Source organism: Allobosea sp. 10N428 (assembly GCF_056394545.1).
This window is the reverse complement of sequence record NZ_JBFTIC010000003.1, coordinates 111194-334417: the sequence shown is the minus strand read 5'-3', so window position 1 is coordinate 334417 and position 223224 is coordinate 111194. Positions and strand designations below refer to the sequence as shown.

Sequence of the window (223224 nt, the reverse complement as noted above, 5' to 3'; positions counted from 1 at the left end):
TCTGGCGGCTCAAGCGAGATCTGCAGCGGTTTCGCAGCCTGACGATGGGTCGCCCCGTGCTGATGGGGCGCAAGACCTTCCTATCCATCGGCAAGCCCCTCCCGGGGCGCGAGATCATCGTGTTGACCCGCGATGAGGGCTTCGCGCCCGATGGCGTCAGAGTCGCGCATTCGCTCGACGAGGCGCTGGCGATGGGGCAGGCGGTGGCCGCGGCGAGCGGTGCCGATTCCGTCACGGTCGCCGGCGGCGCCGAGGTCTATCGGCAGGCACTGCCCTTCGCGGATCGGCTGGAGCTGACGCTCGTCCATGCCAGCCCGACGGGAGACGCGCTTTTCCCGGATTGGGAGCCTGGTGCCTTCGACGCGGGAGCAAACGAACGTCACCACGTCGATGCCGACAACGAGTATCCTTATACCTTCGTCACCTACCGCAGGCGCGGCTGATCGCCGCTTTCCATTCACGATGAATGGCTTGCGCCGTTGACGAATCCGTGGCCCATGACCAACTCAGCCCAGCGTCTTCAGCCGAAGACGCTGACAAGCGGCCGCTATTCGCCTATGGCTCGGCCGACAGAACGGAAGGGATCGGCTCGGGGATGCCTTGGAGCAATCAGAGCGGCGGTGGCAGCGGCGGGGGTGGACCCTGGGGCCAGCGCGGAGGTAGCGGTGGTGGCGGCCCATGGGGGGGCGGCTCAGGCGGAGGCAACGGCAATCCGCCCGATCTCGAGGAAATCCTGCGGCGCAGCCAGGATCGGCTGAAGAACCTGATACCGGGCGGCAATATCGGCGGGCGCGGGCTCGTGCTCGGTCTTCTGTTGCTTGTGCTGATCTGGCTCGGATCCGGCGTTTATTTCGTGCGGCCCAACGAGGTCGGCCTCAACGTCGTGTTCGGGCGCTTCGTCGGCAAGACGGGCGAGGGCGCCAACTGGAACTGGCCCTATCCGATCGGCAGCGTGATCAAGCCGCAGGTGACGAACGTCATCACGACCGAGGTCGGCTTCCGCACGGTCGAATCGGTGCGCACCTCGCGCCAGACCGACGTGATCGAGGAAAGCCTGATGCTCACCGGCGATGAGAACATCGTCGACATCGATTTCATCGTGCAATGGCAGATCGATCCGGCCGCGCCCGAGAACTACGTCTTCAACATCCAGGATCCGCCGGGCACGGTGAAGGCCGTGGCCGAGAGCGCGATGCGCGAGATCATCGGTCGCCGCAACATTCAGCCGGTGCTGACCACCGATCGCGGTGCGATCGAGACCGAGGTGCGCCAGCTGATGCAGGAGACGCTCAACAGCTACAATGCCGGCGTGCAGATCCGTCTCGTCCAGCTCCAGAAGGTCGACCCGCCGCAGCAGGTCATCGACGCCTTCCGCGACGTACAGGCGGCGCGCGCCGACCAGGAGCGCCTGCGCAACGAGGCGCAGACCTACGCCAACCGCGTGGTGCCTGAGGCGCGCGGCCGCGCTGCCCAGCTCGTGCAGTCGGCCGAGGCCTTCAAGGAGCAGACCGTGGCGGAAGCGCGCGGCCAGGCCAGCCGTTTCAACGCGGTCTACGAACAGTACAAGAATGCTCCGGGGGTGACGCGCGAGCGGCTCTTCCTGGAGACGATGGAACGCGTGATGGGCGGGACTGACAAGATCATCCTCGACAACCCCGCGGGCGGCCAGGGCGTGGTGCCCTATCTGCCGCTCGACCAGCTCAATGCGGGCCGACAGGTCCAGGGATCCCGTCTGCAGGGAGGGGCCAACCGATGAACGGCTCCTTCCTTCGCGCGGCCCTGCTGGTCGTCGTCGCCGCCGTCGCCGTCGTGCTTTATGCCTGCACCTTCGTGGTCTCGCAGACGCAGTCGGCTATCGTGCTCCGTCTCGGCGCCGTCCGCGCCGTCAAGACCGCGCCCGGCCTCTACTTCAAGTGGTTCGCGCCGATCGAGACGGTGACACTGCTCGACAATCGCATCCTCGATCTCGACCTGCCGGCGCAGGAAATCATCGCCTCGGACCAGAAGCGTCTCGTGGTGGATGCCTTCTCGCGCTATCGCATCTCCGATCCGCTGCGCTTCTACCAGGCGGTCAACAACATCCCCCGTGCGAACTCGCAGCTCGCTTCGATCGTGAACGGCAATGTCCGCTCGGTGCTGGCGGAGGCGACCTTCACCGCCGTGGTGCGGACCGAGCGCTCGCGGCTGATGAACCGCATCCGCGACGACGTGAACCGTGAAGCCGCGCGCTTCGGCATGACGGTGGTCGATGTCCGGCTGCGGCGTGTCGACCTGCCGGCGGCAAACTCGGCGGCGGTGTTCCAGCGGATGCAGACGGAACGTCAGCGCGAGGCCGCGGAAGCCCGCGCGCTCGGCGGCCAACAGTCGCAGGAGATCAAGGCGCGGGCCGACAGGGATGCCACCGTCATCGTCGCCGAGGCTCAACAGAACTCGGACGTGATCCGAGGCGAGGGCGAGGCCGAACGCAACAAGGTCTTCGCCGAGGTCTTCGGCAAGGATCCGGAGTTCTTCTCCTTCTACCGCTCGATGCAGGCCTATGAAGCCAGCATCAAGCCTGGAGATACCCGGATGGTGCTGACGCCGGATTCGCCGTTCTTCCGTTACTTCAACGGACCGAACGCGCAGCGTCAGGATGGTCAGGCCGGAGCCTCCGCGACGCCTGCTGCACCTGCCGCGCCCGCGACGGCCCGGCCCTGATCATGGCGAGCGACGCGAATGCTTGATTTCATCGCGGCGCTCGGCCTGGTCTTCGCTATCGAGGGCATCCTTTTCGCCGCGATCCCGCATCTGGCGAAGGATGCCCTCCGGAGCGCGGCGGAAACCCCGCCGGACCGGATGCGGGTCATCGGCCTCGGCTCAGCGGTGCTGGGCGTGTTCCTGGTATGGTTCGCGCGCGGCAGCTGGTAGAATGATGGCACAGGGCACATGATCGTGTTCAATGACATGATCGTGCGTCGCCCTTCCGCCGCATTTTGGAGTTCAATCAACGGGCGCGCCTGCCTGGATCGATCGGCCCGCATCTTTCCGACATGAGGATTCATATGGCATCGAAATCCGTTCCCGCAGTCCGGTCCGCCCGCATCGCTCTTGCTGCCGGCGTCGCTGGCTTGGCGTTGTTGGCGTCGCCGGTTCTGACGCCGGGGCACGCGCAGGCCAACACTCCGCTGCTGCAAGGGCAAACGTCCCTTGCCGATCTCGTCGACAAGGTCATGCCGGCAGTGGTCAACATCTCGGCGGTGACCACCAACGACCAGAAGGGCCGCAACCTGCCGCAGCTGCCGCAGCTCGGTCCGGACACACCCTTCGGCGACCTGTTCGAGGAATTCTTCAACCGCCGCAACCAGCAGGGCGAGCGCCAGGCGCCACAGCAGCGCCGCTCGCAATCGGCCGGTTCCGGTTTCGTGGTCGATCCGTCGGGCATCGTCGTCACCAACAACCACGTCATCGGTGATGCCAACGAGATCACGGTGATCTTCAACGACGGACTCAGGCTCAAGGCCGAGGTCATCGGCAAGGATACCAAGGTCGACCTCGCCGTGCTCCGCGTGAAGCACGACAAGCCGCTGCCGGCCGTCAAGTTCGGCGATTCCGACAAGATGCGGATCGGCGATCCGGTGATGGCGATCGGCAACCCGTTCGGCCTCGGCGGCTCGGTCTCCTCGGGCATCGTGTCCGCCCGCAACCGCGACATCAGCCAGGGGCCGTACGACACCTATATCCAGACCGACGCGGCCATCAACAAGGGCAACTCGGGCGGCCCGCTGTTCAACATGGCGGGCGAGGTGATCGGCATCAACACGGCGATCCTGTCGCCGACCGGCGGTTCGGTCGGTATCGGTTTCGCGGTGCCCTCGACGCTGGCGACCAACGTCGTCGATCAGCTCAAGGAGTTCGGCGAGACGCGGCGCGGCTGGCTTGGCGTGCGCATCCAGACGGTCGATGACGCCACCGCCGAAGCGCTCGGCCTGGGCACGGCGCGCGGCGCGCTCGTCGCCGGCGTCGACGACAAGGGCCCAGCCAAGCCCGCCGGGATCGAGACCGGCGACGTCATCGTCAAGTTCGATGGCAAGGATGTGAAGGATTCGCGCGATCTGCCGCGCATCGTCGCGGCGACGCCGGTCGGAAAGGATGTGCCGATCGCGGTGATCCGCAAGGGTAAGGAAGAGGTCAAGACGGTCAAGCTCGGCCGCCTCGAGGATGGCGAGAAGGTCCAGGTGGCGTCGGCGAACAAGCCGGCCGCCGAGGCGCCGAAGCCCGCGGTGACGAGCGCGCTCGGCCTGGAGCTCTCGGCGCAGACCGACGAGCTGCGGAAGCGCTACTCGATCAAGGACGGCCTCAAGGGTGTGCTCATCACCAAGGTGGACGCCAACTCGAATGCCGCCGACAAGCGCATCCTCGTCGGCGAGTTGATCGTCGAGGTCGGTCAGGAGCCGGTGAACGCTCCGCAGGACGTGACCAAGCGGCTCGACGCGCTGAAGAAGGAGGGCAAGAAGTCGGCCCTTCTCCTGGTCTCGAACGGGCAGGGTGAGGTCCGCTTCGTCGCCGTCTCGATGAACTGAGATTCCGCGTCGGCAATCTTGGCCGGCGCTGCGATCGACCATCTCGAAAGGAGCCCTTCACGGGGCTCCTTTTTTGTTGACACAAGGCTGGTTGACAGATCGACTGGTTGTATTATTCATCCATAGGTTGTTTTACGCAGCCTGGATGCGGCGCATGTCCGATCAGCAGCCCCCAGCAGAAAACCCAGCGCCGTCGCCGGAGCCGCCGTCCGGCGGCAGGGTAGACGCGGCCAAAGCATTTCTGGACAAGGTCGCCATCTGGGACCGCATCAAGAGGCTCGCCTCCACGCCGGTGAACCTCATGGGCATCGGCCTGTTCGCGGGCGTCATCGTCATCTGGCAGTATCTGAGTTTTCGAGCGGAAGAGCCGATTACTGCCGAGTCGATCGCCGCTTCGTGGAACAGCAGTATCGCCAAGCTGGGGATCATCCCGGTCTTTCCGCCGGAGGAAGATCTCCACGTCGGCGATGTCTGGGCCGTGATCGAGGATGTCGATGAAAGCCAGGCGATTTTGGGCAAGGCGGTCAGAATTTCACATATCAGCCTCCGCGAAGACCTGAAGCGGGAGGCAAATCTGAAGCGACCGACATTCAGCGCGACAGCCGAGCTGGAGAGCGGCAAGAAGATCAGAAAGCAAAGCAACTACGAGATCGATGCCGGAGACGTCGGTGATAAAATCAAGCTGTCTCTGGCGCTGTTTCCGGGCATTACGATCAACAAAGCAGTCAAATCTTCCAGCATTGTCGATAATGTCGGCTTGAATTTCGGCCTCTCCAGCGGTCGCAACGACACTGGAGAAATCAAGATCCCGGTGTCGGAGACATATGGCGTTTCTGCAGGGACTGCGGCGGCCCGTCTCGATATCTGGTGCAAGGATCCGGCGACGCAGCTCTATTGCAGAGACGATTTTCTTCGGCGTGTCATGGCGTTCGCCGTCAACGAACGCGTTCTCGCCACGAAGGATGGAGCCTACACGGCCAAGATTCAGCTCAGGCTGGTCAACCGCGTCTTCATGACCCGCGAGATCGAGCATCGCAGGAGCCGTGACTTCGCGCTCAGCGCAGCCGCCCGCGCGGCGACTCCGACTGCCGAGGCCGAGCCGGCGGGAGCCGGAGCTTCACCCTCGAGCGAAGCGCGCATCAAAGGCCTGGAGGATCGCGTCTCGGCGCTGCTGGGCGGCGCGCCAGGGGGAACTTACAGCCGGGCCGACAGCAACGAGGTGGCCCTCAAGCAGCTTCTGGAGCGGCCGGTGGTGTTCGGCTTCAGGGCCGTTTCGACATCAATCGTGCCGTCCATACCAGGGGAGGGACGGAGATGATGATACGCCTTGTGTCCATCGCGTTGACGATATCTGCCGGCTCGATGGCGATGGCGGACAAGCCGGCTACCCCACGGCCCTGCGAGCCCTATCCGGAATGCGTGCTGTCATCGTCGAAACTTGTCCCGACGGCGCCCAACAGCGGCACGCGCACGCAACAGCAACCGGGGATCACAGCCGACAAGGGGCTGACCGTTCAGGGCCTATCTCCGCTCGATCGAAGCACATTCCGTGTCCCCTCGCTCGGCAAGGGTGGCATTCCATAATCGGGAGGCCGAGGTGGATCGCGGCTGCGAGCATGGCCCCGGCCCCGCTTTTCATGCCGTGATTGCAGACCGGCGGCGAGGGCAGCGCGCTGGCGCGGCAGGTCGGAACATGGCTAGAGCTTCACGGCGCGGCCCCGGAAATCCGGGTGCGCCGGGAGAGGCCAGATGAAGATCAGCGAAATCCCCTTCGTCACCACCGACTGGTCGACGATCCCGCCTGAGCATCATGCCGGCGACAGCGGCGAGGCGATCTGGCGCGTCCAGTATTTCGGACCGGAGGAGAACCGCATCCGCGTCCGCATGGTCGAGTACTCGCCCGGCTATGTCGCCGATCACTGGTGCTCCAAGGGCCACATCATCCTATGCCTGGAGGGCGAGATGGAGACCACGCTCGCGGATGGGCGCGTGATGCCGCTCAAAGCCGGCATGAGCTATCAGGTCGCCGACGGCGCCGAAGCCCATCGCTCGGCGACGAGGACCGGGGCGAAGCTCTTCATCGTCGACTGAGCAGGCTTCGGGGAGAGGCAGCCCGGGTCTTTGCTTCGCTTCACCCGGGAAGGGACGCGCCTGCCGCTCTTGGCTCAGACCCGGACGATCTCACTGCCGGTATAGCCCTGGGCGTAGAGCAGGGCGGTGAGGTCGGCGTGGTCGAGCCTCGCGTCGGCGGCCGCGGCGACCGCCGGCTTGGCGCGAAAGGCTGCACCCAACCCGGCTTCACCGAGCATGGCCAGGTCATTGGCGCCGTCGCCGACGGCCAGCGTCGCTTCCGTTGACAGTCCGAACCGTGCACGCAGCTCTATGAGGGCGTCGAGCTTGGCCTGCTTGCCGAGGATGGGATCTGCGACCTCGCCGCGCAGGATGCCGTCATCGGCGAGCAGCGTGTTGGAGCGATGCTCGTCGAAGCCGATCGTCGCGCTGATCGGGCCGGTGAATACCGTGAAGCCGCCCGAGACGAGTGCGGCATAGGCGCCGTTGGCGCGCATGGTACGGACGAGTTCTCGTCCGCCGGGCGTCAGGGTGATGCGGTCGCGGATGATCTCGTCGACGACCGAGAGCGGCACGCCCTTGAGCAGCGCGACGCGCTCGCGCAGCGCCGGCTCGAACTCGATCTCGCCGCGCATCGCCCGTTCGGTGATCGCCGCGACATGCTCCTTGAGGCCGACGACGGCCGCGAGCTCGTCGATGCATTCCTGCCCGATCATGGTCGAATCCATATCGGCGAGGAACAGTGCCTTGCGGCGCGTCGCGGCCGGCTGGACGATGACGTCGATCGCAGCGCCCTCCAGCGCCGTACGGATATCAGCTTCGAGCTTGCGCGCATCGGCAGCTTCCGCGAAGAGATCGGCGGCGACCACGGGGTCGAGCGCAGCGGTGCGGACCACTCCCGGAACGGTGCGGGTGAGACGGGCGAGAAGCGCCTCGCCGACCAGCGCCTGGCCGTGGGCGGATACGAGTGTGGCGACAAGCATGCGAGGACCGGTGGGACAGGCGGAAAGACAGCTCACGGCGGTGCTCATCGCAGGTCCGACCGCCAGCGGCAAGTCCGCGCTGGCGATCGAGATCGCGCGCCGCACCGGGGGAACCGTCGTCAACGCCGATTCCATGCAGGTCTATGGCGATCTGCGCATCCTGACCGCCCGGCCGAGCGAGGCGGAGGAAGCCATGGCGCCGCACCGCCTCTACGGCCATGTCGACGGCGCCGTGAATTATTCGGCGATGCGCTATGCCGAGGATCTGGCGACGCTGCTGGCGGATTTGCAGAGGCAGGGCTCGCTGCCGATCCTGGTCGGCGGCACCGGCCTCTATTTCAAGGCGGTGACCGAGGGGTTCTCGGCCATGCCGGCGGTTCCCGAGAGTGTGCGGACCGCGTTTCGCGCCCATGCCGATGGACTCGATACGGCGGCGCTCCATGCCGAGCTGGCGGCCTGCGATCCCCTGATGGGGGAGCGGTTGCGGCCGACCGACCGCATGCGGATCATGCGGGCGCTCGAAATCTTCCGCGCGACCGGGCGCTCGCTGGCAAGCTTCCAGGGCGGACGCGAGCAGGGACCGCTCGGCGAGGAGGGGCTGCTGCGGCTTTTCCTCCATCCCGAGCGCGAAGCCGTGCGCCAGCAGATCGACCGGCGTTTCGAGACGATGATCGCGGCCGGCGCGCTCGACGAGGTCGAGCGGCTGAAGGCACGCGGGCTCGATCCGCTGCTGCCGATCATGCGCGCCCATGGCGTGCCGGGGTTGATTGCCCATCTCGAAGGCGAGATTACGCTGGACGAGGCGATCAAACGCGGACAGGCCGATACGCGCGCCTATGCCAAAAGGCAGGTGACCTGGTTCCGGCATCAGATGGCAGGGTGGCGGGCGGTTGCACCAGCCGAGGCGCTCGACGTTGCCCTGGAAGCTCTCGCGAGCTGATCAGGCGGCGGCCGCCACGGCATCAGGCGGCGCGGCGAGGCCGAGGCGATTGCGGCCTTCGTTCTTGGCGCGGTAGAGCGCCTGATCCGCCCGCGCGGTCAGCGAGGCGAGCCCTTCGCCGGCGTGAAGCGAGGCGATGCCGAGGCTTGCCGTGACGTGCAGTGCCAGGGTCTCGGAAACCGGCATGGAGCGGGTCAGCAGTGCATCCTGAATCTGGCGCGCACTCGAAGCCGCGGCCGATAGGTTGCAATCCCTCAGCAGGATGCCGAACTCCTCGCCGCCGAAGCGCCCGACGAGATTGTGCTCGTTGCGGAACTGCCCGAGCAGAAGATCGGCGAAGGCGCGGATCACAGCATCGCCGGCCGGGTGGCCATAGCTGTCATTGACCTGCTTGAAATGGTCGAGGTCGACGATGATCAGCGACATCTCGGACCCGTCCATCTCGCTCGCCGCGATGGCCGCGTTGGCCTTCTCGGTGAAGGAGCGGCGGTTGAGCAGCGCGGTCAGCGGATCGGTCTCGGCCAGGCGTCTGAGCTCGCGCTCGCGCTCCTCGCGCTGGCCGATCTCCTCGGACAGCGCCCGCCGCGTGGCCCGTTCGCGGCCGATCTCCAGCGCGAGCGTAGCGGCGCGCAGTTGCAGCGTCTGGTTGGCGACGGTGAGGTCGGTGATGTCGGTGAGGGTCAGCAGCAGGCCGTCCCCCAGCGGGGCGATGGCGATGCGCAGCCAGAGCGTCTTGCCCTGCTGTGTGAAGGACGTCTCCAGCGTATCGGCGCGCTGGAGCTCAACCGCATAGACGCAGCGTTGCCAGATCGACGGGTCGGAGAGGAAGGGTAGGCTCTCGCGCCCGTCGGTGTCGAGGAGATCGGTGTCGGGGCGCCCGCTGAGCTCGGCCGCGCGGCGATTGGCGGTGACAACGACAGCTTGCTCGATGCCGCCAAGGTCGTCCCGGATCGCGCGCAACGCCACGATGCCGCTCGGTGAGGTGTCGAGCACGGCGTTGAGCAAATCCTCGCGGAACTGCAGCGGCCGGCCGAAGGCGAGCACGAATCGGCGCCCATCCCGCGCGATCGTCGGCAGCAGCAGTCGCTCCCAGAGCGCGACGCGCACCGTACTACTCGAGCGATGCACGGTGTAGAGCGGCCGGTCTTCGGCCAGAGCCTGGTCGAGGCTGTCGATAGTAAAGCGCGCGACCTGCGGGCGCATGCCCGAGACGCGCTGCCCCAGGCGGGTGGCGCCGGAATAGCGCACGATCTCGCGCCCGAAATGCAGCCAGCGGTAGTCGCCGTCTCCCGTGGGCTCGAGGATCATCAGATCTTCGCCGAAAAGGGGCAGGATTTCCGCCGCGAACTCCTCATAGGCGACCGGGGCGCCCTCGCGCTCATGCAACGCGAAGCGGCGCAGGATCTTGGCGATCTGCGGCGCATGGCTGCGCGCCGTGATGTTCTCGCTGTGGACTTCGTAGTACATGTCCGTCCCGGTTTGAGCGCGCGGATACTACGAAGGACGGATTGAGAAATCGTTCCGTAGCGTCACCGGATTTTCGCGAGTGTCGCAGACCCGCCGGTAACCATGTTGTTGGCGCTTGACCGAGAGGGCGCTCTCCGCTAGCGTTCGCGCAACTTCCGCCAAGGACCATGAGCGCGATGCGCAAGCTTATTATCGTAGAGGTGCGCTGGTAGGGGCCGGTTTCACAACCGGGCGTCCCCGACGCCAGCGCACGCCCAGGCCCCTCCGAGGGCCTTTTTTATTGCCTGAATTCCCAGACCAGAAGATCAGCCTCAGGAGAGCGTAATGAGCGAGATGATGACCGGCGCCGAGATGGTCGTCCGCGCGCTTCAGGACCAGGGTGTCGAGCACCTGTTCGGTTATCCCGGCGGCGCCGTACTCCCGATTTACGACGCCATCTTCCAGCAGGACAAGGTCAAGCATGTCCTCGTCCGGCACGAGCAGGGCGCGGTCCATGCCGCCGAGGGCTATGCCCGCTCCGGCCCTGGCAAGGTCGGCTGCGTGCTCGTCACCTCCGGCCCCGGCGCGACCAACGCCGTCACCGGCCTGACCGATGCGCTGCTCGACTCGATCCCGCTCGTCGTCATCACCGGCCAGGTTCCGACGCATCTGATCGGCTCCGACGCCTTCCAGGAATGCGATACCGTCGGCATCACCCGCTCCTGCACCAAGCACAATTATCTGGTGAAGAGCATCCACGATCTGCCGCGGGTGCTGCACGAGGCCTTCTATGTCGCGGCGAACGGCCGCCCGGGCCCGGTCGTCATCGACATCCCGAAGGACATCCAGTTCGCGACCGGCACCTATAGCCGCCCGCGCGACAACCAGCACAAGACCTATCGCCCGGTGGTCAAGGGAGATCTGAACAAGATCAAGGCGGCGGTCGAGCTGATCGCCGGCGCGAAGAAGCCGGTCTTCTATACCGGCGGCGGCGTGATCAATTCCGGGCCGCACGCTTCGGCGCTGCTGCGCGAGCTGGCGCGCCTGACCGGTTATCCGGTTACCTCGACGCTGATGGGGCTCGGCGCTTTCCCGGCGGCGGACAAGCAGTGGCTCGGCATGCTCGGCATGCACGGCACCTACGAGGCCAATCTGGCGATGCATGATTGCGACGTCATGATCAATATCGGCGCCCGCTTCGACGACCGCATCACCGGCCGGATCGACGGCTTCTCGCCGCGCTCGAAGAAAATCCATATCGATATCGACCCGTCCTCGATCAACAAGACGGTCAAGGCCGATATCGGCATCGTCGGCGATTGCGCCCATGTCCTCGAAGACATGGTCCGGATCTGGCGCGAGAGCAGCCCGCAGGTCGACAAGACGGCGCTCGCCACCTGGTGGACGCAAATCGAAGGCTGGCGCGGGCGCAAGAGCCTCGCCTACAAGCAGTCCGATACGATCATCAAGCCGCAATACGCGCTGGAGCGCCTCCATGCGCTGACCAAGGACCGCGACACCTACATCACGACCGAGGTCGGTCAGCATCAGATGTGGGCGGCGCAGTACCTGCATTTCCAGGAGCCGAACCGCTGGATGACTTCGGGCGGACTCGGCACGATGGGCTACGGCCTGCCGGCGGCGATCGGCGTGCAGATGAAGCATCCCAAGGCGCTGGTCATCGATGTCGCGGGCGAGGCCTCGATCCTGATGAACATGCAGGAGATGTCGACGGCGGTGCAGTACCGGCTGCCGGTCAAGATCTTCATCCTCAACAACGAGTATATGGGCATGGTGCGCCAGTGGCAGGAGCTGCTGCATGGCGGGCGCTATTCGGAAAGCTATTCGCAGTCGCTGCCGGACTTCGTGAAGCTCGCCGAGGCCTATGGCGGCCACGGCATCCGCTGCGACGATCCCGCAAAGCTCGACGCCGCGATCATGGAGATGATCGAGACGCCCGGCCCGGTGATCTTCGACTGCCACGTCGCCAAGGAAGAGAACTGCTTCCCGATGATCCCGTCGGGCAAGGCGCATAACGAGATGATCCTGCCTGATTTCGAAGGCGATACCGGCCAGATCATCGACGCCAAGGGCAAGCAGCTCGTTTGACGAAGCATCGTCATGCTCGGGCTTGACCCGAGCATCTCAGGCGGAGCGAGGCGCCGGCCGGCGCCCTTCCGTCAGGAGATTCTCGGGTCGAAGCCCTGCTTCGCCCGAGAATGACGGCAGCGGTCCGAGAAGGAAAACACCATGGCCACCATCGGTCTGATCGGCGGGATGAGCTGGGAGTCGACCGCGGTCTACTACCGGCTGCTCAACGAGGGCGTGCGGGCGCGTGCGGGCGGGCTGCACTCGGCCGACGTATTGCTGCATTCGGTCGATTTCGCTGGCATCGCCGAGATGCAGGCGCAGGGCGATTGGGCTGCCGCGGGCGCGGCGCTGGCCGAGAGCGCGCGCCGGCTGGAACGTGCCGGCGCCTCCTGCCTCGTGCTCTGCACCAACACCATGCACAAGGTGGCTGACCGGATCACGGGCGCGACCAAGCTGCCCTTCCTGCATCTGGCGGATGTGACGGCGCGGGCGATCCGCGCCACACCGTCCCGCCAGCCGCTGCTGCTGGCGACGCGCTTCACCATGGAGCAGAACTTCTATCGCGACCGGCTGAAGGCCTTCGGTGTCGAGCCGCTGGTGCCGCAGCCGCAGGAACGCGACGAAGTTCACCGCATCATCTATGAGGAGCTGTGCCGCGGCCGTGTCGAGGCGACCTCGCGCGAGCGCTATCGTGCCATCGTCGAGCGGGCAGTGCGGGAGGAGGGCGCCGACGGCGTGATCCTCGGCTGCACCGAGATCACGCTGCTGGTCTCGCAGGCGGATTTTCCGGTTCCGGTTTTCGACACCACCGCGCTGCATGTCGCGGCGGCGCTTGATTTCGTCGGCGAAGCCGAGAGCGTGGCCGCATGAAGCTGCTGATCGGCAACAAATGCTATTCGTCATGGTCCCTGAGAGCCTGGCTGCTGATGCGCGCCAAGGGGATCGGCTTCACCGAAAAGCTCGTCCCGCTCGACGAGCCCGGCTTCAAGGAAGCGATCTTCGCTGAGGCTCGCGGCAGCGGCGGCACCGTGCCGACGCTGGTGGATGGCGATGTCGCCGTCTGGGAGACGCTGGCCATATGCGAATATCTGCACGACAGGCATCCTGATGCCGGGATCTGGCCACGCGAACCGAAAGCCCGCGCTCATGCGCGCGCCATCTCCAGCGAGATGCATGCCGGCTTCACGGCGCTGCGCGGCGCTTGCCCGATGAATCTCGGCAAGCGCTTCCCGGCCCGCGACCGCGGGCCGGGTGTTGCCCGAGACGTCGAGCGCATCACCGCGCTGTGGCGGCAGGCGCGCGAGCGCTTCGGCGGAGAAGGCCCGTTCCTCTATGGCGCGTTCTCGGCGGCGGATGCGATGTACGCTCCGGTCGTCACCCGCCTCGATACCTATGGCATCGCGGTCGATCCGGCCTCGCAAGACTATATGCGGGCGGTTCTGGCGTTGCCGGCCTATCGTGAATGGCTTGCCGCTGCGCTCGACGAGCCCTGGATCGTCGAGCAGGACGAGGTGGACGAACCCGCCCTCGTCGATCTCCGCCAATCCTGACCTTCCTCTCAGCCATCTTTCGCTCCAACCCGCCTACAGGTCCGTCATGTCGAAGCCCGCCACCCACTATCCGAACGCCCCGAAGTCCCAGCCGGTCGCGCGCCACACTTTGGCGGTGATCGTCGACAACGAACCGGGCGTTCTTGCCCGCATCGCCGGGCTATTCTCTGGGCGCGGCTACAATATCGAGAGCCTCACCGTCTCCGAAACCGAGCATGAGAAGCATCTCTCGCGCATCACGGTCGTGACCTCCGGCACAGCCAGCGTCATCGACCAGATCAAGGCGCATCTCGACCGGCTCGTCCCGGTTCACCGCGTCGTTGACCTGACCGAGCAGGGCGAGGCGCTGGAGCGCGAGCTGGCCCTGGTCAAGGTCGTCGGCAAGGGCGAGTACCGTGTCGAGGCGATGCGGCTGGCTTCGGCCTTCGGCGCGCGCACCCTCGACGCCTCGCTCACATCCTTCGTTTTCGAGCTGACCGGCTCGACCGAGGAGATCGAGCGCTTCATTAAGATGATGACGGTGGTCGGCCTTACGGAAGTCTCCCGCACCGGTATCGCCGCGATGAGCCGCGGCCCAGAGGCGATGTGAGCATGGCGCTGACGCCAGATGTGCTCAGCCTGGTCGCGCTGGGACTCGGCCTCGTCGGTTTTGCCTGCCTTGCCGGGCCGGTGCTGATGCGCCTGTTCGGCCGGGCGCCGTCCGAACCGATGGGCAGCGGCAAGAGCCTGCGCTCGCCGCTGTGGTGGGCGGGGTTTGTCCTGACGATCGCCGCGATCTTCCTGCAGCGGATGGCGAGCCAGCAGGGCGGCTGAGTTTCAGCCGCTGAAGCCGCCCTCGTCGAGGAAAGCTCTCTCCGGTGCCGTGGTCGCGCGCCCGAGCACCGGGTTGCGATGGGGGAAGCGGCCGAAATCGCGGATGATGTCGCGATGGATCTCGGCGTATTTCACGCCCTCTGGATCCTCGGCGGCGGCGCAGAGCGCGATGCAGCGCTCCTGATCCGCCAGCTCTTCGGAGTGCATGAAAGGCATGTAGAAGAAGCGCTTCTCGGGTGCCTCGTAGGCGTCGTCGAAGCCGCGCGCGATGGCGCGCTCCGCAATGGCGAGCGCCTGCGCGTCGGTGGCGAAGGCGCGCGGGCTGTTGCGGAACATGTTGCGCGGGAACTGATCGAGCAAGATCACCAGTGCATAGACACCTTCGGGGGTCGCCTCCCAGGCGCCGAGCTTTCCGGCCGCTGCAGCCTCATGAACGGGCAGGAAGCGCCGGATGATCTCCGCATCGAAGGCATCGTCCTTGGCGAACCAATTTTTGGGACCGGCCTCGCGCCAGAATGCGACGATATCGGCGGCGTTGGGCAGGCTCATGCAAGGCTCCGTTCTTCAGGCGATCGAGCTCCAGAGATAATTCTTCCACGGCCCGCCGTCAGTCCTGAAAAACGCTTGCCCACGGGCAGCGGCTGCGCTAGACGACTGAACCGTAACGTACGGTACTGGATTTTTCCGAGACCATGACGCAGGCTCAGGCAGAGACGCAAGGCGAGGCGCTCACCGCGCGCCAGCAGGCCGTGCTCGACGCCGTGCTCAGCCTGATGGTCGAGAAGGGCAGCGGGCTCACGATGACCGCGGTGGCGCGGCGCGCCAGCTGCTCCAAGGAAACGCTCTACAAGTGGTTCGGCGACCGCGACGGTCTGCTGACCGCGACGGTGCAATGGCAGGCCTCGAAGGTGAGGGCAGGCAATTACGACCGGCAGAATCTCGACGCCGGCACCCTGCGCGAGAGCCTGAAGGGCTTCGCTGCGAACTGGCTCGACGTGATTTCAAGCCCGACCTCGATCGCGCTCAACCGCGTCGCCGTCAGCCAGGCGGCGTCCCGCGACGGCAATCTCGGCTCGATCGTGCTGGCGAACGGCCGCTTCGCCATCGGCGAGCGGCTGAAGCCGGTGCTCGATGCCGGCCGGGAGGCGGGCCTCATCGCCTTCGACGATACCGAGACGGCGTTCCGCACTTTCTTCGGCCTCGCGGGCCGCGACGTCCAGATCCGGCTGCTGCTCGGCGATACGCTGACCCTGAGCAGGGCCGAAATCGCTCGCGATGCGGAGCGCGCGACCGAGCAGTTTCTCACCCTCTACGGCGCGGCACAGAACGATCCGGGCCGGAAGACGAACAACGCGTGACAAAGGAGACACCCATGCGCGTCTATTACGATCGTGATGCCGACATCAACCTGATCAAGGGCAAGAAGGTCTGCATCGTCGGCTATGGCTCGCAGGGCCATGCCCATGCGCTGAACCTGCGCGATTCCGGCGTCAAGGATATCATCATCGCGCTCAAGGCCGGTTCGGCCACGCGCAAGAAGGCCGAGGATGCCGGCTTCAAGGTGATGACGCCGGCCGAGGCCGCCAAGGTGTCGGACATCATGATGATGCTGACCCCGGACGAGCTGCAGGGCGACATCTATCGCGACGAGCTGCACGCCAACATGAAGGAGGGCGCCGCTCTCCTGTTCGCGCACGGCCTCAACGTCCACTTCAACCTGATCGAGCCGCGCAAGGACCTGGACGTGCTGATGGTCGCCCCGAAGGGCCCCGGCCACACCGTGCGCTCGGAGTATCAGCGCGGCGGCGGCGTGCCGACCCTGATCGCGATCCATCAGGATGCGACCGGCAACGCTCATGACCTGGGCCTCTCCTATGCCTCGGCCAATGGCGGCGGCCGCGCCGGCATCATCGAGACTACCTTCAAGGAAGAGTGCGAGACCGACCTCTTCGGCGAGCAGGTCGTGCTCTGCGGCGGCTTGGTCGAGCTGATCAAGGCCGGTTACGAGACGCTGACCGAGGCCGGCTATGCTCCCGAGATGGCCTATTTCGAGTGCCTCCACGAAGTGAAGCTGATCGTCGACCTCATCTATGAGGGCGGTATCGCCAACATGAACTACTCGATCTCGAACACCGCAGAATACGGCGAGTACGTCACTGGCCCGCGGATCATCACGGCCGAGACCAAGGCCGAGATGAAGCGCGTCCTCACCGACATCCAGTCGGGCAAGTTCACCCGCGACTGGATGCTCGAGAACAAGGTCAACCAGACCTCGTTCAAGGCGACCCGCGCCCGCTATGCCGCCCATCCTATCGAGGAAGTCGGCGCCAAGCTGCGCGACATGATGCCGTGGATCAAGGCCAAGGCGCTCGTCGACAAGACCAAGAACTGAGCCTGGCTTGAGAGATTGATTCAAGCGGTTGCGGGATCGATTCTGGTCTCACTCATAACCGATTGATATCGAAGGTCTTTGATCATTTTCGGGCGGCGGTCGAAAGGCCGCCGCCCGTTCCGTTTGGGTGGTTCAGGAACACCATGGGCCGACAGGCGTTTCCCTTGTGGTGCGCGGCCGAAAGGCCGGCGAAACACCAAGGAGACGGACATGCCTGTCGATGCCCGGCCCAGAGTGCCCGTGCAGGATCTGGAGAAGCTGCGTGGAGGCGACCCGTTGCCGCCGCTGCGAGCCGACGATCACAGCGATGCCGACCCGGCGGTGGAGACGCCCGTCGAGGCGCGGCAGGGTTTCCTGGGGCGGCCGGTGCTGGTCGTGCTGATAGCGGGGCTCGCCTTGGCCGTGATCGCGTGGATCGCGGTCGAACTGCTCGTCTACTGAGTTCCTTGCTTAAGACGGATCGTGTTTGCCTGCTGCCTGGGGAGGCTGCGATGGAACTGTTGCGGATTCTCGAAGCGCCCATTGTCATCCGGATCGTGCTGGCGCTGTGTCTGGCGATGATGCTGGCGATCGTTCTTGGCCTGCTTTAGCTCACGCCGCTGCGATCGATGCCGTGATTGGCGAAGGCCTCCGGCGCAGGGCGCCGGAGGCCTTTCGTCGATCAGAAGGTGACCTTGTCCTTGATCTCGGCCTCGACGTTCGAGGGCAGGGTTCCGCGTTTCACCAGATCGGCGAAATCCTTGAATTTCGCTTTGCTCCGCTCGTCGATGATCTTCTTGGAACGGGCCTCGCCGATGCCCTTGAGGGTGTCGAGCTCGGCGGCAGTGGCCGTGTTGATATTGATCTTCTTGGTCTGGGTGGCAGCGGGCTGGGCGGCAGCAGGTGTCGCCGGCTTGGTCGCAGGGGCCGCCTGCGTTGCCGGGGCGGCGGGCGCTGTGACAGGCGCGGCTGGCTTCGCGGCGGGGGCTGGCTGCGTTGCGGTCTGGGCGAAAGCCTGGCCGCCCATGGCGGCAAGCGCGACGAGGGGAAGCAGGAAACGGGACATCGTCATGGCAGGGACCTCGTTGGGTCGGCCCGGATCGTCGCATCCGACGGGGGCCGGGTCCCGCCGCCAGACGACGCTGGCGGCTTGGAGCCGTTCAGCGTGCCGCGCCGCGCTCGCCGAGATGGTGGCGTGCCGCGATGCGACGACGTGAATAGGCGCCTTTCGAATTGAACCGATGCCGAATGCCGCGTTCACCCGGCAGTCAGCTTACTGGCGGCTTCAGCGCGCGAGGAATTCGCTGATGCGGCCGACGCCGTAGAGCAATCCGAAGCCCCAGGCGAAGGAGGCGGCCCAGTTCGCAAGCTGGAAGGCCCAGAACGGCATGGCGACGAGGCCGGCGACGATCGCGATCACCGCCCGCAGCGGTCCGAAGAAGTGGCCGATCAGGATGCTGGCGATGCCCCACTTCTCGAAGAAGGCGTGGCCGCGGTCCAGCAGTTCGGGGTTCTTGGTGAAGGGCCAGTAGTCGTGGACGCGCGGGCCGAGGACGAGCCCCGCCCAGTAGGACACCCAGAAGCCGGCACCGGCGCCGAGCGAGGCCGCCAGCGCGAGCGGTACGAGGTTGAGGCCCGAGGCCCCCGCGACGGCGCCGAAGGTAGTGAAGAACACCGTGGCCGGCACGAGCCAGGAGAGAATCGCGACGCATTCGGCGAAGGCGACCGCGAACACGATCGGTATCGCCCATTGCTGATTGGCCTGCATGAACTCGACGAGCGCCTTCATGGCTTGTTCGATGTCGGCCATGGCGTTCGGCTCGGCTCCTGCGGGGTCGGGTCGGCTCAGCCATATGGCCGCGTCAGCGGATCGATGCAAGCGGCGGGCAGCCGCAGGGCGTGGCGGCGTTGCCTTCCCGGAACGATCGCCTATTAATTTCGGCAACGCAGAAAAGCTGACGGCGCGGCGCAAGGCGGCCGACGAGGAAACGGATTTCATGGAGTTGCAGGATCGCCCGCATGCTCATGCGGGGGCAGCGCCGGTTTCGTCGGGGGATCCGGCGGTGGCGCTCGGCGGCGTCGACATCACCTTCCATCTCGCCGATGGCGGCCGCTATCAGGCGGTCAAGGGCATCGACCTGAAGGTCCATCCCGGCGAGTTCGTCTCGATCGTCGGGCCGACCGGTTGCGGCAAGTCCACGCTGCTTAACGCGGCCGCGGGGCTGCTGTCGCCGTCGGCAGGTTCGGTCGGCATCTTCGGCAAGCCTCTCGCGGGCTTGAACCGGCGCGCCGGCTATCTCTTCCAGCAGGACGCGCTGATGCCGTGGAAGACGGCGCTGGACAACGTCAAGGTCGCGCTGGAGCCGATGGGCGTGCCCGAGCGCGAGGCGGACCAGCGCGCGCGCGAATGGCTGGCGCGTGTGGGCCTGCGGACCTTCGTCGACCGCTACCCGCACATGCTCTCGGGCGGGCAGCGCAAGCGCGTCAGCCTGGCGCAGATGCTGATCCGCAATCCCGAGATCCTGCTGATGGACGAGCCCTTCGGGCCGCTCGACGCGCAGACGCGGCAGATCATGGGCAATCTCCTGCTCGATCTCTGGTCCCGCGACCGCAAGGCGCTGATGTTCGTCACCCACGACCTCGAAGAGGCGATCGCGCTGTCCGACCGCGTCGTGGTGATGTCGGCAGGGCCGGCGGCGGGGATCGTCGCGGACTACAAGGTCGACCTGCCGCGTCCGCGCGATATCGCAGACATCCGGCTGGAGAAGGCCTTCCACGAGATCCATCGCGACATTTGGACCTCGCTCCGCGTCGAGGTGCAGAAGGCTTATGCGATGGGCGAGGGCCGCGAACTCGTCGGAGGAGACGCATCGTGAGGCGGCTGAAGCTCATCTCGCTCCAGATCCTGGTGATGATCGCATTCCTGCTGTTCTGGCACGTTGCGACGACCACGAGCCTGTTCGGCGACGTCAAGACGATCCAGTTCTTCTTCTCGACGCCGGTTGCGGTGCTGACGCGGACCTTCAAGCAGCTCACCAGCGCCGACATTTACTGGCATCTCGGCATCACACTGACCGAGACGGTGCTCGCCTTCGTCATTGGTTCGCTCGCCGGCATCCTGTTCGGCTTCGCCTTCGCGCGGCGCGAGCTGCTTTCGGCAGTTTTCGATCCCTACATCAAGGCGGCGAACGCCCTGCCGCGCGTGGTCCTGGCGCCGATCTTCGCGCTCTGGTTCGGCCTGGGCATCTGGTCGAAGGTGGCGCTGGGCTTCACGCTCGTCTTCTTCATCGTGTTCTTCAATGTCTACCAGGGCGTGCGCGAGGTCTCGCCGACGATCCTGGCCAATGCGCGCATGCTCGGGATGAACGAGCGCCAGCTCTTCAAGCATGTCTACTGGCCGTCGGCGCTGACCTGGATGTTCTCCTCGCTGCACACTTCGGTCGGCTTCGCGCTGGTCGGCGCTGTCGTGGGCGAATATCTCGGATCCTCGGCCGGGCTCGGCTACAAGATCCACGAGGCAGAGAGCGTCTTCGACGTGACCGGCGTGTTCTCGGGCATGCTGATCCTGGCGATCTTCGTCATCGCCATCGACGCGCTGGTGACGATGATCGAGAGGCGGCTCCTGGTCTGGCGGCCGGCGCAGAGCACGACGACGGTGGCCTGATGGCGGCCAAGCCCGTGGCGGAAACCGTAGCTTCCTTTTCGTCAGATCGCTAGGATCGGAGCATCGCGGGCAAGATTGCGGAGGTTCCGGTGGCCGAAACGATCAGCATCGGTGGGCTGCTCCTGGAGTTCCTGCACGACAAGGACGAAACCGAAGGCAGCGTCGATGTCTTTCGGATGACCGTGGCTCCCAAGGGGAAGGTTCCCGTGCCTCACCTTCACGAGAGCTGGGACGAGACGCTCTACGGTCTCGACGGAACCTTGACGTTCACGATCGATGGCCGCGACATCGCCTTGCAACCCGGTCAGTCGGCCTTCATTCGGCGCGGCGTCGTCCACGGATTCCGGAACGACAGCGATCGGGCGGCGAGTTGCCTCTGCATCCTGTCGCCCGGCGTACTGGGGGCCGGATATTTTCGTGAGATCGCCGGTTTGCTGGTCGGTGGCGGGCCGCCCGATCCCGCCGCGGTGAAGGAGGTCATGCTCCGCCACGGCCTCATTCCCGCACTGACGGCGGGCTGAGCGACGGACGGCCAAGGCCATGCGGGTCGACGCGGCGGGCACCCCGCCGTTCCGGCCGGTGGCCTTTTGGCCGTTCTACCGGCGCATTTCCGTCAGCGCCCTCTGCAAGGGAGCGGGCGAGATCTGGATAGGCCCGTCGAAGGGCGCGTCCATGTCCACGATCAGGTAGATCGCTCCGCCGATCAGAGCCGCAGCCGCGATGAAGCCTGTCATGACCACGGCGTTCCGCGGTGCCCGGAAACCGAAGATTGCGAAGATCAGGACCAGCCAGGCGACGACCATCAGCATCAGCGATCGGGGCAGCGAGCCCTCGGCCTGTTCCACCAGGCTCCAGCGCAACTCGAGCGCCTTGCGGTACTGCTCGCGCATGTCGTTCCAGATCGAGAGCTGGGGATCGTGGCTCGGTTCGAGGGCGCGCAGGCGGGTTCCGACGTCCTCGAGCAATTGTTCGGAAGTCTTGTCCGAAAGCCCGCCTTCAGCAGTCCAGCGGCCGTTCGCGGCGCGCTCGGTATAGGCGAGAAGTCTCTGGCGGGTTTCGCTGGCTTCCGGACCATAGAGGAACAACATCCGGTCGAGGAGAATCAGCTCGGTGGCGTAGCGGTGAACGTCCTGGTTGACGCCATCGAACCTGCTCTTCGCCGAGGTGATCATGAGGCCGAGCACCAGGGACGTCATCACGACGAAGATGTTGGCGATGAGGTGCAGGACCTTCTGCGTATCGTCCAGCCTTTGATGCTCCGGGAGACGCTGGTAGCAGAACAACGCGCCCAGCGAGGCTGTGGTCAGGCAGACAAACACGAATATGGCGATGCGCGCCTCGTTCATGGCCGGCCCTCGTCTTGCAATTGCAACGGGTAGACATGCGTGGACAAACCAGACGGCACCGCCTTGTCGGCTGGCTCGGGATTCTTGCTCCCATTGTTCAATCTAGCCTATGTTCGACGCGAATGCGCGCCCGTCAGAAGCGCCAGCAGGTCCAACCCCGGAGGAAAATCCATGCTCTTGTCCCGCCGCAGCGCGCTGGCCGCGCTCGCCCTTTCGACCGCGCTCGGCGCGGCGTCAAATGCGCTCGCCCAGAATGCCGAGAAGCCGAAGCTGACGCTCGGTGTCGGCGGCAAGCAACTGCTCTACTATCTGCCGCTCACCGTCGCGGAGAAGAAGGGCTTCTTCAAGGAGCAGGGCCTCGACGTCGAGATCAATGATTTCGGCGGCGGCGCCAAGTCGCTTCAGGCGCTCGTTGGCGGCTCGGTCGATGTCGTGACCGGCGCTTACGAGCATACCATCCGCATGCAGGCGAAGGGCCAGGACATCCGCGCGGTGATCGAGCTCGGCCGCTTCCCGGCGATCACCATCGCCGTGCGCAAGGACCTTGCCGACAAGGTGAAGTCGGCGGCCGACTTCAAGGGCCTCAAGATCGGCGTCACCGCGCCCGGTTCCTCGACGGCACTGACCGCGCAGTACGCCATGGTCAAGGCCGGGCTGAAGGCGACGGATGCCCCGATCATCGGCGTCGGTGCCGGCGCGAGCGCCGTCGCAGCGATCAAGCAGAAGCAGGTCGACGTGATCTCGCATCTCGACCCCGTGACATCGAAGCTCGAGGCCGACGGCGACATCGTGTCGCTGATCGACACCCGCACCGAGGCCGGCACCAAGGCGCTGTTCGGCGGGTCCAACCCGGCTGCGGTGCTCTATCTCAAGAACGATTTCGCCGAGAAGAACCCGGTCACGACACAGAAGCTGGTCAACGCCTTGATGAAGTCGCTCAAATGGCTGGAAACCGCAAAACCCGAAGATGTTGCGGATCTCGTGCCGGAAGAGTTCCTGCTTGGCGACAAGCCGCTCTACATCCGTGCGGTCAAGAACTCGCAGGAAAGCTATTCGCGCACCGGCATCTCCACGCCTGACGGCATGAAGAGCATGTACGATTCGCTCAAATTGCTCGATCCTGAGTTGACTAATTCCAATGTCGATCTGTCGAAGACCTTCATCGATAGCTTTGCCAAGAAGGCGGCATCCGGCTCTTGACGCGATGCGTCTGATCTAGAACTGTCATTCGACGTCGCTCGCGACCTCTATCCATTGCATGCTGTGGGAGTTCGCGCCTTGGGGGGCATATGAGCGGCGAGGCAGCATTTCTCGATGGCGGTGGCGACATGGCCGCCGCCATCCGCGCATATGACTGGGCGGCGAGCCCGCTCGGGCCGATCGGTTGCTGGCCTTCCGCCCTGAAGACCGCCGTCGCCATGATGGTCAACTCACGCTTCCCGAAATGCATCGCCTGCGGCGCGGATCTGATCACCATCCACAACGATGCGTTCGGTTTTATCCTTGGCAACAAGCCCCCGGCGCTCGGACGCTCCTTCCGCGATGTCTGGCTGGAAGTCTGGGACGAGATCAGCCCGATGGTCGCCAGGGCGTTCGCCGGCGAGGCGACCTTCGTCGAAGACTTCCCTCTGACGATCAACCGCTACGGCCATCCCGAGGAGGCCTGGTTCACGGCCTGTATCAGTCCGATCCGCGACGAGAACGGCCAAGTCCTCGGCATGATCGATACAGTCATGGAAACGACCGCCAAGGTGCAGGCCGAGCGCAATGGCCGGCTGCTCAATGCCGAGCTCGCCCACCGCATGAAGAACACGCTGGCGATGATCGCTGCAATCGCCAACCAGACCTTCCGCTCGGCGGAGACCCTCGAAGAGGCGCAGTCTGTCCTGAGCGAGCGCATCGCCACGCTCGGCGAGGCGCATTCCATTCTGACCCAATCGAGCTGGAGCAGTGCGCCGATCCGCGCGGTCGTCGAAGGGGCGCTGGCGCCGCATCGCCCCGGCCTTGGCACGATCCGCATCAAGGGACCGTTGTTGCGGTTGCCGGCCGATCAGGCGATGACCCTGGCTCTCGCCGTCAACGAACTCGCGACCAACGCGGTGAAATATGGCGCGCTCTCGGTGGAGGCAGGCGAGGTTGCGATCGGCTGGTCGACCGGCCGGCCGCAGAGCGAGGACGCGTTCCGCTTCGAATGGGTGGAGAAGTGCGGGCCGCCCGTCGTCAAGCCCAGACGTCAGGGGTTCGGCTCGCGGCTGGTCGAGCGCGTGATGGCTCAGAAATTCCACGGCGAGGTCGAGCTCGACTACCGGCAGGAGGGCCTCCGTTACGTGCTGGCCACGACGATGGTACACGTAGCGCCACATGAGTGATCGCCTCGGAGGGCGATGCTCCGCTCCGCGCCGTCGTGACGACATGTGCCCCGCGCTTGGCGGCGGATGGTCCTCTTCCTGATGCAAGGCTCGCTACTGCACGCTGGACTTGCGGCCAGCTCGGCGCGAAACTGGGGCGCTGACGTAAGGAGAGGCGACATGACAGAACGCGCCGCCGTCGAAGCCTTGATCCGCGATGCCTATGCTGCCCGCCATCGCGGCGATCTCGATGCCCTGATGGAATACCTCCACCCCGATTGTAGCTATCGGCTCGCCGGTGGACCGCAGGCGGCTGAGGTCTTTGCCGAGCCGGACGGGCATTCCGCCGTGCGCGACCAGATGGCGGGGCTGATGGCCACCTATGTCTTCAGCAATATCGAGGAGTTGTCGCTGACGGTCGATGGCGACAAGGCGACGTTCCACTGGCGCGCCGATGTCGAATGCAAGCCGACTGGCCGCACCGGCTCCTTCGAGATCATGGATGCCTTCACCATTGCCGACGGCAAGGTGAAGAGCGTGACGCAGTTCACCGACACGGCCGGTGTGGCGCGGCTGTCGATGCCCTAGCCTCCGCTGATCGGGGACATCACCGCTTTCGATTTGCGCCTCGCGCCGGAGCCGTTAGGTTCGCGTCCACACGCGAACGGGGTATCGCTTCGGACCATGAACATTCTCTCGATCCAGTCCCATGTCGCCTATGGCCATGTGGGCAACGCCTCCGCGACCTTTCCGATGCAGAGGCTCGGTGTCGATGTCTGGCCGATTCATACGGTGCAGTTCTCGAATCACACCGGCTACGGCAACTGGAAGGGTCGGGTCTTCGATGGCGGCATGATCGACGAGGTGATGGAAGGCATTGCCGAGCGCAATGTGCTCGCCAGCTGCGACGGCGTGATTTCCGGCTATATGGGCTCTGCCGATATCGGCCATGCGATCCTCTCCGCGGTCGAGAGGGTGCGGGCAGCCAATCCCAAGGCGCTCTATTGCTGTGACCCGGTGATCGGCGATGTCGGCCGCGGTGTCTTCGTGCGGCCCGGAATCCCTGAATTCATGCGCGAGCAGGCCGTTCCGGCCGCCGATATCGTGACGCCCAACCAGTTCGAGCTGGAGCTTCTGACCGATATCGAGATCAAGAGCATTGCCGATGCGCATCGCGCCGTGGAGGCGCTGCGCGATGCCGGGCCGAGGGTGGTGATGGTGACCTCGCTCGTCACCGAGGAGACACCGGCCGACTCGATCGACTTGATGGCGGCGGATGCGAAGGGCAGCTGGCGGGTGCGCACGCCGAAGCTCGATGTCAGCGTCAACGGCGCGGGCGATGCGATCGCGGCACTGTTCTTCACCCATTACCTGCGCGAGGACTCGGCTGCTGCGGCGCTGTCGAAGGCGTCGTCCTCGATCTACGGCCTGCTGAAGCGCACCAAGGAGGCGGGCTCACGCGAGATCCTGACCGTGGCGGCGCAGGATGAATTCGTGACGCCCTCGCAGGTCTTCGAGCCGCAGGCGATCTGACGCCGATGGAGCGGATTTCCCTTAGCCCTCATCCTGAGGAGCGCCGCCAGGCGCGTCTCGAAGGATGCTTGAGGAGGCTCTGGAACCATCTGGAGCATCCTTCGAGACGCCGCTTCGCGGCTCCTCAGGATGAGGGCTGGGAGAATGTCCTCCGATGAAGCTGCGTGTCGGGACTTTCAATGTCGAGAACCTGCTGACGCGCCACCGCTTCGAGCCGGGCGGGCGTACCGAAACGGCGGCGGCGATGTCGCTGTTCCACTTCCCGCGCTCCGACGAGCGCGACGCGGTCGAGCGTTCTCTCGCGGTGGCGCTGGAGGACGACAAGCGCCAGATGACGGCGCTCGCCATCGCCGAAGCGCAGGCCGATCTTTGGATGCTGCAGGAGGTCGACTCGCTCGCGAGCCTGCAGGCCTTCTTCGCGAACTATGTCCATCGCATCGCCGACCACCGCTACGGCCATTTCACGCTGATCGACGGCAATGACCGGCGAGGCATCGATATCGGCTTTGCGGCGCGGCGCGACCTGTTCGGGCCGGGGCAGGTGACGGTGCGCTCGCACAAGGACCTGACCTTCGCCGAGGCCGGCGTGCATGATCGCGAACTCGCCATGCTCGGCATCGGGCCACACGGGAAGGTCTTCGCGCGCGACTGCCTGGAGGTCGAACTGGCCGTCGACGGAAGGCGGCTCAGCTTGTTCGGTTGCCACTTCAAGTCGATGAACAATGGCCGCGAGGACGGGCGCGAGATGACGCTGCCGGTGCGCCGTGCCGAGGCGCGGGCGGTCCGATGGCTGATCCAGCAACGCTTCGGCGGCGGCTGGCGCGAGACGAACTGGATCGTGCTGGGCGATCTCAACGGCTACCGCTACGGCCTCGGGCCGCTGGCCGAGCGAGTCGATGAGGGCGCCAGCGGCATCGAGCCCTTGCTGGATGATTTTGCCGTCGATCCGCTGGATGCGCTGCCGGCGCATGAGCGCTGGACGCATTTCCGGCGCTACTGGTCAGAGAGCCAGGAGAAGCTGGTCGACAGCCATATGCCGCTCGACCACATCCTGCTGTCTCCGGCTCTGGCGGCGGCCAATTCGACCCCCGCCATGCAGATGATCCGGCGCGGCCTGCCGTACCGCGTGCCGCTCGACCCGCGCGAGCCGGACCGCTCGATGGCGCGGCTGGCGACCTGCGCCGATCGCTATCCACGCGTTGGCTGGGACCGGCCCAAGGCGTCCGACCATTGTCCGCTCACCATCGACCTCGACATCCCGGCAGGGTGACCCCAAGGAGGCACAGATGAAACGCCGCTTCGTCACGCTCGACGTCTTCACCACGCATCGCCATGCCGGCAATCCGCTGGCGGTGGTGCTTCAGTCCGAGGGATTGGATACGGAGGCGATGCAGGCCATCGCCAAGGAATTCAACCTGTCGGAGACGGTCTTCGTCTCGCCGCCCGAACGGCCGGGGCACCGTGCCTCGGTGCGCATCTTCACGCCAGGCTCGGAACTGCCCTTCGCCGGCCATCCGACGGTCGGCACCGCGGTCTGGCTTGCGCTCACCGACCATGCCGCGGGCGTGCCTGCCGATATGCTGGTACTGGAGCAAACGATCGGACCGGTTTCCTGCGCAGTCGAGGTCACCGGCAGCCATGCCGGCCATGCCATCTTCACCCTGCCGCGTCTGCCGGAGCAGGTGGCGGAGGCGGCGACTGCCGGCGCGATCGCGGCAGCGCTCGGGCTTCAGTCCAGCGATCTCGGCTTCGCAGCGCATCGGCCGGCGGTCTTTTCTGCCGGTGTGCCCTTCCTCTGCGTGCCGGTCTCGACGCGGGAGGCCGTGGGCCGGGCAAGGCCGGAAGCCGCCCATTGGCAAGCGGCGGTCGGCACGGGCGGTGCCTTCCTCTACAGCGCCGAGACAGCCGAGGCCGGGAACGCCTTCCATGCCCGCATGTTCTGGCCCGGGGCCGGAATCGGCGAGGACCCGGCGACGGGCGGCGCGGTCGCGGCGTTCGCTGGTGCCGTTATGGCCTATGGCAAGCCGGATGACGGCGACCATCGCTTCGTCGTCGAACAGGGCTACGAGATGGGCCGGCCCTCGCAGATCGCGCTGGAACTGAGCGTCCGGAACGGCGCACTCGTCTCGGCGCGCATCGGCGGTTCGGCCATCGTGGTCAGCGAGGGCGTATTGCTGTGAGCGACGGCGTCGAGAACGGCACGATCGTCCGGCTGTCGAGGGTCGATGCCAAGATCGAGCCTTATGACTGGGGCTTTGCCCGCGAAAATGCCGGGGATATCGAGGCGCATTGGGCGACGATAAGCGCCGGGAAGCCCGCGATGTTCAACGGCCGCATCATGCTCCAGCACCGCGCCGCGATCCGCGACGGCGTGTTCGAGGCGGGCTACTTCGAGACCGACTATGCCGCCTTCATGACCTGGCGCGATGTCGGCCATCCCGGCCCTGTGATCCGAAACGGCTTTGCCATGGCGGCGCTTCGGGCCAATGATGGCGCCTTCCTCTGCGGGAAAATGGGCGAGCACACCGCCAATGCCGGCAAGGTCTATTTCGCCGCCGGCACGCCCGACCGCGAGGATGCACGCCCCGACGGCAGGCTCGACCTCGCCGGCAGCGTCACCCGCGAGCTCGCGGAGGAAACGGGCTTGAGCGTCGAGGAGCTCAGCGTGGGCGAGGGCTGGACGGCGCTGATCGAACAGGGGCGCATCGCCTTCATGCGCGAGGTCGGAATCGACCTGCCAGCGGATGAAGCGCGCGCGCTCATGCTGGGGCGGATGAAGCTCCTCGAAGAGGAGGAGCTCTCCGACATCGTGATCGTGCGCGATCTCGCCGAGACTGAAAAGCACGACATGCCGCCCTTCATGCGCCGCTATCTCGCACATATCTTCGACGGCAACTGATCCTGCCGCCCTGCGAAAGTAACCCGATGAGCTCTGCCGACACCGCCTATCCGGAATCCCTTCCACTGCCGGTGGAGAACCCCTTCGCCACGCGCTGGGAAACGCCGTTTCGGCTGCCGCCTTTCGCCGCGATCAAGCCGGAGCATATTCGCCCGGCTTTCGACGCGGCGCTCGACAAGCACAAGGCGGAGATCGCGGCGATCGTCGGAGACGAGGCTGCGCCCGACTTCGCCAACACCATTGAAGCGCTGGAACGGGCAGGGCGTGCGCTCAGCCGCGTCGGCGGCGTGTTCTACAACCTGACCGGTGCCGACACGAACGAGGCGCTGCAGGCGATCGAGCGCGAGATGTCGCCGATCTCCTCGCGGCACTGGTCGGCGATCATGATGGATGAGGGGCTCTTCGCCCGCGTCGATGCCGTCAACGCCAAGCGCGATACGCTCGGCCTCGGCGCCGAGCAGGCGCGTCTCTTGGAACGGACCTATAAGGGCTTCATCCGCTCGGGTGCCAAGCTCGCGCCGGAGGACAAGAAGCGGCTCGCCGCCATCAATGAGCGGCTGGCGGCGCTCGGCACGCAGTTCAGCCAGAACGTGCTGAAGGACGAATCCGCCTATGCTCTGTTTATCGAGGACGAGGCCGGGCTCGCGGGCCTGCCGGAGTTCCTGAAGGCGGCGATGGCGCGCGCGGCGGCCGACCGCGGCAGGCCGGACCAGCATGCGGTGACGTTGTCGCGCTCGATCATCGAGCCCTTCCTGACCTTCTCGACCCGCCGCGATCTGCGCGAGGAAGCCTTCATCGCCTGGAGCAAGCGCGGCGAGAATGGCGGCGAGAGCGACAACCGCGCCATTGTCTCCGAGATGGTGAAGCTCCGAGCCGAGAAGGCGAAGCTGCTGGGATATCCGACCTTCGCGCATTTCAAGCTCGACGACGCCATGGCGAAGACGCCTGAGCATGTCCGCGGCCTTCTGGAACTGGTCTGGAAGCCCGCCAAGGCGCGCGCCGCGCGCGAGGCGGCCGATCTCGCGGCTCTCGCCCAGGATGAAGGCGAGAACGGTCCGATCCGCCCCTGGGACTGGCGCCACTATGCCGAGAAGGTCAGGCAGAAGACCTATGCGCTCGATGAAACCGTGCTGAAGCCCTATCTACAGCTCGACCGCATCAGGCAGGCTGCCTTCGACGTTGCCGGCAAGCTCTTTGGGCTTTCCTTCGCCGAGCGGCCGGAACTCGCCGGCTATCACCCGGATGTCCGCATCTTCGAGGTGACGGAAGCCGCGACCGGGCGCCATATCGGCCTGTTCATCGGCGACTACTTCGCCCGTTCCTCGAAGCGCTCCGGCGCCTGGATGAGCGCCTTCCGCGGCCAGCGCAAGCTCGGTGGCGAGACCCGGCCGATCATCGTCAATGTCTGCAATTTCGCCAAGCCGGCGGAGGGCAAGCCCGCGTTGCTCTCGCTCGACGATGCGCGCACGCTCTTCCACGAGTTCGGCCATGCGCTGCACGGGCTGCTCTCGGATGTAACCTATGGCTCACTCGCCGGCACGGCGGTGGCGCGCGATTTCGTCGAGTTGCCGTCGCAGCTCTACGAGCACTGGTTCCTGACGCGCGAGGTGATGCGGGACTATTGCCTGCATGCGGAGACCGGCGAGCCGATCCCGGAGGCTCTGATCGAGAAGATCGAGAAGGCGCAGACTTTCAATCAAGGGTTCTCCACCGTGGAGTACACCTCCTCGGCGCTGGTCGATCTCGCCTTCCATTCGCTGGAGGAGCCGGCGGAGGTCGATCCGCTCGCCTTCGAGGCGGCGGAGCTCGCGCGCATCGGCATGCCCAACGAGATCATCATGCGCCACCGCACGCCGCACTTCACCCATGTCTTCTCGGGCGATGGCTATTCGGCCGGCTACTACAGCTATCTCTGGTCGGAGGTGATGGACGCAGACGCCTTCAACGCCTTCATCGAGACGGGCGATGTGTTCTCGGCCCAGCTCGCCGAAAAGCTGAAGCGCTACATCTATTCGGCGGGCGATACGCGCGATGCGGCCGAGGCTTATACGCTCTTCCGCGGCCGGCTGCCGACCCCGGATGCGCTGCTGGAGAAGCGGGGGCTGGCGGCCTGAGCGGGAGCATCTCGAACCGGCGCGCTCAGGGCGGAAACGAGCCCTGAGCCTCGGTCCGGGCAAGCACGGCACCGCTGTTGTCCAGCGCCTCGATCGTCCAGACGTAGCGATGTTTCTGCCCCGTTGGAGGGCAGGGGCCGACATAGCTGATAGCCCCCTGCGCCACGCGCCCCTTGCCGTCATAGGCGACTGTCGAGCCGCCATGCCGGAAATTGGGCGCGTCGGTGTCGCGCATGGCAAAGCGCAGCCTCGTCGTGCCCTTCGGAGCGTTACGGACCGTGAAGGCCGGCGAGATTCCGCCGCAGGCGCTTATTCCCTTCCAGGAAAATGAGGCGGAGAAGGCGAAGGCGGATGCCGGAACGCCGAGCATGGCTGCTGCGACGGCGGCAGTTGCTAGCAGGCGTTTCATGGCGGTGTCCCTTCAGTCAGGCCTGAGCTGCTGTCTCAGCCAGGATAGCCGAATCTCGCTTTCGTCGCATGGATCTGACTGATTGCGCCGGCCTCGTTGCCCGCCGCGCAGGTCGACCGGGCGCGCGAAATCTCGCCGCTGACCCGGTCATGCACACCCTTGGTCGTGTGCCCGGTGGCGAGATCGTTGTCCATCACCGCCTGGAAGCGCTCGACCTCGCCCGAACAGCCCGTGCCCGTCGGCATGCGGAAGCTGCTGGGCGTCACGCCCGGCGCAGCCTGTTCCGGCGGCGGGGCAGGGGGCGCGCTGACCGTCGAAGTCTGGCAGGCCGATAGCAGGACGGCGGAGAGTGCAAGGACGGGCAGATGACGCATCGGAAAGCTCCGCGGAAACAAGACCGCCCGACGATGTCTGATTCTCGGGAGCAGTGAAATCGCGCCGTCCGGTCGGCCGCCTATTGCGGCATGTTGACGGTAAGATAGGGCGCGGTGGCCTTCTCGTTGGGGCCGACGATCGCCGGGACCTTATGGGAGACGGGCTTCAGACTCTTGAGATAGGCGGCCAAGGCTGAAGCATCCGCTTCGGTCAGCTTGGCGTAGCTCTGATAGGGCATGGCCGGCGCGAGGACGCGGCCGTCGGGCCGGGCTCCCTGACGGACAGCCTTGACGATGTCAGCCTCCGACCAGGAGCCCAGCCCCGTCTCCCGGTCCGGCGTGAGATTGGGCGGAAAGAAGGTGCCGAGGCCCGGAATGTGAAAGCCTACCTCGGATCCCGCGAGCCGCCGTTGCATGTCGGGCTTTCCGAGGAAGATGCCCGGCGTATGGCAGCCGGCGCAGTCCATGATGCTCGCGAGGTATTCGCCGCGCCGCAGCTTCTCCTGCGTCGGTGCCGTTTGCGCAGTGAGCGCCGTGGGCACCGAAAGGCCGATGACGAGGAGCACGCCGAAGATCGTCTGCTGCATGATTGCCTCCCTGACGTTTCGTGCAGGCGTTCCCGTTGCACCGATCTGTTCGAGCAGTCGGTCATCGTTGTAGTGCGTGACGTTAGGGAATGCTTAGCACTGCTCTCATGCCGGAGAAAGGCCCAAAGACCCGGCAAGGCAGGGCTATCCGCGCTCCGGCATGAAGAACGCCAGCACCGTGAATCCGGCAGCCGCTCCGGCCGCCAGCCAGATCGCGTCGAGGCCGATGCGGCTATGCGCGGCGGCTCCGACGACGGCGCCGCTGAGCAGGCCGAGCCAGAGCACGAGATGGCGCAGGAAAGCGAGCTTCGGCCCGCCGAGCAGCGCACCGGCGAGGCGCTGCCCCATCTTCACCAGCGTGCCGGTCATGTAGGTCAGGCCGATCGTGACCTCGCCATCGCGCTGGAAGACCGAGTTCTCCGCGCCCATCGCCAAGGCGAGCATGCCGGCCGCGGCCGTGCTGAGTCCGATGGTGTCGAGGCTGGCTGCGAAGATCAGGACCGCGGTGACGAAGGCGAGCACCGCCGCCTTTCGCTGTTGCCTGCCGAAATGGCCGATGAGCGAGCCGCAGACCACGCCGAGGACGAAGAGGCCGAGGATCGTCGCGGCCAGAACGATGCCGCCAGCATGGCGCCCGGCCAGTTCGATGCCAAGGCGGGTGGTGTTGCCGGTCATGAAGGAGACGAAGAAGCCGCTGAGGCTGAGGAAGCCGAGCGCATCGACGAAACCGGCGAGGCCGGTGAGGCCGAAGGCGAGCCCGATGGCGGGGCGGTCATAGCGCATCATCGGCGCGGGTCTCCGGCAGCAAGAGGCCGGATTCCAGCATGGCGCGACCGCCGGCCGAATCGCGCCGCGCCAGCATAATCCACAGATCGCCTCTGTCATTTGACGCGCGTGCATAAGACACATGCTTGCGCTCGACACCTGCTTTCGGTTACATCCTGTCCCGTCGATTTGAGGAACGCCCGTGGTTTCGACCGCCCGCCATGACCTGACGAAGGACTGCGCCGCTGCGCAGGCCGTCAGCATGTGCGCTCGCGCTCCCCTCGCACGCGCTTCGTTCTCGCTTCCTGGCCTCCTTCTCCTTAGCTGCCCCTGAGGGCCGGCCGGGCATGCTGCCTGGGCGCTCAGGGGAGTGACGAGAACCGCCGACAGCAAACCCAGCGCCCGCCTTTTCCGATCTCGCGGCGCACCGAAACCGGAAGCAGACCATGACCAATCCGATCCAGAACAGCTCCTCCAAAGAGCGCGTGCTGATTTTCGACACCACCTTGCGCGACGGCGAGCAGTGCCCTGGCGCCACCATGACCTTCGAGGAGAAGTTGGAGATCGCCGAGGCGCTCGACGTGATGGGCGTCGACATCATCGAGGCCGGCTTCCCGATCGCCTCGGAAGGCGATTTCGAGGCCGTCTCGGAGATCGCTCGCCGGTTGAAGCGCGCCACGGTCGCCGGCCTCGCCCGCGCCATCAGCACCGACATCGCCCGCGCCGGCGAGGCGGTGCGCCATGCGGTGAAGCCGCGCATCCACACCTTCGTCTCGACTTCGCCGATCCATCTGGAACACCAGATGCGCAAGACGCAGGAGCAGGTTCTGGAGATTATCACTGCGACGGTGACGCAGGCGCGCAATCTGGTCGACGATATCGAGTGGTCGGCGATGGACGCCACACGCACGCCGATCGACTATCTCTGCCGCACGGTCGAGGCTGCGATCCGGGCCGGTGCTACCACGATCAATCTGCCCGACACGGTCGGCTATGCGACGCCGGACGAGTATCGCGCCATGTTCAAGGCGGTGCGCGAGCGCGTGCCGAACGCGGACAAAGCGATCTTCTCGGCGCATTGCCACAATGACCTGGGCCTGGCCGTCGCCAATTCGCTGGCGGCGATCGAGGGCGGCGTCCGGCAGGTCGAGTGCACGGTCAACGGCATCGGCGAGCGCGCCGGCAATGCCGCGCTGGAGGAGGTCGTGATGGCGCTGCGCGTACGAGGCGACGTGCTGCCCTACGACACCGGCATCGACGCGACGCAGTTGATGCGCGTCTCGAAGGCGGTATCGAGCGCCTGCTCCTTCCCGGTGCAGTACAACAAGGCGATCGTCGGCCGGAACGCCTTCGCCCATGAGAGCGGCATCCACCAGGACGGCATGCTGAAGAACAACACTACCTACGAGATCATGACGCCGGCCTCGGTCGGCGTGACCAAGACCTCGCTGGTGATGGGCAAGCATTCCGGCCGCGCCGCCTTCCGTTCCAAGCTGAAGGAGATGGGCTACGATCTCGGCGACAATCAGCTGGAAGACGCCTTCACCCGCTTCAAGGCCTTGGCCGACCGCAAGAAGCACGTCTATGACGAGGATATCGAGGCGCTGGTCGACGAGAACATCGCAACCGCCCATGACCGCATCAAGCTGGAATCGCTCACGGTGATCGCGGGCACGCGCGGCCCGCAGCGTGCGACCATGAAGCTCGATGTCGAAGGCCGGCATGTTACCGAGGAGGTTGAGGGCAACGGCCCGATCGACGCCATCTTCAACGCGATCAAGGCGATCGTGCCGCATGAGGCCGGGCTGGAGCTCTACGACGTCCACGCGGTGACCGAGGGCACGGACGCCCAGGCCGAGGTGACGGTGCGCCTCTCGCGCGACGGCTCTTCCGTCAGCGGGCGCGGCGCTGATCCCGATACGCTGGTGGCTTCGGCCAAGGCCTATCTGGCGGCGCTCAACAAGCTGATCGCCCGCGGCGGGCGCCTGCACGCGCAGGCGGCGGAGTAAGTTCAAGAGCGTCGTTCTCGGGCGGTACGAAGTGCCGGCCCGAGAATCTCCGGAGGCGAAGAATCCTGGAGCCTCGCTCCGCAGGGGATGCCCGGGTCAAGCCCGGGCATGACGTCTGTCGCCTCCGGATTCCGGTGGATGACGCCGGCGCGATCTGGCGCTGGCCTGCCTCTTGCCCTCATCTGCTCTTCCGGTGCGGTCGCCCCCCGGCGACCCTGGGGAGCGATGCCGATGGGCTATTTTCCGAACTGGACCCTGAAGACTTCCGGCGCAGTGATGCCGGACGAGCGGCTGCCGACAGGGCAGACGATCATCGCCGGCTTGCAGCATGTCGTCGCCATGTTCGGCTCGACGGTGCTGGCGCCGGTGCTGATGGGCTTCGACCCGAATGTCGCGATCTTCTTCTCGGGCATCGCGACGCTGCTGTTCTTCGTCATCACGCGCGGGCAGCTGCCGAGCTATCTCGGCTCCTCCTTCGCCTTCATCGGCGTCGTCATCGCGGCGACGGGCTATGCCGGCTCCGGTCCCAATCCGAACATCGGCGTCGCGCTCGGCGGCATCATCGCCTGCGGCGCGGTCTATGCGCTGATCGGCCTGATCGTGCAGGGCGTCGGAACGAACTGGATCGAGAAGCTGCTGCCGCCGGTGGTGACCGGTGCGGTCGTGGCGGCGATCGGCCTCAACCTGACCTCGGTCGCGATCAATATGATCTCCGCGAGCCCCTACACCAAATGGCTCGCGCTGTTCACGGTGGTCGCGGTGGCGCTGGTCGCGGTCTACGGCCGGGGATTGCCGCAGCGCCTGCCCATCCTCATCGGCGGGCTCGCTGCCTATATCCTCTATGCGCTGACGGCGCCGAGCTTCGGCGCACCGCCGATCGACTTCGGCAAGATCGGCGCGGCCGCCTGGTTCGGCCTGCCGCATTTCGTGGCGCCGGTCTTCGACATGAAGGCGATGACGCTGATCGTGCCGGTCGCGATCATCCTGGTCGCGGAGAATCTCGGCCACATCAAGGGCATCTCGGTGATGACCGGGCGCAATTTCGACCACCTGATTGGCCGTGGCTTCTTCGCCGACGGGCTGGGCACGATGATCGCCGGCTCGGGCGGCGGCACGGGCGTGACCACCTATGCCGAGAACATGGGCGTGATGGCGGTGACGCGAGTCTATTCGACGCTGGTGTTCGTCGCCGCCGGCATCATTGCGCTGGCTCTCGGTTTCTCGCCGAAGTTCGGCGCGGTGATCGGCACGATTCCCGTCGCGGTGCTCGGCGGCCTCGCGGTCGTGGTCTTCGGCCTCATCGCCGCCACCGCCGGCCGCATCTGGGTGGAGAACAAGGTCGACTTCTCCGAGCCGAAGAATCTGATCACCGTCGCGACCGCGCTGATTCTCGGCGCTGGCGATCTGAAGCTGCCGATCTTCGGCTACGAGCTCGGCGGAATCGGCACCGCGACCTTCGGCGCGATCGTGCTCTACCACCTGCTGAACCGCCGCGCGGCATGATAATCCACAGCTCGGTGGGACCTTTCCCGCCGAGTTTGAAAAATCTGTCACAGACGGGTGGACAGGGGGCGGGGCCTTTGCTACACGCCCCCTGCCTGACGCGGCTGACGCCGCCGAACGGCAACGCTTCGTGGCGTATGGGTGATTAGCTCAGTTGGTAGAGCAGCTGACTCTTAATCAGCGGGTCGTAGGTTCGAGCCCTACATCACCCACCACGGTTTTCCTGGACATCGTTGGATAGCCACTTCGCGGGCCGAGCAGCCATGCGGTTGCTTCGCCGGATTCGCGGCTGTGCTATCGTCGCGTCACGGCGCCTGCGGAGCGAACGGCATCTTGGACGAACTCGAATTGATGCTTCGGCTGCTGGCCGGCCTCGTCGCGGGCGTGGCGGTCGGCTGGCAGAGGACCCTTCACCGCAAGAGTGCGGGGCTGCGCACCTTCGGCCTGGTGGGAATCGGTACGGCAGCGGCTGCGAGCCTGTTCAGCGAGACGCTCCATCCCGATGCGGCGAGCCGCGTGGTTCAGGGTGTGCTGACCGGCATCGGCTTTCTCGGCGCCGGCCTTATCATCCATCGCGATCGCGAGATGACGCCGCACGGGCTGACCACGGCGGCGGCGATCTGGGTGACGGCGGCGCTGGGGTGCTCAGCCGGGCTGGGGAAGTGGCCGGTGACGCTGACAGCGACGGCTCTGGCACTCGTCCTGCTGGCCCTCGATCATTCGCTGGAACATAGGCTCCAGGGTCGCGCTACGCCGCCCGAGCGTAACGGGGACGGAGGTCCCTCGCCGGACTGAGTGGGCGGCTACGCCTGCCCCATCGCTGCACCGCGGAGCCTTTCGGCGGCTCGGGCGTTTCTGTCTGAAAAGGACAGGTTTCGCATGATGCAGTTCAACAACGGCCTGAAGGCCGCACCCGGCAATACCCCGGCCATCCCCGATCCGCCTCCGGAGGCGCCACCGTTGACGCCCGGCAATGTTCCGCCGGCACCGCCGGTCGAGTCGCCGCCGGACGAGGAACCCCAGGGCATCCCGACCGAACCGCCGCCGGAGTTTCCGCCTAACGCGCCGCCGGAAGCACCTCCGGCGACACCCATCGATCTCCCACCGGGGCGCGATCCGCGTCAGCCGCAGGAGTAGGCCTCAAGGGCGAGTACTAGACCGCCGGTGCGTCGCCCGAGCCGATATCCCAGTAGAGACCGGCCATGGCGGTCAGGCCCTCGCGGGCGATGGCGACCGGCAGATGCTCGTCCGGCGCGTGCTGCGAACAGCCGGGATAGGAATGCGGTACCCAGATGGTGCGCAGCTCCAGGATATCCGCGAAGATGTCGTTCGGCAGCGACCCGCCGAGATTGGGCAGCAGGGCCGGCTTCTTGCCGGTGCTTTCGGCGATCGAGGCGAGGGCGAAATCCACCCAGGGATCTTCCGGGTCGAGGCGCGTCGCGCCGAAGATCTCGGAGCGGCTGAGCGACACTTCGACCATGGGGAAGCCATGGCGCTGGAGATGCCGCTTCAGAGCCGGCACGACATCGTCGTAGTCGATGCCGACGACGAAGCGCAGCTGGCAGCGTGCCCAGGCGTTCGGCGGCACGGCGTTGACCGGCGTCTCGGGCACGCCCGACTTCATCGCCAGCACGTCGAAAGAGCACCAGCCGAAGACCTGCTCCGCCGGGGTCAGGCCCGGCTCGCCCCAGTTCGGATCGATCGTCGGGCCGTCCGGCCCACCATCGATCTCGCAGCCGACAAGCGCCTTGCGCACCGCCGGTGGCAGCTCCTTGGGCACCCATTCATGAATGCGGATCTGTCCGCTCGGCGAGGTGATCGAGGCAATGGCGTGGGCGAGCTGGATCGCAGGGTCGGAGAGGATGCCGCCCCAGTTGCCAGAGTGATGGCCGCCCTCGCGGGCATTGATCGAGAGGTCGAAGGTGACGCCGCCGCGCGCGCCGAGAAAGACGGTCGGGCGCTCGGCATTGAGCCGCGGCCCATCCGAGGCGATCAGGACGTCGGCCTTGAACAGCTCCTTCTGCTCGGTGCAGAGCTCGCGCAGGCCCGGCGAGCCGGACTCCTCGCCCATCTCGATCAGGTATTTGGCATTGAAGCCGAGTTTGCCGCGCGTCTCCAGAACGGCGCTGAGCGCGCTGAGGTTGATCAGGTGCTGGCCCTTGTTGTCGACGACGCCGCGGCCATACCAGCGGCCTTCGCGCTCGACGAGCTTCCAGGGCGAGAGGCCCTCACTCCATTGCGCGTCGAGGCCGCGGATCACATCGCCATGGCCGTAGCCGAGGATGGTCGGCAGGCCTTCGTCCTCGATGCGCTCGGCATAGAGGAAGGGGCCGCGCGCCTTCGGATGGGTCAGGGTGCGGCAGGTGAAGCCGAGCGATTCGAGAAGGGGCTGCATCTCCTGCTCGAGATATTCGCCGAGGACGGGGGCGCGGTCCGGGTTTTGGCTTTCCGTAGGGATCGCGACGAGGCGACCGAGGTCGCTCTTCATTCGGCCTGAATCGAAATAGTCCTGAGCTTTCGCGATCGCCTGTGCGCGGGTCATGGTCGTAAGGTCTCCCGGATTTATGGCCGGCACAGTGCCGGTGGACGCGCGGTTGCGCCAGTGCCAAGAGAGCCGGGCGCGCCATGCCCGCCGGGCAGGGCGGGGCGCCCAGACACCGATGAGGATCTTCCTTTCCGCATGACGTTCACCCCGCATCCGCACCAGCTCGTCGCCCGCGATGCGATCCTGGCCGCGCGAGGGAAGGGGGCCGCCGGCTTCCTGCTCGGCGACCTCACCGGCCTCGGCAAGACACTCTCGGCCTGGCTCGCGCTCTCGGCGATGCCGGAGGAGGACGTGCTGGTGATCTGCCCGAAAGGGGCGATCCCGCAATGGCGGCGGACCATGGCGTTGTCGGGCCTGCCGGCGAAGCGCGTGACGCTGATGAATTTCGAGAAGACGAAGTCGTTGCTCGCCCCAGTCGCTGACAGCCGGAAACGCTCGGCGCGGGCGAAGAACAATGAACTCGCGAAGCATGGCCGGCCGAAGCGAGTCTGGCCGCTTGTCGTGATCGACGAAGCCCACCGCATCCGCAATCCCAATTCGCAGCAGGGGCTGGTCTGCCGGCAGATGGCCGAAGCGGCCGATTTCACCATCTATATGAGCGCGACGGCAGGGCAGTCGCCGCACGAGCTGTCCTATCTCGCGCCGTTGCTGGCGAAAGCGGCCGGCATGCCGACCGCCGATCTCGACGGCTTCCGCACGCTGATGAAGCGGCTGAAGATCGGCAGGGCCAAGGGCCGCTGGAAGAACTGGAGCTGGGAGCCGAACGAGACCGACCGCAAGGTGATGGCTGATCTGCTCTATCGCGGCGCGAACGCCATCGGCCTGCGCCGCCGGCCCGAGGAGATCGCCGGCTGGCCGGAGGTGCAGCGCGAGCTCGCGCCCGTCGCGTTGGATAGCGCTGCGCGCAAGCTCTACGAGGCGACCTGGCGGGAGTTCCGCAAGGAGCTGGGCTTGGCCGGCGGCTCGACGCGCAAGCCGCAGGGCTGGGCCGCCGATCTGCGCTTCCGGCAGAAAGCCAGTTTGCTCCGCATCCCCGGCACGGCCGATTTCTGCGAGGATCTGCTCGGGAATGACGAGCAGGTGGCGATCTCCGTCGCCTTCCTCGAAACCAGCGCGATGCTGGCCGAGACGCTGAGAGGGCGTGGCTGGCGTGTCGGCGAGATCAATGGCGAGCGCTCGGGCGCGCAGAACGAAGAGACGCGCATCGCCTTCCAGACCGGCGCGCTCGATGCGATGATCTTCACCGTCACAGAGTCGATCTCGCTGCATCGCGGCGAAATGCCGGGCGGCGAGCGGGAGCGGGCGCTGGTGGTCCACGACATGCGCCACAGCGCCATCCAGCTGCAGCAGATCGAAGGCCGCTGCCATCGCGACGGCCAGCATGCGACGATCTTCTATACCTACGCCGAGGATACGGTGGAGGAAGCGATCGCCGGCACGGTGATCCAGCGCATGGCGGCGATGGAGGGGCTGGCGGGAGACGACACGCGGATGCTCGAGGCGATCGCGGGCATCGTCGAGGCGCGCGCGGCGGCCTGAAGAAACGGCTCAGTTGCGGGGAGCGTTGGCGTCGTCCCGCGCGCGCTCGCCCAGCCCCTTCGCACCCTCGATGGCCGAGCCGGTCAGCCGAGTGACGGCGTTCCAGGCTTCGCGCGTATAGGCGCCCTGATGCGCCACGGCATCATAGCCGATGATCAGCACGAGTATGATCAGCAACAGGCGGAACACGGACGCGCCTCCCTTTCCCCGCTCATCAACGTGGCGGGAGGAGCGGAGGTTCCGGGAGCGCGTCATTCTCGGGTGCAACGCAGCGTAGACCCGAGAATCTCAGGGCTGGAGGCAGCTGGTTTCCGAGATGCTCGGGTCAAGCTCGAACCTGACGGCGCCGCGGTCGGCCGGGCTCAGCCTGCCGGCAGCAATTCCTTGAGACGCAGCAGCGTGATCTTCTCGACCTGTGCCAGTGCCGTTGCGAATTCCTGCGCGGGCGTGTTCTTCAGCCTCTCTGCGAAAGCCGCCAGAATCTGAGCCTTGGTGGCGCCCTTCACTGCCATGATGAAGGGGATGCCGAAGCGGGCCTTGTAGGCCTCGTTCAGGGCGGTGAAGCGCACGCGCTCGTCGCTGCTCAATCGATCAAGCCCCGCCGAAGACTGTTCCTGCGTCGATTCCTCCGTCATCTCTCCGGCCGCAGCGAGCTTGCCGGCGAGATCGGGATGGGCGTTGAGCAGAATCTTCTGCCGCTCGGGCGAGGCCTTGCGCATCGCCGCGACCATCGCGGCATGCAGGCCCTCCGCGGTATCCTGCGCCGCGCCGAGCCCGGCATCGTAGGTCGCCTCGGCGATCCAGGGCGAGTTCTCCCAGACGCGGCCGAAGACTTCGACGAAGAGCGCCTTGGGTAGCTTCGAGGGTACATAGCCGGCCGCCGGGGGTTGCGTCCTGACCCAGTGGCGGGCGATGTCGAGCCGGGTCGCGACCCAGACCCGGTCATGGCTCTTCACGTAGTCGAGAAAGCGGGCGAGTGCCGCGGCCCGGCCCGGACGGCCCACGAGGCGGCAATGGAGGCCGATCGACATCATCTTCGGGGCCGTCTCGCCCTCGGCATAAAGCGTGTCGAAAGAGTCCTTGAGGTAGGTGAAGAACTGCTCGCCGGTGTTGAAGCCCTGCGGCGTGGCGAAGCGCATGTCGTTGGCGTCGAGCGTATAGGGCACGGCCAGCTGCGGACCGTTTTGACCGGCGAGCCAGTAGGGCAATTCGTCGGCATAGACATCTGCGGTGTAGAGGAAGCCGCCTTCCTCCATCGTCAGGGGGATCGTGTTCTCGGACGTGCGGCCCTGGTAGCAGCCGAGCGGCCGTTCCCCGGTAAGCTTGGTCTGGATGCGGATCGCCTCAAGAATGTCGGCGCGTTCGCGCTCCCTGGGAGTGTCGCGATAGTCGATCCATTTCAGGCCGTGGGTCGCGATCTCCCAGCCGGCCTCCTGCATCGAGTCGACGATCTCGGGATAGCGCGCCAGCGCGCTCGCGACGGCGAAAACGGTCACGGGCAGGTTGCGCTCCGTGAACATCCGCCACAGCCGCCAGTAGCCGGCGCGGGAGCCGTATTCATAGATCGACTCCATGTTCATATGGCGCTGGCCCGGCCAAGGGGCCGCGCCGACGATCTCGGAAAGGAAGGCTTCCGAGGCGGCGTCGCCGTGGAGGATGCAGTTCTCGCCGCCTTCCTCGTAGTTGATCACGAACTGGACGGCGATGCGCGCCTCGCCCGGCCAATGCGGGTGAGGGGCATTGCGGCCATAGCCCTTCATGTCGCGCGGATAGGTCGTCTGGGTCATGAGGTCTAGCTGCCGCGATAGGTGGAGTAGCTCCAGGGCGAGGCCAGGAGCGGGACGTGATAGTGCCCTTCGGGCTCGGCGATGCCGAAGCGGATTGGGACGAGATCGAGAAAGGCGGGCTCGGGCAGGGCGCTGCCCAGACCGCGGAAATAGGCGCCGACCGCGAAGCTCAGTTCATAGCTGCCAGGCTGGAGTACCCCGGAGAGCAGCGGGCCATCGGTGCGGCCGTCGGAATTGGTCACGGCCTGGGCCAGCCGCTCGCGCGAGCCGTCGGGATGCAGCCGTTCCAGCGTGATCGCGACACCGGCGGCAGGGCGGCCATTGACCGTGTCGAGCACATGCGTCGAGAGGCGTCCCATTCCCTGCCGTTCTCCTGAAAGCAGCGCCGTCCGGCGCGCATCGATTCCGGAACCCCGTCGTTCTGCGCAACTGTAGAGCGCCATGCGGGAAAATCGATATCGGCTTTTGCGATAAGATCATGTTCCCGGATGTCAAATCTCGGGCGATTTCGGACCCGGCGAAAGCGGGTTAGCTTGGTGGCGCCGGAGCGGCATCCTCCGGATTCGGGATCACCACCAGCCCTCGCGGAGCACAGCGCCATGCTCGAAGCCTATCTGATGGAATGGGGCGGCATGATGCTGCGCTGGCTCCATGTCATCACGGCGATCGCCTGGATCGGTGCCTCCTTCTTCTTCATCCATCTCGACGCCTCGCTGAAGCCGGCCGCGGACATTCCGGCCGGCACAGGCGGGCGCGCCTGGCAGGTCCATGGCGGCGGCTTCTACGAGATGCGCAAATACATGGTCGCGCCCGCCGTGATGCCGGCCGAGCTGACCTGGCACAAATGGCAGAGCTACTGGACCTGGATCTCCGGCTTCTTCCTGCTGGTCTGGGTCTATTACGCGCAGTCGGAGCTCTATCTGATCGATCCGGCGGTGATGCAGCTCTCGCCGCTCGCGGCGGGCGCGATCGGCATCGCGGCGCTGGTCGCCGGCTGGGTGATCTACGACCTGATGTGCAGGTCGCCGCTCGGCCGGCATGACGTCCTGCTCGGACTCATCGGCTTCGGCTATGTCGTCGCAGCGAGCTGGGCTTTCGCCAACGTCTTCTCCGGGCGCGGCGCGCTCATCCATACCGGCGCGCTGATGGCGACGATCATGACCGCCAACGTCTTCTTCAACATCATGCCGGGGCAGCGGAAGGTCATCGCGGCGCTGGTCGCCGGGCAGACGCCCGATCCGAAATACGGCAAGGCCGCCAAGCAGCGCTCGACGCATAACAACTACATCACCCTGCCGGTGCTGTTCCTGATGCTGTCGAACCACTATCCGGTGACCTATGCCAATTCGGCGGTGATCCCGCTGCTGGTGGCGCTGGTGATCGTCGCCGGCGCGCTGATACGGCATTTCTTCAATGTCCGGCACGGCGACCATGCGAAATCGCCCTGGTGGTGCTGGGCAGTGGCGATCCTGGCGCTCTGGCTCGCTTTCTGGGTGGCGATGTCGTCCTCGCCTGGCGGGCGCGAGCAGCTCGGCCTGAAGCCGCGGGAGGTGCCGAAACCTGTCCTGATGGCCGGCATGACACTGCCGCCGGCCGAGGTCTCCAACATCGTGACCGGGCGTTGCGCCATGTGCCATGCGCCCGAGCCATCCTGGCCCGGCATCCAGATCGCGCCGAAGGGCGTGTTGCTGCACGAGCCCGAGCAGATCGCCGTCCACGCCCGCGCCATCCGCACGCAGGCCGTGATGACCCATGCAATGCCCCCGAACAATCTTTCCGGCATGACGCCCGCGGAGCGTCAGGCACTGGCCGGCTGGCTTGCCGCTGCCGCGCGCTGATCTGCCGCCGCCGTCATGCTCGCCCTCGTGGCGAGCATCCACGTCTTGAACACGGTCTTCAACCAACGAAGACGTGGATGGTCGGGGACGAGCCCGACCATGACGGGGATGGCGCTTTGGGGAGCCGTGACAGCGACATAGTCACCCGGATTTCCGCTTTCTTCAGATTGTCCGGAGCTTCGCTCACGGCTGCGTGATTGCGTTCAGATTCGGTTCAGGTGCGCGACAGCAAGGTCCACCCACTGACAGGGCTGGAGACAGGATCCCAGAACGGGACCGTTCGTGCCGAGGACCGTGGGGGTCCATTTGAGACGCGTGGATGCAAGGGGCGCCGGCTACCTGCTGGCGGCCATCGGTTTCGTCGTGGCATGGGGCATCCTGTGCTGGCCCTGGCTTTCGGGGTCGGTGACGATTCCGTTCGACGCGAAGGCGCATTTCCAGGCGCAGGTGCAGTTTCTTGCGAATGCGCTCCATTCCGGTCAGTCGCCCTTCTGGAACCACAACGTTTTCGCCGGCTCGCCGCAGATCGCCGATCCGCAGTCGCTGATCTTCTCGCCTGCGATCCTGCTCGCCCTGCTGTCGCCGGCTCCGAGCTTCCGCGATGTCGACGCCTATGTGCTGGCGCATCTGCTCGCCGGCGGCCTCGCGCTCATCATGTTCTTCCGCGATCGCGGCTGGCATCCGGCCGGCGGCCTGATGGCGGCGCTGGTCTTCGCCTTCGGGGCCTCGGCTGCGTGGCGGGTGCAGCATGTCGGCCAGATCGCGAGCCTCGCCTTCTTCGCCATCGCCTTCTGGCTGACGGCGCGGATGCTGCAGCGTTCCTCGATTCTCTCCGGTGTTTTCGCTGGCCTGGCGGCCGGGCTGATGGTGCTGGAGCCGGATCAGGTCGCCCTGCTCGGCGGCTATGTGCTGTTCGGCATGGTCGTGGCGCATTGGGTCTCCGGTGGCTGGCCGGCTTTTCGCGCGAGCCTGCTGCCGATCGCGGCCGCCAGCGTGGTCGGGCTGGCCGTCATCGTCCTGCCGCTGCTCTGGACCTGGCTCTTCGCCGAGGCGACGACACGGCCCGAGATCGATTTCGGCGTGGCGGCTCGCGGCTCGCTGCACCCTGTGTCGCTGCTCACCGCGTTCATCGGGGACCTGTTCGGCGCCAAGGATCCCAATGTCGAGTTCTGGGGACCCTATAGCGACCCCCAGGTCCTCTACCTGTCGCAGAATATGGCGCAGGTTTATTTCGGCGCGCTGCCGATGCTGCTGCTGCTGGCGCCGGGCCTGACTCGCGGCTGGCTCTGGGACAAGTCGATCCGGCCGCTGACGCTGATGTTCGCCTTCATGGTGCTGTTCGCACTCGGGCGCTACACGCCGCTGTTTCACTTCGCATACGAATATCTGCCGGGCGTGAAGCAGTTCCGCCGGCCGGCCGACGCAACCTTCCTGATCGGCGGGCTGGCGGCGGTGCTCTCCGGCTATGTGCTGCACCGCATCCTGACCGCGGAAGAGGGGACCTCCTTCCGCCGCGATCTCATAATCGGCGCAGGCGTGGTCATGGCCACGGTCATCCTCGCTCTCATCGTCTCGCGCGGTGCGGGCCATCTCGCGGACGCCTGGAGGCCGGTTGCGCTGGCTCTGGGCTGGTTCGCCGTCGCGGGCGGCGCCTTCTTCGCCCTGCAGCGCTGGCGCGGAGCGCTCGGCACTGCCGCCGCCGCGGTTCTGGTCACGGGCGTGGTGGCAGCGGATCTCGGCTTCAACAACGGCCCGAACGAGTCCACGGCGTTGCCGCCGCAGATGTACGATGTGCTGGAACCGGGCACGAAGAACGAGACGATTGCGGTGCTGAAGCACCTGACGTCCCAGCCCGCCGGTTCGCCGCGCCGCGACCGGGTCGAGCTGCTCGGCATGGGCTTCGAGTGGCCGAATGCCGGCATGGTCCATGGCTTCGACCACACGCTCGGCTACAATCCCCTGCGGCTGGAAGATTTCTCCGAGGCCGTGGGTACGGGCGACGGCATCGCAAAGCCGGCGGACCGCAAGTTCACGCCGCTCTTCCCATCCTATCGCTGCCGGCTCGCCAACCTGCTTGGGCTGCGCTACATCGCCTCGCCGGTGCCGATCGATCAGGTCGATCACTCGCTGCGCAGCGGCGATCTCAATCTGGTTGCGCGAACCAAGGAAGGCTATGTCTACGAGAACCCGCATGCGCTGCCGCGGGTGCAGTTCGTGGGCGGCTGGCAGTTCGCCGATTTCGAGAGCATGAAGCTCTCGGGCCGCTGGCCGGACACCGATCCGCAGCAGGCCGTTCTGCTCGATGTCGAGCCGCCCGTCGCGACCCCGGAAGGGCCGGTCGCGGTGCAGGCCGATATCAAGCTGACGCAGTATCGCAACGCGCATGTTGAGATCGAGGTGAGGACGCCTGCGGCCGGATTCGTCGTGCTCAACGACATCTGGCATCCCTGGTGGAAGGTCGAGGTCGATGGGGTCGAGACCGAGATCCTGAAGGCCAATGTGCTGTTCCGCGCGGTGCAGGTGCCGGCTGGCACGCACAAGATCAGGTTCTCCTTCCAGCCGCTCTGGGGCGCACTCGCCGAGCTCAAGGCGCGGATCGAGCCGGAGGAGCCGGAGGATCACCTGCCGCTGCCGCCGATGGATGAGCGCGACGCGCCGCAGGTCGTCAGCGCCCCGCAGGGCAAAGCGCCTGTGCTTGCCGGCCCCTCCGAGAGCGTGCGCCAATCGCTCGGCCTCGGCCTGGCGCAGAGTGCGGCCCATAGTGGTGCTGCCGCCGCCCAGGTTCAGCGCGAGACGATGGCGCATTGAAAAAGCCGCGGCCCTGGCCGCGGCTTCCAGCATTCGGCTGTTTCGGCTTGCTGCCCGCTCAGGCGACGCCGAGCTTCTTCTGCAGGCTCGTCGACGAGGTCGTGTACTGGAAGGTCAGCCGCTTCTCCGGATAGACGTAGCGATGAACCTTCTGCGCGCACAGCGCAGCTTCGTGGAAGCCCGAGAGGATCAGCTTGAGCTTGCCCGGATAGGCGTTGATGTCGCCGACGGCGAAGATGCCGGGCACGCTGGTCTCGAACTTCTCGGTGTCGACGGGGATCAGGTTTTCGTGCAGGTTCAGACCCCAGTCCGCGATCGGGCCGAGCTTCATCGTCAGCCCGAAGAAGGGCAGCATCGTATCGCAGGCGATCTCGAAGGGTGCATTGTCGGTGCCGCGGCAGAGAACGGCCTCGAGCTTGCCGTTCTCGCCCTTGAGCCCCGTGACCTGGCCGAGCTTCATATCCATCTTGCCGTCGGCGACCAGGGCGCGCATCTGCTCGACCGAGTGCGGCGCGGCGCGGAAATCGTCGCGGCGATGAATCAGCGTGACGCGGTTGGCGATAGGTTGCAGGTTCAGCGTCCAGTCGAGGGCGGAGTCGCCACCGCCGATGATCAGGATGTTGCGGCCCCGGAAGGCCTCCATCTTGCGCACGGCGTAGAAGACGGAGCCGTTCTCATAGGCCTCGATGCCGGGAATCGGCGGCTTCTTCGGCTGGAAGGAACCTCCGCCGGCTGCGATGACGACCGTCTTGGTGTCGAAAACCGTACCGGCGTCGGTGGTGACGCGGAAGCGCGGCGCCTCGGCGGTGCCGCATGGCTCGACCGACTCGATCATCTGGTTGAGGTGGAAGGTGGGCCCGAAGGGCTTGATCTGCTCGAGCAGATTGTCGACCAGCGCCTGGCCGGTGACCATCGGGAAGCCCGGAATGTCGTAGATCGGCTTCTCCGGATAGAGCTCCGCGCACTGCCCGCCGACCTTCGGCAGGATGTCGACGAGATGCGCGCGGATGTCGAGCAGGCCGAGTTCGAAGACCGCGAAGAGGCCGCAAGGGCCGGCACCGATGATGACGACGTCGGTGGTAATGACTTCGTTTTCGTTGGCCGCTGCCGCTTCGCTCATAATCCTACCTTCGATCCGGTCCAAACTGTACGGTTTAAAGAACCCAGATTACCGGAGGACATGAGGCCTCAGCAGTCGAATGGCAAGTGCAAAAAGCGCGGGATCAGGCCCCGGTTTCGGCGGTGAGGCCCGCCGCGGCGATGCCGGCGCAGGCCGCAGCCTCGTCATTGTCGGAGGTGTCGCCGGAGATGCCGATGGCGCCGAGAACCGGGCCTTCGGGCGAGCGGATCAGCACGCCGCCGGGCACCGGCACCAGCGAGCCGCCGACCGCATGGGTCGCCGCCTCGACGAAATAGGGGCGATCCAGTGCCATCTTGTGCAGTGCGCGCGAGCCGACACCGAGCGCGATGACGCCATGCGCCTTGCCGAGCGCGATCTCGCCGCGCTTCAGGCTGGTGCCGTCCTGGGCCGCAAAGGCCTTCTGTGCGCCGCGTGCGTCGAGGACGGCGATGGCGAGCGGCTTGAAGCCATTGGCCTCGGCATGGGCGAGCGCCGTCGCGAGGATGGTCTGGGCCTGAGCGAGTGAGAGCATGGGGAACTCCGGGTTGGGGTAAGGCGTTCTTGCCAGCCGCGCGGAAAGCAGGAAAGGGCCTTCCGGCCCTTCACGCGCGATCAGTGGTCAGGTTCCGAGAAAACACCTTTTCCTCCGCAGCTTGCACATAGGGCTGCGACAGGGCTTGATAGCCACCCGACACAAGGAGGCATTCCATGGGTTTGTTCAGTTTCATCAAGGAAGCGGGCGCCAAGATCTTCGGTTCGGGCTCGGCCAAGGCTGCGACCGCCGATGATCTGCAGAAGGAGCTGGCGGGGCACGGATTGCCGTCCGACGTCAACATCCAGATCGATGGCGACAAGGTGAAGGTCTCCGGCAACGCCATGTCGACAGAGCAGGCGGAGAAGATCATCCTGGCGCTCGGCAACACCACCGGCGTGGCGCAGGTCGAATCGGACCTCGCCGTCACGAAGGAGGCGCCTGCTGCCGTGTTCTACACGGTGAAGAAGGGCGACACGCTCTGGAAGATCGCCGAGGAGCATTACGGCAAGGGCCAGGGCGCGAAGTATACCGAGATCGTCAAGGCCAATACGCCGCCGGTAAAGAACCCCGACCTGATCTTGGCGGGCTGGGTGCTGCGCATCCCGCCGCAGGGCTGAGCCTTCAAGCCATCACGCAGCCGCGGGCCATTCGTCCGCGGCTGCTGCCTTTTCGACCGACACCGCTATCCTCCTGCTGGCATACCCTGCCGCGCCGCCCTATGTGGACGGAGCAACAGGACTGAGCGGGAGATGCTGCCCATGATCGTGAACGACCTCGATATCGACGCCGTCAAGGCGGGTCTGAGCGACGGCTCCATCCTGCTCGTCGACGTGCGCGAGCCGCATGAATTCGCGGCGGGACATATTCCGGGCTCGGTCTCGCGGCCGCTCTCGCAATTCGATCCTGCGGACCTGCCGAACGAGCCGGGCAAGCGCGTCGTACTGTCCTGCGCTGCCGGCGTCCGCTCGCGGCGGGCGCTCGAATTCGCGCAGTCGGCAGGTCTCGACATCGACAGCCACTATGCCGGGGGCTTCAAGGATTGGCTGACGCATGGCGAACCGGTCGCGGAGGACTGAGGCTCCGGCCCTGTCCGCGGTCATCGATCTGATGCCGGGCAGCGAGCATCCGATCGTCGATCTCAAGGCGTTCAACGCCGCGATAGCCGACTATGTCGGAGCGGTCCGCGAGATGGACACCTTCAAAGAGAAGAGCCCGGGCGGCGTGCATTTTATCGAGAGCCAGGCGAATTCCTGCCTCGGCAAGCTGCGCGATTTCAGCGAGAAGCTCGCCAAGAGCAAGGGCGATGTCCGGCGCGGCGCGGCCAACGACGCGAACTGGATCGTCAACAACTACAAGACGATGGTCTCGCTCTCGGAGACGGCGATCCGTACGGCGCGCTGAGGCGCCTTGCGCTCAACGCAGCTCGCGACCATGCGCCGGGGGCTGACGCGGCCGCGTTTCTGTTTCAGTCTTTCATCAGACCTAACTGAGGATATGCCTCATGCGTCCCATGAAATTCGGTTTCGGCCAGCCTGTGCGGCGGGTCGAGGATCAACGCCTGACGACCGGGACAGGCCGGTATACTGACGACATCGCCGCAGAAGGTGCGCTGCACGCCTTCGTGCTGCGCTCGCCCTATGCTCATGCCCGCTTTGCGATCGGCGACACCGAGACCGCCCGGAAGCTGAAGGGCGTGAAGCTGATCCTGACCGGGAAGGATGTCGCCGGGTATGGCGATCTGCCCTGCAAGGGGCATGTCAYGACCGTCTCGGGCGAGATGTCGCAATCTCTCCCGGTTCCGGTGCTGCCGGCCGACACGGTCCGTCATGTCGGGGAGGCCGTCGCCTTCATCGTCGCCGAAACGCTGGCGCAGGCGCGTGACGCGGCCGAGGCGATCGAGATCGACTGGAATCCGTTGCCGGCCGTGACCGGCATTGCGGAGGCGTTGGAGCATGGCGCGCCGCAGGTGTGGCCTGACCGGGCGGGCAATGTCGCCTTCGTCGCCGAGCAGGGCGATCGTGAGAGGACCGAGAAGGCCTTCGCCAAGGCGGCGCGCACGGTCTCGCTCACCATCGTCAACAACCGGCTCGCCTCCAACTACATGGAGACGCGCGCCTGCATCGCCGAATACGACAAGGCCGATAAGCGCTGGACGCTGACGCTGGGGAGCCAGGGCAGCCACGGCATGCGCGACCTGATCGCGAATTATGTGCTCAAGGTCGACCCGAAGCGCATTCGCGTGGTGACGCCGGATGTCGGCGGCGGGTTCGGCACCAAGATCTTCCTCTACCGCGAATATCCGCTGGCGATGATCGCGGCCGAGAAGCTGAAGCGTCCGGTGCGCTGGGTCTCCGATCGCAACGAGCATTTCCTGGCCGACACCCATGGCCGCGCCAATCTTTCGACGGCGACGATGGCGCTGGACGCCAAGGGCCGGTTCATCGGTCTCAAGGTCGATCTCTCGGCCGAGATGGGCGCCTGGCTCTCGCAATATGGGCCGTTCATCCCCTGGGTCGGAACCACCATGACGCCCGGCTGCTACAACATCCCGGCCGTGCATGTCGTCTTCCGCGGCGTGCTGACCAACACGACACCGGTCGATGCTTATCGCGGCGCCGGGCGGCCCGAGGCGGCCTATCTGATCGAGCGGCTGGTCGACGCCATCGCGCGCGAAACCGGCAAGACGCCGGATGGGGTGCGGGCGCAGAACTTCGTCAAGCCGTCGGAGATGCCGCACAAGACGCAGACCGGCCCGGTCTACGATTCCGGCGAATTCGAGGGCCATATGCGCAGGGCCATGGAGGTGGCCGATTGGACGGGCTTCAAGGCCCGCCAGAAGGCTTCGGCCAAGGCCGGCAAGATCCGCGGCATCGGCATGGCCAGCTATATCGAGGCCTGCGGCGGCGGCGGCCCGGAAAGCTCGACCGTGATCCTAGAGAAGGACGGCACCGTCACGGTGCTGATCGGCACCCAGTCGAACGGGCAGGGGCATGAGACGGCCTATTCGCAGCTGGTCTCGCAGCATCTCGACATCCCGATGGATCGCATCCGTGTGGTGCAGGGCGATACAGACCGCGTCGAGACAGGCTCCGGCACCGGCGGTTCCCGCTCGATCCCCGTCGGCGGCGCGGCGCTGAACAAGGCGACGGAGATTCTCACCGACAACCTCAAGCAACTCGCTTCCGAGAAGCTCGAGGCCGCCTTGGGCGATCTCGAGGTCGCCAACGGCGCCGTCCGCATCGTCGGCACCGACAAGTCGCTCGACCTCGCCGCCATCGCGGCTCTGCCGGGCGCGACGCCGGCCATGCTCAAGGTCCATCAGAGCTGGACGCCGCCGGAGGCGACCTATCCGAACGGCACCCATGTCTGCGAGTTGGAAATCGATCCGGGGACCGGGGGGACCGAGATCCTGAACTACGTCGTGGTCGATGATTTCGGCGTGACGCTGAACCCGCTGATGCTGCAGGGGCAGGTGCATGGCGGCTCGGCCCAGGGCATCGGCCAGGCGTTGATGGAGGAAATCCGCTTCGATCCCGAGGGCCAGATGCTGACTGCGACCTTCATGGACTACGCCTTGCCGCGAGCGGTCGACATCCCGAATTTCCATTTCGAGACGCGCAATGTCCGCTGCATCACCAACGCCATCGGCGTGAAAGGCGCGGGCGAGGCCGGCGCGATCGGCGCCTGCCCGGCCGTGATGAACGCCATGGTCGACGCGCTCGACCGTGCCGCCGGCATCAAGGCCATGGACATGCCGGCGACGCCGCTCAAGGTGTTCACTGCGCTGAAAGAAGCTGGCTACCGACTTTGATGCAAGGATTAACTTGCGATTTTGCAAGCTCGCTCACGCAAAAGCTATTTGGATGTGTTGTGATCATCGTTTGATTTGGACGCGTTCTAAGCCGCGCCACTCGGCACTGGCTCGTCTCAAAGGGAAACTGAATGATCCGCACCGCTTTTGTGCTCGCCGGCCTTGGGCTTGGCATCACCGCCGTCCTGGCGCAATCAAATCCCATCGCGGAGCGCCAGCAGGCGATGAAGGCGCTCGGCGCTGCCACGCGCGAAGGCGCAGCTATGGCCAAGGGCGAAGCCCCCTTTGACGCCACCAAGGCGCAGGCCGTCTTCAAGACCTATGCCGACACAGCGAAGAAGGTGCCGACCCTCTTCCCCGACAGTTCCAAGACCGGCGGCGAGACCACTGCCTCGCCGAAGATCTGGGAGGACCAGGCTGGCTTCAAGGCCGCCTTCGTGAAGTTCGAGAGCGATGCCGCAGCCGGCGCGAATGTGGCCAGCCTCGACGGCTTCCGCACCGCCTTCGGCGCGGCGACCAAGAATTGCGGCGCCTGCCACGAGGCCTATCGCATCAAGAAGTGAGGCCTCTGCCCGTGCGGAGAGCCGGAAGCGGGCGCCAAAATTGGCCGCCCGCTTTTTCATGACCTCGTTTCCCGGCTTGCGGCAGCCGTCGCGCTTGCGCCACGTTACAACTGTCGCGGTTCGAAGCTGGCGGCCGCCCGGGCCGACCGAACCGCCCTGCTGATTGCGCCTTGGAGATGCCGATGCTGATGCTGCGCCGCCTATTCGTCACCCTCGTCGTGCTGGCGGCGCTCGCTTTCGCCGGCTTCTACGTCCTCACCGACCCGCGCGTGGTCTCGCCTTCGCCGGAGATCGGCGCGCTGCCGGCCGCGGATATCGAGAACGGCAAACTGCTGTTTTCGGCGGGCGGCTGCGCCTCCTGCCATGCCACGCCCGGCCACGACGACAAGCTGAAGCTCGGCGGCGGATTGGCGCTGACCTCCCCCTTCGGCACTTTCCATGCGCCCAATATCTCGCCGCATACGCGCGACGGCATCGGCAACTGGGGCGTGCAGGACTTCGTCGATGCGATGGCGGCCGGCGTCTCGCCGCGCGGCCAGCATCTCTACCCGGCTTTTCCCTACACGTCTTATCGGCTGATTCCGCCGAGGGCGCTGGCCGATCTCTTCGCCTATATCCGCACGCTGGCTCCGGTGGAGGGCAGGGCGCCGCCGCATGAGCTGCCGTTCCCCTTCAACATCCGCCGCATGGTCGGCGGCTGGAAGCTGCTGTTCTTCGAAGGCGCGCCCTTCCGGCCCGATCAGTCGAAGAGCGAGGCCTGGAATCGCGGCGCCTATCTCGTCAATGGTCCCGGCCACTGCGCCGAATGCCATTCGGCCCGCAATGTGCTCGGCGCGATCGTGCCGGCGACCCGCTTCGCCGGCGGTCCGGACCCGGAAGGCAAGGGCTGGGTGCCGAACATCACCCAGTCCGAGAACGGGCTGGCGAAGTGGTCGAAGGAGGAGATCGCCGAGCTCCTCAAGACCGGCTTCACCCCGAGCTTCGACAGCGTCGGCGGCTCGATGGGCGCGGTGGTGCGCAACATGGCGCAGCTTCCCGACGCCGACCGCATGGCGATGGCGGAATATCTGAAGTCGCTGCCGCCGGTCGAAGGCCCGCCGCGACCGCAGACGAAGTAGCGGCGATCCGGATCGAATGCCGTTATCGCGGACGCCCTGGCCGATGCAGAGCAATGCCCCTAACGTCGCCTGATGCGCTTCAAGGCTCTGATGGTCGACGTCGATGGCGTCGTGATCGTGCATCCCGATCCGCGGGGATGGTCCGCTCATCTCGAACGCGATCTCGGCCTGTCGCCGGAGGTGCTGCAGGCGGCGTTCTTCCGGCCGCACTGGCAGGATGTCGTCCTCGGCCGCGCGGCTCTGCGCGACCGTCTCGGGCCGGTGCTATCCGAGATAGCGCCACATCTCAGCCCGGAGGCGCTGACTCGCTATTGGTTCGCGAACGATGCCCATCTCGATCGGCACCTGCTGGAGCAGTTGAAACCGATCAGGGCTGGCGGGGTGGAGCTTCACCTCGCCACGGTGCAGGAGCATGAGCGGGCGCGGCACATCTGGGAGGAGCTCGCGCTGAGAGACCGTTTCGACGGGATGCATTATGCGGCGGCGCTCGGCGCGGCCAAGCCGGATGCCCGGTTCTTCGCGGCAGTCGAAGCAGGGAGCGGCTTCCGGGCCGACGAGGTGTTCTTCATCGACGACAAGCAGGCAAATGTCGACGGCTCGGCTGTGTGGATGGAGCGCGGCTCTGTGGGACGGGGGCCGGCCGCTCGCCGCCCTGATGGCGGAAGCGGCGGAGCGCTCATAGCGAGGGTGAGACCCTAGGCGGCTTTGGCCGCCTGCCCGGGCTTGGCGCTCTCGATGCGGTTGCGGCCGTGCGTCTTGGCCCGGTAGAGCGCGTGGTCGGCGGCGGCGAGCAGGGCGACCAGATCGGCCTGCTGCGCCTTGGCCTCGGCAAGGCCGATGCTGACCGTCGCAGGAATTCCCAGTCCATCGCTCTGCGCCGCTTTTTCGGCGAACCGCTGTGCGATGCCCTGCGCGATCGTGCGCGCCTCCTCGCCATTCCTGTTCGGCAGCAGGATCGCGAATTCCTCTCCGCCGAGGCGTGCGCTGATCGCCTCGGGCCCGGCGATGTCTTTGGCGGTGCTGGCGAAGAGTCTCAGAACGCGGTCGCCCGCCTCGTGTCCGTAGCGGTCGTTGATGGCTTTGAAGTGGTCGAGATCGATGGCGAGCAGCGAGTGCGCGGCGCCCGTGTCGTGACGACTGAGGCTTCTGGGCGCGAGTTCGAAGAAACCCTGGCGGTTGTTGAGCCCTGTGAGAAAGTCGGTGCGGGTCGTCGCGAGAAGGCGCGCGCGATCCTCCTCGCGCACGAGCGCCAGCAGCGACATCGACATCGCCACGGCAAAGAGCACTGCTTCATACATCGTGATCGCCGCGACGGTGGCCAGGACATGGTCGCCATGGATCGCCGCCAGGACCGGAACGACGAAGGTGCGGCCGCCATAGAACAGGCTGTGGCCGGCGAAGACGGCGATTGCGATCGGGCGAGAGCGCAGTCTTCTGGCGGTCCGGCTACGAAGCAGTGCGAGCGCAGTGACCGCGCAGACGACTGCGATGGGAAATGCGCTGACATGGTTCCAGAGCAAGGCCGCCGCGCCAGTCCCGGCGGCGAACCAGGCGGCGCCGATGGCCGCCAGCAGACCCGCGATGAGGGCGGGATGCAGTTTCCGGCTATCGAAAGCCAGCGTCCCTTGCAGCACCAGCAGGTAGCCGAACATCATCACGATATTGGTCAGGGCAGGGCCGGATACGCCGGGAAGGGCGTTGCGGTTCATCGCCAGGATGCCGCCAGCGGCGAACACGGCATAGGCCGCGGCCCAGAGCCCGAGTTCGCGCGAGCGCTGCGCATGCGCCTTGCGCTCCCAAAGGGTCATCGCGGCGGCGACGAGCAGCGTGCCGGTCGTCAGATACCAGAGGGTTGCAAGATCCATCGGTATCGCCGTCAGCAGCACCTGTGTTCGGTTTCAGTCATGATCGAACGCTCCCAGCTCCCCAGCCCGGGCAATCTGGGGCAGATAAGTTAATTACAGCTTGTGGGAACGCCGAGGAAACCGTTCACCGGTCATGTCATCCACCGGCGTTTCTGCGCAAGGAGGCCGATGGCCAGCCGCGGCCTGCTCGGGCCGCCGCGTGCTACTCCATCACCGCAGCCTTGAGGATGCAGACCATCAGGGCATTGCCCGCCTCGTTGCCGACGCAGCGGACGACGTGGCGCCGGTCGCAGCGATAGCGCAAGGTCTCGCCGGCCTTGGCGCGCTGGACGATGTCGCCGACCTCGACCTCGAATTCGCCTGACGTCACCGAGAGCGACTCGATCGAGCCGCGCTGGTGGCCCTCGGAATCGAGCTCGCCGCCGGGCTCGGCAGTGACCTCGTACCATTGCAGCCATTCGACGGTCTTGATCCAGCCGACAATGGCGAGACGGAGCTTGCCATCCTCGGAAACGAGGATGGGCGTGTCGGCGCGGGTGGTCTTCTCGATGAAGGGCTCTTCCTCCCCGCTGGAGAGGACGCGTTCGATCGAGATGTCGAGCGCCTGCGACAGCCGCCAGATCGTCGCGAGCGTCGGGTTGGTCTCGTTGCGCTCGATCTGGCTAATGATCGACTTGGCGACGCCGGACTGCTCGGCGAGGTCCGACAGCGAGAAGTTATAGGCCTTGCGCAGGCGCTGGATCGTTTTGCCGAGCTGGCCCGAGATCACCTGAGCCCCGGATTCAAGCTCCCGCCCGCCGCGCTCTTTCGTCTCGATTCCCATGAATTCGGCCCCTTTCGACTGTGAGGCCGTTTGTAACGGCGGACGATCGTTTGAACAAGCGAACAATGCCGAAGACTGCCTTCGGGCCGGAATGCGGGGGATGGAGGCAGCGTTCGACGCTCAGGTGATGCGGCTGGGGCCGACCTCGCGCTGCTCGCGCCGGGCGAGGCCGAGCTGGCGTTCGCGCAGGATCACATAGATGCCGGAACTGATGACGATGAAGGCGCCGATCACGATCGCCATCGCCGGCCATTCGCCGAACCAGAACCAGCCGATCGCCACCGCCCAGAGCATGGTCGAGTATTCGAAGGGCGCGATCAGCGAGGCGTCGCCGTAGCGATAGGCCTGCACGATCAGGATCTGGCCGAGCCCGCCGAGGATGCCGATGAGGACCATCATGGCCGCGTCCTTGATATCGGGCAGGTTCCAGCCGAGCAGGATGGTGGAGAGGCCGAGCAGGCTGGTCAGCAGCATGAAGTAGAAGACGATGGCGCCCGTGCGCTCGGTCTGCGTGAGGAGCCGGACCTCGACCGAGGCAAAGGCCGAGCAGAAGGCGCCGGCGAGGCCGAGCGCGGCGCCGATCGCAGCGTTACCGCCGACCGGATGGCTGCCGGCGCCGAGATGCGGCGAGAGCATGATGACGACGCCGACGAAGCCGATCGTCACTGCCGTCCAGCGATAGATGCGCACCTTCTCCTTGAGCACGAGCGCGGCGAGCACGACCACGGCGAGCGGCGCGGCATAGCCGATGGCGACCGCCTCGGAGAGGGGCAGGAACTGCAGGGCCGCGAAGCCGCAGAACATGCCGGTGGAGCCCATGATGCCGCGCTTGAGATGGCCGCGCAGATTGCCGGTCTTCAGCGCCGCCGGCAGCTCGGATCGCCAGGCGAGCCAGATGAGCAGCGGAATCATCGCGAAGAAGGAGCGGATGAAGACGATCTCGCCCGTCGGATAACGCGTCGAGATCGACTTGATGCCGGCAGACATCAGCGTGAACGCCAGCGCCGAGATCAGTTTGAGGGTGATGCCGAGAAAAGGAGACAACGGAGCGCGCGGCGGGAGGGCAGGAACGGTTTCGGTCGAAACCGTTCCTCCTTAGACCATGTCGAAGCCGGGAAGCGAAGCGTGAACTCTGCAGCCCGGCCCGGTGCCCGGCGCACGACGCTTCAGTTCGGAGTCCGAACGGGACAGGCGTCATTCTCGGGCGAAGCGAAGCTTCTACCCGAGAACCTCTCGCCGGCAAAGGTGCAAGAGACTTCGTGTCACGAGATGCCCGGGTCAAGCCCGAGCATGACGGAGCCCGGCGGCGCGGCTCAGAACGTGCCGCGGAAGGCGCCACCGTCGATCAGGAAATTCTGGCCTGTGATGTAGCCGGCGTTGGTACTGGCGAGAAAGGCGCAGAGCTTGCCGAACTCGTCCGGCGTGCCCAGGCGCCCGGCCGGGACCGCAGCGAGGCGTCTCTTGGTGGCTTCCTCGATGCTGATGCCCTGCATCTCGGCGACCTTGTTGGTCGCGGTCTTGATCCGGTCGGTGTCGAAAACGCCCGGCAGGATGTTGTTGATGGTGACATTGGCATGCGCGACCTCGCGCGCGACGCCGGAGAGAAACGCGGTGAGGCCGGCGCGGGCGGCGGAGGAGACGTCGAGGCCGGTCAGAGGCGTGACGACGCTCGCCGAGGTGATGTTGACGATGCGGCCGAAGCGCCGCTCGATCATGCCGTCGATGACGCGCTGAACCAGCTCCAGCGGCGTCGCCATGTTCTGCACGACGCCTTCGAGCAGGCCCTCGCGCGTCACCTGGCGGAAGGGCTTCGGCGGCGGGCCGCCATTGTTGTTGACGAGGATGTCGGGATTGGGAGCAGCTGCCAGCAGGGCATCCTGGCCGGCCTTGGTCGAGACGTCGGCGACAACGGCGATGACCGTCGCACCGGTCCTGGCACGGATCTCGCTGGCGGTCGCTTCCAGGGTTGCAGCGTCGCGGCCGTTGATCACGACCGTGCAGCCGGCGTCGGCGAGAGCTTCGGCGCAGCCGCGGCCGAGCCCCTTGCTGGAGGCGCAGACGATGGCCGTGCGGCCCGAAATTCCAAGATCCATCAGATTCCTCCGTAAGCTCGGCAGGCTGCCGTCACGCGGCCGCTGGTCGGCAAGCCTGACCATGGATTGGACGCGCCGTCATCAAAGCGCAACGCAAATCAGACACACGCCCGGAGCATCGCAACAGCGGGGGCTCTCCGGAATGGCCGACGAGGACGACGCGAAGCAGGTTCGCAGCATCTTCATCTCGGATCTGCATCTGGGGACGCGCGGAGCGCAGGCCGATCTCGTCCTGGAGTTCCTGCGCGCCTACGATGCGCCGACCATCTATCTCGTCGGCGATATCATCGACGGCTGGCGGCTGAAGAGCGGCTGGTACTTCCCGCAGGCGCATAACGATGTGGTCCAGAAGCTGCTGCGCAAGGTGCGCAAGGGCTCGAAGCTGATCTACGTCACCGGCAATCACGACGATTTCCTGCGCGATTTCACCGGGCTGCAGTTCGGTGGCATCACCCTCGTCGACGAGATCGTCCATGAGACTGCGGACGGCAAGCGGCTGCTCGTCATCCATGGCGACCTGTTCGACCTCGTGGTGCGCAACGCCAAATGGCTCGCCCTGCTCGGCGACTGGGCCTACACGGTCGCGCTCGGCCTCAACATGGTGATCAACAAGGTTCGGCGCGTCCTGCGCCTGCCGCATTGGTCGCTCTCGGCCTGGGCCAAGCACAAGGTCAAGAACGCCGTGAACTATATCGGCGAGTTCGAGACCTGCCTCGCCAGCGAAGCGCGCCGCCACAATGCCGACGGCGTGATCTGCGGCCATATCCATCACGCCGCCTATCGCGAAATCGAGGGGCTGACCTACATCAACACCGGCGACTGGGTCGAAAGCTGCACGGCCTTCGTCGAGCATCATGACGGACATTTCGAGCTGATCCGCTGGCCGCAAGGCCGTCTGAAGGGCGAAACGGCAGTGCCGGTCGTCGTGCCGACCCGCCCTGTCGGCGTGCCGGAGCTCGCCGAGGCCGCCCGGAGCAAGCTCCAGCCTTTCGAGCTGGCGCGCATTCTTGGCGTTCAGCCGGAAACGGCCGAGCGGAAAGCGCGCTGATGCGCGTCCTCGTCGCGACCGACGCCTGGCGCCCGCAGATCAACGGGGTCGTGCGCTCGCTGGAGCGGATGATCGCCGCGGCGCCGGATTTCGGCGTGACCGCGCAGGCCCTGACGCCGGAGGGGTTCCACCAGATCGGCCTGCCGAGCTATCCCGACATTCGGCTGGCGCTGGCAACGCGGCGGGCGCTCGCGGCGCGGGTTGCCGAATTCGAGCCGGACCATGTCCATATCGCGACGGAAGGGCCGATCGGCTGGCTGACGCGGGCGGTCTGCCTTGCCCAGAAGCGCCCGTTCACGACCAGCTATCATACGCGCTTCCCGCAATACATCGCCGCCCGCTGGCCGATTCCGGAGAGCTGGAGCTATCGGCTGCTGCGCCGCTTTCATGATCCTGCTGCCGCGGTGATGGTCTCGACGGCGACAGTGGAGGACGAACTGCGCCTGCACGGCTTCCAGAATCTGGTGCGCTGGGGGCGCGGCGTCGATCTCGGCCTGTTTCATCCGCGCCCGCAGAGCGTGCTCGATCTGCCGCGGCCGATCTTTCTCAGCGTCGGGCGCGTGGCGGTGGAGAAGAATCTCGACGCCTTCCTGTCGTTGCGGCTGCCGGGCAGCAAGGTCGTGGTCGGCGATGGGCCGGCGCGGGGCGATCTCCAGCGCGCCTATCCCGACGTGCATTTTCTCGGCGTGAAGGAAGGCGAGGAGCTGGCCGCGATCTACGCCTCCTCCGACGTCTTCGTCTTCCCGAGCCTGACCGACACTTTCGGCATCGTGCTGCTGGAAGCGGCGGCGAGCGGCTTGCCGGTCGCCGCCTTCCCGGTTCAGGGGCCGCGCGATGTCTTCGCCGGCAGCGGCGCTGCCGTGCTCGACGAAGATCTGCGAAGCGCAGCGATGCAGGCGCTCAGGGTGCCGCACGAGACCTGCCTCGAGCTGGCCGCCCGATACAGCTGGGCGAACAGCGCGGCGCAGTTCTACGGCCATATCAGGCGCGTGGCGCAGCAGGCCGGCTATCTGCCGCGCGAGGCGGGCGCTGCCAACTTCACAGCCTTCGCGAGCGGGCGTGGCGCGGAAGGGCGGGGGCTTTCGCGGCGCCTGCCGGCTTGAGCTGGGCACGGAAACCGTCACGCCGCTCGTGGACCGAGGCGATGACGAGGCCCATCGGCACGCCAAGACCGACCAGCGCCGCTTCAGACAATTGCAGGCTCGCCTCGATCGTCTCAGGCACGGCATCGTTCACGCCGATCTCGTAGAGATGGCGGGCGTGGGTCGCATCGCGAGCCCGGGCGACGATGACGATGTCGGGACTCAGCATGCGGGCGGCCTGCACGATGGCGTCGACGGCGCGCGCATTGTCGATCGTCACGATCAGGGCCGTCGCTTCCTCCAGGCCGCAGAGGCGCAGGAATTCCGGCTTGCTCGCATCGCCATAGAAGGCGGGCCGGCCGGCGCGGCGTTGTGCCGTGATCAGCGCGGCATCCGAATCGACGACGATGTGGGACTTGCCGTGCTCATCAAGCATCGAGGCGACGAGCCGGCCGACGCGCCCGCCGCCGACGACGATCGCGCGCGGCGCATGGTCGGAGGGAGGCAGCACCGTCGCCTCGTCGGGCAGGATGACGGGAGGGGCCAGCTTCTGCGCGAGATGGCGGGCCATCCGGGCAAGCAGCGGCAGCGCGATCATGGTCAGCGACACGGCGGCGAGCGCTATGCTGGTTGCCCGATGGTCGATGAGCCCCGTGCCGGTCGCGGCATTGAGCAGGACGAAGGCGAATTCACCGCCGGGCGCGACCATGATCGCGGTCTCGAGCGCCGTCGCCGCCGACAGCCGGAAGCGGCGGGCGAGGAGGAAGATGATTGCGGCCTTGGCCAGCACGAGGCCGGCGGCAATCGCCAGGATGGCGCCGGGATTGGCCGCGATCTCGGCCGGGTTCACGCTCATGCCGACGGTGAGGAAGAAGACGCCGATCAGCAGCGATTTGAACGGGTCGATCGTGACTTCGATGGCGCGGCGGAACTCCGTCTCGGCGAGCAGAAGCCCGGCGATGAAGGCGCCGAGCCCCATCGAGAGGCCGGCCGCCGCAGCGATCAACCCGGTGCCGAGCGCGGTCAACAGCGTCGCTGCCATGAAGCTCTCGGTCGACTCGGTCGAGGCGACGAGGCGGAAGAGCGGGCGCAGCGCCAGCCGGCCGATGACGATGATGGTGGCGATGGCGGCGAAGGCCTGGACGAAGGCCTGCGCCAAGCCCACAAGCAACGAGCCTGAGCCGTTCTGCGCGTCGAGCACGCTGATCAGGAAAAGCAGCGGGATGACCGCGAGGTCCTGGCAGAGCAAGATCGCGAAGCTGGTGCGGCCGGCCGAGGTCGTCATCCGCCTCTTGGCGGCGAGCAACTCGACGACCATCGCTGTCGAGGAGAGGGCGAGGCCGAAGCCGATGATGAGGGCCGCGGCGGCAGGCTGGCCGAACGCATAGGCGACGAGGCCGATGACCGCCGCGCTGAGGCCGACCTGGCCGAGGCCGAGCCCGAACACGAGGCGCCTCATCGTCATCAGGCGCTCGAAGGAAAGCTCCAGCCCGATGACGAAGAGCAGGAAGGCGACGCCGAGCTCGGCCGGGCCGGCCAGCGCCTCCGCGTTCGAGACTGTGACCTTGCTCAGCAGCGGAAGCTTGGCCGCGAGGCCGCCCAGCCCATAGGGGCCGAGCAACGCGCCGCAGGCGACGAAGGCGATGATCGAGTTGACCCGGAGGCTCTTGGCGAGCGGCACGATCACGCCCGCCGTCGCGAGCACGACGACGGCGTCCTTATAGACGGAGGGATCGACGGTTCCGGCCAAAGGGTGACCCTGCGATTCGAACGAGCAGAAATGGTCCGGCAATTCTTGCGTTTCGCGGCGGCGCAACACAACCTTGGAATCGCGGTGGCCGAGAGAAATTTGCCTTACCTGTCGAGCCTTTAGGCAAATGGGCCGATATCGCCAAAAGAATAGCGGTTTCCGCTATCGGCCGGGATGCGCTAGCGTCCGCGGCTCGATCAGAAGGACTGTCCATGCGCTTTGCCGGCACCGAGAATTACGTCGCGACCGAGGATCTCACCGTCGCGGTGAATGCAGCGATCCGGCTGGAGCGCCCGCTGCTGGTGAAGGGCGAGCCGGGAACCGGCAAGACGGTGCTGGCGGAGGAGGTGGCGGCGGCGCTCGGCGCACCGCTCATCACCTGGCACATCAAGTCGACGACCAAGGCGCAGCAGGGCCTCTACGAATACGATGCGGTCAGCCGCCTGCGCGACAGCCAGCTCGGCGACAGCAGGGTCTCGGACATCGCCAACTACATCAAGCGCGGCAAGCTCTGGGAGGCCTTTGCCTCGCCGGTCCGGCCCGTGCTGCTGATCGACGAGATCGACAAGGCCGATATCGAATTCCCGAACGACCTGCTGCTCGAGCTCGATCGCATGGAGTTCCACGTCTACGAGACCGGCGAGACGATCAAGGCGGCGCAGCGGCCGGTGATGATCATCACCTCCAACAACGAGAAGGAGTTGCCGGACGCCTTCCTGCGGCGCTGCTTCTTCCATTACATCCGCTTCCCCGATGCGGAGACGATGCAGGCGATCGTCGAGGTGCATTTCCCCGGCATCAAGAAGCGGTTGATGGAGGAGGCGCTGCGGCTGTTCTTCGAGGTGCGCGAGGTGCCCGGCATCAAGAAGAAGCCCTCGACCTCGGAGCTGCTCGACTGGCTTAAGCTGCTCGTCGCCGAGGATATCGGGCCGGAGGTGCTGCGCGAGCGCGATCCGCGCAAGCTGATCCCGCCGCTGCACGGGGCGCTCCTCAAGAACGAGCAGGACGTCTCGCTGTTCGAGAAGCTCGCCTTCATGGCGCGGCGCGAGAGCCGCTGAGGCCGCTGACCGCGTCGCAGGGCGGGATCGCCGTCGCCAGATCAAGCTTGGGGTCGACGGAACGGACGGCCTCGCCCAGATCGACATCGCGGGTCAGCAGCACATAATCCTGCGTCTCCGACGTCTTGAGATAGCTCGTCATCGGGATCGGCTTGCCCGAGAGGTCGCCGAGCCGGCAGGCCTTTTCGGCCGCCATGGCAAGGCTGCCGCGATTGCCGCTGTTCTGCGGCCCGACGAACATCTCCTCCCGGAACGCGCTGACGCGCGCGGCATCGCCGTCGCTCAGCCTGAACACGGTGAAGCGGCGACCGGGCGCCGCCAGGACAGGCAGCTTGGCGAGCTCGCTTGCGTCGCGCACCTCCTCCAGCACGACCTTGCGCTCGTGGCGGCCGCCATCCTTGGGCAGGGCGACAATCGTCATGGTGACGCCGCCCGGGAGAGGGCGGATGTCGGCGGGCAGGCTGATGCCGGCCCGCAGATCGGCGAGCTGCGTCGTCCGGATATCGATCTTCGACAGCTTGGGCAGCGAGGTCAGCGGGACATGGCCGCAGGCGGCGAGCAGGCCGGCAAGGACGAGGCAGGCGGGTTGGGGGATACGCATGAGGGCTCTTCAGTGAATGCCTTTGACATTAAAAAATGAAGCTATTAGATTAATTTTGTCAACCGAGGGAATAGACATGCCGGCGTCGCCCCTGCCTGTGAGCGCGTTTTCCCGGGAGGCGGCCAGCCGCCTGCGCAGCGTCAGCCGATGGGCACGCGCCTTCAGCTATGCCGCAGGATTGCTCATGCTCTTCGGCCTCATCTGGCTGTGGACTGATGCGGAGGCGCTCGCTCGCCATGCCCGGAGCACAATCGGGATCGGGATCGACAATACCCCTGTCGCCCCTTCGGCGAGGGGCTACTGGGCAGCGTTCGCTCTCGCCTGGATCCCGGCGGGGCTTTTCATTCTGGCGATGCTGCGGCTGGGGGGCCTGTTTCGGGCGTTCGGAGAGGGCAGGGTTCTCGTCGAGGAGAACGCCTCGGGCCTGCTGCGCGTCGGCTGGCTTCTTGCTGGCTTCGGCGCCGCGACGCCGATCGTGCGCGCGGTGCAAAGCATGGCGCTGACCTTCGACAACCCCGCGGGCCATAGGCAGATCGCGATCATGCTCGATCCCGGCATCTTCGCGGCACTGGCTGCCGGCGCCACGCTGATCGCCTTCGGCCACGTGCTGCGGGAAGCGATCCGCCTGTCGGACGAGAATCAAAGTTTCGTGTAAGGCGGCGCCATGCCCATCGTCGTCGAACTCGATGTCATGCTGGCGCGCCGCAAGATGCGCTCGAAGGAACTCGCACAGCGGATCGGCCTGACCGAGCAGCAGGTCTCGCAGCTGAAATCGGGCAAGGTGCGCGGCATGCGCTTCGATACGCTGTCGCGGATCTGCGCCGTGCTGCAGTGCCAGCCCGGCGATCTGCTGCGCTATGAGGCCGGAGAGGAAGCCGAGGGCGATTGAGCCCTCGCAAATCATCGGCGTCATCGCTACGTTCTTCCGATGCGACGCCTCATGCTTCTGCGCCACGCCAAGTCCCACTGGCCCGCCGGTGTGGCCGACCGGGACCGACCGCTGGCCACGCGCGGCCGGGAAGCTGCGCCCGTTATGGGGCGCTACCTCGCCGATGAGCTGCTGCTGCCGGATTTGGTGCTGATTTCGCCGGCCAAGCGCACTGTGGAGACTTGGGAGCTGGTGGCGCCGATGCTGCCTGAAAAGCCCGCAACACAGTACGAGCCGCGGATCTACGAAGCCAAGGTCGGGCGCCTCCTCGACGTGGTGCAGGATATCGAAGGCGACGTCCGCACCTTGCTGATGATCGGACACAATCCCGGCTTCGAGGAGCTGGCGCATCTGCTGACCGGCCATGGCGACCGCTATGCGGCGGCGCGGATGAACCAGAAATACCCGACCTGCGGCCTTGCCGTGCTCGACTTCGCCGTCGACGACTGGCGCGATGTGGCCGAGCGGGGCGGAAGGCTCGACCGCTTCGTCACCCCCGGCTCGCTGGGTGAGGGACCGGACGAGTGATGCCGGCGTCGTCGTGAGCGACACTTCCTATCTCGACAGCGCCCGCAGCGCTGCCCTGGCTTTCGGCGACAGCCTCCTCGGGCTGGCGCGCCCGCGTCTGCGGATCGGCGTCACCGGGCTTTCGCGGTCCGGCAAGACGGTTTTCACGACGGCTCTGATCCAGAATTTGATGGAAGGGGCGAGGTTGCCGGTGCTGAAGGCGGCGTCCGAAGGGCGGATCGCCCGCGTGCGCCTGGTGCCGCAGCCCGACCCGGAGGTGCCGCGCTTCCCTTACGAGGCGCATCGCGCTGCGATGACCGGGGCCGACAGGCGGTGGCCGGATTCGACGAAGCGCATCGCGGAACTCCGGGTCGAGATCGATTACGAGCGCGCAGCCGGCTGGTTCAAGGGGCCGGCGACATTGACGCTCGACATCGTCGACTATCCCGGCGAGTGGCTGCTCGACCTCGCCTTGATCGGGCAGGACTACAAGACATGGTCGGCGCAGGCGGTGGCCGATGCCCGCAAGGCCCATCGGCGCGCCGCCGCCGAGGCCTGGCTCGCGGATTTGCCGGCGCGCGATCCGGACGGGGCGCCGGACGAGCTGGTGGCCGAGGCGGCCAGCGACCTGTTCAAAAGCTATCTGGCGCGTCTGCGGGCCGATCCCGAGGCGGTGGCGGTGACCCCACCGGGGCGCTTCCTGATGCCGGGCGACCTTGAAGGCTCGCCGGCGCTGACCTTCGCGCCGCTCGATCTCGGCCATGATCGCGAGCCCAGGCCGGGCACGCTCGCCGCGCTGATGGCCGAGCGTTTCGAAGCCTATAAGCGCGTCGTCGTCACCCCGTTCTTCCGCGATCATTTCGCACGGCTCGACCGGCAGATCGTGCTGGTCGACGTGCTGGCTGCGCTCGATGCGGGGGCCCCGGCACTGGCCGATCTCGAGACTGCGCTGGGGCAGGCGCTCGCCGCCTTCTCGGTCGGCCGCAATTCCTGGCTTTCGAGCCTGTTCGCGCCGCGCATCGAGCGTGTGCTCTTCGCCGCCACCAAGGCCGACCATATCCACCACAGCAGCCATGACCGGCTGGCGGCGGTGATGTCGCATCTCGTCGGGCGGGCGGCTTCGCGGGCGCAGGGGGCCGGGGCGAAGGTGGAGTCGATGGCGCTCGCGGCGGTGCGCGCGACGCATGAAGTCAGAATCAAGCAGGGGCGCGAGGAATTCCCGGCCATCGCCGGGGTGCCTGAGGCAGGCGAGGAGATCGACGGCCAGATCTTCGATGGCCTCGCGGAAGCGGCGATCTTCCCGGGCGAGCTGCCGGAGCGGCCTGAGGCGATCTTCGACCCGAAGGCGCATTGGCTGGTGAGGGCGCCGCGCTTCCGGCCGCCGCTGGTCGAGCCGGATGCGGGCGGGCGTTCGAAGCCGCCGCCGCAGATCCGCCTCGACCGTGCGCTGGAATTCCTCATCGGCGACAGGCTGGCATGAGGAGGCTGTCATGAGCAGATTCCGGCCATGACCAAGGCACCGCGCGCGGTTCGCCTCGACCAATCGGGGCAGGAGGAGATCGTCGGCGAGAGCACCATTCGGCGCGGCGATGTCGCGATCCTGCCCGAGAGCGAGCCGATCGACGCCATCGTCCCGGCCGCCGCCCCGGCAGCCCGGCGCGGCTTCTCCTGGGGTTCGCTGTTCGTCGCGGGGCTTTCCGGGTTCCTGGCACTGGCGGCCGGCGTCTGGGTCGAGAACACGATCTCCGCGCTGATGAGCCAGAATCCGATGCTCGGCTATGCGGCGCTGGTCTGCGCCGCCGTTGCCGCGCTGGCGCTGCTCGTCATGCTGGCGCGGGTGCTGCGCGACATCCTGCGCGAACGGAAGGTCGAGGCCTTGCGCGAGCGCGCGACGCTGGCGCTCGCAGGCGGAACGCCGGATGAAGGCAGGGCGATCGCGGAGGAACTCGTCAGCCTTTACAAGAGCCGGGCGCAGACGGCGCAAGGCCGTGCGGCGCTGCAGGAGGCGCTGCCGCAGCTCTTCGCGGCGCGCGACATGCTGACGGTGGCGGAGCGCAGCCTGCTCGTACCGCTCGACGCGATGGCACAGGCGCAGATCGCGCAGGCGGCGCGGCGGGTGTCGCTGGTCACTGCGGTCAGCCCGCGCGCGCTGGTCGATGTCGTCTTCGTGCTGGTCGCCTGCGCCCGCCTGCTGCGTTCAATCGCCGGCATCTATGCGGGGCGGCCCGGCACGCTGGGCCTGCTCCGGCTGGCGCGGCAGGTGATGAACCATCTCGTCCTGACCGGCGGCATCGCGGCGGGCGATGCGGTGATTCAGCAGCTGGTGGGACAGGGGCTCGCGGCCCGGCTCTCGGCCAAGCTCGGCGAGGGCGTGATCAACGGCATGCTGACGGCCCGCATCGGTCTTGCGGCGCTGGAGGTCTGCCGGCCGCTGCCTTTCGTCGAGGCGAAGCCGCCCACTCTTGCGGAGGTGGCTGGCGATCTGGCTTCCTGGCGCGCGGACAAGGCCTCCGGGAGCTGAGCCCGGCAGATTCTGCCGGCCGCAGGCGAATCTGCCCGGTCAGGACTGCCGGAAAACCCTTCGTAAACGATGTAACCCTCTGAAATAAAACGAACACCCGTATGGCATGCGCCATGCAGATCAAACCTCGAGTTGTGGGCAGCCCTTGGGGGGCGCCGGTCGAGGTGAGGGTTCCATGGGTGTTTTCAGTGCGCTGACGACAGCGGTTTCGGGTATGACGGCGCAGTCCTATGCGCTCGAGAACATCTCCGGAAACATCGCGAATTCGCGGACGGCCGGCTACAAGCGCGTCGATACCACCTTCGCCGATCTGGTGCCGGATGCGGCGCTCAACCGGCAGATCGCCGGCTCTGTCGCCGCCTACAGCCAATCGACCAATTCGATTCAGGGCGACCTCAATCCGACCCGCATCGACACCAACGTCGCCATCAACGGCGACGGCTTCTTCGTGGTCGATCAGCGTTCGAGCGGCGTCGGCGCCAACACGCAGTTCGCCAACAAGAACCTCTATACCCGCCGCGGCGATTTCGACTTCGACGCGAACGGCTATCTCGTCAACGGCGCCGGCTACTATCTCAAGGGCCTGAAGATCGACCAGGTGACGGGCCAGCTTATCGGCACCCAGCCCGACGTATTGCGCATCACCAAGGAGCAGTTCCCGGCCAAGGCGACGACCTCTATCGAGTATCGCGCCAACATCCCGGCCTATCCGAAGACGAACAATGCCGACAGCGCGGTTGCGGGCTCGGAGCTGCTGAGCTCGACGGGCTTTGCTTCCAATCCGCTCTCGACCACCCAGGGCGGCACCGGCGTGGTCGTCGGCAGCGACATGACGAGCTTCCTGAGCCAGTCGATCCCGGGCGGGTCGGTGACGGTCTACGATACGCTCGGCAAGGCGACCAGCGTGGAGCTGCGCTGGGCCAAGACGACCAACGCATCGGCTGGCCCGCCGCCGACGACCGACACCTGGAACCTGTTCGTCGCCGAGAACACCGGTGCGACCGGCGGCGCCGTCGCCTATCGCAATGTCAACAGCTCGATCACCTTCGATGCCACCGGGCAGATGACGAACCCTGCTGGCGGCAATATCGCGCTGCCGACGATGACGATCGGCGGGACCACGGTCACTGGCATCAACCTCACCACCGGGGGCAACGGCTTGACCCAGAACGGCGACGTCAGCGGCCAAATCGATGCGCGCAGCATCCGCCAGGACGGTTACACGGCCGGCACGCTGGATCGCGTCTCGGTCTCGGCCGAGGGGCAGGTGATCGGCACCTTCAGCAACGGTCAGGTCGTCGCGCTCGCCCAGCTCTCGGTGGCGCGCTTCAACGCCGACAATTCGCTGAAGCGGCTCGACGGCGGCGCCTTCGAGGAGACGATCGAATCCGGCCCGCCGATCATCGGGCTGGGCACCTCGCAGTTGGTCGGCGGCTCGGTCGAGCAGTCGAACACGGATATCGCCGACGAATTCTCGAAGATGATCGTCACCCAGCAGGCCTATTCGGCCAACACCAAGGTCATCACCACCGCGCAGGAGATGCTGACCTCCGTGTTCAACATCATCCGCTGAGCGACGCGTCCGGCTTGAAAGCGGCCCAGAAGGGCCGCGGCTAGCGACAGGAGTTGGCGATGGGTCTGAGTACTTCCCTCAACACGGCGATCGGCGGGCTCAATGCCACGCAACTCGGCATCGGCGTCGTTTCGCAGAACGTCGCCAATGCCGGGACGACGGGCTATGTCCGGCGGCAGGTCTCGACTGCCGACAGCCTTTCCGGGCTGACGATCGGCGTACAGAGTTCGCAGGTCCAGCGGCTGCTCGACAAGATCGTCCAGCATCAGCTCTGGCAGGAGTCCTCCGGCGCCGCCTATACCTCGACGCGGGCGAGCGCGCTTTCGAACCTCGACAAGCTCTATGGTGCGCCGGGCAGCGCGACCGCACTCGACACGATCTTCAGCAAATTCACCGGCGCTCTGCAGTCGCTGCAGAACGACCCGTCCTCGTACAGCCTGCGCTCGCAGGTCATCGACAATGCAACGCAGCTGGCCCGGCAGCTCAACACGCTCTCGAATGGCGTGCAGGCTCTGCGCGCCCAGTCCGAAAACAGCATCGCCAACGCCGTCACCAAGGTCAACGACCTGCTGGGTGCGCTGACCAAGGTCAATTCCCGCATCGTGGCGGCGCCGAACGACAGTTCGACGGCGACCCTGAGGGATCAGCGCGACCTGATCCTGTCCGAGCTCTCGCAGTATGTCGACATCAAGACGACCGAGGATTCGCGGGGCTCGGTCTCGGTCGTCACCGGATCGGGCACGCAGCTCTTCGACGGCCGGCCCTCCGTCACCTTCGGCTTCGACGAGCATAGCGGGCTCGGCCCCGACGATCAGTGGAACGCCGACCCGGCGAAGCGGGGCGTCGGCACCATCACGATGAAGGATTCGTCCGGGAACGTCTCGGACGCCATCGCGAACCGCGTCTTCCGCTCGGGCGAGATCGCCGCCAACATCGAGCTGCGCGACAAGACGCTGGTGCAGGCGCAGGCCCAGCTCGACGAAATCGCTGCGCAGATGTCGAAGGCGCTCTCGGACCGCGAGATCGCGGGCACTCCCGTGACGGCGGGCGCGGCCTCCGGCTTCGAGGTCGACACGGCCGGGCTGCAGTCCGGCAATACGATGACGCTCGACTACAAGGTGACGCCGGGCGGCCAGACCCAGCGCTTCACTTTCGTCCGCGTCGATTCCGCCGCGTCGCTGCCTTTGCCGGCCTCGGCAAGCGGCGATGCCAATAACCGCGTGATCGGCATCGATTTCTCCGGCGGCCCGGCTTCCGTCGCGGCGCAGATCCAGGCGGCCGTCGGCCCGGGCTTCACGGTCGCCAACACGGGCTCGGTGCTGAGCATCGTCGACGACGGCGCTGCCGGGACGCGCGACGTGATCGGCCTGACGTCGCGGCCGACCAACACGGCGTTGTCCGCGGCCGGCGGTACCCCGGAATTGCCCTTCTTCGTCGATGGCTCGGCGGGCGTCCCCTTCACCGGTTCCTATGACGGTGGGTCGCAGAGCGTCGGCTACGCCGCGCGGATCACGGTCAATCCGGCGCTGGTCGCGGATCGCTCGCTGCTCGCGGTGTACAACACCTCGCCCGCCACGGCGCAGGGCGACGTCACCCGTCCGAAGGTGATGCTGGACCGGCTGACGCAGAGCCAGCGCTCCTTCACCAACGCCGTCGGCCTCGACGGCAACAGCGCGACCTCGAACACGACGATCGGCAACTTCGTCCAGCGCGTGGTCTCTTCCCAAGGACAGGCGGTCGAAGCCGCCAAGCGTCTCGACGAAGGCCAGCAGGTCGCGCTCGCCTCGATCCAGAGCCGCTTCCAGGAAACCGCGCAGGTCAACGTCGACCAGGAAATGTCGATGCTGATCGAGCTTCAGAACGCCTATGCCGCCAATGCTCGCATCATCTCCACCGTCAAGGAGATGATGGATGTGCTGCTGAGAGTGTGAGCCCACCATGACCATCACCGCCTATGGAACCGGTGCCTATCGCGCGGCCAAGCCCAACGAATTCGTTTCGACCCGCGCGCAGTTCGACGATCTCCAGCGCCAGCTCGATACCAAGCAGCGCAGCACGAGCTATGGCGATCTCGGCATCGACCGACGCGTCAGCCTCGATCTCAACGCCAAGATCTCAACGCTTGATTCCTGGCTGAGCGGCATCGACCTCAGTAATGTGAACCTGAAGCTGCAGACGACGTCGGTCGAGAACTTCGCGAAGCTCACCAGCGAGACGCGCAACGACACACGCTCCAACAGCTATGTGCCGAGTGCCAGCGGCCGGTCCTCGCCGCAGGTTCTGGCGGAGGAAAAGTTCAAGCAGTCCCTCGACCTGCTGAATATCGCGGTCAACGGCCGCTATCTCTTCTCCGGGAAGACCTCGGATACCCAGCCCGCGGCCGGCTTCGACGAGATCATCAATGGCGACGGCGCCGGCAAGGCGGGGCTGAAGCAACTGATCGACGAGCGCCGGCAGGCCGATCTCGGTTCCGGGCTGGGACGGCTGACGGCCGGCGGCGCCGGCACGACCGCGACCATCGCCGAAGAGGCGACCGTTCACCCCTATGGCTTCAAGATCGCCGGAATTTCCGGCAGCTCGGCAGCGCTGGCGACGACCTTCAACCCCGGGCCGCCGGCGGATGTTTCCGTCAATGTCGCGTCGCAGCCGGCGGCAGGCGACACGGTTCGGCTCAAGCTCAACCTGCCGGACGGGACGCAGGAGGAAATCGTCCTGACCGCCCGGGCCACTGGAACGACCGGCTCGGACACCGATTCCTTCGAGATCGGCGCCGATCCCAACGCCACGGCGGCCAATCTGCGCAACTCGATCAATGCGGCTCTCGGCAAGGAGGCGAAGACGACGCTCTCGGCCGCCTCCTCGCAGGTCGCAGCCCAGGATTTCTTCGCCGGGAGCCTCAACAACCCGCCGAAGCGCGTGCCCGGACCGCCTTTCGACACGGCAACAGCACCGCCGACCAATGCCGGCGCCGCTGCGACGACGGTGATCTGGTATCGCGGCGATGACGGCTCCGATCCGGCGCGCAGCACCTCGACGGTCCAGATCGACCAGGGCCAGATCGTGGGGACGGGCGCGCGGGCGAACGAGGAGGCGTTCCGCGTCGGCCTCGCGCAGTTCGCGATCATGGCGGTCGAGAACTTCCCGGCCGGCGACGCCAATTCGCAGGCGCGCTACGAGGCAATGACGTCGCGCGTCAGCGAGAAGCTCGGTTTCGGCGGCAGCACCCAGAAGCCGGCCGAGATCATCACCGAGCTCGGCTCCGCTCAGACGGCGCTCGCCAGCGCCAAGGAGCGCCATCAGAGCACCAAGGATTATCTGACGACGACGCTGTCGGGTATCGAGAATGTCTCGACCGAGGAAGTCGCGACGCAGATCCTGTCGCTGCAGACGCAGCTGCAGGCAAGCTATCAGGTGACCTCGATGCTCTCGAAGCTGTCGCTGACGAACTTCCTCTGAGCTTTCCGCTCACTCCCGCCTCAAAAGGAAACGCCGCCCATTCGGGCGGCGTTTCCTTTTCGGAAGCTGGAGAACTTGCTCGGAGCGGGCGTATCAGCGCCCGCGCAGCCCGGCCGCGATGTCGCGGTTGATATTGACGAGAATGCCAAGTCCCTGCGGCTGCGGATCGGCTGCGAGCTTGAAGGTATGGTTGAAGATGAAATTGCCGAGGCCGAGGATGTTGGTCTTGATGCCGACCGGCAGCGGATTGTCCTCGGCGATCACGGCCGAGACGAGCAGGGTCCAGAGCCTGCGGTTATAGGTCAGGGCTTCGTCGAGCTCGCGCTCGCGCGCGGCCCAGTCGTCGGCGACGATCTGGAGGCGGGTGGCGGCCTTGATCAGGAGGGAGGCTTCGAGCTCGCGGGGTGAAACGACGGACTGGGCTGTCTTGGCGGCGGCGGCGTAGGCGTTAAACCCGTTTTGCATGCTCGATCAGTTCCGCTTCGTAGGCGATCAGCTTCTTGGCTGCCTTGAGGGCTTTGTACAGATCCCCGCTTAAGATGCGGTTATTGATCTCGTGAACATGCGGCAGAGCGCTGGGAGCGGCCTGGACGAAATCTCGCACGAGCTGGAAAAACACCTCGTGCTGAAGCGTGGGATCCTGGGCCAGATACATCAACTGGATCGCGAAATAGATCTTCTTGGCCGGGCTGTCTGCGGTCGTGGCCGTGAGAATGTCTTTCTCGCGCAGGATCGGGGCGTCGCCTTCGATGAAGAAGCGCGTGCGCTGCTCGTCGTTGCGGATCACCACCTGGCCGATGATGATCCGTTCGCGCGGCTTGAGCTCGACCTTGAGAGCCATGTCTGTCTGAGCCTTCTGGCGGAGGGAAGGGCGGCGGACTGGACCCGGAGGCGTCAGCCGAAGAGGCGCAGGACGCCCTGGTCGGCCTGGTTCGCCAGCGAGAGCGCGGTCTGCGAGAGCTGCTGGCGGGTGTTGAGGGCGAGCAGGCTCGCGCCTTCCTCGTTCGGATCGGCCAGGACGAGGTTGCCAGCGCCGGTCGTCAGGACGTTCGCCAGTTCCTTGGTGAAGTCCTGCCGGGTCTGGGCGACCGAGAGGTTGGAGCCCAGCGTCGAGGAGAGCGACTTCAGCGAGGTGAGCGCGCCGGTCAGCGACTGGGTGGCCTTGTCGAGGTCGGCGTCGTTTTGGAAGTTGATGAAGCCGGTGAGCTGCGTATTGACGGCCTTCGGAATGCCGAGATTGTCCGATGTCAGGTTCGAGCCCTGGATGTCGAGCTTGGTCTGGTTCTTGCCGGTCTTCTCGTTGAACTGGATCGTCAGACGGTCGCCAGCGAGCAGGTTGATGCCGTTGTAGCTGGAGTCCTTGGCGAGATCGTCGATCTTGTTGCGCAGGTCGTTGAACTGATCGATCAAGTTCGAGCGTACCGCCGAGGTGATGCTCGATCCGGTGATCGTCGTGCCGGCGGCCGAGTTGTCGGTGAGTGCGAAGCCGAAATCGGTGTTGTCGCTGGTGGCGCCGGCCGCAGTAGTCAAGGCCGTGGCGCCTGCCGCCGCGATCTCGGCCGGGGTCGGCGCGCCAGGCGCGGCCGGAGTGAAGGTCGTGGTCCCGATACCGAACTGCACCTTCTCGGAGCCGATGCCCTTGACGTTGAGCTGGCCCTTCTCGTCGACGAAGGCGGTGGCGATGCCCGACTTGTTGATCTCGTTGACGACGTCGCGAACCGTCGAGTTCGTGCTGAGGAAGCTGGCGGTATAGGTCGTCGAACCCGAGGTCAGCGTGATCGAGGTCGTCGCCTCGTCGCCCGCGGCGAGAACCGGGCCGCCGACATTGCCGGAATACGTAGCGGTTGCGGCATTGGCGCCGGCGCCGTTGTCGTCGACCACGCGCTTGTCGAGGGCGATATCCTTGAGGCTCTTGCTCGTCACCGCCGCTTCCGTCGCGGTGGAGAGAGCCGTGCCGGCCTTGGTCGGACGATTTTGAGCCGCATCGGCCTGGGCCTGTTTGACCGTCGACTGCAGCGACTGGACGAGCTTGGTGATGCCGTCGATGCCCTTCGAGGCGGTCTGGATGGTCTGGATGCCGTTCGAGATGCCGTCAAGCAGGCCGGTGAGCTGGCTGGAGCGGTCGTTCAGCGAGAGCGCAGTGAAGTAGTTCACCGGGTTGTCGATCGCGGAGTTGACCTTCTTGCCGGTGGCGAGGCGGTTCTGGATGACACTCTGCTGGGCCGTCGTCTGCTGCAGCGTCAGCAGGTTGTTGCGGACACCGCTGGAAAGGATCGTGCTGGCCATCTTCGGTCCCCTGAACGCGCGACTCCGGCGCGATGCAACCTGATTTCAGGGGTGATCATCACTCGTTAGGGATAACAAAAGGTTAATCGAGGCGTTGTTCCGGCTGCGTCGCCCAAACGAAAAGCGGCGGAGCCGAAGCTCCGCCGCTCTTTGACTTCGTCCCGCGTTCTGCGGGCTGATCCGCTTCTGCGGACCGAAGATCAGAACAGACGCAGGACCGCCTGGTCGCTCTGGTTCGAGAGCGACAGCGCCGTCTGCGAGAGCTGCTGACGGGTCTGCAGCGCGAGCAGGTTGGCGGCTTCCGAGTTGGCGTCGACGTTCACCAGGTTGGAGGCGCCGGTGCTCAGCACGTCCGCCATGTCCTTGGTGAAGTCCTGACGGGTCTGGGCGACCGAAAGGCTGGCGCCGAGGCTGGACGACAGCGACTTCAGCGAGGTCAGGGCGCCGGTGAGGGCCTTGGTCGCGGATTCAAGGTCGGTGTCGTTCTGGAAGTTGACCTGACCGGCGAGCTGGGTGTTGCCAGCCTGGGCGATACCCAGGTTGTCGGAGGTGACGTCCGATCCCTGAATGTCGAGCTTGGTCTGGTTCTTGCCGGCCTTCTCGTTGAACTGGATCGAGAGACGGTCGCCCTTCAGCAGGTTGATGCCGTTGAAGCTCGCGTCCTTGGCGAGATCGTCGATCTTGCCGCGCAGGTCGTTGTACTGGTCGATCAGGTTCGAGCGCGTCGCCGAGGTGATGCTCTGACCCTTGATCGCGCCACCGGCGGTGGCATCGGCCGCGAGGAAGCCGATCGCGGTGTTGCTCGTGCCGGTGCCGGCAGCGGTGACCGCGGCGGTGTTGGCCGTATCGATTTCCGTCGAGGTGGGATTACCAGCGGAAGCCGCCGTCACGGCGGCGGTGCCGAAGCCGAACTCGACATCGTCCGAACCGGTGCCCTTGACGTTGAGCTGGCCCTTCTCGTCGACGAAGGCGGTGGCGACGCCCGACTTGTTGATCTCGTTGACGACATCGCGAACCGAAGCGTTCGTGGCGTCGAACGAGGCCGTATAGGTCGTCGAACCAGCTTTAATCGAGATCGCAGCGCGCACACCGTCGGTGTCGGCGGCAATGCCGACGTCACCGGAGCTGGTCGCGGTAGCCGCGTCGGCGGTGGCGGCAGTACCGCCGGTCACGTCGACGAGCTTCTTGTCGAGCGCAACGTCCTTCAGGCTCTTCGAGGTCGCGACCTGCTCCGCCGCAGTGGCGAGAGCCGTGCCGGCCTTGGTCGGGCGGTTCTGGGCCGCGTCCGACTGTGCCTGCTTGATGGTCGACTGCAGGGAGCTCACCAGCTTGGTGATGCCGTCGATGCCCTTGGAGGCGGCCTGGATGGTCTGGATGCCGTTGGACATGCCGTCGAGCAAGCCGGTGAGCTGGCTGGAACGGTCATTGAGCGAGGCGGCGGTGAAGTAATTGACGGGGTTGTCGACTGCCGAGTTGACCTTCTTGCCGGTCGCCAGCTTGAACTGGGAAGCCTGGGCCTGGGCGGTGATCGACTGCAGCGACGAGAGCGCGTTGCGCACACCCGCATTGAGAGAGACGGCCATCTGTTTTTACCTTCTGGTAGGATGCCTTCTGGCGCCCGGGCCGTTCTGGCCAGGACGAGGCGACCCTGGCGCGCCAGCCCGTAACAACCGGTAAATTTCACTCGGCAAATTGAGCGCAAGGCAGCGCTCGTCGGGCCATGGTTAAGCGCCTGCTAACGGCCACGCGGCCTTTGACGTGGGCGACATGGCCGACGCAAAAAGAACGCCCGCGCGGAGCGCGGGCGGCATGCAGATTACTGCTGGAACGGAAGGGCAGAGCCGTCAGGCAGTGCGCTCGACCTGATGACGCTCTTCTTCGGCCTCGCGTGCCCGCTCGGTGAGTTCGCGCGAATAGGCCCGCAGCTTCAGAAGTGTTTCGTCGGGTAGCTGGGAGACCGTCTCGCCGGTCTCGCGATCCTTCTTCTGCAGGACGATCGCCCGGGTCTTCTGGTCGATGACGAGCCTGCGCTCCACGGTTTCGTCGGCCGTGCGATTGGCGGTGCGGCCGTTCCGGTCATTGACGAAGGCACGGCGTTCGCCGTTTGCGCGGCTCTGCGCATCGCGGGCTTCCGCACGGACCTCGACATTCACCGCTGCGCCGGCGGAGGCGGATTGGACGGTCTTCTCGGGCGGCAGGTCGACCGCGACGCTGCCCGGCTGGGCGGTGACGTCGGCGCGGGTGACCGGTGCGGCGGTCGGCGCCACGATCCTGGGTGCGTTGCCGAATTCCATGACCACTCCTTCTGGAGCTGTTCGCGGCGCCGTTGCGCCGGTCTCGCCGATTGCCGGGGGCAGGGCACACCTGGCCGACTCTGCCCAAGATGACAGAAAAGATTGAATCTGCCGTTAGGGATTTAGGTAAATATTGAGGGTTTCCGGCGCAGCCGCGCCGGATTTGCAAGACAGGTTGCCGCCTTGAGCGAACCGCCGCTCACAGGCTCCGCGAAACGACGAGCGGGCCGGAGTTGGGCCGGGCGAAGGCGCCGGCGCCGACGGAGGCCGCGGGCCCGTAGCCATTCGCGCGCATCGGCCTGTTGGCGTCGGCGGCCAGGTCGCGGATGACGGATTCCGAGACGGCGCGAGCTGTCGCCAGCACGATCTGGTTGGTCTCGATCAGGTTCTGAAAGGCGAGATGGGCGTCCTTCAGGCGCTTGACCTGATCGGGCACGAAGCGCGCGAGCGCGACGGCGTTGAGCTTCACCTGTTCGACGCCGCGCATATAGATGCCGGCGAGCTCGGTCTTGCGGGGCTCGCGGCTCATCGCCTCCGGCAGGCGGCCGGCGCGGACGAGCTCGGTCTCCTCGCCGACGAGATGCGACAGCGCGCCGAGAGCTTCCAGCACGGCCTCGATCAGCGCACGCGCCGTCAGCGCATCGGCGACGCGCGGCCGCTCGTCCAGGATCAGATTAGCCGCCGACATTCGTCGCTCCGGACGCGGACTGCTCCTGAAGGCTGATCAGATCGCGCAGGATCTGGTCGGAGAGGCCGACGCCGCCCGCCTTCTGGATCTGCTTGGCGTATTGCTGGCTGAGCTGAGAGCGCCAGATGCCGCCGCCGGTGCCGTTCTCGCCGAGCGGGCCTTCGGTGCCTTCGCTCGCGGTCAGCCGATCGGTCATCTGCTCGAGAAACATCGTCTCGAAGTCATCGGCCTGCTTCTTGAGCTTGGCCTTGGCTGGATCGAGCGCCTCGGCGATGCCACTGGCGACCTTGCCGGCGATGCCGAGCGCCAGATTGGCTGCGGGGAGGGCGAGAGCGGCGGTCATCACATCACCTCGATTTCGGCCTGCAGGGCGCCTGCCGACTTGATGGCCTGGAGAATGGAGATCAGATCGCGCGGGCCGATGCCGAGCGCGTTGAGCCCGTCGACGAGCTCGGCCAGGGTCACGCTTTCCTTGACCAGAGCGAGCTTGTTGCCGCCGCCGGTGTCGACCTTGACGCTGGTCTGCGGTGTCACCACGGTCCGACCGCGGGCGAATTCATTGGGCTGGCTGACCTGCGGCGTCTCGCTGATCGTGACCGTGAGGTTGCCCTGCGCCACCGCGACGGTGGAGACTCGCACATCCTTGCCCATCACGATGATGCCGGAGCGCTCGTCGATGACGATGCGGGCAAGCTGGTCGGGCTCGACGCGCAGCTGCTCGATATCGGTCAGCAGCCGGATCATGTTGCCCTTGAAGCGCGGCGGAATCTGCAGCACGACGGTCGAGGGATCGGTGGGCTCGGCGGAGTCGCCACCGACGAAGTCGTTGATCGCGGCGGCCATGCGACGCGCGGTCGTCAGGTCGGGGTTGCGCAGCGACAGCCGCAGCGTCGAGAGCTTGTTCAGCGCGAAGTCGATCTCGCGCTCGACGACACCGCCATTGGCGATGCGGCCGACGGTCGGCACGCCGCGGGTGATCTTGCTCGCCTCGCCCTCGGCCGAGAATCCGGAGATCGCGACCGGTCCCTGCGAGACGGCATAGACCTCGCCATCGGCGCCGAGGAGCGGAGTGACGAGCAGCGTGCCGCCCTGGAGCGATTTGGAGTCGCCCATTGCGGAAACCGTGACGTCGACGCGGGTGCCCTGCGTGGAGAAGGGCGGCAGGTTGGCGGTCACCATCACCGCGGCGACGTTGGCGGTGCGCATATTGGCGCCGCGCGTGTTGACGCCGAGGCGCTCGAGCATCGCCTGCAGAGACTGCTTGGTGAAGGGCGTGTTGTTCAGCGTGTCGCCGGTGCCGTTGAGGCCGACGACGATGCCGTAGCCGAGCAACTGGTTGGTGCGCACGCCCTCGATCGCGGCGAGATCCTTGATGCGCGAGAGCGCGAACACCGGCTGTGACGACAAGCCGATCGCCACGGCCAGCAGAGCGGCCAGCGGCTTCAGCAGAATCGTCAGGGCGGAGTTGCGGAACATGCTGCGGCACCAGGGGGCTGTTTCAAGTCCACAGGCCCTTGCGAGGGGCGTGCCAGCCGGATTGAAATCGAAAAGCCTTGTTTATCAGCCATTTGGAGCTATGCGCCATCCTCGGTCACGGTCCATGGAGGCTGCGGTTCCTGCCGGGGCGGCAGTTTCTGCCGGGTAGTTTACCGGTTGTTAACCACGCCGGGCGAGTTTCAGGTCACTCTGGTTCGCCGCGCGCCCTGATCGGGCGCATGGTGGCGATCCATCCGTTTGTTGCATCGGATTCGCCCGAAAAGCGGCTTCCACTTTTCGGCCCGATGCTAGCGAGGCCGCCGATGATCAGGATCGACCAGCGCGCGCCCGTTTCGAATGCCGGCCCGGCCAGTTCCGCGAGGCGCTCGAGCGGCGCTTCCTTCGCGCTTCCAACACAGGATTCCGCCTCCACCGCCCGCAGCGGCGGCGTTGGGTCGACCGGCCCGCTCGATACGCTGCTGGCGGTGCAAGCGGAGGAAGATACCCAGGACCGCAAACGCCGGCAGGCGCGGCGCGGACATGACCTGCTCGACGGGCTCGACCGGCTGAAGGCCGCGCTGCTCGCCGGCCGGGTGCTGCCTTCCGAGCTGGAGCGGCTGCGCACGATGCTGGCGCTCCGGCGCGAGACGACCGACGATCCGCGCCTGGACGAGGTGCTCGCTCATATCGAGCTGCGTGCCGCTGTGGAACTTGCCAAGCTCGGCCGGTAGCGGGCTCCGCCGGATCGCCCGAGACGGGCCATCGCGGCGGAACGCAAATCCTTATTTCGGCTGGGTGCAGTCGCTCGGTGGCGGTGCGCCGTTGAAGCGCTGTTCCATCCAGTCGACCGCCGCTGCGGCACTGTCCGCGGCGGCCGGCAGATGGCCTACCCCCTGCAAGGCCTCGAACCGCACCGCACTTCCGGCAGCGCAAAGCTTGTCTGCATAGTTGCGCGTGACCTGCGGTCTGACCAGCGTGTCCTCCGTGCCCTGTGCCAGAAAGACCGGGATGCCGCGCGGCACGAGACCGGGCGAGTTCCGGTCGAGCAGCGAATGCCAGGGCTGGCGGGCGGCAAAGTCTTCGTCGATGAGGAATTTGCGCTCCAGCGCCTTGGTCGGGCGCAACCGGCTCAGGATGTCGGGCAGGCTTTCGATGCAGTCCGCGGCGAGCACGTCGACGACCGGGATTGCCTGCTCGTAGATGATCTTCGTCAGGGGGGCCTTGTAGACGCGCGTCCACGACCAGAGGGTCATCGCGGTCAGATTGCGGCCGCCATCGGTGTCGATGTCGTCGGCCAGGAGCGGGCCGAGCTCGGTCGCAGGCGCGGCGGCAGCGACGCCGACCAGATTGAGTTCGGGGGCCAGGCGTTTCGCCAGAATGCCGGTGAACAGCGCCGCGTGTCCCCCCTGCGAATGACCCCAGACGGCGAAGCGTCGCCCGGCGGAGGAGCCGGCAAGTTGACGGGCTGCCCGCACCGAGTCGATCACGGACCGGCCCTCGCTCTCACCGACCAGATAGGGATGCGTCCCCGGCGCGCCGAGGCCCGGATAGTCCGTCGCCGCGACGATGTATCCGCGCGCAATCATCGCACGCAGGCCCTGGATGGACTGGAAGATATCGCCGGCGCGCGACGGCCCGCATTGCGGCTGGACGCCGGTCGTCGGATGCGCCCAGGCCACGATCGGACGGCCTCCCGGCGGAACGGGGCCTGACGGGACGATCGCGACGCCGGACACGGCGATCGGCTTTCCGTCGAGCCCGAGCGAGCGATAGAGCATCCGATAGGCGGTCGCGCCCTCCGGCGTTCCGTTCAGGATTTCCGTTCGTATCACCGTTCCGGGGCGCCCTCCGGCGATTTCGGCGGTCGTCGGCGTGTAGAAATCCGACTGTGCCCCGGCCGGAGAGGTGGAGAAGGCAGCCGACATCCAGATCAGCAGGGTGATGACGAGCCGCATAAGTGTTTCTCCGGGGAGCAGGCGCAGACTTCAGCGTCCGGTGACTAGCCCAGATATCGTTTAGCAATTGCTTCTGCGGGGAGACCTCGGGCTCAGATCGGCGCCCGGCCCCGTTACCGGATGAACTGGTCCACGTATTCAGCGCCCAGCCCATTGCCCGCATAATGCGCCCTGCATTTGTCGATGCGGGTGAAGACGTCGTCGTAGCCGAGGCATTTGCCGTCCGGATCGACATAGATCATCGCGCCGTTCACCTGGAACATCGTGATCATCTCCTCGACATCGGGATCGACCACCAGTGTATGAGTCTCGCCCGGAGCCTCGTAGACATAGGCGCCTTCGGTCGCGACCCAGTCATGCTCGAGATAGCGCCACTTGCCCTTGAGCACGTAGCCATGGACGGGCAGGGGGTGGCGGTGGCGCGAGAGCACGCCGGCGCGGCGGACCTTGAGCAGGTTCATCCAGTAGCCGCGCGAGGTGCAAAGGAGCAGGGGGCGGAACCAGACATTGTCGTCCACCGGCACCCAGACGCGCTCGTCGGTGGGGATCACATTAGGGACGATCAGCTCCGGCGGCGATTCCTTCGGTTGCGGGTGGCGATAGGGCGTCCAGCGCTCTTCCTGCGTGGCCGCAACGGGGATCGGGCTCGTCGTGTTCATGGCGTCTCTCCCGTGCTGATGTTCTGATTCAAGTGGTGCGCAATCTGATTCAGGTTTCCGGCCCAAGTTGCTGAACCGGAATCGCTTTTCTAGACGGCAAGGTAACCGCCATCGACCGGCAGGATGGCGCCGGTGACGAACTGCGCCGCATCGGACAGCAGGAAGGCGATGGCGCCGCCGACATCGCCGGGCTTGCCCCAGCGCCCCATTGGCGTGCGGGCGAGGATCGGCGCCGAGCGCTCGGCATCCTCGACCAGCGGGCGCGTCAGTTCCGTCTCGATCCAGCCCGGTGCGACGGCGTTGACGCGGATGCCGTCCTGCGCCCAGGCGGCGCCGAGAGATTTGGTGAGCTGGCCGATGCCGCCCTTCGAGGCCGCATAGCCCGGCGCGAAGGGCGAGCCATGGAAGGTCAGCATCGAGGCGATGTTGACGATGGCGCCGCCGGCCTTGTCCGCGCCCTTGGCGGCGAGCTTGTCCTTCGCCGCAAGGCACATCCGCATCGTGCCGTTGAGATTGACCTCGATGGTCAGGCGGAAGGCGTCGATCTCGAATTCCTTGCCGCCGCGCTGGATCATGCCGGCGCAGTTCACCAGCGCGTCGAGGCGCGAGCAGGTCGCGACAATGGCCGCGACCTGGTCGTCGCTGGTGACGTCGAGCCGGGCATGGCGGATGGCGGGATGGCCCGGGGCTGCCGCGACCTCCTCTTCGGTCAGGCCGGTGGCGAGAACCTCATAGCCGGCCTGGGCCAAAGCGAGAGCGGCGCCGGCGCCGATGCCGCGTGTGCCGCCGGTGACAAGAGCGAATTTGGTCGAAGTCGATTGTGTCATGAGCCGAAGGCTAGTGCGGCCTTCGACAAGGGGAAAGGCGGCCCGGCGCAGGCCGCCATGCAACGACGGTCGGGTCGGTTACTGCAGCTGGTATTTGAGGGAGAGCATGGCCCGTCCAAGCGTCTCGTAGTCGGAGGCGACCAGCGGCAGCTTGCGCGCCAGCGTCACGTCAAAGGATGTCTGCCAGGGCAGGTCGGCGAATTTGGCGAGATCCACCGAGAGCTTCATCGTCGGCGTCAGGGCCGTATGAAGGCCATCGCCCGGCGCAAACACGTAATTGCCGGCCATGGCGAGTTGGGAAGTCAGCGTCAGATGCGGCAGCAGTTCCTGGCGATAGCCGATGAGGGCCTCGCCGGTCTGCTCGGGGTTGCCGTAGAGCGAGCCGCCGCCGCCGGTGGAAAGGCCCCAGATGAAGCCCGCACCGGCGGATACGGGCTGGGCGAGCCGCCAGTTGATCCGGGCATCGCGCGTCGCGCCGGCGCTTGCCGGGTCGGAGACAGTCGTCGAGAGCGAGAAGACCTCCTTGCCCAGCTTGAAGCCGACCGCGCGGTCCTGGGCGGCACTCATCATGTCCTGCCGCGCGGCGAAGCCGTCGCGGATGATGTCGACGGGTATCGGCGCCCTGGCGCGCAGATGGGCGCCCGATGCGGCATTGGCACGGCCGATCGCCGCGAGCGTCGGATTGAACACGACTGCGTCGGCATTGTCGCCGGCAGGCAGCAGAGCTTCCATCTCCGCGGCATCGGGGTCCTGCAGAGCCGCGCGCGGGATGGGCAGTTGGATGGCACCCTCCGGCATCACCTCCTGGGCCGCGGCGGGCGCGGGAGAAAGCGATGCGGCAAGAAGGAGCGCCGCCGGTGCCGCGGCAGTACCGTTGAAATTGAAGCGGAACACGTCGTTCGTCCTGTCGCTATGACGAGCGGCAGGTCAGGCTAGGTGGGGAAGGTGCCGATTTTGCGGCGGCGCAACATAATCGCGCCGTTGCCCGGTTGCCCGAAAGCCGCGCTTCCCCCGCCGCTCCGAACCCGCTAGGAAGCGACCCAGCCGCGGACGGTGGCGGAAAGCCGCAGTTTCGGATCGTTCTATCTGGAGAGAGCAGGGGTTATCGCATGAGCAAGATCAAGGTCGCCAACCCGATCGTCGACATGGATGGCGACGAGATGACCCGGATCATCTGGCAGAAGATCAAGGACACGCTGATCTTCCCCTATCTCGACCTCGAGCTCGACTACTACGACCTCTCCGTCGAGAACCGCGACGCCACCAACGACCAGGTCACGATCGACGCGGCCAACGCCACGAAGAAGCATGGCGTCGCCGTGAAGTGCGCGACCATCACGCCGGACGAGGCCCGCGTGAAGGAGTTCAACCTCAAGGAGATGTGGAAGTCGCCGAACGGCACGATCCGCAACATCCTCGGCGGCGTGATCTTCCGCGAGCCGATCATCTGCAAGAACGTGCCGCGCCTCGTGCCGGGCTGGACGCAGCCGATCGTCATCGGCCGCCATGCCTATGGCGACCAGTATCGCGCGACCGATTTCAAGTTCCCGGGCAAGGGCACTCTCTCGATCAAATTCGTCGGCGAGGACGGCAACGTCATCGAGAAGGAGGTCTTCAAGGCTCCCGAAGCCGGCGTCGCGATGGCCATGTACAACCTCGACGAGTCGATCCGCGACTTCGCCCGCGCCTCGCTGAACTATGGCCTGATGCGCAAGTATCCGGTCTATCTTTCGACCAAGAACACCATCCTCAAGACCTATGACGGCCGCTTCAAGGACATCTTCCAGGAGATCTACGAGAAGGAGTTCAAGGCCGAATTCGACAAGCTCGGCATCACCTATGAGCACCGCCTGATCGACGACATGGTCGCGTCGGCGATGAAGTGGTCGGGCGGGTATGTCTGGGCCTGCAAGAACTACGATGGCGACGTGCAGTCCGACACCGTGGCGCAGGGCTTCGGCTCGCTCGGCCTGATGACCTCCGTGCTGATGACGCCGGACGGCAAGACCGTCGAGGCCGAGGCCGCCCACGGAACGGTGACCCGCCACTACCGCGAGCATCAGAAGGGCCGGGAGACCTCGACCAACTCGATCGCTTCGATCTTCGCCTGGACGCGTGGCCTCGCCCACCGTGCCAAGCTCGACAACAACGCCGAGCTCGCGAAGTTCGCCTCGCTGCTCGAGAAGGTCACGGTCGACACCGTCGAGGCCGGCGACATGACCAAGGACCTCGCGCTGCTGGTCGGCGCCGAGCAGAAGTGGCTCTCGACCACCGGCTTCCTCGAGAAGGTCAGCGAGAACATGAAAAAGGCGATGGCCGCCTGAGGCGCGCCCTCCCGCGAATGTCGCGAAGCCCGGCCGAAAGGCCGGGCTTTTTCCATTGGCGGCACGAAACGAGTCCGTCGCCGCGCATGTTTTGGGATGGCTGAATTCGCCGGCCTCGCAGATTCCGATCCGGCAGCGGGCGCGCGCCCACGAAATAAGGTCGTCTCTCAGCGTGAAGCCCGGGATCAATCTGCGATTGCGTCGCCGACGCCGTGCCAGATTTGATCCTTGAGCGCGATGAGCGGGGGCGCGGGAATCCTCACAGGCGGCTCCATTCGCCTGGTGCCATCGATTACCAAAGTGGCGATGTAGATCTCCCCATCGGTGTAATAGGGGTCGCCTTCACCATTCCGGCCGAACAAGGTCGGGCCCACCCCGGAAATCTGGAAGAAGTTCCGGGCCATGCCGGCCTTGCCGAGATCGCGCATCAGCATGTCACGCTCGGCGTCGATGTTGGGTGCAATGTGGTGCGTCACCTGGCCGGTATCGTGGCTGAAGCCGACGCCCCGGTCGAAAGTGACGGAGCCTAGCCAGACCGGCCGCCCATCACTTCCCTTCTCGAGGACCATCCAGAACCGGACGTGGTGTCGGCGGTCGGCGCTCGTACCCTCCGGCTTTTCGAATGCAAGCTGCTCTTTTTTGCCCTCATAGTACAGCGGACTGACAGGCGCGTCGTGATAGGGCCGGTCGAGCGCCACGCTGCCGACAATCTCGATGCTCGTCCGCAAGGTAATCGGGTCGGCCGGATACCAGCCGGCCGCATGCATGGCACGCAGAGCGTCGTCCCTGCTGCCGACGAAACCAACATTGAGCGCGTCGCCGGGGATACCGCTCGCGGTACGTGTTACCATGGCCAAGGAGGCGAGGCCCGGCTCATGCTCATGGTGACGCCACAGAAGGGGCAGTATGAGATAAGCAAGAAGCAGGTAGGCGACGAGCGCACCTGCCAGGACGATCCACCACCGTCGCCTGCTCGCGATCTGACCCATTTCTGACATCGACTCGATTGCGGTCGCCTCTGCGGGGCTTTCGGAGATTCCCCGCCTGTGCAGCCTAATCCGCCGCAAAGGACGCTGGCTATTGTCCCTTGGTGTCCTTTGCCCCCTTCGTTGAAGGCTTTGCGCGACAGATGGAACGGCCCAGTTCATCGGGCGTTGTTGATCGCCGGCGCGATGCGCCCGCGCCGCTGGAGTCCATCCATGCCGAAGATCGATCTCGCCGTTGTCCCGGAGGTCCGGGGCTCGGGCTATCCGGCGCCGTTCAATGCGCCCTGCGCCGGGCGCCTGCGGCAGCGGCTCGGCGAGGCCGGAGGCTTGCAGGATTTCGGCGTCAATCTGATGCGTGTGCCGCCCGGCGGCTGGTCTTCGCAGCGACATTGGCACTCGCATGAGGACGAGTTCGTCTATGTGGTGGCGGGCGAGCTCGTGCTCGTCGAGGATGCGGGCGAGACACTGCTGCGTGCCGGCGAGTGCGCCGCCTTTCCCAAGAACAGCGGTGATGGCCACCATCTGATCAATCGTACGGACGCGATGGCGGTTTATCTCGAGATGGGCTCGCGCTGGCCAGCCGACGTGACCACTTGCTCCGATGTCGATATGATGAGCGCCAATGCGGATGGGCGCTTCGTCCACGAGAATGGCGATCCCTATCCCGCAGGCTAGGGGCGCGGACTGTCGCTGTAAGAAGACTGGCCGATACGGAGAGCTGGGATGCCTGAGAACGCTTCGCAGATGGAGCTTGATGAGCGGATTGCCATTGCTCGGAGGAACATCGCCGAGTTGATGGAACAGGCGACGGGCGTGTCGGGCGCCGCCGCCGAGGAGCGCCTGGCGACGCGGCTCAATGAGCAGCAGGATCTGCTCAACGAACTGCTCAAGAAACGCGAAGCGATGGGCTGAGACGTTCGCCGCGCATTCTTTCTCGCAGGTGCGCGGCGGTCGTCCCGATCACTCCACGACGACGGGATGGCGGGCGAGAATGCGCTGCCCGCTCATAGGCGCGTTCATGACATAGCGAAGCTCGTAGGGGCCGGATTGTTCCGGCGCTTCGAGCACGGCTTCGACATTCTCCGCCGGAAAGAACCGCGGGCCTTCCGCCTCGACGGGAGAGTCGGCCGGAACCAGCACGACACGATCCTGATCACCGTTTGGCCCGATGCCGCGCACCGGCAGCGCCTGGCCGCGGCCGACGCGAGCGGGCGCGGCGAGCGTCGCACTGGGCTCGGTGGTGACAAGCGGTTGGCGCAGCAGGATCGCAGGCGCGCCGTCCTTCGCGACGGTGAGGCGCAGCTCAAAGATTCCGGCGAGGCCGGGAGTCGGCAGGGCGGGAACCGTGTTGCGCGGCTCGACGACGACGATGGCGCTGCTGGCGGCATCATCGGGCCGGGCGATCGCAAGGCGCGCACCCTGCGGCGCCCGGGTGAGGAAGACACTCAGCGGCGCGCCGGCCATGATCGTCCGCGCAGCCGACATGCCGGGCTCGGTTGCAGGAGCCGGCTTCTTCTTCTGCGCCAAAGCGGCCGCCGGCCAGAAGCCGACTGCCAGGAGCAGGGCGCGGCGGGAGAGCGCCTGGCCTGTCCCGCCGACCGTCATTCAGCCCATCGCAGCCGCGACGGCGTCGAGCGCGGCCTGCGCCTTGCTGCCGTCCGGCCCGCCGGCCTGGGCCATGTCACGGCGACCGCCGCCGCCCTTGCCGCCGAGCTGCTCGGAGGCCGCGCGGACCAGCGCGACCGCATCGAAACGCTCGGTCAGATCGGGCGTGACGCCGACGACGACGCCGGCCTTGCCGTCATCGGCGACGCCGACGATGGCGACGACGCCGGAGCCGACGCGCGCCTTGGCTTCGTCGGCGAGGCTCTTCAAATCCTTCATCTCGATGCCGGTAACGGCGCGCGCCAGCAGCTTGGCGCCGGCGATCTCACGCACCGGATCCTCGGCCGCGCCGCCGCCGCCCATGGCGAGCTTCTTGCGGGCTTCGGTGAGTTCGCGGTCGAGCTTGCGGCGCTCTTCGATGAGCGCGGCGAGGCGGTTGCCGGCCTCGGTTGCCGGCACCTTCAGGAGGCTCGCCAGCCCTTCGAGCAGGCGCGATTCCTCGTTGAGGCGCAGGCGGGCTCCGTTGCCGGTCATCGCTTCGAGACGGCGCACGCCGGCCGCGACGGCGCCCTCGCCGACTATGCTGACAAGACCGATATCGCCGGTGCGGGCAGCATGGGTGCCGCCGCAAAGTTCGACCGAATAGGCGCGTCCGGCGGGATTCGTGCCCATCGCGACGACGCGGACTTCGTCACCGTACTTCTCGCCGAAGAGGGCGCGGGCGCCGGAGGCGATGGCCTCGTCCACGCTCATCAAGCGGGTCGTCACCGGCTCGTTCTTCAGCACGATGGCGTTGGCGATCTCCTCGACCTCGCGCAGTTCCTCTTCGCTGATCGGCTTGGGATGCGAGAAGTCGAAGCGCAGACGATCGGGCGAGACCAGTGAGCCCTTCTGCGCGACGTGGTCGCCGAGGACGAGGCGCAGCGCCTCGTGCAGCAGGTGGGTCGCCGAATGGTTGGCGCGGATCGCGGTGCGGCGATCGCGGTCGACGATCAGCTCGACCGGTTGGCCGAGCTGCAATTCGCCTTCCTTGACCGTGACGGCATGGGCGAAGACATCGCCGAGCTTCTTCTGGACGTCCGTGACCTCGGCGACCGTGTCGGCGCCGCGGACGAGGCCGGCATCGCCGACCTGACCGCCGGACTCACCGTAGAACGGCGTCTGGTTGACCAGCATGAAGCCGCTCTCGCCGGCCTTCAGCGACGGGACTTCGGCGTTGTCGCGGATCAGGGCGGTGACCACGCCCTCGGCCGTCTCGGTGTCGTAGCCGAGGAACTCGGTGGCTCCGAGCTTGTCGCGCAATGGGAACCAGAGCGTCTCGGTCGCAGCCTCGCCGGAGCCGGACCAGGCGGCACGCGCCTTGGCCTTCTGCTGCTGCATGGCGGCATCGAAGCCCTCGGTATCGACGGTGATCTCGCGGGCGCGCAGCGCGTCCTGCGTCAGGTCGAGCGGGAAGCCGTAGGTGTCGTAGAGCGTGAAGGCGACGTCGCCCTTGAGGCTCTGGCCGGCGACGAGGTCCTTCGAGGCGTCGTCGAGCAGGTTGAGGCCGCGCGCCAGCGTGGTGCGGAACCTGGTTTCCTCGAGCTTCAGCGTCTCGGTGATCAGCGCCTCGGCGCGCAGCAACTCGGGATAGGCGCGGCCCATCTCGCGGGTCAGAGCCGGGACGAGCTTGTAGAGCAGCGGCTCCTTGGCGCCGAGGAGCTGCGCATGGCGCATGCCACGGCGCATGATCCGGCGCAGGACGTAGCCGCGGCCCTCGTTGGAGGGCAGCACGCCGTCGGCGATCAGGAAGGCGGAGCAGCGCAGATGGTCGGCGATGACGCGGTGGCTCGCCTTCATCGGCCCATCGGCATCGACGGAAGTCAGGTCGGCGATGGCGCTGATCAGGGCGCGGAACAAATCGATATTGTAGTTGTCATGCGTGCCCTGGAGCACGGCGGCGATGCGCTCCAGCCCCATGCCGGTGTCGATCGAGGGGCGGGGCAGATTGGTGCGGATGCCGCCTGCCGCCTCCTCGTATTGCATGAACACGAGGTTCCAGATCTCGATGAAGCGGTCGCCGTCTTCCTCGGGCGAGCCGGGCGGGCCGCCCCAGATATGGTCGCCGTGATCGAAGAAGATCTCGGAGCAGGGGCCGCAGGGGCCGGTGTCGCCCATGCGCCAGAAATTCGCCGAGGTCGGGATGCGGATGATCTTGTCGTCGGTCAGGCCGGCGATCTTCTTCCACAGGCCATGGGCCTCGTCGTCCTCGGAATAGACGGTAACGAGGAGCTTGTCCTTCGGCAGGCCGAATTCGCGCGTGACCAGCGTCCAGGCGTGATGGATCGCCTGCTCCTTGAAATAGTCGCCGAAGGAGAAGTTCCCCAGCATCTCGAAGAAGGTGTGGTGGCGCGCGGTGTAGCCGACATTGTCGAGGTCGTTGTGCTTGCCGCCGGCGCGCACGCATTTCTGGGCGGTTGTGGCGCGCGAATAGGGACGCTTCTCCTGCCCGGTGAAGACGTTCTTGAACTGCACCATGCCCGAATTGGCGAACATCAGCGTCGGGTCGTTGCGCGGTACGAGCGGGCTCGACGGCACGACTTCATGGCCGTTGGACTTGAAGTAGTCGAGGAAGGTCGACCGGATATCGTTGACGCCGCTCATCGCTGTTTGCGCTTCTCAACTCGGGCAGGGGCCGGGCAGGTCCGGCAGGAAGGTCCGGTTCTAGTCAGGCGGCCCGCCCCTGTCCAGAAAGCTTGACGCAGCGCACACCCGGCAAGGCCTTATTCTCAAACGAAAAGGGCGGCCCGAAGGCCGCCCTTGCATCGTTCCGCGCCAGAGCAGTCCGGCTCAGGCCTCGCCCTCGTCGAGATCGTCGTCGGTCGGGTTCGCCTGATCGAGGATGCGGTCGGCGACGAGGCCGGAGTTCTGCCGGATCGTGGCCTCGATCTTCGCGGCGAGATCGGGGTTGTTCTTGAGGAAGGTCTTGGCGTTCTCGCGGCCCTGGCCAAGACGCTGGCTGTCGAAGGAGAACCAGGCGCCCGACTTCTCGACCATGCCCGCCTTGACGCCGAGATCGATCAGCTCGCCGACCTTCGAGATGCCCTCGCCGAACATGATGTCGAACTCGACCTGCTTGAAGGGCGGCGCCACCTTGTTCTTCACGACCTTGACGCGGACCTGATTGCCGGTCGCCTCGTCCCGCTCCTTCAGCGTCGAGACGCGGCGGATGTCGAGGCGCACGGAAGCGTAGAACTTGAGCGCGTTGCCGCCGGTGGTGGTCTCGGGCGAGCCGTACATCACGCCGATCTTCATGCGGATCTGGTTGATGAAGATCACCATGCAGTTCGAGCGCGAGATCGAGGCCGTGAGCTTGCGCAGCGCCTGGCTCATCAGGCGGGCCTGCAGGCCAGGTTGGACATCGCCCATCTCGCCTTCGATTTCGGCGCGGGGCGTGAGCGCTGCGACGGAATCGACCACGAGCACATCGATCGCCCCGGAGCGGACGAGGGTGTCGGTGATCTCGAGCGCCTGTTCGCCGGTGTCGGGCTGGGAGATCAGCAGGTCGTCGAGATTGACGCCGAGCTTGCGGGCATAGACCGGATCGAGCGCATGTTCGGCATCGACGAAGGCGCAGACGCCGCCCTTCTTCTGCGCCTCGGCGATGGTGTGCAGCGCCAGCGTCGTCTTGCCCGAGGATTCAGGCCCGTAGATCTCGATGACGCGGCCCTTGGGCAGGCCGCCGACACCCAGCGCGATGTCGAGGCCAAGCGAGCCCGTCGAGATCGTCTCGATCTCGATCGCCTGCGGGTTCTTGCCGAGCCGCATGATCGAACCCTTGCCGAAGGCGCGTTCGATCTGGGAGAGCGCTGCATCGAGCGCCTTGGCCTTGTCCATCGAGGAGCCTTCCACAAGTCTGAGGTTTGCCTGATTCACAGTTCGGGCTCCTTATGGCAGGGCCAAGGGGACATCTCAATCAGTCTTGACAGCAGAATGATCACTCTTTGTTCCCGCCAGCAAGTTCTTTTTTTGTTCTGTATGGGGGTATAGCGATAGCTGCGGGCCTGAACCGCTTCTGACCGGAACAGACGGGGCCATTATCCCCCCGACGGTCAGTACCAATATTTCGGTTTTGGGGGCGGCTCGCCGAGTGGGTCGTGCAACTCGTCTGCCCCGCTGGCTGGAAAGAGTTTTTGCTCGACCAATTGGCTCTCGATGCCATCTGCGCTGACGCTTGCTTGCAAAGCATCAAGCCTGGCGCGAACCCATTCAATCATTCTCGAATAAGAGCTGTCGGGTATGTCGGCAGATGACGGGCCTGCCTCAGCCACCCACGCGAGCAGGCGACGAATTTCGGCGTGCCGATCTATCAGTTCGTTCGTGAAGCCGGCCCTCTCCTCCTCACGCTTAACCCTGGCGTCGGCAAGCGCCCATCGCCTCTGCCTCTCGGCGCGAATGCGATCTTCTTCCTCCTGCTTTTCACGGCGGACTTTGCGGCTCGCTAGAATAAGCTCCAGCCCGTCCACGATCGACGGTACGACGTTTTCAAGCCTCTGCTTTTTGCCATCCGCCCATTTGCGCCGCAGGCCTCCATCCCAGCCGGCCATTTCGATGAACAGCTGTCCCGTCCGTTTGTGGAAGGTGGCAGGATAGCTGCGGCCATATAAGTGTGATGGCCTTGGAATTCCGGCTCGGTCATAGCGCTGGATTTCACGATCGCGACGAGCCTCGTTGGCCAATTCATATGTGGTCGGCTCATACGGCACCCAGCGCGTGACCTCGCTGAGCTCAAACTCGACAAGATCGTTAGCGACTGCGACACGCATTCTCTTGCCTGTCGGCTCCAAGGCCAACCCTCGCTGCTCAAGCGCCCTCGCCAGCGAGTCCAAAATTGTAATCGCCCGCTCAATGGAGGCGATGCCGATGGTAATGCCGCATTCGCCCTCCACAACCGCCTTGGCAACGTCGGCAGTATGGGAACTCTTCTTTCTTAGCGTCTGAGCGGTTCGCCTGACTGCGGAATGGAGTTCGGAATATTCCTTGGGAGCTTCATCACTTTCGGGCTGAGGAATTTTTAGTGTCTTCCCGACGCTCGATCCGCTCGGCGTTCTGGCGAGTGACCACGGCGCGAACCGGCTCCGGTAGCTCATCCAAGCCAAGTGAAATCTCGATGGCGTTCAATTTCGGATCGGCCGTCTCGGCGAAATACGTCTTCTTGACGCTCTGCCCAGCTGCGATCTTTGCCCAGTACCCTCGTTGCGGGGTCGGAACACGATGCCGATCACAAATCTTCGCAAGGCCGACATCGGATATTCCGAATTCCTCGGCAAGGGTCGTCATCGGCTTGGACCAAACCAAGTCGTACAAGGCTTTTCGTGTCAGTTTCATCGAGTGAAGTCGCAGTTTCGGACCGCCACATCCGATCGAGCTAGTATGACGAGAATCAGGCCAGGGGGCCGGCTATCCCCATGCTCAAGATTCGCCTGCAGGACCATTGAGTTGAATACGGTCGGAAAGGAGTGGATAGGACCAATAAGAGACCTGCCTTATGACGGCCCGTCCAAGCTCAAAAAGAATATTGGACTAGCTTAATTGACCGTCCATGGCACGACAGCATGCTACTTGAGGCGACCTCTGGAATGAGGCGCCCGAAAGAGGAGGAAAGAAATAATGGCGGTTGAGATTGGCCCTTTGTCTATAAACATTAGAGCCAAAGACGGCAGGCGCTACAAGACCATCTCGAACCTGAAATGGAACGATATTCCCTCTTTCTCGATAATAACGGGCAAGAATGGGTCTGGCAAAACTCAACTGTTAGAAGTGCTCGCCCACCATTTTACGCGTATGTGGCCGACAGGTCTTCACGATATGCCGATAATCGTCGAAGTCGAAGGCTCGGACTACACTGCTGGTGAAATCGGATATTGGCCAAGCGGCGGACGGTCTACACAGGGAGAGTCAGCTAATCTGGCAGCTCTATCGCAAAAGCGACAACAGGCCGTTCAACTTGCGCTAGATGGAGGACAAAATGATCTCTACTATGCGTCCCGCTCAAGGCGAATGTCTAAACGATTTGCCGGCCAAAATCCTCGAGAGATAATTACCGATACAGAAAAGCTTGGCAAGATTCTAACACCAGATTTTGAATTCCTGATCGACGACCTCGACGTCATGGCAGGACTTTCATATCATTTTCTAGCCTACCGCCTTATGGCATTAGAAGCACTCGATAAGAAAAAAGCAGAAACCGCCAAAGATCATCAATTGTTTACTGAGACCGAAATAGTCGAAGCTTATTCATTGACACCTGCGCCCTGGGATATCCTCAATGAGGCACTCAAAGTTGCCGGTTTTCGTTACGAGGTTATTTCGCCGGAGGGGCAGCCGCTACTGGATCCATACGAGGTTCGCTTGAGGGACAGAACAAGCCGCGTACCGGTCAATCCGCTTGATTTGTCGTCTGGTGAAAAGGTAATATTTCAGCTGGTGCTGTGGTTGTTCGCCGCAGGTAAAGAAGGAGTGTTTCCAAAATTACTCATTCTTGACGAGCCTGATGCGCATTTACATCCATCACTGACCACCCAATTTCTTGACGTAATTCTTGAGGTTCTTGTTAATCGACATGGCGTTCGAGTAATTATGACCTCCCATTCTCCTTCTACTGTGGCGTTGGCGCCGGAGGGTTCGCTCTTCCAGCTTGAGCGCGAGGGTATGGAGGTAACCCGAGTTAATTCACGCGCTGAAATCATTGGCGTTCTGACAGCAGGCCTCATCACCGTTTCTCGAGCGAGCAAATATTGCCTCGTTGAAGATACGGGAGACGTCGATTTTTACGAAACAATCTGGGGAATTTTAAGCGACCAAGGGCCCCGCAAGGACCCGATGTCACTTCGGGCCTCGCCTTCGATTAACTTCATCGCGGCGTCAGCCGGTTCGGGAAGCACCAAAACTCCGGGAGGAAAAAATGCCGTAATCTCCTGGGTAGAGAAATTCAACGCCGAGCCGATGCAGCAAGATTTTGTAGGAATTATTGATCGCGATCTCGGAAACGTCGCACAGCCCGGCGTTTTTCCAATCGGACGATATAGCATTGAGAACTATCTCTTAGATCCTGTTGTCATCTTCGCACTTCTTTTAGAAGAAGGCCAAGCTCCAACAATTCCAGAACTAAAAATCACTTCTGGAGACGAGCATCTATTGAGAAACGAGCCGAGCACAGTTCTTCAAGCGATTGTTGATGCTATCTGCCAAAAATTTGTGGCAGCAGACTCAGCTTTAGCGATGGAACCACGGGTTGCTGTGGCCTATACGGTAGGATCAGGCGTACGAGTGCCCACGTGGATCATCAATTATCAGGGACACAAACTGTTAGCCTCGGCGCAACTAGCGTTGGGCAGACCAAATGTGATCAATCAAGTTCGCCTGCGAAAGGCATTGCAGAGGTGTCGGCTAGTCCCAATTGAGTTGGCGGCGTTGCTTGCAAGAATTCAAAGCGTGTGATCAGAATATTCATCACTTGCTCCTGAATATCCGCTGTCGAAAGATCCGTTATTTTGGCAGGAGAATGCCCATTTGAAGCCTTAGGCCGCACCAACATACGTGTGCTCATCGGCTCAAAATAGATCAAACCTTCTTCTCTAACCGCTTCCCGCGTGCGTCCGGATGCCTGACTGACCGTCCGCGCCGAAGGGAGGACGGAGGTCTAGGGCAACTCGAGAGCAAGTATTAATGCCTTGCCAGAAACGCGGGGAAGACCCGATTTCGAAGTCGCGCACGAATCGAAACAAGGATTGGCGTGGTGCTTCGAGGTTACCTACAGCTAAAATCTGATGCGATTAGGTCACGCGATCAGGGCGAATAGAGAGATCGCCTCGAACCGGCGGCCCAGCATCCCTCTTGATTTGAGCGTAACCTCCCTCACCGAAAGCGCGATCGGCAATCAGGAGAGCATGAGAATCATCTAAAAGATGGGGCGGCATGTTGTTAAAAAACTCATATTCTTCTGCTAGAACCTTGAAGTTTTTGCCGAATTCTGATGCTGTACAATTGTAAAATAAAACAAGAAGCTCTTGATTTGATATCTGCGCTCTAAGAAGCTTTATGAATCTCTCTGATTCGACATTATCTTTAAGTATATATATAGAATTATATAAAAACCTCATGTAGTGTCCAAGCTCGTACTGATGTTCGCGGTAAACTGTCCCGTAGGCATAAACTAGGGCATGCTCTGCACCGGCGTTTGGAAACCGCTTACGTTTTTCTCTATATATTCTACGAATTTTCGAGTAAATAACCTGAAATGCCGCGCGACCTGTTTTTTTACTATTATCAATCGGATCTTCTACTTCAATATTAATTACGATATCGTTGTGTATTGATAATAATTGGAAAAAACTAGCCTGATAAATTTGAACCCTCATAGCTTCATTCTGCGAAGAAAGAGCATCAGCGGATCTTTCAAATTGAACCCTGGATTCATGAAGTTCTTTTCTCTGCAGTGAAAGTGTATACAAAAAAGCAACAAACGTAAAAAATGTAAGTATCGGATTCAGAAATCCACCAAAGAAATCGCCGCGTTGACCCATAATAGCGCCAACCTCAGCTTGGAATGACCATGCCAATTTGCCAATATATAAAGTTACAGCAAGGCAACATATTATTAGAACGCCGATAAAAATTTTAAACCTAATTTGAGCGGCACCCGTGTTCTCAGCAGGCGAATTAGCAGGCATTTGTCGCTAAACCTTACGTGGTGAGGACGCACACATGAATGATGACTGAGACTCGGTTCGGTCAATCCCGGGGAGCTTCTATAGCTTACAAAACAGGTATCCGGCACCAATTATCGTCCACGCTCTCTCAGACGTCATGAAAAAAATCCGCTTCATAATGGCGATTATGCGAATGGGACGCTCATCGCCTATGAACAGCCGTCAGGCATCAGCGCTTTCTGGTAGACGTTCCATCGCTAATGCGCGTGGCCGGGGGGGCTCTCGTGGATCTGATTAGGGGTTCGATTTACCGGCGACGTGATCTGCACGCGGCCTTCGGCGGCCAGCGTCAGGGTGGCATTTCGACGCCAGAACGCAAAATCCTGCTCTTCACCGGCTTCTCGGGCGGTCAGCATGGCTATGAGGACGGCTGGGACGAAGGAGTGTTTTGCTATTTCGGCGAAGGCCAGAAAGGCGACATGCCTTGGGTGCGCGGCAATAGGGCAATCCGCGACCATCAATCAGACAATCGCGATCTCTGCCTCTTTGAAATGCTCGACCGGCCGCGCAGCCATGTGCGCTTCTTAGGTCTATATGCCGCGGGCAGTTGGGAATATCGCCAAGCGCCCGATCGGGCAGGCAATATGCGACGCGCTATCGTATTTCATTTGACCCCTGCCGATCAATTCGACGGTACTGAGACCGCCGGCGACAAGGGCTCTATCGGAGCGGCCAAACCGCTATCGGAATTGCAGACGGCGGCGGCGAAGGCGGGAACAGATGTCCCAGCGCGGAGCGTCAAGGAAGCTCTTGTCACAGTGACGGAGCGCGCCGTGCTCGTCCGGACCTACGCTAGACTTCGATCGGCCGGAATTTGTGAAGCCTGTGATGAAGCGGCGCCATTTCAGACTTCGTCTGGAGCACCATTTCTCGAAGTCCATCATATTGATCGGCTGTCGGACGGCGGCCCAGACCGCCCAGATATGGTGGCGGCGATCTGCCCGAATTGCCACCGCGAGGCGCATTTTGGGCGCGACCGAGTCCAGTTGAATTCCGTTCTCAAATTGAAGATCGCCGAAAAGGAAAAAAGAATTGCCGCAGCCGGCACGTGAATTGGCCGCGGCAATCGCGTAAAGGTTGATGATGCAGAAGGGCATCCCTTGCCGTGATCTAAGTAGCTGATTTTATTATCAAAAATAGTTTACCAATTTTGATTTCAATTGCGCGCTGATTTTCCGCCGAGCTGCAATTGATTTTGAGAGATTGGACGGATCGCAATTCAGCCGCTTGGCGAATTCGGTCAAACCAATTTCGGCAATTTCGGCCCTGGCCAATTCGCGCAATTTGGCGACGTCAGCAATTTCGGCATTTTGCTTTCCAATTCCAGCGACGACTTTCGTCAGCGTCGTCGATCGGACTTTTCCACCCTTCCCGAGCTTGCGCAGCGTCGTGCGGGAGATCCCTGCATCTTCGGCCAGCTTCCGATCGCTTCCAAATGCCATTGCCAGGATTTCGGCGATTATGGCCTCAGCTTCCGGGCTCACGCCGTATTCGACGCTCAGCTCGTCATCGACGCCCAGGATCGACTTTTCCTCCCAATTGTTGGCTTCCTTGCCGATGTAGCGGATGCCTACCGCCTGGATGTGCCGTCGCCCTGTCACCCCGACATCATGATAGTCAGCGTTCTCGAATTTCGATTCCGGGCTGAGGTGGTAGCTGCGCAGGGCGTCCGCATTGGATTTCAGCAATGCGCGATCGATCGGCGTTCCCGTCTCCCTGTCGAAGCAATGGCCAGCCGCTTCGGCCGTATTGCTGAAATACGGTGCGATCGGTCGTATCGGGGCGCTTCCGGTTCGTTTTGCGGATTTGGGAACCATCAAAGTGTTCTTGGCCTGGAGCGCACACATAAAGCCAAATGGCTTCACCTGCTCGCCATAGGGCCGCGAAGCGTTGTAGCCCTTAAACCATGTCAGCAGCGCGGGCGTCGTCGCGGCATAGCGCGACACTGCGGGATTGCGCAGGCTGCGGTGATAATCCAGCGGCACCACGGCGGGTTTGTCAGTGTAGGTGGCGCAAATGATCTTGAACCAAAGGTCGTACTGCCAGCGCCGGACGCCGATTTCCGAGAGTTTTGCCGATGGCGCGGGGATTGCCGATGGCGCTTCGTCCTCTGCATACGGGTCCAGGAGATGCCCAAGCCCATGCGCCGACGCCTTGCGAATGATGGGTACGCCGTCGTCATCCAAGTTGAAGAGAACGTAGCGCTTCGACGAGATCGCAAGACAGCAAAGCGGCACGATGTCCCGCTTTCCGATTGCGAAATTGGCCTCCTCGATTTTGAGCAGGGGCCCTTTCTGCTCGTAGGGATTTAGCGGCAGGAACCAATCGCAAACCGCTTTGGCGCGGTCGATAAATTCGGCCTCGCCCATGTCGTCCGGCTTTGCGATGGCCATGCTGTCGGTATCGCAAAATGCCCAATTGAGGCCGGCGTCAACGATCGCCCGCTCAGTCAAAGCCAACATCAGCCGCGCCGCGCCGGTAATGAGAGTGCCGAGCAAAGGGTGGAAGTAGCTGCCGGGCTTTTCCGACACCGTGGTTCCGATCGCGAAAGGCTGCGCTCCACCAAAATGGCAATCGCGGCGTTCCTTCTTGTCCAGGTCCTCGACATTCACTTCTATGAAAATGCCGTAGCTCGTCGAATTCGCGAGAATTTTCAACGCATACTGTTCGCTGTCCAAGCGATCCCGTTCGGCGCCTTTCGCCGCGTGCATGCGCTGTTTGATGCGCGAGCGATGATCGATGAGATGACGGTAGGCGTCGTCGGTATAGGGGGCGATGGAAGGACCGTTCTGCCCCGCGATGCGGACGGCCTTCAAATTGGGCTGAGGCTTACCGGCTTCGAAGGTGACAGCGCGAACAACCTCGGGAGATTTGCCGCTCAGGAACTTCGACGCGAGGCAGTCGGCAAGCGTGAACCATAGCAACCCGTCATAGCTCAGGTGATTGAGCCCGATCGTGGTCGAGCTGGCACCATTCCCCTTCGCCGTGGCCGGCGGTTCATATCGCGCTCGAACCGGCAGAATATCGCCGTCGGGCTTGATCTGCACGAGCGTCGTAAGGCGAAGCCAATTCTCCGGCTTTTGCAGGTCGGCCGGTGTCGCGCTGGCAAGCCATGCGGACGTTTCGGCGGTGCTGTCGCGGTGGCTCATCGACTCGGCAATGACAAAGGGCCAAAGACGCATCAGCGTGCAGACAGTCGGGTACATCGACAGGAAGTCGCAATAGAGCACGCGCGTCGGGACGCGCCGGATATGGACCTCTGCCCGCCCGCCGAAATACGTGCTGAGGATGGCGCCGACGATCACATCGGGGAATTCAGGCTGAAGGTCGCGCCAGGGTCGGATTCCCATCTCCTTGAGATAAGCCTTGCCCAAGCCGGCCTCGCTGAGGATCTGGCTCACCTCCGACAGAGTTAGACCGTGCTCTTCGAAGCGCTCTTTCAGCGCGACGTAGGCCTCCCAAGTCACCTGCACGTCCTGCATGGCGTAGCTGAGATATTCCAATGTAAGGGTTTTCCCGTGCTCGTCGGTTTCGGCCTTCTGCGTCTTGAGCTTGAGAAACTTCGCGAGAGCGCCGAGCGAAAAGGATCGGCTCGTCAACGCGGCAGCGATGGTTTTGAGATCGACGAATGCGCCGCGACGCACAGCCGGCTGATCGGTTCTTCGGGTCCGGCGATTGTCGAAACGCTTTTTTTGTCCAGCGAATTGGATGAAGGCCGCACGGCTGGAAAGGTGCTTGACCTGAACGCGCGGCTTCCATGGATCGGCCGACAACTGCATGCTGTAGCCGCCTTTCATGGTGCGCCGAGCCGGCTCGTGTCTCCTGGCCAGGCGCGAGAGATCGAACGGCAAGTTCAGCCCGACGATGCGGGCGCGCAGATCGAAAGCCATGCCGTAGAAGACGTCATCGACGAAGGCGGCGACAGTCATGCATTCCAGGCCGCGCTGTTTGGCGAAGGCCTGAAGCAAGACTTGCTCTGCCGGCGATAGCGTGTCCGGATCGCAGAAGATCCCGGCCGTGTGGATCGCATCGCCTTCGCGAAACTGAAATCCGCCGAACCTGATGCGCTGCGACGGGTCCGTCGTGGTTTCCGTGTCGAAGACAAGCGTGAATACAGACGGTCCGGCCTGGCGCTTGCGATTCTTTGAGGTTCGTGACGCTGCCTTTGTCGGGACATAGGCTCGAATGAAGATTTCCAGCGGCTGCGAGAGGGAGGTTGCGGGGTGTGTCTCGTGGCGGAGTATGGTCATGCCTGACCTCCAACGGTCATGGTTTCCAAAGCAGCGAGCTCAATCAGCTTGCGGCCGAATTCATCGAGGCGGCCAATGAGGAGCCGGAACAGGTCGGCGATGCCCAGCAGGTAACGGCCGATCACCTCCAGGACATGCGGTGGTTGGGAGAGGGGCGCCGGATGATCCTTCTGCAGTTCAGTTTGTTTGCGGTGGCAGTTGCGGCAAGCGATCACAACGTCATCGTGGATTGCGCGGCCGGCGATGTGGTGCAGCTCCAGGCAATGGGGAAAATCCTCATCGCAATGCAGGCAGCGCGGTTCGTTTGAGCCAAGGCGTTCGTGAGCACGCTCCAAACGGATTGCGCGCTTCAATGCGATTTTCTTCTCGTGGGAATTCACGGTCGTGATCCTTATTGAATGAGCCGGTAGACCATCTCGAAAGCCTCGAATTCGCTGTTTGCGAGACGATGAATGGTATTCGGGCGGCTTTCGAGGAAGTGGGTGCGGCCTGCGATGTCTTTGACGGACTGGCCTTTGAACGGCGCGAGCAACGACGCGTCGTTGGTGTTCAGGAAGTTCTTCACCGCTGCTTCATGCCGGCCGATGAGCGAGGTTTTATCGAAGCCGGCGACTTTCAGAACGCGTGGTCCTGTGGTCGTAAATGCCGACATCTCTCGGGGACGTTGGTCGTTGAAGACCCAAGTACGCCCCTGCCGCTGCGCCAATTCGTTCTCGCGAATGAACTTGCGGAAGCGCTCGGCTGAGACGCCCGCCTCTCGTGCCGCGCCGCTTTGGCTTTGCGTACGGCGAAGCTCTTTCAGCGCGGCTTCAAGGCGGGCGTCCGGCACGGCCTGTGTAGGCGGCGCGCGTATCGGTTTCTCGCCTGCTCTGGCATGACCTCGCGCTTGGGATCGCGAATGGCCTTTGACGAAGGCCCGCATGAGCCTGCGATTGTATTCAAGCTTGTGGTCTCTCGGCATCGAATCGGCCTCCAATGAGGCTCCATCGATTCCGAGTCTTCACCATCGCCGCACACAGAACGGGTGGCATCTGTAAAATTGGGCGTAGCTTGTGACGCGAGATGAACTGCTATCTCAGATCAACACTCATCCCGAGCGTGCGGGATTGCCTCCAGTCACGGCACGGATGCTCCGTGATTGGATTGATGAAGGTCTGCTGCCGCCGCCCAAGCCGATCGGCCAAAAACGAGGTATAAACCCAATTTGGAAATATTCAGAGATTTGCTTGGAAGCCGGATTGAGAATAATAACTCTGTCTTCGCAAGGAATTAAACGTAAATCTCTCGCTAGAATTTATCTTTGGATCGATGATTTATTATTTGAATACAAATCGGCTCTTGAATCAATAATATTAGAGCATTCGCGACTTCAAAAAAATACCACCCGTCATATGCGGAAGCAGTTCGATCACCGCGATCGATTGCTTCCCAGTGAGCATGCACATGCTATCGTGAAAATGCAGCAGCCCGATCCTGGTGTCGCTCCGTGGAGTTCTGGCGTTTCCCCCAATGATATGCTGCTGGCCGGTTCGGTGGCAGTCTGGGGGGGCGGCGAGGTACCTGTCTCGATCGAGAATGAATTCGTCGCGCAGCTCGCGGACAAAGCTGCCGGCCTATTTGGGGATAGTGAATCGACTGATCAATCGGCGCATTCTTACCTTGTCCGGGCGACCGAAATCGACCTGAGGACTGGCACGGCAAGCTATTGGCAATTCATGCAAATTTTTTGGATTGCTCACGCATTTTCTGGATTCACATTGGACGTGCGAGATGCGACATTTCTGGACGGATTTGCGGTCGCAGGCCGTTCACTAGTTTCGCCAGACTGGGTCGTTGCAAATCTCGCTATGGCAGTCGCCCAAGCCGTTAGGGAGCGTGAAAATATTGCACCCTCAGGCGCGGGAAGAGGAGATTGAACGATCATGGCGCTGGCGCTCTGTAATATGGGCCGGTCGCTCTCAGTTGTCGAAGCGTCCGACCAAAACTCAGCGCAGCACCGATCCACTTATTCTATGCGGTCACGGCGTCGCTCTGAAAATCGAATCCGGCTCACTGCTGGTCCGCAACGGTTTCACACACCACCCACAGGAGCGCGAGGAATTCCGTTTTTTTCGCGGAAGCCTGGATATCCCGCCGCAGATCATCATGTTGGACGGCAGCGGAAATATCACATTCGACGTGCTGAATTGGCTTGCCGAACAGAATGTGACCCTGACGCGCCTTACCTGGCGTGGCGAAATCGCGACCGTCCAGTCCCCCAATGGCTACGCTGCAAATCCGCATCGCGTGCAGTGGCAGCGGGAAACCCGCGCCAATCACGCGGCGCGCATGTCTTGGTGCATCGACCTGATATCGCGCAAAATCGAAGGCTGCATTCTGACGCTGGAGAAGGCTGTCCCGCGCTCGTCACGGTGGAACGCCGCGATGGAGCGGGCCTATGCGGATTTGTCTGTGCTGGAATTGACGCCGCCGCAGGACATTTTCGCCTTGCGCATCATCGAGGCCAACAGTGCTGCTTCATATTTTCGAGCATGGCGCGACATTCCGATCAAATGGCGGGGGCTTACGCGAAGTCCAATCCCAGACGACTGGCGATCCATCGGACCGAGAACTTCTGACTTTGCATTGGCTGGAAGTCGAAATGCATCCCACCCCGTGAACGCGATCCTAAATTATGCTTATACAGTGTTGGAGAGCCAGCAGCGACTGAAAGCGGTAGCCGACGGATACGATCCAACGATCGGAATCATGCATGAAGGTGGACATGGAGTGTCCGCTTTCGTCTTCGACCTGATGGAACTGCAGCGCGCGGACATTGACCGTTCCATCATAGATTTGCTGAAATCAACTCCTTTGCACCCAGCGGATTTCATCCTCCGATCTGATGGCGTTTGCCGGCTTAGTCCACAACTGGCGCGACAGATTGTTGCGATCTCAATAGCTGCATCGCGCAGAGGTTTGTAAAAAATGCCCTGCCATGCTCGAAAAAGCACAGCGGGTCGCACATTCAGGCCCGTGAGCTTCGCCAAACGTGTACCAATGTTACCATGATGCTCACCGATTCGGACGTTTGAGTGCACCAGGCTATGCAGGATTTCCCGCACCAGATTACCGACAATATCGGCGATATCTTTCAAGAGACCATTGGAACGTGGCTGTCGCGGCCATCGCCCGACCGCGCCCAGCAAGTTTGTTTTGACCTCCCGGTCGTTCTAGCGACCGACATTGGCCTTCAGCGGACCGAAAATCAGGATCGCGTCGCAGCCTTTAGGATCAATCATAGCCAACCGATAATTGCGATCGTGGTTGCCGACGGTATGGGCGGCATGAGAGATGGCGAAAAGTGCGCCTCGTTGGCGATTTCGTCATTTTTCTATGCATTAGCTCTCAATAGGCACCAAGGAATTGAGCAGCGGGCTGCCGCTGCAATCTCTTTTGCGAATGACATAGTCCATAAATTTGCAGGCGGGCACGGCGGAGCGACCTTCTCCGCACTGTTATTTGACATCGGCGCCGCCCCTGTAATCATCAACGTCGGCGATAGCCGGATTTACTCCTGCGGAAAAGGAGTAAAGTTAGAACGCTTGACAATAGACGATTCACTCGAAGAGGCTGTCGGCGGCCACGGCCGCGAACTCCTTCAATTTATGGGCATGGGGAAAGGTATTCAGCCTCATATTAAATCCATATCTGCAGATGTACAACAGCTAGCCATTACTAGCGACGGGATCCACTACATCGACCAGTCGACGTTTGCAAGTGTACTATTTCATGCTTCTGAACCAAAAACGGCATGCGAGCGCCTATCTGCTTTGGCTCGATGGTGCGGCGGTCATGACAATGCATCTATTGCCTTAGTTGACCTGAAGGCCGTTTCCTCACATCTTTCAAAAAGCCAAGATGGCACGATCCAGATTTGGGATCCATTTGGCATGCTATCTATAACATGGCTTCGGAACGGCCACGACGCTCCCCAGCGACCGTTGAACACAACTGACGAAAAACTGCCGGCTAAAGCGGCAGCCAATGCGCCGCCCCCAACGCCCAAAGAACGAAAAACGGCACGTCGTACGCCAAAAAAGCCCGAACGAAATCGCGGGCAGGCGCCCTCAAAAGACGAAATCCAGCTCGAAATCCAGATCGAGAAATCTCCCGATCCGAAAGACGACGATGATCATCGCGAATAGATACAAACCCACCGGAGCGACGGCAGCCGGTGGAATGGGTGAGATATTGGAGTGTACGGACACTCACTTGCAGCGCGCGGTAATTATAAAGCGGCTACAAAAGGGTATTGAAGAACGCAGGTTGTTAGATGAACAAAAAGCCCTAGCGAAACTGCGCTCAAAACATGTCGTTCAACTTTATGATATAGTACAGATCTCCGATAGAGGAGCACCAGAACTAGCCATCGTGCTTGAATACATTGAAGGCGAAAACTTGAATGTCGGCTCTTTTAAATCCGGTCGCAAGTATCTTCACGCGCTGTGGCAAATTGCCTGCGGTCTTCGCGATATTCACGAGTCTGGAGTGATCCACCGAGACATAAAGCCGAGTAATATACGACTCGACAAAGAGGGCGTAATAAAGATCATAGATTTTGGACTATCGCGCTCTGTCGATCAAGCAAAAACGCGGAGTATAATTGGAACGCCAGTTTTCATGGCCCCGGAGCTTTGGCTAGGTAAAACCATAAGCTTTGACGCATCGATTGATGTTTATGCATTCGGTGCGACAGCGCTTGCTCTAATCGGAACGAACGCGCCAACAGAACTTATACAACAACCGCCTCGACCCATATCGCTTCCGGGACTTTCGGCAATTTTACCAGGAGTCCCAGCGCAAATAGCAACGCTTATACACCGATGCCTTAGCCCTAAGCCAAATGATAGACCCGCAATGGCAGAAGTGCGACATACAATTGAGAAGCAGCTACTCGAAAATCAGCATCGAGCACTAGTTATCTTGGGCAACACTGCGCATCAGTTAGATCGGATAAACAAGAAAATATCCGTGAACGCCGGCGCTGTTGGTACAATTGAAATTGAATACGATGGATCTGATTTCTTTGTTACCAATGCGAAGGGTTCTGTTTTTTTGAACAACGCTTCCGCAAAGCCTGGTGATGCCGTGCCGGGTTGCTGCGTGATAACATTCGGAATCCCTGGACAAAACCGCCGCTTCGTTACGTTTGACGTTTCAATGCCAGAGGTTATGCCGTGAAAAAAGGCCAACTAATTTCTAGCCGGTACAAGATCGACCGACATATCGGACGCGGCGGAATGCAAGATGTTTATCTGGCGCACGATACTTTGGTTGATATAGAGGTCGCAGTGAAGACACCGCAGCCCGGCCAACCTCTTAAAGGATTCAGTAAAAGCGCAGTGATCGCTGCGCGTATAAACCATCATAACGTGGCAAAAACCTATGATTACTTCATTGAAAACGATCAACCGTTCCTGGTTGAGGAATACGTCTCGGGTCAGACACTAGAAGAAAAATTGACCCGATTTGGCGCGGTAGACCCGCATTTAGGAGCGCGTGTGCTCAGCCACTTGGCAAAAGGAATTGCAGCCTCGCATCATGCTGGGGTTATCCATCGCGATCTAAAGCCTAGTAATATTATTGTCGAACTTGGAGTGAATTTGCATGAACTTAAGATCACTGATTTTGGCATCGCGACGCTGACAGAGGAAGTATTCGCTCTGGCCGCGCGGGATGGCGGCGATCTTACTCGATCGACTTCAGGCACAATCAAAGGTGCGCTCCCCTATATGGCGCCTGAAATGATGTTTAGAAATCCCGGTGAACATCCAGGGAGTGCCGCCGACATCTGGTCACTTGGAGCGTTGATGTTTCGAATTTTAGCTGGAGACTTTCCATTTGGTGTTTTTCTAGATGCAGCGGTTAACGTAAAGAATAGGACGCGAAAGCCTTGGCCTAATTTTATGGCCAGCAACACACAGTTGGCACCTCTAGCAGTAGAGCTTCAAAACATAGTTGATCGTTGCCTGAACTACGACCCCAAATTGAGGCCTACAGCAGATCAGCTAATATCGGAGTGCTCAAAACTGTGCTATATAAATGTCGATCGGATCGAAGGATCTGTACATAGATTGATTCAAAATGGGTATAGCGGCTTCGCGAATGACCATCATGGTCAGACGTTCTTTAGTATGGAGAGTGTCTACGGCACGCGCCGCCCTGATAGTCAGATTAATCAAAAAATTTGCTATTCTCGCTTCCCCGGAATGCCGCAACATCGGGGTCATCCCGTCGTCGTGATTGACTGACCGATTATTTCATGCCCCGCATGTGCCACCAACGGGCTCCATAAGCACGCCGCGTTTGGACCACGCACATATTTATACGTCGCCCTAGTTGCGCACCCGTCCCGACCGGGTCGCCACAGGCCGCTCAGTCACGAACTCATGAATCTTTGCGGTCAAAACCGGCACAGCTGACGTATCATCGCTATACCCCTTTTTGTTCTGTATGTCAGCTTGTGTCAGGAGAGGCAATTTGAGCCTCCCGTCATGCCATTTTATCATGCGGTATTTCTTGTTGCCCTCATCGTATGCGATTGGTGCATGGCTGGCCGCTGCGTTTCCCATCCCGGCGCCTGCCGTTTCCTGTTATTGCGCGGGGAATCTCCATTTGTTTTCGAAAGTTGCCAACGTGTCCTCCGCCCCCGCCCAAACGGCCCCGAACTCGCCGCGACGCATCCTGCTGGCGAGCCTGATCGGCACGACGATCGAGTTCTTCGACTTCTATATCTATGCGACGGCCGCGGTGATCGTGTTCCCGAAGCTGTTCTTCCCGGGCGGCGATCCGACCACCGCCATGCTCCAGTCCTTCGCGACCTTCGCGATCGCCTTCTTCGCGCGGCCGATCGGCGCCGCCATCTTCGGCCATTTCGGCGATCGCATCGGCCGCAAGGCGACGCTCGTCGCCGCGCTGATGACGATGGGGCTCTCGACCGTGGCCATCGGCCTGCTGCCAACCTATGCCGCGGTCGGCGTGCTCGCGCCGCTGCTGCTGGCGCTCTGCCGGCTCGGGCAGGGCCTCGGCCTCGGCGGCGAGTGGGGCGGGGCGGTGCTGCTCGCGACTGAGAATGCCCCTCCCGGCAAATCGGCCTGGTACGGCATGTTCCCGCAGCTCGGCGCGCCTGTGGGCTTCATCCTCGCGACCGGCAGCTTCCTCGCGCTCGACGCGCGGCTGACCGATGAGCAGTTCTTCAGCTTCGGTTGGCGCATCCCGTTCATCGCCAGCGCATTGCTCGTCTTCATGGGACTCTATGTCCGCCTCCGGATCAGCGAGACTCCTGCCTTCCGCAAGGCGATGGAGAAGCACGAACGGGTGCGCGTGCCCTTCGTCAGCGTCTTCGCCGAGCACAAGCTCGCGCTGCTCTGCGGCACTTTCGCGGCGCTCGCGACCTTCGTGCTGTTCTATCTGATGACCGTGTTCTCGCTGAGCTGGGGCACGACGAAGCTCGGTTTTTCGCGCGATCAGTTCCTGCCGCTGCAGATGATCGGGGTCGTGTTCTTCGGCCTGACCATTCCGGTCTCGGCCGTGCTGGCCGATCGCTTCGGGCGCCGGCAGACCCTGTTGGCGACGACGCTGGGCATTGCCGTTTTCGGCTTCGTGCTGGCGCCGCTCTTCGGCTCGGGCAGCACCCTCGGCGTGCTCGCCTTCTTCGTCGTCGGGCTGTCGCTGATGGGCTTCACCTACGGGCCGCTGGGCACGGCACTGGCGGAGATGTTCCCGACCTCCGTTCGCTATACCGGCGCCTCACTCACCTTCAATCTCGGCGGGATCGTCGGCGCCTCGCTCGCTCCTTACGTCGCGACCTGGCTCGCGACGGAGAAGGGTCTGCCCTTCGTCGGCTATTATCTCAGCCTCTCGGCCGTGATCACCATCCTGGCACTGATCGGGGTGAGCGCGCTGGCTTCGCGGCAGGGCGCGGATGTCAGCGCGGCTCCGGCGCGCTGAGGGGCTTTGGTCGTCATGCCCGGGCTTGACCCGGGCATCTCTCGCCGAAGGGCTCCCGGCGTCTCTCTGGTCTGAGATTCTGGGGTCGAGGCTCCGCTTCGCCCGAGAATGACGCAAGGTTTTAAGGTTTCTCCGAGCCCCTCGAAAAGCCCCGTCAGCCCATCGCCGCCTTCACCGTCTCGACGAGCTGCTTCATCGTGAAGGGCTTGGGCAGGAAGTGGAAGTCTTCGCCCTCCGGCAGGTTCTTGCGGAAGGCCTCCTCGGCATAGCCGGAGACGAACACGACCTTGGTGTTCGGATTGCGCTTGCGCAATTCGCCCAGCAGGGTCGGACCATCCATCTCGGGCATGACCACATCGGAAACGACGAGGTCGATCTGGCCGTCGTTCTTGAGGAAGAGATCGAGCGCCTCGACGCCGGACGCGGCTTCGTGGACGGTGTAGCCGCGCGAGACCAGCATGCGCGCATTCAGCGCGCGCACCGCGTCCTCGTCCTCGACCAGCAGAATGATGCCGGCGCCGGTGTGGTCGGCGGCGAGTTTCTTGGGCGCTTCCTTGGCCGCGGCCTCGGCAGCGATTTCCTCCTGGCTCGGGACATGGCGCGGCAGGAAGATCTGGAAGGCCGTGCCCTTGCCGACGGTGGAATCGACGAAGACATAGCCGCCGGTCTGCTTGACGATGCCGTAGACCATCGAGAGGCCGAGGCCTGTGCCCTTGCCGACCTCCTTGGTGGTGAAGAAGGGCTCGAAGATCTTGTCGATATGCTCCTGCGGGATGCCGGTTCCGCTGTCCTCGACTTCAAGCAGCACGTAATCGTCGGCGGGCAGGGCGGCGTGGCTGAAGCTCACGCAGTCCTCGCGGGCAACGTTGCGGGTGCGCACCGTCAGCTTGCCGCCGTCCGGCATGGCGTCGCGAGCGTTGACGGCGAGGTTGACGATGACCTGCTCGAGCTGGCCAAGATCGGCCTTGACCGGCCAGAGGTCGCGGCCCTGCCGCACGTCGAGCGTCACCTTGTCGGCGACGACGCGCTTCAGCATCAGCGAGAGATCGGAAAGCACCTCGCCGAGTTCCAGCACCTGCGGACGCAGGGTCTGGCGGCGCGAGAAGGCGAGCAGTTGCCGGACCAGCGCGGCGGCGCGGTAGGCGTTCTGTTTGATCTGCATGATGTCCGGGAAGGACGGGTCGGTCGGCCGGTGGCTCGCCAGCAGGAACTCGGAGGCGTTGATGATGACCTGCAGCACGTTGTTGAAGTCGTGTGCGATGCCGCCCGCGAGCTGGCCGACGGCCTGCATCTTGCCGGCCTGGTCCATATTGTCGCGCAGCTTGCGCTCCGCCGTGGTCTCCAGCGCATAGACGATGGCACGCTCGCCGTCGCCGTCCTCTGAGGCCGAAACCGGGGTGAGGTAGAGCTTGGCCGAGCGGCCATCCTCGCCGGAGAGGGAGAGATCCAGTGGGCTCACCGTGGCGCTGCCCTCAACAACCTCGGCCAGGGAGCGATCCAGGCCGGAATCGGGCGTGACGAGATCGTGGATCGTGCGGGGCTGCGTGCCGGATGGGGCGAGCCGGGCGAAGGCGGCGTTCGAGCGCAGGATGGCGCCGCTCTTGTCGACGGTGGCGATCGCCATCGGCGTCGAGTGGAAGAAGCGGGCGAAGCGGACCTCGGCATCGCTGCCACGATCGGCGCCGGCCTCGCCTGGGGCACGGTTGAGGACCAGCGTGCGGGAGGGGCCGGCGCGGCCGTCCTGCCCGAAAGCGACCTGATGATGCAGCCGCACCGGCAGCGGGTTGCCATTGCGGCGCTTCAGATCGACGTCGAGGACCTCGACGCGGACATCGCCGGGCTGGCCGCGGATGGCCTGGATCAGCGCTGCGGCGGCGGGCGTGCAGATGTCGTCGAGTTGCAGGCCGCCGGAGCCGAAGCGGGCAAGGTCGAAATCGAGCCAGCTCGACAGCGTGGCGTTGAGATAGGAGACCTCGCCGTCGGCGTCGATCGAGATGAAGCCGGCCGGTGCGTGGTCGAGATAGTCGATCGCGTGCTGCAGCTCCTGGAAGGCGTTCTCCTGCCGCTCGCGCTCGGGCGTGATGTCGGTGACCGACCAGAGCGTGGCATTGCCGGTCTCGCGCCGCACCGGCGTGACCCGCACGCGGTACCAGCCGACCGCACCGCGCCCGCTCAGCGCCGGTTCGAGACGGACTTCCTCGACCAGACGGCGGTTCTCGCGGGCGGCGGCGGCGAGCCGGTAGATCGCCTCCGAGACGTCGGCGCGGCCGGTCAGCAGACGCCCGACCGGCTTGAGGTCGTTCGCGCCCGTGGCGCCCGCCAGCACGAGATAGGCCTCGTTGGCGTAGACGATCTCGTTCTCGCCCTCCGTGACGACGATGCCCTCATCGGCGCCGTCGACGATCGTCTTGGTGAGGTCGTTGCGGGCGGCACGGCCGGAGAACTGGACGAGGCCGATGGCGAAGGCGAAGAGGCCGAAGACGCCCACGACCGAGAGCAGGGCCAGCAATCCCAGGATCAGGGGTTGCGCCCATTCATTGGCGAGGAAGCCGAGCGCGATGGCGGCGCCGACGAGCAGGCCCGCGACCAGCAGGATGATGCCGATATGGCCGGGCTTGTCGGAGCGATCGATCGTGGTCGCCGTGGTGCCGCTCATGCGGTGAAGTCCGTTCGCTGCTGGGCCGCACCGGGAACGCTGCGGCCATCCTTCTTCGCATCGTCGCCGAGTTAGGCGCGCCGGCCCTTCAGGCGCAAGACGTAACCGATGACTTCGGCGACCGCCTGATAGTGTTCGACAGGAATTTCTTGGTCGATGTCGACCGTCGCGTAAAGCGCGCGCGCCAGCGGCGGGTTCTCGATGATCGGCACGCGGTGCTCGCCGGCGACTTCGCGGATCTTGAGGGCCATGGTGTCGACGCCTTTCGCCAGGCAGAGCGGTGCAGCCATGCCGGGCTCGTATTGCAGGGCTACGGCGAAGTGGGTCGGGTTCGTGATGATCACCGTCGCCTTCGGTACTGCGGCCATCATGCGCTTGCGCACGCGCTGGGCGCGGATCTGGCGCAGCTTCGCTTTGACCTCGGGATTGCCTTCGGAGTTCTTGAACTCCTCCTTGATCTCCTGCTTCGTCATCTTCTGGCGCTGGTACCAGCTGAAGCGCTGCCAGGCGAAATCGCCGATGGCGACGATGGCGAAGAGGGCGAGCACCGCGCCCATCAGCTTGATGGCGAGCGAGAGCGTCGCGGGCATCAGGGCCGACACATTCATCTGCACGAAGGCCTCGAGCCTGTCGTGCTGGTTCCAGAGCGTGGTCCAGACCACGGTGCCGATCAGCGTGGTCTTGGCGAGGCCCTTGGCGAAATTGATCCAGGCCTCCTTGCCGAACATGCGCTTGGCACCCGCCATCGGGGAGATGCGATTGAATTTCGGCATCAGCGGCTCGAAGGTCCAGAGCGGCTTGTGCTGCAGCACGGCGCCAGCGAGCCCGGCGCAAAGGATGAAGGCGAAGGGCAGGCCGAGCGCCATGAAGCCGGTCAACACGCCCTGCCGCGTGACCTGCATGAAGGCAGCGCCGTCCGGCGGCACCTGATGGGCATTCATCAGGAAGGAGCGCAGTGACAACATCGCGTCGCGGGCCGACCAGCCGGCGGCGACCAGCAGGGCCAGCGTGAAGCCGCAGAGCACGAAGAAGGTGCCGATCTCCTGCGATCGGGGTATGTCGCCTTTCTCGGTGGCCTCGTCCAGCTTGCGCTGGGTCGGGTCCTCTGTCCTGTCCTCGTTCTCGGTATCTTCGGCCATCGCGCGTCAGCCTCCCGTGAACTGGCGCAGGAACGCGCCGAGATCGTTGAGGAAGACGCTCATCATCACGCCGACGACGACGAGCAGGACAAGCATCCCGCCGAGGATCGAGGCCGGCACGGCGAGAAAGAAGACCTGAAGCTGCGGCATCATCCGCGCGAGCACGCCGAGCCCGAGATTGAACAGCAGGCCGAAGACGAGGAAGGGCGCGGAGATCTGCACGGCGAGCGAGAAGCCGCGCGCCGCCGACTGAATCGCGAGCGTCAGGATGTCCGGCATCTCGGGCACGCCGCCCGGCGGCAGCAGGCGATAGCTTTCATGGATCGCCGCGATGGCGATGTGGTGCAGATCGGTCGTCAGGATCAGCGTGGTCCCGAGCATGGTCAGGAAGTTGCCGATCGACGGGTTCTGCAGGCCGCCGGTCGGATCGACCGTCATGGCGAAGCCCAGGCCCATGCTCTGGGCTACGAGCGTGCCGGCCGTCTGCAGGCAGGCCATCACCAGTCGCGCGCAGACGCCGATGATCAGTCCGATCAGCAATTCGCCGATGAGCAGTGCGACGATGCCGGAGACATCGGGCGGGATGCGCAGGGAGGGGCGGGCCACGGGTACGATCATCAGGGCGATGAAGAAGGCGAGCGACAGCCGCGAGCGCGAAAAGATGAAGCGCTCGCCGATGCCGGGCATCAGCATGACGAGCGTGCCGACGCGCGCGAAGACGAGCACGAAAAGGGCGCTGATCTCGGGCAGGATCGCGATCTGCATCGTGCCGCGGGCACCTTTACGCCAAGAACTGCACGCCAGCGCGGGCGCCGCGGGGCTGCGCCGGCGCGGGCCGGCTGCAGTCGCGACAGGATCATCCGCCCGTGGCGATTCGGGCGGCGACTCGCCCCATATAACCCGCCAGCGCGTCACCCATGAATGGCAGAAACAGCATCAGCGCGGCAAAGACGGCAACGATCTTCGGGACGAAGACGAGAGTCTGTTCCTGGATCTGGGTCAGCGCCTGCACCAGCGAGACGGCGAGGCCGACGACGAGCGCGATCACCATCAGCGGTCCGCCGACCTTGAGGAAGACGACGATGCCGTCGCGCGCGATGTCGAGAATGGCTCCGGAGGTCATGGTCTTGTCCCGATCCCTTGGCCGTCAGACCGGCATCCGCATGATTTCTTCATAGGCCGCGATCACGCGGTCGCGCACTGCGACCAGCGTCTCGATCGCAGCCTCGCTCTCGGCCACTGCTGTGACGACATTGACGATGTCGGCCCGGCCGCCGGCAACGGTGGCGGTCTGGGTATCGGCCTTGCGGCCGGCCTCGGCGGTCGCGTCGAGCGCCTTGCCAAGCAGGGCGGAGAAATCCGGTCCGCCCGTTTCCGACGCGCCCGTGACGAGCGGCTTGCGCATCAGATTTCCGGCGCCCATCCCCTGGATGGAGGCGTAGGCGCCCGCGGCGAAACCCGGAGTAGCCATGGCGGTTCAGTCCCCTTCTGGAGCCGCGCGGTTCAGGCGCGCAGGATGTCGATGGTGCGCTGGATCATCCGGCGCGTCGAAGAGATCAGGTTGAGATTGGCCTCGTAGCTGCGCTGGGCCTCGCGCATGTCGACCATCTCGACCAGCGAGTTGACGTTCGGCATCTTCACGTCGCCGTTGGCGTCGGCGACCGGATTGCCCGGCTCGTGCTTGACCTTGAAGGCGCTCTGGTCGCGCTGGACCTTCCCGAGCGCGACAAGCTGGGCATCGAGCTCGCGGTCGAAATGGCGCTGGAATGTGGGAACCTTGCGGCGATAGGGATCGGCCCCCGCGCGCTCGGGGCCGGAATCGGCGTTGGCGATGTTCTCCGAAATGACGCGCATGCGGCCAGACTGGCTGCGCAGGCCCGAAGCGGCGACGGCGATGCTCTTGATCAGATCCATGATCAGCGTCCCAACCTTTAGCGTCCCTTGCCGATGGCGATTTTCATCAGGCCGAGCCCCTTGCTGTAGAGCGAGGCGGCCAGCTGATAGTCGGACTGGTTCTGCGCGACCTTGAGCATCTCGTCCTCGAGGTTCACCGCATTGCCGTTCGGCGTGGTCTCGAAGCGCGGGGCGCCGGTGCCGTCGAAGCCGCCATTGCCGGCGGACAGGCTCATATGGCCGGCGCTGGTCTGGGCGAGAGCCACACCGGCGCGAGCGGGGTCGACACTCGGCGGCTTCAGGTCGACCGGGCGGAAGCCGGGGCTGTCGGCATTGGCGACGTTCTCGGCCAGAATCTTCTGGCGCGACTGCTGGTACTGCATGCGCAGTTTCAGCGCCTGCATCAGGCCGCCGCCGATGCTCAAGCCGTCATTCGCCATGGCCCAGCTCCTCGCTGCATTGCCCGATACTAGGCAAATCCTGCCGGGCTCATGGTTAACAGGCAGTTAAATCTGCGGCATTTCACAGGTCGCGTTAACCACGCATTCACCATGTTTCCCGATGGTGAAAGCGTTATGCTATAGCTAAGGTGTTGAACCTCGTGCGGAACTTCGGCCGCTCGGGGCCGTCTTCGCAGATGAGGCAGACCTTGCAGAGCTTGTTCGGATTGGAACTCTCGACCGCGCAGAAGGTGATCGTCGCCTCTGTCGTCATCCTTGTGCTTCTCGCCCTGCTCGGACTGTTCGTGCGGCAGATCCAGGGCGGCCGGTTGCGGCTGCGCGGCCATGCCGGCGGTCGCCAGCGCCAGCCGCGTCTCGGTGTCGTCGACAGCTACGATCTCGACCGCCAGCGCCAGCTCGTTCTCATCAGGCGCGACAATGTCGAGCATCTCGTCATGATCGGCGGTGCCTCCGACGTCGTGGTCGAAGCCAATATCCTGCGAAGCGGGGGCCGCGCGGCCGCGCCGAACTACAATGAGACGGCGCTGCCCGACCGTCCGCTGCCGCCGTTCGAGACGCTGGTTCCGCCGGCCGAACCGCCCGCGCGCCCCGGCGACGAACCGCGCAGGACGCCTGCCGTCACCGAGGCTCCCGATGTTCTGCCGCCGCTGCCGACGCGTTCGGGGCCGGCGCATGGCGATATCGCGGCCACTGCCGCCGCGAGTGCGGGGGTTGCAGCTGCCCTCGGCCTCGCCGGCGGCGAGACACAGCCGGCGCCGAAGCCTTTCGTGCCTCCCGCGCCGCCGGCACCGATCCCGCCGCTGACGACAGGTCCGGCCCCGAGTTTCGCGCGCGAACATGCGCCGCCGCCAGCGGTCAGCGCGGGCGAGCTCGACGATATGACGCGCCAGCTCGAAGAGGCGCTGAAGCGCCCCTTCTCGGCCGTGCGCCCAGCCAATCTGCCGGGCGAAGCCTCGCAAGAGAGCGCTGCCCCGCCGGTGAAGCCGCCCGTGCCGCCGGTCAGGCCCTTCGAGAAGCCGGTTGCCGAAGCGCCGAAGCCGGCCGTCGAGCCGCCGCCGCCTGCGCCCGAGCCGAAGGTTGTTCCGAAGCCTGAACCGGCTCCGATCCCGGCCGCGCCGATGCGACAGCCGGTGCTGCCGAGCGATGTCGAAGCGGAACTTGCGGCCGCGCTGGGGCTGACCCCTGAGCGCGCGGCTCCCAAGCCCGCCGCTGCCGCGGTGCCTGCTCCTGCGCCTGCGGTTAAGGCTCCCGAACCTAAGCCGGTCGAGATGAAGGCGCCGGAGCCGCCGCCGCCTGTTGTTTCTCCCAAGCCGAGCGAGCCCACGCCGCTGATCATCGAGGACGAGTTCGAGGAGGCTTTCGCGGCCGTCGCGAAGCCGGAGCCTCGGCAAGAAGCCACGCCCGAGCCAGAGGCGAAGCCCCAAGCCAAGCCTGAGCCCGAAGCTGCGCCCAAGGCAGACAAGCCGGCCGAGCCCGAGTCGAAGGAGCTCGATCCGTTCTCGGTCGATGCCATCGAGGCCGAGTTCGCCCGCCTGCTCGGGCGCGACCCCAAGGCGAAGTCCTAAGACGATCTCGGCTATCGCGCCGCCGGCCCACACCGGCGGCCATCAACAGGAATGTCGGCCCTCGGGCCCCGGGACGCCGCGCATGTGTTGCGCGGCGTTTTGCCGTGGCTAGCCTCCTCCCGTCCGATCGCGTGAGTCGGGCGTAGCGGCAGCCGCGTGTGACACCGAGTTTCAGACCAGCGAGACGCTATCGTTTCGGGCGCGCCCTGCTGGCCGCCGCACTAATGCTTGCGCTGCAGGCGACGCCGGCGCTGCCGCAGACCCTGTTGCTCGATCTGGGGCAGGGCGGGGGCGTCGCCGAGCGGGCGCTGCAGCTCATCGCCGTCATCACGGTGCTGTCGCTGGCGCCGTCGATCCTGATCATGGTGACGTCGTTCACCCGGATCGTGGTGGTGCTGTCGCTGCTGCGCTCGGCGCTGGGCACGCAGACCGCGCCGCCCAATGCCGTCATCATCGGGCTCTCACTGTTCCTCACCGGCTTCGTCATGGCGCCGACCTTGCGGGAGGCCTACACCAACGCCATCCAGCCGCTCGTCGCAGGGCAGATTCAGCCGCAGGAAGCCTATAACCGCGGCGTCGTGCCCTTCAAGACGTTCATGCTCAGGCATGTCCGCGAGAAGGATCTCGCGCTCTTCCTCGACATGTCGCAGGGGCCGCGCCCGCAGCAGCCGCAGGCTGTCGGCGTCGAGGTGCTGGTCCCCGCCTTCATGATCTCGGAACTCAGGCGCGCCTTCGAGATCGGATTCCTGCTGTTCGTGCCGTTCCTGATCATCGACCTCGTGGTGGCCTCGATCCTGATGTCGGTCGGCATGATGATGCTGCCGCCGGTGACGGTGGCGCTGCCGTTCAAGCTGATCTTCTTCGTCCTGGTCGACGGCTGGGGGCTGGTGACGGGCTCGCTGGTGAAGAGCTACGGCGTCGGCGGCTAGGCTGCCGGGCCCTGCTAGCTCACCACGACCCGGCCGCGCTGGATACGCAGGCTGAGCGAGCCGTTCTTCAAAGCCAGGGCCTTCTCGCCGAAGACCTCGCGGCGCCAACCCTTGAGCGCCGGAACATCCGAAAGCTCATCCGACGCGATGGCTTCGAGGTCGTCGCTCGAGGCGATGATCTTCGGCGCGACGCGCTCGGCATCGGCCACCGCCTTGAGCAGGACCTTGAGCAGGTCGAGCACGGCGCCGTTCGCCGGCCGGCCGCGTTCGCGCTCCAGCCTGGGTAAGGTCTTGGGATCGATCGCGGCCGAGCGCTCGATCGCCGCGAGAACCTCGGCACCGTTGCGCGAGCGCTCGAAGCCATTGGGGACGGAGCGCAACTCAGCAAGGGCTTCGACCGTGCGTGGGCCGCGCTGGACGATGTCCATCAGCGCATCGTCCTTGAGAACGCGCTGACGCGGCACGTCACGGCCCTGAGCCTCACGCTCGCGCCAGGCGGCGACTTCCATCAGGATCGGCAATTCGCGCGGCTTGCGGACGCGCCCCTTCAGCCGCAGCCAGGCGTTCTCGGGCTTGACCTCGTAGGTCCCGGGCGAGGTCAGCACCGCCATCTCCTCGGCGACCCAGCTCTCGCGGCCGCTCGCATCGAGATCGGCCTTCAGCGCGAGATAGATCTGGCGCAGATAGGTGACATCCGACTCCGCATAAGCGAGCTGCGCCTCGGTGAGCGGGCGGCGCGACCAGTCGGTGAAGCGGGAGGACTTGTCGATGCGGGCCTTGGCGAGATCGTTGGCGAGCTGCTCGTAGCCGACCGAGTCGCCGTAGCCGCAGACCATGGCGGCGACCTGCGTGTCGAAAAGCGGTGCCGGCAGCACGCGCCCGAGCAGCCAGACGATTTCAAGGTCCTGCCGGGCAGCGTGGAAGACTTTCACCACGGACGCGTTGACCATCAGCCCGAAGAACGGGGCGAGGTCGAGATCGGGCGCCAGCGGATCGACCAGAACGGCTTCCTCCGGCGACGCGAGCTGGATCAGGCACAGCTTCGGATAATAGGTCGTCTCGCGCAGGAACTCGGTATCGACCGTCACGAAAGGGTGGGCGGCGAGGCGGTCGCAGGCGGCGGCGAGGGCAGCGGTATCAGTGATCAGATGCATGGCCTTCGGCTCTTAGCAGAGTCCGGGGCCGGATGTCGCGGCCGTTCTTGACATTTCGGGCGCGCGCGTGTGGTTAGCCCGCAAGCTGCGGCCGGCGCCATTTGGCCGGCTTCCATTGCCTTTCCGAAAGACCGATCCCGTGACCCTGCATCGCTATCGTTCCCACACCTGCGGCGCGCTCCGCGAGAGCGACATCGGCCAGACCGTGCGGCTTTCCGGCTGGTGCCATCGCATCCGCGACCATGGCGGCGTGCTCTTCATCGACCTGCGCGACCATTACGGCATGACGCAGGTCGTTATCGATCCGGATTCTCCAGCCTTTGCCGATGCCGAAACGCTGCGCTCGGAATGGGTCGTGCGCATCGACGGCAAGGTCAAGGCCCGCCTCGCCGGCACCGAGAACGCCAACCTGCCGACCGGCGCGGTCGAGGTCTTCGCGACGGGTATCGAGGTGCTCGGCCCCTCGGCCGAGCTGCCGCTGCCGGTCTTCGGCGATCTCGAATATCCGGAAGACACGCGCCTGAAATACCGCTTCCTCGATCTGCGTCGCGAGAAGCTGCACAACAACATCATGCTGCGCACCAAGGTCATCGACTCCATGCGCCGCCGCATGAAGGACTCGGGCTTCTCCGAGTTCCAGACGCCGATCCTGACCGCTTCCTCGCCGGAAGGCGCGCGCGACTTCCTGGTGCCGAGCCGCCTGCATCCGGGCAAGTTCTACGCGCTGCCGCAAGCGCCGCAGCAGTACAAGCAGCTCCTGATGATGGCGGGCTTCGACCGCTACTTCCAGATCGCGCCCTGCTTCCGCGACGAGGACCCGCGCGCCGACCGGCTGCCGGGCGAGTTCTACCAGCTCGACGTCGAGATGAGCTTCGTCGAGCAGGAGGACGTGTTCGCGACGATGGAGCCGGTGATCACCGGCGTCTTCGAGGAGTTCGCCGAAGGTAAGAAAGTCGCGCGCGACTGGCCGCGCATTCCCTATGCCGAGGCGATGGCGAAGTACGGCTCCGACAAGCCGGACCTGCGCAACCCGCTCATCATGCAGGATGTTTCCGAGCATTTCCGCGGCTCGGGCTTCAAGGTCTTCGCGCGCATCCTCGAGGGTGAGAAGAACCGCGTCTGGGCGATTCCGGCACCGGGTGGTGGCTCGCGCGCCTTCTGCGACCGCATGAACTCCTGGGCGCAGGGCGAGGGGCAGCCCGGCCTCGGCTATCTGATGGTCAAGGAGGACGGCGAAGGGCAGGGGCCGATCGCTAACAACATCGGACCGGAGCGCGTCGCCGGCATCATCGCGCAGATGGGGCTGAAGGGCGGCGATGCCTGCTTCTTCGTCGCAGGCGACCCCGACAAGTTCGTGAAGTTCGCAGGCTCGGCCCGCAACAAGGTCGGTCAGGAGCTCAACCTGATCGACGAGAACGCCTATGCCTTCGCCTGGATCGTCGACTTCCCGATGTTCGAGTACAACGAGGACGAGAAGAAGGTCGATTTCTCGCACAATCCCTTCTCGATGCCGCAGGGCGGCCTGAAGGCGCTGACCGAGGAAGACCCGCTTTCGCTCAAGGCCTTCCAGTACGACATCGCCTGCAATGGCTACGAGCTTGCCTCCGGCGGCATCCGCAACCACCGCCCCGAGGCGATGGTGAAGGCCTTCGAGATCGCCGGATATGGCGAGGAGACCGTGATCGAGCGCTTCGGCGGCATGTACCGCGCCTTCCAGTACGGCGCGCCGCCGCATGGCGGCATGGCGGCCGGCGTCGACCGCATCATCATGCTGCTGGCGGGGGCGACCAACCTGCGCGAGGTCGCGCTGTTCCCGATGAACCAGCAGGCTGTCGATCTGCTGATGGGGGCACCGGCCGAGGCGACGCCGAAGCAGCTGCGCGAGGCGCATCTGCGGGTCAACCTGCCCGAGAAGAACGGCTGACCACCATGCCTTCGCTGCCTGCCGGGCGAGCCCTGTCGCTCGCCTGCCTTCTCGCGCTGCCGCTTGGCGCCTGCATCGCGGGTGAGGCCGATACCAGCGCCGGGCGTGCCTCGGTTCTGGCCACGACCATCTCGCGCGCCACCGCGTGCAAGGCGGGTAGGCCGCAGCGCGGCACGCTCGATCGCTTCCTCGCCTCCGAGAAGGCGCGTGGGGCAAGCGACGAGCAGATCGCCGCTGCCCGTTCTGCCTATGTCGGCGTGTCCGAGGCAGAGACCGTCAATCAGGGTATTCGTCCTGAGCCTTGCACGGTCGAGGAGCGGGGGCAGCTCAAGGAACGCATGGGCCGCATCCGCGGCGGCAACTTCGACGCCTCCTGAACGGCTGCCGATTTGATGACCTCTGCCAAACCATTCACCGCGGGGCTGATGCTCATCGCGATTGCCGGGTGCACCAGCATTGCCGGTCCGCCGCCCGGCAGCGTGGAGTATGCTGCCGCGACGGTTTCGCGCGCCTATGATTGCGGCTTGAGGGTCGATCGCGGCCGCATCATCGCCAGGCTCGACCGGCAGGACCGCCAGCGCTTCATCGCGGCCAATGCCGGCTATGCCGTGAAATCCTACAAGGCGCCGCATCGCTGCGACGCAGCGGAGCGCGAGCGCGTGCAAGGCGAGGTTGGCGCGCTCGCCCGGCGCTGAATTCGCTTGCGTCCGGCGCTGTGTCGAGGCCACAAGGCCGCGATGCCCGCCGCCGCCATCACCGCCATCGCCGTCAGCTACGACAGCGCCGAGGTTCTGCCCGCTTGCCTCGATGCGCTGGCGGCCGAGGGCGTGCCGGCGATCGTCGTCGACAATGCCAGCGGGGATGAGAGCCGCAGCATCTCTGCCGCGAAGGGCGCAAGGGTCATCGCGAACGCCTGCAATGAGGGCTATGGACGCGGCAACAATATCGGCATCGCTGCGGCCGATACGCCCTATGTTCTGATCGTCAATCCCGATCTGGAGGTCCGGCCGGGGGCGGTTGCGGCACTGCTGGAAGCGGCGGGGCGGTATCCCGATGCCGGCATGCTGGCGCCCCGCATCGTCGAGCCTTCGGGCCGCATTTTTTTGCAGCCACGCTCGCTGCTCTCGCCCGATCATCTCAACCGCAGCGGCGGCATGGTCGTGCCGGAAGGCGATGCCTGTCTGCCCTTCCTCTCCGGCGCCTGCCTGCTGATCCGGCGCGAGCTGTTTCTGGCGATCGGCGGCTTCGACCCGGCGATCTTCCTGTTCTACGAGGACGACGATCTGTGCCGGCGCATGCGCGATGCCGGCCATGCGCTGATCCACGTCCATGACGCTGAGGCAAGGCATGGGCGCGGGCGCTCGACCGCGCCGTCCCCGCGGCGGCGCTTCAGGGCGCGCTGGCATCTCGCCTGGTCGGAACGATATATCTCGCGCAAATACGGCCTGCCGGAGCCGGGTCCGATCCGCACGCTCGAGAATTTCGGCAAGGCGATCGGCTACGGCCTGCTGCTCAACCGCGAGAAGATGAGCGCCCATGCCGGCTCGGTCGCGGGGGCGCGGGCCTGGCGACGCGGCCAGACGGCGCTGGCGCATGAGGGGCTGGAGGTTTCGCCATGATCGGGCGTGCGCCGCGCGTCGCGAAAGCGCTCGCCAATCCGCACAATAATTTCGGCGTGCTACGTCTGGTCATGGCCGTGGCCGTCGTGATCTCGCACGCGTTCAGCGTCACCGACGGGCGGCTCGAGCAGGAGCCCTGGTTCGCGACGACGGGCTTCACGCTGGGCGAGCATGCGGTCAACGGCTTCTTCGCGATCTCCGGCTTCCTCGTCACGATGAGCTTCATGCGGCGCGGCTGGCGCGACTACGTGCTGGCGCGGGTGCTGCGGATCGCGCCCGGCCTGATCGCTGCGACGCTGGTCGTCGCCCTGCTGATCGGCGGGGCGATGACAAATCTCGATCTCGCCGCCTATTTCCGCGATCCTCGGCTGTGGCGCTTCATCGGCGCGACGCTGACCAGCTTCAAGAGCGCAGCCGCCCTGCCGGGCGTGTTCGAAGGCAATCCGCTGCAATTCCCGATGGGGACGGTCTGGACGCTGAAATACGAGACGCTCTGCTATCTCGGCGTTCTGGTCGCGGGTCTCGCCGGCCTGCTCGCCAGGCCGCGACTGGCCCTGGCCGCGCTGGCGGCGCTCACTCTGGCGGTGGTCCTGCGCGAGGTGCTGATGCCCCACGGACCGAAGGGCACGGAGACGGCACTGCGCCTGCCGCTGATCTTCCTCGCCGGCGGCGTCATCTATCTCTATCGCGAGCGGGTGACGCTCTCGCTGCCGCTGCTGGCGCTCGCGCTTCTCGCGCTGGCGCCGCTCGCTTACACGCCGCTCTACAAGGCGGCGCTTTATCTCGTCACGGCCTGGGGCGTTCTCGTGATCGCGCTCGCCCCGGCGCTGACGCGCCGCTCGGTCGAGCCGCCGGCAGACCTGTCCTACGGCGTCTATCTCTATGGCTGGCCGGTGCAGCAGGCTCTGCACGCGCTGTTTCCGGCCCTTGGCGCGGTTGCGCTGCTCTGGCCCTCGATGGTTGCGACCTTCGTGATCGCGGCCTTGTCCTGGTTCCTGGTCGAGAAGCCGGCGCTCAACCTCAAGCGCCGGTTGCTGCGCGCGTCCTGACCGCGGCGAGGAACTCCCCGATCCGCTCGCTCATGAGGAGTGGCAGGAGGGGGGCGAGCCGTTCGCGCGGAAGCTCCCACCAGCGGCTTTCGAGAAGTGCGGCGACCGTCGCTTCGTCGAAGCGCAGCCTGACGATGCGGGCCGGATTGCCCGCGACGATCGCATAGGGCGGCACGTCGCGCGTCACCACGGCCCGGGCCGCCACCACCGCGCCATGGCCGATGCGGAGGCCGGACAGGATCATGCATTGCGAGCCGAGCCAGACATCGTGGCCGATGACGACGTCGCCGCGCGTGGTGTCGTGGCCGCTCATGCCCGCCGTCTCCGGCCAGAGGCGGGGCAGGGCGGGGAAGGGATAGGTCGTCACCCAGTCGATCCGGTGATTGCCGCCGAGCAGGATCTCGACGCCATCCGCAATCGAGCCGTAGCGGCCGATGACGAGCTTCGCCCCGCTTTCGGGGAAGCGGACCTTCGGCCGGCCATAGGTATAGGGGCCGAAGACGAACTGACCCGGCCGCCGACTGACCAGATGCGCCAGATGCAGCCGGGTCTGATTGCTCGGGTTCAGCCGCTTGCGCAGCCAGCCGCGCGTGATGGCGGGCAGTCCCGCCCACCATCCCTGCAGGCGCGAAGGGCGCCAGTCGCGATCCTCGGGAGCGATGACGCCCTCCAGATCAGAGGGCATCGGCCTTGAGGTCGATCTTGTCGAAGATCTCGGTCGGCTCGGTCATGGTGATGACGTCGGCGAGACCGAGGCCGGTCTGCGACTTGGCGCTGGCCTGGACGTTGAGCGTGCCGGGCTTGGCGACGAAGCGCGAGACAGCGGCCGTCAGGGTCTTGGCGGCGTCGGAGGGGCCGAGGATCGCGGCGAGGCCGAGGCTCGCGACCATGGCATATTGCTGGCGGACCTCCTCGACCTTGCGCTTCGATTTGCGGGCCTCGTTCTCGATCATCTTCTCGACCAGGCCGAAGTTCTGCAGCTTGACCTGCAGATTGCGCGCGGTGGCGCCGAGCGCGGAGACCTGGGCGAGGGCGAGATCGCTGGAGAACAGGTCCTTCGTGACGTTCCCGAGCGTCCCGGAGGCGTCGAGCTGGACGAGGCCGGCGCTGCCCAGCGACAGCCTGCGGATGGCGAGCTCGTTCTTCGCAGCCTCCCAGGCCAGATCGAGCTTGGCCGAAAGATCGAGCGAGCGAATGCCCATCGCGATCATGTCCTTGGCGGCCGGGTTGCCGGCCGTGTCGACGATCGGGGTTACCAGCTTGTCGATGGTCAGCGCGAGGCTGGTCGGAATGCCGTTGAGCTGCTCGCCGGCCTTGAGCTCGAAGGTGCCCAGCGCGATCTTGATCGGGTCCTTGCCGGTGACGGCGGGCGGCGCGTCGATCGAGATCCCGGCAAGGCGCACCGTGCCGATGGTCGGGATGAAGCGGCGGAAATCGAGCTCCTCGATCGGCTTGTCAGGCTCGGTCAGGGCCGCGCGCAATTCGCGCAGGACCGGCGCGAAGGAGAAGCCGGAATAGCTGATCGCGTCGACGCCGCCCCTGGCAGGGCCGGAGCTGAAGCGGAAGCCTTCGAGCGCGAAGCCGGACTTGGCCGGCGTATCCTCACCGAAGGCCATGCGGGCGATCTTGATGTCGACGTTGTCCGACTTGGCTCCCGACGCGGGAGGAGCGGAAACGGTCATCGCGAAGTCGCGGGCCTCGCCGCTGCCATATTCGAACATGTCGAAGAGCGAGAGCATGGACAGGCCGAGCCGCTTCTCGGCGTCGCTCTTCTCTGCGGGCTTCGCCTCGGGCTTGTCGTCCTTCTTGGCGAGATCCTTCTTCTCGACCTCGTCGGAGGCGGCGGCGAGTTGGTTGATGACGTCGAGCAATGGCTCGGGGCCGACCTTGGCGGCGAAGCCGCGCAACGTGGTCTTGCCGAGTGACGCCTTGCCGGCCTTGCCCATGTCGAGGGCATAACCCTCCTGCTCGAAGCTGCCGATCAACGGCAGCATCTTCTCGTCGACGCCCGGCGCGGCCTTCTCGGTCAGCACCCGTGCGCTCTGGCGAAGATCGAAGGCGTCGAAGGCCGTGCGCTTCAGCTCACCCTTGAGCGGGCCGGTGGCGCCGCCGTCGCCGACGATCGTGCCGCTCGCGGATTCGCCGTGGCCGATCCTGCCCTCGCGGATGTCCGTGAGGCGGATGTCGCGATAGGTCGTGGTCTGCTTCTGCTCGCCGAAATTCTGCACCATCGTCAGCTCCGGGGCGCTGATCTCGGTCGCATTCAGCCGTCCCGCACGCGCCGCGGCCGAATCACCGGCGGTGCTGGTAAACAGGGCGAGGAAGGCGTCCTTCTCCAGCGTCGAGCCTTTGACGGTGATCTTCGGCGCGTTGATCACCATCCGGCCGAGATCGATCTTGACGTTGTCGATCTGGAAATCGGCAGCCCAGACGGGCGACGCAAAGACAATGAGGACGGCCGTCAGGGCCGTGCCGGTAAGGTGCGTCGGCCGACGAAGGCGCGCGATCGTCATAAGGGGCTCCTGCTTCATTGGCCGGGCGAAACTGCCGCGAGCGGATAGCGAAAGAAAGCCGCCGAACTTTAGGAGGCAGCGTCCTGCATTCATATGACGAGGAAAGGCTTGACCGGAAGATGGCGGACACGGCCATCTGCCGAAGATTCGCCATCCGCCGTTTCTAATGCATGAGAACGGCGATGGCCGCCATGGAGTTGGGAAGCGATGCACGCCTTCAAAACCGCTTTCGCCGCAATCGTTGTCGTCCTGATGGCGCTGATGCCGGCCGCGGCGCAGAGCCAGCCCGCCGCAACCGGTGCCGGGCTCGAGCCGCTGGTCATCGTGAGCGGCGGCAGCCGGCACACATTCCAGGTCGAGGTTATGCGCACGCCGGACCAGCGGGCGAAGGGGCTGATGTTCCGCAACTACATGCCGGCGGACCGCGGCATGCTGTTCGACTTCGGCGCCAGCGAGTCTGTCGCGATGTGGATGCAGAACACCTACATCTCGCTCGACATGCTGTTCATCCGGGCGGACGGCACCATCGCGCGCATTGCCGAGCGGACCGAGCCGCTTTCCACGCGCACGATTCCCTCCGGCGAGCCGGTGCTCTCGGTGCTCGAGATCAATGGCGGCGTCAGCAAGCAGCTCGGAATCAAGCCCGGCGACAAGGTCGAGCATCCGCTTTTCAAGCGCTGAGAGACGCGACAGGCGGGGTGCGAACCGGTCGAGCTTCGGGTCGCGCTACCGTGCGGGGGCGAAAGCGAAGATAACGTTCGCCGAGGACGAGGCGGGTGCGGCAGGCGGCACGCGCCAGCGCAAGCCGGCGGACAAGTTCGGGCGGACATGCGATCCGTCTGCCGCCGCGGCCAGGGCCTGCCGCGGTTTCTCCGACTCGTCGTTCTCGTCGCTGTTCGACCGATCCGTCTCCGGCACAAGGTGCGGCTTGGGGAAGTGCTTCTCGCGCTCCTTTCTGGCCTCGCCCTGCTCGCGCCTCGTCTTTGCCAGGCGCGCAGCGCGGGAGAGCTGATTTCCTCGTTTCATGGCGCGTTCCTTCAGGGCGCTGCAGCTATGAGAAGCTGATGCAGTTGCAGGGCTGCGCGCGCGATGTAGGCAGCCAGGACGAGCACAAGGAGCACTCTGATCCAGGCGGCGATAGGTAAGGCTTCGGCAGGGCCCCGGCTGTGCCGGAACGGTTCGACCTGTTTCATATCGACGCGTTCCTTGCGGCGTGGAGCCGAGCGCTTCAAGGAGTGCGCCACCGGAGCGGGGAGTTCCGCCGCCTTCCACAACAGGCGAGCAGCGCTTCGAACAGCGATTGCGTCGGCGTTGCGTTGCATCGGGCGGCGGCGGCGCCCTTCCCGGGCGCGACGGAGAGGCGGGACAGGCGGTTGGAAAACATCGCTGGGCGTTAGTGGGAAGTTCCTGTTCCCAAACCGTTCCGACGATGCTATTTCGTTCCGCGTTGCGGCAGGTTGTTTTGGAACTGCCGTGATGGTTTTGCGAGTGATCCGATACACTTGCGGACTGTCGGGGTATAGCGCAGCCCGGTAGCGCATCTGCTTTGGGAGCAGAGGGTCCCAGGTTCGAATCCTGGTGCCCCGACCATTCCAGACCGGTACAAGACGGCCCGGCTCCCGGGCCGGAGCAAATCTGGTGACGGCCGAGCGCTATTCATGACCGCACGCATCTACCGACCGGCCCGCACGGCCATGCAGTCCGGCACTGCCAAGACCGAGCGCTGGCTCCTCGAATACGAGCCCGAGCGGCCGCGCGAGATCGAGCCCCTGATGGGCTGGACTTCCTCGTCGGATATGAAGAGCCAGCTCAAGCTCTGGTTCGACAGCGAGGCGGAGGCCGTCGCCTACGCCACGCGCAACGGCATTCCATTCCGTGTCGAGAAGCCGAATGAGGCGAAGCGCCGCGCGGTCTCCTACTCGGACAATTTCAAGTACACGCGCGTCGGCCAGTGGACGCATTGACGCGCTAACGACAGGCGGGGGGCCTTCCCTTCGCTTTTGGGCCCGTAGCTCAGATGGATAGAGCAGCAGCCTTCTAAGCTGCTGGTCGCTGGTTCGAATCCAGCCGGGCTCGCCATCGTTTCAGAACGCCCTTTCCGCGAAGAGGGTTGGCATTCCCGATTCGACCAGCTGGTTGCGGGTCGGTCGATTCCTCGCCAGGAAGCAGCGGCCGATTGGCCCATCGCTGCCCTCACCGCCCACTTGCGCCGGGTTTGTCGGCGAGCTGCCAGATCTCCGCGATATCGGCCTCATCCTTGCGGTGCTCTCCACGACTGCGGCCAAATTGGCCCAGAATGAACCGTTTGGGGCGCCCATGAAGTCAAAGCGAAACCAGCTGCGTTTCATTTCGACCATCGCGTTGGCGAAGAAAAAGCTTCGGCAGGAAAAATTGGCCGCCGCAAGCAACAAGCCGATTCTGCGCCTGGTCTCGTCCAAGCCGTTGCCTGGGGCGGCCTCGTAAGGTCACGAATATACAACGGCGCTGCATCAAATTTGATGTAGGCTATTCGCGTAAGCGGTTGCCGAGGCAGGATCAGCCTATGAATATGACACAGTACATCGTCGCCTCCGACTATAAGCGCTGTCGTGCTTTTCTCAAAAATGCATTTCTCTGCGTCACCGGCACTCAGGCGGACGACGAACGCTTGCGCAAGGCCATTGAACTCGTTCTGGACGCAGTCGACAGCGTGGAGAATGCCGCTCCTCCCTCGAATATCGTAATATTCCGCCGCCGAGCGACGGCCGCAGGCGAGTAGCCTGCCGCGCTCGCGTGCCTGCTCCGGCGGGGCCGCGCAGCGTTGGTGAAATTGCGGGGCGGGAGCTTCACCGCTCCTGTCGTTGGTGTTGGCCTTCCCGATGTGCTCGACGATGGCGTGGGCGCTGGTCAGCGCGTCAGCTTGGCGATCATCCAGGCCGCAAGCCGCGGCTGAGGCGTCGCGGGCAGCTCGGCGACGAACGGGCCGTGAACCTCGTAGACGTATTCCTCCCGCAGGATCTGCCCGATTGCGAGGCGAGCCAGCAAGCTCTCCAGGGAAGGCTTGAGGATGGGACGGCTCACGCACGTTTCATCGTCGTCGCGGCCGTCGTCGTGGCTTAGAGCGGTCATTCTGCTCTCCCCGATTACCTTCCGGCTCTTGGCAGCCGGCGGCGTATCGGGCCGATTTCGGTCCGTCCCGTCTGTGACCGATGTCACGCGGGAGAGGTCGGGGATTCTGTCGTTTCGCTGATCGAGTGGAAAGCATGCGTCGCGCTCGGCCTTGCCCGCTCGCGCCTCGCAGCGTAAACCGCGCGCGGCTTCGCCTTGATCGTGCCCGAAAGGCCCGGCAAGCGGACGGTGTTCCAGCGCGACCGGCTTTCAGCACAGGCGCGGCCCGGCGGTCGCGAGGATGGATGATGTTTTCGCTCACGCCAGCGATCGACAGGCTGACGAGTTTCCTGACCGTCAGCCATGCGCGCGCTTGCGCCTTCCTGCTGCTGCTCTCATTTGCAGCTTTCCTGCCCGGCTTCAGCACGCTGCAGCCGCTCGACCGCGACGAGCCGCGCTTCGCCCAGGCCAGCAAGCAAATGCTGGAGAGCGGCGATTTCGTCGATATCCGTTTCCAGGATGAAGCGCGTCACAAGAAGCCGGTCGGCATCTACTGGCTGCAAAGCGCGGCGGTGAAGGCTGGTGAGGCGCTCGGCGTGCCGCAGGCGCGCACGCAGATCTGGCTCTACCGCATCCCCTCGCTGCTCGGTGCGATAGCGACGGTGCTGCTGACCTACTGGGCGCTGCTGGCCTTTCTGGCGCGGCGCTATGCGCTGCTCGGGGCATCGCTGATGGCGGCGGCGGTGCTGCTCGGCGTCGAGGCCCGGATCGCCAAGACCGATGCCGTGCTCGCCGCCTGCGCGGTCGCCAGCATGGGAGCATTGGCCCGCGCCTGGCTCGACTGGACGCGCTCGCTCGCCTTCGTGCCGGACCGGCGCAACTGGCTGGTGTTCTGGGCCGCGACGGCGATCGGCCTTTTGATCAAGGGCCCGATCGTGCCGATGGTCTGGGGCCTCGCCATTCTGGTGCTGAGCGCGAACCAGCGTTCCTTCCGCTGGCTGAAGCCGCTGCGTTTCGGGCCGGGGCTGCTGCTCTGCCTCGTCGTCGCGCTGCCCTGGTTCGTCGCGATCATGCTCAAGACCGGCGGCAGCTTCTTCAGCGAGAGCGTCGGGCAGGACATGCTCGGCAAGGTCGCGGAAGGACAGGAGAAGCATTGGGGGCCGCCGGGCTTCTACCTTGTGGTCTTCTTCGCGACCTACTGGCCGGCGGCGGCCTTCGCCGCGATGGCGGTGCCCTTCGCCTGGATCAGGCGCAAGGAGCCGCAGATCCTGTTCCTGATCGCCTGGATCGTGCCGAGCTGGCTCGTCTTCGAGGCGGTGCCGACCAAGTTGCCGCATTACGTATTGCCGCTCTATCCGGCGATCACCGTGCTGCTCTTGCTGGCGATGATCAATGGCGGCATCGACCGCAACCGGCGCGGGGCGGTCGCGACAGCCTGCCTAGTGCTGATCGTGCCGTTTGCGCTGATGGGCGTGATCCTCTTCGGCAACTGGACGCTGGATCGGACGCTGCCCTGGCTGGCTCTGCCCGGCTTCGCGCTGGCGCTCCTGGTCGCGGCCGGCGTCATCGGGGCCTTCCGGCGTCAGGATCTCGAAGGCGCGCTCTGGCGCTGTGTGTTGGCGAGCTTGCTGCTGACCGCCTCGGTCTATCCCTTCGCCATCGAGAGCCTGCGCTCGTTGAAGCTCTCGCCGCGGCTGGCCGAAGCGGCGCGGGCGGCCTGTTCCGATCCTGCCGTGCAGACGCTGGGTTATCGCGAACCGAGCCTGGTCTTCCTGACCGGCACCAATCTTGGCATGGCCGCGAGCGGCCAGCAGGCTGCGGACTTCCTCGCCCAGCCCGGCTGCCGCGTCGCCTTCGTCGAGAAGCGTTTCGCCGACCAGTTCCAGGCTGCGCTCGCGAATCGGCCGGTCAAACCGCGCCTGTTCACGACGATCCGCGGCTTCAACCTCAATGGCGGACGCCTTCTCGAAATCGCCGTCTTCGTCAGGGAGCCGGGTTGAAAAATGCTCGCCCTCGGTCACGTCGCATTTTGACAGAAGCGTCAAAATGCGAAAAAGCGTGATCGTTCCTTATCGCCGGGGGCGTCGCTCCAGGCGAAAACCGGTTCCCATTGTTTCGCGCGATGCTCTATGGGCTGTGCCGATGCAGTTCGCGGGCCGTTTTGCCGGATGATGCCGCTTTGACCGAAATTTCCTCCCATCCCCTGCTCAGCGTCGTCGTGCCCGTGCGCAACGAGGTCGGCAACATCGCTCCGCTCGTCGCCGATATCGAGAAGGCCTGCGCGACGATCGGTCCCTTCGAGGTGGTCTACGTCAATGACGGTTCGACCGACGGCACCGCCGGGAAGCTTGCGGAGCTGGCGGCGACGCGGCCCTGGCTGCGGATCGTGACCCATGCCCAATCCTGCGGGCAGAGCGCGGCGGTGCGCAGCGGCGTGCGCCATGCGCGCTCCGCAATCGTCGCGACGCTCGACGGCGACGGCCAGAACGACCCGGCCTTCCTGCCGGAGATGGTGACGACGCTGCAAAAGGGCGGTCTCCATGCCGGGCTCGTGCAGGGCCAGCGTGTCGGGCGCAAGGACACCGGCTTCAAGCGCTGGCAGTCGAAGATCGCCAATGGCGTGCGCGGCCGCGTGCTGAAGGACGATACGCGCGACACCGGCTGCGGGCTGAAATGCTTCCGCCGCGAGGCGTATCTGGCGCTACCCTATTTCGACGCGTTGCATCGCTTCATGCCCGCGTTGATGGCTCGCGAGGGCTACACGGTGCTGCATGCCGATGTGCGTGACCGGCCGCGTCTGACCGGCGTCTCGAACTACGGCTTCTTCGACCGTCTCTGGGTCGGTATCCTGGATCTCGCCGGCGTCTGGTGGCTGATCCGGCGGCGCAAGCGGGTGCCCCAGATCGTTTCGGAGACGATGTGATGCTGATCGATCTGCAGCAGACCATCGGCAACTATTTCCACGAAGTCTTCGTCAACAACATCGATTGGTGGGTGCTGCTCGGCGTGGTCGCGCAAGGGCTCTTCACCATGCGCTTCGTCGTGCAGTGGTGGGCGAGCGAGAAGGCCGGTCGTTCTGTCGTGCCGATGACCTTCTGGTGGTTCTCGATCGGCGGCGGCGCGCTGCTCCTGATGTATGCGCTCTACCGGCGCGACCCGGTCTTCATCCTCGGGCAGGGCTTCGGCGTCTTCGTCTATGTCCGCAACCTGCAATTCGTGCTGCGGGCCAAGGCGCGCGGCGAGGATACGAATTCCGGGCCGGGTTAGGGAAAAGGCGCCATTCTCGGGCTTGAACCGAGAATCGCCGGCGGGACGAGGAGCAGGGGCCTCCTTGTCGCGAGATGCTCGGGTCAAGCCCGAGCATGACGGGAAGGTCAGCTGCGCTGCGGCGTCGACGGTTCGGCCGTGGCCCCCTGCGCCGGCGAGGGCAGGGGCTCCGCCGCCTGCTGGGGCTTGCGCATGGCGGGGGAAAGGCCGGGATAGCGCTCCCGATAGGCCTTCAGGAACTCCGAGACGCTGTCGGCATTCGCGGTCGCGCGTGCCATTTCGCGTATATCCGCCGCGCGGGCGCGGTTTGCGCCGGTAACGAAGGTGAAGGTCCGGGCATCGGCGCTGCGCGCCATCTTCGGCGCGAATTTGCTGCGCAGCCGGTCGAGCGAGAGGGCCTCGTTCGCCATCACATAGGAGACGCCGGCGCGCATGACATCGGCGCGCTCGGCATCGGTCAGGGCCGTGTCGCCGCGCCAACTCTCGTCGAGCATGCGCTCATAAGCCTCGCCCGCCTCGCGCCAGCGTCGCCCGGTCCAGTAGATGTCGGCGCGCAACCGGTCGACCTCCGCGCCGCCTTCGCCTTCCAGCATTTCCAATGCCTGGTCGGTGCGTGAGAGATCGGAGAGCGCCTTGGCCTCCAGCAGCAGCCGCGCGCGCTTGACGTCCGCCGGCAATTCGACCAGCCGCGTCGCGCTGATCGCCCGGATCGCCTCTGCCGGCTTGCCGTTCATCAGCTCGATCATGGCAAGGCGGGCGGCGACAGTGGAGCGGGCCGCGCCGGTGAGGCGGCGATCCATCTGATAGCGCAGGATCTCGGCGCTTTGGTCCAGCAGGTCGAGTTCGACCAGCCGATCGGCAAGGAGGCGGGTGATCTCGTCGCCGCGCCGGCCGATCGGCAGGAATTCCTTGAAGTCGTAGAACAGCGCCAGCGTCTCTATCCGCGGCAGATTGCCGAGGCCGGAGCCGCTGAACAGCTCGGCGAAACGCTGAGCCGTCTCGTCATGCATGCGCTGCGTCAGCGGATCGTCCGGGAAGCTCTCATTGGCCCGGCGCGCGATCATGAAGGCGTCGCGCCAGCGCTGCTGGTCGGCATAGAGCCGGCCGAGCTCGGCCAACGCCTCGATCTCCAGCCGCCCTCCGCGCCAGATGACCGACACCGTCTCCAGACGGGCGATGGCCTCCTCCGGCTTGAGGTCGGTGCGCTTCTCGGCATCGGCGAGTCTGACGGCGCGCAGCTGCGCCTCGGCCGCGACGGGGCGGCTGTTGGCTTCGAACAGCGCCTTGTAGCCGTTCATCGCGGCTTCGGGGCGGCCGCTGGTATCGTCGAGCCGTGCCTGCAGCAGGGCGAGGTGCTCCTGGTCGAAGCTGCCGCGCGGCAGGTCCGCGAGCGCCTGCACCTGCCGCTCGGCGACGCCCATATCCTGCATCGCGAACGCGGTACGCGCGATAGCCTCCCGGAACTCGCCCTGGAGATCGATGGGGTAGCGGTCGAGCACCGCTTCGGCGCGGCGGAAGCCGACCATCGCCTGGGCGTTCCGGTTCAAACGCTGTTCGACGAGGGCGCGCCACAGACCCGTCTCGACATCATCCTTGATGGCTTCGGCGCCGAAGGCGTTGATCGCATCCTGATCGCGGTGCATCTGCGCGGCGATGACGCCTTTCAGGAAGAGTGCCTCCCGGTTGCCGCGCATGGCGGGGTCGTCGGCCATCATCGCGCCGAGGGGACCGGCGGCTTCCGGCATCAGGCCGTTGGCGGCGTAGAAGCGGGCGAGCGCCAGGCGCGCGTCCGATTTGCGGCCGCGTGAGGCGTCGGCCACGTCGAGCATTAGCGCGCGGGCCCGGTCGCGTGGATTGCCGAGCCTGAGCTTCGTCCACGCATCGCCGTCAAGCAGCAGCGGAGACTCGGTCTTCTCGGCCTGCGCTTCCGCCTGCTTGTTCGGCTCGGCGACATCAAGGGAAACGGTGAGGCCGCCGGTGCGGCCGATGCGAACCTGCTCGGTGCCCGCACGCACCGCGATGTCGTCCGAGCGCGGCTGGACGGCCAGACCTTGTGCGGTCTGGAGCAGGCCGAACTCGACGAACTGATAGGGCTTGGGCGTGAGAAGCACCGGCCCGGTTGCGGTGGCGACCGCGATAGGCAGCCCTGCAGGCCCCGATTCCAGCCAGTGGATGCCGGTGAGCCCGGCGAACGGAACGCCTAGGATGGTCTGGCCGCGCTCATCCATGCTGCGCTGCGGCGCGATCACGGCGGCAGGCTTGCCCGCATCCTCGCCGAGATCGAGGGACCAACTGGTGCCGTCGTCGAAGAAACGGGCGAGCGGCTGGCCGGACAGGCGCAGGCGCACCAGCGTCACGCGGCCCTCGCGCGACACCGAACTCTCCTCGATCAGCTTCGGCAGCAGGCCGGAGAGGCGGGCGGGATCGATGGTGTCGCGCGTATCGAAGACCAGCGTCATCACGCCGGCGTCCAGGAAGGCGGCGGCCCCGGTCCGGCGCGGGAAACGGAAATCGAGGCGCGTGTCGCCGGCGGCGATCGCGACCGGGCCCGGCGGCGGTTCGGGGGCAGGCGCGACCGCGGCAGGTTGGGGCGCGGGTGTGGCCGGCTGCACGGCCGGTTGAGCCACGGCGGGCTTAGCCAGCTCGGCGGCAGTGGCCGGTGCCGGTGTTGCGGGCGGCTGCGGCTTGTCGATATCGGGCAGGGAGAGCGCGCCGATCTTGACGGGCCGCAGCAGGTCGACAACGAGCCCCGTCTCGTCGTTGAAGCTGCGGGACTGCCAGTCATTCGGCAGGGAGAGCGTCAGACTGAGCGCGTCCTTGCCGGCGTCGAGCGAGGACAGCGCGACGTCGGCCGGGAGCGCGTTGCGGATTTCGGCCGCCTCGGCGTTCATGGGCTTGTCGAAGACGAGCTTGAGCGTGCCGTCCGAGAGGTGGCTGGCGAGCTTCGTACCGGCCGGGGTCTTGAAGATCAGGCGTTCCAAGGTTGGGAGACTGGCCGAGCGCATCGTCAGCACCGCTGGCGGCGCGACCGGCTGGCGGGCGGCTTCGCGGGCCTTCGCCTCGGCGACGCGCAGTCGTTCGGTCAGCTCTGCAATGGCTTCCGGGGGCGGGCCGGGCATCACGCCGGCCCAGTTCTGCGGCAGAAGATCGATGAAGGCCTTGTCGCCGGCTTCGATCAGATTCGCTTTGTAAGGTTGGGTCAGGGCGAAGCGCATGCCGCGCCCGTCGGGGTCAGTGCGTGCAACCGAAACGTAACTGGGCAACTCGCGGGTGATGCGCGCGATGTCGACGCGGACCGGGCTGCCGAAGGCGACGATCAGCACGCCATTGGCGACGCGGATACGGGTCTGGATCGCTTCGTCGAAGGTGAGCGAGACGCGGCCGAAGCCGGCCGCCATGGCCTCGCCGCGCATCGTGGCGCTGGCCGCGAGCGCAGGCGCGTTCAGGCCGGCGGCGAGCGCGAGAGCGGCCAGCCCGATACCGAAGGCGAGGGAACGCGACAGAGGCAAACGGAGTACTCGACCCAACGCGACAGCGGGCCTTCGCATCGCGCCGATGCGGGGACCCTCGGGCACGCTAGCGCGTCAACCATAATGCCGTCTTAACGGGGCAGTGCCGGCGATCCGCCTTCGCGGGCTCAGCGCTGCGAGGCAGGCGCGATCGCGGGCAGTTCGTTGCCGGGCAACGGCGCTTCGTTCGCCACGCGCTCGAAGCCCGCCGTGCGGCCGCTCGTTGCCAGCGCGACGGTCAGCTTTTCGGCGCGCTCCGGCGCCATGGCTGCGAGCACCTCAGACATCTTGCGCGGATTCATCTGCTGCACCACCGGCACCAGCACGTCGAGGCCGAGGCGGTCGAAGACGCGGGCGGCGTCCTTGGGCTTCATCGCCTCGTACATGATGACGAGGTTCTTGATTGCCTTCGCCTCGTCGGCGGAGGCCTTGGCGGCCGGGTTGACCTTCTCCTCCAGGGTCTTGAGATCGCCGACGCGGCCATCCAGCTTCTTTTCGGCCGAATCCAGCAGGCGCTCGCGCATTTCCAATTCGCGCATACGGCCCTCGAGCTCCTCGCGGCGTTCGCCGAGGCGTTCGAGGATGGCCTTCTCCGCCGTCGAGAGCGGCTTGGCCGTGCCGTTCATCACGCCGGCCTTGTTGTTGGGGTTGGCGGCGCGGGCGGCCTCGGCCTTCGCCTCGGCTTCCTTCTTCTCCTGCTCCTTCTTCGGATCGGGAGCGGGCACCGAGCCGGTGGTCTCGGGGTCGAAGAAATCCGGCGCATGGGCGCGCGCGACGATCTTCGCGAGGCCCCAGACTTCCTTCTCGGCAGCGGCCTTGCCGGCGGGGTTGTTCGCGAAGACCGGCGGATCGGGCGGAATCTTGCCGGGGGCGGTGTCCGCCGTCCAGGCGAGCAGCTTCAGCGCCAGGAGACCCATGGCGCCGAGGATAACTGCCGGCAGGAGGCGGGGCCTTTCGATCACGCAGCCTGTCCCTCGAGGCGGCGGGCGGCGCGGGCGCGGATTGCGGCGGCCGACTGGGCGGCGCTCTCAAGGCGGGACACCGGCGCAGGCTCTGGAGCCTGCACGGCTTCCTCCGCCGGCTTGGCGCCGACGAGGGTGGCGGCGCTGACGATCTGGCCGATGCGCTCCATAACGGCCTGGCCGGCCTCGACCTGGGCGGCGAGATCGGCGGCGTAACGCTCGGCGGTGCGCAGGCGCTCTTCCAGCGTGCGGTCGCAATCGCCGAGCGTGTGCTTGAGGCCGGCGATGGCACGTTCGGCATTGTCGGTCGCTGTGATGAGGGCGCCGACCGTCTGGCGCATACCGGCCTCGTCGGCCTTGAGGCGCTCGATGCGCTTGGTCAGGATGAAGCAGGTGATGATGGTGGCGACCAGCAGGCTTGCGACAAGCACGTCGGCGATGAGATTGATCGTCATGGCTGTCCTGCTCAGTTGGTGGCGCCGAGATGGCTGGCAAGGCTGTCGAAAGCGGCGAGCGTGGTCTTCGAACGGCGGAGCGGTGCGACCACCTGGACAGCGATCTTGTCGTCGACGCGGCCGATCCGCCCTTCGGTGACGATGAAGTCGCCGCAGCGCAGAGAGACGGAAGAGTCGGGGCGGGTGTCGAACATCAGCGTGTCGCCGATCTCGAGCTTCATGACGCGCTTCAGCGGCATCTGCGTTTCGTGGAGCACGCAGGTGACGTCGACATCGGCCTGCCAGACTTCGGTGGCGAGGTGGTTCTCCCAGATCGGGTCACGCCCGAGCTTCTCGCCCATGAAGCTTTCGAGCAGCAATTCACGGATCGGCTCGATAGAGGCGTAGGGCAGGAGGATATGCAGCGCGCCGCCGCGGCCCTCCATGTCGAATTTGAGCTCGACGCGGATCGCGGCGTTGGCCGGGCGCGAGATTGAGACGAAGCGCGGGTTGGACTCGACGCGGTCGACCGTGAAGGTCACCGGCGAAAGCGGCTTGAACGCCGCCTCGGCGTCGCCCAGCACCAGCTCGATGACACGGCGGACCATGCGGATTTCGATCGAGGTGAAGGGGCGGCCGTCGATGCGCGGGGCGGGCTGGCCGCGCTTGCCGCCGAACATGGCGTCGAGCACCGAATAGGTCAGTGCCGACTCGATGGTGATGAGCCCGAAATTGTCCCATTCCTCGGCCTTGAACACCGAGAGCAGCGCCGGCTGCGAGATCGAGTTGATATAGTCGCCGAAGCGCACCGAGCGGATGCTCTCGAGCGTGACCTCGACGTTGTCGGTGAAGAAGTTGCGCAGGCTGGTGGAAAGCAGGCGCACGAGACGCTCGAAGATGATCTCGAGCATCGGCAGGCGTTCATAGGCGACCGAGCCGGAATCGACGATCGCCTGGATGCCGTTGCGGGACGCACCGTCGTCGCCGCTGGAGAAACCGAGCATCGTGTCGATTTCGTCCTGCGACATCAGGCGGTCTACGCCGCCCTCCGATTCGCCGTCCTCCTCGATGATGTCCGGCATCGCGGCCCAGCCGGCCGCCATGCCTTCCGGCGTCAGCGGCTCGTCGGTCGGTGCGGCATTGTCGCGCTCGGTGCTCATCGTTCCGCCGTCATCTTTTTTCGGGATTCAGGGATATCCCGGCTCACTGCACCAGCAGTTCCTTGAACAGCACCGCATCGACCTTGGCCGGGTAGACCGTCAGGTTAACGCGGCGCAGAAGCTCCTCCTTCAGCCGATACATGCCGGCCGAGCCTTCAAGGTCGGAGGGGCGCAGCTCACGCATGAAGACCTGGAAGGCGTCCTCGACGCGCGGCAGCAGCGGCTTCACCTCTTCCGAGACCTTCGCATCGGCGATCTCGAGCACGACCTTGATCTTCATGATGGGCTGACGGTCCTGCTGGCCGCCATTGGACATGCCGATCATCATGTCCTTCATTTCCAGGAAGGTGGAGGGCTTCTTCGGCTTGGCCGCCTCGGCCGCGGCGATCTGCTCCGGGGTCGGCTTCTTCAGGAAGAACCAGCCGCCGGCGCCCGCAGCAGCCAGCAGCACGACGCCGCCGACGATGATGAAGAGCTTCTTCTTGCTCTTCGGCGCATCTGCACCCGACGCGCCTGCCTCTTCCGTCTTGGCCTTCTTCGCCATCTCGTCTTCGCCCCGGACGCCGGGCCGCGTTCTGCCGCCCATGGACGCACCTTCGCCAATTACGGTTAACGTGCCGTTAAGGACGGCAGAATTTGCCGGGTCGTTCTTGCCGCTTTTGCGGTTCATGCCGGGCTGCGGCAAACCGTGATTTGGAGTGTAAATTCAATTATATCAATTCGTTAAGTGAATTAACCATGTTGGCATGTCGATTGCCGGTAGTGATCCGTGGTGACTGCGCTGGGGAGCGTCGAGGTCGCCGCGGGACATGATCGGGAGTTGAGCCGTGGAGAACGCGCTTCTCATCGGCCTGTCGCGCCAGGTTGCACTGGCGCGCGAGCTGGACGTCATCGCCAACAACATGGCGAATGTCGGCACCAATGGATTCAAGGCGCGCAGCGCGCGCTTCAACGAATTCATCATGCCGGTCGCCAAGGCCGACGCCTTCAAGCCGACCGATCGGCCGCTGTCCTACGTCATCGACAATGGCACGCCGATCGACCTGTCGCAGGGCGCGGTCGAGATGACCGGCAATCCGCTGGACGTGGCGCTGAAAGGCGACAACTACCTCGTCGTGCAGACGCCGAGCGGCGAGCGCTATACCCGAGCGGGATCGCTGACCATCGATCGGCAGGGCCGCCTCGTGACCCAGACCGGATTACCCGTGATGGGCGATTCCGGCCCGATCACATTCGGCTCCAGCGAGTTTGCGATGCGCATCGCTGCCGACGGCACGGTGAGCAGCGATCAGGGCACGCGCGGCAAGCTGCGCCAGGTCCGCTTTGCCGACCCGACCAAGCTCGTCAGCGAGGGCACCAACCTGTTCTCGGCGACGGCTGCCGCCCAGCCCGCCGGCCCGGAGGCACGCCTCGAACCCGGCGCGGTCGAGCGCTCGAACGTCAAGGCCGTGGTCGAGCTGACCCGGCTCATGGAGGTGCAGCGCAACTACCAGAGCGTCGCCAACATGATCACCAAATCCGACGAGCTGCGCACCCGGGCGATCTCCCGCCTGGCGGACCAGCAGGCCTGATAGCGGAAAGGAGCGACTCCCATGCGCGCCATGCAGACAGCCGCGACCGGCATGATCGCCCAGGAGATGAACGTCCAGGTCATCTCCAACAACATCGCCAACGTCCGGACCACCGGCTACAAGCGCCAGCAGGTCCATTTCCAGGATCTGCTCTACGAGAATTTCCGCCGCGCCGGCTCGGCCACTTCCGACCAGAACACGCAGGTTCCAGCCGGCACTTTCATCGGCTCGGGCGTCAAGACGGTCTCGACCGGCCGCGTCATGACGCAGGGCAATATCAGCCCGACCGAGAAGCCCTACGACCTCGCCATCCGCGGTGAGGGCTTCTTCAAGGTCCGTATGCCCGACGGGCGCACCACCTATTCGCGCGACGGTTCCTTCGACCTCGATTCGCAAGGCCAGATCGTCACGCGCGACGGCTACCTGGTCGAGCCCGGCATCACCGTGCCGAACAACGCCTCGGCGGTGAGCATCAACTCCCAGGGCATCGTCGAGGCGACGATCCCCGGCCAGACCGCGCCGCAGCAGCTTGGCCAGATCCAGCTCACCCGCTTCGTCAACAAGGTCGGTCTCGAATCGATCGGCGACAACCTGTTCATCGAGACGGCTGCCTCGGGGCAGCCGATCGACGGCTTCGGCGGCGGCGAGGGCTTCGGCACGCTGCAGCAGAACTATCTCGAAGAAGGCAACGTTCAGGCGGTCACGGAGCTCTCCTCGCTGATCGCGGCGCAGCGCGCCTATGAGATGAACTCCAAGGTCATCACCGCTGCCGACCAGATGATGTCGGCGACGACCCAGATGTTCCGCGGCTGATCGGGGGCTCGTCATCATGATCCGCGTTTCCCTGATCGCTCTCCTGCTCTCCGGCTCCGCCGCTCTGGCTGTGCCGCAGCAGGGCCAGCATCATCCGCAGCTGCCGGCCACGATCGCCTCCGCCTCGGCGGTCACGGCGCCTGCCGCCGCGCTGCCGCGCAAGCTGCAGCTGCGTTCCGAGCTCAGCCTTTCGCGCGATCTCGTCACCTTCGGCGATCTCATCCCCGGGCTCCCGGGCGATGCCGCGGCTACTGCCGCATTCCGCGCGCCTGCCCTCGGCGAGACCGGCACGATCCAGGTCGCGCGTGTTGTCGAGGGCGCGCGGGCAGCCGGCATCATCCGCGAGGCTTCGGACCTCGACAGCCAGGGTTTCGCCCAGGTGGTCGTCACACGCACCGCGCGCCGGATCACGGCCGCGGACATCGAGATCGCGGTGAAGGTCGGGCTGCAGGAGCGCTTCGGCGTCGATGCCCGCATCTTCGCGCTGGCGATCGACGGCGGGGCGCCGGCCGTTGCGGTCGAGCCCGAACTCACCGGCGATGTCGGCGTCCTCGACCTCTCCTTCGATGCCCGCTCGCGCCGCCTGCTGGCCCGGCTTGCGGTGCCCGGCAGCACGGCGATGCGGCTGAAGCCGCTGCGCATCTCCGGACAGCTCGTCGAGACGATGGAGGTCGTGGTGCCGAAGCGGCTGATCGCCCGCGGCGAGACGCTCGGCAAGGACGACGTCATCGTCGAGCGCCGCCCGCGCGAGGGGCAGGGCGGCGAGATCATCAGCGACGCCCGCGCGGCGGTCGACAAGGTCGCGCGCCGGGCCCTGCTCGCCGGCGTGCCTCTGCGCGGCAGCGACGTCCAGCGCGAGGAGATCGTGGGCAAGGGCGACCTCGTCACCATCGTCTACGAGGCGCCGGGGCTGATGATCACGCTGCGCGGCAAGGCCAACGAGGCCGGCGCGATGGGCGATGTCGTCTCCGTGACCAATCCACAATCCAAGCGCGTGCTGCAGGGCAAGGTCAGCGGGCCGGGGCGGGTCTCCGTCCAGCCCTCCCTGAACGGCCGCATCGCCAGCGCGCAGTGATCCCCATGGAAACCGCCATGTACGCCAACCGCCTCGCCAAGCTCTCCGGCCTGCTGATGCTCACCGCCTCGCTCGGGGCCTGCGGCATTGGCGACCGCCTTGCCAATGTCGGCCAGGCGCCGACGCTCTCGCCCGTCGAGGATCCGACAGCCGCCAAGGGCTACAAGCCGGTGCAGATGCCGATGCCGGCGATGGAGCATGCATCCTACGCGCCGAACTCGCTTTGGCGCACCGGCTCGCGGGCCTTCTTCAAGGACCAGCGCGCCCGCAATGTCGGCGATCTCGTCACCGTGAAGGTGAAGTTCACCGATCGGGCGCAGCTCGACAACACCACCAAGCGCACCCGCAAGAACGGCGAGGATTTCGGTGCCGCCAGGATCATGGGCTTCGAGAACAAGCTCGACAAGTTCCTGCCGGACGGGTCGAACGCGGGCGAGCTGCTGAAGCTCGATTCCGAAGGCTCGAGCGAGGGTGCGGGCTCGGTGCGCCGGAGCGAGCAACTCGCCACCAATGTTGCGGCCGTGGTCACCCAGAACCTGCCCAACGGGAATCTTGTGATCGAGGGCAAGCAGGAGATCCGCGTCAACTTCGAGATTCGCGAACTGATCGTCGCCGGCGTGATCCGGCCGGAAGACATCGAATCGGACAATACGATCGACTCGACCAAGATCGCCCAGGCCCGCATCGCCTATGGCGGCCGCGGCCAGATCACTGATGTCCAGCAGCCGCGCTACGGCCAGCAGGTGATGGATATCCTGCTGCCCTTCTGACCCCTGTTTCCGAAATCCGGACGGCGCGGAACGCTCCCCCTTGTCTCCGCGCCGCTCCGGCCGGCGGTCTCTCCCGAGCTGCCGACTTCCCGGGCCGCCCGCCACGCTCCCCAAGCTTTCTTAAGGCTGGCGGCCAGAAGCCCCGCGTTCTCCCGACGCGGGGCTTTTCTCGTTGGGGGTTATCAGGAGTGTCTGAGAGGGATGGGCAGCGGAAGCCCAGGGTGGCTGTTTCATTGCGATCGCTGGAGCGTGGGCAATTTGGTAACCGGGATCCATCGATCATCTTGGAGGCGAGCAATAAAGTTCGAATGTCCGCTTCGCTCCGGAGAGGCGGCACGCGGCCGGCCGGAAGGTCAGATTGAAATCATGCAATCGCTGCTTCGCTTTTTGATCATTGTCATTTCGACTGCAGGGTCGGTAGCTACGGTTTTAGCTCAAAGGCTGGAGCTGTCGGCTGGTGCGGCGACGGCACCGAGAGAGCTCGCTGTACCGCGCAAGGGAGAGCGCTTTGATCCTTATGAAGCATTGCACGGATCCTATAGTACGCCGGCCCAATGTGCAGGTATCCCCCGCGGTTTTTGGGTCGAAGTCGACGGCAAAGGCGACTTTGCGCTCGTATGCGCAGGGTCTGAGCGAGGGCGAAAACCCCAGCGTTCTGGTGTATTTTAGCGGCGACGTCCTGTTGAAGACCAAAGCCGGCGTTCGGTTTGTGTCGCCGGCCTATGAACAGCGCTCTCCCGACGCGATCGAGCGCGACATGGCGCGTTGGTCAGAGCAGGCTGGCCAGCCTGCAATATTCCTGGCGCGCCCCGGGATGTACGGCTCATCGGGCGATCACAATCTGCGTCGAGAGTTGCGTGAGGTGACGCTGGTGGAGCGCGCGCTCGACGCGATCAAACGGCGCCATCGCATTTCGGCATTCATTCTCGCTGGACAGTCAGGTGGCGGCCACATCGCCGCATCTTTGCTTAATCGGCGTCGCGATGTCTCAGCTGTTGTCCTGTCGTCAGCGTTACTGTCCGTGCGTGAGGTCACAGAACATTGGGACAGGCGCCGTACGGTTCCAAGCGCCAATTTGCATGCGCTTCATGATCCCATCGACCACTTCAAGGGCATTCGCAGTGATCCCAAACCACTGATTTTTGTTCTGTCGGACCGGAAGGACCGCATCGTGCCCTACGCGAGTCAATTGACCTATGTGCGTCGATTGCAGGCCGCCGGGTTCGAGCCGCAGCATATCCTGCTCTCGGCAGCGGACAAAAGCCGGCATGGCCTCTCAAGGCACGGGCAGCGCGCCGCCGCACTTATTGCTCGCGGCGAACAGAGTAGCACCATCAGGGCAGTGCTTGAGGCGCTGAATTCTCCGCCGGCTGATTGACCAAATCGCCTCTAGCATTCAAGTCTTGGCGCCTGAAATGCGGAAATTGGCGTCTGGCCAATCCGCGATCGCTTAGATCGGCCGGCAGCGAGTTGTAGGCACCGTCATTCCGCCGCTACTCCTGACCCTTTCAGCAAGGCCACGCGTCATGGGTGCGGGGCCTTCCAACAGCGGGCAACGAAGCGACGCGGCTCAATCGTCCCTGAACACGCGCTCGTTGCGCTCGTGGCGCTCCTGGGCTTCGAGCGAGAGGGTCGCGATGGGGCGGGCTTCCAGGCGCTTCAGCGAGATCGGCTCGCCGGTCTCCTCGCAAAAGCCGTAGGAGCCGTCGTCGATGCGCGAAATGGCGGCGTCGATCTTGGCGATGAGCTTGCGCTGGCGGTCGCGGGCGCGCAGCTCGATGGCCCGGTCGGTCTCGGATGAGGCCCGGTCGGCGATATCAGGGTGATTCTCGCTCTCGCTCTGCAAGGTGACGAGGGTTTCCTTCGCCTCCTTCAGGATCTCGTCCTTCCAGGCGAGGAGCTTGCCGCGGAAATACTCACGTTGACGATCGTTCATGAACGGCTCGTCATCGCTCGGCTTGTAATCCGCATCGAGGATGATCTGCTTCGACATGGGCGCGCTCTCTGAGTTGTCCGCTCACGCGCCCATCGGCTATGCCGCGGGAGGGTGAGCCGATTTCGCGCCCTTATAGCGATCCGTTTCAAGCGGAACAATCGCTTCCGACAAGGCTTCAACTACTTCGTGCTCGAGCTTGGCCGAAAGGCTAATAAGAAGCGGAAAATCGCAATCTTCCGGCTATTTGCCGATCTTGCCGAGTGCGTCCGCGATGTCGACCTCGACCATCCGGGCAATCGGCCGGCGATAGTGGCTGTGGTCGAAGAACAGATTCGGCTCGTGCAGGGCCGGCCGATTGACCCGCCAGTCGACCAGCGCCGTGTTCGGGCGGCGGGCAGCGAGGTCGGCGAAAGCCTTTCGGCAGGCCGCGTCAGCGGCGGCATCTTGTGTGCCGGGCTTCGAGAGCGCGGTGACATAGACCGGCGGCCGCACGAGGACCAGGGCCGTCTCGGGCGACGCCGACTTCATTAACTCCTCGAGCCTCGCCGCCGCGGGGAAGGGGCCGTCGACATTGCCGCCGCCCAACTCCAGCGGCTGCTCCAGGCGCGCCCGAATCTCCGGCCGCTGATGATAGCCTTGGATCTCGTAGTTGGCCTCGTAGTCCCAGTAGCCGTCGGGTTGGGCACGCTCAGCCTTTCGCGACGTCAGATAGGCGAAGCGGCGCGAGATCTCCTCGATCAGGTCGTAGCGCATCAGGCCGCCGACATAGTCGAGGATGCTGCGGCTCAGCAGCCAGAACGGAAATGGCTTTTCGTTCGGCAGGGCCGGGTTGGCGGTGCACCAGTAGTTGTCGATGCCGATGACGATTGCCCTGGCTGGCGGCTGCCGATGGTGCCTCAAGAACCAATCGATAGTCGCCAGCGTTTCTCGCGGCATGGTCGCAGGTGCGATCAGCGAGACGAAGGGAATGCCGGTCTTCTCGCGCAGCTGTTCCGGCGAGATCAGCTGTATATGCGAATTGCCGAAGATCGCGCCGGTGAATCGCGGATCGCGTCCGCGGCTGGCGAGGGCCGTGCGCGGCCCTTGCGGTCGCACGCCCTCCTTCAGGGCAAGTGGAGTGCGGCCGGAATCATAGGGATCGAGCAGGAATGCGAGCGTCAGGAAGGCGGCCGAGATCAGTGCGGCTGCCGCAAGCAGGGTCGCGATGAAATTCGTCCATCCGGCCGCCTGAGTCGGCGTACGGCCCGGCTCAGAACTGGAAGTAGATGAACTCATAATTCGCATCTTCGCCGATCTTCAGGAGGATGATGACGAACAGCAGGCCGGTCAGCACGGCGATCCAGCGGGCCGGCGGCAGCTTGTGGACGAGGTTCCATGCGGTCGGCCCGATGATGGCGAAGGCCGCAGCGGGCACCAGCGCGCGCCATTTGAAACCGCTCCCGATCGGGGCGAGGCCAAGCAGGCCCTTGTAGATGGTCAGAGCCGCCTCGAAGGTGGGCGCCCGGAACAGCACCCAGCACAGCACGACGAAGAGGAAGGTCAGGAGCCAGCCGAGCGGCGCCGGCATTGGCCAGCCGGCGCGGCGCCAGAACAGCGCGACGATCAGCGCGAGGCCGTGGGCAACGCCCCAGGCGACGAAGGTAAGGCCGGCACCGTGCCAGAGGCCCCCGAGCGCCATCGTGGCGAAGAGCGCCCAGACCTGGGTCGGGAGGCCGGACCTGGAGCCGCCGAGCGGGATGTAGAGATAGTCGCGCAGAAAGCGCGACAGCGTCATGTGCCAGCGCCGCCAGAAATCCTGGATCGAGAGCGAGCGGTAGGGCGCATCGAAGTTCTGCGGCAGCACGACGCCGAAGAGCAGGGCGATGCCAAGGGCCATGTCGGTGTAGCCGGAGAAGTCGAAATAGATTTGGAAGGTGAAGGCGAGCGTCGCCTGCCAGGCTTCCATCATGCTGACGACCTTGCCGGCAGCGGCGGCGGCGAAGACCGGGTTGGCGTATTCCGCCAGCGGATCTCCGATCAGCACCTTTTTGGCGAGGCCGAAGGTCAGCAACATCAAACCGCGCGCGATGCGCTCTGCGGCGTCGGGCCGCTGATAGGGCCGCTCGTCGAGCTGATACATGATCTCGCGCCAGCGAACCAGCGGGCCGGCGAGCACCTGCGGGAAGAAAGCGATGTAGAGCGCGTAGCGGACGAGATCGTAACGCGGCGCCTGGCCGCGCCGCAGATCCGTCAGGTACATGATGTGATGAAAGGTGAAGAAGGAGATGCCGAGCGGTAGCGCGATATCGAATTTCGGCACCGGCAGTCCGGGAAACATTCCAGCAAGGCCGGCAAAGAAGTTGAAGTACTTGAACATCGCCAGCACGGAGAGGTTCAGCACGATGGCGAGCGTGATGAGCCTGCTCGACTTCGTCCTCACGAACGCTTCGGCGATCAGCCAGTTCATCCCGACGGACAGGGCGAGCAGCGGCAGGAAGCGCCAGTCCCAATAGCCGTAGAAGGCGAAGGACAGCACGACCAGCACCGGCAGCCGCCATTGCGGCGCGAAGCGCTCGGCCAGCCAGTGAAGAGCAAGCGCCAGCGGCAGAAAGCCGAGCAGGAAGGCAAAGGAATTGAAAAGCATCGGATAGGGTGGATGAGGGAATGGCTGCCGCCCTTAGCCCATTCTCCGGCGCGAGTCATGTCATGGAACTGCGGGGAGTGCGGGGAAGGTGGAGCAAAAGCGCCCAAAGTGTTCAATCAATCAATCGATTGATTGAACACTTTGGGCGGCGTATCCTATTCCGATGATCGGGACATCAGATGCAGACCGTGGAACACGGGAGGCCCTGATCCGTGCGGGGCTCGAGCTGTTCGGACGAATCGGCTTCGACGCGAGTTCCATCCGCGAAATCGCGCAGAATGCGGGCGTCAACAGTGCCGGCATCGCCTATCATTTCGGGGGAAAGGATGGTCTGCGCCGGGCCTGTGCCGAGGCGATCGTGGCCACGATGCGGGAGAGGGTGCTCGGGGGGGAGCAACTCGCTCTCTTGCCGCCGGCATTGCACCCGGACGAGGCCTTGGAGGCCGTGCTCATGGCGGTCAGCCGCGTGATCGCCTTCGCCACCCGCGCTCCCGAGAGCGAGGCGATCGCCCGCTTCGTCGTTCGCGAGATGATGGAACCGTCTCCCGCCTTCGATCTGCTTTACGAGGGCATGGTGCGGCCGATCCACGGCCGCCTCTGCGCCTTGTGGGGTATGGCAACCGGAAAGGACCCGGAAGCGCAGGGAACCAGGCTCGCCGTTTTCGCGATGATGGGTCAGGTCCTCTACTTCCGGCTCGGCCGGCCGGCGGTCATCCGGCGGCTGGAATGGGACGGGATCGGCGAGCCCGAGGGCGAAGCCATCGCCAGCACTATCCGCGCGGCGGTCACCGCCTCGGTTCTGGCAGCCCGAGGAGAACCCTTATGATTCTCGGCTTTCTTTGTTCTCTCGCCTTGTTGGGCTCGATTCTTCCCGGCTGCGTGTCTGATACGGTGCGGATCGCCGGCTATGTCGAGGGCGAATATGTGCGTCTCGGCCCGATCGATACGGCGCGGATCGAACGCATCGACGTGCGCCGTGGCGAGCGTGTCGAGGCCAGCAAAGTCGTGGCCATGCTGGAGACGACGGATGCGGAGAATGCGGTCGCCGAAAGCGAGGCCCGGCTGATCCAGGCGCAGGCGCAGCTCGACAATCTGCGCATCGGCAAGCGGCCCGAGGAGATCGCCGTGATCGAGGCGAGCCTCGTCTCGGCTCAGGCGCAGCAGCGCGAGGCCGAGCGGGCGCTGGAGCGGCGCCAGGATCTCCTGCGCCGCGGCGTCTCGACCCAGGCCGACTTCGACCAAGCAGAACTGGCGCGGGATGTCGCCGCCGCGAGCGTTCGTCAAAACGCTGCCAATCTCGACGTCGCAAAGCTGCCGGCGCGCCCTGACGAGATCAGGGCAAGCGAGAACGCGGTCGAGGAGGCGAAGGCGACGTTGGCACAGGCGCGCTGGAAGCTGGAGCAGCGCCGCCTCGTGGCTCCATCGTCAGGCCGCGTCAGCGACGTGCTGCGGCGCGTCGGGGAGCTGGCGGGCCCGACTGCGCCCGTCGTGCTGATGCTGCCTGACGGGGCGGCCAAGCTGATGCTCTATGTGCCGGAGACCTGGATTTCGAGCGTTAATCCGGGGATGCGGCTCGATGTCCACTGCGATGGCTGCGCGCCGGGGCTGGCGGCGAACGTCACCTATGTCTCGCCCGAACCCGAATTCACGCCGCCGGTGATCTACTCGGCGCAGACGCGCCAGAAGCTGGTCTATCTCGTCGAGGCGCATCCGGAGGGTGGGCAGCAATCGGCACTCCAGCCCGGCCAGATCGTCGACGTAACCTTGCGGAGACAGCGGTGAGCGAGAGCCTCGCCATCGATGTGCGCGGCATGACCAAGCGCTTTGGCCAACGCACGGTCGTCGACAATGTCGATCTGGCAGTTGCGGCCGGCGAGATCGTCGGCTTCCTCGGCCCCAATGGCTCGGGCAAGACGACGACGATCCGGATGATCTGCGGCCTGCTCAGGCCCGATGCCGGGGAGGGCACGGTGCTCGGGCTGGATATTCGGACGCAGAGCACCGCGATCAAGCGCCAGGTCGGCTACATGACGCAGCGCTTCTCCTTCTACGAAGACCTGAGCATCGCCGAGAACCTGACCTTCGTGGCCCGGCTTTACGAGTTGAAGCCGGCCGAGGAAGCCGTGAGGCGGACGTTGGACGGGCTTGGGCTTGCCGCGCGCAAGGATCAACTCGCCGGCACGCTCTCCGGCGGTTGGAAGCAGCGGCTGGCGCTGGCGGCCTGCATCATGCACCAGCCGAAGCTGCTGTTGCTCGACGAGCCTACGGCGGGCGTCGACCCCAAGGCGCGGCGGGAATTCTGGGACGAGATCCATCGGCTGGCCGGCGACGGGATCACCGTGCTGGTCTCGACGCATTATATGGACGAGGCCGAACGCTGCCATCGCATCAGCTACATCGCCCATGGCCGCATGCTGGCGACGGGGACCGTCGACGACGTGGTCCGGGGCTCCGGCCTCGTCACTTACGTCGTCCACGGCGCGCTGAAGCCCGCGCAGATCAAGGCGCTGTCGGCGGCCGATGGCGTCGAGCAGGTCGCTCCGTTCGGCGCCACGCTGCATGTCGTCGGGACGGACAGGGACAAATTGGAAGCCGCGCTGGCGCCGCTCGCGCGCGAAAGCGGCATCCAGGTCGAGCCGGGCGAGACCAGCCTGGAGGACGTCTTCATCAAGTTCATGGCTGATGCAGGAGAGCGGGCGGCATGAGCGCGTTCTTCTCCATTCGCCGGCTTGGCGCGTTGCTCGCCAAGGAATTCGTGCAGATGCGGCGCGACCGCATCACCTTCGCGATGATGCTGGCGGTGCCGATCCTCCAGCTGCTGCTCTTCGGCTACGCGATCAACAACGACCCGCGCGGCCTGCCGGCCGCGATCCTGGCGCTCGGGCACGATCGCTATACGCGCGCCGTGGTCTCGGCGCTGGAGGTCTCGGACTATTATCGTTTCCGCGAGCGGCCGCAGAGCGCGGCGCAGGCCGAGAGCCTGATGGCCAAGGGAGACATCTCCTTCCTCGTGACAATTCCCAGCGATTTCGGCGTGCGGGTCGAACGCGCCGACCAACCGCGCATTCTGGTCGAGGCGGACGCGACAGATCCGGCTGCGGCGAGCGGCGCCGTTGCGTCGCTGGGGACGATCGTCAGCCGCGCATTGCTGCGGGCTCAAGGCGAGCCCGAGACAAATCCGGCCGCTGCCGGCGGGGACGAACTCTCCCTAGTGGTCCATCGCCGCTACAACCCGGAGAACATCACGCAGTACAACATCGTCCCCGGCCTGCTCGGCGTCATCCTGCAGATGACGATGGTGATGATGACGGCGATGGCGCTCACGCGCGAGATCGAGCGCGGCACGATGGAGAACCTGCTCGCCATGCCCACCACGGCCGGCGAGATCATGCTCGGCAAGGTGCTGCCCTATCTGGCGGTCGGCGCTGTGCAGGTCGTGGTCGTGCTCAGCGCGGCCAAGCTGCTCTTCGGGGTGCCATTCCTGGGCGGGCTCGCGCTTCTCCTGAGCTGCGTCCTGATCTTCGTTCTGGCGCTGGTGCTGCTCGGCTACACCATCTCGACGATGGCGCGCACGCAGCTGCAGGCGATGCAACTGACCTTCTTCTTCTTCCTGCCTTCGCTGATGCTGTCGGGCTTCATGTTCCCGTTCGCCGGGATGCCGGGCTGGGCACAGACCTTGGGCGAACTGTTCCCGCTGACGCATTTCCTGCGTATCATCCGCGCGATCATGCTGAAGGGCGCCGATCTCGGGGATATCGGCGACGAGGTGTTCTATCTCAGCCTGTTCGTGCCGGTCTTTGCGGGCGTTGCGCTCATGCGGTTCCGGAACACGCTGGATTGAGCGGAGCAGCGGTGCAAACGCACGCGTCGCGATGGTGACTTGCAAAATGATAGCAACATCTTTAACCGGGGCACATGCAGCCCCGGCTCCTTCCGCTCGCCGAATGCCCCTGTGCCCGCGCGGTCGAAGCGGTGGGCGAATGGTGGAGCATCCTGATCCTGCGCGACGCGCTGCAGGGCTTCACCCGTTTCGACGAATTCCAGCGCAGCCTCGGCATCGCGCCGAACATGCTGGCACGGCGGCTGAAGCATCTCACTGAGGCCGGGTTGTTCGAGCGGCGGCTCTATAGCGAGAGGCCGCAGCGCTACGAATATGTGCTGACGGGAAGGGGCCGGGATTTCTTCCCGGTGGTTGCCGCACTGGTGGCTTTCGGCAACCGGCATCTGGCGCCCGAAGGGGAAGCTCTGCTGCTGACCGATCGGGAAAGCGGGCGGCCGGTCGTGCCTGGTTTCGCCGATGCGCAGACCATGCAGCCCGTCAGCCCGGACAATGTCACCGTCATCGCCGGTCCGCAGGCCAGCGCCGCCATGCAGCAGCGCCTGGCCATCGTCGCGACGCGGCATGCGGTGGCGGCGATCTCTCGCGAATAGGAGGTTTCCCATGCGTCGCATCGTTGTCACCGGAATGGGCGTGGTCTCGCCTCTCGGCTGCGGAACCGAACTCGCCTGGCAGCGCCTGCTCGCCGGGCGGTCGGGCCTGCGCCGCCTGCCGGATTCGATCGCCGAGACTCTGCCGGCCAAAATCGCGGGCCTCGTGCCGTCAAAGGATGAGGATGCCGAGGGCGGCTTCGATCCCGATGCGGTGATCGCGCCCAAGGACCAGCGCAAGATGGATCGTTTCATCCAGTTCGCGCTGGTCGCTGCCAAGGAAGCGTTGGCGCAGGCGGGATGGCAGCCGCGGAACGAGGGCGAGCGCGAGCGCACGGCGACGGTGATCGCCTCGGGTATCGGCGGTTTCCCGGCGATCGCAGAGGCTGTGCGGACCACCGACCAGCGCGGCGTGCGCCGGCTCTCGCCCTTCACCGTGCCGTCCTTCTTGGTCAATCTTGCCGCCGGCCATATCTCGATCGACTATGGTTTCAAGGGGCCGATCGGCGCGCCGGTCACGGCCTGCGCCGCAGGCGTGCAGGCGATTGGCGATGCCGCGCGGCTGATCCGGGCGGACGAGGCGGATATTGCGATCTGCGGCGGCACCGAGGCTTGCGTGGATCTCGTCGCGCTTGGCGGCTTCGCTGCGGCGCGCGCCCTCTCGACCGGCTTCAACGACGAGCCGGAAAAGGCTTCGCGCCCCTTCGACCGGGACCGCGACGGCTTCGTGATGGGTGAGGGCGCCGGCCTTCTGGTGATCGAAGCGCTGGAACATGCCGAAGCACGCGGCGCCACGATCCTGGCCGAGTTGACCGGCTACGGCACCAGCGCCGACGCCTATCACATCACCTCGGGCCCGGAAGACGGCTCCGGCGCGCAGCGCGCCATGGAGACCGCGCTGAAGCAGGCGGGGCTTCGGCCTGATGATGTCGCCCATCTCAACGCCCATTCCACCTCGACCCCGGTCGGCGATCGCGGCGAACTGGCTGCGATCAAGGCTGTGTTCTGCACCGAGAGAGGCATCGCGATCAGCGCGACGAAATCGGCGACTGGCCATCTGCTCGGCGCGGCCGGTGGGCTCGAGGCGGTCTTCACGATCCTCGCCCTGCGCGACCAGATCGCTCCGCCGACGCTCAACCTGGAGAACCCGGACGAGGCGGCGGCGGGGCTCGACCTCGTGGCGAAAACGGCCCGGCCGCTCGCGATGGAGCATGCCATCTCGAACGAGTTCGGCTTTGGCGGCGTGAATGCCAGCGCGGTGTTCAGGCGCTGGCGGTAAGCAGCGCGCTCAGAGCGGGATGTTGTCGTGCTGGTGCGAAGACAGCCCGCCGCTCTCTGCGCAAGCGAAGCCTGACGAGTGCCATTCACGCAGCAAAATAACTGTCCCACATCAGGTTTCGGAACAGGAGACCGGGATCGTAATGGCGCTTGCGTTCCACGAAATGCCCGAGCTTCGGATAGACGCGTTCCAACTGGTCCGGCCGTGCGTGCAGACGATAGGGTAGGTAGAAACTGCCTCCTAAAGAGCTGACGAGATCGATCAAGGCTTCGGTCAGGCGAAGCATGTCGCCTTCGCCTTCCGGCGTCATGGTTTGCGAGAACGACATGACGCCTGCGATGCGGTCGGTTCCGGCATAGCTGAGCACGCTCGCTTCGTCCTTCGCGACATAGCGAAGGGTAACGTTCAGGAAATCGGCCTGCGCTTTGGGAATGATGTCGCGGCAACCGGCGATGAATTCGGCGAAACGAGCCGGCGGCACGAAATATTCGTGCAGGATATCGGTGCGGTAGCGATCATGGCCCTGAAGGTTGCTCACGGCCTGATTCATCAGCGCGTTCCGCGTCTCGATGCCGGTCGAGGCTTTCGGGCCGATGACGGTTTCGGCAACCCAGCGCGCGCGCTTGGCCGATTCCGAACCGATTTGTGCGCGGTAGATTCCCCGCGCGGTCTTCGCGAGCAGGTGGGTCCGGCCAGCGGCGGGAAGGCCTTTGGCAGGCGTCGGAAGCGGGCGAAAGGTGACGAGCAGCGCTTCCTCCAGAAAGCCGCGCCGCGCGACGTTGAGTCTGCCATAGACCATCCGAACGGCAGGGTCGTTTTTGACGGCGTCGATGAATTTGGCGGCAAATTGCGCGGTCGGAATGACCTCCTGCCGAGGGGCCAGCAACATGTTGTCGACGATGTTGATGTCGAGATCGAGGATGACGCCGAACAGCCCGTAGCCTCCCATCACCAGCCCGAAGAGGTCGCTGTTCTCCGAGGGCGAACAGGTCACGATGGTTCCGTCTGCCAGCATGAGGCGGAGTGAACGCACGGTCGAGCCGAACGGACCATAGGGGGCCGGCCAGCCATGGGCATTGACGCTGAAGGTGGCCGCGACGCCGAAATCACTGTTCGACTGCATAACGGCTGGTGAGAAGCCGATTTTGTCGAGATGGGCGATAACCTGGAACCAGCGGGTTCCGGCGTGGACTCGGGCGGTCCGCGTGGAGCGGTCCACCTCGCACCGATCGATCTCGAAGGTCATTGCGGCGCCGTTGCGCGGCAAACTCTGGCCACCCATGGAATGCCGGGCAGCGCCGACGCAGGCGGGGCGCCTCTGCGATGCCGCATCCTTCAGCTCACGGCGCAGGTGCGCGATGAATTCTGGCTGGCGTTCTTCCTGGGCGACCCAGTGGCTGAAGACGGGTGTCGTATTCAGTCGACTTGCGTCATTCAGCACCAAGCGTTGCTGGCTGACAGCACGAGCCGGCAGGTGGGCGGAGGCAATTCCCGCAAGGCCGCCAGCGACGAACGCTCTGCGCGTCGACTGGCTCATCGGTGCCTCGCTGCCTCGGCCGCTCACAACGGAATATTGTCGTGTTTCCTCCAGGGGCGCTCGACGTTCTTGGTTCTGAGCATGGCGAGCGCGCGGGCGATGCGCCGGCGGGTCGAGTGCGGCATGATGACTTCGTCGATATAGCCGCGCTCGGCTGCGACGAAGGGCGACATGAAGCGGTCTTCGTATTCCTTGGTCTGGCGCGCGATGGTCTCGGCGTCGCCGCCGCGGAAGATGATCTCGACTGCGCCCTTGGCGCCCATCACCGCGATCTGCGCCGTCGGCCAGGCATAGTTGACGTCGGCGCCGATATGCTTCGACGCCATCACGTCATAGGCGCCGCCGAAGGCCTTGCGCGTGATGATGGTGACGAGCGGCACCGTGCATTCCGAATAGGCGTAGAGCAGCTTGGCGCCGTGCTTGATCAGGCCGCCATACTCCTGCGCGGTGCCCGGCAGGAAGCCGGGAACGTCGACCAGTGAGACGATCGGGATCTCGAAGGCGTCGCAGTACCGGACGAAGCGGGCCGCCTTGCGCGAGGCATCGGAGTCGAGCACGCCGGCCAGCACCATCGGCTGGTTGGCGACGATGCCGACGGTGCGGCCCTCGATACGGCCGAAGCCGGTGACGATGTTTCTGGCGTAGGCTTCCTGGATCTCGAAGAAGTCGCCCTCGTCGACCGTCTTCAGGATCAATTCCTTGATGTCGTAGGGCTTGTTCGGGTTGTCCGGGACGAGCGTGTCGAGGCTCATGTCGACGCGATCAGGCACGTCGAAGCTCGGCCATTCCGGCACACCGGCCGTGTTGTTGGCGGGCAGGAAGTCGAGCAGGCGGCGCACTTGCAAGAGCGCCTCGACATCGTTCTCGAAGGAGCCGTCCGCGACCGAGGATTTGGAGGTGTGGACCTTGGCGCCGCCGAGCTCCTCGGAGGTCACGGTCTCGTTGGTGACGGTCTTCACCACCTCCGGGCCAGTGACGAACATGTAGCTGGTGTCGCGGACCATGAAGATGAAGTCGGTCATCGCCGGGGAGTAGACGTCGCCGCCGGCGCAGGGGCCCATGATCACCGAGATCTGCGGGATGACGCCCGAAGCCTGGACATTGCGCTTGAAGACCTCGCCATAGCCGCCGAGCGCAGCCACGCCCTCCTGGATGCGGGCGCCGCCGGCATCGAACAGGCCGACGATCGGCGCGCGCATCTTCAGCGCCATGTCCTGGATCTTGATGATCTTCTGGGCGTGGGTCTCGGAGAGCGAGCCGCCGAAGACGGTGAAGTCCTTGGAGAAGACGAAGATGGTGCGGCCATTGACCGTGCCCCAGCCGGTGACGACGCCGTCACCGGGGATCTTCTCGCCCTTGTCCATGCCGAAATCGACGGCGCGGTGCTGCACGAACATGTCGAACTCCTCGAAGGAGTCCTTGTCGAGCAGGAGTTCGATGCGCTCGCGTGCCGTCAGCTTGCCGCGCTTGTGCTGGGCCTCGATACGACGCTCGCCGCCGCCCATGCGGGCGCCTTCGCGGCGGGTTTCGAGCTGTTCGAGGATATCCTTCATGGCGGCAAGGCTCCCGGCCGGAAATCGCGTCTTGAAAGCCGGCTTAAGCGGGGCCGTCGAGAGAGTCCATTACGACGTTTGCCGAAGCGCGCCCGCGCATCATGCGGCCGGCTGGCGGCTGAGAGGCCGTTTGAACGTTCGCCGAGCCCTCATCCTGAGGAGCCATTCCCCAGGGAATGGCGTCTCGAAGGATGCTCCAGGAGGCTCAGGAGACATCTGGACCATCCTTCGAGACGCCGCTTCGCGGCTCCTCAGGATGAGGGCTGGAGGTTGCTAACGGTCTCTCAGCCCTTCGCCAACAGAAGCGCCGCGGCGTCGAATTCGCGGCGGCGGATGGCGCGGCGCTCGGCTGCTTCCTCGTCCTGGCTCCAGACGGAGATCTGGTAGTCCTCGTCGAGATGGGCGGCCTCCCAGGCCGCTTCCGCATCGATCAGCCCATTGGCGAGGGCGAGCAGGATGATCGTGGAGCCCGTCAACGTCATGACGTTGTGTGCGCCCGCCAACGCGAGCGGGGCGGAGATCTTCTCGACTCGCTGAGCGACGGCGGCCAGCGTCTCGGGCGGCTGCTCGGCGAAGACGACGCCCTCGGCCAGAACGAAACGGGCGCCGATCAGAGCCTCGACGCTCTTCAGGACGGGCTGCCAGACGTCGTCGTAGCGCACGACGAGCGCCTCGGGCTCGCCGGCGCGATAGCAGAGTGCGTCCGAAGCGGCGTAGCGCACGATCTCGGCGCGAACTGCTTCCTGCTGATCCTCCACGCCGTCCAGCGCCGAATTGACCAGACGCGTGAGCGGCATCTGCGCAGGGTCGATCCGCTCGGCCTGCCGCTCCCATTCGGCGGCGAGCGCCTCCGCGACATCGCGGGAGCCGACCGCCAGCGGCTTGCGCGCCGGAGTGCGGGCGGTCCGGCCGTCGAGGGCGACATGGAACAGTCCGTCGCGCTCCAGCACGCCGGCCTCCTTGTAGAAGCGGGCGGGCAGGGGATTGCGCATGGCCTGCTGGGCGGCCGCCACGGGATCGGGCTGGCTGGCGCCGGGCGAGCCGAACCGGGCGAGGAAATCGTCAGTGGACATGGCGCTGCCATAGCGCATTCGCGCCTGGCATGAAACCGGGCTTCAGGCAGCGCGGACGCGCCCGAGGAACTGCGCCACCTCGGCATCGAGATGGGAAGACTGGAGCGAGAGCTGATCGGCTGACTGGGCGATATGGCTCGCGGCTTCATCGGTCTCGGCGGCGACGCGGCTGACGATATCGATGTGGCCGGCGGCAGCGATCGTCTCATCGGCGGCCTGGCGAATGTTGTCGGCGATGCCTGCCGTCGCCACGTTCTGCTGTTCGACGACGACCGCGACCGTGCCGGAGATCTGGTTCAGCGAGCCGATGGTCGCGTTCATCGCGTCGATCGCCGCGACGGCCTCGTAGCCGGAACGATGGATCGCCTCGATCTGCCCCTGGATTTCTTCGGTCGCGCGCCAGGTCTGGTTCGCCAGGGACTTGATCTCCTGCGCCACGATGGCGAAGCCGCCGCCCGAGCGGCCGAGGCGCGCGGCCTCGATCGAAGCGTTGAGCGCCAGCAGGTTGGTGTGCTTGGCGATGGTCGAGATCACGACTGCGATGTTGCCGATCTCGTCGGCCTTGCGCGAGAGGTCGCCGACGGTGTGCAGAACGTCGCCGGCCTGCAGGGTCGCGGCGCCGACGATGCGCGCCGTTTCCGTGACTTGCCGGTCCACCTCCGCGAAGGACTGCGCCAGCTCGGCGGTGACCTGTGTGACTGCCACGACGTTGGACGAGGTCTGCCGCGAAGACTGCGAGGCTGCGGTCGAGCGCTGCGACACCTCGAGCGCTCCGTTCTTCATCTGTTGCGCAGCCGCGCGAAGAGACTGCACGGAGGCGATCACGTCGCGCGCGATGCGGGCGATCACGTGCTCGAAGTCATTCGCGACGCCGTTGAGGATGCGCTGCCTGTCGCTTGCCGCCCTGGCCGTGGTCTCGGCGACATCGCGGCGGGCTTCGTCGGCGACCTCGCGGGCGGCGTCTGCCTGGCGGCGTTCGGTTTCCGAGATTTCGAGGGATTGCCGCAAGGACCAGACCAGCCAGCTCAGCGCTGCCGACTGCACGACGACGATCAGGCCGTGAAGCAGGACGCGGCCAATATCGTTGCCGTTCAGGAAGACGCCGGCCGGTTGCAGGAGGCTGAGGAGGAGATGATGGGTCGCGATTGCGATGGTGGCCGGGACGAAGACGCGCCAGTCCAGCCAGCCGGCGAGCACGGCCAGCACGGCGAAGAAGTACATGTGCATGTCGGATTGGTAGGGGTGCCCGGCAAAGGCGTAGACCAGCAGCATCACCTGGCCGAGCGTCGCGATACTGGTGATCTGCCGGGTGGGCCAGTCCGTGCCACAGACACGCCAGGCCAGTGTGCCGAGCGCGGCCAGCCCCACGCCCTCCAGAACAAGAGACCGCCTGCTGATCAGAGGCTCGGCGAGCGGGGCGAGCGCCAAAAGGCACGCGTTGATCCACAGCAGGAGGAGGAGCAGACGGGCGAAATGCGCGCGGAACCGGGCGACGTCATTCATCGGCTGCTTCATGAGGCAGAGCCTATGCAGAGTCGGGCGAGGCCAGCGTCGATCACCAGCCACGCTCCGGCCTGATAGAGCGCGCCTACGAAATGGTCGTCTTCGCCGAGCGTCACAGTGACGGCGGAGGTCGTGTCGATCCGGATCAGGGTGCCGCCGGCCGTGGCAATGGCGGCGGACATATCGCGCGCCGAACTGCCGGCCGGGAAGAAGGCCGCGACGGGGCGGCCTTGCACCGGCCACGCCGCGATCAGGAAGGCACCTAACGCTGCGGCAATGCCGCAGATCAGGCCAAAGCCGATCTCCCGCATCCTGCCCCCCGAGCCTTCCGGCCTTGCAGGCTGAACCTATCGCTCAGGTTGCAGGAGCAGGCTTGCGATTTAGTAAATCGGCTACGGTTTGGAAGGGGCGCGCCCGCGGCGGTCGCTTCGCGGCTCAGCCGCCGAACCGGTCGCACCAGGCCGGGCTGGCTCCGGCGAAAGGCAGCGCCGATGCGGCATACACACCGCGGGCGACAGCGCGGGCCAGGACATCGGCTGCGGTGGCACAGAGCTCGGTAAGAGCGAAAGCGTCGGATGGCGCGCCGCTATGGCCCGTCGCCGCGGCGAAAACGATGTCCCCGTCGAGTGGGGCATGGGCAGGTCGCAGGGCGCGGGCAAGCCCGTCATGGGCTGCGAGCGCGAGCCGGCGGGCCTGGGCCTTGGTCAGCACGGCATCGGTCGCGACAAGGGCGATCGTCGTATTCTGGCCGGTGCCTCCCTTGAAGCGCAGGGCCGTGTCGCCCGGCGCGATCGTCGTCGGCCAGCCGAGCCCACCGAACTCGCCGTCACGCTCATAGGGCGCGGCCCAGAAATGCGGGCCGTCTCCGATCGTCGCGGTGCCGACGGCGTTGACCGCGACGAGGGCGCCGACGATCTGCCCAGTCGCGGCACGGGCGCTGGCCGAGCCTATGCCGCCCTTGAGGTTGGCCGTCGTCGCGCCGAAGCCCGCGCCGGCGGTGCCCAGTGCGAAAGAGGTCGAGGCGGCTGCAGCGGCCTTTGCGCCCAGCTTGCCATAGGGCGTCTCGCCGTCTCCACGCGCCCAGGGCTTCTCGCCGCCATTGGTGAGGTCGAACAGGATGGCCTGCGGCACGATCGGGACGCGGAAGGCGCCGACCGGGAACCCGCGCCCTTCCCGCGCCAGCCAGCGCATCACGCCGTCGGCAGCACCAAGCCCCCAGGCGGAGCCGCCGGAGAGCACGATCGCATCGACATGCTCGACCGTCATCTCCGGGATGAGCAAGGCCGTCTCGCGGGTGCCGGGCGCACCGCCGAGCACGGCGGCGGAGGCGACCGTCGGACGCTCGAAGATGACGGCCGTCACGCCGGTCGCCGCCGCAACGTCATCCGCATGGCCGACATGAAGGCCACGGACATCGGTGATAAGGTTTTGCATGGAACGTCCGATGGCGAACCGAAACGCGTCGCGCGCGTTGTCGCCACATTACGATCTTTTCATCTTGAAGCCATTGCCGGGTCAGACATCCGGAGGCAGGCTGACCGCATCGCCAATCGGCTTCGAGACCCGCTGAGCGACATACCGACCGGACTGCCTCAAGGGAGATTCCCATGAAATCCATCGCCCTCATCGCCGCTTCGTCGATTGCGATGCTCGCCGGCACCCTCGCATTCGCGCAGCCACAGCCGGTTCCTCCGGCAGGTGGCGATCAGAAGCAGCAGGAGCGTACCGACAGCCGCGACCAGCGCCGGCAGGATTGGCGCGAGCAACGCGCCGAGCGTGCCAAGGCGCGGCTTGACGAGCGGCTGGCGAAGGTGCGCGCGGATCTCAAGCTCAAGCCCGAGCAGACCCCGCTGTTCGACAAGGTGGAGGCGCTCGTCAAGCGACGGAGCGAGCAGCGTGTCCAGCAAATGGCGGGGATGCGGGAGGAGCGCGAAAAGCTGCGCCATGCCGATCTGATGGAGCGCCTCGATGCAGCGGCCGCGCGGCAGAATGAGCGGGCGATGCGTTCCAAGGAACTCGCCGATACGCTCCGGCCGCTGTGGGTGACCCTCAGCGACGAGCAGAAGACCGTGCTGCGCCGCTCGGTGCGTGAGGCGATGGCGGAAGGACGCGAACGCCTCAGCGAGATGCGGGCCTGGCGCGGCGGCGGACAGCAGGACGAAGACTACCGCGGCCAGCGTCGCTGGCGCGACCGGGACGACCGCCGAGATCGTGGCGGCTATAACGACGACGAGTGAGCCGGGTTTGCGTGCTCCGTTTCCGTTCCGCGCTGGATGCTGACGACACCACGCCTCCGGCTTGCCGGAGGCGAACCTTCATGCGAAGCACCGCTGCCTGCCACGCGAGTCAGCGGCCATGCGCTTCATTCAGACCTTCGAACTCGCGCCTTTCCTGGACACGGTCGTCAGCCTGACGGCCGCTTTCGTGCTGGGCATGCTGATCGGCGCCGAGCGGCAATACCGGCAGCGCACTGCCGGCTTGCGCACTACCGTTCTCGTCGCGCTCGGGGCTGCGGCCTTCGTCGATCTCGGCATGCGCATCGAGGGAGCGTCCGGCGCGATCCGGGTGATCGCCTATGTCGTTTCGGGCATCGGTTTCCTGGGCGCGGGCGTGATCATGAAGGAGGGCACCAACGTTCGCGGCCTCAACACCGCGGCAACGCTTTGGGGCTCTGCCGCCGCGGGGGCCTGCGCCGGCGCGGACATGATCGCCGAAGCCGCGCTCGTCGCGGTCTTCGTCATCTTCGGCAACACGCTGCTGCGGCCACTCGTCAACGCGATCAACCGCATCCCGCTCAACGAGCGGGCGCTCGAGGCGACCTACGAAGTCGTTGTCACCGCGCGGACCCAGGCGCTCGCCGAGGTGCGCGAGACGCTCGTCGAATATCTCGAAGCGGCGCAATATCCGGTCAGCGACATTACGACGGTCGAGCGCGGCGAGGACTCGGTCGAGATCGTTGCCAAGCTGATCAGCACGGCGGTCGACCGGAAAGAACTCGATCAGGTCGTCGACAGGCTGGCACGCCTGCCGACTGTGAGCCATGCGACCTGGGAGAGCAGCACCGCCGACTGACCGGGGCTGTCATTGCAACCGGCCGTGTCGGGACGCTGCCGATCTTTGTTCAGGCGCTCAGCCGCCGACGGAGTCGGTCACGCATTTCTTGGTGAAGCTGGTCTTGGCGGCGCCGGCCAGCTTCTTGTCCGCCGCCTGCTTGTCGCAGGCCGAGGTCGCGTCCTTCTCGCATTTGGTCAGGAAGCTGGTCTTGGCAGCGCCTGCAAGCTTCTTGTCGGAAGCCTGGATATTGCAGCTTTGGGCATAGGCCAGGCTCGCGGAGCAGGACAGCGCGAGGGCAATCAACAAGGTTTTGGTCATGGCGAATCTCTCCGCGGTAGCGAGGACGATGATGACGCTACGGCATTAGGGCGGGAGTGAGAACGGATTTCACCGCTTCGCCCTGATTTTGCCGAACTTGCTAACATGCGGATCTGAAATGCGATTTCGCGATTTACCGTATCCCTTCAGATCGAATTCACGGCTTGCCGTTTACGTTTTGTCAGGAAACGCAATGCGAGAGGTTAGCCATGAAGCAGACGTGGTCAGCTTGGGCGATGCGAGCCTTCATCGGCTCCGTCTTTGTGGTGTGCCTTTTCGGGCCCTATGCGCTGTCGATCCTGATCGGCTGCATCGGGCTGGGCTGCTACTTCTTCCGCGATGAGGTCGGCTCGCATCTGTAAGCGATGCTTATCCGCCGCGGCGGCGCGGCCGTTCACAGGATGCGGCGCAGATGGCAGGTCTTTGCCGTCCCGCCTCGGCCGTCCGAACCCCAGTTATGGCCGGAATGGCCCGGCGTCCGATCATAAAGATGGATGACCGCACGCCGCTTGCGATCGAAGCGTCGGTTCGAGACATCATGGCCTCCGACGCGGACATTGCAGCAGAATGCCCTTCGACCTGAGACGTCGATAGCGTCGCTGGATGGGCGCAAAGGGCGAGCCAGCCGAGAGCGCAGGCGGTCCGGGAACTGTGAGCCAGGGTATCGGAATTTCCGGGCAGTTGTCGCCTTCATGAGATCGGTAAGCTTGGAGAAGGCGTGCCGCGTGCGAATGCTCAGGGTTGGAGGAGTGCCAGGAGCTGCATTTTTTGCGACGACCTCGGCATGGGCGTATGGTGATTTGCGCAGCCTGCCGCTGTTGCGACGGAGGCGCGTTTGCTTTCTCCTGAGGGAGGGCGCCATGGGACGCAAGTTCATCGACTGCCGGGCGTTTCCGAGCGAGACGAAGTGCTCAATCGCGATCAGCGCCGATACTGAAGACGAGCTCCTGGAGGCGGCGGTGCAGCACGCTGTCGCCGTGCACAAGCATCAGGATACGCCCGAGCTACGCGACCAGATCAAGAGTGTCATGAAAGACGGCATGCCGTCCGAGCGGGCGCCGGAGCGCGCCGCTTGACGGCGATGGCCATGAGGACCCGAGGGCCGCCGTCGGGGGCGAGGCAGATTGGCCGCAGAATCCCGCCGGGGCGCCTTTGGGGGCGGGCCGCAGACGCGCCGCCGAGCCCAAGGAGGCGCCGGAAAACAATTGGGGGAGGGCAAGATCTTGCCCTCCCCCAAGATATTCAGAGCAACGGATATTTCTACCCGTTCCGAACGGCTTAGCGCGAGTAGAACTCGATGACCAGGTTCGGTTCCATCTGCACCGCATAAGGCACGTCCGACAGCGTCGGGGTGCGGGCGAAGGTGGCGGTCGACTTGTTGTGGTCGGCGTCGATGTAGTCCGGAACGTCACGCTCGGCGAGGGTGGCCGACTCGATGACGATGGCGAGCTGGCGCGAGCTCTCCTTGACCGCGACGACGTCGCCCGGCTTGACCTGATAGGACGCGATGTTGACGCGCTTGCCGTTCACGGTGACGTGGCCGTGGTTGACGAACTGACGAGCCGCGAAGACGGTCGGCACGAACTTGGCGCGGTAGATCACCGCGTCGAGACGGCGCTCCAGCAGGCCGATCAGGTTCTCGCCCGAATCGCCCTTGAGGCGGATGGCCTCGGCGTAATAGCGGCGGAACTGCTTCTCGGAGATCGAGCCGTAGTAGCCCTTCAGCTTCTGCTTGGCGCGCAACTGCGTGCCGAAGTCGGACGGCTTGCCCTTGCGGCGCTGGCCGTGCTGGCCGGGGCCGTACTCGCGGCGGTTGACCGGGGACTTGGGACGGCCCCAGATGTTCTGACCGAGACGGCGGTCAATCTTGTACTTTGCCTCATGGCGCTTCGACATGTCGCGTGTCCTCTATGGTTCGCGAGTTTGAGGACCGCGCCCTCCTGCTCCCCCGCGAATGGGCCGGGGCGACAGATCCGGCTTCCGAAGGAAAGCGGATCACGGGTGCGGAAAAAGTCACGCGGCCCCGTGAGGAGCCGCGCGACGGAAGGGCATATGGCGCAAAGCCGGCTTCGAGTCAATTCCGGCAGGCCGGGAAGCCAAAGTCAGTATCAGTAGCCATGGTGGCGGTCATGCGGTGGCGATGCCCGCCAACGCACCTGCTTCGCCGCGATCCTCGCCACCGTAGAAAACGGATCGACGGAAGCGGAGTTCGCTAGCTCGCCAGCGGCATGGGCTCGATCGCGACATGAGTGAGGCCATAGCCGGCAAGCGCGATGCGCAAGGGACCGCTCAGCCCGGCGCCTGACGTGAAGATGGCGGTGGCTTTCGGGCAGGGAACGTCGCCGACCGGGCCGAGCAGCGCGACGACGCGGCGCGCGATCGCCGGAGCGGGATCGATCCATTCCACGGGCCAGGGCGCGAGCCGCCTCATCCGCTCGAGCAGAAGCGGATAATGGGTGCAGGAGAGCGTGACCACGTCGGTGCGCCGGCCGTTCGCCTCGACGAAGCAGGGGGCGATCTCGGCGAGCAGAGCGTCGTCAGCGACGGATTCGCCCTTCAACGCCTGCTCGGCCATGCCCGCGAGCCGCGTCGCGCCGACGAGCGTGACGTCGCAGCCGCCAGCATAGGTCTCGATCAACTCGCGGGTATAGACGCGCGCCACCGTGCCGGGCGTAGCGAGGACTGAGATCATCCCGCTTTTGGTTGCGACCGCAGCAGGCTTGATCGCGGGCACTGTGCCGACGAAGGGGATGGCGAAGCGTGCCCGCAGCGTCGGCAGGACCAGCGTCGAGGCCGTATTGCAGGCGATCACCACGAGATCGGGATGGCAGCGGGCGATAAGCCGCTCCATTACGGCGAGGATGCGGCCGACAAGTGCGTCTTCGGTCAGGCGGCCATAGGGGAAGCCGGCATCGTCGGCGGCGTAGACGATATGGGCGCCTGGGCAAGCCTGCGCCGTGCGCGACAGCACGGTGAGGCCGCCAAGCCCGGAATCGAAGACCAGGATGGTGGGTTGGGGGCGCGGGATCGCAAGGGGGCGGTATCCCGTTCCGGCGAGGAGATCGACCTGCATGTCAGCGCCGTGAGACGTCAAAGCTCGACTTCGCCAGAGACCGGTTAAGGGAGGGTCAATGCCGCGTTTCTGTCCCGTCTCGAATTTAGTTGACTCTGTCAACTAAATTCATTGGTCTCCGGTTGGAGGTGAGTCATGGACCTCGGCGAGACCGAAGCCATCGCGGCGATCCGCAGGTTCAATCGCTTCCATACCCTCTGGGTCGGCGGACTCGGAGGCAGCCTGCATGGCTCCGGCATGTCGCTGACGGAAGCGCGGGTGATCTACGAGCTGGCGCAGCGCGACGATTGGCGGGCGGCGGAACTGGCCGGGGCTCTCGATCTCGACCCGGCCTATCTGTCGCGCATCCTGCAGCGCTTCGCGACGCGTGGATGGCTCGACCGCAGCCGCTCGTCGGTCGACGCGCGAGCTTGGCGCCTGCAATTGACCGATGAAGGCATAGCTGCCTTCGCAGCGATCGACCGCGCGTCGGATGCCCAGGCGCGGTCGATCCTGTCGCGGCTTCCGCTCCCCGAGCAGGCCGCGCTGGTTGATGCGCTCGCCACGGCGCAGCGCCTTCTTTCGGGGGAGCGGCAGACCCGTCCTCGTCCCATGATCCGCGAGCACCGGCCGGGCGATATCGGCTGGGTGATCGCGGCTCATGGGCGGCTCTATGCCGAAGAATATGGCTGGGATCAGAGCTTCGAGGCGCTCGTTGCCGAGATTGCCGCCAAATTCCTGCGCGACTTCAAGCCCGGCCGCGAGCGCTGTTTCATCGCCGAATTGGAAGGGGCTCCGGCCGGCTCCTCCTTTGTCGTCGAAGAGGACGAAGCGACCGCGAAGCTCAGGCTCGTGCTGGTCGAGAAGCGTGCGCAGGGGCTGGGGCTGGGCAAGGCGCTGGTGCGCGATGCCGTCGATTTCGCCCGCAATGCTGGCTATCGGCGGATGGTGCTCTGGACCAACGACATCCTCCATGCTGCCCGCGCGGTCTATGTCGCGGAGGGTTTCCGGCTGGTTGCGGAAGAGCGGCACCATTCCTTCGGTCAGGATCTCGTGGGGCAGAATTGGGAGCTGGTGCTCTAGCCCGAGGAGCCGTCAGGCCTTCAGCCGCGCGAGCGTCGCCGCTGCCGCCCGGCCCGCGAGCGTGGCCCCGCCCACGGTCATCGCGCCGCCGCCCGCAGTCGCCTCTCCTGCAATAAGGAGGCGCCCGCCAATGGGCTGGGCGAGGGCTTCCCGGGCCTTCTCGTGGCCGGGATCGCATACTGAATAAGAACCGCGCGCGAACGGGTCGGTCCACCAGGCCGGGAAGGATACTGCCTTGACCGTTTTGCGGAATTCGGCGCCGACCATCTTCGCGAGGAGGTCGACGACATGGGCGCGCGCTTCATCCGGGCCAGCCTCTGAGATTTTGCGCGCATAATCGCCGCCGCAATAGCCGATGACGATGTCCTTGCCGTCCGGGTACATGTCGAAATTCATCATGCGCTCGGGTGCGCCGGTCTCAAGCAGGCTCGCGCCCGGCGTGAGGCCGAAGCGGTCGCCCTCAACCTTGAGCGCGATCTTGGTCAGCGCTCCCATGTGCAGCCCTGCGAGAGCGTCACGAGTGGCTGTCGGAAGGTCCGGGGTAAAGCGGATGGCGCCTGACTTGAGCACGCCGACCGGCACGGTGAGAATGCAGGCATTGGCGCGGATGTCGCCCGAAGGCGTGGCGACCGTCACGCCCGATCCGTCCCAGCGGATAGCCTCGACCGTCTGATTGAGGCGAATATCGAGGCCTGCGGCGGAGCGCGTGACGAGATTGCCGTAGCCTGAGGGGACGACGAGATCGTCGCCGGCCCAGAGACGCTGATAGTCACGCGCTGAAATCCGGCTTGATTCCTCTCCGATCGAGAGCAGTAGACCCGACGCCGCGACGGGGGCGCTGTCGGGGCCGAGATCGCCGAGCAATTCTGCGATCGACATGTCGCGACCAGTGAGATCCACTGTCTCGAGCCGCCTGTCGATCTGGTTGAAGGCATCGCGCCGGCGTCGACGATCGGCGTCGGCCATGGGGCGCCCGTCGGCAAAGACTCGGAAACCGCCACCCTGGGGTTCCGATGCGGTCTCGATGCCGAGATCGCGGGCGATCTGGACCCATGGGTTGCGCTCTGCCCAATGGATGAACATCGCGCCCGCGTCGTATGTCGCGCCGAGGGAAGCATCGGTGAAGGCGCGCCCGCCGATGCGGCCGCGAGCCTCCAGCACGATCGGCTTGCGGCCGGCTGCGCGCAAGGTCTGGGCTGCGGCGATGCCTGCCGCTCCGGCGCCGACGACGACGACATCGGCATCGGTCGCGGCGAAGGAGCGCCCCGCGACGGAGAAAGCGGTGACCATGGCGCTGCCCCCAGTCAGCAGCCTGCGGCGGGTCATTCTGGCATGACGCGGATTCATGACACGACAATGCTTGCCGCCGACGACGTTGCAATGGCGGAGACGGCGACGAGGCGGGTTCGACGATCACGACATCGGGAGCAAAGCTCTGCTGCAAGAATGGTCGTGTAATTCTACATTAGAATAGTTCTTTTTTGGAACGAATCCATTGTTAATGCGAATGTTGTTCGGCAATTGACAGTATACGATTCGATCAATATCGGTCCGGAACCTTATATTATCGTATAGGGTCTTCTTTATACTCATTTTAAATTGCCGTTCAGGGCCGAAGGCCCGTGCGGCAAGGACGGGATACGGGCGATGGGGAATCTTTCCGGCCGGCTTCGCGACAGCGTGGCGCTTGGAAGCCTGGCATTGGCGCTTTTTGCTTCGACTGCCGAAGCGCAACAGCGGAACCAGCAGGCGGCGCCTGCACCAAGCTCGGTCGGCGAGGCGCCGGTCGTGCTGGATCAGATCAATGTGCAGGGAGAGGGCGTGCCGGGCGGTGCGCTGGTGAGCGGGCCGACGACGACGCGCGTCACGCGCCAGGAACTCGACCGCGAGCAGATCCAGAGCCTGACGGACCTGTCGAACCGCGTCGAGGCGGGCATCACCTTGAACCGCCAGACCAATTCGCTCAATATTCGCGGCCTCGATGGCGCGCGCGTACTGACGACGATCGATGGCATCCGCCAGCCCTTCCTCATCGATACCCGCGTCAATCGCGGCGCCCAGAACGCCTTCGATTTCGATTCACTGTCGACACTCGATCTGCTGCGCGGCGGCAGCGGGGCCAGCACACTCGGCAGCGGTGCGCTCGGCGGCGCGCTTGCGGTACGCACGCTCGACCCGGAAGACCTGCTGCGCGATGGCCGCTCCTACGGCGCGCTCGCCAAGACCGGCTATGACAGCACCGACCGCGCCTGGTTCGGCAGCGCGGCAGCGGCCGCCAGGACGGGGAATACCTCCATGCTGCTGCAGGGCGGCTTCCGCAACGGGCACGAGACCGACAACAGGGGCGACAACAAGACGATCGGTGCAGCGCGCACGGCGCCCAACCCGGCCGACTTCAACCAGTACAACTTGCTCGGCAAGATCTATCAGGATGTCGGCGAGCACCGTTTCGGTATCCAGGGCGAGTTCTTCAAGCGCGCCGACCGGGTGCAGACCCGTACGAACACCGTTTCGCTGACCGGGAATTTTCGCCCCGGCTCCTATGAGACCGGCGAGGATGTCGAGCGCAACCGCGTTTCGCTGAGCTACGACTACAAGATGCCGGGCTCGTTCTTCGACGAGGCCCATGCCGTCGCCTATTGGCAGCGCCTGAAGCGCAACGACCTCGTCAACGCCTGGCGCTACACCAGCATCGTCGGCCCCTATACGCGCGACAACGAGAACGAGGAGAACGCCTACGGCTTCAACGGCCATGTGATCAAGAACTTCCAGACCGGCGCGCTGACGCACCGCCTGCTGCTCGGCACGGAGCTGCGGATGTCCTCGCTCGAGCAATTCTCGTCGGGTGTCGACAACTGCCCGGCCAGACCGGCCTCCGGCCTCTTCACCGCGCCGTACACCACCTGCAACAACCTGCACACCAACCAGGCCGACCAGCCGAAGGTCGACGGCAAGCTCCTCGGCATCTACGCGCATGACGAGATCGGGATGCTCGACAACCGGCTGCGCATCACCCCCGGCGTCCGGTTCGACTGGTATGAGGAAGTGCCGCAGAATACCCCGGCCTATTTCGCAGGCGGGTCACGGCCGACGAGCCTGCCGCGGTCTTCCACCGATACTGGCTGGTCGCCGCGCATTCGCCTCGAATACGACGTTCTCAAGAACGCTCCGTGGGTGAAGGACGTGACCTTCTTTGCCCAGTGGGCCAAGACTTTCCGCGCCCCGACGGCAAACGAACTCTATGGCCGCTTCGGCGGGCCGGGGACCTATTTGCGCATCGGCAATCCGGACCTGCGTCCGGAAGAGGGCAACGGCATCGATGTCGGCTTCCGCTTCGGCGACAAGCAGGTCGGCGGCTCGGTCACCTATTTCTACACGAAATATCACAACTTCATCGAGCAGCAGCAGATCGCCCCGCCGGACGCGATCTACCCGCAAGGCGGCATCACGAGCTTCCGGAACATTCCGCGCGCCGAGATTCAGGGCGTGGAAATCAACGGGCGCTATGCCTTGACGGAGAACTGGCTGGTGCGCGGCTCCTTCGCCTACACCCGCGGCGTGAACCAGACCGACAATACCTACCTGAACTCGATCCCGCCGGTGCAGGGCATTCTCGCCATTGCCTATGGTACGGATTCATGGGGTGCGGAGGTCTCGACCAAACTCGCAGGCAAGCGCGATAACGTCGCGGCAACGACCGGCTCCAATCAGGGCTTCCGGGCGCCCGGCTACGCGATCTTCAATGCGTCGGCGTGGTGGCGCCCGATGCCGCAGATCGCAGACCTTGAATTGCAGATCGGCGTCTATAATATCTTTGATCGCAAGTACTGGGATGCGGTCAACGTTCCTACCGGCGTGCTGGCACAGGCTCGCGATTACTACACCGAGCCGGGCCGCACCGTGAAGGCGACGTTGAAGTATCAATTCTGACCGGGTGTTTCGAGACCCCGCGACCAGACGAGCCGGCCCTTCGGGGCCGGCTTTTTTATTCTTCAGGCCGCTCGGGCGTCTCGGCCTGCCGCGCCAGCAGACGCGCTTTCTTGGGGCCTTCGACGAGTGACTTGAAGACACCGCGCAGCGTGCGTGCCTCCTGCTCGGTCATGTCGAGGCGGTGCAGGATGTCGCGCAGATTCGCGGTCATGACCGGCTTCTTGCCGACCGGGAAGAAGCCGCAGAGATCGAGCTCGCCTTCGAGATAGTCGAACATCGACAGGATCGTCTCGCGCTTCGCCGGCGGCGACGGGTTGTTCTCGCGGAAGGGCGGCTCGCCGCCGGTGGTCTTGAACCATTCATAGCCGTTGAGCAGCACGGCCTGGGCGAGGTTGAGCGAGGCGAAGGCCGGATTGACCGGGAAGGTCAGGATCGCATCGGCGAGGCTGATCTCCTCATTGGTCAGCCCGATGCGCTCGCGCCCGAACAGGATGCCGACGCGTTCGCCGGAGCCGATGCGGCCCGCGACTTCCGGCATCGCCTCGGCCGGCGTCAGCACGCGCTTCATCTGGCCGCGCTCGCGGGCCGTCGTCGCCAGTACATGGTTGAGATCGGCGACCGCTTCGGCCGCGCTGGCATAGAGCCGGGCATTCTCAAGGATATGCGTTGCGCCGGAGGCGGCCGCAGTCGCGCCCTTCTTGAGGCCGCCGCCGCTGGGCCAGCCGTCGCGCGGAGCGACGAGGCGCATCTCGGAAAGGCCGAAATTCGCCATGGCGCGGGCGCACATGCCGATGTTCTCGGCGAGTTGCGGCTCGACCAGGATGACGATGGGGGCGGCCGCCTGGACGGACGGGCGGGTGCGGTCTGTGCCGGAACCGGTCATGGGAGAAATGAAATCTTGTTTTCGAGATGAGGTCTTGATCACGCCCGCGATGGCCTGGCGTGATGGGCAAGCTCATACGTCATGCTCGCCTCTGTGGCGAGCATCCACGTCTTGAAGACGAATTGCGACAAGTGAAGACGTGGATGGCCGGGACGAGCCCGACCATGACGAGGCTCGGAGCGTTCAGCCCGCCGCCTGCTCCACCGCGCGCAGCACGCGCAGGGTGTTGCCGCCGGCGAGCTTGGCGAGGTTTTCCTCCGACCAGCCGCGGCGGATCAGCTCGGCGATCACCGACGGGAAGGTCGTGGTGTCCTCCAACCCGTCCGGATTGACCCAGCCGAAGAAATCCGAGCCGATGCCGATGTGATCATGGCCGATGCGCTTGGCGAGGTATTCGACATGGTCGCAATACTCCGGCAGCGTCGCGGTCGGGCGCGGGCCTGACTTGGCGACGATCTCCGCCTCGACCTTTGCATAATCCATGCTCTCGGGCGTCTTGCCATACTGGTCCTTGGCCGGGCGATGCCAGTCGCGCGAGGCCTGGCTGATGAAGTCCGGCACGAAGGTCGCCATCACGACGCCGCCGTTGCCGGCGACGCGGTCGAGCACGTCGTCGGCGACATTGCGCGGGTGGTCGCAGAGCGTGAAGGCGTTGGAATGCGACCAGACAACGGGTGCGCTGGAGACGTCGAGCGCGTCATGCATCACCTTCGGCGCGACATGGGCGAGGTCGATCACCATGCCCAGCCGGTTCATCCTGCGCAGGACATCCTTGCCGAAATCGGTGAGGCCGTTGTGGCGCGGCGCATCTGTGGCGGAGTCGCACCAGTCGGTGGTGTCGTTGTGGCAGAGCGTCATCAGCCGCACGCCGAGATCGAAGTAGGCGTCGAGCGCGTCGAGCTCATTGTCGAGCGCGGTGCCGTTCTCGATCGTCATGAACAGGGCGATGCGGCCCTCCGCCTTGGCGGCCTCGACATCGGCCGCGGAAAGGCCGGGACGGAATGCGTCGGCATGGCGCTTCAGGATGTCGCGCATGAGCGCGATTTGGGCCAGCGCGAAGCCGGCGGGCTTGGCCTGCTTCGGCGGGACATAGGCCGCGAAGAACTGCGCCGCCATCTTGCCGGCCTGCATGCGCGGGATGTCGGTGTCGCCCTCGGCATGGACCTTGTCGAGGCCGTAAGTGGCGACGTCCCCCCTGGCCCTGGCATCCTTGCGAATGACGTAGGGCAGGTCGTTATGGCCATCGATCAGCGGCACGCGATCGAGCAGGGCGAGCGCGGCGGCGTAGGCATTGTCCTGGACGGGTGGTTTGGCGAGGGCCATGGCGAGGTCTCGGTCAAGAATCGGGAGACGGATCGTGGCAGGGAGCGCGCCGGCAGGCGAGGGGGCTCGGCGCAGGGCTGACCGTCTTCCCGCGTCATGCTCGGGCTTGACCCGAGCATCTCATGCCGACGGGGCGCCTCTATCGGCTGGAGGTTCTCGGGTCCGCGCGGGCGCGGCCCGAGAATGACGGCGCTGCTCAGACGAAACGCGACGGCGCGAAGGGCGTCGGATCCACGAAGACCTTTTGACCGCTGACCATCTCGGCGACCATGCGGCCGGTGACGGCAGCGAGCGTCAGGCCGTGATGGGCGTGGCCGAAGGAGAACCACAGGCCCTTGTGCTTGGGAGCCGGGCCGATGATCGGCATCATGTCCGGGGTGCAGGGCCGGCGGCCGAGCCAGGGCTCGGCATCGACACGCTCGCCGAGCGGGAAGAGCGCCTTGGCGATCGGCTCGGCCCGTGCGAGCTGTACCGGGGTCTTGGGCGCGTCGCGATCGGCGAACTCGGCGCCCGTGGTCAGGCGGATGCCCTGTAGCATCGGCGCAAGAAAATAGCCGCGCTCGGTGTCGAGCACCGGATGGTTGAGCACGGCGTTGCCCTGCGGCTTGTAGTGCATGTGGTAGCCGCGCTTGACCGCAAGCGGCAGATGGTAGCCGAGCTTTCTGGTCAGCACATCGGCCCAGGGGCCGAGCGCCACGACGACGTCCCTGGCCTCGGCCTTGGTGCCGTCGGCGAGGGTGACGTTCCACCCGGCGCCGCTCTGCGCCAGCGTCGCGGCATCGCCGATGGCGAGCTTGCCGCCGAGCTTCTCGAACAGCGCGACATAGGCCTTGGACAGGCCGAGCGGATCGACGACCGTAACCGGATCGGTCCAGTGCAGGCCGCCGATCAGGCTGGCATGGTCGAGATGCGGCTCCTCGGCCTTGAGGGTGGCCATGTCGAGGGCGCGGTAGTTCACGCCGAATTCGCGCTTCCAGCGGGCGGCCTCGGCGAGGCGCTCCTCGCGCTCACGCTCGGTGCGGAACACCTTCATCCAGCCCTTGCGGCGCAGAAGCTCGGTCGCGCCGGCTTCCTGCGCGAGCGCATCATGCTCGGTGACGCAGTGCTCGATCAGCTTCTCGTATTTGTGGGCGATCGCTTCGTGATGAGAGGCGCGCGAATGCATCCAGTAGGAGAGGAGGAAGGGCGCGAGCTTCGGGAGCGCGCTCCAATGATAGGACGCATCGATTGTATTGTTCATCGCGTAACGGATGAGCGCGCCGAAATCATGCGGGAAGCCGTAGGGGTAGACACCCTCGCGCTGGATCAGGCCGGCATTCCCGTAGCTGGTCTCTTCGCCCGGTCCGCGCCGGTCGACGAGCAGGGTGGAGCGGCCGGCCTTTTGCAGGTGAAGCGCGACCGAAATGCCGACGATGCCGGCGCCGAGAACGATCGTATCCACCTTCATGATCTACTCCTGCCAACCCCTTTTCCCGCAAAATACCGGTTTGCGCCGGCTTGTCAGCGCTGCGACCGAATTTTGCGCAGGATCGCGGAATCTTTCGCAGGGTCTGCGTCATCTTCGCCAATTTGGCTTTGCTCACCAGAAATGTGGGCAGGATGGCACAATTTTATGCCGGCGCAGGACCGCTCCGCTCGGCGCGCAGGTGACGCATTGGGCGCGATGGGCCAGTGTGCCGGCTGTTTCGCGAACGATTCCAGAGCCGTGCCGATGCGTCCAGTCGCCCTTCTCGCCGCCGCGCTCGCATGGCTCGGGCGCTACGGCACGCAAGGCTTCGCGCTGTCCATTTTCCTTGGCCTCGCGCTTCCGCAATTCTCCGCCGCGGCGCGGCCGGTGCTGCCTATCACCATCTTCTGCTTCACGACCGTCGTGTTCATGCGGGTCGATCTCGGCGTCACCGCGCGGCTGCTGCGCCGGCCGGCGAAGCTCGCGGCCTCCTGCCTGTGGCTGATCACCGGTCCGGTGCTGCTGATCGGCGGGGCGCTGCTGCTCGTCGGGCGCGAGAACCTCGATCCGGGGATCGTGCTCGGGCTCGCGATCATGGGGTCGGCGCCGCCGATCATGTCCTCGCCGGCGGTGGCGATCCTCTACGGCTTCGAGCCGTCGCTGATCATCGCCAGTGTCATCGTCACCACGATTTTGAGCCCCATCATCGCGCCGTTGCTGGTCGAGTTGCTGGCCGGCGCGGCCGTGCCGCTCGACCGCTCGGTGCTTATGCTGCGGCTGCTGATCTTCATCGGCGGCGGCATGGCGGTCGCCTTCACGCTGCGCGCCTGGCTCGGCGTCAAGCGGATCAAGGCGATGAAGGCCAATCTCGATGGCTTCGGCGTGCTGATGTACTTCATCTTCGCCATCGCAGCGATGGACGGCGTGACGCGGGCCGCACTCGACAATCCCCGGCTCGTTCTCTTCGTGCTGGCCTGCGTGTTCGCGGTTTCGGCGGCGGGACTGATCTCGAGCTGGCTCGTGCTGCGGAGACTGCCTGCGTCGGAGCGCTTCATGATCGGCTACGGCACCGGGCAGCGGAATATGGGGTTGCTTGTCGCCGCGCTGGGCGCCGGCGTCTCGCCGGCGACCTTCCTGTTCTTCGCGCTGGCGCAGTTCCCGATCTACCTCTTGCCGTGGCTGCTGGGCGGCATCGCAGCGCGAATCCGGCGCAAGGAAGCCATGTCAACCTGCTGACGGGCGATGACGCGGTGCCCTGCGAGGCTTCCCCTGCCGCAGGAGAACCGCGCCATGATCACACTTTATTCCGGGCCGCTCAGCCTGTTCTCGCGCAAGGTCGAGATCGCCCTTCAGGAGAAGGGCCTCGGCTTTCAGCGCATCATGGTGCCGTTCAACCAGACGACCGGCTACGACCCCAAGTACCCCGAGGTGATCGCGCTCAATCCGAAGGGGCAGGTGCCGGTGCTCAGCGATTGCGGGCTCGTCCTCTACGACTCCACCGTCATCAACGAATATCTCGACGAGGCCTATCCCGAGCCGAAGCTGATGCCGGGCTCCCCGGTCGAGCGCGCACGCTGCCGGCTCGACGAGCTGTACGCGGACGAAATCCTGTTTCAGGCCGTGAAGCCGCTGATGCACCGGACGAGCCCGCCTTCGCCCGACCGCGACCGGCGCATCGCGCAGGAGGCCGACGCGCTGATCGCCGAGGAGGCGCTGACGCGCCACTACGAGGTGCTGGAGCAGAAGCTGGCGGGCCGTGAATTCTTCGGCGGGCTGCTCTCGCTGGCGGATATCGCTCTGTTCATGAGCGTGCTGTTTTCGCTGAGGCTCGGCGGGCCGCCGCTCGACGGCTATCCGGGGCTGGCGGAGTGGTATACGCGCCTGAAGCTGCGCCCGGCTTTCGCGCAGGTGGTGGCGGAGATGGCGGAAGCGGACCGGCGGCTGTCCTTTCCTGTGGCGATGCGGCAGGGACGGAGTGCCTGAACATTCAGGCCGTCATTCTCGGGCTTGACCCGAGAAGCTCTTGCAGGAGGAGGCGCCAGAGCCTCCGCGTCATGAGATGCTTGGGTCAAGCCCGAGCATGACGAGGTTGTTCAGCTCGGTTTCGCGATTGCGGCAGGCGGCTCGGGGCGTTAAACCGCCAGCCATGACGCACCCCATCCGGATCGCCCCCTCCATCCTCTCGGCCGATTTCGCCAAGCTGGGCGAGGAGGTGCGCGCGGTCGATGCGGCCGGTGCCGACTGGATCCATTGCGACGTGATGGACGGGCATTTCGTGCCGAACATCACCTTCGGCCCCGACGTGCTGAAGGCGATCCGCCCGCACACAAGCAAGTTCTTCGACGTGCATCTGATGATCGCGCCCGTCGATCCTTATGTCGAAGCCTTCGCCAAGGCCGGCGCCGATCTGATCTCCTTCCATGTCGAGGCCGGGCCGCATCCGCACCGCACGCTGCAGGCGATCAAGGCCCAGGGTAAGCAGGCGGGCATCGTCCTCAATCCCGGCACGCCGGCGAGCGCCGCCGAGGCGCTGATCGAGGATGTCGACCTCATCCTGCTGATGACGGTCAATCCCGGCTTCGGCGGGCAGAGCTTCATCCGTTCCGTCGTCGAGAAGGTTGCACAGGTGAAGGCGCTCATCGGCGACCGCCCGATTGCGCTGGAGATCGACGGTGGCGTGACGCCGGAGACCGCGCCGCTGGTTGTGAAGGCCGGCGCGAATGCGCTGGTCGCGGGCTCCGCCGTCTTCAAGGGCGGGCCTTCGGCCTATGCCGGGAATATCGAAGCGATCCGCAAGGCGGCGGAAGCCGCGCGCGGCGACTGGGTTTGACAATATCGCAGCCCTCATCCTGAGGAGCCGCGAAGCGGCGTCTCGAAGGATGTTCCAGACTGCACTGGACCATCCTTCGAAACGAGCGCCGTTGGAGCGCTCCTCAGGATGAGGGCTCATTGGGTGACAAGGACGAGACGATGATCCCGCGCTATTCCCGCCCCGAGATGGTCGCCATCTGGGAGCCGCAGACCCGCTTCCGCATCTGGTTCGAAATCGAGGCGCATGCCACCGACAAGCTCGCTGAGCTCGGCGTGGTTCCGAAGGAGGCCGCGGCGACCATCTGGGCGAAAGCCAAGGACGCGGTCTTCGACGTCGCGCGCATCGACGAGATCGAGCGCGTCACCAAGCACGACGTCATCGCCTTCCTGACGCATCTGGCGGAGATCGTCGGGCCCGACGCCCGCTTCGTCCATCAGGGCATGACCTCGTCTGATATCCTCGACACCACGCTTTCGGTCCAGCTTGCGCGCGCCACCGATATCCTGATCGCCGATGTCGATGCGCTGCTCGCGGCCATCAGGCGCCGTGCCTTCGAGCACAGGCTCACCCCGACGATCGGCCGCTCGCACGGCATCCATGCCGAGCCTGTGACCTTCGGGCTCAAGCTCGCGCAGGCCTATGCCGAGTTCGACCGTTGCCGTGCCCGTCTCGTCGCGGCGCGGGCGGAGATCGCGACCTGCGCCATCTCGGGCGCGGTCGGCACCTTCGCCAATATCAACCCGCAGGTGGAGGAGTACGTCGCCGAGAAGATGGGCCTGACGGTCGAGCCGGTCTCGACGCAGGTGATCCCGCGTGACCGCCACGCGATGTATTTCGCGACGCTCGGCGTCGTCGCCTCCTGCATCGAGCGGCTGGCGACCGAGATCCGCCATCTCCAGCGCACCGAGGTCTACGAGGCGGAGGAGTATTTCTCGCCGGGCCAAAAGGGCTCCTCGGCGATGCCGCACAAGCGCAACCCCGTGCTGACCGAGAACCTGACCGGCCTCGCCCGCCTCGTGCGCGGTATGGTCACGCCGGCGCTGGAGAACGTCGCGCTCTGGCACGAGCGCGACATCTCGCACTCCTCGGTCGAGCGCATGATCGGCCCGGATGCGACGGTGACGCTCGATTTCGCGCTGGCACGGCTGACCGGCGTCGTCGACAAGCTGCTGATCTATCCGCAGAACATGCGCAAAAATCTCGACCGGCTCGGCGGGTTGCACAATTCGCAGCGCGTGCTGCTGGCGCTGACGCAGGCCGGGGCAAGCCGCGAGGATGCCTATTCCATGGTCCAACGCAACGCGATGCGCACCTGGGAGCATGGCGAGGACTTTCTGACCAATCTGCTCGCGGACAAGGACGTGGCGGAGAAGCTCTCGGCCTCCGAATTGCAGGCGATGTTCGATGAGGGCTATCACTTCAAGCATGTCGACACGATCTTCCGCCGGGTGTTCGGAGAGGTCTGACGGGCTGGACTTCGGCGACGGCAGGGCTATCTACGACTGATGAAATCCTCCGACGTCGATATCCTCATCGTCCCCGGCTGGTCGGGCTCCGGGCCCGACCACTGGCAGAGCCGCTGGGAAACCCGGCTCAAGACGGCGCGCCGCGTGGAGCAGGACGACTTGCACAAGCCGTCTCGCCACGTCTGGGCGGAGCGGATCGTGCAGGCGGTGCGCAGCGCGACGCGGCCGGTCGTGCTCGTGGCCCATTCGGCCGGTGTGAGCGCTGTTGCACACGCGGCAGAACATCTGCATCCGGGCGAGGTGGCCGGCGCTTTCCTCGTCGCGCCGGCCTCGGAGAAGGCCAAGCGCGCGATCCCCGGCATGGGGGCCGACTTCGTCGAGCACCGCCGTGAGAGGCTGCCGTTTCCGTCGGTGCTGATCTCCAGCGCGACCGATCCCTATTGCACGCAGGACGAGGCGCGGGAACTCGCCGAGGCCTGGGGCTCGGAATTCGTCGATGCCGGCGACAGCGGCCATCTCAACAGCGAGTCCGGGCATGGGCCGTGGCCGGATGGCTTGCTGCGTTTCGCGGCATTTCTCAAAAGCTTGAGCGCTGTTCCTCAGAGATTGAGTCAGTAGAGGCGCTTTCCGCCCGCGAGACATGCATATCGTCGGCGAGACTTTCGAGCATGGACGCCTTCTCCGATCCGCAAACCGTTGCCCGCTATGCCCAGGGGCCGCCGCGCCAAGTGCCCGGCTTCGCCGACATGCAGCGCATGGCCATGCTCCTCCTTGCCGAGCGGGCGCCTGACGCGGCGCGGGTGCTGGTGCTCGGCGCGGGCGGCGGCCTTGAAATCAAGGCATTTGCCGATGCGCAGCCCGGCTGGCGGTTCGACGGCGTCGATCCGTCCGCCGAGATGCTCGATCTCGCACGGCTGACGCTCGGCCCGCTGCTCGCCCGTACGGATCTGCATCACGGCCTGATCGACATCGCGCCAGAAGGACCGTTCGATGCGGCCGCCTGCATTCTGACCCTGCACTTCGTTGAACGTGAGGAGCGCCTGCGCACGCTGCGGCAGGTACGACGGCGGCTGAAGCCCGGCGCGCCTTTCGCGGTCGCGCATTTCAGCTTTCCGCAAGGCGAGGGCGATCGCAATCTCTGGCTGTCGCGCTACGCCGCATTCGCGGCCTCGTCGGGCATCGAGCCGGCGCAGGCTCAGAAGGCGCGATCGATGATCGGCGAGCGCCTGCCGATCCTCGCTCCCGAGGAGGATGAGCAGCTTCTGCGCGATGCCGGCTTCGGCGGCGTCAGCCTGTTCTATGCCGGCTTCGCATTCCGCGGCTGGGTGGCGTACGCTTGAGTGGTTCTGCGAGCGCCCCGTTTCGGACATGCGACCGAGACAGGACCTCAACGACCTCTCAACGGAAAACCCGCCCCGGATGCTCCGAGGCGGGCTCTTTCATGTCAGGCCTGATCAGCCGCCGAGATCAGTTCTCGACATAGGTGATCTTGCCGTCGGCACCCTTCTTCCAGGTGTAGACGGTGTAGTCCGGGCGGGTGATGTCGCCCTTCTTGTCGAAGCCGATGTCACCGATGACGGTCTTGACGGGCTGGCCGCCATGCAGCACGTCGGCGATCTTCTTCGGATCGGTCGAGTTCGCGCGCTTGGCGCCTTCGGCCATGATCTGGACGGCGGCGTAGCTGTAGAGGGTGTAGGCTTCCGGCTTGAAGTTCTTGGCCTCGAACTTCTTGACGACGGCGGCCGCCTCGGGACGCTTCTGCGGGTCCGGCGGGAAGGTCATCAGCGTGCCTTCGACGCCGGGGCCGCCGATCGTGGCGAACTCGTCGGTGGTGATGCCGTCACCCGAGACAAGCACGGTCTTCAGGCCCTGGTCGCGCATCTGGCGCACGATCAGGCCGCCTTCGGTGTGCAGGCCGCCCCAGTAGAGATAGTCGGCACCGGCCGCCTTGATCTTCGAGACGAGCGCCGAGAAGTCCTTCTCGCCGGCGTTGACGCCTTCGTAGAGCACTTCCTTGACGCCGCCGGCGTTGAGGCCCTTCTTGGTCTCGTCGGCGAGGCCCTGGCCATAGGTGGTCTTGTCGTGGACGACGGCGATCTTCTTGTCCTTGAAGTTCTTCAGCAGATAGGCCGAAGCGACGCTGCCCTGCTGATCGTCACGCCCGCAGGTGCGGAAGGTGTTCCACAGACCGCGCTCGGTGATCTTCGGGTTGGTGGCCGAAGGCGAGATCATCAGGATCCCGTTCTCGGCATAGACTTCAGACGCCGGCATGGTGACGCCGGAGTTGAAGTGGCCGAGGACCCATTTCACGCCGTCGCCGACGAATTTGTTGGCGACCGAGACGCCCTGCTTCGGATCGGAGACATCGTCACCGACCGAGATGGTGATCTTCTGACCAAGGACGCCGCCAGCAGCGTTGATGTCCTCGACCGCTTGCTCGGCGCCGTTCTTGAGCTGCGCGCCGAACGCGGCGTTCGGGCCGGTGATCGGGCCGCCGACGCCGAGCTTGATCTGCGCATTGGCCACGCCGGACATGGCGAGGACCGCGCCGAGCGCAATGCCGCCCAACAGCAGTTTCTTCATGTGATGCAACTCCCCTCGATGATTGACAACGGGCTGGACGGTCCGCCCGTCTCGGTGCGCTTTTGTCACCCTAAGCCGCAGTCTTGCGCTTTTTCGGTGATCTGTCACGCACCAAGCTCGTGAGCTCTTCAGAGCAATTCAGGCCTGATTACGACCCCGGGGCGCGGCTTCCAGCCGAAGGGGCCGGCGCGCTCGAAGAGCCAGTGATATTGCCGCGTCATCTGCTTGGCGCGGTTGTAGCGCCAGCCGGCGAAGCCGAAGGCGAGCAGCACGACGCAGTCGACGATGTAGTAGTGCAGCGTCAGCAGCGTGGCCTGGAACAGCGCGAAATGAATGAAGCGCACGAACAGGCCGAGGATCAGCATGTAGACGACGAGCTGCCAGTTCGGCCGCCAGGTCAGGGCAATGGCGCGGCCGGACATCCAGGCTAGCCAGCCACCCATGATCACGGTGACCAGCAAGAAGAGCCAGACCGTCGGTTCTTCGTAGATGATGCCCTGCATCTCGTGCTCCCGGCTTCACGCGAGGGTGGAAGCGGCCAGCGTCGCCACAGCGATGGCATGGCAGGCGCGCAGCCGTCTCTCATCAAAAAGTTGCAGCGGCAGAGGCGAGCTTCGGCGCAAGCTCCCGCCGCCGGCCATCAGTGACGCCCACCTTCGAGATAGGCGGCCCGCACCTGCGGATTGGCGAGCAGTTCCTTGCCCGAGCCGCTCATCGTGATGACGCCGTTGACCATGACGTAGCCGCGATGGGCGAGCTTCAGCGCGTGGAAGGCGTTCTGCTCGACCAGGAAGACGGTGAGGCCCTGGGTCCTGTTGAGCTCGCGGATGGCCTCGAAGATCTGCTTCACGATCAGGGGGGCGAGCCCGAGCGAGGGCTCGTCGAGCAGCAGCAGCTTCGGGCGGGCCATCAGCGCGCGGGCGATCGCGACCATCTGCTGCTCGCCGCCCGAGAGCGTGCCGCCGCGCTGCTGCAGGCGCTCCTTGATACGCGGGAAGAGCACGCAGATCTTGTCGAGGTCTTCGTCGAAATGCTCGAAGTTGCGGACGGCGGCGCCCATCTGCAGGTTTTCGAACACCGTCATGCGCGGGAAGATGCGGCGGCCTTCCGGCGACTGCGCGATACCGAGGCGAGCGATCTGGTGGCTCGGCATCCGGGTGATGTCGCGGCCCTCATAGGTAACGGAGCCTTCGCGTGCCTGCGGGTTGCCGAAGATCGTCATCATCAGGGTGGATTTACCGGCGCCGTTGGCGCCGATCATGGTGACGATCTCGCCGGCATTGACGTCGATGTCGACGCCCTTCAGCGCGATGATCTTGCCGTAAAAGGTCTTGACGCCGCGGACGGCCAAAAGAGGCGAAGTTTGAGGCTGGGCCACAGTCACGAGATGCCGACCTCCGCTTCCACCACTTCGACCTCTTCGTCGTCGACGCCGAGATAGGCGGCGATGACCTTCGGGTCTGCCTGCACTTCGGCCGGCGTGCCGTCCGCGATCTTGGTGCCGTAGTCGAGCACCACGACATGGTCCGAGATTTCCATGACCACCGACATGTCGTGCTCGATCAGCAGCAGCGCCGTGCCGAGATCCTTGCGGATCGAGAGCAGCAGCGTGTTGAGATCGAGGCTTTCGCGCGGGTTGAGGCCGGCTGCCGGCTCGTCGAGGCAGAGCAGGACCGGCTCGGTGCACATGGCGCGCGCGATCTCGAGCCGGCGCTGGTCGCCATAGGGCAGGTCGGCGGCCGGGTCGTCGGCGCGATGGGTGAGGTTGATCTTGTCGAGCCAGAACTTGGCCTTCTCGATCGCCGCCCGCTCGCTGGCCCTGTAGCCGCCCACCCCCAGCAGGCCGAGGAAGGTGAAGCCCGAGGCGATCATCAGCGGGTTGTGCTGGGCGATGAGCAGGTTCTCCAGCACCGTCATGCCGCCGAAGAGGCGGATGTTCTGGAAGGTGCGGGCGACCTTGGCCTTCCAGGAGATGCGGAAGTCGGGCATGCGCTCGAGCAGGAAGCTCGAGCCGTCGTCATGGTTCAGCGAAATCAGGCCCTGCGTCGGCTTGTAGAAGCCGGTGATGCAGTTGAACACCGTGGTCTTGCCGGCGCCGTTGGGGCCGATCAGCGCGGTGATCTCGCCCTTGCGGGCCTCGAAGGAAAGGGCGTTGACGGCGGTCAGGCCGCCGAAGCGCATGGTGACCTGCTCGACTTCGAGCAGCGGGCGGCCGGAGGGTGTGGTCGAGGCCATCAGCCATGCCCCTCCTGAACGAGATCGGCCGAGATCGTCTTCTTCTCCTTCAGGAAGGCTGTCGGCTCGCGCACCGAGATCAGGCCGCGCGGCTTCCAGATCATGATCACAACCATGGCGAAGCCGAAGATCAGCATGCGGTACTTCGTCGGGTCGAAATCCTGGCCGAAGATCTGCTTCAGGAAATCGAGTTCGCGCAGCAATTCGGTGCCGCCGATCATGGCGATCGCCGCGATGGCGCAGCCCCAGAGCGAGCCCATGCCGCCGAGGACGACGATGGCCAGGATGACCGCCGATTCCATGAAGACGAAGGATTCGGGGCTGATGAAGCCCTGGCGCGCGGAGAAGAACGCCCCGGCGAAACCGCCGAACATCGCGCCCATCGAGAAGGCCGTGAGCTTGGTGTTGGTCGTGTTGATGCCGAGCGAGCGGCAGGCGATCTCGTCTTCGCGCAGCGCCTCCCAGGCCCGGCCGACCGGAAGCCGGCGCAGGCGCAGCGTGACGAAGGCCGTCAGCAAGGCCAGACACAGGATGAGGTAGTAGAGGAAGATCGTTCGGTAGAGCGGCGAGAATTCGAGCCCGAACGTCGCCGCAAAGCCGTTATCGGCCGCCGTGAAGGGGATGCCGAAGAAGGTCGGGCGCGGGATGCCGGAGATGCCGGCATAGCCGTTCGAGAACTCCGTCCAGTTGACCAGCACCAGGCGGATGATCTCGCCGAAGGCCAGCGTCACGATGGCGAGGTAGTCGCCGCGCAGGCGCAGCACGGGGAAGCCGAGCAGCATGCCCCAGAAGGCGGCGAGGATGCCGGCGAGCGGCAGCAGGATCCAGAAGGACAGTCCGAAATTCTTGGCGAGCAGCGCATAGGAATAGGCGCCGACCGCGTAGAAGGCGACGTAGCCGAGGTCGAGCAGGCCGGCGAGGCCGACGACGATGTTCAGGCCCCAGCCGAGCATGACGTAGATCAGGATCTGGACGCCGAAATTGTCGATCCACTTCAGTGCTCCGCCCCAGCCGGCGAGGCCGATCGCGATCGCGGGGAAGCTGACGAGGAAGCCGAGTCCGAAGAGCGAGAAGAGCCGCGAATGGCGCTGGAAGAAGGCGATGGTGCCATGCGGCAGCAGGCGGATCTTCGCCTTCTCCTTGCGGCCGTTCTGCTGGCGCAACGCGACGAGCAGGCGGCCGACGAAGACGATGCCGACAGCCCAGGCGACGGCATCCCATCGCGGATCGAGCACCAGGACATTGTCCATGTTCTGGCGCGTGCCCCAGGCGACGACCGGAATGCACAGGCCGAGGGTGACGAGGCCCGCGAAGCCGGCCTCCTTGAGGGCGGCCTTGAAGTCCCGGCCGGGAGCGGCCTTGGCTGTGGACGGTTTGCTCGCCATGACGTCAGACCTTCTCGACTTCGGGGCGGCCGAGGATGCCCGAGGGCATGAAGACCAGCACGAGGGCCAGGATGCAGAAGGCGGCGACGTCCTTGTAGTCGATCGTGAAGTAGGCGGACCACATCACTTCGATCAGGCCGATCAGCAGGCCGCCGATCACCGCTCCGGGCAGCGAGCCGATGCCGCCGAGCACCGCTGCGGTGAAGGCCTTGACGCCCGGCGTAAAGCCGTCGGCGAAATTCACCACGCCGTAGAGCACGAGGTACATCACGCCGGCCACCGCAGCGAGCGCCGCGCCCATCACGAAGGTGATGGAGATGGTGCGGTCGACGTCGATGCCGAGGAGGGCGGCCATCTTGCGGTCCTGCTCGCAGGCGCGCTGGGCACGACCAAGCGGCGTCTTCTGGACGATGTACCAGAAGGCAGCGAGCAGCGCCGCCGTCGTCAGGATGATGACGATCTGCTTGTAGGAGATCTGCACCGTGTAGACCGCGCTGTCGATCAGCGTGATCGACTTGTTCAGGATCGGCGGGATCGACTTGTTGCGCGGGCCCTGCACGACCTGCACGAAGTTCACCAGGAAGATCGACATGCCGATCGCGGAGATCAGCGGCGCGAGGCGGAAGGAGCCGCGCAAGGGCCGGTAGGCGACCCGTTCGATCGTCCAGTTCCAGAGCGAGGTGAAGAACATCGCCAGCGCCAGGACAATGACGAGCGCCAGCAGGATCATGCCGGCGCTCGTGCCGAGGACCGCCGTGACCAGCATGAAGAAGATCAGGGCGATGAAGGCGGAGAGCATGAAGATATCGCCGTGGGCGAAGTTCACCATGCCGATGATGCCGAACACCATCGTGTATCCGATGGCGATGAGACCGTAGATCGATCCCAGTGTCAGCCCGTTGATGAGCTGCTGCAGAAAGACTTCCATTGACGACGCCGACCCCTCGAACCAGCTCCCGTTCTTGTCGTCAGCATGACGCTGACGCATGCGGGATGCGATTTCCATGCAGAGCTACCAATGGCTTGCGCCACCGACAATCGCTCCGCGTCAAATTTCTGTCAAAAGCAATTACGAACGAAACGCCTCGAAATTGTGCAGAATACTCTGCGCCGTAGCGCGCTTTCGGCGCATGATGATTGCGCCATGCGCGCGCGCCATTTGTGCCGAGCGGCTTCGGCGAGCGGCTGCGAACGACAAGGGCGGTTCGAAACGGGAACTCTTCAGCGGCGCGCGCCCGGAGCCCCGGTTGACGACTGGCCGGCGGTTTTTCCGTCCCAGGGCAGTTATCGATGGGGATGATCGCTCCGGGGTTCGCCATGTCAGAACCGCGCGGGGCTGAAGGGGGAAAGATCGATTGGCGGCTGGCGCCCGGCGACAAGTGCGGCGACGAGATCGGCGGTCGCGTGGGATTGCGTCATGCCGTAATGGCCATGGCCGAAGGCATAGATCACGTGCGGATTTCGCCTTGCGGTGCCGATCACCGGCAGCGAATCGGGCAGGGAGGGGCGAAAGCCCATCCAGAGTCTGCCGCTGTCGAAAGCAGGTAGGCCGTCGATCAGGCGGCTGGCCTTGTCGTAGAGGCGGCGGGTGCGGGCATGGTTGGGCGGGGCATCGAGGCCGCCGAACTCGACCGCGCCGCCGATTCGCAGACCCGAGTCGAGCGGTGTTGTGACGAAGCCGTGGCCCTCGAAGCCGACCGGGCGCGTCAAGAGCCCGGTGACATCGGGAAAGCTGACATTGTAGCCGCGCTCGGTGTCGAGCGGCACGGCATCGCCCAACGCCGACGCCAGCGGCCCGGCCCAGGCGCCGGCGGCGATGACTGCGCGGTCCACGACGCGCTGCCAGCCATCGGGACCAATCAGGGCGGGGCGCTCGCCGAGGGAGATATTGCTGACGCTGGCCTTCTCGAAAACGGCGCCGCGCTCCAGCGCGGCCTCGAACAAGGCGAGCGTCAGCTGATGAGGGTCGCTGATATGGGCGGCGTCGGGGTGGAAAGCCGCGCCGACAAAGCCCGGCTTAAGTGCGGGCTCGAGCTGACGCAGTTCGGAAGGCGCGATCATCTCGACCTTGATGTCGAAGGCCGCCTGGCGTTCCGCTACCTTGCGCGCTGCGGCCATCGCTCCGGCATCGTCGAAAACGTATAGGCCGCCCCGTTGGTGGATATGGCGCGTCAGGTTGGTGCGCGAGGCGCGCGCAAGCCAGGCCGGCAGGGCGAGCTTCTGCAAGGCGGCGATGCCAATGATCGAGCGCTCATAGGCTTGCGGGCGCGAGGCCAGCAGGAAACGCAGCAACCAGGGCAGGACCTTCGGCAGATAAGCCGGGCGGATGCTGAGCGGGCCAAGCGGGTCGGCCAGGAATTTCGGCACCTGCCGCAGCATCTTGGGACTGGCGATCGGCAGAATGTCGGTATGGGCGATCCAGCCGGCATTGCCGCGCGAGGGGCCGAAGGCCGGCTCATGGCGTTCGACGATCAGGACCTCATGCCCCTCATCGAGGAGCGCATGGGCGATCGCGACGCCGACGATCCCTGCGCCGACGACCGCGACTTTCATGACAGGGCAAGCTCCTTGAGAGCCGCAGGCTGCTTGACCTCGATCTCGATGAAGGCGATCGGATGACCGGAGCCGTTCATCACGTCATGGCGGATTCCTGCTGGACGCATATAGGCCTGCCCCTGTGCCAGCGGCGTCTCGACGACCTCATTGCCGTTATGGATGTGCAGGGTGCCGGCGATGAGCATCACCACGAAATAGGGCCAGCCATGCTCATGCCAGCCCGTCACGGCGCCCGGTTCGAAATCCCAGCGGGTAATCCGGACCGTCTCGTCATCCCGCTGGACGGTCGGCACGGCGGGAATCGAACAGGCGAACGCCATCCGGTAACTCCTTGTCGGCTCGCCGCATGATCGGCTGGTTGCAGTGCTCCGGTCCATCCGACGTCTGACGGGCCGCTGCCAGCCGATCGCGGCGGTCGTAGTCGAGCTTGATATATCTGAATTGATATATCAAGCTGCCGAGCGAGATCAAGATGCCGGGGCATCGCTCGGGGAAGCCATGAAGCAAAAGGGGCACGTCGATCCTGAGCGCGACGGCCCGCATGTGGCCGGAGCCGGTGAGAGCCTGGCCGAGGTCGCTTACCGGCGCTTGGAGGAGGCAATCGTCACGCTCTCCCTGCGTCCCGGTGCGGTGCTGACGGAAGCGCAATTGATCGATCTCGTCGGGCTGGGGCGGACGCCGGTTCGCGAGGCCTTGATCAGGCTGGCGCAGCATGGGCTGGTCCAGATCCTGCCGCGCAAGGGCATCCTTGTCGCCGATATCAGCGCAATCGATATCATCGCGGCGCTCGATGCGCGCGAGGTACTGGAGCGCCTCGTGGTCGGCGAAGCGGCGAAGCGTGCAGGGCCTGTCGAACGGATCGCGATTGTCGAAGCTGCGAAGGCGATGCGCCGCGCCGCCGAGGCCGGCGATGTCGCGGGCTATATGCGCCTCGACAAGGAGCTGGACGGTCTGGTCGCCCAGGCGGCGCGCAGCCCGTATGCGACTCGCGCGGTGGAGCCCCTGCAGGCGTTGATCCGGCGCGCCTGGTATCATTTCGAGCGGCAGGACGATCTCGTGCCAGCGGCCCTGCACCATGGCAGTCTCGCCCAGGCCATCGCCGGCGCGGATTCGCTTGCCGCCACTGCGGCGAGCGACGCGCTCATGTCGCATCTTCGCAAGGGCTTGCTGGCGACGCTGGACCGTTGAGACGATCGCGGGTCCCATCTGATATATCTGCCGGGGCGATGCGGCCCGTCGCTTGCCCAGCAGCGACTGGTGCTGGCGGCTCCGAAGCTCTACATGGTCAGGTATCCCCTGATCCGGAACAGTGAGCCGGCGCCCTAGTCCATGACGAAAACCGTTCACCCGCTACCGCCCGCCCTGGAGCGCCCGGATGCCGCGGCGTTCCGCGATGCGATGGCGCAGGTCGTCAGTGCGGTGCATGTCGTGACGACCGAGGGGCCGGGCGGCCGGGTGGGGCTGACGGCGACGGCGGTCGCCTCTGTTTCCGATTCGCCGCCGACGGTGCTGGCCTGCCTCGCGCGCGAGAGCCGCACCTTGGCGGCGATCGAGGCAAGCGGCGCCTTCTGCATCAACACCTTGCCGGCCCATCTCGCCGAGCTGGCCGATATCTTCGCGAGCCGCCGCGGCATCGATGGCGATGCGCGCTTCATGACGGCGCGCTGGGGCACGCTTGCGACCGGTGCGCCGGTCCTGCTCGACGCGATTTCCGCCTTCGATTGCCGGCTGGTTGCGACCCACGATATCGCCAGCCATCGCATCCTGATCGGCGAGGTCGCCGGCCTCGGTGGCGCGGGGCAGGGTGCGAGCCTGATCTATCGCCAGCGGCTTTTCGGCTCCGTCTGAACTTCCAGCGAGCACCTGTCCGCGTGCCCTCTTGTGCAGACGGGCGCTTTGCGACCATGGATAGGGACTGGACAGCCTTCGAACCGCGCCGGCCGCAATCGTCCGAGCCGCGGCCCACAGCTCGGGAGACGCGCCATGGCGATGACGATGAACGGCGAGGCGACGCTGCCCGCCGCGAAGGACGTGGTTTGGGCCAAGCTGAACGATGCTGATGTGTTGAAGGCCTGCATTCCAGGCTGCGAGCAGCTCAACAAGGACGACGATACGCATTTCTCTGCGGTGGTGAAGGTCAAGCTCGGGCCGGTGAAGGCGACCTTCAAGGGCAAGGTCGAGCTCGACGACCTCGATCCGCCGAACGGCTATCGCATCGCCGGCGAAGGCGAGGGCGGCATCGCCGGTTTCGCGAAGGGTGGGGCCCGAGTTCATCTGAGCGACGCCGAAGGCGGCCAGACGCTGCTGCGCTACGAGGTCGAGGCCCAGGTCGGCGGCAAGCTGATGCAGCTCGGCTCGCGGCTGATCGACTCGGTTTCGAAGAAGCTCGCCGACGAGTTCTTCGCCAACTTCGCCAAGGCGGTCAGCGAAGGCTGAGCCTCAGGAGGCCTTGCGCAGAGCGTCCAGCGCCTGGGAGACCGCGGTCTCGGCTGCGCCGACCTGAAGGGCGACGTCGGCGGCGGCCGCGTTTGCCCGCTCCAGGGCGCCCTGCGTCATGTCGAGGCTGTCGTTGACGGCGTTGGCGCTCTCGATCGCGACATCCGAGCTGCCGGCCACCAGCGAGGCGTCGTGAGCGATCATCGCCGTGACCCGGCTCTGCTGGGAGACGGCTTCGGAAATTGCCTCGGAATCCTGCCTGATCGCGTCGACCGTGGCGGCGATGGCTGCAGCATGCGTGCTGCAGGATTCGGCGCTGGCGGTCAGCTCGGCGATCTGGCCGGCAATGTCCTGCGTGGCGTTCGCGGTCTGCGTCGCCAATGACTTCACCTCGGATGCGACCACCGAGAAGCCACGCCCGGACTCGCCGGCGCGTGCGGCCTCGATCGTGGCGTTGAGGGCGAGCAGATTGGTTTGCGCGGCGATGTCGGCGATCATGCCGACGACCTTGCCGATATTGCCCGTCACCTCGCGCAGGCGGGCGATCGCCTCATTCATCTGCCCGGCATCGAGCACGGCCTGATGCGTGATCGACAAGCTCTGCCGGGCGCGCTGGCCGATATCGGCGATGTTGGCCGACATCTCCTCGGTGGCGGCTGCCGTCTGGATCGACTTTTCCCGCACGACCACAGATGCGCTTGCGACCTTGCCCACCGTATCCTTGATGAAGGCCGTGGCGCGGCCGGTTTCGGCGGCGGTCGCGACGAATTGCTCGACCGCGTCGTTGATGGTGTTGTCGAGGTTCCCGATCCGGTGCCGCAGGGTCGCGGCGGTCTGATCGATGGCGGAGGCCCGCCTCCGCGCATCGGCCTCCTCGTACTCGCGATTCATCGTCATCGCGGTGTTGACGTCGTAGGTCAGGATCCGTTCGATCACGAAAAGATCCTCGGCGAACTGCCGCGGGGTGAACAGTGCGCGGCGGCGGTTCTCGACGCAGAGTTCGCGCATCAACGAGAACGCGATCGAGGAGCGAGCCCTGGCGCGTACGCGGGCTTCTCTCTCGATCAGGCAGAGCCGCTCGGCCGAAGCGACATAATTCTCGTCGAAGTCGCCATCGAACAGCAGGCGAAAATGCGCTGCGGAAGCCGGATAAAGTGTCTGGGATACAGCGGCTACGCTGTTGCGAAGCTCGTTATGGATGGAGAAGGCACGCTCGAAATCGGCTGCGATCAGCTGCTCGATCGCGCCATCGACCAAGGGGCGGTAGAGGCGCAGGCGGGCGCGTTGCTTCTCACCGTAGCCGATCGCATGCAGCCGGCGTTGAATCTGTTCCATCAACACGGCCACGCGACGACCCTCGTTCGCGGCCGGAATGGCGGCCACGAGCGCCGACGTTGCGGCAATAACCTTAAAAAAGCACCAATGCCGCAAAGGTGGTCGCAATTGCCGGTCCGTGTCGCAGCAAGGAGAAAACCGTCCGAATTCGGCGCAAAACGCATAGCACACCGAAAGCGCCCGCCGCTTGACCCGGCAAAATCGCGGGTCCACATTCGTTTTTGAGCTGTTCCAAGGAAAAGCTGCCCGATGGGGCGAAGCTGCCGGAAGCGCTCAGCCTGACCCAGACCCAGGGAGGGGGTGGGCGGGCATCAGAGACGGGTCACAGGAGATGTGCTCATGACCACTGTTTCGCTGACGGTGAACGGCAAAGCCGTCACCGCCAATGTCGACCCGCGCACCCTGCTGGTGGAACTGCTTCGCGAAAACTTGAGACTGACCGGCACCCATGTCGGTTGCGACACCAGCCAGTGCGGCGCCTGCGTCGTGCATCTCGATGGCAAGGCCGTCAAATCCTGCACCACGCTCGCCGTCTCGGTCGACGGCGCGAACGTGACCACCATCGAGGGGCTGGCCGACGGCGCCACCCTGCACCCGATGCAGGAGGCTTTTCGTGAGCATCACGGCCTGCAATGCGGCTTCTGCACGCCGGGCATGATCATGGCTGCCGTCGACATGGTGAACCGCCGCGGCCACGAGCTCGACGAGAAGACGATCCGCGAAGATCTCGAAGGCAACATCTGCCGCTGCACGGGCTACCACAACATCGTCAAGGCGATCGCCGCCGGTGCGGAGGCTATGGGCAAGGGCGCGGCGCCGGTGCGCCGGGCCGCCGAGTGAGGCACCCGCCCGTGCCCCAAGGCGCGGGCTTTTTGTCCTTCATGCGTTCCATGCAGTGAGGCGTCCGCCAGAGGCGCCGTGCGAGGAGGGAACACCATGTCCGTTACCGGAATCGGCGCCGCAGTCCGTCGCAAGGAAGATCATCGTTTCATCACCGGCCAGGGCCGCTATACCGACGACGTCAATCGTCCGGGGCAAGCCCACGCCTATTTCCTGCGCTCGCCCCATGCGCATGCCAAGATCGGGTCGATCGACACCAAGGTCGCCGCGGCGATGCCGGGCGTGCTCGGCATCTTCACCGGCGCCGATCTCGCCGCCGACAAGGTTGGCGGGCTGATCTGCGGCTGGATGATCCACAACAAGGATGGCTCGCCGATGCGCGCCGGCCCGCATCCGGCGCTCGCCCAGGGCAAGGTGCGCTATGTCGGCGATCACGTCGCCGTGGTGGTGGCCGAAACGCTGGCGCAGGCGAAGGACGCCGCCGAGGCTATCGTGGTCGACTATCAGGAGCTGCCGGCGGTGGTCGACACCGCCAAGGCCGCGGGCGCCAAGACCGCGATCCATGACGAGGCGCCGGACAATACGGTGTTCAACTGGCATCTCGGCGACAAGGACGCGACCGAGAAGGCCTTCAAGGCGGCCAAGCACGTCACCAAGCTCGATCTCGTCAACAACCGGCTTGTGCCCAACGCGATGGAGCCGCGCGCGGCGGTCGGCGACTACGACGCCGGCGACGGCGTCTTTACGCTCTTTACGACGAGCCAGAATCCGCATGTGGCGCGGCTCGTGCTCTCGGCCTTCATCGGTATCGCACCGGAGAACAAACTGCGCGTGATCGCGCCGGATGTCGGCGGCGGCTTCGGCTCGAAGATCTTCATCTATGCCGAGGAGACGGTCTGCGTCTGGGCGGCGAAGAAGGTCGGGCGGCCGGTGAAATGGACGGCGGATCGCACTGAAGCTTTCCTCTCCGACGCGCACGGCCGCGACCACGTCACCCATGCGGAGCTTGCGACCGACGCCGAGGGCAGGATCCTCGGCATGAAGGTCCATACCACGGCCAATCTCGGCGCCTATCTCTCGACCTTCTCGTCGTCGGTGCCGACCTATCTCTACGCGCCGCTGCTGTCGGGGCAGTACGACATCCCGGCGATCTATTGCGAGGTCGATGCGGTCTACACCAACACTGCCCCCGTCGACGCCTATCGCGGCGCCGGGCGGCCGGAGGCGACCTTCGTGGTCGAGCGCCTGATCGAGATCACGGCGCGCCAGCTCGGCAAGGACCCGGCGAAGTTCCGGATGCTGAACTACATCAGGAAGTTCCCGCATCAGACGCCGGTCATCATGATGTACGACACCGGCAATTACGGCGCCTCGCTGAAGAAGGCGCTGGAGATGATCGACTACAAGGGGCTCGGCAAGCGCAAGCGCGACTCCGCCCGCACCGGCAAGCTCCGCGGCATCGGCTTCTCCTCCTATATCGAGGCCTGCGGCATCGCCCCTTCGGCGGCGGTGGGGTCGCTCGGCGCGGGCGTCGGCCTGTGGGAATCGGCCGAGGTCCGGGTCAACCCGGTCGGGACGGTCGAGGTGCTCACCGGCTCGCACAGTCATGGCCAGGGCCATGAGACGACCTTCGCGCAACTCGTCAGCGACCGCTTGGGCATCCCCATCGACAATGTCTCGATCATCCATGGCGACACCGACAAGGTGCAGATGGGCATGGGCACCTATGGTTCGCGCTCCGGCGCGGTCGGCATGTCCGCGATCTTCAAGGCGCTCGACAAGGTCATCGCCAAAGGCAAGAAGGTCGCGGCCCATGTGCTGGAGGCCGACGAGGCCGATATCGACTTCGCCGATGGGCATTTCGCGGTGAAGGGTACGGACCGGAAGCTCGATTTCGGCTCCTGCGCGCTGCAGGCCTATATCGCCCACAAGTTCAACGGGCAGGAGCTGGAGCCGGGGCTGAAGGAGGGGGCGTTCTATGACCCGACCAACTTCACCTTCCCGGCAGGCGTCCATATCTGCGAGGTCGAGATCGACCCGGAAACGGGCATCACCAGGATCGATCGCTGGGCGGCCGTCGACGATTTCGGCAACGTCATCAACCCGATGATCGTCGAGGGGCAGGTCCATGGCGGCATCGCCCAGGGTGTCGGCCAGGCGCTGCTCGAAGGTGCCCGCTACAATGGCGACGGCCAGCTCGTGACCGCGAGCTTCATGGATTACTGCATGCCGCGCGCCGACGACCTGCCGTCCTTCGATGTCGGCATGACAGTGACGCCGTGCCCGTCGAACCCGCTCGGCATCAAGGGCTGCGGTGAGGCCGGAGCCATCGCATCGCCGCCCGCCGTCATCAACGCCATCACCGACGCGCTCGGCCATGAGGACATCGCGATGCCTGCCACGCCCCAGGCGGTGTGGCGTGCGGCGCAGAAGTCGATCAGCCGCATGGCGGCCGAGTGAGCTGAAAGGAAGAGCACATGTACGCTTTCACCTATCACAAGCCCACCAGCGCCCGGCAGGCGGCGACGCTGCTCGCCAAGAAGGAGGACGCCAAGCTCCTGGCCGGCGGCCACACTTTGCTGCCGACGATGAAGCAGCGGCTGGCATCGCCTTCCGCGCTCGTCGATCTCGGGGCTTGCGCCGATCTCAAAGGCATCGCTCGCAAGGGCCGCAACCTCGTCATCGGCGCGATGACCACCCATGCCGAGGTCGCTAACTCGGCTGAGGTGCAGGAAGCCATCCCGGCGCTCGCCTTCCTTGCCGGCCATATCGGCGACCCGCATGTGCGCCACCGCGGCACGATCGGCGGCTCGGTCGCCAACAACGACCCGGCTGCTGATTATCCGGCGGCGCTGTTGGCTCTGGGCGCCACGGTCGTCACCAACAAGCGCAAGCTGACGGCCGACGAGTTCTTCACCGGGCTCTACGAGACGGCGCTGGAAGAGGGCGAGATCATCACCAAGGTCTCGTTCCCGCTCGCCTCGAAGGCGGGCTACGCCAAGTTCCGCAACCCTGCCTCGCGCTACGCCATGGTCGGCGTCTTCGTTGCCAAGCGCGGCAGCGAGATCCGCGTCGCGGTGACGGGGGCGGGCGAGGGAGGCGTGTTTCGCTGGCCCGAGGCTGAAGCGGCGCTCAAGGCGCGCTTCGCGCCGAAATCGCTTGAGGGCCTCAAGCACACGGCTGATGGCATCAACGGCGACATCCACGCCGACCCCGAGTACCGCGCCCACCTGATCGGCTCCATGGCCAAGCAAGCCGTCGCGCAGGCGACGACGAAGGCGGGCTGACGGCCGAGGGTTTGTCCGAGGCGTTGCGGCGCATGCCGTCATGCTCGGGCTTGCCCCGAGCGTCTCGTGAAGGGCAGGCGCCTCTTCCGGCAGGAGATTCTCGGGCCAGCGCATCGTGCTGCCCGAGAATGACGATCTACGGAGACGCTTCAGTAGAAGAAGCGTTCCTCGACGATCCGGCCGTTCTCGACGGTGTAGAGACCGACCTCGTCCATCACGCGGCGTTCGCCGGTCTCCTTGACGGTGACGTCGACATGGAAGCGGACGGCGAACTGGTCGCCGTTGAGATAAGGGCCTTCGCTGCTGAAGTCGTGCATCTCGTGGTTCGCGACCCACCACTCGCCCTTCTGCCTGACGGCTTCCTTGCCGCGGCAGACGGCCATCGGGCCGGGCATGTTCTCGTAGCTGACGATGTCGTCGGCATTGAAGCGGTTGGCGGCCTCGTGGTGCTTGCCCTCCTTGAGCAGGGCAACGAAGTCCTTGGCGATCTGATCGGTGGTCATGATCTGCGCTCCGTCGTTCAGGCATAGCGAGCCTGGACTTGCCTACCGCCCTGCCATGTCAGCAGCATGGCCGTGCACTCCGCGCCTTCCGTCAATCTGCCCATCGCGATAGAAATCGGTCATGCTCAACGCTTCCCGTATCCCCGTCTCGATCGACGCCACACTGACCCTGCTGCAGTTGCAGGGTTATGTCGCCGACCGCGCGCTGGCGACCGTGCTGTTCCTGGCGCTGCGGATGAAGCGGCCGCTGCTGCTGGAGGGCGAGGCTGGCACCGGCAAGACCGAGATCGCCAAGGTCCTCGCGGCGGGCCTTGGCCGCCGGTTGATCCGGCTGCAATGCTATGAGGGGCTCGACCTCGCCTCCGCCGTCTATGAGTGGAACTATTCCGGGCAGATGATGGCGATCCGCCTCGCCGAGGCCGGTGGGGTCGCCGAGGATCGCGAGCGCCTGGAAGGCGACATCTTCTCCGAGAAATATCTGGTGAAGCGGCCGCTGCTGCAGGCGCTGGAGCCGCAGGATGGCGGGGCGCCGATCCTGCTCATCGACGAGCTCGACCGCACCGACGAGGCCTTCGAAGCCTTCCTTCTCGAAGTGCTGGCCGATGCACAGGTGACGATTCCGGAATTCGGCACGGTGAAGGCGGCCGAGCCGCCGATCGTGATCCTGACCTCGAACCGCACGCGCGAGATCCATGACGCGCTGAAGCGGCGCTGCCTCTATCACTGGGTCGGCTATCCCGATGCGGCGCGCGAACTCGCCATTCTGAAGGCCAAGGTGCCGGATGCGCCCGCCAAGCTCTCGAAGCAGGTCGTCGGCTTCGTGCAGGCGATTCGCAAGGAGGAGCTGTTCAAGCAGCCGGGCGTCGCCGAGACGCTGGACTGGGCGACGGCTCTGATCGAGCTCGACGCTGTCGCGCTCGATCCGGCCATCGTCTCCGACACGCTCGGCGCGCTGCTGAAGTATCAGGACGATATCCAGGCGATGCAGGGCTCCAAGGTGAAGGAACTGCTGGATCAGGCCAAGGCCGAGGCGGGGCGCTAGCTTTTCGTCGATGGCCGCAGTTTTCTCCGGCGGAGAAGCGTGAGGGGGAAGCCATGAACGCAGACATCAAGGCCGTGGAAGCGACGGTGCGGACCTATCTCGACGGGCTCTATGAGGGCGACGCCGAGAAGCTCGCACATGTCTTCCACCCGACCAGCGCGCTGACCACGGCCCGCGAGGACGGCACGATCCAGATCGTTCCGCGCGATCAATGGCTCGATCTCGTCCGCAACCGGCCTTCGCCGCAGGCGGCGGGGCTGCAGCGCGACGACCATATTCTCACAATCGATCTCGTCGGGCCGACGCTGGCCCTGGTCAAGGTCAAGTGCCAGATGCCGCCGCGCTACTTCACCGATCTGCTCTCGCTGTTGAAGATCGAGAGCCGCTGGCAGGTGGTTCAGAAGGTGTTCATGACGGAAACGCGGGGTTGAGGTCGCCCGCCGCCCTCATCCTGCGGAGGCCCGCAGGGCCGTCTCGAAGGATGCTCCAGACGACTCCGGGGTCTGCTGGATCATCCTTCGAGACGCTGCGTGCCGCGGCTCCTCAGGATGAGGGCTGCGGGAGGCCAGGTAGGCAGCGATGACCGGGAAGCTCTCCGAGAACGTCGCCTATTTCGCGCGTGCCTTGCGCGCGGCCGGGCTGCCGGTCGGGTCCGGGGCGGTGGTCGAGGCGGTCGAGGCCCTGGGCGATGGTGCGCTGGGCGACCGCCCTGACGTCTACTGGGCGCTGCACGCGATCTTCGTGAAGAAGCATGAGGACAGTCCGGTCTACGATCAGGCGTTCCGGCTGTTCTGGCGCCGGCGCAATCTGATCGAGAAGATCATGGCGCAGATGTCGCCGGTGTCGCCCGGCGCCAACAGCCAGCCGGAAAAGGCCGAGGCCGGGGCGTTGCGCGTGGCCGAGGCTTTCGCGCCGCCGGCGCGGGAGGACGAGGCGCCGGTCGAGCTGACGGAGCTGACGGCGCGGTTGACGGTCTCGGATCGCGAGATGCTGAAGGCGCGCGACTTCGCGCAGATGACCGCGTCGGAGATCGCGCGCGCCAAGCAACTCATCGCCGAACTGAGGCTGCCGGACGACAGCGTGCCGATGCGGCGGTTCAGGCCCCTGGCACATGGACGGACGATCGACCTGCGGCGGACGCTCCGGCAGTCGCTCCGGGGAGGCGGGGGCTCGATCGATCTCGCCTTCCGGGAGCGGCGCGAGATGCATCCGCCGATCGTTGCGCTGGTCGATATCTCCGGCTCGATGGCGGAGTATTCGCGGATTTTCCTGCATTTCCTGCATGCGCTGACCGAAAAGCGCCGGCGCGTGCATTCCTTCGTCTTCGGTACGCGATTGACCAACGTCACCCGGATGCTGAAGGCGCGCGATCCGGACGAGGCGCTGGCGCTTGCCGGCAAGGCGGCGCCGGACTGGGAGGGCGGCACGCGCATCTCAGCGGCGCTGCACGAGTTCAACCGGGTCTGGTCGCGGCGCGTGCTGGCGGGCGGGGCGGTGGTGCTGCTCTTCACCGACGGGCTCGAGCGGCATCTCGACGACAGCTTAGCCTTCGAGATGGACAGGCTGCATCGCTCCTGCCGGCAACTGGTCTGGCTCAACCCGCTGCTGCGCTACGATGCCTTCGCGGCGCGGGCGAGCGGCATCCGGGCGATGCTGCCGCATGTCGATTCGTTCAGGCCGATCCATAATCTGGCCGCCATGGCGGATCTTTGTGCGGCGCTGTCGCGGGACGTCGGGCGCGAGAATGATCCGCGCCTGTGGCTGAAACGGGCGCAGATGCCAAAGCTCATCGCCTGAACCGACCATGGCGCAGGAAGTGGATGGTCTGGGCCATGGCTTCCGGGTCGCGCATGATCAGCGGATGGGTCGTCGGCAGGACGATGTGGTCACTCATGCCGGCGACGCGAGTCCGCTCGACCGAGACGCGTCCGTCATTGGGGCCGGGTAGGACCAGCGACGCAAAGACATAAAGCGAGCGGTCGCCGGCGATGACGCCGAGGGGATAGTCGACCTCGCCGAGCAGATGGCACAGTTCCTCGCTGCGCTGCGTCGCAAGCTGGCCGCCGGCCGGGCCGAAGGCGCTGCGGTAGAGCCAGTTCCGGCGTAGCAGATCGGCGATCTCGCTGCCTTCGTTCGGCGGCGCGAGCATGACGACGCGCCCGAGCCGCTTCGGGCGGCAGCGATTGAGATAGGCGCGGGCAACGAGCCCACCCATGGAATGAGTGACGAAGTGCAGGTTTCCTGTCAGCTCCGCCTCAAAGGCGGTGATCGGGGCCGACAGCCCGTCGACGATCTGCGCAAGGTCCTGCTCGCGTGAGGGATAGTCGAGATTGAGGACACGGTAGCCCTCGGCTGCGAGGGCCTGTTCGAGCTTCTGCATTGAGGCTGCGCGACGCAGGATTCCGTGCAGCAGGACGACACCGTCTTGGCCCGTTACGGGCATCGCTCCCTCGCCTTCGAGCGTTTGAATTCAGCCGAGCGCTAGCACATATAAAGGCACCGCATAATGGCTTTGCCCCGCCCGCTCGACGCAAGTGCGGCATTGGCGCATAAGATCGAACCCGTTTCCGCGTCATTCGCGAAAGGCCCGGCGATGATCAGCACCGACACCGACATCCTGCGCGCTGCCGAGGAGTGGAGTCGCGGTGGCCGGCATGTGGCGATCGCCACGGTGGTCGAGACCTGGGGCTCGGCGCCGCGCCCGGTCGGCTCGCATCTTGTCATCGACGGCGAGGGCAATTTCCTCGGATCGGTCTCGGGCGGCTGTGTCGAAGGCGCGGTGGTGGCCGAGGCCGCCGACGTGATTGCCGATGGCAAGGCGCGCATGCTGGAATTCGGCGTCGCCGACGAGGCGGCCTGGAAGGTCGGCCTCTCCTGCGGCGGGCGCATCAAGGTCTACGTCGAAAAGGTGAACTGAGATGGCCTCCTGGGAAACGCTGATCGCCTTCGCGACGGTGACGATCCTCGTCGCCTATTTTCCGGGGCCGGCGCTGCTCTATACCGCCGCCCAGACGATCAGCCATGGCCGCAAGGCCGGCCTGATGGCGATGCTCGGCATCCATCTCGGCTGTTATGTCCACGTCTTTGCCGCTGCCTTCGGCCTCTCCGCCGTGTTCAAGCATGTGCCGGAACTGTTCATGGCAGTGAAGATCGCCGGTGCGATCTATCTGGTCTGGATCGGCATCGGCATGATCCGCTCGCGCCTGGGCGCGCCGGATCAGCCTGTCGCGCCGCCGAAGACGGTGAAGCGCGCGCTGCTCGATTCCTTCATCGTCGAGATCCTGAACCCGAAGGTTGCGCTGTTCTTCATCGCGCTTCTGCCGCAGTTCGTTGATCCGGCCGCCCCGCTCCCGGTCTGGGCGCAGTTCCTGATCCTCGGCATGATCGTCAATTTCGCCTTCTCCTCGGCCGATCTCGTCACGGTCTTCGGCGCTTCCTTCGTCGTGGGCGCGATGAAGAAGACCAGGGCGGGGTTCGCTTTCGGGCGCTGGATCGGCGGCTCGCTGATGATCGGGCTAGGGCTGAAGCTCGCGGTGGACAGGGGCTGAGTCCGTGGATCTCTCCGTTCTCGCGGCGCTCAATGCCGAGCGCCAGGCACGCCGCGCCACCGTGCTGGTGACCGACATCGCTGGCGGTACGCAGCGGCTCGTTAAGCACGCCGCGGTTTCCGGGGACCCGCTGGCCGAGCTGCTGGAACGGCAGCTGCGCATGGGCAAAAGCGGCATGGTGGAGGTCGAGGGCGCGCAGTACTTCCTGACCGTGCAGGCTCCGTATCCGCGAATCGTGGTGACCGGCGCCGTCCATATCTCGCAGGCGATGGCGCCAATGGCCAGGACGCTCGACCTCGACCTCGTCATCATCGATCCCCGCACCGCCTTCGCGACGCCCGAGCGCTTTCCGGAGACCGAATTGCTGGCGGAATGGCCGGACGAGGCCATCGGCCGGATCGGCCTCGACAGCTATACCGCCTTCGTCGCCCTGACCCATGACCCGAAGATCGACGATCCCGGGCTGGAGGCGGCGCTGGGCTCGGACTGCTTCTATGTGGGCGCGCTCGGCAGCCGGAAGACCCATGGCAAGCGCGTTGAGCGGCTGACTGCGGCTGGTTTCGATGCGGCAACCATCGAGCGCATCCACGCGCCGATCGGGCTCGACATCGGAGCGGTCTCGCCGGCGGAGATCGCGCTTGCGATCCTGGCGGAGATCGTCTCGACCTTGCGCGGCCCGCGCCGCAAGCTGGCCTGAGAGGCGCAGCAGATGAGATTCGGGCCCGTCGCCATTGCCGATGCCGCCGGCTGCATCGCGGCGCATACGATTCGCGCCGGCGGAGCGACCGTGAAGAAGGGTGCCACGATCACGACGGAGCTGGCGGCGCGGCTTCGCGAGGCCGGTGTCCAGGAGATTGTCGCAGTCCGGCTGGAGCCGGGCGATATCGGCGAGAACGCGGCTGCCGAGTGCCTGGCCGCAAGGATGACCGGCGAGGCCATCGCCGCCGAACTGCCCTTTACGGGCCGGGTCAACATGTTCGCGGCCACGGCCGGTGTTCTCAAGATCGATGTCGCCGCCATTGATGCGTTCAATGCTGTTGACGAGGCGATCACGGTCGCGACGCTGCCGGCGCTCAAGGCGGTCGTGGCAGGTGAACTCGTCGCGACGGTGAAGATCATTCCCTATGCGGTTGCCGAGACGCAGATGGAGGAGGCGCTGGCGGCGCTCGGTGCCGGGCCGGCCATCGCGATCGCACCCTATCGTCCGTCGCGGGTGGCGGTGATCTCGACCCTGCTGCCGGGCCTCAAGCCAAGCGTCGTCGACAAGACCCTGCGGATCATGGAGGAACGTCTGGCTCCGGCGCAGGCCGTGCTGGCGGCCGACAAGCGCGTTCCGCATGAGCCGCAGCCGCTCGCCGCGGCGCTTGTCGAGCAGGCGAAGGGAAAGGCCGACATCATCGTGGTGTTCGGTGCCTCGGCCATTACCGACCGGCGCGACGTCGTTCCGCAGGCGCTGGTGGAAGCCGGCGGGGAGGTCGAACATCTCGGCATGCCGGTCGATCCCGGCAATCTGCTGATGCTCGGCAGGCTCGCAGGCAAGCCGGTGATCGGGGCGCCGGGTTGTGCACGCTCCCCGAAGGAAAACAGCTTCGACTGGGTGCTGCAGCGCAGCCTCGCGGGGCTCCGGGTTGGGCGTTCGGACGTTCAGCGCATGGGCGTCGGCGGGTTGCTGATGGAGATCGTCTCGCGGCCGCAGCCGCGCGCCCCCGGCCATGAGGAAGGCGGCCCGATCGCCGGCATCGTTCTCGCTGCCGGGCAGTCGACGCGCATGGGCGCGCGCAACAAGCTGCTCCAGCCGCTGCGCGGCAAGCCGATCCTGCGTCACGCGGTGGAGGCGCAAATCGAAGCCGGCCTGTCGCCGGTGCTGGTCGTCACCGGTCACGAGCAGGATGCCGTCGCGGCCGCCCTTGCGGATTTGCCTGTCCGGATGGTGCACAACCCCGACTATCCCTCGGGCATGGCGAGTTCCTTGAAGGCCGGCGTCGCCGCCCTGCCTGTCGAGGTCCAGGGCGCGGTGATTTCGCTCGGCGACATGCCGAACGTGACCCCGAAGGTGATCGAACGGCTGATCGAGGCGCATGGCGCGCGGCCGGAGGCGCTCGCCGTCGTGCCGACGCTGTTCGGGCAGCGCGGCAACCCGGTGCTGCTGGCGCGGGAGGTTTTTCCGGCAGTATCGCTGCTCACGGGCGATCGTGGGGGGCGGCGGCTGCTCGACGAGGCCGGCGAGCGCGTGGTCGAGGTCGCATTCGAAGATCCGGCCATCGCCATCGACGTCGATACGCCGGAGGCCTTGCGGGCGTTGCAAGGCTGAATCGGGAGCATTCCATGCTTCTGCGACTGGTGGATGCTGCGCCCGCTCTAGCGCAACCAGTGCAGCCCCAACGTGCCATAGGCCTCCGATGGGCGGTCGCTTGTTCTCTGCCAGCCGCCGGAGAGGCGCCATTCCAGGCCGAGGAGACGCAGTCCGGTAAGATGGAGTCCGAGCCGTAACTTGCGATAATCGGACGCGCGATAGGCTTCTGCCTCAGGGCCGAGATAGAACCCCGCCGGCACTCGCCAACCGGGCGCGAGGCGTCCCCAGAGGCGATGATCGACCGAGGAGGCATAGGCATTGGCCTGGAGCATCATGCCGTCGGCAGGTATCGCCCAAAGATCGGCCTGGAGCCGCGCCCCATAGCGCGTCGTGATCAACGATGGGCCGAAGGCTTCGATGCGCTGCTCGCTTTCAAAGTCGGAGCCGGCATACAGCGCGAAAAAGCTGCTGCCGATGCGCCATTCGTAACCCAACATCGCCAATGACTCGGCCTTGTAGGTGGTGCCATTCGGCGGCTGGCGCCGCGTCTGCTCCTGAGAGGAACCGGCTTTGAGGAATAGTCTGAAACCGCTTCCGGCGAGCGCGCCGCCAAGCGCACGCTTCATGCCGACCGAGGCGAAGGTTTTTGTCGGCCCTGCCTCCATCGAGCCGAATATCACCGTCGATATGGGAGAGCGCTCGTCGGGATCCTCCTCCTCCGCATGCAAATCAAGAGGAAGGGTTGTCAGGACAAGCACCAGCGCGGCCCGCTTGGCCTTACTCGAGCCATACGCCACACACGCCCCCCAACGACGCGATATCGCAGGCGCCGACCCATGATATCGGTTTGGATAGCAGCAGTTTGGCAGTAGAATTGCAAGCTTTTGTTAACCAACGGGGAGCAGCCTCGACGTATCCGGCTAAGCTTTCATTCCGTTTCGGGACAGGAGGTGACGATGGTCTCTGCAGACTTCATCAAGCAGCTGGAAGGCTACGGACTGACAACGGCGACGATTCTCTACCGGATGCCGGATCATCTCCACGTATTGCAGACCTATATCTGGCTGCAATACGACCTCGCGCCGCGCTTTCCGGTGCTTCACGATTTCCTCGCCTTCTGGCGGCGTGAGCTCGATGGGCCGCTTCATTCGGTCACCGTTGCGCATTCACGACTGATCCGGCCAGCCGAAATCCGCAACCTGAACGGAGTGCTGACGCTGCACTGAGCCGGCTGCGCTAGATCGCCGCGCGTCCCACCGCAGGCGCGGTGGCAGCCTATCCCTTTGTGCGAGCGTCGAATTTCTCCGGATTTCCGGTTCCCCTTTTCGGTCCGTCCCCATAGGGGGCTTGAGCGCCCGGCATTGAACGCCTGCGTGCGGCGTGCTTGTTGGGCGGCTGCCGGCCGTGCTAGGCGGGCGCTTCCGCTTCGGCACGGCCTTTGTTCCCTTGTCATCTTCCCTGCGCACCTCCGGACTTCTGACGGCGCTCGCCGGACTGCCGGGGGACCGGATCGCGGTCGGTACGATCGTCGCCGCCCTCCAGGACCGGGCCTACGCCCTGCTCGTCGTGCTGCTCGGCCTGCCGAACTGCCTGCCGATGCCGCCGCCGATCCCCTTGGTTTGCGGCCTGGTCCTCGCCTTCATTGCCCTTCAGATGCTGATGGGCCGGCGGATGCCGTGGCTGCCGCAGGCTCTGCTCACCCGCAGCATCGGCAAGCCAGAGCTCAATCGTGCGGTCGAGCGGGCGCTGCCGGCGTTGGTCCGGCTCGAACGCTTTTCGAAGCCGCGCCTGACGATGCTGGGCAGTCCCTACGCGGTTCCGGTACTGGGGCTTCTGATGCTGGTCCTGGCGTTGGGCCTGATCGTCGCGGCGCCCTTCATCGGACAGATACCGCTCGGTCTCGCCGTCTGTCTGGTAGGGCTGGGCCTCGTCGAGCGCGACGGGGTGCTGATCATCATCGGGGCGGTCTTCGGTGCGGCGGGGCTGCTGCTCAGCGCCGGTTTCGCCTATGCGATCTTCAGCGGCATCCACGAGCTGCTGTTCTGAAGACGGATTTCAGGCGGCAACGAGGACTTCAGCAAAAGGGTTGTTGAGATCCAACAGCCGGTCGATCTCGTGGGCGGGCACGGCCTTCGAGAACAGGAAGCCCTGCAGCTCGTGGCAGCCGATCGCCTGCAGGAAACGATGCTGCTCGGCGGTCTCGACGCCTTCGGCGCAGACGCGCAGGCCAAGCGCGCGGCCGAGATGCGCCATGGAGTGGACCAAAATCGCGGATTCGCCGGTTGCTTCCATATATTCGAGGAAGGAGCGGTCGATCTTGATCTTGTCGAAGGCGAAGCGCCGCAAATAGATCAGGCTCGAATAGCCGGTGCCGAAATCGTCAAGCGCCAGGCCGACGCCATGTGCCCGAATATCCATCATCGCGGTCTCGGCGGCATCGGCATCCTCGATCAGCACGCCTTCGGTGAGCTCGAGCTCCAGCTGTGCCGGATCGAAATCCGTCTCCTCGATGATGCGGATGACGTTGGCGACGAAGTCCTTATGGCGGAACTGGATCGGCGACACGTTGACCGCGAGCCGAATGCCCGACCAGCGCCGGGCTTCGCTGCAGGCACGCCGAAGCACCCACTCGCTCAACGGCACGATCAGGCCACGCTCCTCCGCGATGGTGATGAAATCCGATGGCGGGATCATGCCATGCACCGGGTGCGGCCAGCGGACCAGCGCCTCGACGCCGACGATGGTGGAGCCATCAACCGAAACCTGCGGCTGGTAATGCAGCGTCAGCTCATCGTTCTCGATGGCGCGGCGCAGGTCGTCCTCGACCATCCGCTTGAGTTGCAGGGATCGGTTCATCTGCGTTTCGAAGAAGGCGAAACGATTCCGGCCATTGTTCTTGGACTGGTAGAGCGCGGTATCCGCCAGCTTCAGCAGCATCTCGCGATCCTTGCCGTCGCGCGGAGCCATCGCGATACCGATGGAGCAGCCGATCGTGACCTCGATGCCCATGACGATGAAGGGTTCGGTGAGGCGCGTAAGGATGCGTTCCGCCAGCGCAGTGCAGCGGGCAGGCGTGGCCTGCGTCTGGATGATGCCGAACTCGTCGCCGCCGATGCGCGCGACCGTGTCCTCAGCCTGTACGGAGCTCGCGAGCCGCGTGGCGACCTGACGGATCAGTTCGTCGCCCGCCGTATGGCCATAGGTATCGTTGACCGCCTTGAAGCGATCGAGATCGATCAGCATCACGGCGAGAGTCCGGCCGTCCTGCTGCAGATCGGCGAGAGTCTGGTCCAGAGTCAGGTCGAAGCTGCGCCGGTTCGGCAGGAGCGAGAGCTCGTCCTGCCCCGCGAGGCGCTGGATCTGGCGCTCGCGCAGTTCGATCTGCCCGGCAGCGGCGCGCAGGCGCTGAACGACGAAGATGAAGATCGCCGAAAACAGCAACGCCACTGCGATCAGGGCCCAGAGGAACCGGTGCAGCATGACGTCGCCGGGGCGAGTCGGCGTCCAGCTCAGCCAACCGGAAACCGTCCCGTCGGGCGCCCGCAATGCCAACCCGTTGTGTCCGTCGCTGGGCTGGGCGGCGATCAATCGGATGTCGGCGATGCGATATCGGTCGGACAGCTCGGCCAAAAGGCTTGTCGAGATATGCCGGTAGGCAATGAGAAGCAGCGCTTCGGGCATATTCGCCGTGCCGAGCGGTATGGCGCGCGAAAGATTGACGGCGGTCAGCATCAGGGTTTCGTCTCGGTCCCGGACGATGGCCGAGCGCGAGGTTCCGGGCTGCGGAAGGCTGTCCTCGCCCTGGCCTATGGAGAGCGGAACTTCCCTGGCACTGCGCAGGAACAGATCGAGATGGCGCGGCCCTTCCGTCCCCGCCCGGCCCAGCTGCGTGTTCGTTTCGATGCCGGCCAGCACGGTGCCGCCCGCGGATGCGATAAAAGCCCCGTCGAAATCGGCGAACTGACTGCGCAGGCGTTTGAAGGCGGCCTGGAGCGCAGGTTTCGGGTCATCCGCTTCCAACGCATCCGGCAGCTCGCCGGCCGTAGTCAGGCCCTGCAGGCGCAATTCGTTGACCTTGATCTGGGCGTTGAAGGCCGCTTCGATCCGTTCGGCCTGACGCTGCACCTCGAGGCGATTGGCTTCGCGGGTGATCGCGATGACCACGCCGATGCCGGCAGCCATCAGGAGCAGGAACGCGCAGCCGAGTGTCACCACCGTGCTCGCGAACATACGAGCGGAGGCACCCGCGTTCGTCATCTTCGCGGCAAACGGTTGCAGCATTCGTTATCCAAGGCAGGTCGTTCGGACGACTTAAAGCCCGAATTATTGATATCCCGTTGCCACCCGACGGCGTCAAGAGTCGGATGGAACGTAAGGTGGGCGCGGAATCGCCATGTGGGCAGCCCGCAATGCGGCGGACCAGCGCTCGCGCAAATCGTGGAAATAGGGTTCTCCGGCCTCGATCCGCCTGTTGAGTTCGAGATCGTCGGCGTCCCGCCGCATGACGAGCAGGTCGATCGGTAAACCGACGCCGAGATTGGAGCGCATGGTCGAATCCATCGAAATCAATCCGACCTTGAGGGCGTCGTAGAGATGCGTCTTGAAGGTCACGGCGCGGTCGAGGATCGGCTTGCCGTATTTGTGTTCGCCGATTTGAAGGAAGGGTGCGTCTACGCCGCATTCGATGAAGTTGCCTGCGCCATAAACCATGAAGAGCCGCATCGGCTGCCCCTTGATCTGGCCACCGAACAGCATCGAGATGTCGAACTTGACCCGCGCTTCCTCAAGGGCGGTGCCGTCGATCTCGCGGACATGGCGAATGCATCGCCCGACGAGTTGGGCGGCACGGAACATCGAGCTCGCATTGTGCAGGGTGTCGATCTCGCCGGTCTCGGGGTTTGGCAGGCCTTCGTGCAGGAAGCTCACCACCGACTGGGTGATCGAGAGGTTGCCGGCGGTCATCAGGCCGAAGTTGCGGTCCCCCGGCCATGAGAAGACGTGGAGCTTACGGAAGGTCGAGATGTCGTCCAGCCCGGCATTGGTGCGGGTATCGGCGATCATGACGAGGCCATCCTGCACAAGGATTCCGGCGCAGTAGGTCACGGGGCATGTCCTTGCATCTGCAGCACTCCCAGAGCATCGGACCGAAAAGTGGAATCCATTTTTCGGAGAAATCCGATGCTAGAATAAAGAGCGGGATCGGGCGCGATCACTGATTGGCGAAACGCCCTTCGGCCTCCCGGGCGCTGACGAGTACATTGAGATTCTCGCCTTCGCCGCCCTGACGCGAGCCGCGCACCGGCGCGGCATCGGCGAAATCGAGCCCCACGGCCACGCGAACATGCGTATCGATGGGGCAGAGGCCGTTGGCGCAGTCGAAACCGATCCAGCCATAGTCGTCCAGATGCACCTCTGCCCAGGCATGGGCACCGTTGCCGTGCGGCAGGCCGTCGGCCTGTGCGACATAGCCCGAGACGTAGCGTGCGGGCATGCCGAGATGCCGGGCGCAGGCCATGAAGACATGCGCGACATCCTGCGCGATCGCCTCCTGCGCGGCAAAGGCTGCGATCGCTCCGACCCCGCTGCGGCCACTGGCATCGATGCAATTCATCCGATCGCCGACGGCAGCCATAAGAGCATGCATCTGCGACAAGGGCGTGGCGGCGCCCGCCGTCACCTCGTCAGCGAAGCTGCGCAGGGCGTCATCATGTCCCGTCATCAGGGTATCGCGTCGATAAACCTCGCAAGGGACGCGTTCGAGACCGCCGCGGACCGCGCCGGCCAGATCGACGGTCTCGATCAGCCCATCGATGCGGATGCTGAGCGAGGAGATCGGGCCTTCGGCGTAGAAGCTATGGACGATGTTGCCATGCGCATCCTGCGTGGCGCGCAAACGGCCGTCGACGCTCGGCTCGATGCGCCAGGACATCACATGCTGGCCGTCATGGTCGCGCGGCGTCAAACGCAGAATCTGCGTGATGTGGCGCGCCGGCTCGGCGTAGTCGTAGCTGATCGTGTGGGAGATCCTGATCCGCATGGTCCAATCCGAGCGGGTTACCGCGGCCGCGTTCTTGCCGAGAGCCTGAACACGAGCAAGGCTTTCATTGCAGATACTGCTCGAAGATGGTGTTGCCGAGGCGGTTGTTCTCCGTGATGAACTCTTCGATGAATTCGTGCAGCCCGTGCTCGAAGACATCGTCGATGCGGGTGTTGCTCAGGCCCCCCAGCGTCTTGCGCGCCTGGCGCTGGGATGAACCCTGCCGGCCATAGGCATCGCCGAGATGGTCGAGGAAGCGCGAGATGTTCTCGTAGCAGGCGGCGAGCGATCGCGGCATGCGGCGGTTCAGGATGAGCAGGTCTGCGACCAGTATCGGCTTCACCGCCTCGCGATAGACCCAGTGATAGGCCGTCAGCGCCGAGACCTCGCGCAGCACCGTGGTCCACTGGAAGTAGTCGAGCGAGCCGCCCACCTGCTCGTTCGCCGGCAGCAGCACATGATACTTCACGTCGAGGATGCGGGCGGTGTTGTCGGCGCGCTCGATATAGACGCCGAGCCGCGAGAACCAGTAGCTGTCGTCGCGCAGCATGGTGCGGTAGGCCGAGCCGTCGAAGACCAGCGAGACGTTCTTCACCCAGTCGAGGAAGCGAGCGAATTCCTCGCGGTCCATCCGCTTCTTCTCGAAGCGCTGCAGTTCAAGCCAGGCGCCGTTGAGCGCGTCCCACATCTCCGAGGTCAGCGCCGTGCGCACGGCGCGCGCATTGGAGCGTGCCTGGGCGAGGCAGTTGCGGATGGAGGAGGGATTGTCCGGGTTGAAGGTCAGGAAGTCGCAGACATTGCGCTCGTTCGCTTCGCCATAGGCCCGGGCGAAGGTGTCCTCGCAGCCGGCCGTCAAGACCGCGCTCTGCCATTCCGTGCCGGCGCCGCCATAGGTCGACGGCAGGTTGGTGAGGCGGGTCGTGGCGTCGAGGATGCGGGCCAGATATTCAGCCCGCTCGACATAGCGGGAAACCCAATAGAGGCTGTCTGCGGTACGCGAGAGCATGGTCAGCGAGAGCCTTTCCGCAGCATGGCAGGCGATTCCGGAAGCGAGATGGCCGTGCGAAGGACGGGGTTCGTCATGCGTCGAGCACCCAGGTGTCCTTGGTGCCGCCGCCCTGGCTGGAATTGACGACGAGCGAGCCTTCCTTGAGCGCGACGCGGGTCAGCCCGCCGGGAACGCAGGAGATGCCGTTGGCGCCGCTGAGCACATAGGGGCGCAAATCGACATGGCGGGGCGCCACGCCCGAGGCGACGAAGGTCGGGCAGGTCGAGAGCGCCAGCGTCGGCTGGGCGATGAAGCCGTCCGGCTGGGCCTTGAGCTTGCGGCGGAAGGCCTCGATCTGCGCCTTGTTGGCGTGCGGGCCGACGAGCATGCCGTAGCCGCCCGAGCCGTTGACCTCCTTGACGACAAGCTTCTCGAGATTGTCGAGGACATAGGCGTTGGCTTCGGGTTCGCGGCAGCGGAAGGTCGGGACGTTCTTCAGGATCGGCTCCTCGCCGGTGAAGAACTTCACGATCTCCGGCATGTAGCTGTAGACCGCCTTGTCGTCGGCGACGCCGGTGCCGACCGCGTTGGCCAGCGTAACGTTGCCGGCCTTGTAGGCCCCGATGATGCCGGGCACGCCGAGGATCGAATCGCTGCGGAAGACGAGGGGATCGATGAAATCATCGTCGATGCGCCGGTAGATCACGTCGACGCGCTTGGGGCCCTGGGTGGTCCGCATATAGACCACGTCGTCCTTGACCAGCAGGTCGGAGCCCTCGACCAGCTCGACTCCGAGCTTGTCGGCCAAGAACGAGTGCTCGTAGAAGGCCGAATTGTACTGGCCAGGCGTCAGCAGGCAGATCGTCGGGTCGGAAGGCGCGCTGCGTGGCGCGACCGAGCGCAACGTCGCCAGCAACTGATCCGGATAATTGTCGACCGGTGCGACGCGATGCATGGCGAAGAGCTCAGGGAAGAGCCGGAGCATCACTTCGCGGTTCTCCATCATGTAGGAGACGCCCGAGGGGGTGCGCGCATTGTCTTCCAGCACGTAGAAGGTGTCGGCGTCGACGCGCACCACATCGATGCCGGCGATATGGCAGTAGATGCCGTGCGGCACCTTGAAGTCGACCATTTCAAGCTGGTAGCAGGCGTTCCGGTAGACCAGATCCGGTGGAATGATGCCGGCCTTGAGGCATTCCTTCGGCCCGTAGACATCGGCCAGGAACATGTTGAGCGCGGTGACGCGCTGGCGCAGGCCCGCTTCCAGCTTGGTCCATTCCGGCTTGGTCAGGACGCGCGGGATGATATCGAAGGGGATCAGCCGTTCGGTGGATTCTGCGTCGCCGTAGACGGCGAAGGTAATGCCGATACGCCGGAAGAACAGCTCGGCCTGGCTGCGCCGCAGAGCCAGCGTTTCCGGCGGAGCCTCCTTCAGCCAACGGTCGAGAGCTCCGTAGGCAGGCCGCAGCTCCGTGCCCAAGCCGGTCATTTCATCGAATGCGACCATGCAGCCTCTTCCCCTTTTCGGTCAGCCTATGCGCATTCGCTGGCGTTCGGGAAGAGGGGGAAGAGGCGGCCAATTGATCGGCCTGCCTAATTCATGGGCAATAGTGAGGAGCGAAGTCCTCACGCAGCTGAGCGGCAACACCCGGCGGTCCAGCAGAGGCGGCAGCGACCGCTTCTATTCGAGGCTCCGTAACGGAAGCGCTTCTAGCCGGTTTTCGTCGAGCTGCGCCGTTGCTGCAGCCAGATCCTCAGGGCCTCGGCGTTGTTGTGATGCTCGTCTTTGGCGGCGTAGAGCAAGGCCACAGGACCTTCCTTGAGCTTCTCGTCCAGCGTGGAAAGTGCAGCCTGCGCCGGGGCCGTGCCGAGCTCTGCCGCATAGGCTGCGCAAAACTCATCCCAGCGATCGGGATCGCCGTGGAATTCATGCCGCAAGGTATCGCTGGGCGCGATGTCCTTGAGCCAGAGATCGATTCTGTCCTTCGAGACGCCGCGCGGCCACAGCCGATCGACCAGAATCCGCATGCCGTCGCCGGGGGCCGGCGGATCATAGACCCGTTTCACTGTCAGTTGCGGCATAGGCTCTGCCTCCCGTGGTGCGGGGCTTGCGGCTCAGATCAGGCCGAGGCTGCGGAAGCTCGCATGGCCGTCTCGGCCGACGATGATGTGGTCGTGAATGGCGATGCCGAGCGGCTTGGCGATGTCGACGAGCTCGCGGGTCATCCGCATGTCGGCCCCGGAGGGCGTCGGGTCGCCCGAGGGGTGGTTGTGGACGAGGATGATCGCCGAAGCCGAAAGTTCCAGCGCCCTGCGCATGACCTCGCGCGGATAGACCGGCGTGTGGTCGACCGTGCCGGTCTGCTGCACCTCGTCGGCGATCAGCGCGTTCTTCTTGTCGAGGAACAGGATGCGGAACTGCTCGCGCTCGGCGAAGGCCATCGCCATCCGGCAATAGTCGAGCACCGAGGACCAGGAGGAGAGGACGGTGCGCTTGGCGACGGCGCCCTTGGCCATGCGCTTCAGAGCGGCTTCGACGATCTTGAGATCGAGCGCCACGCCCTCGCCGACGCCCTTGGCCTCAGTCAACCGTGAGGCGGGAGCAGCCAAAACCTCGGCGAAGGAGCCGAAGCGCTGGATCAGCTCCTTGGCGAGCGGCTTGACGTCGCGCTGTGGGATCGAGCGGAAGAGCAGCAGCTCCAGCAGCTCATAGTCGGGCAGCGCATCGGCGCCTGCCTCCTGAAAGCGGGCGCGCAGGCGATCGCGATGGCCGTGGTAGTGCGGCGCCGGGGCCTGGGCCGTGGAGACCGCCGGGACAGCGGATTCTGCGAACAGTCCCGCGGGCGAGGGCGCTTTGCGCGATCCCTTGCCCTGGCGCTCGCTCATTTCGCCGCGAGCGGATTGTCGAGGCCGGCCGGCGAGAGCGTGAAGATCTCGCAGCCTGTCTCGGTGACGCCGATCTGATGTTCGAACTGGGCCGAGAGCGAACGGTCGCGCGTCACCGCGGTCCAGCCGTCGGAGAGCACCTTCACCCCCGACTTGCCGAGATTGATCATCGGCTCGATGGTGAAGACCATGCCGGGCTTCAGCTCGATGCCCTCGCCGGGGCTGCCATAGTGCAGGATGTTCGGCGCGTCGTGGAAGAGCTGACCGATGCCGTGGCCGCAGAAGTCGCGCACCACCGAGCAGCGCTCGGCCTCGGCATAGCGCTGAATCGCGAAGCCGATATCTCCGGTCGTGGCGCCGGCGCGGACTGCCTTGATGCCGCGCAGCAGGCTTTCATAGGTGATCTCGATAAGGCGCTCCGCCTTCCGCGAGATATCGCCGACCCCGTACATGCGGCTGGAATCTCCGTGCCAGCCGTCGACGATCAGCGTGTAGTCGATGTTGAGGACATCACCCTCGCGCAGCGGCTTGTCGTCGGGAATGCCGTGGCAGACGACATGGTTGATCGAGGTGCAGATCGACTTGGTGTAGCCGCGATAGAACAAGGTCGCCGGGTAGGCCCCGTTGTCCATGGCGAACTGGAAGGCGAGATCATCGAGACGCTGGGTGGTGACGCCCGGCTTGACATAGGAGCCGAGCATGTCCAGCCCCGCCGCCGTCAGCCGGCCGGCCTTATGCATGGCCGCGAAGGCCTCGGGGCCATGAATCTTGATGGCAGGCTCGCGCGGACGCGAGCGGCCGATGGTGTCTTCGAATGTCATCGCGCGTGGAAAACTCCTCTCCCCTTATCTATTGCGTTTGGTGGGGCGCGCAAGCCGGTTGAGCGCGGGAGGCATGCGCGAGCCACGCGGCGGCGGTGGTGATGCCGTAAGGTTCGTTGCGAGCGAATGATTATTGCCTGGAGATTCGTGGAATTGTAACTTTTTTGAGGCAATTCGTTGCCTCGCCGTCGATCCGACCGGCTCGCTTACCTTTGGACATATGCAAGCGACTGTCTCCAGCCTGGCCGCCGATACTCCCGATCCGACGCTGAGCGCGCTCGATGCGCTGGTGCTCGATCTTGCGATGGCTCGCGGGCTCGACGAGGTCATGGCGGTGGTGCGCCGGAATGCGCGGGGACTGACCAGCGCAGACGGCATCAGCTTCGTCCTGCGCGAGAATGGCCGTTGCTACTATGCCGACGAGGACGCCATCACCCCGCTCTGGAAAGGCCAGCGCTTCCCGATGGAAGCCTGCATTTCAGGCTGGGCCATGCAGCATGGCGAGGTCGTGGTCATCGAGGACATCTACGCAGACGATCGCATTCCCCATGCGGCCTATCGGCCGACCTTCGTGCGCAGCCTCGTGATGGTGCCGGTGAGGCAGGATGATCCGGTCGCCGCGATCGGCGCGTATTGGGCGCGCCGTCATCGTCCCCAGCCGGACGTGATCCGGGCCCTGCGGCGGATCGCCAACAGCGCGGCCGTCGCGATGACGAACATCGCGCTGGTGAACTCGCTTTCGGCCGCATTGGAGGAAGCCGAGCGGGCGAAGGATGCCATCATTCTGGCCATGGCGTCGCTGGCGGAGACGCGCGACAACGAGACGGCCAACCATGTCCGCCGCACGCAGTATTATTTGCGGGCACTCGCGGAGGGCGCCCGGGAGCGTGGCCTCTTCTCCGAGGAGCTGAACGACGCGACCCTGGAGCTGCTGTTCAAGTCCGCCCCGCTGCACGACATCGGCAAGGTCGGCATTCCCGACAGCATTCTGCTGAAACCCGGCAAACTCGACGAGGAAGAGCGCGCGGTGATGCAGATGCATGCCGAGCTCGGACGCCTCGCCATCGCCAATGCCGAGCGCCATCTGGGCGCATCGAGCTCGTTTCTCCGGCTCGCCAAGGAAATCGCCTACACGCATCATGAGCGCTGGGACGGGGCCGGCTACCCGCAAGGTCTCGCCGGGCTGGCCATTCCGCTGGCGGGGCGGCTGATGGCGATTGCCGATGTCTACGACGCACTCGTCACGGAGCGAGTCTACAAGGCGGCGATGACGCATGATGAAGCGGTCGCAGTGGTCCTGAGTGAGCGCGGACGGCAGTTCGATCCGCGGCTCGTCGACGTCTTCATCGCGATAGCGCCTCTGTTCGGCGAGATTCATTCGCGTTTCGCCGACGCGCGGTGACGTCTGGCGATTGTGTGTCCTGACGACTGGCGCCCCGGCGCCGCGAGGTGTATCAGGCTGGCCCGATGGCCATCATGATCGATCAATCCGCTGGCGAAGAGCGGCCGTACGGCGCCTTTGCCCCGAAAGCCTTTATCGGGCGCATCATCGCCTGGACGCGTGCTACCTCCGACAGCTTCCTGGGGCGCAAGCTCGCCCTTGCGCTGCGCAGCATCGCCCTGCGCGCGCTCGACGGCACTCCTGTCGACATCGAGGCGCTGGGCGCCAGGATGCGGCTCCATCCGAACGGCAATATCTGCGAGAAGCGCGTTCTGTTCACGCCGCAGAGCTTCGACGTGTCGGAGCGCGAGATGCTGGCGGCCCGGCTGCGCGAAGGCTTCACCTTCATCGATGTCGGCGCGAATGTCGGCGCCTATTCCTTGTTCGTGGCCTCGCAGGCGGGGCGCGGCGCGCGCATCCTCGCGGTCGAGCCGCAGCCGGATATCTTCGCACGGCTCGCTTTCAACATCGCGCAGAACCCGTTCGGCACGATCAAGGCGGTGGCCTGTGCTCTGGCCGACAAGCCGGGCGAACTCACCCTGTTCATCGACCAGGCCAATCGCGGCGAGTCGAGCGTCCGCATCATCAATTCGAGCGCGGGAACCGCGCTGAAGGTGCCGGCCATGACGCTGCTCGCCCTGGTCCAGGGCGAGGGCTATGAGCGGATCGATGCGATCAAGCTCGATGTCGAGGGCGCGGAGGACATCATTCTCGAGCCCTTCCTGCGCGATGCGCCGGAGACGCTCTGGCCGGGCTTCATCATCATCGAGGATTCGCGCCAGCGCTGGCAGAGCGATCTCGTCGGCCTGCTGACGCGCAGCGGTTACGAACTCGTTTCGCAGACGCGGCTCAATCTTGCCTTCGAGCGCAAGCGCGCCTGAACCGAGGCCTTCGCGGTGCCGCCACAGCGCCGCGTCAAGCGCCTTCGATCGCCGCCCGCGCCACCGGGCCCTGGGGCGGCGACCTATCTCGTTTTCTGAGCATTGGATGCGTCCGAAAGTGGGTACCGCTTTTCGGTCCGATGCCCTAGCTCTTGTGCTGAAAGCCAGGAGTGCCGCCATGACCGCCAGTGAAGCCAGTTCCTCCGCCGTCATGGTCACGGCCGCGATTCTCGTGATCGGCGACGAGATCCTCTCGGGGCGCACGAAGGACAAGAACATCGGCTATATCGCCGAGTACCTCACCAATATCGGCATCGAGCTGCGCGAGGTCCGGGTGGTGCCGGATGTGAAGGAGGAGATCGTCGCGGCGCTCAACGCCCTGCGGGGGCGCTACAGCTATGTCTTCACCACCGGCGGTATCGGGCCGACCCATGACGACATCACGGCGGATTCCGTCGCGGCCGCTTTCGGCGTCGCCATCGATTACGATCCGCGCGCGGTCGCCATGCTGTCGGAGCGCTTCTCGCCGGCCGAACTCAACGAGGCGCGCATGCGGATGGCCCGGATCCCGGCCGGTGCCGAGCTGATCGCCAACGCGATCTCGAAGGCGCCGGGCTTCAATATCGGGAATGTCTATGTGATGGCCGGCGTTCCGGCGATCATGCAGGCGATGCTGGACGTCGTGGCGCCGACTTTGCGGACAGGGACGAAGATCCTCTCCGATACGGTCCGCGCCGGCTTGCGCGAGGGCGATATCGGCGGCCCGCTGGCGGAGATCGCCAAGGCTCATCCGGCGGTCTCTATCGGTTCCTATCCGTTCTGGTCGGAGATCGGGCCCGACACGAACATCGTCGTGCGGTCGCGCGAAGCAGGCAAACTCGAGGCCGCTATGGCCGAGGTGAAGGCTATGATTGATGTTGAAAAATTAAAATATAAAGAAGCATAAATAGCTGATGCGACCTTTGCGCGTATAATACAATTCATTTCCTTTTTATTGCCGGAAAACGGTACGGAAACGCCTTGTGTCGTCCTGATTATTGCTTTGATGTAATATCTTTTCGGGCGAATATTTCTTTGTTTCGTGATTTTCGAGATGATGAGCCGGGTATACATCATTCATAAACCGGTAGCTGTCATGATTCTGCAGTAGTCGAAAAGAATTCGGCTCATGTCGCTGCGTTTTCGCGTAGCGGGCGTTCGATAACGGCTTTCATGACGGCGCTGGTCCGAGACGAAGCCTGATGCGCTGGGCCGCGCCAAAAGGGGGATATCGATGTCGCTCTTTTCCGGCCTATTCTCGAACAAGCACACGGCGGGCCAGCTCGCGGCGATCAACCGATCGCAAGCCGTCATCGAATTCGACATCGACGGGAAGATACGCGGCGCGAATGAGAATTTCCTGGCCACGATGGGCTATGCACTGGCCGAGATTAAAGGTCAGCATCACAGTATGTTCGTGACGCAGGAAGAAAAGACCAGCGCGATATACAAGCAGTTCTGGACCGATCTCGGACGAGGTGAGTTTTCGCGTGGCCAATACCTTCGTGTCGGCAAGGGGGGCAAAGAAGTCTGGATTCAGGCGAGCTACAACCCGATCATGGGCGCGGGCGGCAAGCTGGTCGGGGTGATCAAATACGCTTTCGATATCACCGAACAGAAGAACCGCCTGGCCGATCTCGAAGGGCAGCGTGCCGCGATCGACAAGGCGCAGGCCGTCATCGAGTTCGACCTCACCGGCAAGATCCTGCATGCGAACGAGAATTTCCTGAATGTTCTCGGCTATGAGCTCGCGCAGATCGTCGGACAGCACCACCGCATGTTCGTCGATCCCGCCGAGCGGGAGTCGCCAGCCTATCGCAACTTCTGGGAGCGCCTGAGCAGGGGCGAGTACGATGCCGGGCAGTATCGGCGCATCGGAAACGGTGGCAGAGAGGTCTGGATCCAGGCGAGCTACAACCCGATCCTCGATGCGCAGGGGCGGCCCTACAAGGTCGTGAAGTTCGCCACCGACATCACGGCCACCTTCAAGGGCAAGCAGCTCGAGGCCGCCGTGAAGGAGACGAGTGAGGTCATCGCGCGCGCCAAGAACAAGGACCTGACCGGCCGCGTGCCGCTGGAAGGCAAGAACGGGGAGGTCGCGACGCTCTGCAACGGCGTCAACGATCTGCTCGACACGCTGGCTGAGGTGGTCGGCTCGGTGCGCGAGATTTCCGCGCGTATCGATGGGGCCTCGCTGAAGATCACGTCCGACAGCCAGCAATTGGCGGAGCGCACGGAGGCCAATGCTTCGAGCCTGCAGCAGACGGCGGCGACGACTGAGGAGCTCGCGGCTTCGGTCAAGCACAGTGCAGGCAATTCGAAGATGGCGGTGCAGCTTGGCAATGAGGCGAGCGAGGTCGCCGCGCGGGGCGGAGCCATCGTCACCGAGGCGGTGGAGGCGATGGGCAGGATCGAGCAGGCGTCGTCCGGCATCTCCGAGATCATCTCGATGATCGACGAAATCGCCTTCCAGACGAACCTGCTGGCGCTCAATGCGGCCGTAGAAGCGGCCCGCGCCGGCGATGCCGGACGCGGCTTCGCGGTGGTCGCGACCGAGGTGCGCGCGCTCGCCGCCCGCTGCAGCGAGTCGGCCAATGGCGTCAAGGCGTTGATCGCGAACTCCGCGCAGCAGATTCAAGCCGGCGTCGGTCTCGTCAAGGATGCCGGCTCGACGCTGCGCGAGATCGTCGATGCGGCCTCGAAGGTCGCCTCCACCGTCAGCGAGATCTCGCAGGCGACGACCGAGCAGGCGAACGGCATCGACGAGATGGCGCGCACCGTCGCGCATATGGACGAGATCACGCAGCAGAATTCGCTGCTCGCAGAGCAGAGCGCCCGTGTTGCCCGCGATCTCCAGCAGGAGACCGAGCAACTGAGCACGATGGCTTCGTCCTTCCGGCTCGGAAGCGAGCGCGCGCGCCCGGCGCTGCAACCCGTCCGCGCTGCGGCGCCGGCGCTGCGCGCCGTGCCGTCGGTGGCGCCGATCCCGCGCGGCCGAAAGGTGGCATCCGGCGGCGGAGCGGATGGCTGGGCCGAGTTTTGAGGCGGATTCGCCGGCCCCGGCTGGGGATGTTCGGTACGTCCCTCTTGTCAGGCGCGCGCCGATAGGGTTTTCCGACAGGAAACGGCGCCGCGGGCGCCGCCACCTGTCCGGAGTGCAGCGCCATGGCCGAACCGTCCTCGAACAAGGCTTTCCCGGTTTCCTGGGATCAGTTCCACCGCGATGCCCGCGCGCTCGCCTGGCGCCTCGCGGAGAAGGGGCCCTTCGAGGCCATGGTCTGCATCACCCGCGGCGGGCTGGTGCCGGCGGCAATCATCTGCCGCGAGCTCGGCCTTCGCATGATCGAGACTGTGTGCGTCGCCAGCTATCACGACTACAGGAACCAGTCCGAGCTCAGGGTGCTCAAGGACATCGCGCCGAACATCAAGGCGATCGGCGACGGCAAGGGCAAGGGCGTGCTGGTGGTCGACGATCTGACCGACACGGGCAAGACGGCGCGCGTCGTGCGCGAGATGCTGCCGAACGCGCATTTCGCCACGGTCTATGCCAAGCCGGCCGGCGTGCCGACGGTCGACACCTTCGTCACCGAGGTCAGCCAGGATACCTGGATCTACTTCCCCTGGGATATGGCTCTCACCTATGTCGAGCCGATCGCCAAGGGGCACCAGGGCTGAGATGCCGTCCCGTCGCTCAGCCGACTGATGGTGAGCGGAAGGCGACCAGCATCCCCGTCACAACCACGGCCATGCCGACGAGCTCTGTCGGCGTGGGCGTTTCCGCCAGCAGCAGGGCGCTGGAACTCGCGGTCACGACCGGCACCAGCGGCAGGAACAGCGTCGCCTTCGCGGCGCCAAGCGTCGCCACCGTGCGGGCGTAGAGATAGAGTGCGACCACGCCGACGAGCACGCCCTGATATAGCGCTTGCAACAGCAGCTCGGCGAGGGGTGCCCGCGCCATGTGGATGGGCAGCGCCAGCGCGACGACCACAAGCAGTGGCACCGAGAGCAGGCATGAGGCTGCGGTGACCTCGATCGAGCTTGCGCCCCAGCGCCTGGCCAGCAGCCCGAAGATCGACCACAGGCAGGCGATCAGTACGAAGAGCAGGTCGCCGATCCAGGCGTCTGGCCGCGACGGCGTCGCGGCCAGCGCGTCGCGCGAGAAGATGCCGATGCCGAGCACGATGATGCCGAGCCCGGCGAGACGCATCCGCCCGGCGCGCTCGCCGGTGACGAGGAAGACGAGCAGGGCGGTGAAGACCGGGATCAGGCCGGGCGAGATAATCGAGGAGTGCAGGGCCGGCGCGAAATGGGCGCCGCCGACCAGAAGCAGGCTATAGAGCGGGCCGATCAGCAACGCCATGATCCAAGCGCGCGGCCAGCCCAGCGAGCCGACCGGGAAGGGGCGCATATGCTTCAGCGCCCAGGGCAGCAATACGGCTCCGGCCGAGACGAAGCGAAGGATCGTCACGTCGGCCGGCGTCAGGTCGATCAGCATGGCGTGCCGGGAGACGACTGATTGCACACCCCATATCAGCGAGGTCAGCAGCCCGCAGATGATGCCGAGCCATTGCGCGCGGGTGGTCATGTCGGGGCGGCCTTGCGAATTCGGGGGCGGGGCGCGGTGCGCGCAGTGCCGCCGCTATGCCGTTGGGCAGAGGGCCCCGCAATGGCGCCAGGCGCAGCCCGCCCCGGCGTCCCGCCTATGCCGCGCGCATGTCGCCGGCCGACGGCGGCATCCGGACCAGTGGCAACAGGCGGGAATCCTCGATGGCGGCGAGACGGTGCCCATAGCCGGACAGGTAGCCTTCATGGCTGGCGAAGGCGAGAAAGTTCTGCACGGAGGATTGCCGGACCAGCATGGCGCGATCCCAGCGCTCGCCTTCCGGGCCGATGAAGAACGGACCGCCTTCGCCGATGAAGAGCAGCTTACCGCCGCTGGCCTCCAGATAGGGCTGAGAATGCGCGATGTAACGCTCGAAGGCTTGCGCGCCGCTGATCGGCTCGCCCGGCGCGAGCTGCGGCGTGGCGGCATAGTCCGCGATCTCCCGAAGGCGCAGGAGATTGAGCATCACGACCACGCCGGTAATGCCGCGCTTGAAGAGGTCGCGGCCGGATTCCCAGCTCGGGGCGAGATAGGCGGTCACGGCTGCGCCTCCGGATCGGCCGGGCCTGCCCGCAGCTTCTCCGCATAGGCGCGGACATCGGCGGGCCATGCCCGGCTGTGCGTGGCGAAGCCTTCGTCATTGCCGGCGAAGAGGGCGCGCGTGGCTTCCTCGAAGCCCTCGCGGTTGCCCGCCATGGCAGAGATGAAGGCATAGGCCGCGGCCTGCGCCGCGCGGGCCCGGCTGCGCCCGCCATCGTTCTTGCGGGCTTCGTCGACAAGACGCCGCAGGACCTGGGAAGCGCCACCGGGTTGGAGGGCCAGCCAGTCCCAATGCCGTGGCAGCAACGTGACCTCGCGCGCGACGACGCCGAGCTTGGGCCTGCCCCGGCCGCGCGGCGCCTCGGTGCCCTCTGCTTCCCGCGCAGTCTGTGAGGCCTTGCCAGGCTCGGGCGCAAGCCGTGCGACGATCTCGGCATCGCTGCCGCGCAGGTCGAGGTCGACGACCTTTCCGCTTGCGTCGTCGAAGACGAGGATCGCGGCCGCAGCATTGGCTGCCAGCGCCGCCTTCACGGCGAGCGCGACGTCGGGCAGCGCGCCCCCGGCGATACGGGTGGCGTCATGGAAGGCGGTGCAGCGCATGGGCAAGCTTGTGGACATCTGTTCTCCTCGACGGAGGGTTTATTATCCGGGTAGTTTTATCGGCGCAATATGGTCCGGGTAAAATTTATCCGGGCCGGCGATATCGTTCCGGCTTGCGGCTGCGGTCATCCGATGCTGCAATGCAGCACGAACCGGCTGTGCTTACCAAGCCGGGCGCGCCACGGGAGGGCGGTCATGGCTGCAGAGATCGCGCAGGGAAGCCCGGTAATTCCAGACGTCGAGGCGCTCGCAGGCGAACTGCTGAGTCGGATCGAGGAGGCGCGCCGGGATTCTCGCGACGACCCCTTTGGCAACCCGGTGCTGCGGGTCACGCTCTGGCTGACCCGGCTGATGGACCGCAACGAACTGACCGTGGAAGGCGCAGGCGAACTGGTTCGCCAGCTCGGGCGGCAGGCTCTGCGGCAGCGGGCCGTGCGCGTCGCCCGCTATGTCGGGCTCGACAAGGATGAAGCGGCTGTGTTCTCCGGGCTTGCGGAGGGAGCGGCCGGTGCGGCGGCGTCCTTTGACGATTTCCGGCAGGCCGTGGAGCGGGCGCGCTTTGCCGCCGTCTTCACCGCGCATCCGACCTTCGGCATGGCGCGCCGGCTCTGCCATGCGCTCGCCGATCTCGCCTCCGGCGGTACTGCGGGGGAGGCGGTCGTCGGAGAGGCCGATCTGAGTTTCCGCCCCGATGGCCGGATCACGCTGCAGGACGAGTTCGAGCAGGCGCGCTACGCCGTGCGCCATGCGCGCGATGCCCTCGACCGGCTGAACGCCGCGTTCTTTGCTATCGCCCTCGAACGCTGGCCCGAACGCTGGACCGAACTCGCGCCGAAGCCGATCACGCTCGCGTCCTGGGTCGGTTGCGACACGGACGGGCGCACCGATATCGGCTGGTGGGACACGCTGCGCTACCGGCTGGAATCGAAGAGCGGGCAGTTCGCGCGCATCCTCGAAAAGCTGCCGCGCGTGCCGGCCGCAGAAGGCGTCCGTGCCCTGGTGAGCGCGGCACTGGCAGCGGTGGAGCGCCAACTCGCATTGGCGCCCCCGATCGGCACGCAGCCTTCGCTGCAAGCCCTGCAGGCCTTTGCGCTGTCGCTGGTGCATGAACGCGAGACCGCACTGCCGGAAGCCTCCCGGTTGATCGAGGCGCTCGACGGAGCCCTTGCCGACGCTGCGGACGACGAGACAAGGCTCGCACTTGCGCAGATCCGGGCAGGCTGCCTCGCCCATGGCGTCTCGATCGCGCTGCCGCATTTCCGGCTCAATGCCTCGCAGCTTCACAATGCGTTGCGCTCGGTCATTTCGCTGGAGGAGGAGCCGGGCGAGCCGGCGCAGCGGCGCGCCTTCCTTGCAGCCGCCAACACCGAGCTCGGCAAGGTCGAGCCGGTTGCCGTCGATTTCGGGGCGCTGGCGGCCGAGCGGGCCTCTGCCGCGCGGATGATGATGACGATCGCGCAGATCGTGAAGCATGTCGACGGCACCGGGCCGGTGCGCTTCCTGATCGCGGAAACCGAGACCGGCTATACATTACTCTGCGCGCTCTGGCTCGCCAGCCGTTTCGGCATTGCCGACAGGGTCGAGATTTCGCCGCTGTTCGAGACCTCGGACGCATTGGAGCAGGGGCCGCGCATCATCGACGAGGCGTTGCGCAGCCCGCATTTCCGCGACTATCTCAAGCGCCACGGGCGGCTGTGCATCCAGTTCGGCTATTCCGATTCCGGGCGCTATATCGGGCAGGTCGCCTCGACCTTTTGGGTCGAGCGTTTGCGCATCCGCATCGCAGAGCTACTCGCGCGTTACGAGCTCGCGGATGTCGAACTCGTCATCTTCGACACCCATGGCGAATCGGTCGGCCGCGGCGCCCATCCGGACAGCCTGTCGGATCGGCTGGCCTATCTCGATCCGGCCTATGCGCGGCGGGCCTTCGCGCAAGCCGGCATCAGGACGGTGCGCGAGACCAGCTTCCAGGGCAGCGATGGGTATCTGTTGTTCGGCACGCCGCAACTCGCAGGGGCAACCGTCGGCCGGATCGCCGAGGCGGTCTTCGCGCCGGCCCA

General features: G+C 65.2%; 222 protein-coding genes and 3 tRNA genes (2 of these 225 only partly in view). 124 read left to right on the top strand and 101 right to left on the bottom strand.

Features of this window, described 5'->3' with window-relative positions; genetic code table 11:
• From AC1DDA_RS11905 to AC1DDA_RS11875, 7 genes are all read left to right on the top strand, one after another.
• On the top strand, positions 1–443 hold the 3' portion of the coding sequence (locus AC1DDA_RS11905; protein ID WP_441513793.1) for a dihydrofolate reductase. It extends 73 nt beyond the left edge of the window; only the last 443 of its 516 coding nucleotides appear in the window; its start codon lies off the left edge, out of view; the stop codon is at positions 441–443.
• 152 nt (positions 444–595) lie between these two features.
• On the top strand, positions 596–1756 hold the full coding sequence (gene hflK / locus AC1DDA_RS11900; protein ID WP_441513792.1) for an FtsH protease activity modulator HflK: 1161 nt from the start codon (positions 596–598) through the stop codon (positions 1754–1756).
• Positions 1753–2697 carry a protease modulator HflC gene (gene hflC / locus AC1DDA_RS11895; RefSeq protein ID WP_476795889.1) on the top strand — a complete coding sequence of 315 codons (945 nt, stop codon included), beginning with the start codon at positions 1753–1755 and terminating at the stop codon, positions 2695–2697. The genes hflK and hflC overlap by 4 nt, the downstream gene beginning before the upstream one ends.
• Before the next feature lie 18 nt (positions 2698–2715).
• Positions 2716–2907 carry a DUF2065 domain-containing protein gene (locus AC1DDA_RS11890; RefSeq protein WP_441513790.1) on the top strand — a complete coding sequence of 64 codons (192 nt, stop codon included), beginning with the start codon at positions 2716–2718 and terminating at the stop codon, positions 2905–2907.
• 134 nt (positions 2908–3041) lie between these two features.
• Complete coding sequence (locus AC1DDA_RS11885) at positions 3042–4559, top strand: DegQ family serine endoprotease (RefSeq protein ID WP_476795888.1); 1518 nt, start codon at positions 3042–3044, stop codon at positions 4557–4559.
• A 154-nt stretch (positions 4560–4713) separates the two neighbouring features.
• Positions 4714–5877, top strand: a complete 1164-nt coding sequence (locus tag AC1DDA_RS11880) for a hypothetical protein (protein WP_476795887.1) — start codon at positions 4714–4716, stop codon at positions 5875–5877.
• Positions 5878–6308: 431 nt separating this feature from the next.
• A complete protein-coding gene (locus AC1DDA_RS11875; RefSeq protein WP_476795886.1) occupies positions 6309–6650 on the top strand; it encodes a DHCW motif cupin fold protein in 342 nt (113 codons plus the stop codon).
• Positions 6651–6724: 74 nt separating this feature from the next.
• Here the strand turns inward: AC1DDA_RS11875 and serB are convergent, their stop codons facing one another.
• Complete coding sequence (gene serB, locus AC1DDA_RS11870; RefSeq protein ID WP_476795885.1) at positions 6725–7612, bottom strand: phosphoserine phosphatase SerB; 888 nt, start codon at positions 7610–7612, stop codon at positions 6725–6727.
• Here serB and miaA point away from each other — a divergent pair.
• A complete protein-coding gene (miaA, locus tag AC1DDA_RS11865) occupies positions 7611–8552 on the top strand; it encodes a tRNA (adenosine(37)-N6)-dimethylallyltransferase MiaA (protein ID WP_476795884.1) in 942 nt (313 codons plus the stop codon). The two genes, serB and miaA, sit on opposite strands and share 2 nt — an antisense overlap.
• Here miaA and AC1DDA_RS11860 read toward each other — a convergent pair whose 3' ends face one another.
• Positions 8553–10019, bottom strand: a complete 1467-nt coding sequence (locus tag AC1DDA_RS11860) for a GGDEF domain-containing protein (RefSeq protein WP_476795883.1) — start codon at positions 10017–10019, stop codon at positions 8553–8555.
• Positions 10020–10343: 324 nt separating this feature from the next.
• On the opposite strand from AC1DDA_RS11860, the gene AC1DDA_RS11855 reads away from it, so the two are divergent.
• The 5 genes from AC1DDA_RS11855 to AC1DDA_RS11835 all read left to right on the top strand — a co-directional run bounded on the left by AC1DDA_RS11855 (position 10344) and on the right by AC1DDA_RS11835 (position 14452).
• On the top strand, positions 10344–12107 hold the full coding sequence (locus AC1DDA_RS11855) for an acetolactate synthase 3 large subunit (RefSeq protein ID WP_476795882.1): 1764 nt from the start codon (positions 10344–10346) through the stop codon (positions 12105–12107).
• A 141-nt stretch (positions 12108–12248) separates the two neighbouring features.
• Positions 12249–12959 (top strand): aspartate/glutamate racemase family protein, encoded by a 711-nt coding sequence (locus AC1DDA_RS11850; protein WP_476795881.1) that lies wholly within the window; start codon positions 12249–12251, stop codon positions 12957–12959.
• Positions 12956–13639 (top strand): glutathione S-transferase family protein, encoded by a 684-nt coding sequence (locus AC1DDA_RS11845; protein ID WP_476795880.1) that lies wholly within the window; start codon positions 12956–12958, stop codon positions 13637–13639. Before AC1DDA_RS11850 ends, AC1DDA_RS11845 begins: the two co-directional genes overlap by 4 nt.
• Before the next feature lie 46 nt (positions 13640–13685).
• Complete coding sequence (gene ilvN, locus AC1DDA_RS11840; RefSeq protein ID WP_441513779.1) at positions 13686–14228, top strand: acetolactate synthase small subunit; 543 nt, start codon at positions 13686–13688, stop codon at positions 14226–14228.
• A 2-nt stretch (positions 14229–14230) separates the two neighbouring features.
• Entirely contained in the window at positions 14231–14452 is a 222-nt protein-coding gene (locus tag AC1DDA_RS11835; RefSeq protein ID WP_476795879.1) for a hypothetical protein, read from the top strand.
• A 3-nt stretch (positions 14453–14455) separates the two neighbouring features.
• On the opposite strand, the gene AC1DDA_RS11830 is transcribed toward AC1DDA_RS11835, so the two are convergent.
• The gene (locus tag AC1DDA_RS11830) at positions 14456–15001 is read right to left on the bottom strand and encodes a DUF924 family protein (protein WP_476795878.1); all 546 of its coding nucleotides are present in this window, start codon (positions 14999–15001) and stop codon (positions 14456–14458) included.
• 143 nt (positions 15002–15144) lie between these two features.
• Here AC1DDA_RS11830 and AC1DDA_RS11825 point away from each other — a divergent pair, with 143 nt between their 5' ends.
• The 3 genes from AC1DDA_RS11825 to AC1DDA_RS11815 all read left to right on the top strand — a co-directional run bounded on the left by AC1DDA_RS11825 (position 15145) and on the right by AC1DDA_RS11815 (position 17285).
• On the top strand, positions 15145–15810 hold the full coding sequence (locus AC1DDA_RS11825) for a TetR/AcrR family transcriptional regulator C-terminal domain-containing protein (protein WP_441513776.1): 666 nt from the start codon (positions 15145–15147) through the stop codon (positions 15808–15810).
• A gap of 14 nt (positions 15811–15824) precedes the next feature.
• On the top strand, positions 15825–16844 hold the full coding sequence (ilvC, locus tag AC1DDA_RS11820; protein ID WP_441513775.1) for a ketol-acid reductoisomerase: 1020 nt from the start codon (positions 15825–15827) through the stop codon (positions 16842–16844).
• 210 nt (positions 16845–17054) lie between these two features.
• A complete protein-coding gene (locus AC1DDA_RS11815) occupies positions 17055–17285 on the top strand; it encodes a hypothetical protein (protein WP_441513774.1) in 231 nt (76 codons plus the stop codon).
• Positions 17286–17505: 220 nt separating this feature from the next.
• Here the strand turns inward: AC1DDA_RS11815 and AC1DDA_RS11810 are convergent, their stop codons facing one another.
• Both AC1DDA_RS11810 and AC1DDA_RS11805 read right to left on the bottom strand, forming a co-directional pair.
• Entirely contained in the window at positions 17506–18084 is a 579-nt protein-coding gene (locus AC1DDA_RS11810) for a ComEA family DNA-binding protein (protein ID WP_441513773.1), read from the bottom strand.
• Between the two features lie 24 nt (positions 18085–18108).
• Positions 18109–18633, bottom strand: coding sequence for a DedA family protein (locus AC1DDA_RS11805; protein ID WP_441513772.1), 525 nt, complete (start codon positions 18631–18633; stop codon positions 18109–18111).
• A 187-nt stretch (positions 18634–18820) separates the two neighbouring features.
• On the opposite strand from AC1DDA_RS11805, the gene AC1DDA_RS11800 reads away from it, so the two are divergent.
• The 3 genes from AC1DDA_RS11800 to AC1DDA_RS11790 all read left to right on the top strand — a co-directional run bounded on the left by AC1DDA_RS11800 (position 18821) and on the right by AC1DDA_RS11790 (position 21008).
• Entirely contained in the window at positions 18821–19699 is an 879-nt protein-coding gene (locus AC1DDA_RS11800; protein ID WP_476795877.1) for an ABC transporter ATP-binding protein, read from the top strand.
• The gene (locus tag AC1DDA_RS11795; RefSeq protein ID WP_476795876.1) at positions 19696–20487 is read left to right on the top strand and encodes an ABC transporter permease; all 792 of its coding nucleotides are present in this window, start codon (positions 19696–19698) and stop codon (positions 20485–20487) included. Before AC1DDA_RS11800 ends, AC1DDA_RS11795 begins: the two co-directional genes overlap by 4 nt.
• Positions 20488–20576: 89 nt before the next feature.
• Positions 20577–21008 carry a cupin domain-containing protein gene (locus AC1DDA_RS11790; RefSeq protein ID WP_476795875.1) on the top strand — a complete coding sequence of 144 codons (432 nt, stop codon included), beginning with the start codon at positions 20577–20579 and terminating at the stop codon, positions 21006–21008.
• A gap of 75 nt (positions 21009–21083) precedes the next feature.
• On the opposite strand, the gene AC1DDA_RS11785 is transcribed toward AC1DDA_RS11790, so the two are convergent.
• Positions 21084–21833: a bestrophin-like domain gene (locus AC1DDA_RS11785; RefSeq protein ID WP_441513768.1), complete on the bottom strand. Its 750-nt coding sequence runs from the start codon at positions 21831–21833 to the stop codon at positions 21084–21086.
• A 177-nt stretch (positions 21834–22010) separates the two neighbouring features.
• On the opposite strand from AC1DDA_RS11785, the gene AC1DDA_RS11780 reads away from it, so the two are divergent.
• The 8 genes from AC1DDA_RS11780 (at position 22011) to AC1DDA_RS11745 (ending at position 30727) form a co-directional block, all read left to right on the top strand.
• The gene (locus tag AC1DDA_RS11780) at positions 22011–23033 is read left to right on the top strand and encodes an ABC transporter substrate-binding protein (protein ID WP_441513869.1); all 1023 of its coding nucleotides are present in this window, start codon (positions 22011–22013) and stop codon (positions 23031–23033) included.
• 89 nt (positions 23034–23122) lie between these two features.
• Positions 23123–24202 carry a sensor histidine kinase gene (locus AC1DDA_RS11775; RefSeq protein ID WP_476795874.1) on the top strand — a complete coding sequence of 360 codons (1080 nt, stop codon included), beginning with the start codon at positions 23123–23125 and terminating at the stop codon, positions 24200–24202.
• Between the two features lie 159 nt (positions 24203–24361).
• Complete coding sequence (locus AC1DDA_RS11770) at positions 24362–24769, top strand: nuclear transport factor 2 family protein (RefSeq protein WP_476779139.1); 408 nt, start codon at positions 24362–24364, stop codon at positions 24767–24769.
• Positions 24770–24865: 96 nt separating this feature from the next.
• Complete coding sequence (gene pdxY / locus AC1DDA_RS11765) at positions 24866–25714, top strand: pyridoxal kinase PdxY (RefSeq protein ID WP_441513765.1); 849 nt, start codon at positions 24866–24868, stop codon at positions 25712–25714.
• 154 nt (positions 25715–25868) lie between these two features.
• On the top strand, positions 25869–26984 hold the full coding sequence (locus tag AC1DDA_RS11760; RefSeq protein ID WP_476795873.1) for an endonuclease/exonuclease/phosphatase family protein: 1116 nt from the start codon (positions 25869–25871) through the stop codon (positions 26982–26984).
• 16 nt (positions 26985–27000) lie between these two features.
• Positions 27001–27894 (top strand): PhzF family phenazine biosynthesis protein, encoded by an 894-nt coding sequence (locus AC1DDA_RS11755; protein WP_476795872.1) that lies wholly within the window; start codon positions 27001–27003, stop codon positions 27892–27894.
• Positions 27891–28613, top strand: coding sequence for an NUDIX hydrolase (locus AC1DDA_RS11750; protein WP_476795871.1), 723 nt, complete (start codon positions 27891–27893; stop codon positions 28611–28613). The genes AC1DDA_RS11755 and AC1DDA_RS11750 overlap by 4 nt, the downstream gene beginning before the upstream one ends.
• A 26-nt stretch (positions 28614–28639) precedes the next feature.
• A complete protein-coding gene (locus tag AC1DDA_RS11745; protein WP_476795870.1) occupies positions 28640–30727 on the top strand; it encodes a M3 family metallopeptidase in 2088 nt (695 codons plus the stop codon).
• 25 nt (positions 30728–30752) lie between these two features.
• Here the strand turns inward: AC1DDA_RS11745 and AC1DDA_RS11740 are convergent, their stop codons facing one another.
• From AC1DDA_RS11740 to AC1DDA_RS11725, 4 genes are all read right to left on the bottom strand, one after another.
• Positions 30753–31136 (bottom strand): YbhB/YbcL family Raf kinase inhibitor-like protein, encoded by a 384-nt coding sequence (locus tag AC1DDA_RS11740; protein ID WP_476795869.1) that lies wholly within the window; start codon positions 31134–31136, stop codon positions 30753–30755.
• Positions 31137–31171: 35 nt separating this feature from the next.
• The gene (locus AC1DDA_RS11735; protein WP_476795868.1) at positions 31172–31510 is read right to left on the bottom strand and encodes a hypothetical protein; all 339 of its coding nucleotides are present in this window, start codon (positions 31508–31510) and stop codon (positions 31172–31174) included.
• Positions 31511–31590: 80 nt separating this feature from the next.
• Positions 31591–32097, bottom strand: coding sequence for a c-type cytochrome (locus AC1DDA_RS11730; RefSeq protein ID WP_476795867.1), 507 nt, complete (start codon positions 32095–32097; stop codon positions 31591–31593).
• A 144-nt stretch (positions 32098–32241) separates the two neighbouring features.
• Positions 32242–32883, bottom strand: a complete 642-nt coding sequence (locus AC1DDA_RS11725; protein WP_476795866.1) for a YoaK family protein — start codon at positions 32881–32883, stop codon at positions 32242–32244.
• Between the two features lie 425 nt (positions 32884–33308).
• On the opposite strand from AC1DDA_RS11725, the gene AC1DDA_RS11720 reads away from it, so the two are divergent.
• From AC1DDA_RS11720 to AC1DDA_RS11700, 5 genes are all read left to right on the top strand, one after another.
• Positions 33309–34871 (top strand): 2-isopropylmalate synthase, encoded by a 1563-nt coding sequence (locus tag AC1DDA_RS11720; protein WP_476795865.1) that lies wholly within the window; start codon positions 33309–33311, stop codon positions 34869–34871.
• Between the two features lie 225 nt (positions 34872–35096).
• Entirely contained in the window at positions 35097–36374 is a 1278-nt protein-coding gene (locus AC1DDA_RS11715; protein WP_476779146.1) for a solute carrier family 23 protein, read from the top strand.
• 139 nt (positions 36375–36513) lie between these two features.
• A tRNA-Lys gene (locus AC1DDA_RS11710) sits at positions 36514–36589 on the top strand.
• Positions 36590–36707: 118 nt separating this feature from the next.
• Positions 36708–37169, top strand: coding sequence for an MgtC/SapB family protein (locus AC1DDA_RS11705; RefSeq protein WP_476795864.1), 462 nt, complete (start codon positions 36708–36710; stop codon positions 37167–37169).
• A gap of 84 nt (positions 37170–37253) precedes the next feature.
• A complete protein-coding gene (locus AC1DDA_RS11700; protein WP_476779148.1) occupies positions 37254–37511 on the top strand; it encodes a hypothetical protein in 258 nt (85 codons plus the stop codon).
• Between the two features lie 16 nt (positions 37512–37527).
• Here AC1DDA_RS11700 and AC1DDA_RS11695 read toward each other — a convergent pair whose 3' ends face one another.
• Positions 37528–38916 (bottom strand): M20 family metallopeptidase, encoded by a 1389-nt coding sequence (locus AC1DDA_RS11695; RefSeq protein ID WP_476795863.1) that lies wholly within the window; start codon positions 38914–38916, stop codon positions 37528–37530.
• A gap of 138 nt (positions 38917–39054) precedes the next feature.
• On the opposite strand from AC1DDA_RS11695, the gene AC1DDA_RS11690 reads away from it, so the two are divergent.
• Positions 39055–40458 (top strand): SNF2-related protein, encoded by a 1404-nt coding sequence (locus tag AC1DDA_RS11690; protein WP_476795862.1) that lies wholly within the window; start codon positions 39055–39057, stop codon positions 40456–40458.
• A gap of 9 nt (positions 40459–40467) precedes the next feature.
• Here the strand turns inward: AC1DDA_RS11690 and AC1DDA_RS11685 are convergent, their stop codons facing one another.
• From AC1DDA_RS11685 to uraH, 3 genes are all read right to left on the bottom strand, one after another.
• The gene (locus tag AC1DDA_RS11685) at positions 40468–40647 is read right to left on the bottom strand and encodes a hypothetical protein (RefSeq protein WP_476795861.1); all 180 of its coding nucleotides are present in this window, start codon (positions 40645–40647) and stop codon (positions 40468–40470) included.
• 173 nt (positions 40648–40820) lie between these two features.
• A complete protein-coding gene (gene puuE, locus AC1DDA_RS11680) occupies positions 40821–42245 on the bottom strand; it encodes an allantoinase PuuE (RefSeq protein WP_476795860.1) in 1425 nt (474 codons plus the stop codon).
• A 5-nt stretch (positions 42246–42250) separates the two neighbouring features.
• Positions 42251–42604 carry a hydroxyisourate hydrolase gene (gene uraH, locus AC1DDA_RS11675; protein WP_476795859.1) on the bottom strand — a complete coding sequence of 118 codons (354 nt, stop codon included), beginning with the start codon at positions 42602–42604 and terminating at the stop codon, positions 42251–42253.
• A gap of 240 nt (positions 42605–42844) precedes the next feature.
• Between uraH and AC1DDA_RS11670 the strand changes: the two genes are divergently transcribed.
• Positions 42845–44083 (top strand): urate hydroxylase PuuD, encoded by a 1239-nt coding sequence (locus tag AC1DDA_RS11670; protein ID WP_476795858.1) that lies wholly within the window; start codon positions 42845–42847, stop codon positions 44081–44083.
• Between the two features lie 315 nt (positions 44084–44398).
• Positions 44399–46891, top strand: a complete 2493-nt coding sequence (locus AC1DDA_RS11665) for a hypothetical protein (RefSeq protein ID WP_476795857.1) — start codon at positions 44399–44401, stop codon at positions 46889–46891.
• A 58-nt stretch (positions 46892–46949) separates the two neighbouring features.
• On the opposite strand, the gene AC1DDA_RS11660 is transcribed toward AC1DDA_RS11665, so the two are convergent.
• Together AC1DDA_RS11660 and AC1DDA_RS11655 are read right to left on the bottom strand one after the other, a co-directional pair.
• Positions 46950–48011 carry an NAD(P)/FAD-dependent oxidoreductase gene (locus tag AC1DDA_RS11660; RefSeq protein WP_476795856.1) on the bottom strand — a complete coding sequence of 354 codons (1062 nt, stop codon included), beginning with the start codon at positions 48009–48011 and terminating at the stop codon, positions 46950–46952.
• Positions 48012–48114: 103 nt separating this feature from the next.
• Positions 48115–48543: a GlcG/HbpS family heme-binding protein gene (locus tag AC1DDA_RS11655; RefSeq protein ID WP_441513744.1), complete on the bottom strand. Its 429-nt coding sequence runs from the start codon at positions 48541–48543 to the stop codon at positions 48115–48117.
• Positions 48544–48719: 176 nt separating this feature from the next.
• Between AC1DDA_RS11655 and lysM the strand changes: the two genes are divergently transcribed.
• From lysM to AC1DDA_RS11620, 7 genes are all read left to right on the top strand, one after another.
• On the top strand, positions 48720–49163 hold the full coding sequence (lysM, locus tag AC1DDA_RS11650) for a peptidoglycan-binding protein LysM (protein ID WP_476795855.1): 444 nt from the start codon (positions 48720–48722) through the stop codon (positions 49161–49163).
• Between the two features lie 141 nt (positions 49164–49304).
• Complete coding sequence (locus AC1DDA_RS11645) at positions 49305–49622, top strand: rhodanese-like domain-containing protein (protein ID WP_441513742.1); 318 nt, start codon at positions 49305–49307, stop codon at positions 49620–49622.
• Positions 49597–49947, top strand: coding sequence for a hypothetical protein (locus tag AC1DDA_RS11640; RefSeq protein WP_476795854.1), 351 nt, complete (start codon positions 49597–49599; stop codon positions 49945–49947). The genes AC1DDA_RS11645 and AC1DDA_RS11640 overlap by 26 nt, the downstream gene beginning before the upstream one ends.
• Before the next feature lie 100 nt (positions 49948–50047).
• Complete coding sequence (locus AC1DDA_RS11635) at positions 50048–52357, top strand: xanthine dehydrogenase family protein molybdopterin-binding subunit (RefSeq protein WP_476795853.1); 2310 nt, start codon at positions 50048–50050, stop codon at positions 52355–52357.
• Positions 52358–52488: 131 nt separating this feature from the next.
• Positions 52489–52920, top strand: coding sequence for a c-type cytochrome (locus tag AC1DDA_RS11630; protein WP_441513739.1), 432 nt, complete (start codon positions 52489–52491; stop codon positions 52918–52920).
• Between the two features lie 188 nt (positions 52921–53108).
• Positions 53109–54038 (top strand): c-type cytochrome, encoded by a 930-nt coding sequence (locus AC1DDA_RS11625; RefSeq protein WP_476796187.1) that lies wholly within the window; start codon positions 53109–53111, stop codon positions 54036–54038.
• A 90-nt stretch (positions 54039–54128) separates the two neighbouring features.
• Positions 54129–54737 (top strand): HAD-IA family hydrolase, encoded by a 609-nt coding sequence (locus tag AC1DDA_RS11620; protein ID WP_476795852.1) that lies wholly within the window; start codon positions 54129–54131, stop codon positions 54735–54737.
• Here AC1DDA_RS11620 and AC1DDA_RS11615 read toward each other — a convergent pair.
• From AC1DDA_RS11615 to AC1DDA_RS11600, 4 genes are all read right to left on the bottom strand, one after another.
• Positions 54734–55903, bottom strand: coding sequence for a GGDEF domain-containing protein (locus tag AC1DDA_RS11615; protein ID WP_476795851.1), 1170 nt, complete (start codon positions 55901–55903; stop codon positions 54734–54736). The genes AC1DDA_RS11620 and AC1DDA_RS11615 overlap by 4 nt on opposite strands.
• Positions 55904–56105: 202 nt before the next feature.
• The gene (locus AC1DDA_RS11610; RefSeq protein WP_476795850.1) at positions 56106–56726 is read right to left on the bottom strand and encodes a helix-turn-helix domain-containing protein; all 621 of its coding nucleotides are present in this window, start codon (positions 56724–56726) and stop codon (positions 56106–56108) included.
• 120 nt (positions 56727–56846) lie between these two features.
• A complete protein-coding gene (locus tag AC1DDA_RS11605; protein ID WP_476795849.1) occupies positions 56847–57770 on the bottom strand; it encodes a DMT family transporter in 924 nt (307 codons plus the stop codon).
• Between the two features lie 269 nt (positions 57771–58039).
• Positions 58040–58819, bottom strand: coding sequence for an SDR family oxidoreductase (locus AC1DDA_RS11600; protein ID WP_441513735.1), 780 nt, complete (start codon positions 58817–58819; stop codon positions 58040–58042).
• 142 nt (positions 58820–58961) lie between these two features.
• Between AC1DDA_RS11600 and AC1DDA_RS11595 the strand changes: the two genes are divergently transcribed.
• A complete protein-coding gene (locus AC1DDA_RS11595) occupies positions 58962–59867 on the top strand; it encodes a UDP-2,3-diacylglucosamine diphosphatase (protein WP_441513734.1) in 906 nt (301 codons plus the stop codon).
• Positions 59867–60970: a glycosyltransferase family 4 protein gene (locus AC1DDA_RS11590; protein WP_476795848.1), complete on the top strand. Its 1104-nt coding sequence runs from the start codon at positions 59867–59869 to the stop codon at positions 60968–60970. The genes AC1DDA_RS11595 and AC1DDA_RS11590 overlap by 1 nt, the downstream gene beginning before the upstream one ends.
• Here AC1DDA_RS11590 and AC1DDA_RS11585 read toward each other — a convergent pair.
• Positions 60906–62699, bottom strand: a complete 1794-nt coding sequence (locus tag AC1DDA_RS11585; RefSeq protein WP_476795847.1) for a cation:proton antiporter domain-containing protein — start codon at positions 62697–62699, stop codon at positions 60906–60908. The two genes, AC1DDA_RS11590 and AC1DDA_RS11585, sit on opposite strands and share 65 nt — an antisense overlap.
• Before the next feature lie 212 nt (positions 62700–62911).
• Here AC1DDA_RS11585 and AC1DDA_RS11580 point away from each other — a divergent pair, with 212 nt between their 5' ends.
• Positions 62912–63757 carry an AAA family ATPase gene (locus AC1DDA_RS11580; protein WP_476795846.1) on the top strand — a complete coding sequence of 282 codons (846 nt, stop codon included), beginning with the start codon at positions 62912–62914 and terminating at the stop codon, positions 63755–63757.
• Here the strand turns inward: AC1DDA_RS11580 and AC1DDA_RS11575 are convergent.
• Complete coding sequence (locus AC1DDA_RS11575; protein ID WP_476795845.1) at positions 63732–64358, bottom strand: hypothetical protein; 627 nt, start codon at positions 64356–64358, stop codon at positions 63732–63734. The two genes, AC1DDA_RS11580 and AC1DDA_RS11575, sit on opposite strands and share 26 nt — an antisense overlap.
• A gap of 16 nt (positions 64359–64374) precedes the next feature.
• Between AC1DDA_RS11575 and AC1DDA_RS11570 the strand changes: the two genes are divergently transcribed.
• The 8 genes from AC1DDA_RS11570 (at position 64375) to AC1DDA_RS11535 (ending at position 73343) form a co-directional block, all read left to right on the top strand.
• On the top strand, positions 64375–65013 hold the full coding sequence (locus AC1DDA_RS11570) for a DUF2975 domain-containing protein (RefSeq protein ID WP_476795844.1): 639 nt from the start codon (positions 64375–64377) through the stop codon (positions 65011–65013).
• Between the two features lie 9 nt (positions 65014–65022).
• Positions 65023–65247 carry a helix-turn-helix domain-containing protein gene (locus tag AC1DDA_RS11565; protein ID WP_476779167.1) on the top strand — a complete coding sequence of 75 codons (225 nt, stop codon included), beginning with the start codon at positions 65023–65025 and terminating at the stop codon, positions 65245–65247.
• A 51-nt stretch (positions 65248–65298) separates the two neighbouring features.
• Positions 65299–65814: a SixA phosphatase family protein gene (locus tag AC1DDA_RS11560; protein ID WP_441513727.1), complete on the top strand. Its 516-nt coding sequence runs from the start codon at positions 65299–65301 to the stop codon at positions 65812–65814.
• 13 nt (positions 65815–65827) lie between these two features.
• On the top strand, positions 65828–67273 hold the full coding sequence (locus AC1DDA_RS11555) for a YcjX family GTP-binding protein (RefSeq protein WP_476795843.1): 1446 nt from the start codon (positions 65828–65830) through the stop codon (positions 67271–67273).
• Positions 67274–67300: 27 nt separating this feature from the next.
• Positions 67301–68314, top strand: coding sequence for a YcjF family protein (locus tag AC1DDA_RS11550; RefSeq protein WP_476795842.1), 1014 nt, complete (start codon positions 67301–67303; stop codon positions 68312–68314).
• A 175-nt stretch (positions 68315–68489) separates the two neighbouring features.
• Positions 68490–69887 carry a flagellar hook protein FlgE gene (locus tag AC1DDA_RS11545; RefSeq protein ID WP_441513724.1) on the top strand — a complete coding sequence of 466 codons (1398 nt, stop codon included), beginning with the start codon at positions 68490–68492 and terminating at the stop codon, positions 69885–69887.
• A gap of 59 nt (positions 69888–69946) precedes the next feature.
• The gene (gene flgK, locus AC1DDA_RS11540) at positions 69947–71818 is read left to right on the top strand and encodes a flagellar hook-associated protein FlgK (RefSeq protein ID WP_476795841.1); all 1872 of its coding nucleotides are present in this window, start codon (positions 69947–69949) and stop codon (positions 71816–71818) included.
• Between the two features lie 7 nt (positions 71819–71825).
• On the top strand, positions 71826–73343 hold the full coding sequence (locus AC1DDA_RS11535) for a flagellin (RefSeq protein WP_476795840.1): 1518 nt from the start codon (positions 71826–71828) through the stop codon (positions 73341–73343).
• Between the two features lie 93 nt (positions 73344–73436).
• On the opposite strand, the gene flaF is transcribed toward AC1DDA_RS11535, so the two are convergent.
• The 8 genes from flaF to AC1DDA_RS11495 all read right to left on the bottom strand — a co-directional run bounded on the left by flaF (position 73437) and on the right by AC1DDA_RS11495 (position 80087).
• Positions 73437–73808 (bottom strand): flagellar biosynthesis regulator FlaF, encoded by a 372-nt coding sequence (gene flaF, locus AC1DDA_RS11530; protein ID WP_476779172.1) that lies wholly within the window; start codon positions 73806–73808, stop codon positions 73437–73439.
• Entirely contained in the window at positions 73792–74184 is a 393-nt protein-coding gene (gene flbT / locus AC1DDA_RS11525; protein WP_476779173.1) for a flagellar biosynthesis repressor FlbT, read from the bottom strand. Before flbT ends, flaF begins: the two co-directional genes overlap by 17 nt.
• 53 nt (positions 74185–74237) lie before the next feature.
• The gene (locus AC1DDA_RS11520) at positions 74238–75629 is read right to left on the bottom strand and encodes a flagellin N-terminal helical domain-containing protein (protein ID WP_476779174.1); all 1392 of its coding nucleotides are present in this window, start codon (positions 75627–75629) and stop codon (positions 74238–74240) included.
• Positions 75630–75829: 200 nt separating this feature from the next.
• A complete protein-coding gene (locus AC1DDA_RS11515; protein WP_476779175.1) occupies positions 75830–77212 on the bottom strand; it encodes a flagellin N-terminal helical domain-containing protein in 1383 nt (460 codons plus the stop codon).
• Between the two features lie 261 nt (positions 77213–77473).
• On the bottom strand, positions 77474–77923 hold the full coding sequence (locus AC1DDA_RS11510; RefSeq protein ID WP_476795839.1) for a hypothetical protein: 450 nt from the start codon (positions 77921–77923) through the stop codon (positions 77474–77476).
• 199 nt (positions 77924–78122) lie between these two features.
• Positions 78123–78611 carry a hypothetical protein gene (locus AC1DDA_RS11505; RefSeq protein WP_441513066.1) on the bottom strand — a complete coding sequence of 163 codons (489 nt, stop codon included), beginning with the start codon at positions 78609–78611 and terminating at the stop codon, positions 78123–78125.
• Positions 78598–78954 carry a rod-binding protein gene (locus AC1DDA_RS11500; RefSeq protein WP_441513065.1) on the bottom strand — a complete coding sequence of 119 codons (357 nt, stop codon included), beginning with the start codon at positions 78952–78954 and terminating at the stop codon, positions 78598–78600. Before AC1DDA_RS11500 ends, AC1DDA_RS11505 begins: the two co-directional genes overlap by 14 nt.
• Positions 78954–80087 carry a flagellar basal body P-ring protein FlgI gene (locus AC1DDA_RS11495; RefSeq protein WP_476795838.1) on the bottom strand — a complete coding sequence of 378 codons (1134 nt, stop codon included), beginning with the start codon at positions 80085–80087 and terminating at the stop codon, positions 78954–78956. The genes AC1DDA_RS11500 and AC1DDA_RS11495 overlap by 1 nt, the downstream gene beginning before the upstream one ends.
• Positions 80088–80164: 77 nt before the next feature.
• On the opposite strand from AC1DDA_RS11495, the gene AC1DDA_RS11490 reads away from it, so the two are divergent.
• Positions 80165–80818, top strand: coding sequence for a flagellar assembly protein FliX (locus tag AC1DDA_RS11490; RefSeq protein ID WP_476795837.1), 654 nt, complete (start codon positions 80165–80167; stop codon positions 80816–80818).
• A gap of 51 nt (positions 80819–80869) precedes the next feature.
• On the opposite strand, the gene AC1DDA_RS11485 is transcribed toward AC1DDA_RS11490, so the two are convergent.
• The 4 genes from AC1DDA_RS11485 to AC1DDA_RS11470 all read right to left on the bottom strand — a co-directional run bounded on the left by AC1DDA_RS11485 (position 80870) and on the right by AC1DDA_RS11470 (position 84422).
• Positions 80870–82042: an alpha/beta fold hydrolase gene (locus tag AC1DDA_RS11485; RefSeq protein WP_476795836.1), complete on the bottom strand. Its 1173-nt coding sequence runs from the start codon at positions 82040–82042 to the stop codon at positions 80870–80872.
• A gap of 113 nt (positions 82043–82155) precedes the next feature.
• Complete coding sequence (locus AC1DDA_RS11480; protein ID WP_476779178.1) at positions 82156–82701, bottom strand: 2,4'-dihydroxyacetophenone dioxygenase family protein; 546 nt, start codon at positions 82699–82701, stop codon at positions 82156–82158.
• Positions 82702–82790: 89 nt separating this feature from the next.
• Positions 82791–83528 carry an SDR family NAD(P)-dependent oxidoreductase gene (locus AC1DDA_RS11475; protein WP_476795835.1) on the bottom strand — a complete coding sequence of 246 codons (738 nt, stop codon included), beginning with the start codon at positions 83526–83528 and terminating at the stop codon, positions 82791–82793.
• Between the two features lie 78 nt (positions 83529–83606).
• On the bottom strand, positions 83607–84422 hold the full coding sequence (locus AC1DDA_RS11470; protein ID WP_476795834.1) for a hypothetical protein: 816 nt from the start codon (positions 84420–84422) through the stop codon (positions 83607–83609).
• Positions 84423–84637: 215 nt separating this feature from the next.
• Between AC1DDA_RS11470 and AC1DDA_RS11465 the strand changes: the two genes are divergently transcribed.
• Positions 84638–85852 carry an NADP-dependent isocitrate dehydrogenase gene (locus tag AC1DDA_RS11465; protein WP_441513059.1) on the top strand — a complete coding sequence of 405 codons (1215 nt, stop codon included), beginning with the start codon at positions 84638–84640 and terminating at the stop codon, positions 85850–85852.
• Between the two features lie 185 nt (positions 85853–86037).
• Here AC1DDA_RS11465 and AC1DDA_RS11460 read toward each other — a convergent pair whose 3' ends face one another.
• Entirely contained in the window at positions 86038–86850 is an 813-nt protein-coding gene (locus AC1DDA_RS11460; RefSeq protein WP_476795833.1) for an LssY C-terminal domain-containing protein, read from the bottom strand.
• Between the two features lie 201 nt (positions 86851–87051).
• Here AC1DDA_RS11460 and AC1DDA_RS11455 point away from each other — a divergent pair, with 201 nt between their 5' ends.
• Together AC1DDA_RS11455 and AC1DDA_RS11450 are read left to right on the top strand one after the other, a co-directional pair.
• Positions 87052–87513: a cupin domain-containing protein gene (locus AC1DDA_RS11455; protein WP_476795832.1), complete on the top strand. Its 462-nt coding sequence runs from the start codon at positions 87052–87054 to the stop codon at positions 87511–87513.
• 48 nt (positions 87514–87561) lie between these two features.
• Positions 87562–87750: a hypothetical protein gene (locus tag AC1DDA_RS11450; protein ID WP_055728979.1), complete on the top strand. Its 189-nt coding sequence runs from the start codon at positions 87562–87564 to the stop codon at positions 87748–87750.
• A 48-nt stretch (positions 87751–87798) separates the two neighbouring features.
• On the opposite strand, the gene AC1DDA_RS11445 is transcribed toward AC1DDA_RS11450, so the two are convergent.
• The 5 genes from AC1DDA_RS11445 to AC1DDA_RS11425 all read right to left on the bottom strand — a co-directional run bounded on the left by AC1DDA_RS11445 (position 87799) and on the right by AC1DDA_RS11425 (position 93810).
• A complete protein-coding gene (locus AC1DDA_RS11445; RefSeq protein WP_476795831.1) occupies positions 87799–88443 on the bottom strand; it encodes a hypothetical protein in 645 nt (214 codons plus the stop codon).
• Positions 88444–91086, bottom strand: a complete 2643-nt coding sequence (gene alaS, locus AC1DDA_RS11440; protein ID WP_476795830.1) for an alanine--tRNA ligase — start codon at positions 91084–91086, stop codon at positions 88444–88446.
• 186 nt (positions 91087–91272) lie between these two features.
• Positions 91273–92358, bottom strand: coding sequence for a recombinase RecA (recA, locus tag AC1DDA_RS11435; protein WP_441513055.1), 1086 nt, complete (start codon positions 92356–92358; stop codon positions 91273–91275).
• A 176-nt stretch (positions 92359–92534) separates the two neighbouring features.
• Positions 92535–93248, bottom strand: a complete 714-nt coding sequence (locus AC1DDA_RS11430) for a hypothetical protein (RefSeq protein WP_476795829.1) — start codon at positions 93246–93248, stop codon at positions 92535–92537.
• Between the two features lie 226 nt (positions 93249–93474).
• Positions 93475–93810, bottom strand: coding sequence for a hypothetical protein (locus tag AC1DDA_RS11425; RefSeq protein WP_476795828.1), 336 nt, complete (start codon positions 93808–93810; stop codon positions 93475–93477).
• A gap of 282 nt (positions 93811–94092) precedes the next feature.
• On the opposite strand from AC1DDA_RS11425, the gene AC1DDA_RS11420 reads away from it, so the two are divergent.
• Positions 94093–95922, top strand: a complete 1830-nt coding sequence (locus AC1DDA_RS11420; protein WP_476795827.1) for an AAA family ATPase — start codon at positions 94093–94095, stop codon at positions 95920–95922.
• A gap of 335 nt (positions 95923–96257) precedes the next feature.
• On the opposite strand, the gene AC1DDA_RS11415 is transcribed toward AC1DDA_RS11420, so the two are convergent.
• Entirely contained in the window at positions 96258–97154 is an 897-nt protein-coding gene (locus tag AC1DDA_RS11415; protein WP_476795826.1) for a putative phage abortive infection protein, read from the bottom strand.
• A 263-nt stretch (positions 97155–97417) separates the two neighbouring features.
• On the opposite strand from AC1DDA_RS11415, the gene AC1DDA_RS11410 reads away from it, so the two are divergent.
• Positions 97418–98245 carry an HNH endonuclease gene (locus AC1DDA_RS11410; protein WP_476795825.1) on the top strand — a complete coding sequence of 276 codons (828 nt, stop codon included), beginning with the start codon at positions 97418–97420 and terminating at the stop codon, positions 98243–98245.
• 78 nt (positions 98246–98323) lie between these two features.
• Here AC1DDA_RS11410 and AC1DDA_RS11405 read toward each other — a convergent pair whose 3' ends face one another.
• From AC1DDA_RS11405 to AC1DDA_RS11395, 3 genes are read right to left on the bottom strand one after another with little or no spacing between them, the layout of a single operon-like run.
• Positions 98324–101443 carry a DNA polymerase domain-containing protein gene (locus AC1DDA_RS11405; protein WP_476795824.1) on the bottom strand — a complete coding sequence of 1040 codons (3120 nt, stop codon included), beginning with the start codon at positions 101441–101443 and terminating at the stop codon, positions 98324–98326.
• Entirely contained in the window at positions 101440–101823 is a 384-nt protein-coding gene (locus AC1DDA_RS11400) for a hypothetical protein (protein ID WP_476795823.1), read from the bottom strand. The genes AC1DDA_RS11405 and AC1DDA_RS11400 overlap by 4 nt, the downstream gene beginning before the upstream one ends.
• Before the next feature lie 11 nt (positions 101824–101834).
• Positions 101835–102404: a hypothetical protein gene (locus AC1DDA_RS11395; protein ID WP_476795822.1), complete on the bottom strand. Its 570-nt coding sequence runs from the start codon at positions 102402–102404 to the stop codon at positions 101835–101837.
• 91 nt (positions 102405–102495) lie between these two features.
• Between AC1DDA_RS11395 and AC1DDA_RS11390 the strand changes: the two genes are divergently transcribed.
• The 6 genes from AC1DDA_RS11390 to AC1DDA_RS11365 all read left to right on the top strand — a co-directional run bounded on the left by AC1DDA_RS11390 (position 102496) and on the right by AC1DDA_RS11365 (position 109435).
• On the top strand, positions 102496–103359 hold the full coding sequence (locus tag AC1DDA_RS11390) for a MerR family transcriptional regulator (protein WP_476795821.1): 864 nt from the start codon (positions 102496–102498) through the stop codon (positions 103357–103359).
• A gap of 46 nt (positions 103360–103405) precedes the next feature.
• Entirely contained in the window at positions 103406–104407 is a 1002-nt protein-coding gene (gene cas1 / locus AC1DDA_RS11385) for a CRISPR-associated endonuclease Cas1 (RefSeq protein ID WP_476795820.1), read from the top strand.
• A 122-nt stretch (positions 104408–104529) separates the two neighbouring features.
• A complete protein-coding gene (locus AC1DDA_RS11380) occupies positions 104530–105630 on the top strand; it encodes a PP2C family protein-serine/threonine phosphatase (protein ID WP_476795819.1) in 1101 nt (366 codons plus the stop codon).
• Positions 105614–106666, top strand: coding sequence for a serine/threonine protein kinase (locus AC1DDA_RS11375; RefSeq protein WP_476795818.1), 1053 nt, complete (start codon positions 105614–105616; stop codon positions 106664–106666). The genes AC1DDA_RS11380 and AC1DDA_RS11375 overlap by 17 nt, the downstream gene beginning before the upstream one ends.
• Entirely contained in the window at positions 106663–107736 is a 1074-nt protein-coding gene (locus AC1DDA_RS11370; protein ID WP_476795817.1) for a serine/threonine-protein kinase, read from the top strand. The genes AC1DDA_RS11375 and AC1DDA_RS11370 overlap by 4 nt, the downstream gene beginning before the upstream one ends.
• A gap of 385 nt (positions 107737–108121) precedes the next feature.
• On the top strand, positions 108122–109435 hold the full coding sequence (locus tag AC1DDA_RS11365; RefSeq protein ID WP_476795816.1) for an MFS transporter: 1314 nt from the start codon (positions 108122–108124) through the stop codon (positions 109433–109435).
• 154 nt (positions 109436–109589) lie between these two features.
• Here AC1DDA_RS11365 and cckA read toward each other — a convergent pair whose 3' ends face one another.
• From cckA to flgB, 7 genes are all read right to left on the bottom strand, one after another.
• Entirely contained in the window at positions 109590–112091 is a 2502-nt protein-coding gene (gene cckA / locus AC1DDA_RS11360; protein WP_476795815.1) for a cell cycle histidine kinase CckA, read from the bottom strand.
• Between the two features lie 71 nt (positions 112092–112162).
• On the bottom strand, positions 112163–113230 hold the full coding sequence (flhB, locus tag AC1DDA_RS11355) for a flagellar biosynthesis protein FlhB (protein ID WP_476795814.1): 1068 nt from the start codon (positions 113228–113230) through the stop codon (positions 112163–112165).
• A gap of 6 nt (positions 113231–113236) precedes the next feature.
• Positions 113237–113995 carry a flagellar biosynthetic protein FliR gene (gene fliR / locus AC1DDA_RS11350; RefSeq protein WP_476795813.1) on the bottom strand — a complete coding sequence of 253 codons (759 nt, stop codon included), beginning with the start codon at positions 113993–113995 and terminating at the stop codon, positions 113237–113239.
• 91 nt (positions 113996–114086) lie between these two features.
• Entirely contained in the window at positions 114087–114353 is a 267-nt protein-coding gene (fliQ, locus tag AC1DDA_RS11345) for a flagellar biosynthesis protein FliQ (protein WP_441513050.1), read from the bottom strand.
• A 24-nt stretch (positions 114354–114377) separates the two neighbouring features.
• Positions 114378–114701: a flagellar hook-basal body complex protein FliE gene (gene fliE, locus AC1DDA_RS11340; protein WP_441513049.1), complete on the bottom strand. Its 324-nt coding sequence runs from the start codon at positions 114699–114701 to the stop codon at positions 114378–114380.
• Between the two features lie 32 nt (positions 114702–114733).
• On the bottom strand, positions 114734–115144 hold the full coding sequence (gene flgC / locus AC1DDA_RS11335; protein WP_441513048.1) for a flagellar basal body rod protein FlgC: 411 nt from the start codon (positions 115142–115144) through the stop codon (positions 114734–114736).
• A 17-nt stretch (positions 115145–115161) separates the two neighbouring features.
• Positions 115162–115563 (bottom strand): flagellar basal body rod protein FlgB, encoded by a 402-nt coding sequence (gene flgB, locus AC1DDA_RS11330; RefSeq protein ID WP_441513047.1) that lies wholly within the window; start codon positions 115561–115563, stop codon positions 115162–115164.
• Between the two features lie 209 nt (positions 115564–115772).
• Here flgB and AC1DDA_RS11325 point away from each other — a divergent pair, with 209 nt between their 5' ends.
• Together AC1DDA_RS11325 and fliP are read left to right on the top strand one after the other, a co-directional pair.
• A complete protein-coding gene (locus tag AC1DDA_RS11325; protein WP_476795812.1) occupies positions 115773–117149 on the top strand; it encodes a hypothetical protein in 1377 nt (458 codons plus the stop codon).
• Between the two features lie 158 nt (positions 117150–117307).
• Positions 117308–118078 carry a flagellar type III secretion system pore protein FliP gene (gene fliP / locus AC1DDA_RS11320; RefSeq protein ID WP_476795811.1) on the top strand — a complete coding sequence of 257 codons (771 nt, stop codon included), beginning with the start codon at positions 117308–117310 and terminating at the stop codon, positions 118076–118078.
• A 14-nt stretch (positions 118079–118092) separates the two neighbouring features.
• Here fliP and rnd read toward each other — a convergent pair whose 3' ends face one another.
• On the bottom strand, positions 118093–119232 hold the full coding sequence (gene rnd / locus AC1DDA_RS11315) for a ribonuclease D (RefSeq protein WP_441513044.1): 1140 nt from the start codon (positions 119230–119232) through the stop codon (positions 118093–118095).
• Positions 119233–119377: 145 nt separating this feature from the next.
• Here rnd and aspS point away from each other — a divergent pair, with 145 nt between their 5' ends.
• The 5 genes from aspS to AC1DDA_RS11290 are packed head-to-tail and all read left to right on the top strand — an operon-like array spanning position 119378 to position 123824.
• Positions 119378–121156 (top strand): aspartate--tRNA ligase, encoded by a 1779-nt coding sequence (gene aspS / locus AC1DDA_RS11310; RefSeq protein WP_441513090.1) that lies wholly within the window; start codon positions 119378–119380, stop codon positions 121154–121156.
• Between the two features lie 5 nt (positions 121157–121161).
• Positions 121162–121533 (top strand): hypothetical protein, encoded by a 372-nt coding sequence (locus AC1DDA_RS11305; RefSeq protein ID WP_441513043.1) that lies wholly within the window; start codon positions 121162–121164, stop codon positions 121531–121533.
• Positions 121534–121548: 15 nt separating this feature from the next.
• On the top strand, positions 121549–121851 hold the full coding sequence (locus AC1DDA_RS11300) for a hypothetical protein (protein ID WP_476795810.1): 303 nt from the start codon (positions 121549–121551) through the stop codon (positions 121849–121851).
• Positions 121852–121893: 42 nt separating this feature from the next.
• Entirely contained in the window at positions 121894–122775 is an 882-nt protein-coding gene (locus AC1DDA_RS11295; RefSeq protein ID WP_476795809.1) for a glycosyltransferase family 2 protein, read from the top strand.
• The gene (locus tag AC1DDA_RS11290; protein ID WP_476795808.1) at positions 122772–123824 is read left to right on the top strand and encodes an acyltransferase family protein; all 1053 of its coding nucleotides are present in this window, start codon (positions 122772–122774) and stop codon (positions 123822–123824) included. Before AC1DDA_RS11295 ends, AC1DDA_RS11290 begins: the two co-directional genes overlap by 4 nt.
• On the opposite strand, the gene AC1DDA_RS11285 is transcribed toward AC1DDA_RS11290, so the two are convergent.
• Complete coding sequence (locus tag AC1DDA_RS11285; RefSeq protein ID WP_476795807.1) at positions 123796–124509, bottom strand: CatB-related O-acetyltransferase; 714 nt, start codon at positions 124507–124509, stop codon at positions 123796–123798. The two genes, AC1DDA_RS11290 and AC1DDA_RS11285, sit on opposite strands and share 29 nt — an antisense overlap.
• Positions 124499–126337: a hypothetical protein gene (locus AC1DDA_RS11280; protein WP_476795806.1), complete on the bottom strand. Its 1839-nt coding sequence runs from the start codon at positions 126335–126337 to the stop codon at positions 124499–124501. The genes AC1DDA_RS11285 and AC1DDA_RS11280 overlap by 11 nt, the downstream gene beginning before the upstream one ends.
• Before the next feature lie 207 nt (positions 126338–126544).
• Between AC1DDA_RS11280 and AC1DDA_RS11275 the strand changes: the two genes are divergently transcribed.
• Positions 126545–127018, top strand: coding sequence for a DUF192 domain-containing protein (locus AC1DDA_RS11275; RefSeq protein ID WP_476795805.1), 474 nt, complete (start codon positions 126545–126547; stop codon positions 127016–127018).
• A gap of 45 nt (positions 127019–127063) precedes the next feature.
• Here AC1DDA_RS11275 and AC1DDA_RS11270 read toward each other — a convergent pair whose 3' ends face one another.
• Positions 127064–127363, bottom strand: coding sequence for a hypothetical protein (locus AC1DDA_RS11270; protein WP_476795804.1), 300 nt, complete (start codon positions 127361–127363; stop codon positions 127064–127066).
• A 487-nt stretch (positions 127364–127850) separates the two neighbouring features.
• Here AC1DDA_RS11270 and AC1DDA_RS11265 point away from each other — a divergent pair.
• The 3 genes from AC1DDA_RS11265 (at position 127851) to AC1DDA_RS11255 (ending at position 128416) form a co-directional block, all read left to right on the top strand.
• Positions 127851–127927: transfer RNA gene (locus tag AC1DDA_RS11265), tRNA-Pro, on the top strand.
• Positions 127928–127995: 68 nt separating this feature from the next.
• Positions 127996–128301 (top strand): ETC complex I subunit, encoded by a 306-nt coding sequence (locus tag AC1DDA_RS11260; protein ID WP_441513035.1) that lies wholly within the window; start codon positions 127996–127998, stop codon positions 128299–128301.
• Positions 128302–128339: 38 nt separating this feature from the next.
• Positions 128340–128416, top strand: a tRNA-Arg gene (locus AC1DDA_RS11255).
• A gap of 5 nt (positions 128417–128421) precedes the next feature.
• Here AC1DDA_RS11255 and AC1DDA_RS11250 read toward each other — a convergent pair.
• Positions 128422–128775: a hypothetical protein gene (locus AC1DDA_RS11250; RefSeq protein ID WP_476795803.1), complete on the bottom strand. Its 354-nt coding sequence runs from the start codon at positions 128773–128775 to the stop codon at positions 128422–128424.
• A 104-nt stretch (positions 128776–128879) separates the two neighbouring features.
• On the opposite strand from AC1DDA_RS11250, the gene AC1DDA_RS11245 reads away from it, so the two are divergent.
• Positions 128880–129095, top strand: coding sequence for a hypothetical protein (locus AC1DDA_RS11245; protein ID WP_476779198.1), 216 nt, complete (start codon positions 128880–128882; stop codon positions 129093–129095).
• 128 nt (positions 129096–129223) lie between these two features.
• On the opposite strand, the gene AC1DDA_RS11240 is transcribed toward AC1DDA_RS11245, so the two are convergent.
• A complete protein-coding gene (locus AC1DDA_RS11240) occupies positions 129224–129397 on the bottom strand; it encodes a hypothetical protein (protein ID WP_476795802.1) in 174 nt (57 codons plus the stop codon).
• Positions 129398–129729: 332 nt separating this feature from the next.
• Here AC1DDA_RS11240 and AC1DDA_RS11235 point away from each other — a divergent pair, with 332 nt between their 5' ends.
• From AC1DDA_RS11235 to AC1DDA_RS11225, 3 genes are all read left to right on the top strand, one after another.
• Entirely contained in the window at positions 129730–131424 is a 1695-nt protein-coding gene (locus AC1DDA_RS11235) for an ArnT family glycosyltransferase (RefSeq protein ID WP_476795801.1), read from the top strand.
• 188 nt (positions 131425–131612) lie between these two features.
• Complete coding sequence (locus tag AC1DDA_RS11230) at positions 131613–132347, top strand: glycosyltransferase family 2 protein (protein ID WP_476779358.1); 735 nt, start codon at positions 131613–131615, stop codon at positions 132345–132347.
• Positions 132347–132691: a lipid-A-disaccharide synthase N-terminal domain-containing protein gene (locus AC1DDA_RS11225; protein ID WP_441513031.1), complete on the top strand. Its 345-nt coding sequence runs from the start codon at positions 132347–132349 to the stop codon at positions 132689–132691. Before AC1DDA_RS11230 ends, AC1DDA_RS11225 begins: the two co-directional genes overlap by 1 nt.
• Before the next feature lie 107 nt (positions 132692–132798).
• On the opposite strand, the gene AC1DDA_RS11220 is transcribed toward AC1DDA_RS11225, so the two are convergent.
• The 5 genes from AC1DDA_RS11220 to fliL all read right to left on the bottom strand — a co-directional run bounded on the left by AC1DDA_RS11220 (position 132799) and on the right by fliL (position 139342).
• On the bottom strand, positions 132799–136200 hold the full coding sequence (locus AC1DDA_RS11220; protein ID WP_476795800.1) for an ATP-binding protein: 3402 nt from the start codon (positions 136198–136200) through the stop codon (positions 132799–132801).
• A gap of 128 nt (positions 136201–136328) precedes the next feature.
• Entirely contained in the window at positions 136329–137162 is an 834-nt protein-coding gene (locus AC1DDA_RS11215) for a MotE family protein (RefSeq protein ID WP_441513029.1), read from the bottom strand.
• Positions 137159–137617, bottom strand: coding sequence for a DUF6468 domain-containing protein (locus AC1DDA_RS11210; RefSeq protein WP_476795799.1), 459 nt, complete (start codon positions 137615–137617; stop codon positions 137159–137161). The genes AC1DDA_RS11215 and AC1DDA_RS11210 overlap by 4 nt, the downstream gene beginning before the upstream one ends.
• Before the next feature lie 11 nt (positions 137618–137628).
• Positions 137629–138756: a flagellar motor switch protein FliM gene (fliM, locus tag AC1DDA_RS11205; RefSeq protein WP_441513027.1), complete on the bottom strand. Its 1128-nt coding sequence runs from the start codon at positions 138754–138756 to the stop codon at positions 137629–137631.
• 43 nt (positions 138757–138799) lie between these two features.
• Positions 138800–139342: a flagellar basal body-associated protein FliL gene (fliL, locus tag AC1DDA_RS11200; protein ID WP_476795798.1), complete on the bottom strand. Its 543-nt coding sequence runs from the start codon at positions 139340–139342 to the stop codon at positions 138800–138802.
• 241 nt (positions 139343–139583) lie between these two features.
• Between fliL and flgF the strand changes: the two genes are divergently transcribed.
• The 5 genes from flgF to AC1DDA_RS11175 all read left to right on the top strand — a co-directional run bounded on the left by flgF (position 139584) and on the right by AC1DDA_RS11175 (position 144363).
• Positions 139584–140327 (top strand): flagellar basal-body rod protein FlgF, encoded by a 744-nt coding sequence (flgF, locus tag AC1DDA_RS11195; protein ID WP_441513025.1) that lies wholly within the window; start codon positions 139584–139586, stop codon positions 140325–140327.
• 21 nt (positions 140328–140348) lie between these two features.
• Positions 140349–141140, top strand: coding sequence for a flagellar basal-body rod protein FlgG (flgG, locus tag AC1DDA_RS11190; protein ID WP_441513024.1), 792 nt, complete (start codon positions 140349–140351; stop codon positions 141138–141140).
• A gap of 16 nt (positions 141141–141156) precedes the next feature.
• Positions 141157–142215 (top strand): flagellar basal body P-ring formation chaperone FlgA, encoded by a 1059-nt coding sequence (flgA, locus tag AC1DDA_RS11185; RefSeq protein ID WP_476795797.1) that lies wholly within the window; start codon positions 141157–141159, stop codon positions 142213–142215.
• A gap of 17 nt (positions 142216–142232) precedes the next feature.
• The gene (flgH, locus tag AC1DDA_RS11180; protein ID WP_476779204.1) at positions 142233–142985 is read left to right on the top strand and encodes a flagellar basal body L-ring protein FlgH; all 753 of its coding nucleotides are present in this window, start codon (positions 142233–142235) and stop codon (positions 142983–142985) included.
• Positions 142986–143493: 508 nt separating this feature from the next.
• Positions 143494–144363 carry an alpha/beta hydrolase family protein gene (locus AC1DDA_RS11175; protein ID WP_476795796.1) on the top strand — a complete coding sequence of 290 codons (870 nt, stop codon included), beginning with the start codon at positions 143494–143496 and terminating at the stop codon, positions 144361–144363.
• 192 nt (positions 144364–144555) lie between these two features.
• Here the strand turns inward: AC1DDA_RS11175 and dksA are convergent, their stop codons facing one another.
• The 3 genes from dksA to AC1DDA_RS11160 all read right to left on the bottom strand — a co-directional run bounded on the left by dksA (position 144556) and on the right by AC1DDA_RS11160 (position 147544).
• Positions 144556–144978 (bottom strand): RNA polymerase-binding protein DksA, encoded by a 423-nt coding sequence (gene dksA / locus AC1DDA_RS11170; RefSeq protein ID WP_441513020.1) that lies wholly within the window; start codon positions 144976–144978, stop codon positions 144556–144558.
• 183 nt (positions 144979–145161) lie between these two features.
• Positions 145162–146196, bottom strand: coding sequence for a hypothetical protein (locus AC1DDA_RS11165; protein ID WP_476795795.1), 1035 nt, complete (start codon positions 146194–146196; stop codon positions 145162–145164).
• Positions 146171–147544 carry an MBOAT family O-acyltransferase gene (locus AC1DDA_RS11160; protein ID WP_476795794.1) on the bottom strand — a complete coding sequence of 458 codons (1374 nt, stop codon included), beginning with the start codon at positions 147542–147544 and terminating at the stop codon, positions 146171–146173. The genes AC1DDA_RS11165 and AC1DDA_RS11160 overlap by 26 nt, the downstream gene beginning before the upstream one ends.
• 163 nt (positions 147545–147707) lie before the next feature.
• Between AC1DDA_RS11160 and AC1DDA_RS11155 the strand changes: the two genes are divergently transcribed.
• From AC1DDA_RS11155 to fabF, 6 genes are all read left to right on the top strand, one after another.
• Positions 147708–148370: a CerR family C-terminal domain-containing protein gene (locus AC1DDA_RS11155; RefSeq protein ID WP_476795793.1), complete on the top strand. Its 663-nt coding sequence runs from the start codon at positions 147708–147710 to the stop codon at positions 148368–148370.
• A complete protein-coding gene (locus AC1DDA_RS11150; protein ID WP_476795792.1) occupies positions 148367–149326 on the top strand; it encodes an HlyD family secretion protein in 960 nt (319 codons plus the stop codon). The genes AC1DDA_RS11155 and AC1DDA_RS11150 overlap by 4 nt, the downstream gene beginning before the upstream one ends.
• 29 nt (positions 149327–149355) lie before the next feature.
• On the top strand, positions 149356–150249 hold the full coding sequence (locus tag AC1DDA_RS11145; protein WP_441513088.1) for an ABC transporter ATP-binding protein: 894 nt from the start codon (positions 149356–149358) through the stop codon (positions 150247–150249).
• Entirely contained in the window at positions 150246–151385 is a 1140-nt protein-coding gene (locus AC1DDA_RS11140) for an ABC transporter permease (RefSeq protein ID WP_476795791.1), read from the top strand. Before AC1DDA_RS11145 ends, AC1DDA_RS11140 begins: the two co-directional genes overlap by 4 nt.
• Positions 151386–151459: 74 nt before the next feature.
• Entirely contained in the window at positions 151460–151975 is a 516-nt protein-coding gene (locus AC1DDA_RS11135; protein ID WP_476795790.1) for a winged helix-turn-helix transcriptional regulator, read from the top strand.
• Between the two features lie 10 nt (positions 151976–151985).
• On the top strand, positions 151986–153251 hold the full coding sequence (gene fabF / locus AC1DDA_RS11130; RefSeq protein ID WP_476795789.1) for a beta-ketoacyl-ACP synthase II: 1266 nt from the start codon (positions 151986–151988) through the stop codon (positions 153249–153251).
• A gap of 85 nt (positions 153252–153336) precedes the next feature.
• On the opposite strand, the gene AC1DDA_RS11125 is transcribed toward fabF, so the two are convergent.
• The 6 genes from AC1DDA_RS11125 to AC1DDA_RS11100 all read right to left on the bottom strand — a co-directional run bounded on the left by AC1DDA_RS11125 (position 153337) and on the right by AC1DDA_RS11100 (position 160351).
• Positions 153337–154788, bottom strand: coding sequence for an FAD-binding oxidoreductase (locus AC1DDA_RS11125; RefSeq protein WP_476795788.1), 1452 nt, complete (start codon positions 154786–154788; stop codon positions 153337–153339).
• Between the two features lie 23 nt (positions 154789–154811).
• Positions 154812–156341, bottom strand: coding sequence for an acyl-CoA carboxylase subunit beta (locus tag AC1DDA_RS11120; RefSeq protein WP_476795787.1), 1530 nt, complete (start codon positions 156339–156341; stop codon positions 154812–154814).
• A 284-nt stretch (positions 156342–156625) separates the two neighbouring features.
• On the bottom strand, positions 156626–157414 hold the full coding sequence (locus AC1DDA_RS11115) for an ATP12 family chaperone protein (protein ID WP_476795786.1): 789 nt from the start codon (positions 157412–157414) through the stop codon (positions 156626–156628).
• 42 nt (positions 157415–157456) lie between these two features.
• The gene (locus tag AC1DDA_RS11110; RefSeq protein WP_476795785.1) at positions 157457–158917 is read right to left on the bottom strand and encodes a methyl-accepting chemotaxis protein; all 1461 of its coding nucleotides are present in this window, start codon (positions 158915–158917) and stop codon (positions 157457–157459) included.
• An 8-nt stretch (positions 158918–158925) separates the two neighbouring features.
• Positions 158926–159228 (bottom strand): hypothetical protein, encoded by a 303-nt coding sequence (locus AC1DDA_RS11105; RefSeq protein WP_476795784.1) that lies wholly within the window; start codon positions 159226–159228, stop codon positions 158926–158928.
• A 124-nt stretch (positions 159229–159352) separates the two neighbouring features.
• A complete protein-coding gene (locus AC1DDA_RS11100; RefSeq protein ID WP_476795783.1) occupies positions 159353–160351 on the bottom strand; it encodes a P1 family peptidase in 999 nt (332 codons plus the stop codon).
• 173 nt (positions 160352–160524) lie between these two features.
• Here AC1DDA_RS11100 and AC1DDA_RS11095 point away from each other — a divergent pair, with 173 nt between their 5' ends.
• Together AC1DDA_RS11095 and AC1DDA_RS11090 are read left to right on the top strand one after the other, a co-directional pair.
• A complete protein-coding gene (locus AC1DDA_RS11095; protein WP_476779216.1) occupies positions 160525–161154 on the top strand; it encodes a hypothetical protein in 630 nt (209 codons plus the stop codon).
• Between the two features lie 118 nt (positions 161155–161272).
• Complete coding sequence (locus AC1DDA_RS11090; protein ID WP_441513006.1) at positions 161273–161989, top strand: MgtC/SapB family protein; 717 nt, start codon at positions 161273–161275, stop codon at positions 161987–161989.
• 57 nt (positions 161990–162046) lie between these two features.
• On the opposite strand, the gene AC1DDA_RS11085 is transcribed toward AC1DDA_RS11090, so the two are convergent.
• Positions 162047–162289: a hypothetical protein gene (locus tag AC1DDA_RS11085; protein ID WP_441513005.1), complete on the bottom strand. Its 243-nt coding sequence runs from the start codon at positions 162287–162289 to the stop codon at positions 162047–162049.
• Positions 162290–162498: 209 nt separating this feature from the next.
• On the opposite strand from AC1DDA_RS11085, the gene AC1DDA_RS11080 reads away from it, so the two are divergent.
• Both AC1DDA_RS11080 and AC1DDA_RS11075 read left to right on the top strand, forming a co-directional pair.
• A complete protein-coding gene (locus tag AC1DDA_RS11080) occupies positions 162499–162651 on the top strand; it encodes a hypothetical protein (RefSeq protein ID WP_441513004.1) in 153 nt (50 codons plus the stop codon).
• A 498-nt stretch (positions 162652–163149) separates the two neighbouring features.
• Positions 163150–163365, top strand: a complete 216-nt coding sequence (locus tag AC1DDA_RS11075) for a DUF1059 domain-containing protein (protein ID WP_441513003.1) — start codon at positions 163150–163152, stop codon at positions 163363–163365.
• Between the two features lie 202 nt (positions 163366–163567).
• On the opposite strand, the gene rpsD is transcribed toward AC1DDA_RS11075, so the two are convergent.
• Complete coding sequence (rpsD, locus tag AC1DDA_RS11070; RefSeq protein ID WP_441513002.1) at positions 163568–164185, bottom strand: 30S ribosomal protein S4; 618 nt, start codon at positions 164183–164185, stop codon at positions 163568–163570.
• Positions 164186–164501: 316 nt separating this feature from the next.
• Positions 164502–165362 carry a glutamate racemase gene (gene murI, locus AC1DDA_RS11065; protein ID WP_476795782.1) on the bottom strand — a complete coding sequence of 287 codons (861 nt, stop codon included), beginning with the start codon at positions 165360–165362 and terminating at the stop codon, positions 164502–164504.
• A 135-nt stretch (positions 165363–165497) separates the two neighbouring features.
• On the opposite strand from murI, the gene AC1DDA_RS11060 reads away from it, so the two are divergent.
• Complete coding sequence (locus AC1DDA_RS11060; protein WP_476795781.1) at positions 165498–166424, top strand: bifunctional helix-turn-helix transcriptional regulator/GNAT family N-acetyltransferase; 927 nt, start codon at positions 165498–165500, stop codon at positions 166422–166424.
• 12 nt (positions 166425–166436) lie between these two features.
• Here the strand turns inward: AC1DDA_RS11060 and AC1DDA_RS11055 are convergent, their stop codons facing one another.
• On the bottom strand, positions 166437–167714 hold the full coding sequence (locus AC1DDA_RS11055; RefSeq protein ID WP_476795780.1) for a flavin monoamine oxidase family protein: 1278 nt from the start codon (positions 167712–167714) through the stop codon (positions 166437–166439).
• A 357-nt stretch (positions 167715–168071) separates the two neighbouring features.
• Here AC1DDA_RS11055 and AC1DDA_RS11050 point away from each other — a divergent pair, with 357 nt between their 5' ends.
• A complete protein-coding gene (locus AC1DDA_RS11050; protein WP_476795779.1) occupies positions 168072–170354 on the top strand; it encodes a TonB-dependent hemoglobin/transferrin/lactoferrin family receptor in 2283 nt (760 codons plus the stop codon).
• A gap of 55 nt (positions 170355–170409) precedes the next feature.
• Here the strand turns inward: AC1DDA_RS11050 and AC1DDA_RS11045 are convergent, their stop codons facing one another.
• From AC1DDA_RS11045 to AC1DDA_RS11035, 3 genes are all read right to left on the bottom strand, one after another.
• Complete coding sequence (locus AC1DDA_RS11045; RefSeq protein WP_476795778.1) at positions 170410–171237, bottom strand: RNA methyltransferase; 828 nt, start codon at positions 171235–171237, stop codon at positions 170410–170412.
• A gap of 183 nt (positions 171238–171420) precedes the next feature.
• Positions 171421–172560, bottom strand: coding sequence for a dipeptidase (locus AC1DDA_RS11040; RefSeq protein WP_476795777.1), 1140 nt, complete (start codon positions 172558–172560; stop codon positions 171421–171423).
• A gap of 196 nt (positions 172561–172756) precedes the next feature.
• The gene (locus AC1DDA_RS11035) at positions 172757–174007 is read right to left on the bottom strand and encodes an NAD(P)/FAD-dependent oxidoreductase (RefSeq protein ID WP_476795776.1); all 1251 of its coding nucleotides are present in this window, start codon (positions 174005–174007) and stop codon (positions 172757–172759) included.
• A 264-nt stretch (positions 174008–174271) separates the two neighbouring features.
• Between AC1DDA_RS11035 and AC1DDA_RS11030 the strand changes: the two genes are divergently transcribed.
• From AC1DDA_RS11030 to AC1DDA_RS11005, 6 genes are all read left to right on the top strand, one after another.
• On the top strand, positions 174272–175243 hold the full coding sequence (locus tag AC1DDA_RS11030; RefSeq protein WP_441512994.1) for a hypothetical protein: 972 nt from the start codon (positions 174272–174274) through the stop codon (positions 175241–175243).
• A gap of 54 nt (positions 175244–175297) precedes the next feature.
• Entirely contained in the window at positions 175298–175990 is a 693-nt protein-coding gene (locus AC1DDA_RS11025; protein WP_476795775.1) for a glutathione S-transferase family protein, read from the top strand.
• A gap of 163 nt (positions 175991–176153) precedes the next feature.
• Positions 176154–176837: a ribulose-phosphate 3-epimerase gene (gene rpe, locus AC1DDA_RS11020; protein ID WP_476779225.1), complete on the top strand. Its 684-nt coding sequence runs from the start codon at positions 176154–176156 to the stop codon at positions 176835–176837.
• A 140-nt stretch (positions 176838–176977) separates the two neighbouring features.
• Positions 176978–178285: an adenylosuccinate lyase gene (gene purB, locus AC1DDA_RS11015; RefSeq protein WP_476796186.1), complete on the top strand. Its 1308-nt coding sequence runs from the start codon at positions 176978–176980 to the stop codon at positions 178283–178285.
• Positions 178286–178324: 39 nt separating this feature from the next.
• The gene (locus AC1DDA_RS11010; RefSeq protein ID WP_476795774.1) at positions 178325–178903 is read left to right on the top strand and encodes an RBBP9/YdeN family alpha/beta hydrolase; all 579 of its coding nucleotides are present in this window, start codon (positions 178325–178327) and stop codon (positions 178901–178903) included.
• 50 nt (positions 178904–178953) lie between these two features.
• On the top strand, positions 178954–179625 hold the full coding sequence (locus AC1DDA_RS11005) for a class I SAM-dependent methyltransferase (protein WP_476779227.1): 672 nt from the start codon (positions 178954–178956) through the stop codon (positions 179623–179625).
• Between the two features lie 127 nt (positions 179626–179752).
• Here the strand turns inward: AC1DDA_RS11005 and AC1DDA_RS11000 are convergent, their stop codons facing one another.
• From AC1DDA_RS11000 to AC1DDA_RS10965, 8 genes are all read right to left on the bottom strand, one after another.
• Positions 179753–180868, bottom strand: a complete 1116-nt coding sequence (locus AC1DDA_RS11000) for a branched-chain amino acid ABC transporter substrate-binding protein (RefSeq protein WP_441512989.1) — start codon at positions 180866–180868, stop codon at positions 179753–179755.
• Between the two features lie 128 nt (positions 180869–180996).
• Positions 180997–181371 carry a DUF6867 family protein gene (locus AC1DDA_RS10995; protein WP_441512988.1) on the bottom strand — a complete coding sequence of 125 codons (375 nt, stop codon included), beginning with the start codon at positions 181369–181371 and terminating at the stop codon, positions 180997–180999.
• Positions 181372–181508: 137 nt separating this feature from the next.
• Complete coding sequence (locus AC1DDA_RS10990; RefSeq protein ID WP_441512987.1) at positions 181509–182252, bottom strand: ABC transporter ATP-binding protein; 744 nt, start codon at positions 182250–182252, stop codon at positions 181509–181511.
• On the bottom strand, positions 182249–183103 hold the full coding sequence (locus AC1DDA_RS10985; protein ID WP_441512986.1) for an ABC transporter ATP-binding protein: 855 nt from the start codon (positions 183101–183103) through the stop codon (positions 182249–182251). Before AC1DDA_RS10985 ends, AC1DDA_RS10990 begins: the two co-directional genes overlap by 4 nt.
• Positions 183103–184488 carry a high-affinity branched-chain amino acid ABC transporter permease LivM gene (gene livM / locus AC1DDA_RS10980; protein WP_476795773.1) on the bottom strand — a complete coding sequence of 462 codons (1386 nt, stop codon included), beginning with the start codon at positions 184486–184488 and terminating at the stop codon, positions 183103–183105. The genes AC1DDA_RS10985 and livM overlap by 1 nt, the downstream gene beginning before the upstream one ends.
• Before the next feature lie 4 nt (positions 184489–184492).
• Positions 184493–185416, bottom strand: coding sequence for a branched-chain amino acid ABC transporter permease (locus AC1DDA_RS10975; protein ID WP_441471658.1), 924 nt, complete (start codon positions 185414–185416; stop codon positions 184493–184495).
• Between the two features lie 392 nt (positions 185417–185808).
• Positions 185809–187041: an NAD(P)/FAD-dependent oxidoreductase gene (locus AC1DDA_RS10970; RefSeq protein WP_476795772.1), complete on the bottom strand. Its 1233-nt coding sequence runs from the start codon at positions 187039–187041 to the stop codon at positions 185809–185811.
• Complete coding sequence (locus AC1DDA_RS10965) at positions 187038–187364, bottom strand: cupin domain-containing protein (protein WP_476779231.1); 327 nt, start codon at positions 187362–187364, stop codon at positions 187038–187040. Before AC1DDA_RS10965 ends, AC1DDA_RS10970 begins: the two co-directional genes overlap by 4 nt.
• A 178-nt stretch (positions 187365–187542) precedes the next feature.
• Between AC1DDA_RS10965 and AC1DDA_RS10960 the strand changes: the two genes are divergently transcribed.
• From AC1DDA_RS10960 to AC1DDA_RS10950, 3 genes are all read left to right on the top strand, one after another.
• Positions 187543–188232, top strand: a complete 690-nt coding sequence (locus tag AC1DDA_RS10960; protein ID WP_476795771.1) for a GntR family transcriptional regulator — start codon at positions 187543–187545, stop codon at positions 188230–188232.
• A gap of 141 nt (positions 188233–188373) precedes the next feature.
• Complete coding sequence (locus AC1DDA_RS10955) at positions 188374–188892, top strand: flavin reductase family protein (protein WP_476795770.1); 519 nt, start codon at positions 188374–188376, stop codon at positions 188890–188892.
• A gap of 135 nt (positions 188893–189027) precedes the next feature.
• Positions 189028–189480 carry an SRPBCC family protein gene (locus tag AC1DDA_RS10950; protein ID WP_476795769.1) on the top strand — a complete coding sequence of 151 codons (453 nt, stop codon included), beginning with the start codon at positions 189028–189030 and terminating at the stop codon, positions 189478–189480.
• Positions 189481–189483: 3 nt separating this feature from the next.
• Here AC1DDA_RS10950 and AC1DDA_RS10945 read toward each other — a convergent pair whose 3' ends face one another.
• Positions 189484–190815 carry a methyl-accepting chemotaxis protein gene (locus AC1DDA_RS10945; RefSeq protein WP_476779233.1) on the bottom strand — a complete coding sequence of 444 codons (1332 nt, stop codon included), beginning with the start codon at positions 190813–190815 and terminating at the stop codon, positions 189484–189486.
• Positions 190816–191154: 339 nt separating this feature from the next.
• Between AC1DDA_RS10945 and AC1DDA_RS10940 the strand changes: the two genes are divergently transcribed.
• From AC1DDA_RS10940 to AC1DDA_RS10930, 3 genes are all read left to right on the top strand, one after another.
• Entirely contained in the window at positions 191155–191655 is a 501-nt protein-coding gene (locus AC1DDA_RS10940; protein WP_476795768.1) for a (2Fe-2S)-binding protein, read from the top strand.
• Between the two features lie 96 nt (positions 191656–191751).
• Entirely contained in the window at positions 191752–194115 is a 2364-nt protein-coding gene (locus tag AC1DDA_RS10935; RefSeq protein ID WP_476795767.1) for a xanthine dehydrogenase family protein molybdopterin-binding subunit, read from the top strand.
• 17 nt (positions 194116–194132) lie between these two features.
• Positions 194133–194942 carry an FAD binding domain-containing protein gene (locus AC1DDA_RS10930; RefSeq protein ID WP_476795766.1) on the top strand — a complete coding sequence of 270 codons (810 nt, stop codon included), beginning with the start codon at positions 194133–194135 and terminating at the stop codon, positions 194940–194942.
• 149 nt (positions 194943–195091) lie between these two features.
• On the opposite strand, the gene AC1DDA_RS10925 is transcribed toward AC1DDA_RS10930, so the two are convergent.
• Positions 195092–195445 (bottom strand): SnoaL-like domain-containing protein, encoded by a 354-nt coding sequence (locus tag AC1DDA_RS10925; protein ID WP_441512975.1) that lies wholly within the window; start codon positions 195443–195445, stop codon positions 195092–195094.
• A 121-nt stretch (positions 195446–195566) separates the two neighbouring features.
• Here AC1DDA_RS10925 and AC1DDA_RS10920 point away from each other — a divergent pair, with 121 nt between their 5' ends.
• The 3 genes from AC1DDA_RS10920 (at position 195567) to AC1DDA_RS10910 (ending at position 198284) form a co-directional block, all read left to right on the top strand.
• Positions 195567–196487 carry an AAA family ATPase gene (locus AC1DDA_RS10920; RefSeq protein WP_476795765.1) on the top strand — a complete coding sequence of 307 codons (921 nt, stop codon included), beginning with the start codon at positions 195567–195569 and terminating at the stop codon, positions 196485–196487.
• A 53-nt stretch (positions 196488–196540) separates the two neighbouring features.
• On the top strand, positions 196541–196918 hold the full coding sequence (locus AC1DDA_RS10915; RefSeq protein WP_476795764.1) for a nuclear transport factor 2 family protein: 378 nt from the start codon (positions 196541–196543) through the stop codon (positions 196916–196918).
• 148 nt (positions 196919–197066) lie between these two features.
• The gene (locus tag AC1DDA_RS10910) at positions 197067–198284 is read left to right on the top strand and encodes a vWA domain-containing protein (protein WP_441512972.1); all 1218 of its coding nucleotides are present in this window, start codon (positions 197067–197069) and stop codon (positions 198282–198284) included.
• Here the strand turns inward: AC1DDA_RS10910 and AC1DDA_RS10905 are convergent.
• On the bottom strand, positions 198274–198930 hold the full coding sequence (locus AC1DDA_RS10905; RefSeq protein WP_476795763.1) for an esterase/lipase family protein: 657 nt from the start codon (positions 198928–198930) through the stop codon (positions 198274–198276). The two genes, AC1DDA_RS10910 and AC1DDA_RS10905, sit on opposite strands and share 11 nt — an antisense overlap.
• A gap of 150 nt (positions 198931–199080) precedes the next feature.
• Here AC1DDA_RS10905 and AC1DDA_RS10900 point away from each other — a divergent pair, with 150 nt between their 5' ends.
• From AC1DDA_RS10900 to AC1DDA_RS10885, 4 genes are read left to right on the top strand one after another with little or no spacing between them, the layout of a single operon-like run.
• Positions 199081–199404: an XdhC family protein gene (locus AC1DDA_RS10900; protein WP_441471672.1), complete on the top strand. Its 324-nt coding sequence runs from the start codon at positions 199081–199083 to the stop codon at positions 199402–199404.
• A gap of 1 nt (position 199405) precedes the next feature.
• On the top strand, positions 199406–200035 hold the full coding sequence (locus AC1DDA_RS10895; RefSeq protein ID WP_476795762.1) for a LysE family translocator: 630 nt from the start codon (positions 199406–199408) through the stop codon (positions 200033–200035).
• 4 nt (positions 200036–200039) lie between these two features.
• Positions 200040–200732 (top strand): XdhC family protein, encoded by a 693-nt coding sequence (locus AC1DDA_RS10890; protein ID WP_476795761.1) that lies wholly within the window; start codon positions 200040–200042, stop codon positions 200730–200732.
• 12 nt (positions 200733–200744) lie between these two features.
• Complete coding sequence (locus AC1DDA_RS10885; protein WP_476795760.1) at positions 200745–202346, top strand: NTP transferase domain-containing protein; 1602 nt, start codon at positions 200745–200747, stop codon at positions 202344–202346.
• 47 nt (positions 202347–202393) lie between these two features.
• Here AC1DDA_RS10885 and bcsS read toward each other — a convergent pair whose 3' ends face one another.
• Positions 202394–203125: a cellulose biosynthesis protein BcsS gene (gene bcsS, locus AC1DDA_RS10880; RefSeq protein ID WP_476795759.1), complete on the bottom strand. Its 732-nt coding sequence runs from the start codon at positions 203123–203125 to the stop codon at positions 202394–202396.
• Between the two features lie 159 nt (positions 203126–203284).
• Between bcsS and AC1DDA_RS10875 the strand changes: the two genes are divergently transcribed.
• Both AC1DDA_RS10875 and AC1DDA_RS10870 read left to right on the top strand, forming a co-directional pair.
• The gene (locus tag AC1DDA_RS10875; RefSeq protein ID WP_476795758.1) at positions 203285–203554 is read left to right on the top strand and encodes an usg protein; all 270 of its coding nucleotides are present in this window, start codon (positions 203285–203287) and stop codon (positions 203552–203554) included.
• 220 nt (positions 203555–203774) lie between these two features.
• Positions 203775–204374, top strand: coding sequence for an exopolysaccharide biosynthesis protein (locus AC1DDA_RS10870; protein ID WP_441512966.1), 600 nt, complete (start codon positions 203775–203777; stop codon positions 204372–204374).
• 9 nt (positions 204375–204383) lie between these two features.
• Here the strand turns inward: AC1DDA_RS10870 and AC1DDA_RS10865 are convergent, their stop codons facing one another.
• The 8 genes from AC1DDA_RS10865 to map form a co-directional block, all read right to left on the bottom strand.
• Entirely contained in the window at positions 204384–206609 is a 2226-nt protein-coding gene (locus tag AC1DDA_RS10865; RefSeq protein ID WP_476795757.1) for a putative bifunctional diguanylate cyclase/phosphodiesterase, read from the bottom strand.
• Between the two features lie 72 nt (positions 206610–206681).
• Positions 206682–207431, bottom strand: a complete 750-nt coding sequence (locus tag AC1DDA_RS10860) for a proteasome-type protease (RefSeq protein ID WP_476795756.1) — start codon at positions 207429–207431, stop codon at positions 206682–206684.
• Positions 207432–207537: 106 nt separating this feature from the next.
• Entirely contained in the window at positions 207538–208365 is an 828-nt protein-coding gene (locus AC1DDA_RS10855) for a transglutaminase family protein (protein WP_476795755.1), read from the bottom strand.
• A gap of 64 nt (positions 208366–208429) precedes the next feature.
• Positions 208430–209371, bottom strand: a complete 942-nt coding sequence (locus tag AC1DDA_RS10850) for an alpha-E domain-containing protein (RefSeq protein WP_441512962.1) — start codon at positions 209369–209371, stop codon at positions 208430–208432.
• 73 nt (positions 209372–209444) lie between these two features.
• Positions 209445–210860 (bottom strand): circularly permuted type 2 ATP-grasp protein, encoded by a 1416-nt coding sequence (locus tag AC1DDA_RS10845; protein ID WP_441512961.1) that lies wholly within the window; start codon positions 210858–210860, stop codon positions 209445–209447.
• 203 nt (positions 210861–211063) lie between these two features.
• Complete coding sequence (locus tag AC1DDA_RS10840; protein WP_476795754.1) at positions 211064–211435, bottom strand: DUF488 domain-containing protein; 372 nt, start codon at positions 211433–211435, stop codon at positions 211064–211066.
• Positions 211436–211468: 33 nt separating this feature from the next.
• Positions 211469–212239 (bottom strand): RadC family protein, encoded by a 771-nt coding sequence (gene radC, locus AC1DDA_RS10835; RefSeq protein ID WP_476795753.1) that lies wholly within the window; start codon positions 212237–212239, stop codon positions 211469–211471.
• Positions 212236–213060 carry a type I methionyl aminopeptidase gene (map, locus tag AC1DDA_RS10830; RefSeq protein ID WP_476795752.1) on the bottom strand — a complete coding sequence of 275 codons (825 nt, stop codon included), beginning with the start codon at positions 213058–213060 and terminating at the stop codon, positions 212236–212238. Before map ends, radC begins: the two co-directional genes overlap by 4 nt.
• A gap of 220 nt (positions 213061–213280) precedes the next feature.
• Between map and AC1DDA_RS10825 the strand changes: the two genes are divergently transcribed.
• From AC1DDA_RS10825 to gpt, 5 genes are all read left to right on the top strand, one after another.
• Positions 213281–214462: a GAF and HD-GYP domain-containing protein gene (locus tag AC1DDA_RS10825; protein ID WP_476795751.1), complete on the top strand. Its 1182-nt coding sequence runs from the start codon at positions 213281–213283 to the stop codon at positions 214460–214462.
• A gap of 74 nt (positions 214463–214536) precedes the next feature.
• Positions 214537–215382 carry an FkbM family methyltransferase gene (locus AC1DDA_RS10820; RefSeq protein ID WP_441512957.1) on the top strand — a complete coding sequence of 282 codons (846 nt, stop codon included), beginning with the start codon at positions 214537–214539 and terminating at the stop codon, positions 215380–215382.
• Positions 215383–215560: 178 nt separating this feature from the next.
• The gene (locus AC1DDA_RS10815) at positions 215561–216328 is read left to right on the top strand and encodes a competence/damage-inducible protein A (protein WP_476795750.1); all 768 of its coding nucleotides are present in this window, start codon (positions 215561–215563) and stop codon (positions 216326–216328) included.
• A gap of 327 nt (positions 216329–216655) precedes the next feature.
• A complete protein-coding gene (locus AC1DDA_RS10810) occupies positions 216656–218464 on the top strand; it encodes a methyl-accepting chemotaxis protein (RefSeq protein WP_476795749.1) in 1809 nt (602 codons plus the stop codon).
• 122 nt (positions 218465–218586) lie between these two features.
• Positions 218587–219096, top strand: coding sequence for a xanthine phosphoribosyltransferase (gene gpt / locus AC1DDA_RS10805; protein ID WP_441471690.1), 510 nt, complete (start codon positions 218587–218589; stop codon positions 219094–219096).
• A 16-nt stretch (positions 219097–219112) separates the two neighbouring features.
• Here the strand turns inward: gpt and AC1DDA_RS10800 are convergent, their stop codons facing one another.
• The 3 genes from AC1DDA_RS10800 to AC1DDA_RS10790 form a co-directional block, all read right to left on the bottom strand.
• The gene (locus tag AC1DDA_RS10800) at positions 219113–220006 is read right to left on the bottom strand and encodes a DMT family transporter (protein WP_476795748.1); all 894 of its coding nucleotides are present in this window, start codon (positions 220004–220006) and stop codon (positions 219113–219115) included.
• A gap of 115 nt (positions 220007–220121) precedes the next feature.
• Entirely contained in the window at positions 220122–220565 is a 444-nt protein-coding gene (locus tag AC1DDA_RS10795; protein ID WP_476795747.1) for a DUF1330 domain-containing protein, read from the bottom strand.
• The gene (locus AC1DDA_RS10790; RefSeq protein WP_476795746.1) at positions 220562–221182 is read right to left on the bottom strand and encodes a DUF2239 family protein; all 621 of its coding nucleotides are present in this window, start codon (positions 221180–221182) and stop codon (positions 220562–220564) included. Before AC1DDA_RS10790 ends, AC1DDA_RS10795 begins: the two co-directional genes overlap by 4 nt.
• A 177-nt stretch (positions 221183–221359) precedes the next feature.
• Between AC1DDA_RS10790 and AC1DDA_RS10785 the strand changes: the two genes are divergently transcribed.
• On the top strand, positions 221360–223224 hold the 5' portion of the coding sequence (locus AC1DDA_RS10785; protein ID WP_476795745.1) for a phosphoenolpyruvate carboxylase. It continues 955 nt past the right edge of the window; the window shows 1865 of its 2820 coding nt (coding positions 1–1865); its start codon is at positions 221360–221362; the stop codon falls past the right edge of the window.

Excerpts from the sequence above, each read along its gene's own strand:
- hflK (WP_441513792.1), top strand. The coding sequence starts at position 596 with ATGCCTTGGAGCAATCAGAGCGGCGGTGGCAGCGGCGGGGGTGGACCC.
- hflC (WP_476795889.1), top strand. The coding sequence starts at position 1,753 with ATGAACGGCTCCTTCCTTCGCGCGGCCCTGCTGGTCGTCGTCGCCGCC.
- AC1DDA_RS11890 (WP_441513790.1), top strand. The coding sequence starts at position 2,716 with ATGCTTGATTTCATCGCGGCGCTCGGCCTGGTCTTCGCTATCGAGGGC.
- AC1DDA_RS11885 (WP_476795888.1), top strand. The coding sequence starts at position 3,042 with ATGGCATCGAAATCCGTTCCCGCAGTCCGGTCCGCCCGCATCGCTCTT.
- AC1DDA_RS11880 (WP_476795887.1), top strand. The coding sequence starts at position 4,714 with ATGTCCGATCAGCAGCCCCCAGCAGAAAACCCAGCGCCGTCGCCGGAG.
- AC1DDA_RS11875 (WP_476795886.1), top strand. The coding sequence starts at position 6,309 with ATGAAGATCAGCGAAATCCCCTTCGTCACCACCGACTGGTCGACGATC.
- miaA (WP_476795884.1), top strand. The coding sequence starts at position 7,611 with ATGCGAGGACCGGTGGGACAGGCGGAAAGACAGCTCACGGCGGTGCTC.
- serB (WP_476795885.1), bottom strand. The coding sequence starts at position 7,612 with ATGCTTGTCGCCACACTCGTATCCGCCCACGGCCAGGCGCTGGTCGGC.
- AC1DDA_RS11860 (WP_476795883.1), bottom strand. The coding sequence starts at position 10,019 with ATGTACTACGAAGTCCACAGCGAGAACATCACGGCGCGCAGCCATGCG.
- AC1DDA_RS11855 (WP_476795882.1), top strand. The coding sequence starts at position 10,344 with ATGAGCGAGATGATGACCGGCGCCGAGATGGTCGTCCGCGCGCTTCAG.
- AC1DDA_RS11850 (WP_476795881.1), top strand. The coding sequence starts at position 12,249 with ATGGCCACCATCGGTCTGATCGGCGGGATGAGCTGGGAGTCGACCGCG.
- AC1DDA_RS11845 (WP_476795880.1), top strand. The coding sequence starts at position 12,956 with ATGAAGCTGCTGATCGGCAACAAATGCTATTCGTCATGGTCCCTGAGA.
- ilvN (WP_441513779.1), top strand. The coding sequence starts at position 13,686 with ATGTCGAAGCCCGCCACCCACTATCCGAACGCCCCGAAGTCCCAGCCG.
- AC1DDA_RS11835 (WP_476795879.1), top strand. The coding sequence starts at position 14,231 with ATGGCGCTGACGCCAGATGTGCTCAGCCTGGTCGCGCTGGGACTCGGC.
- AC1DDA_RS11830 (WP_476795878.1), bottom strand. The coding sequence starts at position 15,001 with ATGAGCCTGCCCAACGCCGCCGATATCGTCGCATTCTGGCGCGAGGCC.
- AC1DDA_RS11825 (WP_441513776.1), top strand. The coding sequence starts at position 15,145 with ATGACGCAGGCTCAGGCAGAGACGCAAGGCGAGGCGCTCACCGCGCGC.
- ilvC (WP_441513775.1), top strand. The coding sequence starts at position 15,825 with ATGCGCGTCTATTACGATCGTGATGCCGACATCAACCTGATCAAGGGC.
- AC1DDA_RS11815 (WP_441513774.1), top strand. The coding sequence starts at position 17,055 with ATGCCTGTCGATGCCCGGCCCAGAGTGCCCGTGCAGGATCTGGAGAAG.
- AC1DDA_RS11805 (WP_441513772.1), bottom strand. The coding sequence starts at position 18,633 with ATGGCCGACATCGAACAAGCCATGAAGGCGCTCGTCGAGTTCATGCAG.
- AC1DDA_RS11800 (WP_476795877.1), top strand. The coding sequence starts at position 18,821 with ATGGAGTTGCAGGATCGCCCGCATGCTCATGCGGGGGCAGCGCCGGTT.
- AC1DDA_RS11785 (WP_441513768.1), bottom strand. The coding sequence starts at position 21,833 with ATGAACGAGGCGCGCATCGCCATATTCGTGTTTGTCTGCCTGACCACA.
- AC1DDA_RS11775 (WP_476795874.1), top strand. The coding sequence starts at position 23,123 with ATGAGCGGCGAGGCAGCATTTCTCGATGGCGGTGGCGACATGGCCGCC.
- AC1DDA_RS11770 (WP_476779139.1), top strand. The coding sequence starts at position 24,362 with ATGACAGAACGCGCCGCCGTCGAAGCCTTGATCCGCGATGCCTATGCT.
- pdxY (WP_441513765.1), top strand. The coding sequence starts at position 24,866 with ATGAACATTCTCTCGATCCAGTCCCATGTCGCCTATGGCCATGTGGGC.
- AC1DDA_RS11760 (WP_476795873.1), top strand. The coding sequence starts at position 25,869 with ATGAAGCTGCGTGTCGGGACTTTCAATGTCGAGAACCTGCTGACGCGC.
- AC1DDA_RS11755 (WP_476795872.1), top strand. The coding sequence starts at position 27,001 with ATGAAACGCCGCTTCGTCACGCTCGACGTCTTCACCACGCATCGCCAT.
- AC1DDA_RS11745 (WP_476795870.1), top strand. The coding sequence starts at position 28,640 with ATGAGCTCTGCCGACACCGCCTATCCGGAATCCCTTCCACTGCCGGTG.
- AC1DDA_RS11740 (WP_476795869.1), bottom strand. The coding sequence starts at position 31,136 with ATGAAACGCCTGCTAGCAACTGCCGCCGTCGCAGCAGCCATGCTCGGC.
- AC1DDA_RS11735 (WP_476795868.1), bottom strand. The coding sequence starts at position 31,510 with ATGCGTCATCTGCCCGTCCTTGCACTCTCCGCCGTCCTGCTATCGGCC.
- AC1DDA_RS11730 (WP_476795867.1), bottom strand. The coding sequence starts at position 32,097 with ATGCAGCAGACGATCTTCGGCGTGCTCCTCGTCATCGGCCTTTCGGTG.
- AC1DDA_RS11725 (WP_476795866.1), bottom strand. The coding sequence starts at position 32,883 with ATGATGCGCTATGACCGCCCCGCCATCGGGCTCGCCTTCGGCCTCACC.
- AC1DDA_RS11720 (WP_476795865.1), top strand. The coding sequence starts at position 33,309 with ATGACCAATCCGATCCAGAACAGCTCCTCCAAAGAGCGCGTGCTGATT.
- AC1DDA_RS11715 (WP_476779146.1), top strand. The coding sequence starts at position 35,097 with ATGCCGATGGGCTATTTTCCGAACTGGACCCTGAAGACTTCCGGCGCA.
- AC1DDA_RS11700 (WP_476779148.1), top strand. The coding sequence starts at position 37,254 with ATGATGCAGTTCAACAACGGCCTGAAGGCCGCACCCGGCAATACCCCG.
- AC1DDA_RS11695 (WP_476795863.1), bottom strand. The coding sequence starts at position 38,916 with ATGACCCGCGCACAGGCGATCGCGAAAGCTCAGGACTATTTCGATTCA.
- AC1DDA_RS11690 (WP_476795862.1), top strand. The coding sequence starts at position 39,055 with ATGACGTTCACCCCGCATCCGCACCAGCTCGTCGCCCGCGATGCGATC.
- puuE (WP_476795860.1), bottom strand. The coding sequence starts at position 42,245 with ATGACCCAGACGACCTATCCGCGCGACATGAAGGGCTATGGCCGCAAT.
- uraH (WP_476795859.1), bottom strand. The coding sequence starts at position 42,604 with ATGGGACGCCTCTCGACGCATGTGCTCGACACGGTCAATGGCCGCCCT.
- AC1DDA_RS11670 (WP_476795858.1), top strand. The coding sequence starts at position 42,845 with ATGCTCGAAGCCTATCTGATGGAATGGGGCGGCATGATGCTGCGCTGG.
- AC1DDA_RS11660 (WP_476795856.1), bottom strand. The coding sequence starts at position 48,011 with ATGAGCGAAGCGGCAGCGGCCAACGAAAACGAAGTCATTACCACCGAC.
- AC1DDA_RS11655 (WP_441513744.1), bottom strand. The coding sequence starts at position 48,543 with ATGCTCTCACTCGCTCAGGCCCAGACCATCCTCGCGACGGCGCTCGCC.
- lysM (WP_476795855.1), top strand. The coding sequence starts at position 48,720 with ATGGGTTTGTTCAGTTTCATCAAGGAAGCGGGCGCCAAGATCTTCGGT.
- AC1DDA_RS11645 (WP_441513742.1), top strand. The coding sequence starts at position 49,305 with ATGATCGTGAACGACCTCGATATCGACGCCGTCAAGGCGGGTCTGAGC.
- AC1DDA_RS11640 (WP_476795854.1), top strand. The coding sequence starts at position 49,597 with ATGGCGAACCGGTCGCGGAGGACTGAGGCTCCGGCCCTGTCCGCGGTC.
- AC1DDA_RS11630 (WP_441513739.1), top strand. The coding sequence starts at position 52,489 with ATGATCCGCACCGCTTTTGTGCTCGCCGGCCTTGGGCTTGGCATCACC.
- AC1DDA_RS11625 (WP_476796187.1), top strand. The coding sequence starts at position 53,109 with ATGCTGCGCCGCCTATTCGTCACCCTCGTCGTGCTGGCGGCGCTCGCT.
- AC1DDA_RS11620 (WP_476795852.1), top strand. The coding sequence starts at position 54,129 with ATGGTCGACGTCGATGGCGTCGTGATCGTGCATCCCGATCCGCGGGGA.
- AC1DDA_RS11615 (WP_476795851.1), bottom strand. The coding sequence starts at position 55,903 with ATGGATCTTGCAACCCTCTGGTATCTGACGACCGGCACGCTGCTCGTC.
- AC1DDA_RS11610 (WP_476795850.1), bottom strand. The coding sequence starts at position 56,726 with ATGGGAATCGAGACGAAAGAGCGCGGCGGGCGGGAGCTTGAATCCGGG.
- AC1DDA_RS11600 (WP_441513735.1), bottom strand. The coding sequence starts at position 58,819 with ATGGATCTTGGAATTTCGGGCCGCACGGCCATCGTCTGCGCCTCCAGC.
- AC1DDA_RS11595 (WP_441513734.1), top strand. The coding sequence starts at position 58,962 with ATGGCCGACGAGGACGACGCGAAGCAGGTTCGCAGCATCTTCATCTCG.
- AC1DDA_RS11590 (WP_476795848.1), top strand. The coding sequence starts at position 59,867 with ATGCGCGTCCTCGTCGCGACCGACGCCTGGCGCCCGCAGATCAACGGG.
- AC1DDA_RS11580 (WP_476795846.1), top strand. The coding sequence starts at position 62,912 with ATGCGCTTTGCCGGCACCGAGAATTACGTCGCGACCGAGGATCTCACC.
- AC1DDA_RS11575 (WP_476795845.1), bottom strand. The coding sequence starts at position 64,358 with ATGCGTATCCCCCAACCCGCCTGCCTCGTCCTTGCCGGCCTGCTCGCC.
- AC1DDA_RS11570 (WP_476795844.1), top strand. The coding sequence starts at position 64,375 with ATGCCTTTGACATTAAAAAATGAAGCTATTAGATTAATTTTGTCAACC.
- AC1DDA_RS11565 (WP_476779167.1), top strand. The coding sequence starts at position 65,023 with ATGCCCATCGTCGTCGAACTCGATGTCATGCTGGCGCGCCGCAAGATG.
- AC1DDA_RS11560 (WP_441513727.1), top strand. The coding sequence starts at position 65,299 with ATGCTTCTGCGCCACGCCAAGTCCCACTGGCCCGCCGGTGTGGCCGAC.
- AC1DDA_RS11550 (WP_476795842.1), top strand. The coding sequence starts at position 67,301 with ATGACCAAGGCACCGCGCGCGGTTCGCCTCGACCAATCGGGGCAGGAG.
- AC1DDA_RS11545 (WP_441513724.1), top strand. The coding sequence starts at position 68,490 with ATGGGTGTTTTCAGTGCGCTGACGACAGCGGTTTCGGGTATGACGGCG.
- flgK (WP_476795841.1), top strand. The coding sequence starts at position 69,947 with ATGGGTCTGAGTACTTCCCTCAACACGGCGATCGGCGGGCTCAATGCC.
- AC1DDA_RS11535 (WP_476795840.1), top strand. The coding sequence starts at position 71,826 with ATGACCATCACCGCCTATGGAACCGGTGCCTATCGCGCGGCCAAGCCC.
- flaF (WP_476779172.1), bottom strand. The coding sequence starts at position 73,808 with ATGCAAAACGGGTTTAACGCCTACGCCGCCGCCGCCAAGACAGCCCAG.
- flbT (WP_476779173.1), bottom strand. The coding sequence starts at position 74,184 with ATGGCTCTCAAGGTCGAGCTCAAGCCGCGCGAACGGATCATCATCGGC.
- AC1DDA_RS11520 (WP_476779174.1), bottom strand. The coding sequence starts at position 75,629 with ATGGCCAGCACGATCCTTTCCAGCGGTGTCCGCAACAACCTGCTGACG.
- AC1DDA_RS11515 (WP_476779175.1), bottom strand. The coding sequence starts at position 77,212 with ATGGCCGTCTCTCTCAATGCGGGTGTGCGCAACGCGCTCTCGTCGCTG.
- AC1DDA_RS11510 (WP_476795839.1), bottom strand. The coding sequence starts at position 77,923 with ATGGAATTCGGCAACGCACCCAGGATCGTGGCGCCGACCGCCGCACCG.
- AC1DDA_RS11505 (WP_441513066.1), bottom strand. The coding sequence starts at position 78,611 with ATGTCGGCGGCTAATCTGATCCTGGACGAGCGGCCGCGCGTCGCCGAT.
- AC1DDA_RS11500 (WP_441513065.1), bottom strand. The coding sequence starts at position 78,954 with ATGACCGCCGCTCTCGCCCTCCCCGCAGCCAATCTGGCGCTCGGCATC.
- AC1DDA_RS11495 (WP_476795838.1), bottom strand. The coding sequence starts at position 80,087 with ATGTTCCGCAACTCCGCCCTGACGATTCTGCTGAAGCCGCTGGCCGCT.
- AC1DDA_RS11485 (WP_476795836.1), bottom strand. The coding sequence starts at position 82,042 with ATGCGGCTCGTCATCACCCTGCTGATCTGGATGTCGGCTGCCTTCTCC.
- AC1DDA_RS11480 (WP_476779178.1), bottom strand. The coding sequence starts at position 82,701 with ATGAACACGACGAGCCCGATCCCCGTTGCGGCCACGCAGGAAGAGCGC.
- AC1DDA_RS11475 (WP_476795835.1), bottom strand. The coding sequence starts at position 83,528 with ATGACACAATCGACTTCGACCAAATTCGCTCTTGTCACCGGCGGCACA.
- AC1DDA_RS11465 (WP_441513059.1), top strand. The coding sequence starts at position 84,638 with ATGAGCAAGATCAAGGTCGCCAACCCGATCGTCGACATGGATGGCGAC.
- AC1DDA_RS11460 (WP_476795833.1), bottom strand. The coding sequence starts at position 86,850 with ATGTCAGAAATGGGTCAGATCGCGAGCAGGCGACGGTGGTGGATCGTC.
- AC1DDA_RS11455 (WP_476795832.1), top strand. The coding sequence starts at position 87,052 with ATGCCGAAGATCGATCTCGCCGTTGTCCCGGAGGTCCGGGGCTCGGGC.
- AC1DDA_RS11450 (WP_055728979.1), top strand. The coding sequence starts at position 87,562 with ATGCCTGAGAACGCTTCGCAGATGGAGCTTGATGAGCGGATTGCCATT.
- AC1DDA_RS11445 (WP_476795831.1), bottom strand. The coding sequence starts at position 88,443 with ATGACGGTCGGCGGGACAGGCCAGGCGCTCTCCCGCCGCGCCCTGCTC.
- alaS (WP_476795830.1), bottom strand. The coding sequence starts at position 91,086 with ATGAGCGGCGTCAACGATATCCGGTCGACCTTCCTCGACTACTTCAAG.
- AC1DDA_RS11430 (WP_476795829.1), bottom strand. The coding sequence starts at position 93,248 with ATGCGTGTCGCAGTCGCTAACGATCTTGTCGAGTTTGAGCTCAGCGAG.
- AC1DDA_RS11425 (WP_476795828.1), bottom strand. The coding sequence starts at position 93,810 with ATGAAACTGACACGAAAAGCCTTGTACGACTTGGTTTGGTCCAAGCCG.
- AC1DDA_RS11420 (WP_476795827.1), top strand. The coding sequence starts at position 94,093 with ATGGCGGTTGAGATTGGCCCTTTGTCTATAAACATTAGAGCCAAAGAC.
- AC1DDA_RS11415 (WP_476795826.1), bottom strand. The coding sequence starts at position 97,154 with ATGCCTGCTAATTCGCCTGCTGAGAACACGGGTGCCGCTCAAATTAGG.
- AC1DDA_RS11405 (WP_476795824.1), bottom strand. The coding sequence starts at position 101,443 with ATGACCATACTCCGCCACGAGACACACCCCGCAACCTCCCTCTCGCAG.
- AC1DDA_RS11395 (WP_476795822.1), bottom strand. The coding sequence starts at position 102,404 with ATGCCGAGAGACCACAAGCTTGAATACAATCGCAGGCTCATGCGGGCC.
- AC1DDA_RS11380 (WP_476795819.1), top strand. The coding sequence starts at position 104,530 with ATGCAGGATTTCCCGCACCAGATTACCGACAATATCGGCGATATCTTT.
- AC1DDA_RS11375 (WP_476795818.1), top strand. The coding sequence starts at position 105,614 with ATGATCATCGCGAATAGATACAAACCCACCGGAGCGACGGCAGCCGGT.
- cckA (WP_476795815.1), bottom strand. The coding sequence starts at position 112,091 with ATGAGCGGCACCACGGCGACCACGATCGATCGCTCCGACAAGCCCGGC.
- flhB (WP_476795814.1), bottom strand. The coding sequence starts at position 113,230 with ATGGCCGAAGATACCGAGAACGAGGACAGGACAGAGGACCCGACCCAG.
- fliR (WP_476795813.1), bottom strand. The coding sequence starts at position 113,995 with ATGCAGATCGCGATCCTGCCCGAGATCAGCGCCCTTTTCGTGCTCGTC.
- fliQ (WP_441513050.1), bottom strand. The coding sequence starts at position 114,353 with ATGACCTCCGGAGCCATTCTCGACATCGCGCGCGACGGCATCGTCGTC.
- fliE (WP_441513049.1), bottom strand. The coding sequence starts at position 114,701 with ATGGCTACTCCGGGTTTCGCCGCGGGCGCCTACGCCTCCATCCAGGGG.
- flgC (WP_441513048.1), bottom strand. The coding sequence starts at position 115,144 with ATGGATCTGATCAAGAGCATCGCCGTCGCCGCTTCGGGCCTGCGCAGC.
- flgB (WP_441513047.1), bottom strand. The coding sequence starts at position 115,563 with ATGGCGAATGACGGCTTGAGCATCGGCGGCGGCCTGATGCAGGCGCTG.
- rnd (WP_441513044.1), bottom strand. The coding sequence starts at position 119,232 with ATGCATCTGATCACTGATACCGCTGCCCTCGCCGCCGCCTGCGACCGC.
- AC1DDA_RS11305 (WP_441513043.1), top strand. The coding sequence starts at position 121,162 with ATGCCTTCGCTGCCTGCCGGGCGAGCCCTGTCGCTCGCCTGCCTTCTC.
- AC1DDA_RS11300 (WP_476795810.1), top strand. The coding sequence starts at position 121,549 with ATGACCTCTGCCAAACCATTCACCGCGGGGCTGATGCTCATCGCGATT.
- AC1DDA_RS11295 (WP_476795809.1), top strand. The coding sequence starts at position 121,894 with ATGCCCGCCGCCGCCATCACCGCCATCGCCGTCAGCTACGACAGCGCC.
- AC1DDA_RS11290 (WP_476795808.1), top strand. The coding sequence starts at position 122,772 with ATGATCGGGCGTGCGCCGCGCGTCGCGAAAGCGCTCGCCAATCCGCAC.
- AC1DDA_RS11285 (WP_476795807.1), bottom strand. The coding sequence starts at position 124,509 with ATGCCCTCTGATCTGGAGGGCGTCATCGCTCCCGAGGATCGCGACTGG.
- AC1DDA_RS11280 (WP_476795806.1), bottom strand. The coding sequence starts at position 126,337 with ATGACGATCGCGCGCCTTCGTCGGCCGACGCACCTTACCGGCACGGCC.
- AC1DDA_RS11275 (WP_476795805.1), top strand. The coding sequence starts at position 126,545 with ATGCACGCCTTCAAAACCGCTTTCGCCGCAATCGTTGTCGTCCTGATG.
- AC1DDA_RS11270 (WP_476795804.1), bottom strand. The coding sequence starts at position 127,363 with ATGAAACGAGGAAATCAGCTCTCCCGCGCTGCGCGCCTGGCAAAGACG.
- AC1DDA_RS11260 (WP_441513035.1), top strand. The coding sequence starts at position 127,996 with ATGACCGCACGCATCTACCGACCGGCCCGCACGGCCATGCAGTCCGGC.
- AC1DDA_RS11245 (WP_476779198.1), top strand. The coding sequence starts at position 128,880 with ATGAATATGACACAGTACATCGTCGCCTCCGACTATAAGCGCTGTCGT.
- AC1DDA_RS11235 (WP_476795801.1), top strand. The coding sequence starts at position 129,730 with ATGATGTTTTCGCTCACGCCAGCGATCGACAGGCTGACGAGTTTCCTG.
- AC1DDA_RS11225 (WP_441513031.1), top strand. The coding sequence starts at position 132,347 with ATGCTGATCGATCTGCAGCAGACCATCGGCAACTATTTCCACGAAGTC.
- AC1DDA_RS11210 (WP_476795799.1), bottom strand. The coding sequence starts at position 137,617 with ATGACGATCAATCTCATCGCCGACGTGCTTGTCGCAAGCCTGCTGGTC.
- fliM (WP_441513027.1), bottom strand. The coding sequence starts at position 138,756 with ATGAGCACCGAGCGCGACAATGCCGCACCGACCGACGAGCCGCTGACG.
- fliL (WP_476795798.1), bottom strand. The coding sequence starts at position 139,342 with ATGGGCGGCAGAACGCGGCCCGGCGTCCGGGGCGAAGACGAGATGGCG.
- flgG (WP_441513024.1), top strand. The coding sequence starts at position 140,349 with ATGCGCGCCATGCAGACAGCCGCGACCGGCATGATCGCCCAGGAGATG.
- flgA (WP_476795797.1), top strand. The coding sequence starts at position 141,157 with ATGATCCGCGTTTCCCTGATCGCTCTCCTGCTCTCCGGCTCCGCCGCT.
- flgH (WP_476779204.1), top strand. The coding sequence starts at position 142,233 with ATGTACGCCAACCGCCTCGCCAAGCTCTCCGGCCTGCTGATGCTCACC.
- dksA (WP_441513020.1), bottom strand. The coding sequence starts at position 144,978 with ATGTCGAAGCAGATCATCCTCGATGCGGATTACAAGCCGAGCGATGAC.
- AC1DDA_RS11165 (WP_476795795.1), bottom strand. The coding sequence starts at position 146,196 with ATGAGTTCATCTACTTCCAGTTCTGAGCCGGGCCGTACGCCGACTCAG.
- AC1DDA_RS11160 (WP_476795794.1), bottom strand. The coding sequence starts at position 147,544 with ATGCTTTTCAATTCCTTTGCCTTCCTGCTCGGCTTTCTGCCGCTGGCG.
- AC1DDA_RS11155 (WP_476795793.1), top strand. The coding sequence starts at position 147,708 with ATGATCGGGACATCAGATGCAGACCGTGGAACACGGGAGGCCCTGATC.
- AC1DDA_RS11150 (WP_476795792.1), top strand. The coding sequence starts at position 148,367 with ATGATTCTCGGCTTTCTTTGTTCTCTCGCCTTGTTGGGCTCGATTCTT.
- AC1DDA_RS11145 (WP_441513088.1), top strand. The coding sequence starts at position 149,356 with ATGACCAAGCGCTTTGGCCAACGCACGGTCGTCGACAATGTCGATCTG.
- AC1DDA_RS11140 (WP_476795791.1), top strand. The coding sequence starts at position 150,246 with ATGAGCGCGTTCTTCTCCATTCGCCGGCTTGGCGCGTTGCTCGCCAAG.
- AC1DDA_RS11135 (WP_476795790.1), top strand. The coding sequence starts at position 151,460 with ATGCAGCCCCGGCTCCTTCCGCTCGCCGAATGCCCCTGTGCCCGCGCG.
- fabF (WP_476795789.1), top strand. The coding sequence starts at position 151,986 with ATGCGTCGCATCGTTGTCACCGGAATGGGCGTGGTCTCGCCTCTCGGC.
- AC1DDA_RS11125 (WP_476795788.1), bottom strand. The coding sequence starts at position 154,788 with ATGAGCCAGTCGACGCGCAGAGCGTTCGTCGCTGGCGGCCTTGCGGGA.
- AC1DDA_RS11120 (WP_476795787.1), bottom strand. The coding sequence starts at position 156,341 with ATGAAGGATATCCTCGAACAGCTCGAAACCCGCCGCGAAGGCGCCCGC.
- AC1DDA_RS11115 (WP_476795786.1), bottom strand. The coding sequence starts at position 157,414 with ATGTCCACTGACGATTTCCTCGCCCGGTTCGGCTCGCCCGGCGCCAGC.
- AC1DDA_RS11110 (WP_476795785.1), bottom strand. The coding sequence starts at position 158,917 with ATGAATGACGTCGCCCGGTTCCGCGCGCATTTCGCCCGTCTGCTCCTC.
- AC1DDA_RS11105 (WP_476795784.1), bottom strand. The coding sequence starts at position 159,228 with ATGCGGGAGATCGGCTTTGGCCTGATCTGCGGCATTGCCGCAGCGTTA.
- AC1DDA_RS11100 (WP_476795783.1), bottom strand. The coding sequence starts at position 160,351 with ATGCAAAACCTTATCACCGATGTCCGTGGCCTTCATGTCGGCCATGCG.
- AC1DDA_RS11095 (WP_476779216.1), top strand. The coding sequence starts at position 160,525 with ATGAAATCCATCGCCCTCATCGCCGCTTCGTCGATTGCGATGCTCGCC.
- AC1DDA_RS11090 (WP_441513006.1), top strand. The coding sequence starts at position 161,273 with ATGCGCTTCATTCAGACCTTCGAACTCGCGCCTTTCCTGGACACGGTC.
- AC1DDA_RS11085 (WP_441513005.1), bottom strand. The coding sequence starts at position 162,289 with ATGACCAAAACCTTGTTGATTGCCCTCGCGCTGTCCTGCTCCGCGAGC.
- AC1DDA_RS11080 (WP_441513004.1), top strand. The coding sequence starts at position 162,499 with ATGAAGCAGACGTGGTCAGCTTGGGCGATGCGAGCCTTCATCGGCTCC.
- AC1DDA_RS11075 (WP_441513003.1), top strand. The coding sequence starts at position 163,150 with ATGGGACGCAAGTTCATCGACTGCCGGGCGTTTCCGAGCGAGACGAAG.
- rpsD (WP_441513002.1), bottom strand. The coding sequence starts at position 164,185 with ATGTCGAAGCGCCATGAGGCAAAGTACAAGATTGACCGCCGTCTCGGT.
- murI (WP_476795782.1), bottom strand. The coding sequence starts at position 165,362 with ATGCAGGTCGATCTCCTCGCCGGAACGGGATACCGCCCCCTTGCGATC.
- AC1DDA_RS11060 (WP_476795781.1), top strand. The coding sequence starts at position 165,498 with ATGGACCTCGGCGAGACCGAAGCCATCGCGGCGATCCGCAGGTTCAAT.
- AC1DDA_RS11055 (WP_476795780.1), bottom strand. The coding sequence starts at position 167,714 with ATGGTCACCGCTTTCTCCGTCGCGGGGCGCTCCTTCGCCGCGACCGAT.
- AC1DDA_RS11050 (WP_476795779.1), top strand. The coding sequence starts at position 168,072 with ATGGGGAATCTTTCCGGCCGGCTTCGCGACAGCGTGGCGCTTGGAAGC.
- AC1DDA_RS11045 (WP_476795778.1), bottom strand. The coding sequence starts at position 171,237 with ATGACCGGTTCCGGCACAGACCGCACCCGCCCGTCCGTCCAGGCGGCC.
- AC1DDA_RS11040 (WP_476795777.1), bottom strand. The coding sequence starts at position 172,560 with ATGGCCCTCGCCAAACCACCCGTCCAGGACAATGCCTACGCCGCCGCG.
- AC1DDA_RS11035 (WP_476795776.1), bottom strand. The coding sequence starts at position 174,007 with ATGAAGGTGGATACGATCGTTCTCGGCGCCGGCATCGTCGGCATTTCG.
- AC1DDA_RS11030 (WP_441512994.1), top strand. The coding sequence starts at position 174,272 with ATGCGTCCAGTCGCCCTTCTCGCCGCCGCGCTCGCATGGCTCGGGCGC.
- AC1DDA_RS11025 (WP_476795775.1), top strand. The coding sequence starts at position 175,298 with ATGATCACACTTTATTCCGGGCCGCTCAGCCTGTTCTCGCGCAAGGTC.
- rpe (WP_476779225.1), top strand. The coding sequence starts at position 176,154 with ATGACGCACCCCATCCGGATCGCCCCCTCCATCCTCTCGGCCGATTTC.
- purB (WP_476796186.1), top strand. The coding sequence starts at position 176,978 with ATGATCCCGCGCTATTCCCGCCCCGAGATGGTCGCCATCTGGGAGCCG.
- AC1DDA_RS11010 (WP_476795774.1), top strand. The coding sequence starts at position 178,325 with ATGAAATCCTCCGACGTCGATATCCTCATCGTCCCCGGCTGGTCGGGC.
- AC1DDA_RS11005 (WP_476779227.1), top strand. The coding sequence starts at position 178,954 with ATGGACGCCTTCTCCGATCCGCAAACCGTTGCCCGCTATGCCCAGGGG.
- AC1DDA_RS11000 (WP_441512989.1), bottom strand. The coding sequence starts at position 180,868 with ATGAAGAAACTGCTGTTGGGCGGCATTGCGCTCGGCGCGGTCCTCGCC.
- AC1DDA_RS10995 (WP_441512988.1), bottom strand. The coding sequence starts at position 181,371 with ATGCAGGGCATCATCTACGAAGAACCGACGGTCTGGCTCTTCTTGCTG.
- AC1DDA_RS10985 (WP_441512986.1), bottom strand. The coding sequence starts at position 183,103 with ATGGCCTCGACCACACCCTCCGGCCGCCCGCTGCTCGAAGTCGAGCAG.
- livM (WP_476795773.1), bottom strand. The coding sequence starts at position 184,488 with ATGGCGAGCAAACCGTCCACAGCCAAGGCCGCTCCCGGCCGGGACTTC.
- AC1DDA_RS10975 (WP_441471658.1), bottom strand. The coding sequence starts at position 185,416 with ATGGAAGTCTTTCTGCAGCAGCTCATCAACGGGCTGACACTGGGATCG.
- AC1DDA_RS10970 (WP_476795772.1), bottom strand. The coding sequence starts at position 187,041 with ATGAAAGTCGCGGTCGTCGGCGCAGGGATCGTCGGCGTCGCGATCGCC.
- AC1DDA_RS10965 (WP_476779231.1), bottom strand. The coding sequence starts at position 187,364 with ATGGCGTTCGCCTGTTCGATTCCCGCCGTGCCGACCGTCCAGCGGGAT.
- AC1DDA_RS10960 (WP_476795771.1), top strand. The coding sequence starts at position 187,543 with ATGAAGCAAAAGGGGCACGTCGATCCTGAGCGCGACGGCCCGCATGTG.
- AC1DDA_RS10955 (WP_476795770.1), top strand. The coding sequence starts at position 188,374 with ATGACGAAAACCGTTCACCCGCTACCGCCCGCCCTGGAGCGCCCGGAT.
- AC1DDA_RS10950 (WP_476795769.1), top strand. The coding sequence starts at position 189,028 with ATGGCGATGACGATGAACGGCGAGGCGACGCTGCCCGCCGCGAAGGAC.
- AC1DDA_RS10945 (WP_476779233.1), bottom strand. The coding sequence starts at position 190,815 with ATGGAACAGATTCAACGCCGGCTGCATGCGATCGGCTACGGTGAGAAG.
- AC1DDA_RS10940 (WP_476795768.1), top strand. The coding sequence starts at position 191,155 with ATGACCACTGTTTCGCTGACGGTGAACGGCAAAGCCGTCACCGCCAAT.
- AC1DDA_RS10935 (WP_476795767.1), top strand. The coding sequence starts at position 191,752 with ATGTCCGTTACCGGAATCGGCGCCGCAGTCCGTCGCAAGGAAGATCAT.
- AC1DDA_RS10930 (WP_476795766.1), top strand. The coding sequence starts at position 194,133 with ATGTACGCTTTCACCTATCACAAGCCCACCAGCGCCCGGCAGGCGGCG.
- AC1DDA_RS10925 (WP_441512975.1), bottom strand. The coding sequence starts at position 195,445 with ATGACCACCGATCAGATCGCCAAGGACTTCGTTGCCCTGCTCAAGGAG.
- AC1DDA_RS10920 (WP_476795765.1), top strand. The coding sequence starts at position 195,567 with ATGCTCAACGCTTCCCGTATCCCCGTCTCGATCGACGCCACACTGACC.
- AC1DDA_RS10915 (WP_476795764.1), top strand. The coding sequence starts at position 196,541 with ATGAACGCAGACATCAAGGCCGTGGAAGCGACGGTGCGGACCTATCTC.
- AC1DDA_RS10910 (WP_441512972.1), top strand. The coding sequence starts at position 197,067 with ATGACCGGGAAGCTCTCCGAGAACGTCGCCTATTTCGCGCGTGCCTTG.
- AC1DDA_RS10905 (WP_476795763.1), bottom strand. The coding sequence starts at position 198,930 with ATGCCCGTAACGGGCCAAGACGGTGTCGTCCTGCTGCACGGAATCCTG.
- AC1DDA_RS10900 (WP_441471672.1), top strand. The coding sequence starts at position 199,081 with ATGATCAGCACCGACACCGACATCCTGCGCGCTGCCGAGGAGTGGAGT.
- AC1DDA_RS10895 (WP_476795762.1), top strand. The coding sequence starts at position 199,406 with ATGGCCTCCTGGGAAACGCTGATCGCCTTCGCGACGGTGACGATCCTC.
- AC1DDA_RS10885 (WP_476795760.1), top strand. The coding sequence starts at position 200,745 with ATGAGATTCGGGCCCGTCGCCATTGCCGATGCCGCCGGCTGCATCGCG.
- AC1DDA_RS10875 (WP_476795758.1), top strand. The coding sequence starts at position 203,285 with ATGGTCTCTGCAGACTTCATCAAGCAGCTGGAAGGCTACGGACTGACA.
- AC1DDA_RS10865 (WP_476795757.1), bottom strand. The coding sequence starts at position 206,609 with ATGCTGCAACCGTTTGCCGCGAAGATGACGAACGCGGGTGCCTCCGCT.
- AC1DDA_RS10855 (WP_476795755.1), bottom strand. The coding sequence starts at position 208,365 with ATGCGGATCAGGATCTCCCACACGATCAGCTACGACTACGCCGAGCCG.
- AC1DDA_RS10850 (WP_441512962.1), bottom strand. The coding sequence starts at position 209,371 with ATGCTCTCGCGTACCGCAGACAGCCTCTATTGGGTTTCCCGCTATGTC.
- AC1DDA_RS10845 (WP_441512961.1), bottom strand. The coding sequence starts at position 210,860 with ATGGTCGCATTCGATGAAATGACCGGCTTGGGCACGGAGCTGCGGCCT.
- AC1DDA_RS10840 (WP_476795754.1), bottom strand. The coding sequence starts at position 211,435 with ATGCCGCAACTGACAGTGAAACGGGTCTATGATCCGCCGGCCCCCGGC.
- radC (WP_476795753.1), bottom strand. The coding sequence starts at position 212,239 with ATGAGCGAGCGCCAGGGCAAGGGATCGCGCAAAGCGCCCTCGCCCGCG.
- map (WP_476795752.1), bottom strand. The coding sequence starts at position 213,060 with ATGACATTCGAAGACACCATCGGCCGCTCGCGTCCGCGCGAGCCTGCC.
- AC1DDA_RS10825 (WP_476795751.1), top strand. The coding sequence starts at position 213,281 with ATGCAAGCGACTGTCTCCAGCCTGGCCGCCGATACTCCCGATCCGACG.
- AC1DDA_RS10820 (WP_441512957.1), top strand. The coding sequence starts at position 214,537 with ATGATCGATCAATCCGCTGGCGAAGAGCGGCCGTACGGCGCCTTTGCC.
- AC1DDA_RS10815 (WP_476795750.1), top strand. The coding sequence starts at position 215,561 with ATGACCGCCAGTGAAGCCAGTTCCTCCGCCGTCATGGTCACGGCCGCG.
- AC1DDA_RS10810 (WP_476795749.1), top strand. The coding sequence starts at position 216,656 with ATGTCGCTCTTTTCCGGCCTATTCTCGAACAAGCACACGGCGGGCCAG.
- gpt (WP_441471690.1), top strand. The coding sequence starts at position 218,587 with ATGGCCGAACCGTCCTCGAACAAGGCTTTCCCGGTTTCCTGGGATCAG.
- AC1DDA_RS10800 (WP_476795748.1), bottom strand. The coding sequence starts at position 220,006 with ATGACCACCCGCGCGCAATGGCTCGGCATCATCTGCGGGCTGCTGACC.
- AC1DDA_RS10790 (WP_476795746.1), bottom strand. The coding sequence starts at position 221,182 with ATGTCCACAAGCTTGCCCATGCGCTGCACCGCCTTCCATGACGCCACC.